177 protein-coding genes and 5 pseudogenes (1 of these 182 cut by a window edge) are annotated in these 230,686 nt (G+C 73.2%); 67 read left to right on the top strand and 115 right to left on the bottom strand.

Annotated features, from left to right (window positions below):
- The 5 genes from ACIQD7_RS00005 to ACIQD7_RS00025 form a co-directional block, all read right to left on the bottom strand.
- The coding region (locus ACIQD7_RS00005) for a 4Fe-4S dicluster domain-containing protein (RefSeq protein WP_402437783.1) at nucleotides 1–1,171 on the bottom strand (1,171 nt) is incomplete at its 3' end.
- Nucleotides 1,172–1,256: 85 nt separating this feature from the next.
- The gene (locus ACIQD7_RS00010) at nucleotides 1,257–2,219 is read right to left on the bottom strand and encodes an electron transfer flavoprotein subunit alpha/FixB family protein (RefSeq protein ID WP_121832093.1); all 963 of its coding nucleotides are present in this window, start codon (nucleotides 2,217–2,219) and stop codon (nucleotides 1,257–1,259) included.
- 53 nt (nucleotides 2,220–2,272) lie between these two features.
- Nucleotides 2,273–3,055: an electron transfer flavoprotein subunit beta/FixA family protein gene (locus tag ACIQD7_RS00015; protein ID WP_402437788.1), complete on the bottom strand. Its 783-nt coding sequence runs from the start codon at nucleotides 3,053–3,055 to the stop codon at nucleotides 2,273–2,275.
- 69 nt (nucleotides 3,056–3,124) lie between these two features.
- The gene (locus ACIQD7_RS00020; RefSeq protein WP_402437791.1) at nucleotides 3,125–4,291 is read right to left on the bottom strand and encodes an acyl-CoA dehydrogenase family protein; all 1,167 of its coding nucleotides are present in this window, start codon (nucleotides 4,289–4,291) and stop codon (nucleotides 3,125–3,127) included.
- Between the two features lie 65 nt (nucleotides 4,292–4,356).
- Nucleotides 4,357–5,541, bottom strand: a complete 1,185-nt coding sequence (locus ACIQD7_RS00025) for a CaiB/BaiF CoA transferase family protein (RefSeq protein ID WP_402437794.1) — start codon at nucleotides 5,539–5,541, stop codon at nucleotides 4,357–4,359.
- A gap of 274 nt (nucleotides 5,542–5,815) precedes the next feature.
- Between ACIQD7_RS00025 and ACIQD7_RS00030 the strand changes: the two genes are divergently transcribed.
- The 3 genes from ACIQD7_RS00030 (at nucleotide 5,816) to ACIQD7_RS00040 (ending at nucleotide 8,580) form a co-directional block, all read left to right on the top strand.
- Nucleotides 5,816–6,763 (top strand): LysR family transcriptional regulator, encoded by a 948-nt coding sequence (locus ACIQD7_RS00030; protein WP_402437797.1) that lies wholly within the window; start codon nucleotides 5,816–5,818, stop codon nucleotides 6,761–6,763.
- 138 nt (nucleotides 6,764–6,901) lie between these two features.
- On the top strand, nucleotides 6,902–7,771 hold the full coding sequence (locus tag ACIQD7_RS00035) for a hypothetical protein (RefSeq protein ID WP_402437800.1): 870 nt from the start codon (nucleotides 6,902–6,904) through the stop codon (nucleotides 7,769–7,771).
- The gene (locus ACIQD7_RS00040; protein WP_402437803.1) at nucleotides 7,768–8,580 is read left to right on the top strand and encodes an HpcH/HpaI aldolase/citrate lyase family protein; all 813 of its coding nucleotides are present in this window, start codon (nucleotides 7,768–7,770) and stop codon (nucleotides 8,578–8,580) included. The genes ACIQD7_RS00035 and ACIQD7_RS00040 overlap by 4 nt, the downstream gene beginning before the upstream one ends.
- 160 nt (nucleotides 8,581–8,740) lie before the next feature.
- Here ACIQD7_RS00040 and ACIQD7_RS00045 read toward each other — a convergent pair whose 3' ends face one another.
- From ACIQD7_RS00045 to ACIQD7_RS00070, 6 genes are all read right to left on the bottom strand, one after another.
- The gene (locus tag ACIQD7_RS00045) at nucleotides 8,741–9,724 is read right to left on the bottom strand and encodes a TIGR03557 family F420-dependent LLM class oxidoreductase (RefSeq protein ID WP_062759840.1); all 984 of its coding nucleotides are present in this window, start codon (nucleotides 9,722–9,724) and stop codon (nucleotides 8,741–8,743) included.
- Between the two features lie 178 nt (nucleotides 9,725–9,902).
- Complete coding sequence (locus ACIQD7_RS00050) at nucleotides 9,903–11,096, bottom strand: CoA transferase (protein WP_402437807.1); 1,194 nt, start codon at nucleotides 11,094–11,096, stop codon at nucleotides 9,903–9,905.
- Between the two features lie 62 nt (nucleotides 11,097–11,158).
- Nucleotides 11,159–12,283 carry a CaiB/BaiF CoA transferase family protein gene (locus ACIQD7_RS00055; RefSeq protein WP_402437810.1) on the bottom strand — a complete coding sequence of 375 codons (1,125 nt, stop codon included), beginning with the start codon at nucleotides 12,281–12,283 and terminating at the stop codon, nucleotides 11,159–11,161.
- 132 nt (nucleotides 12,284–12,415) lie between these two features.
- Nucleotides 12,416–13,579 carry an acyl-CoA dehydrogenase family protein gene (locus ACIQD7_RS00060; protein ID WP_402437812.1) on the bottom strand — a complete coding sequence of 388 codons (1,164 nt, stop codon included), beginning with the start codon at nucleotides 13,577–13,579 and terminating at the stop codon, nucleotides 12,416–12,418.
- A complete protein-coding gene (locus tag ACIQD7_RS00065) occupies nucleotides 13,579–15,525 on the bottom strand; it encodes an AMP-binding protein (protein WP_402437815.1) in 1,947 nt (648 codons plus the stop codon). Before ACIQD7_RS00065 ends, ACIQD7_RS00060 begins: the two co-directional genes overlap by 1 nt.
- Before the next feature lie 27 nt (nucleotides 15,526–15,552).
- Entirely contained in the window at nucleotides 15,553–16,029 is a 477-nt protein-coding gene (locus ACIQD7_RS00070; RefSeq protein ID WP_152371236.1) for a MaoC family dehydratase, read from the bottom strand.
- Nucleotides 16,030–16,151: 122 nt separating this feature from the next.
- Between ACIQD7_RS00070 and ACIQD7_RS00075 the strand changes: the two genes are divergently transcribed.
- The 9 genes from ACIQD7_RS00075 (at nucleotide 16,152) to ACIQD7_RS00115 (ending at nucleotide 26,103) form a co-directional block, all read left to right on the top strand.
- Nucleotides 16,152–16,859 carry a GntR family transcriptional regulator gene (locus ACIQD7_RS00075; RefSeq protein WP_402437819.1) on the top strand — a complete coding sequence of 236 codons (708 nt, stop codon included), beginning with the start codon at nucleotides 16,152–16,154 and terminating at the stop codon, nucleotides 16,857–16,859.
- 262 nt (nucleotides 16,860–17,121) lie between these two features.
- Entirely contained in the window at nucleotides 17,122–18,555 is a 1,434-nt protein-coding gene (locus tag ACIQD7_RS00080; RefSeq protein ID WP_402437822.1) for a helix-turn-helix domain-containing protein, read from the top strand.
- Between the two features lie 244 nt (nucleotides 18,556–18,799).
- Nucleotides 18,800–20,191, top strand: a complete 1,392-nt coding sequence (locus ACIQD7_RS00085; protein ID WP_402437825.1) for a condensation domain-containing protein — start codon at nucleotides 18,800–18,802, stop codon at nucleotides 20,189–20,191.
- A 94-nt stretch (nucleotides 20,192–20,285) separates the two neighbouring features.
- Nucleotides 20,286–21,704 (top strand): condensation domain-containing protein, encoded by a 1,419-nt coding sequence (locus ACIQD7_RS00090; RefSeq protein WP_402437828.1) that lies wholly within the window; start codon nucleotides 20,286–20,288, stop codon nucleotides 21,702–21,704.
- A gap of 172 nt (nucleotides 21,705–21,876) precedes the next feature.
- Nucleotides 21,877–23,424, top strand: coding sequence for an ATP-binding protein (locus tag ACIQD7_RS00095; RefSeq protein WP_402437831.1), 1,548 nt, complete (start codon nucleotides 21,877–21,879; stop codon nucleotides 23,422–23,424).
- Between the two features lie 112 nt (nucleotides 23,425–23,536).
- Entirely contained in the window at nucleotides 23,537–23,944 is a 408-nt protein-coding gene (locus ACIQD7_RS00100) for a roadblock/LC7 domain-containing protein (protein ID WP_062759829.1), read from the top strand.
- Nucleotides 23,941–24,288 (top strand): DUF742 domain-containing protein, encoded by a 348-nt coding sequence (locus ACIQD7_RS00105; protein WP_062759828.1) that lies wholly within the window; start codon nucleotides 23,941–23,943, stop codon nucleotides 24,286–24,288. The genes ACIQD7_RS00100 and ACIQD7_RS00105 overlap by 4 nt, the downstream gene beginning before the upstream one ends.
- Nucleotides 24,269–24,886: a GTP-binding protein gene (locus ACIQD7_RS00110; RefSeq protein ID WP_402437835.1), complete on the top strand. Its 618-nt coding sequence runs from the start codon at nucleotides 24,269–24,271 to the stop codon at nucleotides 24,884–24,886. The genes ACIQD7_RS00105 and ACIQD7_RS00110 overlap by 20 nt, the downstream gene beginning before the upstream one ends.
- A complete protein-coding gene (locus tag ACIQD7_RS00115) occupies nucleotides 24,883–26,103 on the top strand; it encodes a cytochrome P450 (protein ID WP_402437838.1) in 1,221 nt (406 codons plus the stop codon). The genes ACIQD7_RS00110 and ACIQD7_RS00115 overlap by 4 nt, the downstream gene beginning before the upstream one ends.
- A gap of 154 nt (nucleotides 26,104–26,257) precedes the next feature.
- Here ACIQD7_RS00115 and ACIQD7_RS00120 read toward each other — a convergent pair whose 3' ends face one another.
- Entirely contained in the window at nucleotides 26,258–27,058 is an 801-nt protein-coding gene (locus ACIQD7_RS00120) for an SDR family NAD(P)-dependent oxidoreductase (protein ID WP_381421535.1), read from the bottom strand.
- A 78-nt stretch (nucleotides 27,059–27,136) separates the two neighbouring features.
- Complete coding sequence (locus ACIQD7_RS00125; RefSeq protein ID WP_402437842.1) at nucleotides 27,137–28,618, bottom strand: aldehyde dehydrogenase family protein; 1,482 nt, start codon at nucleotides 28,616–28,618, stop codon at nucleotides 27,137–27,139.
- A gap of 169 nt (nucleotides 28,619–28,787) precedes the next feature.
- Between ACIQD7_RS00125 and ACIQD7_RS00130 the strand changes: the two genes are divergently transcribed.
- Together ACIQD7_RS00130 and ACIQD7_RS00135 are read left to right on the top strand one after the other, a co-directional pair.
- Nucleotides 28,788–29,966 (top strand): low temperature requirement protein A, encoded by a 1,179-nt coding sequence (locus ACIQD7_RS00130; protein ID WP_402437844.1) that lies wholly within the window; start codon nucleotides 28,788–28,790, stop codon nucleotides 29,964–29,966.
- Nucleotides 29,967–30,057: 91 nt separating this feature from the next.
- Nucleotides 30,058–30,747, top strand: a complete 690-nt coding sequence (locus ACIQD7_RS00135) for a GntR family transcriptional regulator (RefSeq protein ID WP_402437847.1) — start codon at nucleotides 30,058–30,060, stop codon at nucleotides 30,745–30,747.
- A gap of 21 nt (nucleotides 30,748–30,768) precedes the next feature.
- Here the strand turns inward: ACIQD7_RS00135 and ACIQD7_RS00140 are convergent, their stop codons facing one another.
- Nucleotides 30,769–32,376, bottom strand: coding sequence for a sigma-54-dependent Fis family transcriptional regulator (locus ACIQD7_RS00140; protein WP_402437850.1), 1,608 nt, complete (start codon nucleotides 32,374–32,376; stop codon nucleotides 30,769–30,771).
- Nucleotides 32,377–32,672: 296 nt separating this feature from the next.
- On the opposite strand from ACIQD7_RS00140, the gene ACIQD7_RS00145 reads away from it, so the two are divergent.
- Complete coding sequence (locus tag ACIQD7_RS00145; protein ID WP_402437853.1) at nucleotides 32,673–34,226, top strand: aldehyde dehydrogenase family protein; 1,554 nt, start codon at nucleotides 32,673–32,675, stop codon at nucleotides 34,224–34,226.
- A 387-nt stretch (nucleotides 34,227–34,613) separates the two neighbouring features.
- Complete coding sequence (locus ACIQD7_RS00150; RefSeq protein ID WP_402437856.1) at nucleotides 34,614–35,528, top strand: alpha/beta hydrolase; 915 nt, start codon at nucleotides 34,614–34,616, stop codon at nucleotides 35,526–35,528.
- Between the two features lie 143 nt (nucleotides 35,529–35,671).
- Here ACIQD7_RS00150 and ACIQD7_RS00155 read toward each other — a convergent pair whose 3' ends face one another.
- Complete coding sequence (locus ACIQD7_RS00155) at nucleotides 35,672–37,201, bottom strand: beta-propeller fold lactonase family protein (protein WP_402437859.1); 1,530 nt, start codon at nucleotides 37,199–37,201, stop codon at nucleotides 35,672–35,674.
- A 608-nt stretch (nucleotides 37,202–37,809) separates the two neighbouring features.
- Entirely contained in the window at nucleotides 37,810–38,775 is a 966-nt protein-coding gene (locus ACIQD7_RS00160; RefSeq protein WP_402437862.1) for a pirin family protein, read from the bottom strand.
- Between the two features lie 172 nt (nucleotides 38,776–38,947).
- Here ACIQD7_RS00160 and ACIQD7_RS00165 point away from each other — a divergent pair, with 172 nt between their 5' ends.
- From ACIQD7_RS00165 to ACIQD7_RS00175, 3 genes are all read left to right on the top strand, one after another.
- Nucleotides 38,948–39,292 carry a tetratricopeptide repeat protein gene (locus ACIQD7_RS00165; protein WP_121829225.1) on the top strand — a complete coding sequence of 115 codons (345 nt, stop codon included), beginning with the start codon at nucleotides 38,948–38,950 and terminating at the stop codon, nucleotides 39,290–39,292.
- A 52-nt stretch (nucleotides 39,293–39,344) separates the two neighbouring features.
- A complete protein-coding gene (locus ACIQD7_RS00170) occupies nucleotides 39,345–39,749 on the top strand; it encodes a DUF6153 family protein (protein ID WP_402437865.1) in 405 nt (134 codons plus the stop codon).
- A 99-nt stretch (nucleotides 39,750–39,848) separates the two neighbouring features.
- Nucleotides 39,849–40,493, top strand: coding sequence for a DUF305 domain-containing protein (locus ACIQD7_RS00175; protein ID WP_402439648.1), 645 nt, complete (start codon nucleotides 39,849–39,851; stop codon nucleotides 40,491–40,493).
- Nucleotides 40,494–40,520: 27 nt separating this feature from the next.
- Here the strand turns inward: ACIQD7_RS00175 and ACIQD7_RS00180 are convergent, their stop codons facing one another.
- From ACIQD7_RS00180 to ACIQD7_RS00190, 3 genes are all read right to left on the bottom strand, one after another.
- Nucleotides 40,521–42,176, bottom strand: a complete 1,656-nt coding sequence (locus ACIQD7_RS00180) for a TROVE domain-containing protein (protein ID WP_402439650.1) — start codon at nucleotides 42,174–42,176, stop codon at nucleotides 40,521–40,523.
- 308 nt (nucleotides 42,177–42,484) lie between these two features.
- Nucleotides 42,485–44,146, bottom strand: a complete 1,662-nt coding sequence (locus ACIQD7_RS00185) for an amidohydrolase (protein ID WP_402437868.1) — start codon at nucleotides 44,144–44,146, stop codon at nucleotides 42,485–42,487.
- A gap of 96 nt (nucleotides 44,147–44,242) precedes the next feature.
- Nucleotides 44,243–45,658 carry a purine-cytosine permease family protein gene (locus ACIQD7_RS00190; RefSeq protein ID WP_402437871.1) on the bottom strand — a complete coding sequence of 472 codons (1,416 nt, stop codon included), beginning with the start codon at nucleotides 45,656–45,658 and terminating at the stop codon, nucleotides 44,243–44,245.
- Between the two features lie 198 nt (nucleotides 45,659–45,856).
- Between ACIQD7_RS00190 and ACIQD7_RS00195 the strand changes: the two genes are divergently transcribed.
- On the top strand, nucleotides 45,857–46,474 hold the full coding sequence (locus ACIQD7_RS00195; RefSeq protein WP_402437873.1) for a TetR/AcrR family transcriptional regulator: 618 nt from the start codon (nucleotides 45,857–45,859) through the stop codon (nucleotides 46,472–46,474).
- Between the two features lie 19 nt (nucleotides 46,475–46,493).
- On the opposite strand, the gene ACIQD7_RS00200 is transcribed toward ACIQD7_RS00195, so the two are convergent.
- Nucleotides 46,494–47,339 carry an alpha/beta fold hydrolase gene (locus ACIQD7_RS00200; RefSeq protein ID WP_402437876.1) on the bottom strand — a complete coding sequence of 282 codons (846 nt, stop codon included), beginning with the start codon at nucleotides 47,337–47,339 and terminating at the stop codon, nucleotides 46,494–46,496.
- Nucleotides 47,340–47,516: 177 nt separating this feature from the next.
- On the bottom strand, nucleotides 47,517–48,956 hold the full coding sequence (locus tag ACIQD7_RS00205; protein ID WP_402437879.1) for a dihydrolipoyl dehydrogenase family protein: 1,440 nt from the start codon (nucleotides 48,954–48,956) through the stop codon (nucleotides 47,517–47,519).
- A gap of 115 nt (nucleotides 48,957–49,071) precedes the next feature.
- Here ACIQD7_RS00205 and trxA point away from each other — a divergent pair, with 115 nt between their 5' ends.
- Nucleotides 49,072–49,452: a thioredoxin gene (trxA, locus tag ACIQD7_RS00210; RefSeq protein ID WP_121829231.1), complete on the top strand. Its 381-nt coding sequence runs from the start codon at nucleotides 49,072–49,074 to the stop codon at nucleotides 49,450–49,452.
- Between the two features lie 64 nt (nucleotides 49,453–49,516).
- Here the strand turns inward: trxA and ACIQD7_RS00215 are convergent, their stop codons facing one another.
- Both ACIQD7_RS00215 and ACIQD7_RS00220 read right to left on the bottom strand, forming a co-directional pair.
- Nucleotides 49,517–50,701: a thiolase family protein gene (locus ACIQD7_RS00215; RefSeq protein WP_402437882.1), complete on the bottom strand. Its 1,185-nt coding sequence runs from the start codon at nucleotides 50,699–50,701 to the stop codon at nucleotides 49,517–49,519.
- Nucleotides 50,702–50,872: 171 nt separating this feature from the next.
- Nucleotides 50,873–51,136 carry a hypothetical protein gene (locus tag ACIQD7_RS00220; protein ID WP_381438971.1) on the bottom strand — a complete coding sequence of 88 codons (264 nt, stop codon included), beginning with the start codon at nucleotides 51,134–51,136 and terminating at the stop codon, nucleotides 50,873–50,875.
- 163 nt (nucleotides 51,137–51,299) lie between these two features.
- Here ACIQD7_RS00220 and ACIQD7_RS00225 point away from each other — a divergent pair, with 163 nt between their 5' ends.
- From ACIQD7_RS00225 to ACIQD7_RS00235, 3 genes are all read left to right on the top strand, one after another.
- Nucleotides 51,300–52,007 (top strand): alpha/beta fold hydrolase, encoded by a 708-nt coding sequence (locus ACIQD7_RS00225; RefSeq protein ID WP_121829233.1) that lies wholly within the window; start codon nucleotides 51,300–51,302, stop codon nucleotides 52,005–52,007.
- Nucleotides 52,008–52,021: 14 nt separating this feature from the next.
- Nucleotides 52,022–52,252: a hypothetical protein gene (locus ACIQD7_RS00230; RefSeq protein WP_121829234.1), complete on the top strand. Its 231-nt coding sequence runs from the start codon at nucleotides 52,022–52,024 to the stop codon at nucleotides 52,250–52,252.
- An 82-nt stretch (nucleotides 52,253–52,334) separates the two neighbouring features.
- The gene (locus ACIQD7_RS00235; protein WP_402437887.1) at nucleotides 52,335–53,762 is read left to right on the top strand and encodes an SPFH domain-containing protein; all 1,428 of its coding nucleotides are present in this window, start codon (nucleotides 52,335–52,337) and stop codon (nucleotides 53,760–53,762) included.
- A gap of 138 nt (nucleotides 53,763–53,900) precedes the next feature.
- On the opposite strand, the gene ACIQD7_RS00240 is transcribed toward ACIQD7_RS00235, so the two are convergent.
- Together ACIQD7_RS00240 and ACIQD7_RS00245 are read right to left on the bottom strand one after the other, a co-directional pair.
- Nucleotides 53,901–54,068 carry a hypothetical protein gene (locus ACIQD7_RS00240; RefSeq protein WP_163013778.1) on the bottom strand — a complete coding sequence of 56 codons (168 nt, stop codon included), beginning with the start codon at nucleotides 54,066–54,068 and terminating at the stop codon, nucleotides 53,901–53,903.
- 77 nt (nucleotides 54,069–54,145) lie between these two features.
- Nucleotides 54,146–54,976 carry a TIGR02452 family protein gene (locus ACIQD7_RS00245; protein WP_402437890.1) on the bottom strand — a complete coding sequence of 277 codons (831 nt, stop codon included), beginning with the start codon at nucleotides 54,974–54,976 and terminating at the stop codon, nucleotides 54,146–54,148.
- A 289-nt stretch (nucleotides 54,977–55,265) separates the two neighbouring features.
- On the opposite strand from ACIQD7_RS00245, the gene egtA reads away from it, so the two are divergent.
- The 4 genes from egtA to egtD are packed head-to-tail and all read left to right on the top strand — an operon-like array spanning nucleotide 55,266 to nucleotide 59,585.
- Nucleotides 55,266–56,543, top strand: a complete 1,278-nt coding sequence (egtA, locus tag ACIQD7_RS00250; RefSeq protein ID WP_402437893.1) for an ergothioneine biosynthesis glutamate--cysteine ligase EgtA — start codon at nucleotides 55,266–55,268, stop codon at nucleotides 56,541–56,543.
- Nucleotides 56,540–57,871, top strand: a complete 1,332-nt coding sequence (egtB, locus tag ACIQD7_RS00255) for an ergothioneine biosynthesis protein EgtB (protein ID WP_402437896.1) — start codon at nucleotides 56,540–56,542, stop codon at nucleotides 57,869–57,871. The genes egtA and egtB overlap by 4 nt, the downstream gene beginning before the upstream one ends.
- Complete coding sequence (gene egtC / locus ACIQD7_RS00260) at nucleotides 57,871–58,623, top strand: ergothioneine biosynthesis protein EgtC (protein ID WP_402437899.1); 753 nt, start codon at nucleotides 57,871–57,873, stop codon at nucleotides 58,621–58,623. Before egtB ends, egtC begins: the two co-directional genes overlap by 1 nt.
- On the top strand, nucleotides 58,620–59,585 hold the full coding sequence (gene egtD, locus ACIQD7_RS00265) for an L-histidine N(alpha)-methyltransferase (protein WP_402437902.1): 966 nt from the start codon (nucleotides 58,620–58,622) through the stop codon (nucleotides 59,583–59,585). The genes egtC and egtD overlap by 4 nt, the downstream gene beginning before the upstream one ends.
- On the opposite strand, the gene ACIQD7_RS00270 is transcribed toward egtD, so the two are convergent.
- The 3 genes from ACIQD7_RS00270 to ACIQD7_RS00280 all read right to left on the bottom strand — a co-directional run bounded on the left by ACIQD7_RS00270 (nucleotide 59,480) and on the right by ACIQD7_RS00280 (nucleotide 62,637).
- A complete protein-coding gene (locus ACIQD7_RS00270; protein WP_402437904.1) occupies nucleotides 59,480–60,460 on the bottom strand; it encodes a lysophospholipid acyltransferase family protein in 981 nt (326 codons plus the stop codon). The genes egtD and ACIQD7_RS00270 overlap by 106 nt on opposite strands.
- Entirely contained in the window at nucleotides 60,457–61,251 is a 795-nt protein-coding gene (locus ACIQD7_RS00275) for a GNAT family N-acetyltransferase (protein ID WP_402437907.1), read from the bottom strand. Before ACIQD7_RS00275 ends, ACIQD7_RS00270 begins: the two co-directional genes overlap by 4 nt.
- 138 nt (nucleotides 61,252–61,389) lie before the next feature.
- Nucleotides 61,390–62,637: an extracellular solute-binding protein gene (locus ACIQD7_RS00280; protein ID WP_402437910.1), complete on the bottom strand. Its 1,248-nt coding sequence runs from the start codon at nucleotides 62,635–62,637 to the stop codon at nucleotides 61,390–61,392.
- A 278-nt stretch (nucleotides 62,638–62,915) separates the two neighbouring features.
- Between ACIQD7_RS00280 and ACIQD7_RS00285 the strand changes: the two genes are divergently transcribed.
- Nucleotides 62,916–63,131, top strand: coding sequence for a dodecin (locus ACIQD7_RS00285; protein WP_121829243.1), 216 nt, complete (start codon nucleotides 62,916–62,918; stop codon nucleotides 63,129–63,131).
- 196 nt (nucleotides 63,132–63,327) lie between these two features.
- Here the strand turns inward: ACIQD7_RS00285 and ACIQD7_RS00290 are convergent, their stop codons facing one another.
- Entirely contained in the window at nucleotides 63,328–63,816 is a 489-nt protein-coding gene (locus tag ACIQD7_RS00290) for a hypothetical protein (protein WP_121829244.1), read from the bottom strand.
- A gap of 123 nt (nucleotides 63,817–63,939) precedes the next feature.
- Between ACIQD7_RS00290 and ACIQD7_RS00295 the strand changes: the two genes are divergently transcribed.
- The 4 genes from ACIQD7_RS00295 to ACIQD7_RS00310 all read left to right on the top strand — a co-directional run bounded on the left by ACIQD7_RS00295 (nucleotide 63,940) and on the right by ACIQD7_RS00310 (nucleotide 69,506).
- The gene (locus tag ACIQD7_RS00295; protein ID WP_402437915.1) at nucleotides 63,940–65,034 is read left to right on the top strand and encodes an MsnO8 family LLM class oxidoreductase; all 1,095 of its coding nucleotides are present in this window, start codon (nucleotides 63,940–63,942) and stop codon (nucleotides 65,032–65,034) included.
- Nucleotides 65,035–65,043: 9 nt separating this feature from the next.
- Complete coding sequence (locus ACIQD7_RS00300) at nucleotides 65,044–67,428, top strand: ATP-binding cassette domain-containing protein (protein WP_402437918.1); 2,385 nt, start codon at nucleotides 65,044–65,046, stop codon at nucleotides 67,426–67,428.
- Nucleotides 67,429–67,616: 188 nt separating this feature from the next.
- Nucleotides 67,617–68,729: a M23 family metallopeptidase gene (locus tag ACIQD7_RS00305; RefSeq protein WP_402437921.1), complete on the top strand. Its 1,113-nt coding sequence runs from the start codon at nucleotides 67,617–67,619 to the stop codon at nucleotides 68,727–68,729.
- A 75-nt stretch (nucleotides 68,730–68,804) separates the two neighbouring features.
- Nucleotides 68,805–69,506 (top strand): GNAT family N-acetyltransferase, encoded by a 702-nt coding sequence (locus tag ACIQD7_RS00310; RefSeq protein ID WP_402437923.1) that lies wholly within the window; start codon nucleotides 68,805–68,807, stop codon nucleotides 69,504–69,506.
- 30 nt (nucleotides 69,507–69,536) lie between these two features.
- Here ACIQD7_RS00310 and ACIQD7_RS00315 read toward each other — a convergent pair whose 3' ends face one another.
- The 7 genes from ACIQD7_RS00315 to ACIQD7_RS00345 all read right to left on the bottom strand — a co-directional run bounded on the left by ACIQD7_RS00315 (nucleotide 69,537) and on the right by ACIQD7_RS00345 (nucleotide 78,480).
- Complete coding sequence (locus tag ACIQD7_RS00315) at nucleotides 69,537–71,333, bottom strand: lysyl oxidase family protein (RefSeq protein WP_402437926.1); 1,797 nt, start codon at nucleotides 71,331–71,333, stop codon at nucleotides 69,537–69,539.
- Nucleotides 71,334–71,808: 475 nt separating this feature from the next.
- Entirely contained in the window at nucleotides 71,809–73,317 is a 1,509-nt protein-coding gene (locus tag ACIQD7_RS00320; protein WP_402437929.1) for an MFS transporter, read from the bottom strand.
- Between the two features lie 198 nt (nucleotides 73,318–73,515).
- Nucleotides 73,516–74,343 (bottom strand): tyrosinase family protein, encoded by an 828-nt coding sequence (locus tag ACIQD7_RS00325; RefSeq protein WP_402437931.1) that lies wholly within the window; start codon nucleotides 74,341–74,343, stop codon nucleotides 73,516–73,518.
- A gap of 26 nt (nucleotides 74,344–74,369) precedes the next feature.
- Nucleotides 74,370–74,750, bottom strand: a complete 381-nt coding sequence (locus ACIQD7_RS00330) for a tyrosinase family oxidase copper chaperone (RefSeq protein ID WP_391057580.1) — start codon at nucleotides 74,748–74,750, stop codon at nucleotides 74,370–74,372.
- A gap of 309 nt (nucleotides 74,751–75,059) precedes the next feature.
- Nucleotides 75,060–75,809 carry a succinate dehydrogenase/fumarate reductase iron-sulfur subunit gene (locus ACIQD7_RS00335; protein ID WP_402437934.1) on the bottom strand — a complete coding sequence of 250 codons (750 nt, stop codon included), beginning with the start codon at nucleotides 75,807–75,809 and terminating at the stop codon, nucleotides 75,060–75,062.
- Nucleotides 75,806–77,752, bottom strand: coding sequence for a fumarate reductase/succinate dehydrogenase flavoprotein subunit (locus ACIQD7_RS00340; protein WP_402437937.1), 1,947 nt, complete (start codon nucleotides 77,750–77,752; stop codon nucleotides 75,806–75,808). The genes ACIQD7_RS00335 and ACIQD7_RS00340 overlap by 4 nt, the downstream gene beginning before the upstream one ends.
- 2 nt (nucleotides 77,753–77,754) lie before the next feature.
- Nucleotides 77,755–78,480, bottom strand: coding sequence for a succinate dehydrogenase cytochrome b subunit (locus tag ACIQD7_RS00345; protein WP_402437939.1), 726 nt, complete (start codon nucleotides 78,478–78,480; stop codon nucleotides 77,755–77,757).
- 96 nt (nucleotides 78,481–78,576) lie between these two features.
- Here ACIQD7_RS00345 and ACIQD7_RS00350 point away from each other — a divergent pair, with 96 nt between their 5' ends.
- Nucleotides 78,577–79,506, top strand: a complete 930-nt coding sequence (locus ACIQD7_RS00350) for a LysR family transcriptional regulator (RefSeq protein WP_402437942.1) — start codon at nucleotides 78,577–78,579, stop codon at nucleotides 79,504–79,506.
- An 83-nt stretch (nucleotides 79,507–79,589) separates the two neighbouring features.
- Here the strand turns inward: ACIQD7_RS00350 and ACIQD7_RS00355 are convergent, their stop codons facing one another.
- Both ACIQD7_RS00355 and ACIQD7_RS00360 read right to left on the bottom strand, forming a co-directional pair.
- Entirely contained in the window at nucleotides 79,590–81,755 is a 2,166-nt protein-coding gene (locus ACIQD7_RS00355; protein WP_121832854.1) for a bifunctional diguanylate cyclase/phosphodiesterase, read from the bottom strand.
- Complete coding sequence (locus ACIQD7_RS00360; RefSeq protein WP_121832855.1) at nucleotides 81,752–82,564, bottom strand: SAM-dependent methyltransferase; 813 nt, start codon at nucleotides 82,562–82,564, stop codon at nucleotides 81,752–81,754. The genes ACIQD7_RS00355 and ACIQD7_RS00360 overlap by 4 nt, the downstream gene beginning before the upstream one ends.
- Nucleotides 82,565–83,687: 1,123 nt before the next feature.
- On the opposite strand from ACIQD7_RS00360, the gene ACIQD7_RS00365 reads away from it, so the two are divergent.
- From ACIQD7_RS00365 to ACIQD7_RS00375, 3 genes are all read left to right on the top strand, one after another.
- Nucleotides 83,688–83,849 (top strand): hypothetical protein, encoded by a 162-nt coding sequence (locus tag ACIQD7_RS00365; protein ID WP_163013948.1) that lies wholly within the window; start codon nucleotides 83,688–83,690, stop codon nucleotides 83,847–83,849.
- A 48-nt stretch (nucleotides 83,850–83,897) separates the two neighbouring features.
- Nucleotides 83,898–84,662: a hypothetical protein gene (locus ACIQD7_RS00370; RefSeq protein WP_402437947.1), complete on the top strand. Its 765-nt coding sequence runs from the start codon at nucleotides 83,898–83,900 to the stop codon at nucleotides 84,660–84,662.
- A gap of 166 nt (nucleotides 84,663–84,828) precedes the next feature.
- Nucleotides 84,829–85,413: a hypothetical protein gene (locus tag ACIQD7_RS00375; RefSeq protein ID WP_402437950.1), complete on the top strand. Its 585-nt coding sequence runs from the start codon at nucleotides 84,829–84,831 to the stop codon at nucleotides 85,411–85,413.
- Between the two features lie 125 nt (nucleotides 85,414–85,538).
- Here the strand turns inward: ACIQD7_RS00375 and ACIQD7_RS00380 are convergent, their stop codons facing one another.
- The gene (locus tag ACIQD7_RS00380) at nucleotides 85,539–86,081 is read right to left on the bottom strand and encodes a hypothetical protein (RefSeq protein WP_402437953.1); all 543 of its coding nucleotides are present in this window, start codon (nucleotides 86,079–86,081) and stop codon (nucleotides 85,539–85,541) included.
- 505 nt (nucleotides 86,082–86,586) lie between these two features.
- Here ACIQD7_RS00380 and ACIQD7_RS00385 point away from each other — a divergent pair.
- Nucleotides 86,587–87,249, top strand: a complete 663-nt coding sequence (locus tag ACIQD7_RS00385) for a class F sortase (RefSeq protein ID WP_402437956.1) — start codon at nucleotides 86,587–86,589, stop codon at nucleotides 87,247–87,249.
- Nucleotides 87,250–87,311: 62 nt separating this feature from the next.
- Here the strand turns inward: ACIQD7_RS00385 and ACIQD7_RS00390 are convergent, their stop codons facing one another.
- Nucleotides 87,312–88,184, bottom strand: a complete 873-nt coding sequence (locus tag ACIQD7_RS00390; protein WP_402437959.1) for a polysaccharide deacetylase family protein — start codon at nucleotides 88,182–88,184, stop codon at nucleotides 87,312–87,314.
- Between the two features lie 105 nt (nucleotides 88,185–88,289).
- Here ACIQD7_RS00390 and ACIQD7_RS00395 point away from each other — a divergent pair, with 105 nt between their 5' ends.
- Nucleotides 88,290–88,751, top strand: a complete 462-nt coding sequence (locus ACIQD7_RS00395; protein WP_121827809.1) for a universal stress protein — start codon at nucleotides 88,290–88,292, stop codon at nucleotides 88,749–88,751.
- A gap of 23 nt (nucleotides 88,752–88,774) precedes the next feature.
- On the opposite strand, the gene ACIQD7_RS00400 is transcribed toward ACIQD7_RS00395, so the two are convergent.
- Nucleotides 88,775–89,989, bottom strand: a complete 1,215-nt coding sequence (locus ACIQD7_RS00400; protein ID WP_402437963.1) for a CapA family protein — start codon at nucleotides 89,987–89,989, stop codon at nucleotides 88,775–88,777.
- Between the two features lie 259 nt (nucleotides 89,990–90,248).
- Here ACIQD7_RS00400 and ACIQD7_RS00405 point away from each other — a divergent pair, with 259 nt between their 5' ends.
- Both ACIQD7_RS00405 and ACIQD7_RS00410 read left to right on the top strand, forming a co-directional pair.
- Nucleotides 90,249–90,794, top strand: coding sequence for a sigma-70 family RNA polymerase sigma factor (locus ACIQD7_RS00405; RefSeq protein WP_121827811.1), 546 nt, complete (start codon nucleotides 90,249–90,251; stop codon nucleotides 90,792–90,794).
- Between the two features lie 214 nt (nucleotides 90,795–91,008).
- Complete coding sequence (locus tag ACIQD7_RS00410; protein ID WP_402437967.1) at nucleotides 91,009–91,509, top strand: hypothetical protein; 501 nt, start codon at nucleotides 91,009–91,011, stop codon at nucleotides 91,507–91,509.
- Between the two features lie 68 nt (nucleotides 91,510–91,577).
- On the opposite strand, the gene ACIQD7_RS00415 is transcribed toward ACIQD7_RS00410, so the two are convergent.
- The 8 genes from ACIQD7_RS00415 to ACIQD7_RS00450 all read right to left on the bottom strand — a co-directional run bounded on the left by ACIQD7_RS00415 (nucleotide 91,578) and on the right by ACIQD7_RS00450 (nucleotide 101,819).
- The gene (locus tag ACIQD7_RS00415) at nucleotides 91,578–92,786 is read right to left on the bottom strand and encodes a histidine kinase (protein ID WP_121827813.1); all 1,209 of its coding nucleotides are present in this window, start codon (nucleotides 92,784–92,786) and stop codon (nucleotides 91,578–91,580) included.
- On the bottom strand, nucleotides 92,783–94,552 hold the full coding sequence (locus tag ACIQD7_RS00420) for a cation acetate symporter (protein ID WP_402437970.1): 1,770 nt from the start codon (nucleotides 94,550–94,552) through the stop codon (nucleotides 92,783–92,785). The genes ACIQD7_RS00415 and ACIQD7_RS00420 overlap by 4 nt, the downstream gene beginning before the upstream one ends.
- Nucleotides 94,553–94,574: 22 nt before the next feature.
- Nucleotides 94,575–94,979: a hypothetical protein gene (locus ACIQD7_RS00425; RefSeq protein ID WP_402437973.1), complete on the bottom strand. Its 405-nt coding sequence runs from the start codon at nucleotides 94,977–94,979 to the stop codon at nucleotides 94,575–94,577.
- 170 nt (nucleotides 94,980–95,149) lie between these two features.
- Nucleotides 95,150–95,899, bottom strand: coding sequence for a LytTR family DNA-binding domain-containing protein (locus ACIQD7_RS00430; protein ID WP_351972118.1), 750 nt, complete (start codon nucleotides 95,897–95,899; stop codon nucleotides 95,150–95,152).
- A gap of 67 nt (nucleotides 95,900–95,966) precedes the next feature.
- Entirely contained in the window at nucleotides 95,967–96,839 is an 873-nt protein-coding gene (locus ACIQD7_RS00435; RefSeq protein ID WP_402437976.1) for an Fpg/Nei family DNA glycosylase, read from the bottom strand.
- 57 nt (nucleotides 96,840–96,896) lie between these two features.
- Nucleotides 96,897–98,267 carry a wax ester/triacylglycerol synthase family O-acyltransferase gene (locus ACIQD7_RS00440; protein WP_402437979.1) on the bottom strand — a complete coding sequence of 457 codons (1,371 nt, stop codon included), beginning with the start codon at nucleotides 98,265–98,267 and terminating at the stop codon, nucleotides 96,897–96,899.
- 127 nt (nucleotides 98,268–98,394) lie between these two features.
- The gene (locus ACIQD7_RS00445; RefSeq protein ID WP_402439654.1) at nucleotides 98,395–100,494 is read right to left on the bottom strand and encodes a SpoIIE family protein phosphatase; all 2,100 of its coding nucleotides are present in this window, start codon (nucleotides 100,492–100,494) and stop codon (nucleotides 98,395–98,397) included.
- Between the two features lie 170 nt (nucleotides 100,495–100,664).
- A complete protein-coding gene (locus ACIQD7_RS00450) occupies nucleotides 100,665–101,819 on the bottom strand; it encodes a DUF6777 domain-containing protein (protein ID WP_402437982.1) in 1,155 nt (384 codons plus the stop codon).
- Between the two features lie 205 nt (nucleotides 101,820–102,024).
- On the opposite strand from ACIQD7_RS00450, the gene ACIQD7_RS00455 reads away from it, so the two are divergent.
- From ACIQD7_RS00455 to ACIQD7_RS00465, 3 genes are read left to right on the top strand one after another with little or no spacing between them, the layout of a single operon-like run.
- The gene (locus ACIQD7_RS00455) at nucleotides 102,025–102,900 is read left to right on the top strand and encodes a YndJ family protein (protein WP_402439656.1); all 876 of its coding nucleotides are present in this window, start codon (nucleotides 102,025–102,027) and stop codon (nucleotides 102,898–102,900) included.
- Complete coding sequence (locus tag ACIQD7_RS00460) at nucleotides 102,897–103,451, top strand: DUF1990 family protein (RefSeq protein ID WP_402437985.1); 555 nt, start codon at nucleotides 102,897–102,899, stop codon at nucleotides 103,449–103,451. The genes ACIQD7_RS00455 and ACIQD7_RS00460 overlap by 4 nt, the downstream gene beginning before the upstream one ends.
- Nucleotides 103,452–103,473: 22 nt before the next feature.
- Nucleotides 103,474–104,898 (top strand): lipase maturation factor family protein, encoded by a 1,425-nt coding sequence (locus tag ACIQD7_RS00465; protein ID WP_402437987.1) that lies wholly within the window; start codon nucleotides 103,474–103,476, stop codon nucleotides 104,896–104,898.
- Between the two features lie 70 nt (nucleotides 104,899–104,968).
- On the opposite strand, the gene ACIQD7_RS00470 is transcribed toward ACIQD7_RS00465, so the two are convergent.
- From ACIQD7_RS00470 to ACIQD7_RS00480, 3 genes are all read right to left on the bottom strand, one after another.
- Nucleotides 104,969–105,139 (bottom strand): hypothetical protein, encoded by a 171-nt coding sequence (locus ACIQD7_RS00470; protein ID WP_163013712.1) that lies wholly within the window; start codon nucleotides 105,137–105,139, stop codon nucleotides 104,969–104,971.
- Between the two features lie 301 nt (nucleotides 105,140–105,440).
- Entirely contained in the window at nucleotides 105,441–106,916 is a 1,476-nt protein-coding gene (locus ACIQD7_RS00475; protein WP_121827821.1) for an SDR family NAD(P)-dependent oxidoreductase, read from the bottom strand.
- A 94-nt stretch (nucleotides 106,917–107,010) separates the two neighbouring features.
- On the bottom strand, nucleotides 107,011–107,724 hold the full coding sequence (locus ACIQD7_RS00480) for a (2Fe-2S)-binding protein (protein WP_402437992.1): 714 nt from the start codon (nucleotides 107,722–107,724) through the stop codon (nucleotides 107,011–107,013).
- A 232-nt stretch (nucleotides 107,725–107,956) separates the two neighbouring features.
- Between ACIQD7_RS00480 and ACIQD7_RS00485 the strand changes: the two genes are divergently transcribed.
- Nucleotides 107,957–108,949, top strand: a complete 993-nt coding sequence (locus tag ACIQD7_RS00485) for a DMT family transporter (protein WP_402437995.1) — start codon at nucleotides 107,957–107,959, stop codon at nucleotides 108,947–108,949.
- Here the strand turns inward: ACIQD7_RS00485 and ACIQD7_RS00490 are convergent.
- The 14 genes and pseudogenes from ACIQD7_RS00490 to ACIQD7_RS00555 form a co-directional block, all read right to left on the bottom strand.
- Complete coding sequence (locus ACIQD7_RS00490; RefSeq protein ID WP_402437998.1) at nucleotides 108,830–110,224, bottom strand: transglycosylase family protein; 1,395 nt, start codon at nucleotides 110,222–110,224, stop codon at nucleotides 108,830–108,832. The two genes, ACIQD7_RS00485 and ACIQD7_RS00490, sit on opposite strands and share 120 nt — an antisense overlap.
- 388 nt (nucleotides 110,225–110,612) lie before the next feature.
- Nucleotides 110,613–111,266, bottom strand: coding sequence for an aspartate/glutamate racemase family protein (locus ACIQD7_RS00495; RefSeq protein WP_240449778.1), 654 nt, complete (start codon nucleotides 111,264–111,266; stop codon nucleotides 110,613–110,615).
- A complete protein-coding gene (locus ACIQD7_RS00500) occupies nucleotides 111,260–111,604 on the bottom strand; it encodes a GNAT family N-acetyltransferase (protein ID WP_121827824.1) in 345 nt (114 codons plus the stop codon). Before ACIQD7_RS00500 ends, ACIQD7_RS00495 begins: the two co-directional genes overlap by 7 nt.
- 23 nt (nucleotides 111,605–111,627) lie before the next feature.
- Entirely contained in the window at nucleotides 111,628–112,053 is a 426-nt protein-coding gene (gene panD, locus ACIQD7_RS00505) for an aspartate 1-decarboxylase (RefSeq protein ID WP_402438002.1), read from the bottom strand.
- Between the two features lie 245 nt (nucleotides 112,054–112,298).
- Nucleotides 112,299–112,991: pseudogene (locus ACIQD7_RS00510) on the bottom strand (transposase family protein).
- Between the two features lie 188 nt (nucleotides 112,992–113,179).
- A pseudogene (locus ACIQD7_RS00515) lies at nucleotides 113,180–113,986 on the bottom strand (transposase family protein).
- A 79-nt stretch (nucleotides 113,987–114,065) separates the two neighbouring features.
- Nucleotides 114,066–114,767: a hypothetical protein gene (locus ACIQD7_RS00520; RefSeq protein ID WP_402438005.1), complete on the bottom strand. Its 702-nt coding sequence runs from the start codon at nucleotides 114,765–114,767 to the stop codon at nucleotides 114,066–114,068.
- A complete protein-coding gene (locus ACIQD7_RS00525; RefSeq protein WP_402438008.1) occupies nucleotides 114,764–118,768 on the bottom strand; it encodes a CHAT domain-containing protein in 4,005 nt (1,334 codons plus the stop codon). The genes ACIQD7_RS00520 and ACIQD7_RS00525 overlap by 4 nt, the downstream gene beginning before the upstream one ends.
- Nucleotides 118,769–119,118: 350 nt before the next feature.
- Entirely contained in the window at nucleotides 119,119–120,534 is a 1,416-nt protein-coding gene (locus tag ACIQD7_RS00530; protein ID WP_402438011.1) for a hypothetical protein, read from the bottom strand.
- A complete protein-coding gene (locus ACIQD7_RS00535) occupies nucleotides 120,528–121,058 on the bottom strand; it encodes a hypothetical protein (RefSeq protein ID WP_402438014.1) in 531 nt (176 codons plus the stop codon). The genes ACIQD7_RS00530 and ACIQD7_RS00535 overlap by 7 nt, the downstream gene beginning before the upstream one ends.
- A 439-nt stretch (nucleotides 121,059–121,497) precedes the next feature.
- Complete coding sequence (locus ACIQD7_RS00540; RefSeq protein WP_402438017.1) at nucleotides 121,498–121,794, bottom strand: hypothetical protein; 297 nt, start codon at nucleotides 121,792–121,794, stop codon at nucleotides 121,498–121,500.
- Nucleotides 121,795–122,069: 275 nt separating this feature from the next.
- Nucleotides 122,070–122,729, bottom strand: a complete 660-nt coding sequence (locus ACIQD7_RS00545; protein WP_402438020.1) for a nucleotidyl transferase AbiEii/AbiGii toxin family protein — start codon at nucleotides 122,727–122,729, stop codon at nucleotides 122,070–122,072.
- Nucleotides 122,726–123,088, bottom strand: a complete 363-nt coding sequence (locus ACIQD7_RS00550) for a hypothetical protein (RefSeq protein WP_402438023.1) — start codon at nucleotides 123,086–123,088, stop codon at nucleotides 122,726–122,728. The genes ACIQD7_RS00545 and ACIQD7_RS00550 overlap by 4 nt, the downstream gene beginning before the upstream one ends.
- Nucleotides 123,089–123,646: 558 nt before the next feature.
- The gene (locus tag ACIQD7_RS00555; RefSeq protein ID WP_402438026.1) at nucleotides 123,647–124,513 is read right to left on the bottom strand and encodes a metallophosphoesterase family protein; all 867 of its coding nucleotides are present in this window, start codon (nucleotides 124,511–124,513) and stop codon (nucleotides 123,647–123,649) included.
- 264 nt (nucleotides 124,514–124,777) lie between these two features.
- On the opposite strand from ACIQD7_RS00555, the gene ACIQD7_RS00560 reads away from it, so the two are divergent.
- A complete protein-coding gene (locus ACIQD7_RS00560; protein WP_402438029.1) occupies nucleotides 124,778–125,416 on the top strand; it encodes a 4'-phosphopantetheinyl transferase in 639 nt (212 codons plus the stop codon).
- Here ACIQD7_RS00560 and sbnB read toward each other — a convergent pair.
- The 12 genes from sbnB to ACIQD7_RS00620 form a co-directional block, all read right to left on the bottom strand.
- Nucleotides 125,406–126,389: a 2,3-diaminopropionate biosynthesis protein SbnB gene (gene sbnB / locus ACIQD7_RS00565; protein WP_402438032.1), complete on the bottom strand. Its 984-nt coding sequence runs from the start codon at nucleotides 126,387–126,389 to the stop codon at nucleotides 125,406–125,408. The two genes, ACIQD7_RS00560 and sbnB, sit on opposite strands and share 11 nt — an antisense overlap.
- Complete coding sequence (gene sbnA, locus ACIQD7_RS00570) at nucleotides 126,382–127,347, bottom strand: 2,3-diaminopropionate biosynthesis protein SbnA (RefSeq protein WP_121827849.1); 966 nt, start codon at nucleotides 127,345–127,347, stop codon at nucleotides 126,382–126,384. Before sbnA ends, sbnB begins: the two co-directional genes overlap by 8 nt.
- 292 nt (nucleotides 127,348–127,639) lie before the next feature.
- Nucleotides 127,640–129,004, bottom strand: a complete 1,365-nt coding sequence (locus tag ACIQD7_RS00575) for a cation:proton antiporter (RefSeq protein ID WP_391057678.1) — start codon at nucleotides 129,002–129,004, stop codon at nucleotides 127,640–127,642.
- 201 nt (nucleotides 129,005–129,205) lie between these two features.
- The gene (cmlS, locus tag ACIQD7_RS00580; protein WP_121827851.1) at nucleotides 129,206–130,918 is read right to left on the bottom strand and encodes a chloramphenicol-biosynthetic FADH2-dependent halogenase CmlS; all 1,713 of its coding nucleotides are present in this window, start codon (nucleotides 130,916–130,918) and stop codon (nucleotides 129,206–129,208) included.
- A gap of 18 nt (nucleotides 130,919–130,936) precedes the next feature.
- The gene (locus ACIQD7_RS00585) at nucleotides 130,937–131,557 is read right to left on the bottom strand and encodes a DapH/DapD/GlmU-related protein (protein ID WP_402438037.1); all 621 of its coding nucleotides are present in this window, start codon (nucleotides 131,555–131,557) and stop codon (nucleotides 130,937–130,939) included.
- On the bottom strand, nucleotides 131,550–132,920 hold the full coding sequence (locus ACIQD7_RS00590; protein ID WP_402438040.1) for a fatty acid--CoA ligase family protein: 1,371 nt from the start codon (nucleotides 132,918–132,920) through the stop codon (nucleotides 131,550–131,552). Before ACIQD7_RS00590 ends, ACIQD7_RS00585 begins: the two co-directional genes overlap by 8 nt.
- Nucleotides 132,920–133,612, bottom strand: a complete 693-nt coding sequence (locus ACIQD7_RS00595; protein WP_402438043.1) for an SDR family NAD(P)-dependent oxidoreductase — start codon at nucleotides 133,610–133,612, stop codon at nucleotides 132,920–132,922. The genes ACIQD7_RS00590 and ACIQD7_RS00595 overlap by 1 nt, the downstream gene beginning before the upstream one ends.
- 23 nt (nucleotides 133,613–133,635) lie before the next feature.
- A complete protein-coding gene (locus tag ACIQD7_RS00600; protein WP_121827855.1) occupies nucleotides 133,636–133,947 on the bottom strand; it encodes a hypothetical protein in 312 nt (103 codons plus the stop codon).
- 56 nt (nucleotides 133,948–134,003) lie between these two features.
- Entirely contained in the window at nucleotides 134,004–135,290 is a 1,287-nt protein-coding gene (locus tag ACIQD7_RS00605) for an MFS transporter (RefSeq protein WP_402438046.1), read from the bottom strand.
- Entirely contained in the window at nucleotides 135,290–137,767 is a 2,478-nt protein-coding gene (locus tag ACIQD7_RS00610; protein ID WP_402438049.1) for an ATP-grasp domain-containing protein, read from the bottom strand. Before ACIQD7_RS00610 ends, ACIQD7_RS00605 begins: the two co-directional genes overlap by 1 nt.
- 368 nt (nucleotides 137,768–138,135) lie before the next feature.
- Entirely contained in the window at nucleotides 138,136–139,362 is a 1,227-nt protein-coding gene (locus tag ACIQD7_RS00615; protein WP_402438052.1) for a condensation domain-containing protein, read from the bottom strand.
- A 673-nt stretch (nucleotides 139,363–140,035) separates the two neighbouring features.
- Complete coding sequence (locus ACIQD7_RS00620; RefSeq protein WP_402438055.1) at nucleotides 140,036–140,890, bottom strand: alpha/beta fold hydrolase; 855 nt, start codon at nucleotides 140,888–140,890, stop codon at nucleotides 140,036–140,038.
- Nucleotides 140,891–141,038: 148 nt separating this feature from the next.
- Between ACIQD7_RS00620 and ACIQD7_RS00625 the strand changes: the two genes are divergently transcribed.
- Nucleotides 141,039–141,896 carry a LysR family transcriptional regulator gene (locus ACIQD7_RS00625; RefSeq protein ID WP_121827860.1) on the top strand — a complete coding sequence of 286 codons (858 nt, stop codon included), beginning with the start codon at nucleotides 141,039–141,041 and terminating at the stop codon, nucleotides 141,894–141,896.
- A 7-nt stretch (nucleotides 141,897–141,903) separates the two neighbouring features.
- Here the strand turns inward: ACIQD7_RS00625 and ACIQD7_RS00630 are convergent, their stop codons facing one another.
- Both ACIQD7_RS00630 and ACIQD7_RS00635 read right to left on the bottom strand, forming a co-directional pair.
- A complete protein-coding gene (locus ACIQD7_RS00630) occupies nucleotides 141,904–143,028 on the bottom strand; it encodes a hypothetical protein (RefSeq protein ID WP_402438058.1) in 1,125 nt (374 codons plus the stop codon).
- 118 nt (nucleotides 143,029–143,146) lie between these two features.
- Nucleotides 143,147–143,743 (bottom strand): WD40 repeat domain-containing protein, encoded by a 597-nt coding sequence (locus ACIQD7_RS00635; protein WP_402438061.1) that lies wholly within the window; start codon nucleotides 143,741–143,743, stop codon nucleotides 143,147–143,149.
- Between the two features lie 313 nt (nucleotides 143,744–144,056).
- On the opposite strand from ACIQD7_RS00635, the gene ACIQD7_RS00640 reads away from it, so the two are divergent.
- The 4 genes from ACIQD7_RS00640 (at nucleotide 144,057) to ACIQD7_RS00655 (ending at nucleotide 151,635) form a co-directional block, all read left to right on the top strand.
- Entirely contained in the window at nucleotides 144,057–144,818 is a 762-nt protein-coding gene (locus ACIQD7_RS00640) for an isocitrate lyase/phosphoenolpyruvate mutase family protein (RefSeq protein WP_402438063.1), read from the top strand.
- Between the two features lie 76 nt (nucleotides 144,819–144,894).
- Nucleotides 144,895–146,676 (top strand): SMI1/KNR4 family protein, encoded by a 1,782-nt coding sequence (locus tag ACIQD7_RS00645; RefSeq protein ID WP_402438067.1) that lies wholly within the window; start codon nucleotides 144,895–144,897, stop codon nucleotides 146,674–146,676.
- A 568-nt stretch (nucleotides 146,677–147,244) separates the two neighbouring features.
- The gene (locus ACIQD7_RS00650; RefSeq protein WP_391165274.1) at nucleotides 147,245–147,571 is read left to right on the top strand and encodes a CU044_2847 family protein; all 327 of its coding nucleotides are present in this window, start codon (nucleotides 147,245–147,247) and stop codon (nucleotides 147,569–147,571) included.
- Nucleotides 147,568–151,635: an AAA family ATPase gene (locus tag ACIQD7_RS00655; protein ID WP_402438070.1), complete on the top strand. Its 4,068-nt coding sequence runs from the start codon at nucleotides 147,568–147,570 to the stop codon at nucleotides 151,633–151,635. Before ACIQD7_RS00650 ends, ACIQD7_RS00655 begins: the two co-directional genes overlap by 4 nt.
- Here the strand turns inward: ACIQD7_RS00655 and ACIQD7_RS00660 are convergent.
- Complete coding sequence (locus tag ACIQD7_RS00660) at nucleotides 151,632–151,841, bottom strand: DUF6059 family protein (RefSeq protein ID WP_121827867.1); 210 nt, start codon at nucleotides 151,839–151,841, stop codon at nucleotides 151,632–151,634. The two genes, ACIQD7_RS00655 and ACIQD7_RS00660, sit on opposite strands and share 4 nt — an antisense overlap.
- Nucleotides 151,842–152,110: 269 nt before the next feature.
- Between ACIQD7_RS00660 and ACIQD7_RS00665 the strand changes: the two genes are divergently transcribed.
- Complete coding sequence (locus tag ACIQD7_RS00665; RefSeq protein WP_343307878.1) at nucleotides 152,111–152,812, top strand: AfsR/SARP family transcriptional regulator; 702 nt, start codon at nucleotides 152,111–152,113, stop codon at nucleotides 152,810–152,812.
- A gap of 15 nt (nucleotides 152,813–152,827) precedes the next feature.
- Here the strand turns inward: ACIQD7_RS00665 and ACIQD7_RS00670 are convergent, their stop codons facing one another.
- On the bottom strand, nucleotides 152,828–155,587 hold the full coding sequence (locus tag ACIQD7_RS00670) for an AAA family ATPase (protein ID WP_402438075.1): 2,760 nt from the start codon (nucleotides 155,585–155,587) through the stop codon (nucleotides 152,828–152,830).
- Between the two features lie 215 nt (nucleotides 155,588–155,802).
- On the bottom strand, nucleotides 155,803–157,245 hold the full coding sequence (locus tag ACIQD7_RS00675) for an MFS transporter (protein ID WP_402438078.1): 1,443 nt from the start codon (nucleotides 157,243–157,245) through the stop codon (nucleotides 155,803–155,805).
- 470 nt (nucleotides 157,246–157,715) lie between these two features.
- On the opposite strand from ACIQD7_RS00675, the gene ACIQD7_RS00680 reads away from it, so the two are divergent.
- From ACIQD7_RS00680 to ACIQD7_RS00690, 3 genes are all read left to right on the top strand, one after another.
- Nucleotides 157,716–158,315 carry a TetR/AcrR family transcriptional regulator gene (locus ACIQD7_RS00680; RefSeq protein ID WP_402438081.1) on the top strand — a complete coding sequence of 200 codons (600 nt, stop codon included), beginning with the start codon at nucleotides 157,716–157,718 and terminating at the stop codon, nucleotides 158,313–158,315.
- Nucleotides 158,316–158,416: 101 nt separating this feature from the next.
- The gene (locus ACIQD7_RS00685; RefSeq protein ID WP_161373967.1) at nucleotides 158,417–158,932 is read left to right on the top strand and encodes an allene oxide cyclase barrel-like domain-containing protein; all 516 of its coding nucleotides are present in this window, start codon (nucleotides 158,417–158,419) and stop codon (nucleotides 158,930–158,932) included.
- Between the two features lie 8 nt (nucleotides 158,933–158,940).
- Entirely contained in the window at nucleotides 158,941–159,993 is a 1,053-nt protein-coding gene (locus ACIQD7_RS00690; protein ID WP_402438085.1) for an aldo/keto reductase, read from the top strand.
- Between the two features lie 118 nt (nucleotides 159,994–160,111).
- On the opposite strand, the gene ACIQD7_RS00695 is transcribed toward ACIQD7_RS00690, so the two are convergent.
- From ACIQD7_RS00695 to ACIQD7_RS00785, 19 genes are all read right to left on the bottom strand, one after another.
- A complete protein-coding gene (locus ACIQD7_RS00695) occupies nucleotides 160,112–160,321 on the bottom strand; it encodes a 4Fe-4S domain-containing protein (protein WP_391057723.1) in 210 nt (69 codons plus the stop codon).
- A 14-nt stretch (nucleotides 160,322–160,335) separates the two neighbouring features.
- On the bottom strand, nucleotides 160,336–161,550 hold the full coding sequence (locus tag ACIQD7_RS00700; RefSeq protein ID WP_402438089.1) for a cytochrome P450: 1,215 nt from the start codon (nucleotides 161,548–161,550) through the stop codon (nucleotides 160,336–160,338).
- Between the two features lie 24 nt (nucleotides 161,551–161,574).
- Nucleotides 161,575–162,762, bottom strand: coding sequence for an acyltransferase family protein (locus ACIQD7_RS00705; RefSeq protein ID WP_402438092.1), 1,188 nt, complete (start codon nucleotides 162,760–162,762; stop codon nucleotides 161,575–161,577).
- Nucleotides 162,763–162,874: 112 nt separating this feature from the next.
- Nucleotides 162,875–163,081, bottom strand: coding sequence for a ferredoxin (locus ACIQD7_RS00710; protein ID WP_161373977.1), 207 nt, complete (start codon nucleotides 163,079–163,081; stop codon nucleotides 162,875–162,877).
- 5 nt (nucleotides 163,082–163,086) lie between these two features.
- Nucleotides 163,087–164,274: a cytochrome P450 gene (locus ACIQD7_RS00715; protein ID WP_161373972.1), complete on the bottom strand. Its 1,188-nt coding sequence runs from the start codon at nucleotides 164,272–164,274 to the stop codon at nucleotides 163,087–163,089.
- Between the two features lie 448 nt (nucleotides 164,275–164,722).
- Nucleotides 164,723–166,375, bottom strand: a complete 1,653-nt coding sequence (locus ACIQD7_RS00720) for a dipeptide ABC transporter ATP-binding protein (RefSeq protein ID WP_402438097.1) — start codon at nucleotides 166,373–166,375, stop codon at nucleotides 164,723–164,725.
- Entirely contained in the window at nucleotides 166,372–167,181 is an 810-nt protein-coding gene (locus ACIQD7_RS00725) for an ABC transporter permease (protein WP_351973208.1), read from the bottom strand. Before ACIQD7_RS00725 ends, ACIQD7_RS00720 begins: the two co-directional genes overlap by 4 nt.
- Nucleotides 167,178–168,182 (bottom strand): ABC transporter permease, encoded by a 1,005-nt coding sequence (locus tag ACIQD7_RS00730; protein ID WP_402438101.1) that lies wholly within the window; start codon nucleotides 168,180–168,182, stop codon nucleotides 167,178–167,180. Before ACIQD7_RS00730 ends, ACIQD7_RS00725 begins: the two co-directional genes overlap by 4 nt.
- Nucleotides 168,167–169,822, bottom strand: coding sequence for an ABC transporter substrate-binding protein (locus ACIQD7_RS00735; RefSeq protein ID WP_402438104.1), 1,656 nt, complete (start codon nucleotides 169,820–169,822; stop codon nucleotides 168,167–168,169). Before ACIQD7_RS00735 ends, ACIQD7_RS00730 begins: the two co-directional genes overlap by 16 nt.
- A 118-nt stretch (nucleotides 169,823–169,940) precedes the next feature.
- Complete coding sequence (locus ACIQD7_RS00740) at nucleotides 169,941–170,957, bottom strand: LLM class flavin-dependent oxidoreductase (protein WP_402438107.1); 1,017 nt, start codon at nucleotides 170,955–170,957, stop codon at nucleotides 169,941–169,943.
- Between the two features lie 67 nt (nucleotides 170,958–171,024).
- Nucleotides 171,025–173,061, bottom strand: coding sequence for an HAD-IIIC family phosphatase (locus ACIQD7_RS00745; protein ID WP_402438110.1), 2,037 nt, complete (start codon nucleotides 173,059–173,061; stop codon nucleotides 171,025–171,027).
- Nucleotides 173,058–176,189 carry a type I polyketide synthase gene (locus tag ACIQD7_RS00750; RefSeq protein ID WP_402438113.1) on the bottom strand — a complete coding sequence of 1,044 codons (3,132 nt, stop codon included), beginning with the start codon at nucleotides 176,187–176,189 and terminating at the stop codon, nucleotides 173,058–173,060. The genes ACIQD7_RS00745 and ACIQD7_RS00750 overlap by 4 nt, the downstream gene beginning before the upstream one ends.
- A 27-nt stretch (nucleotides 176,190–176,216) precedes the next feature.
- Nucleotides 176,217–186,512, bottom strand: a complete 10,296-nt coding sequence (locus tag ACIQD7_RS00755) for an SDR family NAD(P)-dependent oxidoreductase (protein WP_402438116.1) — start codon at nucleotides 186,510–186,512, stop codon at nucleotides 176,217–176,219.
- 59 nt (nucleotides 186,513–186,571) lie between these two features.
- A complete protein-coding gene (locus ACIQD7_RS00760; protein ID WP_402438119.1) occupies nucleotides 186,572–205,447 on the bottom strand; it encodes an SDR family NAD(P)-dependent oxidoreductase in 18,876 nt (6,291 codons plus the stop codon).
- A gap of 18 nt (nucleotides 205,448–205,465) precedes the next feature.
- Nucleotides 205,466–206,311 (bottom strand): thioesterase II family protein, encoded by an 846-nt coding sequence (locus tag ACIQD7_RS00765; RefSeq protein WP_161372106.1) that lies wholly within the window; start codon nucleotides 206,309–206,311, stop codon nucleotides 205,466–205,468.
- Entirely contained in the window at nucleotides 206,308–207,426 is a 1,119-nt protein-coding gene (locus ACIQD7_RS00770) for an alpha/beta hydrolase (protein WP_402438123.1), read from the bottom strand. The genes ACIQD7_RS00765 and ACIQD7_RS00770 overlap by 4 nt, the downstream gene beginning before the upstream one ends.
- On the bottom strand, nucleotides 207,423–208,178 hold the full coding sequence (locus ACIQD7_RS00775) for a 2-oxo acid dehydrogenase subunit E2 (RefSeq protein WP_402438127.1): 756 nt from the start codon (nucleotides 208,176–208,178) through the stop codon (nucleotides 207,423–207,425). The genes ACIQD7_RS00770 and ACIQD7_RS00775 overlap by 4 nt, the downstream gene beginning before the upstream one ends.
- Nucleotides 208,175–208,420 carry a phosphopantetheine-binding protein gene (locus tag ACIQD7_RS00780; RefSeq protein ID WP_402438130.1) on the bottom strand — a complete coding sequence of 82 codons (246 nt, stop codon included), beginning with the start codon at nucleotides 208,418–208,420 and terminating at the stop codon, nucleotides 208,175–208,177. The genes ACIQD7_RS00775 and ACIQD7_RS00780 overlap by 4 nt, the downstream gene beginning before the upstream one ends.
- A gap of 1 nt (nucleotide 208,421) precedes the next feature.
- Nucleotides 208,422–209,471, bottom strand: a complete 1,050-nt coding sequence (locus tag ACIQD7_RS00785) for a 3-oxoacyl-ACP synthase III family protein (protein ID WP_161372102.1) — start codon at nucleotides 209,469–209,471, stop codon at nucleotides 208,422–208,424.
- Between the two features lie 219 nt (nucleotides 209,472–209,690).
- Here ACIQD7_RS00785 and ACIQD7_RS00790 point away from each other — a divergent pair, with 219 nt between their 5' ends.
- Nucleotides 209,691–210,329, top strand: a complete 639-nt coding sequence (locus ACIQD7_RS00790) for a 4'-phosphopantetheinyl transferase (protein ID WP_402438133.1) — start codon at nucleotides 209,691–209,693, stop codon at nucleotides 210,327–210,329.
- Nucleotides 210,330–210,344: 15 nt separating this feature from the next.
- Here the strand turns inward: ACIQD7_RS00790 and opcA are convergent, their stop codons facing one another.
- Together opcA and ACIQD7_RS00800 are read right to left on the bottom strand one after the other, a co-directional pair.
- The gene (gene opcA / locus ACIQD7_RS00795) at nucleotides 210,345–211,277 is read right to left on the bottom strand and encodes a glucose-6-phosphate dehydrogenase assembly protein OpcA (RefSeq protein ID WP_402438136.1); all 933 of its coding nucleotides are present in this window, start codon (nucleotides 211,275–211,277) and stop codon (nucleotides 210,345–210,347) included.
- A 79-nt stretch (nucleotides 211,278–211,356) separates the two neighbouring features.
- Nucleotides 211,357–211,890: a DoxX family protein gene (locus tag ACIQD7_RS00800; protein WP_402438139.1), complete on the bottom strand. Its 534-nt coding sequence runs from the start codon at nucleotides 211,888–211,890 to the stop codon at nucleotides 211,357–211,359.
- Between the two features lie 208 nt (nucleotides 211,891–212,098).
- On the opposite strand from ACIQD7_RS00800, the gene ACIQD7_RS00805 reads away from it, so the two are divergent.
- From ACIQD7_RS00805 to ACIQD7_RS00815, 3 genes are all read left to right on the top strand, one after another.
- Nucleotides 212,099–213,475 carry a dipeptidase gene (locus ACIQD7_RS00805; protein ID WP_402438142.1) on the top strand — a complete coding sequence of 459 codons (1,377 nt, stop codon included), beginning with the start codon at nucleotides 212,099–212,101 and terminating at the stop codon, nucleotides 213,473–213,475.
- A 79-nt stretch (nucleotides 213,476–213,554) separates the two neighbouring features.
- On the top strand, nucleotides 213,555–214,169 hold the full coding sequence (locus tag ACIQD7_RS00810) for an HdeD family acid-resistance protein (protein WP_402438145.1): 615 nt from the start codon (nucleotides 213,555–213,557) through the stop codon (nucleotides 214,167–214,169).
- Nucleotides 214,170–214,314: 145 nt separating this feature from the next.
- Complete coding sequence (locus tag ACIQD7_RS00815) at nucleotides 214,315–214,737, top strand: DUF350 domain-containing protein (protein ID WP_121827873.1); 423 nt, start codon at nucleotides 214,315–214,317, stop codon at nucleotides 214,735–214,737.
- 13 nt (nucleotides 214,738–214,750) lie between these two features.
- Here the strand turns inward: ACIQD7_RS00815 and ACIQD7_RS00820 are convergent, their stop codons facing one another.
- Genes ACIQD7_RS00820 through ACIQD7_RS00830 form a run of 3 tightly spaced genes read right to left on the bottom strand, consistent with a single transcriptional unit; the run spans nucleotide 214,751 to nucleotide 217,949 of the window.
- The gene (locus ACIQD7_RS00820; protein WP_402438149.1) at nucleotides 214,751–215,194 is read right to left on the bottom strand and encodes a hypothetical protein; all 444 of its coding nucleotides are present in this window, start codon (nucleotides 215,192–215,194) and stop codon (nucleotides 214,751–214,753) included.
- A gap of 44 nt (nucleotides 215,195–215,238) precedes the next feature.
- Nucleotides 215,239–216,672 carry a WGR domain-containing protein gene (locus ACIQD7_RS00825; RefSeq protein WP_402438152.1) on the bottom strand — a complete coding sequence of 478 codons (1,434 nt, stop codon included), beginning with the start codon at nucleotides 216,670–216,672 and terminating at the stop codon, nucleotides 215,239–215,241.
- Nucleotides 216,673–216,728: 56 nt separating this feature from the next.
- Nucleotides 216,729–217,949, bottom strand: a complete 1,221-nt coding sequence (locus tag ACIQD7_RS00830) for an ROK family protein (RefSeq protein WP_402438155.1) — start codon at nucleotides 217,947–217,949, stop codon at nucleotides 216,729–216,731.
- A gap of 157 nt (nucleotides 217,950–218,106) precedes the next feature.
- Between ACIQD7_RS00830 and ACIQD7_RS00835 the strand changes: the two genes are divergently transcribed.
- The 4 genes from ACIQD7_RS00835 (at nucleotide 218,107) to ACIQD7_RS00850 (ending at nucleotide 221,062) form a co-directional block, all read left to right on the top strand.
- On the top strand, nucleotides 218,107–218,676 hold the full coding sequence (locus tag ACIQD7_RS00835) for a winged helix-turn-helix transcriptional regulator (protein WP_390756926.1): 570 nt from the start codon (nucleotides 218,107–218,109) through the stop codon (nucleotides 218,674–218,676).
- Entirely contained in the window at nucleotides 218,673–219,608 is a 936-nt protein-coding gene (locus tag ACIQD7_RS00840; protein WP_402438159.1) for a ketopantoate reductase family protein, read from the top strand. Before ACIQD7_RS00835 ends, ACIQD7_RS00840 begins: the two co-directional genes overlap by 4 nt.
- 69 nt (nucleotides 219,609–219,677) lie before the next feature.
- Complete coding sequence (locus ACIQD7_RS00845) at nucleotides 219,678–220,070, top strand: hypothetical protein (protein WP_402438162.1); 393 nt, start codon at nucleotides 219,678–219,680, stop codon at nucleotides 220,068–220,070.
- A gap of 266 nt (nucleotides 220,071–220,336) precedes the next feature.
- The gene (locus ACIQD7_RS00850; RefSeq protein WP_402438165.1) at nucleotides 220,337–221,062 is read left to right on the top strand and encodes a hypothetical protein; all 726 of its coding nucleotides are present in this window, start codon (nucleotides 220,337–220,339) and stop codon (nucleotides 221,060–221,062) included.
- A 40-nt stretch (nucleotides 221,063–221,102) separates the two neighbouring features.
- Here the strand turns inward: ACIQD7_RS00850 and ACIQD7_RS00855 are convergent.
- Nucleotides 221,103–221,231, bottom strand: a pseudogene (locus ACIQD7_RS00855) (IS5/IS1182 family transposase); the annotation flags it as partial.
- Nucleotides 221,232–221,519: 288 nt separating this feature from the next.
- On the opposite strand from ACIQD7_RS00855, the gene ACIQD7_RS00860 reads away from it, so the two are divergent.
- Together ACIQD7_RS00860 and ACIQD7_RS00865 are read left to right on the top strand one after the other, a co-directional pair.
- Nucleotides 221,520–222,362, top strand: a complete 843-nt coding sequence (locus ACIQD7_RS00860; protein ID WP_402438168.1) for a hypothetical protein — start codon at nucleotides 221,520–221,522, stop codon at nucleotides 222,360–222,362.
- A 689-nt stretch (nucleotides 222,363–223,051) separates the two neighbouring features.
- Nucleotides 223,052–223,618, top strand: a pseudogene (locus tag ACIQD7_RS00865) (IS110 family transposase); the annotation flags it as partial.
- Between the two features lie 20 nt (nucleotides 223,619–223,638).
- Here the strand turns inward: ACIQD7_RS00865 and ACIQD7_RS00870 are convergent.
- Nucleotides 223,639–224,631, bottom strand: a complete 993-nt coding sequence (locus ACIQD7_RS00870) for an IS5 family transposase (RefSeq protein ID WP_402438170.1) — start codon at nucleotides 224,629–224,631, stop codon at nucleotides 223,639–223,641.
- A gap of 78 nt (nucleotides 224,632–224,709) precedes the next feature.
- On the opposite strand from ACIQD7_RS00870, the pseudogene ACIQD7_RS00875 reads away from it, so the two are divergent.
- A pseudogene (locus ACIQD7_RS00875) lies at nucleotides 224,710–225,189 on the top strand (transposase); the annotation flags it as partial.
- Here ACIQD7_RS00875 and ACIQD7_RS00880 read toward each other — a convergent pair.
- From ACIQD7_RS00880 to xylB, 6 genes are all read right to left on the bottom strand, one after another.
- Nucleotides 225,167–225,589, bottom strand: coding sequence for a hypothetical protein (locus ACIQD7_RS00880; protein WP_402439659.1), 423 nt, complete (start codon nucleotides 225,587–225,589; stop codon nucleotides 225,167–225,169). The pseudogene ACIQD7_RS00875 and the gene ACIQD7_RS00880 overlap by 23 nt on opposite strands.
- Nucleotides 225,590–225,894: 305 nt before the next feature.
- Nucleotides 225,895–227,352: an NF041680 family putative transposase gene (locus ACIQD7_RS00885; RefSeq protein ID WP_402438173.1), complete on the bottom strand. Its 1,458-nt coding sequence runs from the start codon at nucleotides 227,350–227,352 to the stop codon at nucleotides 225,895–225,897.
- A gap of 127 nt (nucleotides 227,353–227,479) precedes the next feature.
- Complete coding sequence (locus ACIQD7_RS00890) at nucleotides 227,480–227,713, bottom strand: hypothetical protein (RefSeq protein ID WP_402438175.1); 234 nt, start codon at nucleotides 227,711–227,713, stop codon at nucleotides 227,480–227,482.
- An 80-nt stretch (nucleotides 227,714–227,793) separates the two neighbouring features.
- Complete coding sequence (locus ACIQD7_RS00895) at nucleotides 227,794–228,300, bottom strand: DinB family protein (protein ID WP_402438178.1); 507 nt, start codon at nucleotides 228,298–228,300, stop codon at nucleotides 227,794–227,796.
- A gap of 207 nt (nucleotides 228,301–228,507) precedes the next feature.
- Complete coding sequence (locus tag ACIQD7_RS00900) at nucleotides 228,508–228,654, bottom strand: hypothetical protein (RefSeq protein ID WP_391053116.1); 147 nt, start codon at nucleotides 228,652–228,654, stop codon at nucleotides 228,508–228,510.
- Nucleotides 228,655–228,857: 203 nt separating this feature from the next.
- Nucleotides 228,858–230,336: a xylulokinase gene (gene xylB, locus ACIQD7_RS00905; RefSeq protein ID WP_402438182.1), complete on the bottom strand. Its 1,479-nt coding sequence runs from the start codon at nucleotides 230,334–230,336 to the stop codon at nucleotides 228,858–228,860.
- A 146-nt stretch (nucleotides 230,337–230,482) separates the two neighbouring features.
- Between xylB and xylA the strand changes: the two genes are divergently transcribed.
- On the top strand, nucleotides 230,483–230,686 hold the 5' end (the start) of the coding sequence (gene xylA, locus ACIQD7_RS00910; RefSeq protein WP_402438185.1) for a xylose isomerase. It continues 966 nt past the right edge of the window; 204 of the gene's 1,170 nt are visible here — the first part of the coding sequence; the start codon lies at nucleotides 230,483–230,485; the stop codon falls past the right edge of the window.

Below are 230,686 nucleotides of genomic sequence, written 5' to 3' on the forward strand. Positions count from 1 at the left end.
CGATGTGCTCGATGTCGACCGGGCACTGCTCGACGCAGGCGCCGCAGGTGGTGCAGGACCACAGGACGTCGGGGTCGATGACGCCGTTCTCCTCGACCGTGCCGATCAGCGGGCGCTGGACCTCCTTCGGTATCTCTTCCCCGGCCAGCAGGTACGGCGCCTTGGCGTGCGCGTGGTCACGCAGCGACATGATCAGGAGCTTGGGGGAGAGGGGCTTGCCGGTGTTCCAGGCGGGGCACTGCGACTGGCAGCGGCCGCACTCGGTGCAGGTGGAGAAGTCCAGCAGGCCCTTCCAGGAGAACTGCTCGACCTGGGAGACGCCGAAGACGGCGTCCTCGGCCGGGTCCTCCCAGTCGATCTCCTTGCCGGCGGTGGTCATCGGCTGGAGCGCGCCGAGGGCGGTGGAGCCGTCGGCCTTGCGCTTGAACCAGATGTTCGGGAAGGCCAGGAAGCGGTGCCAGGCCACACCCATGTTGGTGTTGAGCGACACCGTGATCATCCAGATCATGGTGGTGCTCAGCTTGATCATGGCGAAGAAGTAGACGAGCGTCTGGAGCGTGCCGACGCTCAGGCCCTTGAAGGCCAGGACGAGCGGGTACGAGGCGAAGTACGCGGCCTCGTAGTGCTCGACGTGGTGGATCGCGCCCTCCAGGCCGCGCAGCACGTAGATCGCCAGGCCGATGGTGAGGATGACGTACTCGACGAAGTACGCCTGGCCCGCCTTGGAGCCGGCGAAGCGCGATTTGCGGCCGAGTCGGGAAGGCAGGCTCAGCAGCCGGATGGCCATCAGCGTGGCGATGCCGAGGATCGTCATCGTGCCGATGAACTCGATGTACAGCTCGTACGGCAGGAAGCCGCCGATCACCGGCAGCGTCCAGTCGGCCTGGAACAGCTGGCCGTACGCGGTGACGATCGTCGGCGGCAGGGTCAGGAAGCCGACCGCGACGAACCAGTGGGCGAAGCCGACGATGCCCCAGCGGTTCATGCGCGTGTGGCCGAGGAACTCCCTGACCAGGGTGACGCTGCGCTGGTACGGGTTGTCGGTACGGGTTCCGGCCGGGACGGGCTGGCCGAGCTTGAAGTACCGGACGAACTGGCCGATGGCGCGGGCCAGCAGGGCAACGCCGACCACGGTCAGCGTCAGCGACACAATGATCGCGGCGAGTTGCATGAGCGGAACACCTTCTCACTCGTACGCGCCCGGCCTGCCGGGGTCCAGAGGGACCCGGCAGGCCGGAAGCGCGGGATCGTACGGATCAGCCCTTGCGGGTCTTGACCTCTTCGGTCAGCTGCGGGACGACCTCGAAGAGGTCGCCCACCACGCCGTAGTCGACGAGCTCGAAGATCGGCGCCTCGGCGTCCTTGTTGATCGCGACGATCGTCTTCGAGGTCTGCATTCCCGCGCGGTGCTGGATCGCGCCGGAGATGCCGGACGCGATGTACAGCTGCGGCGAGACCGACTTGCCGGTCTGGCCGACCTGGTTGGCGTGCGGGTACCAGCCGGCGTCCACCGCGGCGCGGGAGGCGCCGACGGCCGCGCCGAGCGAGTCGGCGAGGGCCTCGATGACGGCGAAGTTCTCGGCGCCGTTGACGCCGCGGCCGCCGGAGACCACGATCGCGGCCTCGGTCAGCTCCGGGCGGCCGGTCGACTCGCGCGGGGTGCGCGAGGTGACCTTGGTGCCGGTGGCCAGGGCGCCGAAGGAGACCGACAGGGCCTCGACGGTGCCGGCGGCCGGGGCGGCCTCGACGGGGGCCGAGTTCGGCTTGACCGTGATGACCGGGGTGCCCTTGGAGACGCGGGACTTGGTGGTGAAGGAGGCGGCGAACACGGCCTGCGTCGCCACCGGGCCCTCGTCACCGGCCTCCAGGTCCACGGCGTCGGTGATGACGCCGGAGCCGATGCGGACCGCGAGACGGGCCGCGATCTCCTTGGCCTCGGCCGAGGAGGGGACCAGGACGGCGGCCGGGGAGACCGCTTCGTAGGCGGCCTGGAGGGCGTCGACCTTGGGGACGACGAGGTACTCGGCGAACTCGGGCGCGTCGGCGGTCAGGACCTTGACCGCGCCGTGCTCGGCGAGGGCCGGGGCGGTGTCGGCGGCGCCGTTGCCGAGCGCGACGGCGACCGGGTCGCCGAGGCGGCGGGCGAGCGTCAGCAGCTCCAGGGTGGGCTTGCGGACGGCTCCGTCGACGTGGTCGACGTAGACGAGGATCTCAGCCATGGGGATTCAACTCCTGTAAATGTGGACGGGCTTCTTCTTCGCGAGGCGGCGTCCTAGATGAACTTCTGGCTCGCGAGGAACTCGGCGAGCTGCTTGCCGCCCTCGCCCTCGTCCTTGACGATCGTGCCGGCCGTGCGGGCCGGACGCTCGGCGGCGGAGTCGACCGCGGTCCACGCGCCCTCCAGGCCGACCTCCTCGGCCTCCAGGTCGAGGTCGGAGAGGTCCAGGGACTCCACCGGCTTCTTCTTGGCGGCCATGATGCCCTTGAAGGACGGGTAGCGCGCCTCGCCCGACTGGTCCGTCACGGAGACGACGGCCGGCAGGGAGGCCTCCAGCTGCTCGGAGGCGGCGTCGCCGTCACGACGGCCCTTCACGACGCCGTCCTCGATCGAGACCTCGGAGAGCAGCGTGACCTGCGGGACGCCCAGGCGCTCGGCCAGGATCGCGGGCAGGACGCCCATGACGCCGTCGGTGGAGGCCATGCCGGCGATGACCACGTCGTAACCGGTCTTCTCGATCGCCTTGGCGAGCACCAGCGAGGTGCCCATGACGTCGGAGCCGTGCAGGTCGTCGTCCTCGACGTGGACGGCCTTGTCGGCGCCCATGGACAGCGCCTTGCGCAGCGCGTCCTTGGCGTCCTCGGGGCCGACCGTGAGCACGGTGACCTCGGCGTCGTCCGCCTCTTCCGCGATCTGCAGGGCCTGCTCGACCGCGTACTCGTCGAGCTCCGACAGCAGGCCGTCGACGTCGTCGCGGTCCACCGTCAGGTCATCGGCGAAGTGCCGGTCGCCGGTGGCGTCGGGCACGTACTTCACACAGACAACGATGTTCACCATGGGAGTGCTCCTGTTTCTCCGTACCGGCCCTCGTCCGGGCCGTTTGTCCGTTCTGTGCGCTCGCCGTCGTCAGGCGTCGAGCCCGCCGCGCTTGACCAACTGGGCGGCGATCACGTTCTTCTGGATCTCGTTGGTGCCCTCGCCGACGATCATGAGCGGGGCATCCCGGAAGTAGCGCTCGACGTCGAACTCGGTCGAGTAGCCGTAACCGCCATGGATGCGGACGGCGTTGAGCGCGATCTGCATACCGGCCTCGGAGGCGAACAGCTTGGCCATCCCGGCCTCCATGTCCACGCGCCGGCCGGCCTCGGCCTCGCGGGCGGCGTACAGGGTGAGCTGGCGGGCCGCGGTGAGCTGTGTGGCCATGTCGGCGAGGTAGTGGCCGATGGCCTGGTGCTGCCAGATGGGCTTTCCGAAGGACTCGCGCTCCTGGGCGTAGGCGAGGGAGTCCTCCAGGGCCGCCCGGCCGACACCGAGGGCACGGGCCGCGACCTGGAGGCGGCCGGTCTCCAGGCCCTTCATCATCTGGGCGAAGCCCTTGCCTTCGACGCCGCCGAGGACCGCGTCGGCCGGGGCACGGTAGTCGTCGAAGGCGAGCTCGCAGGTCTCCACGCCCTTGTAGCCCAGCTTGGGCAGGTCACGGGAGACCGTGAGTCCAGGGCCGTGCTCGGCGAGCAGGATCGAGATGCCCTTGTGCCCCGGTGTCGCGTCGGGATCGGTCTTGCACATCAGGGCGATCAGGCCGGCCCGACGGGAGTTGGTGATCCAGGTCTTGGAGCCGTTGACGACGTAGCCGTCGTCGTCCTTGCGGGCGACGGTGCGCATGGCCTGGAGATCGGAGCCGCCGCCCGGTTCGGTGAGGGCCATGGTCGCCCGCATCTCGCCGGTCGCCATCCGGGGCAGGTAGCGGCGCTTCTGTTCCTCGGTGCCGAAGTGCACGAGGAGCTTCGCGACGACGGTGTGGCTTCCCATGGCGCCGGCCAGGCTCATCCATCCGCGGGAGAGCTCCTCGGTGACCAGGACGTAACAGGGCATGGAGACGGGGTTCCCGCCGTACTCCTCGGGGACGGCGAGCCCGTAGATGCCGAGCTTCTTCATCTGCTCGATCAGGGCCTCGGGATAGGTGTTGGCGTGTTCGAGCTCCTGGACGACGGGCTTCACCTCCTTGTCGACGAAGTCGCGCACGGTCTTGACGACGAACTGCTCGTCCTCGGAGAGGGCGTCCAGGGTGCTCACGGTGTACTCCTCGTGGTTCGGGTGGTTCGGTGTCGCGGGGCGGGACCGCACGGGGGTCGGGCGGGTCAGACGACGCCGTCGGCCCGCAGGGCCTCGATCCGGGCCGGCGAGCAGCCCAGTTCGATGAGGACCCGTTCGGTGTGCTCGCCCACGGAGGGCACGGGGTCCATGCGCGGGGCGATTCCCGCCAGGTCAGCCGGTGGACGGAGGGCCGGTACGACGCCGCCGGGGACGGCGACGTCCTGCCAGCGGTCGCGGGCCGCGAGCACGGGGTGCTCGACGAACTCCCGTACGTCGTTGATCCCGGCGTTGGCTATTCCGGCCGCGTCCAGAAGTGCCGTCAGCTCGTCGGCGGTGGAGCGCAGGGAGCGTTCGGCGATGATCGCGTCGAGGGCGTCGCGGTGGGCGACGCGAGCCGGCCCGGTGGCGAACCGGGGGTCGTCGACGAGTCCGGGCCGGTCGAGGACCCGGAAGCAGAACGCCGTCCACTCGCGTTCGTTCTGGACGGAGAGCAGGATCCGCTTCCCGTCGGCGGTGGCGAACGCGCCGTAGGGGGCGATGGTCGCGTGCCCGGTGCCGACCCGCGGGGGCTGGACTCCTCCGTGACGGGTGTAGTGGGCGGGCTGGCTCATCCACTCCGCGAGGGCTTCGAAGAGGGAGACCTCGACCGCGCGTGCGACGCCGGTGGTGGCCCGTGCGTAGAGGGCGGTGAGGATGCCGGAGTAGGCGTACGTCCCGGCGGCGATGTCGGCGATCGACACTCCGGTCCGCGCGGTCTCCTCGGGGGTTCCGGTCAGCGAGACGAGGCCGGTCTGGCACTGGACGAGCAGGTCGTAAGCCTTGCGGTCGGCCCAGGGACCGGTGGAGCCGTAGCCGGTGACGGTGCACGGGATCAGCGACGGGTGCCGGCGCGTGAGCGCGTCCGCGTCGAGGTCCAGGCGGGCCGCCGCGCCGGGAGCGAGGTTCTGCACGAAGACGTCGGCGCGGGCGAGGAGTTCTTCCAGGAGTTCCCGTCCGGCGGACGTCTTGAGGTCGAGAGTCACCGACTCCTTGGAGCGGTTGAGCCAGACGAAGTAGCTGGACTGGCCGTGCACGGTGGTGTCGTAGCGGCGGGCGAAGTCGCCCTCGCCGGGGCGCTCCACCTTGATCACCCTGGCTCCGAGGTCGGCGAGCTGGCGGGTGGCGAAGGGAGCCGCCACCGCCTGTTCGACGCTGACGACGGTGACGCCGGAGAGGGGGAGCGCGGTCATGGTTCGACCTCCTGGGACGTGCGTGGTGCGGGAGGGGGCGGGTCGTCGGTGGACCTCCCGAAGGGGCCACGCGAGGTCCACCGACGCCGAGGACGAGTGCGGGCGTCCTCGGGCCGCCCATGCGTCCCTGCGGAGCGGACACATGCCGGGAACCCTCATTCCGGCAGCAGATCCATCATGAATGGTCATGGGACATCGCGTGAAATACTGTTTTCTGATGGCTCCATACGCGCTGCGGATGGTGCGGGGCGATGGCCGAGGACGGCGGAGACACATGGACCTCAAACAGCTCAGAGCGCTCGTCACGGTGGCCGAGGCGGGGAGCGTGACACGCGCGGCAGAGCTGCTCCATCTGGTCCAGCCGGCGGTCACCCGGCAGATCCGGACGCTGGAGCAGGAGCTCGGCGTCACCCTGTTCGAGCGCACCAGGCAGGGCATGCAGCCCACCGCCGCCGGTACGACGATGGTGGAGCGGGCCCGCCGGGCGCTGAACGAGCTGGAACGCGCCCGCGCGGAGATCCGGCCGGCGGCGGGCGTGGTCACGGGCATCGTGACGGTGGGGCTGCTCGACAGCGCGACCGGTCTGCTCGCCGAACCGCTGGCCTCCGCCGTCCTGCGCGATCATCCCGGGATCGATCTGCGGTTGCTCACCGCGTACTCCGGCCATCTCCAGCAGTGGCTGGACGACGGCGACCTGGATCTGACGCTGTTGTACAACCTCGCCAGCACTCCGTCGCTCAACGCCGAACCGCTGGTGCGTGAGCGGCTGTGGGCGGTCGCGCCGGCCTCGGCCGGATTGCGGGCGGACCGGCCGGTGCCGTTGCGCGAGGCGGTCGCCCATCCGTTGGTCGTGCCCGCTCCGGGACACGGGCTGCGCTCCGTGATCGACACGGCCGCGACACAGGCCCGCGTGGAGATGAACCTGGTCGTGCAGACCAACTCGATGCACGTGCAGAAGCAGCTGGTGCGTGCCGGTCACGGCTGGACGATCCTCCCGGGCGTCGGGATCGCGGAGGACGTCGCCGACGGCTCCCTGAGCGCGGCCCCGCTGTGCGATCCCGAGGTGTGGCGCTCGATCGTGCTCGGCACTCCGAGAGCGGGTCGCGTCTCCCCCGCGACACGGGCGGTGGCCTCGGAACTGACCGACAGGATCCGTTCGGCCGTGCGCGAGGGCCGGTGGCCGTCCGCCGAGCTGCAGGACAGGGCCGTGAAGGACGTCTGACGTCCTACGACGGCGGGCATGGGGACCGCCGGGTCCCGCCATGTCCCTCCGACATGTTCCCATCACAGTTTTCTATTATCTGTCGACAGCTATCAGTGAGCATGATGTGCCTTTCGAGCAAGTCGTTGAGGAGAGGCCATGCAGATCACGCCCGGCAGGCTGGGCCCGTACGTGGAATCCTGGCGCCCCGAAGCCGTCACCGACGAGGACGTCCTGTCCCCCGCTCCGGTCGCCGCGCTCTCGGCGGTCCTCGACCGGCCGGAGCCGGTCGCCGTGACCGGCGACCCCCTTCCTCCGCTCTGGCACTGGCTGTACTTCCTCCGGTGGCCCGCGCAGCGGGACCTCGGTTCCGACGGGCATCCGCTGAACGGCCGTTTCCTCCCTCCGATCCCCGACCGTCAGCGGATGTTCGCCGGTGGTCGCTGCTCGGTGAACCGACCGCTGATCGTCGGCGAGCCGGCCCGGCGCGTCAGCAGCCTGGGCCCGGTGACGACCAAGCGGGGCTCCAGCGGGGAACTGCTCTTCGTGACCGTGCGCACCGAGTACCTCCAGCGGGACACGACGTGCCTGGTGGAGGAACAGGACCTCGTCTACCGGTCGGGGCGGAGCGCCGCACAGCACCCCGCGGAGCTCGACACGGCCACGGCTGCGCAGTCGGATGAGGCCTGGCGGATCCCGCTGGAGACGGATCCCAGGATGCTCTTCCGGTTCAGCGCGCTGACCGCGAACGCGCACCGCATCCACTACGACGCGCCGTATGCCACCGGTGAGGAGGGCTTCCCCGGTCTCGTCGTCCACGGTCCCCTCCTGGTGCTCGCGATGCTGGAACTGGTACGCCGGGGCTCCCCCGACCGGCTCGTCCGCTCGCTGTCCTACCGGCTGCGACGCCCCGCGTTCGTGGGTGAGCGCCTGCTCGCGTCGGGAACGCCCGAGGCACAGGGATCCGCCCTCCGCATCGCGAGCCATCGCGAGGAGCGCCACGCCACGGCGGAGGTGACGTTCGCGTGAGCCGTCCACTGACCGCAGGCCGCCTGCAGGCGGCCCGCAGCTTCCTGTTCGTGCCCGGGGACCGGCCGGACCGGTTCGACAAGGCCGTCGCCACCGGAGCGGACGTGGTGATCCTCGACCTGGAGGACGCGGTCGCCGCCCCGGACAAAGACCGGGCGCGCGAACACGTGGCCGCCTGGCTGGGCGCGGGGAACAGCGCCGTGGTCCGGATCAACGCGCCGGGCACGCCGTGGTGCGACGACGACCTGGCCGTGGCGACCGGCTTCGGAGCGCCGGTGATGGTCCCGAAGTCCGATGACCCGGCCGTGCTCGCGGACGTCGCCCGCCGTACCGCCGGAAAGTCCTTCCTGATCCCGCTGGTGGAGACCGCGGCGGGGATCGAGCGGGCCGTGGAGGTCTGTTCCACCGGCGGCGCGGTACGGGTCGCCCTCGGCAACGTCGACCTCGCCGGGCAGCTCGGGATCGCCCACGACGACCACGTGGCGCTGACGTACGCCCGCTCCCGGCTGGTCTCGGCGTCCGCGGCGGTCGGCCTGTGCGCCCCGATCGACGGGGTCACGACCGCGGTGAAGGACCTCGCCGCCCTGGCCGCCGACGTCGCGCACGCGCGCCGACTCGGCTTCACGGGGAAGCTGTGCATCCACCCCGGGCAGGTCGCCGTCGTGGCGGAGCGGTTCGCACCGACCGAGAGCGAGCGGGAGTGGGCCCGGTCCGTGGTGGCCGCAGGCGACTCGGTGACGGTGGTGGACGGACACATGGTCGACAAGCCGGTCCTAGAACGCGCCCGCCGGATCCTCTGCTCGGACTGACCGGCCCCACACTGACGGTCCGTTCCACCGGTCCCGGGGCCGGTGGAACGGATCGTCGCACTGAGCGTGTCCCGTCATGGGGGCCGGAGCCGTCGCAACGCGATCCGCCCCGGAGGCGCGGCACGCGGAGCGGCCGGTGTCTCCGGGGCGGACCGCCGGGTCATCGGCCCGTGGCCGCCTCACGAAGGGCGGGAAGCAGCTCGGTCTCCGCGAACCGGAAGAAGCCCTGCGGATCCTTGTCCACACCGATCTGGGAGATCGCCACGTCGGTGAAGCCGGCTTCCCAGAACGTCCTCGCTGCGGCGACGATCGGCTCCACTGCGGCACCGCAAGGGATGCCGCCGGCAACGTCGTCGGGCTGTACGCCCCGGGCGGCCGCGGCGAAAGCGGCCGGGCTGCGCAGTTCGGTATTGAGCTTCCAGCCGCCGGCGAACCAGCGCATCTTCTCCCACGCCCGCTGGACGGCGGCGTCGCGGTCGGTGTCCCATGCGACCGCGATCTGGCCGATCTTGCGCTGCCCGGTTTCGCGTGCGACCGAGTCCCACTCGGGACAGAACCACGCTTTGGGCTCGATGGCGATCATCGCATCGGAGGCAGGTGCAAAACGGTGGATGGACCGTTCTCCGGAGATCGCGGTGGCGATCGGCACTCGCCGCTGCGGCAGGTCCCACAGTTTCGCCGAGTCGACCTGGTAGTGCTTCCCCGTGAAGTTGACCAGGTCGCCGTCGAGAAGTGACCGGATGATCTCCAAAGCCTCCGACAGCATCTCGTGCCGTACCGTGACCGACGGCCAGCCGGCCCCGACCACGTGCTCGTTGAGGTTCTCGCCGGACCCCAGGCCGAGGGTGAACCGGTCGCCGGAGAGCAGTCCGACGGTAGCCGCCTTCTGCGCCACCACCGCCGGGTGGTAACGCATGATCGGCGCGGTGACGTAGGTCATCAACTCGACGCGTTCGGTGGCCTGCGTGATCGCTCCCAGCACGCTCCACGCATAGGCCGCATGCCCCTGCTCCTTGAGCCACGGGGAATAGTGGTCACTGATCAGTTCGAAGTCGAAACCTGCACGCTCCGCCGCCGCAGAATGCGCGACGAGTTCCCGCGGGCCGGATTGCTCGGTCATCAACATGTACCCGAATTTAACCATGCACATATACTGGCACATTCACACTCGGAATAAACACCGAACACGCTGCATATTGAATCACAATTCATTTGAGGTGAATACGCCTGGTCGGCCCCCATGAAAATTTCGGGACCAGCTGCGAAACGTCACTCGGCGAACTGAAAATTGGGCTCGCTTTCCTTGCGGAGCGCCGACCGGATCAGCGATCGGCGGAGCTCTCGGCCTTTCCTGCAGAGGGCAGGAACTCCGCGTCGTGCTGGCCGACCATGGGGGCGGGCAGCGGGTCCAGGCGTCCGCCGTCGACCACGATGGGCGACTTCGGTGCGAGGTGGGGCCCCACGCCGGGCTGGTCGACGACGGCGAACAGGTCGCTCTTGCGCAGCTCGGCACCGCCGTCGCGACCGAGTTCCGCGAAACTCCGGTACCGCTCCCAGAGGATGCGGTGCTCGTCGAGGAGCCGTGCCGCCTCGGTGTACGGCGTGGCGGCGAACCAGCGCGAGAGCAGGGTCGAGATGAGTTCACGGTGCTCGTAGCGCTGCGACTCGCCGGAGAAGTCGATTCCGAGGGATTCGGCGAGACCGTCGAAGGCGGCGGTGAGGCCGGTCGCGGCGAGGAGCTTGGTCCAGTGGCGCCCGGTGAGGATCACGACCATCACTCGCACGCCGTCCGCCGTCGTGAAGTCCCGGCCGTACGTGCCGAAGACGTCGTTCCCCGACTTCTCGCGGTCGTGAGTGGTGACCTGCGCCTCGGCGAGGTAGCCGAGGTTCCCGGCGGTGGCGAGCGCGACCTCGTCGAGCGCGACCCGGATCCGCCGCCCACGGCCGGTGCGCAGGCGCTCCCGTTCGGCGGCAAGGAGCCCGACAGCCAGGTAGAGACCCGCCGCGATGTCCCAGGCGGGAAGCACCTGGTTGACCGGGGCCGCGCTCTCGGCGGGGCCGGTGACGAGGGGGAACCCGGTGGCGGCCTGGACGGTGTAGTCGACCCCGGCACCACCGTCGGCACGCCCCTGGAGCAGAACGTGGATGACGTCCGGGCGCCGGACGCTGAGTTCCTCGTAGCCGAGTTCCGGGTAGCGGTCGGTGTTGCTGACCACCACGCACGGGTCGCCCCCGACGATCAGATCGGCCACCCGCCGACGGCCCTCCGCGGACGCCATGTCGACGGCGACGGCACGCTTCCCCTTGTTCAGCCCCGACCAGTAGAGGCTGGTGCCGGAGTCCGCCAGCGGCCACCTGGTGCGGTCGGCCGCGCCCCCGAGGGGCTCGACCCTGAGGACGTCGGCCCCGAGCTGGGCAAGGGTGAGACCGCACAGCGGGGTGGCGACGTAGCTCGAGATCTCCACGACCCTGAGCCCTGCCAGCAGGGCGTGGGGTTCTCCGGAGGACAGTGACATGCCGATTCCTTCTGTATGTGTCGGGGGAACGCCGAGGCGGATCGCGACGGCCGCCGCCTCTGTCAGCTCCGCCCGGGGTTCCAGTAACGGATCACCTGGCGGACGTCGAGCCGTTCGGCGCTCGGCGCCGAGGGGCGGCGCCCGGGCGTCCGGCTGAAACGAGGAGCGGGCGCGGGATGGAGGGCGTCCCCGACGTGCTGGAACATCCGGCGCCCCGCGTTGTGCGGGTCGCCCGCGGCCTCGTCGAACGTCAGGACCGGTGTGACGCACGCGTCGGTGCCGGCATAGACCTGCGCCCACTCCGCCCGCGTCCTGGACGCCAGCGCACGGCCGATCAGTTCGCGCAGTCGCGGCCAGCCGCTCCGGTCCTCCTGGTCCGGCCAGCCGGAAACGTCCACGCCCAGGCGTGAGACGAACTCCCGGTAGAAGTCCGGCTCCAGCGCTCCCACCGCGACGTAGCCGCCGTCCTTGCACCGGTAGGTGTCGTAGAACGGCGCTCCGGAGTCGAGGTAGTTCGTGCCCGGTACGTCGTCGTAGAGGCCGGCGGCACGCAGCCCCTGGATCTTGGCGGTCAGCAGGGCCACGCCGTCGATCATGGCGGCGTCCAGGACCTGCCCGTGTCCCGAGGTCCGCGCCTCCAGGACGGCGCACACGATGCCGAACGCGGCCATCGTGCCGCCACCCGCGTAGTCGCCAAGCAGGTTGAGGGGTGGCCGGGGAGCCTCTCCTTCGCGGGCCATGGCGTGCAACGCCCCTGATTGGGCCACGTAGTTGATGTCGTGACCGGCCGTCCGCGCCAGCGGCCCGTCCTGCCCGTAACCGGTGAGGCGGGCGTAGACGACGGTGGGGTTCCGCTTCGTCACGACCTCCGGTCCGAGGCCCAACCGCTCGGCCACGCCGGGGCGGTAACCCTCGACGAAGACGTCGGCGGCCTCCACCAGGCGGAGGACCGACTCCACTCCCTCAGGGTCCTTGAGGTCGACGGCGACGGTGTCGACACCCCGGTTCCCCAGGTCGTGCTCCTCGCGCAGGCCGTCGGTCTGGCTCAGGGCGCGGGAGGACCGGTTCGCCGGGCGTGCCACCCGGACGACATGTGCTCCCATGTCGGCCAGGAGCATGCCGGCGAAGGGGACCGGCCCCATGCCGGCGAGCGTGACCACCCGCACGCCTTCCAGCGGGCCGCTCATGCGGGACCACCGGTGACGAGACCGTCTCTCCCGCCTCCTCGCGGACCGTCGTTCCGTACGCGGATCAGCACATCGCGCATGTCTTCCTCGTGTTCTCTCGTCGCCTGGGGTCCGGTGTGCCGGCCTCCGGCCCTAGTAGGCCCTGGGGAGGCCGAGCGCCTTGGTGGAGATGTAGTTGAGGACCATCTCCTGGGAGAACGGGGCGTTGGGCAGCAGGCGCGCCTCCCGCCACAGCCGCTCGACGTGGTACTCCTTGGCGTACGCGAAGCCGCCGTGGGTCTGCATCGCGCGGTCGCACGCCTGGAATCCGGCCTCGGCGCCCAGGAACTTGGCGGCGGCGGCCTCCTTGCCGCAGTTCTGCTCGGCGTCGAAGAGCCGGGCGGCGTTCATGCAGACGAGTTCGGCCGCCTCCAGGCGGATCCAGGAGTCGGCCAGCGGGTGGGCGACGGCCTGGTTCTTGCCGATCGGCCGGTTGAAGACGACCCGCTCGTTGGCGTAGTTGCCGGCCAGGTCGAGGGCGGCGCGGCCGAGGCCGATGCCCTCCATGCCGACCACGATGCGCTCGGGGTTGAGGCCGTCGATCAGGTAGCGGAAGCCCTGGCCGACCTCGCCGACGACCTCGTCGTCGGCGACCTCGAGGTTGTCGATGAACAGCTCGTTGGAGTCGATCGCGGCACGGCCGAGCTTGTCGATCTCGCGGACGGTGATCCTGGACCGGTCGAGGTCGGTGAAGAACAGGGTCATGCCGTCCAGCGGCTTGTTCTCGTCGCGCGGCGAGGTGCGGGCGAGGAGCAGGATCTTGTGGGCGTTCTGCGCGTTGGTGATCCAGACCTTCTGTCCGTTGACCACCCAGCCGCCTTCGATCTTCTCGGCCTTCGTCCGGATGCGGGAGGTGTCCACTCCGGCCGTGGGTTCGGTGACGCCGAAGGCCATGAGGATCTCGCCCTTGGCGAGCTTGGGGAGGAACTCGCGCTTCATCGCCTCGGAGCCGTACCGCAGGATGGGGGCGGGCGGGAAGACGTAGAAGTGGATGGCCGAGCCGCCGCTCATGCCGGCACCGGACTCCGCGATCTCCGTCATCATGACGGCCGACTCCGCGAGGCCGAGGCCGAGGCCTCCGTACTCCTCCGGGATCATCGCGCCGAGCCAGCCGCCGTCGGCGAACGCCCTGACGAACTCCCAGGGGTACTCGTGCTTCTTGTCCTTCTCCCGCCAGTACTCCAGGTCGAAGCGGCGGGCCAGGTCACGCACGGACTTGCGGATCAGTTCCAGGTCGCTGGGTTCGGTCACGGCCATCACTTGTCTCCTTCGTACACGGGAATGTCGGTGAGGGGGGTCATGGGGTCGAGCGACGACATGTCGCCCGGCGGGCCCCCGAGGTGGCGGGCGCGGATGGCGCGGCGCATGATCTTGCCGTTCTTGGTCTTCGGCAGCGTCGCCACGACGTACAGGGTCGGAGCGAAGGAGCGGCCGACGTTGTGCGTCGCGGTGGCCGCGAGGGCCTCCTGATCGATGTCGCGGTCGCCGACTACCACGAACGCCACCACGCGCTGGCCGCGCTGCGGGTCCGGAACGCCGATGACGGCGGCCTCGACGATCCGGCGGTCCTTGAGGATGGCGGCTTCGAGTTCGGCCGGGCCGACGCGGCGTCCGGACACCTTGATGGTGTCGTCGGAGCGACCGTGGATCCGCCAGGTGCCGTCGGCGTCCACGGCGGCGAGGTCGCCGTGGACCCAGACGCCGTCCCAGCGGTTCCAGTACGTCTCCAGGTAGCGCTCGCGGTCCTGCCAGAAGGCATGGGTCATGCCCGGGAAGGTGTTGAGCACGGCCAGTTCGCCGATCTCGCCCACAGTGGGCTTGCCGTCCTCGTCGAGCACGGCGACGTCGATGCCGGGGAGCGGGCCGTTGAACGAGGCCGCCTCCATGGGAAGGAAGGGATAGCTGTTGAGGAGGCCGCCGCCGACTTCGGTGCCGCCGCTGTAGTTGACGATCGGCCGCCGGGACTCGCCGACGGTTCCGAACAGCCAGTGCCAGGTCGGCTCGTCCCAGGCCTCGCCGGTGGAGACGAAGGCGCGCAGGGTGGAGAGGTCGCCGAAGGTGTCGTCGCCAGCCGCCATGACCGCGCGGATCGCCGTGGGGGCGACTCCCTGCACGGTGACGCCGTTGCGGTCGATGATCTCCCACAGCCTTTTCGGGGTGGGGTGGTTAGGCACGCCCTCGGTGAAGACGACGGTGGCGCCCAGCTGCAGACCGCCCATGATCAGCAGGGGGCCGACCAGCCAGCCCATGTCGCTGATCCAGGCGATGACGTCCTCGCTGTGCACGTCGAATCCGTAGCCGAAGTCCGAAGCGGCCTTGACCGCCAGGCCCGCGTGGGAGTGGACGATGCCCTTGGGGGCGCCGGTGGTGCCCGACGTGTAGACGATGGTCAGCGGGTCGTTGGGGTCGGTGGCGACCGTGTCGACCGGGGCCGGGTTCGGATCGAGCTCGTCCCAGTAGAAGTCCCGCCCGTCCTCCATCTCGACGCCGTCGGCGAGGTGGCGGACCACCACGGTGTGCCGGACGGAGGGCGCGGACGCCAGTGCCTCGTCGGCGGTCCGCTTCAGCGGCACACGCTTGCCGCGGCGGGTGGTGCCGTCGGCGGTGACCAGGAGCACCGCCTCCGAGTCTCTCAGTCGGGTGGCAAGCGCTTCCGAGCCGTAGCCCGTGAAGGCGGGGACGGAGACGGCTCCGATCATCGCGCAGGCCAGGAAGGCCACCGTGGCCTCGGGGACGACCGGCAGGAAGAGGACGACCCGGTCCCCGCGCGTCACACCGAGGGCGGTGAGGTGGGCCGCGAACCGCCGCACGTCGGAGTCGAGCTGGGAGTAGGTCAGACTGCGCCGCTGCCCCCCGTCGCCCTCGTAGACCACGGCGGTCTTCCCGGCGAGGGGCCCTGTCGTGTGGCGGTGGGCGCACACCTCCGCCGCGTTGAGGACTCCGCCGGTGAACCAGCGCGGGAACGGCTTGCCCTCGCTGTCGTCACGGACCCGCTCGAACGGTTTCGTGAAGGTGATGCCGAGGTCCTCGACGGCGGCGCGCCAGAACCACTCGGGGTCGTCGACCGACGCCCGGTGCAGGTTCTCGATCGTGTCGTGGCCCCAGCGCCGCATGGCCCTCAGCAGGCGGCTGCGTTCGCGTTCGGCCTCTCCGGGCACCCATACCGGGGCGTTCGGCGAACCGAACGGACTCGTGTTTCCCATACCGACTCCTCTCCGCGCGCCGCGCTCTCAGGAGTCCGCCGTCGCCTTGTCGGCCACCGGTCGCTTCATCATCAGACCGACCCGGACCGCGTCGCAGACGATCTCGTCGCGCTGGTTGATGCCGAGGTGGCGGAAGGTGACGATGCCGGAGTCGTCGCGGCTCTTGGACTCGCGCGTGGCGACGATCTCGGTGCGGACGTGGATCGTGTCTCCGTGGAAGACGGGCTTCGGAAACTTGATCTCCTGGAAGCCGAGGTTGCCCAGGGTGGTGCCCTGGGTGGTTTCCGGGACCGTGATGCCGGAGACGAGCCCCAGGATGAAGAGGCTGTTGACGAGGCGCTGGCCGTGGATGCTGTTCTTGCTGTACTCGGCGTCCAGGTGCAGGGGAGCCAGGTTCAGCGTGAGGGTGCTGAAGAGGACGTTGTCGGTCTCGGTGACCGTCCGCCGGTTGACGTGCTCGATGACGGCACCGGGTTCGAACTCCTCGAAGTAGAGGCCGGCCATGGGAGGTCCTTTCGCTGTGCTTACCTGGCAATGCGAAGATACAAAATATATTATGCACAAGCAAGGGTGGTGGTGGGCTTCACAGGGACGCCGGACGATCACCCGGGAAGGACGGCAGGACCATGACGACCGACCGCACGACCCCGGGGCGGCTCCGGCCTCCCGGACGCCGCCCCCTCCCTGCGGAGGTGGCGGGCCACGTGCGCGAACTGATCGTCTCGGGAGCGGTGCAGCCGGGTGAGTTCCTACGCGTCGAACGCGTCGCCGAGTCCGTCGGCGTCAGCAGTACGCCGGCCCGTGAAGGGCTGCTCATCCTGAGCAGCGAAGGCCTCGTCAGACTCGTCCCCCACCGGGGGTTCGTGGTCTCGCCGTTCACCCGCCAAGACGTTCGGGACCTGTTCTGGGCCCAGGCTCGACTCTCCGCGCGGCTGGCCGCCCGCGCGGCGCAGCGGATCCCGCCGACGGGAATCGCCCGACTGGAAGCCATGCTCGACGCGTACCAGCAAGCCGTCGACGCCGGCGCGGCGGACCGCGTGGCCGACCTGGGACACGCCTTCCATCGCGAGATCAACCTGGCGGCGGACTCGCACCGGCTCGCCCTTCTGCTCGGCTCCGTCGTCAAGCACTTCCCCAACCGCTTCTACGCGGCGATCGAGGGCCAGGTCGCCGCCACCCGGACCGAGCACCCGCTGCTCCTGGACGCCCTTCGGCGACGACAGGCGCACCGGGCGGGCGCCCTGATGGAACGCCACATCCTGGCCGGCGCCGATCGCCTCGTCGAAGTCCTCGAGGGGCGGGGGGTCTGGCGCGACGAGGAAGACCCCACTTGATCGCGCGAGGGCCTCCGGCTGCCCACGCGGCCGACGAAGGCTCACAACCACTTTCCTGGTATATTTTATTTCTTACTTGTTCCCGGCAGATGGCCGGGCGGAAACGCGGGGTGGCGGTGGACAGATGCGGCCGAAGATCAAACCCTCATGGACTCATTCGCGGTTACGCGGACACGCCGCCGCGGAGCCTCCGCCGTCCGAGCACGCTCCGGCCGTCCTCGACGGCCCCCTGATCCGTGCCGCGCGTCCGGTTCTCGAACAGGTGGGGCGCGAACTGGACGGCGCTCCGGCGATCCTCGTCCTCGGTGACGCGTCGGCCTCCGTCGTCGACATCCAGTATGCGGACCGGGACGTCGGCCGGATGATGCGGGACATAGGAATCTCGGTGGGCACCCGGGTCGGCGAGGACCGCCTGGGGACCAATGCCCTGGCCACTCCTGCGGCGACCGGGCGCGACGTGCTCCTGCGCGGACACGAGCACTCCGTAGCCGCCTTCAGCTCGTTCGTCTGCTACGGGCACCCCGTGGTCCACCCGGTGACGCGCCGTCTCGAAGGCGTCTTCAGCATCAGCTACCGCACGGAGAACGAGCACCCCCTCCTACGCCCCTTGGGCCGGCGTGTGGCACGGGACATCCAGGACCGGCTACGCCTCGACACGGACCACGCGCGACAACGCCTCCTCTCCGCCTTCCAGGCGGCGACGCGCCGTCGCGCCCACGCGGTCATGGCGATCGGCCAGGGGCTGGTCCTCTCCACTCCCCCGGCTCTCGATCTCCTCCACCCCGCGGACCAGTCGGCCGTCCGCGCCTGGGCCGAGACGACGGGGCCGCCCACCGAGACGGTTCGGCGACTGACCCTGACCTCGGGCCGAGCGGTGCTGCTGCGGTGCACCCGACCGGACGGAACCGACGGGATGCTGATTCACATCGCACCCGACCAGGACGCGCCGCGCGGCGACACCGTCCGCACCATCGGCGCGGCCCGGCCACTGCTCATCGTCGGCGAACCGGGAAGCGGCCGCACCACGGAAGCACGACGGGCCGCCGGGGCCGGTGCCGACACGCTCGACGCGTCCGACGTCGTCGACCAGGACGAACAGGCCTGGGCCAGGGCCGCGGAGAGGCTGCTCGAATCCCCGGGGCCGGCGGTCGTCGTGGAGAACCTTCCGTACCTGACCGAACACCTGGTGGCGCTACTCGCGCGTTTCCTGCGCGGCACGCCGCGGGACGTCGTGCTCACCACCACACCGGGCGACCACCTGGAGACCACGCACGCGCCGCTCGTGGCGGTCTGCGCCGCACGCCGCGACCTGGTGCCCCTCCGGCACCGCCGGCACGAGATCGCCCCACTCACGGCAAGGATGCTCGCCGACATCGTCGGCGCAGGCCGGGTTCGACTCACCAACGAGACCGTGCGCATTCTGACCGAACAGCCCTGGCACGGAAATCTCACCGAATTGAACGAGGTCGTCCAGGTGCTCGCCGATATCCGTTCCGTCGGTGACATCACTCCCTCGGACCTGCCGTTCTCGCACCGTAACGCCCCCTCGGTCTCCTCTCCGTTCCACAAGGCGGAGCGCGAGATCATCCTGGCCGCGATCGAGGCCGCCGGCGGGAACAAGCTCCAGGCCGCGCGCGCCCTCGGCGTTAGCCGTTCCACGCTCTACAACAGGATGCGGGCGCTCCACATCTACTGACAGGAATTTCCGGCCCAACGCCGTAAATCACCCTGCTGCACAGTGCGCTGATTCCGCGTGCCCGCTTTCCATTTCCTGATGAGCCGAGAAAGGCGTGTCCAATTCTCTGGACACACTCACCCGGAAATCCTTTCTACCGTGGACCCGTGCATTGACGCGCTCACGCCACTGAGTCCTGGTGGCGAGGCCGGTTCAGGCTTGCGAAATCCCCCACCAGGTACCGCCCGAGCAGTGAGGCAGGTCCATGAAGTTCATCGACATGTGGGACCTCGACATCCGTCCCGGACAGTTGACGACATGGCGACCCAAGACCGACTCCCTCCGCACGGCCGACTGGATCCCCGACGGCCGGCCCGCCTCGTACCTCCAGGAAGCTCATCTCCACGGCGCCCTGCGCACCGCGGCCGAGGGCCGCCGCGGCCCTTCCTGGCTGGCCACCACCTTCGAACTGCCCGGCCCGCTCGACCCGGACGCCCTCCGGGCCGCTCTCCTCGACTGGGTCGACCGCCACGAGACGCTCCGCAGCCGGCTGCGCCCCGTCGTCGACGGGGCGGGCGTCACCCGGATCGATCGCGCCACCCTGCCGCCCGGTGAGATCGACCTCGTCCGGGACGACTTCGGCACCTTCGCCGACTCGGGTGCCCTGCGCGCCCGGATCGAGAACGTGCTCGACGAGGACACCGATCCGCTGGTCTGGCCCTCGTTCGTCTTCCTCACAGTGGAGCACGGCGACTCGACCACCGTGTGCGTCGGCCTCGACCACCTGAACGCCGACGGCTACTCGGTCCTGCTGATCGCCTACGAGGTGGTCCAGCTGTATCGGGCGGCCGTGGAGGAGTCCGACCCCGGCCTCACACCGGCGGGCAGCTACCTGGACTTCACGGGCCCCGAACGGGAGGCCGTCGATCTGCTGCACGACGGACACCATGTCGTACGCGGATGGCGGGAGTTCGTCGCGGAGGGTGGCGGACGGCTGCCCGAGTTCCCCACGCCGGTCACCGACGGGCCGGACCGGCCGGCGACGGCACAGAACGGCGGCCTGGACTGGCTGCTCGACGCCGCCCAGGCACGGGCCCTCGACGTGGTCTGCAAGCAGAAGGGCGGGGACCTCTTCTCCGGCATCCTCGCATGTCTGGCCATGACCGCCCGGAACCGTTACGGCCAGGAGCGGTTCCGCACCCTGGTCCCCGTCCACACGCGTGCCCAGCGGCGCTACCTCCGCTCGCTGGGCTGGTACGTGGGCATCGCGCCGGTCAGCCTCCCCGTGCACACCGAGGACGGCTTCGCGCAGGTGATGAAGGAGGCCGGGGAAGCCCTGCGGATCGCCCGACCGCTCGCCGACGCCCCCCTGGGCCTGCTCGGCGAGTTGCTGGGGCATCCGCTCGAACCGCGGTTCATGGTCTCGTACATGGACGCCCGCTGGGTCCCGGGGGCCCGGCGGTGGACCGACTGGAACGCGCGGGCGCTGCGCAGCCGCCGGTTCGACGCCCACGAGGTCTACCTCTGGGTCGTGCGCAGCCACGAGGGCGTCTACCTCAGCTTCCGCTTCCCCGACTCGGAGCTCGGCCGGACGGTCGTTCCCGCCTATCTGGAAGAGGCCCGCCGCCTGGTCCGCCTGGTCGCCGCGGGGTTGTGAGGGCCCCTCCCTCACCACCAGCCCACGTCCCGCCCCCCACGAGCCGTCCCGGCACGTCCCCGCCGGGACGGCGACGGAAAGGATCCCCGAACCCATGCTGATGACGTTCCTGAGCGACTACCACCCCCGGCCCGGCACGCTGGTCGAACTGCGGGTGCCGGACCATGTGATCGGGAGGGCGAAGCACGCTCCGGTGCACCCCGCGCCCCCCTCCCCCGTCCAGGAGAACCACCTCCGGCGCCGCCTCGCCAACCTGGCGGCGGGCCGTCCCCAGGCGCCGTGGGTGGGGCTCGCCTTCGACGTGCCCGGCCGGGCGGACGCCGACGCGCTGGCCGCCGCGCTGAGAAAATGGGTGCTGCGCCACGAGACGGTGCTCACCTGGTTCTCGGCCGAGCCGGACACGACCGGCGGCACCGGCGGGGTGGCCCTCGTACGGCACAAGGTCGCCGCGGAGGACGTGGACGTCCGGCCGGTGGCGGTCGGCGACTTCGGTTCCGGCGACGCGATCAGGGAGCACCTGGCCGAGCAGTTCCACGAGAACACCGATCCTCTGGCCTGGCCGCCGTTCACCGCGGGCGTGATCCTGCGCGAAACCTCCTCCACGGTCTATTTCGCCGTCGACCACGCCCACAGCGACGCCTACTCCGTCGTCCTCGTCTTCCACGAGCTGCGGTCGCTCTACCAGGCGGAGCTCGACGGCGGCGAGGCCGTCCTGTCCGAGGCGGGCAGCTACCTCGACGCCGGCGCCGAGGAGCGCGAGCGGGCCGCCGCCCTCCAGGCGGACTCCCCCGAGGTGCAGAGCTGGATCACCTTCCTCCTCTCCGGCCCGATGCCGTCGTTCCCGCTCGAACTCGGTGTGCCGACGGGCGAGTCGCGCCCCAGCCGCTCCTTCGACCTCGACCTGCTGACCGGTGCCGAGGCCGACGCGTTCGCCAAGGTGTGCCGGGGTCACGGGGCCGGTTTCTCGGCCGGCGTGATGGCCGTGCTGGGCCTTCTCCACCGCGAGCTGGCCGGCCGCACCGAGTATCGCGGACTCTCCGTGGTGCACACCCGCAACGAACCCCGCTGGCACGCCGCCCAGGGCTGGTTCATCAACCTGGTGCCGGTGTCCTTCCCGCTCGTCCGAGAGGGGCGGGACCTGACGCGGGCCGAGGTCCTGGACGTGGCCGGCACCGCCTTCCGCTCCGCCTGCAAGCTGGCACGGGTCTCCCCGCTGCGGGTCGCCGAGCTGGCCGGGATCCCCCTGCAGGGCGACGACTCCTCGGTGCTGCCGATCGTCTCGTACATCGACGGCAGGCTCGTCCCCGGCTCCCGCGACTGGGACTCCGCCGACTGCAACGGCCTGTACGACTCCAGTCCGACCAACGAGGTCCTGATGTGGGTGAACCGGCGCTGGGACCGTACGTACGTCAAGGTCACGCATCCGGACACCCCGGAGGCCGAAGCCAACGTGCCGTACTTCTACGAGCGCTTCAGGCAGCTGGTCCGGGAGATCTCCCGCGGGGACGAATGACCCGGCGGCCGCCGAGCGGGAACCGAACGAACGAGGAGCCACCATGGCACCTTTGAGTCATATTTTATATAGTGCATTCTCATCAGGTCCTCGGCGTCGCCGTCGCAGCGGACCCCAGGGCTCGCGCGCCACACGCTCCGGACCACCCCGAGAACGATCGAGGACATCCTCCATGACCGCCCCCCTGCCGACCGGCGAACGCTCTTCCCTGTCAGCCGTCGGTCTGCCCGCCCTCCTCACGACCGTGATGGCCGGTCTCTCCGTCACGGCCGCGGTCGTGGCGGCGCCGAGCGGATTTCAGGCACCGCTGGCCTGGAGCGGCGGGGCAGCCGCTCTGTTGCTGGGCATCGCCGTCGCGATGGCCGCGCACAGCTCCCGCTCGGCCCGGCTCGCCCGCCGCCGACTGGGCGCGGCGAAGCAGGAAGTGGCGCGACTCCGACACGAACAGAACCGCTCCGCCGAAGCGTTCGGCCGGGAACGCGCGGAACTCTTCGAGGAGTTCGGACGCGAACGAGCCCGAATCGTGGAGGAGTTCGCCCTGGACCGCAACCGGCTCACCGATGAGGTCGCCTCGGAGCGCGCCGGGCATTCCGGTGAACTCCTGCTCCAACGGGAGCGGTTCACCGCAGAGATCGACCGGCTCACCGAGGAGAACGCCCGTCTCGCCGAGGGCGCCCGGCGGGCGACCGCCGCCCGGGACGCCACCGTCACCGCCATCGCCGGTGTCGCGGGCCGCCTGCAGGCCCTGTTCACCGCCCTGCTCGCCGACCTGCGCGCGATGGAGGAGCGGTACACGGACGAGGAGGTGCTGGCCGACCTGCTCCACCTCGACCACAGCACCGCTCAGGGCGGCCGCCTCGCCGACTCGGTGGCCGTCCTGACGGGAGCCCGGTCCGGCCGTCGCTGGGCACGCCCGATCGGCATGGAGTCGATCCTGCGCGGCGCCATGGGCCGCATCAGCGGTTATCAGCGCGTCCGCGTCCACTCCACCAGTGAGGGAGCGGTGGCCGGGCACGCCGCCGAAGGCGTCATGCACGCCCTCGCCGAACTGATCGACAACGCGGCGAACTTCTCCCCGCCCAATGCCGAGGTCCACGTCTACGTCGAAGAGGTGTCCTCGGGAGTCGTGGTCTCCGTGGAGGACGCCGGCCTGATCATGAGCGATGCCCAGCTGCGCCGCGCCGAGCACGCGGTCTCCGGCGCGGTCGACGGGCTGGGGAGCCTCAGCGGCACCCGGCTCGGCCTGACGGTCGTGGGCCGCCTCGCCCGCAAGCACGGACTCACCGTCTCCTTCCGTCCGTCGGCCCGTGGCGGCACGAGCGCGCTGATGAGGGTTCCGCAGGAGATCCTGACCCGGCACCCGGCGAGCACACCGGGGGTCGCGACGCGGACTCCCGCCGTCGGAGCGCCTCTCGGCGAACCCCCGGTCACCGACGGGGCTCCTGCCGACTCCGAACGCCGTCCCCTCCACGTCGTCCGATCACTCCCGGAGGCCCTCGGCCCCGAGCCCTCCGCCGACGGGCCCGTGGACGGAGGGCTGCCGCGCCGCCGACGCGGTCACTCCCTCGCCGCCGCCGACGGAAACCGCACCCGCAGCGCCGCCGAACGGGACGAGCGAACGTCTGCCCCCAGAACCCGGACCGTCCGCTTCGGCAGCTTCCGCCAAGGGGTCCGCCGCACGCCGCCGTCGCCCGACGCCCCCGAGACAGCCGGCCTCTGAGACGCCCCGCGAACCGTCCGCCGTCCGACACCGGCCTCCTCGCCCCGGCAGCCCGGATCCCCAGTCGGGCGACGCCGCCGTACCTCTCCCATCCGGAAGGCAACCACACGTCATGACCCTCCCCACCACTGCCGACCAGAGGCTGACCTGGCTCGTCGAAGGCCTCCTGGAGCGCACTCCCGGCGCCCGGCACGCGCTCGTGTTGTCCCGGGACGGCCTGAAGCTCTGTCACACCCCCGGTCTCTCCGCGGATCAGGCCGATCAGCTCTCCGCCATCGCCGCCGGCATCCAGGCGCTGTCGCACGGTGCCTCCGTCGAGTTCGGCGACGGCAGCGGTGGAGTGCGCTCCGCCATGGCCGAGTTCTACGGCGGGGTCCTCTTCATCGTCGAGGCCGGCCAGGGCGCCCACCTCGCCCTGATCGCCGCGGAGGAGGCCGACGCCGGGCTCGTCGGGCACAACATGAGCGAACTCGTCGAGCAACTGGGCGAGCACCTGACGGCACCTCCGCGCGCGTCATGAGCCGCCCGGGCAGGGACGACTCCCCCGACCGGTTGTACATGCTCACGGGCGGGCGCAGCCGGGCCGACTCGGCGCACCGGTTCGACCTGGTGACCCTGGTGGTCGCCGAGTGCGCGCCGTCGCCCGGCATGCAGTCGGAGCACGCGGCCATCCTGCGGATGTGCGACCGCCCGGCGGCGGTCGTCGAGATCGCCGCCGAACTGCGACTGCCGGTGAACATCACGAAGATCCTGCTCTCCGACCTCCTCACGGCGGGCCGGGTGAGCGCCCGCCACCCCCGGGCGGCCTCGCTGCCCGATCCCCAGATCCTGGAACAGGTGCTCGTTGGACTCCGTAACCTCTGACATCCGCAAGCCGCTCGACAGCCGGGCCGACAACGGCCTGAAGATCGTGGTCGTCGGCGGGTTCGGCGTGGGCAAGACCACGCTGGTCCGATCGGTGAGCGAGATCCGTCCCCTCAGTACCGAGGAGACCATGACGCAGGCAAGCGAGGAGGTCGACGACCTGACCGGTGTCGGCGGCAAGTCCGCGACCACGGTCGCGTTCGACTTCGGCCGCATCACGCTGGACGCGCGCAACGTGCTGTACCTGTTCGGCGCGCCGGGACAGGAGCGGTTCTGGTTCCTGTGGGACCGGCTGTTCGCCGGCGCGCTGGGCGCGGTCGTCCTCGTCGACACCCGGCGCATCGACGACTCGTGGTACGCGATCGACCGGCTGGAACACCTCGGCCTGCCGTTCGTCGTCGCCTGCAACGACTTCGGCGGCCCGCGCCACTCGGCCGCCGAGGTGCGCGAGGCACTCGACCTCGAACCGTACGTCCCTCTGATCGACTGCGACGCGCGCACGCGTGAGTCCGGCAAGGAAGTGCTGATCACCCTGGTCGAGCACGTGCGGCACCTCCTCGGCGTCCCGGCCTCCGCCCCGACCGAGGAGCCGGTGTGACCCTTCCCCCCGTATCACTGAGCGGCCCCCGCTTCCAGGCGGATCCCATCGCCCTCTACCGGGAGCTGCGACGCGACCACGGTCCGGTGGTGCCGGTCGTGCTCGACGGCGACGTTCCGGCCTGGCTGGTGATCGGGTACCGCGAGTTGCACCAGCTCACCGGCGACCCCGTGCTGTTCACCCGCGACTCCCGGCTGTGGAACCAACTGGCCGCCCTTCCCACCGACTGGCCGCTGCTGCCGATCATCCTGCGCAGGATCCCGTTGGGCGAACCACCCACCGCGGACCGGCTGCGGGAGCGCTCCCGGGTGGGCAGTCGAGCCTTGGACGGCGTGGACCTCGTGGCGCTGCGCGTCCTCACCGAGAGGCTCGCCGACGAGCTGATCGACGCGGTGTGCGGCCGGGGCCGGGCCGACCTCGTCGCCGACTACGCGGTGCAGCTGCCACTGCGGGTCATCGTGGCCCTCTGCGGTTTCCCGGCGGGGCAGGGACCCGGCCTGGTGAAGGCGCTCGCCGACCTGATGGACGGGCAGGAGCGGGCGAACGACGGCCTGAGCCACCTGATCGGCTCCACCACCGAACTCCTGTCGGCCCGCCGGGCCCGTCCGGCGGACGACATGGTCTCGCGGATGATCGCGCAGGACAGCGGATTCAGCGATCTGGAGCTCGTCGAGGTCATTCTCGAGATCGTGGTCGCGGGTCACCAGTCGACCGCCGACTGGATCGGCAACTCGCTGCGGCTGATGCTCACGGAGGAGCGGTTCGCGGCCTCCCTCTTCGGTGGTCGCAGCAGTGTCTCGGAGGCGATGAACGAAGTCCTGTGGGAGGACACCCCGCTGCAGAACTGGCCCGGCCGCTGGGCGTCGCGCGACACCCGTCTCGGCGGCCGGCACATCCAGGCCGGCGATCTGCTGCTGCTCGGTGTCCAGGGCGCCAACCACGACCCTCACGTGCGGACGCCGGGCATCGCGCAGACCGGGGGCAACAACGCCCACTTCTCCTTCAGCCACGGCGAGCAGCGCTGCCCCTTCCGGGCGCAGGAAATGGCGGAGGTCATCGCGGGAACGGCCATCGAGGTGCTTCTGGACCGGCTGCCGGACATCGACCTGGCCGTACCGGCCGAAAGCCTCGCACGGCGCCCGTCGGTGTGGCTGCGGGGGCTCACGGCGCTGCCGGTGACCTTCACGCCCACTCCGCCCGTACGTTCCCCGTCCTGACGGAGAGGCGGGCTCCTTCCTCCACCGGAGCGTCCGCAGCCGGCCCGGCTGCGGACGCTCTTCTCGTGCGGTTCGTCCAGCCCTTCCGAAAACGAGGAACGCGGGCCGGACGCCCCTCAGGATGCGTCCGACCCGCGTCATCACGGGGACCCGGTCAGATCATCGCGCCACGGAGCGTCCGGCCGCCGTCGACGACGATCTGGGTGCCGGTCATGTACGAGGCGAGGTCGGAGGCCAGGAACAGGACCGCCTTCCCGATCTCGTCGGACGCGCCCATGCGACCCATCGGAACGCTCTTCGCGAACTGTGCGAGCACGTCGTCGTCGAGGGGCCCGAGACCGGGCGTGAGGATCCCGCCGGGGGCGACGTTGTTGACCTGGATGCCGTGGGGCGCGAGCTCCAGGGCCATGGTCTTGATCAGGCCGGCGACGCCGTGCTTGGAGGCGCCGTAGTGGGCCATGCCCTCCAGCGACGGGGTCAGGGACTCGATGGAGGAGACCGTGACGATCCGGCCGCCGCGGCCCTGCTCGATCATCTGGCGGGCGGCGGCCTGCGAACAGGCCATCACACCGAGGAGGTTGACCTCGATCGTGCGGCGCGCGAGGTCGAGGCTCGTCTCCAGGAAGGGCGAGATCTTGTAGACGCCCGCGTTGTTCACCAGGACGTCCAGGCCGCCGAAGGCCTCGACGGCGATGCGCACCATGGCGGCCGCGTCGTCCGCGCTGCTGACGTCGCCGACGGCGGTCCGGATCCGGTCCGATTCGAACCCGGCGGCGGCGGTCTCCGCCGCCTCCTTGTCGACGTCCGCGATCACGACATTCGCACCGGCCTCGTGAAGGCGCCGCACGATGCCGAGGCCGATGCCCATGGCACCGCCGGTGACGAGGGCGGTCTTGCCGCTCAGGTCCATCAGCTCGCCGATGGACACCGTCTCAGAAGAGGAAGAAGTGGTCATGGCCAAGAATTATCATGCATAAAATATTATGTCGATAGTTCGCGCACTGCATCCCGCGCACCTCGTCGAAATCCCTGCTCAGCGGTCGAGCAGGGTGACTACCGACTTGGTCTCCAGGTACTCCTCGACCGCCTCGGGGCCGTTCTCGCGGCCCCAGCCGGACTGCTTGTAGCCGCCGATGGGCATCTGAACGCCTCCGGCACGGTGCACGTTGATCCCGATCCGCCCGGCCCGGAGCCTGCGGGCGATCGTGTGGGCCCGCGCGACGTCCCTGGTCCACACGCTGCCCGCGAGACCGTAGACCGAGTCGTTGGCCCCGGCGACCGCCTCGGCGACGTCGGTGAACGGCATGGCCGCGAGCACGGGACCGAAGACCTCCTCGCGGACGACAGCCATCGACGGGTCGACGTCGGCCAGGACCGTGGGCTCGTAGAAGTACCCCTTCTCCCCCACCCGGGACCCTCCTCCCACCAGCCGGGCACCGTCCTTGACCGCACCGTCCACATGCCGGCTCACCCGGTCGAGGTGCCTCTGGGAGACCAGCGGTCCGAGGTCCACGTCCGGCTCGGTGCCATAGCCGATCCGGAGGGATCGGCCGTACTCGGCCACCCCCTCGACGACCTTGTCGAAGACGTCCTCGTGCGCGAAGAGGCGCGTCCCCGACGTACAGATCTGCCCGGTGTTCCAGAAGACGCCCATGGCGACCCCCGGGATCACCTCCGACAGGTCCGCGTCCGGCAGCACGATCACCGGGGACTTGCCGCCCAGTTCGAGTTGGAGCTTCTTGAGGTTGCCCGCCGCCGCCTCGACGATCATGCGGCCCACCTGGGTGGACCCGGTGAAGGAGACCTTGTCGACGTCCGGGTGCGCGGCCAGCGCCGCACCCGCGGCCGCCTTGCCGGTCACGACGTTCACCACGCCTTCGGGGACTCCGGCCTCCAGGAGCAGGCGCCCGATCGCCAGGGTCGTGAGCGGCGCCTCCTCCGACGGCTTGACCACGCACGCGCAGCCCGCCGCCAGCGCGGGTGCCAGTTTCTGGGAGGTCGCGATCATCGGCGCGTTCCAGGGGACGATCATGCCGACGACGCCGACGGGCTCCTTGAGAGTGACCCCCTGGAAGCGGCGTTCGGCGGGCCCGATCTCGACGCTCCTGCCGTGGATCTTGTCGGCCCAGCCGGCGAAGTAGCGGAACTGGTTCACCGCCTCGCCCAGCATCAACCGTGCCTGGGCCACCGGCATCCCCACGTCCAGGCTCTCCAGACGGGCGAGCTCGTCCGCGTGGGCCTCGAGGAGTTCGGAGACCCGCCATAGCACCACCGCCCTCTGGGCTCCGGAGAGCCGCAGCCAACGCTCGTCCCGGAACGCCTGGCGAGCGACCGCCACCGCCCTGTCGACGTCCTCGGTCCCGCCCTCCGGGACCCGGGCGACCACCTCACCCCTGCCGGGGTCCACCACCGCGAAGGTCTGCCCGGACCGCGCCGGGACCCATGCTCCGTTGACCAGCATGCGTCCCGGCACCACCAGCGGGTCGAGCCCCCGCGCCGCTCCGTCGACCGTCACTGCCCACGCTCCCTCGACATCCGCACCGCGCCGCACGCCGGTCTCGACGTAACAGCATTGGTTAATATTTTTTATATAATACGTATAGGTTTCTCGTCGCGGTAGCCTTCCCGAAACATGCCGCCTCGGCTCCCGTTCCCGCACGACCGGCCGACCTATCGTGAAGCGCATGCCCGACAGCGACACCCCCCACGAAAAGGCGATCCGGAGACAGGTCTCCCCCCTGGAGCTCTTCTTCGACCTGGTCTTCGTCTTCGCCGTCTCCCAACTCGCCCATCACCTGGTCGAGCACCTGACATGGAGGGGAGCCGCCGAGACCGCCGTCCTGCTGGTGGCGGTCTTCGGCACATGGGCGTTCACCAGCTTCGAGGCCACCCTGCTCGACATCACCCGACCGCGGACCCGGTTCACCGTGCTCGCCGTCATGGGCCTCGGCCTGTTCATGAACGCGGCGATCTCCCGCGCGTTCGCCGGCTCCGCCTGGCTGTTCGTGGTGCCGCTCCTGCTGATCATGATCAGCGTCCAGACCTTTGCCGCCCTCGGTGCTCCCACCCAGGACATGCGCCGCCACTATCAGCGCGGCCTGGTCTGGACTGCGACCTCCGCCCCGCTGTGGGTGGTCGGGGCCGCCCAGCCTCCGGAACCGCGGCTGTGGTGGTGGGCCGCGGCCGCGTTCATCGACCTGGCCGGCACCTGGCTCGCCCACCCGCTGCCCGGCCGGGTGCTGCGCTCCGCGCACCTCGACTTCGACGCCGAGCACATGCTCGAAAGGCTCCGGCTCTTCCTCATCCTCATGCTCGGCGAGACCGTCCTCACCATCGGCCGGACGATGACGGCGGTGACCGTCGACGTCCCGACCGTCCTGGCCTTCGCCGGCGTCTTCGTCGCACTGGTCTCCCTGTGGGCGGTGTACTTCGGAGGCGGCGAGGACGTCGTCGCCATGCACGTCGCGCGGACCAGCGACCCCATCCGTTCGGTGCGCTGGGGCATCAACGTCACCTACTGCGCACTGGCCGCCCTCGTCGCCGTCGCCGTCGCCAGCGAACTCGTCATCTCCCACCCCCACGACCGGGGCTCCGCCCCGCTGGTCCTGACCCTCTTCGGCGGCCCCGTCCTCTACCTCGCCTCCCAGGCCTGGTACTACCGCGCCACCACCCGGCAGGCCTGGGTCGAACGCCTGGCGGCCTGTGCCGCCTGTGTTCCCGCCGCCGTCGCCGGCCTCTGGCTGCCGTCCCTGGTCTCGCTCGCGCTGCTCGACCTGATCCTGGTGACGACGGCCGTGATCCTCTCCCGGGTGCACCGTCGGCTGGCCGACGCGCTCCGGAGCACCGACGGGGTTCCCACCTGAAAAAGCTCCTCACCGTCCGGGGAGGGCGGCGAAGAGGCTCCCTATATGATGTGTGCACGAAGATCGGCGGGCACAGGCGAACGGGGTACTCATGGCACGCGGCGACTCCAAGCGGCAGCAACTCTCGGAAGAAGTGGCGAGCTACGTCCGCGAGCTGATCATCTCCGGCAAGGTGCGGCCGGGTGACTTCCTGCGCATGGAGCCCATCGCCGAAGCCGTGGGCGTCAGCAACACGCCGGTCCGCGAGGGCCTGCTCGCCCTGAGCAGCGAGGGCTTCATCGAACTGGTCCCCCGTCGTGGCTTCGTCGTCACCCCGTTCACCCAGCAGGACGTGCGCGACCTGTTCTGGGTCCAGGCCCAGCTCGGCGGCGAACTGGCCGCCCGGGCCGCGAAGAACATCACCCCCGAGCAGCTCGACGAGCTCGAGGCGATCGTCAAGAAGCAGGACGCGGCCATCAAGGACGGCGACGAGGACGCCACGGTCGAGTACGGCCACGCCTTCCACCGTCTGATCAACCTCGCCGCCGACTCCCACCGCCTCGCCCTGCTGCTCCGATCCGTCGTCCGGCACCTGCCGAACCGCTTCTACATCTCCATCGAGGGCCGGACGTCCGCCACCCGTGAGGAACACCCGCTCATCCTCGAGGCGCTCCGCAGGCGCAGCGCGAAGATGGCGCGTTCGCTGATGGAACAGCACATCCTGGAGAGCGCCGACCACCTCATCGAGATGCTGGAGGCCCGCGGCCTCTGGCAGGAGGAGCGGGAGGAAGCCGCCTCCTGACCGTGCCGCCCCGGCGAACGGTCAGGTGATGCGCAGCGCCCGCATGCGGTTGTAGAGCGTCGACCTGCTCACTCCGAGGGCGCGGGCCGCCCGGAGCTTGTTCCCGCCGGCGGCCTCGATGGCGGCGACGATGACCTCCCTCTCCGCCTGGCGGAACGGCGAGGCGGGTGCGGGCGCCTCCCGGTGCGAAGCGGGCAGGTCCGCCGGAACGATGTCCCCCGTCGTACGGGTCCCGGCGACGGTCTGGATCACCCGGCGCAGCTCGGCGAGGTTGCCAGGCCACGGCTGCATCGCGAGGACGCGCAGGCTGTCCGCGGTCAGCCGGGGGCGACCGGGGGCTCCCAGGTCCGCCAGCATCCGCTCCGCCAGCCGGGGAACCTCGTACGGCCGCCGACGCAGCGGGATGAGGTCGCGGCGCGCGTTGCACAGCGCGACCAGAGAGGCGTGCGCCTTGTCCAAGTGCTCGCCGGGCGTCGAGGTCAGGACCGTCCTGCGCCGCGTGTGACGCAGGCGGGTGGCAAGCAGCGCCGTCACGGGCTCGGACAGGAGCTGGACGTTCTCGACGATCAGCGGCGGACCTTCGTACGCCAGGAGCTCCGTCATGCCGGCGATCCACTCCGGTTCCCCCTGACGGAGGACGTCCGTCGCGTCCAGGGTGCTCGCGTCCCGCCCCGCGAGCTGCCGTGCCTCGGTGGTCCGTCCGCTGCCCGGCTCTCCCACGACGAGCAGCGGCCAGCCGAGTGCCGCCCGCTTTCCGCCCGTGCGGGAGGATCCGGTCTCCTCGGGGACGATGTCGACGAGGACACCGTCGGCACCCTCGACCGGTGTGCAGCGGAGGGTGACCGTTCGGCCGGAGAGCAGGGGCAGCCGATGCGTTGCCCCTCCTTTCGCCCGCGTACCCTCCACACAGGCCTGTACGGCGGCGTGATCGGCCGGTTCGAGCAGAGCGAGGGTCGGCGGGGTGGCGAGGACCAGACCGTGCCCTACGACGAGCACGCTGCGCCGGGGGTTGCGCGAAGCCTCCTGGAAGGCCGCGAGCAGCAGCTGCTGGTGACGGGTCGCGTCGAGGAGGAGACGCTCCTCGACGTCTCGGACCATGCGCCGCACGAACGGTGGGACCAGCCCGTGTTCGTCTCCCCGGATTCCGCCGAGGTTGAGGACGCCTTCGAGGCGGCGGGTGATCGGGTGGACGACCGGATGTCCGTAACAGTCGAACCGCCGGAACGCCTCCATGAAGTGCTCGTCGCTGCGGAGCATCAGCGGCTCCCGGATCTCCAGTGGTGTACCGACCGCGTTGGTGCCGATCCGGTCCTCGCCCAAGTGTGCGCCCTGGGTGATCCCGATGTCGTCGAGGGCGCCTCGCATCGACCTGTCCTCCGAGTGGACGGACAGCAGGCGCGCCTCGCGGTCGGCGAGGACGAGGGTCATCGCCGTGTCGGCCAGTTCGGCCCGTGCCTGTGCGAGGACCGGCCCGGCCGCTCGGGCCAGACTGCCGTCCTTGGCCACCGGGCCGTGGACCAGAAACGGTTTGTCGTCCTCGCACAGGCCGCTCAACCGCGACCTCACCCACGAGGACTCGACGTCGGGCCTGGCCCGTCCGGCATCGATTTCCTGGGAAGTGGTGTGCATTCGGGGCCTCCTCCGGTCCGTTCCCCGTGCCTCGGCGCGTGGCAGGCTCCGACCTCCCACGCCCTGGTCGGGTCATTGGATCCGGGACGTCCTCCGTTGGGAAGGTCCGGGAGCGCGAGTGTCCAGGAATCTGTACACCTTCCCACGAGCGCTCAGGGAGAGGGGGCCACAGCGGATCCCGTCGCCCTGGTACGTCCGGCTGTGCAGATTCCTGGACACCGAGGCGAAGGATTCGTTCCTAGCGTGGTGGCGAAGCCGCCGGCACGACGCTCGACGGCACGACCAGACAGGAGCACATGGTGGCCACTGTGACGACTGGGGGCCCCTCCGTGGAGCGGGAGGGCACTCCTCACTACCGCATGTACATCGGCGGCGAATGGGTGGACTCGGACGATCGTTACGAGCTGATCAGTCCCGCCACCGAGGAAGTCTTCGCCACCGCGGCCAAGGGCGGTACGGACCACGCGGACGCGGCGGTCGCCGCCGCGAGCCGGGCTTTCGAGGAGGGGGCGTGGCGCAACACGCCTCCGCTCGAACGGGCCGCGGTCCTGGACCGGGTGATCGCGGCCGTCACCGCGCGCATGGACGAGTTCACGGAGATCGGCGTCCGCGAGTGCGGTTTCCCCCAGCGCCTGTCGCAGGCCATCTGCGTCGGCTTCCCGCTCGCGCACATGCAGCACTACGCGGACCTGACCCGTACGTACGCCTGGGAGCGCCCGGGCCCCGTCACCGGCATGGTGCTGAGCACCCAGCTCGTCCGCCGGGAGCCGATCGGAGTCTGTGTCGGCATCGTGCCGTGGAACTTCCCCCTGATCATCGCGGTCTGGAAGACGTTCCCCGCGCTCGCCGCCGGCAACAGCGTGGTGCTCAAGGTGGACGAGAAGACGCCCGTCGCCGCTCTCGAGATGGCCGCCATCCTGCGCGACGCCGGGCTTCCGGCCGGTGCGTTCAACGTGGTCACCGGTGACGGCGAGACGGTCGGCGCCCACCTCGTCCGCCACCCGGACGTGCGGAAGGTGTCCTTCACCGGTTCCACCGCCGTCGGCCGTCAGGTGATGCGCAACGCGTCGGACACCATCAAGAAGGTCACCCTCGAACTCGGCGGCAAGGGACCGAACATCGTCCTCGACGACGCCGACCTGGACGCGGCGGTCGACGGCTCGATCTACGCGTTCCTGCTCCACGCCGGCCAGGCCTGCGAGTCCGGCACCCGGCTGCTGCTCCCCTCGTCCCTGCACGACGAGTTCGTGGAGCGGCTGACCGCGCGTCTGAAGACGCTGAAGGTGGGCGACCCGTTCGACCCTGCGACCGACATCGGCCCCGTGATGTCCGCCGTGCAGCGCGACCGGATCCTGGGCTACATCGAGAGCGGCAAGCAGGAGGGCGCCACCGTGGCCCACGGCGGCGGAACTCCGCAGGGACCGGGTTACGAGAAGGGCTTCTGGGTCGAGCCGACCGTGTTCACCGGTGTCCGCAACGACATGTGCATCGCGCGCGAGGAGATCTTCGGCCCGGTGCTGTCCGTGATCTCGTACGACTCCGTCGACGAAGCCGTCAAGATCGCCAATGACACGGAGTACGGCCTGTCCGCCGGCGTGTGGAGCCAGGACGTGCCGCGCGCCCTGGAGGTGGCCGGCCGGCTCCAGGCCGGTTCGGTCTGGATCAACGACTGGCACAACATCTCTCAGCACATGCCGTTCGGTGGCTTCAAGCAGAGCGGCGTGGGTCGTGAGCTCGGTGCGGACGCCCTCGACGATTTCACGGAGCAGAAGGCCATCACGATCGACCTGACTGGTCGGGTGGACCGCCGTGCCTACGGCCTGGTTCTCAGCACGCCGCCCAACGCCTGAAAGAACAGGCTCGCTTGCCATCGAAACAAGGGCAAGTGGCCATTCTGACAGTCTATTTGACCACGGCGTCGCACTGGGGAAGGGCGACGTCGTGCGGTGAGGAGCCGTCACGCCGGCCGGCTCCCGCCCGACGAGCCGATCCGGTCGTCCCGGGGGAGGGGCGCCGGATCGGCTCGTACGCGTACGTTCGACAGGTGAACGGCCCTCCATGCCATGCATGGGGGGCCCGCCGTGTCCCAGGACACGTTCCGCCCCTTTTCCGTTCTCGTGGGGCATGTGAGTCTCGATGTGTGGCCGTCCGGTCCGGAAGCGACACCCCAGGCGCTCGGCCGGACGGTCCTCTTCCCTAATACATCGTCCACGGACGTTAAGGACACAGCACAGCTCATGAAGACGAACGTCACCTTCCCCAGTGCGGGTCTGAACCTGGCCGGCATCCTGTTCACTCCCGACTCCCACACCGGCCAGGCGATCCCTGCGGTCGTGGTCTCCCATCCCGGTGGCGGGGTGAAGGAGCAGACCGCCAGCGTCTACGCCGAGCGTCTGGCGCGTGAGGGTTTCGCCGCCCTGGTCTTCGACGCCGCCTATCAGGGCGACTCCGAGGGCCTGCCGCGCGGTCTGGAGAACCCCTTCCAGCGCGCCGAGGACGTCCGGGCCGCGGTCACCTACCTGACCACCCGCGACGACATCGACGCCTCCCGGATCGGCGCGCTCGGCATCTGCGCCTCCGGCGGCTACGTCCCCTTCGCCGCCCAGACCGACCACCGCATCAAGGCCGTCGCCACCGTCTCCGCCGTCGACATCCGCGACCTGCTCGTCAACGGCCTGGGCCGCACCCAGGGCCCCGAGGTCCTGCAGTCCCTCCTCGAGCAGGCCGGTGCCCTGCGCACCGCCGAGGCCGCCGGCGAGGCGCCCGCCACCCTCACCTGGGCCCCCGAGAGCCCCGAAGGCCTCGAAGAAGCCCCGGTCCTCTACCGCGAGGCCCAGGACTACTACCGCACCCCCCGCGGCGGCCACTGCAACTCCACCAACCAGTGGGTCCTGCGCAGCATCGACCAGATCGCCCAGTACGACTCCTACGCCATGATCCACCTCATCGCCCCCCGCCCGCTGCTGATGATCGTCGGCTCCGAAGCCGACACCGCCTACTTCAGCCGCGAAGCCGTCACCAAGGCCGGCGCCAACGCCGAACTCTTCGTCATCGACGGCGCCACCCACGTCGCCCTCTACGACCAGGACGAACACGTCACCCCCGCCACCACCAAGCTCACCGACTTCTACATCACCCACCTCACCCGCTGAAAAGTTGTGAGGCGGAGGGCTTGACCCCTCACAAAGCACTCTGTTCCCCCGTCGTCGCATGACGGGGGAACAGAGTGCTTTTTCGTTTTTCAGAATTCAGCGGAAACCTTTCGGTGCCGCTGGAATTCAGTTCGCGACGACAGTCAGTCGAGGTTGACGACCGTCGACGCGGCGGCCTTCGTACCGCCGTTGCAGGACACGACCTGGCCGTTGAAGATCCGGTCGTCCGAGCAGCCCTCGTCGTCGACGACGGTGACGGTGACGGTCCGCGAGCCGGTCTGCGCGAAGGTGTGGGTGACCTCCGGGCCGGTCGTGGTGGCGGTGGTGCCGTCGCCGAAGTTCCACTCGTAGCGGACGACCGAACCGTCGGGGTCGGTGGAGCCCGAGGCGGTGAAGACGCCGGTCCGACCGCCGCTGTAGAGGGTGTTGATCTTGGCGACCGGCCCCTGGTTCGGGGTGATGACGCTGGTCGGACCGTCGGCGAAGAAGATGCCGGTGTCCGTGGCCGGGTGGCTGGTCCGGGCCAGGCTGCCGTCCACCGGGTCGATCGCGAAGCTGTGGACCTTCGTGGTCAGGCTGAGGGCCAGGACGTCGACGTCGAAGAGGCGGCGAGCGTCCGGGCTGAGCACGACGCGGCCGGGCATGGTGTTGGCCGGGCCGGGGTAGGGCGAGCCGGCGAGCGGGGTGAGCGAGCCGTCGTCCGCGATCGAGTAACCGGAGATCTTGTTGCTGCCGGCTTCGGGGAGGTACATCCGCTTGGAGTCCGGGGTGACGGCTCCACCGTGCGGCAGGTTGCCCGACTTGTAGGGGGAACCGGGCGTCGGGGTCAGGGTGCCGTCGGCCGCGATGGCGAACCCGGAGATGTTGTTGCCCTGCTCGTTGGTCGTGTACAGGAAGCGGCCGTCGGGGGTGACGTTGGGCAGGGCGGGCCCGTTGCCCGTGGGGACCGGCTCGCTGAGCTGGGTGAGGGAGCCGTCCGCGGCCGTGCGGTAGGGGGTGACGTTGCTGGAGTTGAAGTTGGATGCGTACACGGTGCGGCCGTCGGTGGACACGACCGGGAGGCTCATGTAGCTGGTACCCGGGATGGTGGCGGGCCGGCCGATCTTGGCCAGGGTGCCGTCCTGGGCGACGGCGATGCTGTTCATGGTGCCGCTGGTCTGACCGCCGACAGTGGCGTAGAGCCGGGTGCCGTCGGGGGAGAAGGCCACGCCGAGGACCGCCGCGTCGTACTGGGCGACGGCCCCGGGGATGGCGGACAGGGCGCCGTTGGTGCCGATGGCGAAGCCCTTGACCCACTTCTTCGACAGGCTGGTGACGTAGGCCCTCTTGCCGTCGGGCGAAACGACGACCGAGAAGCCGGTGTCGGCGGCGAACGGGGAGCCCGCCACCTTGGTCAGCGCGCCGTCGCGGGAGACGCCGTACACCGCGATGTGGCCGCTGCCGGTGCTGCCGACGAGCATGAAACGACCGGGGGCGCCCGCGCTGAGCGAGGACGACTGGGTGCCGGAGGAGAACAGCCCGGCGGACGGCGCGCCCACCGCGGTGCTCGGCGTCAGCAGGGCGGTCGCGGCGAGCGCGGCGACGGCCGACGCGGTGAACGCGTTCCGGGTCGAGCGTCGGGGCGCCGTACCGCGCCCTCGGTTTCCTGCAGCGGCATTCTTGAAAAGACTCACGGGAATTCTCACCTCAGGGGGTTGCGCCTCGGAACCTTTCCGGCGGCTGAAGCAATTAAGAAAGGTTCCGGAACGCACTGGAAGCCCCTCGGGCGGGTCTGTACAGAAGGTTGGACACCAAACCCAGCAGCAGAGGACAAAGCACTTTTCCCGTCACACAACGGGAAGGAATGCGAGTCGGCCGAGACACCGGAGCTCGCATCCCGGGCAGCGTGGACGAGGCGCGCCGAACCGAAGAACCGGGCGACACGACACCACTCCCACGGGAAGGGCCCTCCTGGCCAACCGCGTCACTGAACGCCGACACGCCCTCGGCAGCATCCGCACCCGTACGCGTACGCCTTCGGCGTCGATAACTTCGCCATGCCGCGCACATGCAAGGCTGATCCGCCGGACGCGGGGCTGACGCCACGTCAGGAAAGTCAGCAAAAGGTCAGCATCGATCCGATCGAACCTTGACGCACAAGCCCGAACACGAGACTCGACATGCCTCCTCTCGAGCTCAGCAGACCCCCCGAGCTCGAGTACAGGACAGGGTGTGGATCGAGGTTCCCGGCATGGCGGCAGTCAGCAGGGGTATGGCCGGACCAACCCTAGATCTCCCCAGGTCAGCGCACCCGTCCACGCGGTTTCAGCGGGGTGATGGGCAGCGCCGGGGCGGACAGGCGGGCGCCGTCGTAGCCGTGCACCTCGCCGAACCGTGAGCCCTTCTCCCAGTCGTTTCGCGCCTGTACGATCTCCTCACCGGATCGGCCGACGAAGTTCCACCACATGACGATCTCCTCGGCGAAGGGCTCGCCGCCGAGGAGCATCAGGCCCGCGTCCGAGAGGGCGTGGAGGGGGAGTTCAGTGCGGCCGCAGCCGAGGTAGAGCATCGAGCCGGGGAGGACGGGTACGCCGTCGACGCGGGCCTCGCCGGACATGGCGAGGACGGCGTACTCGAAGTCGGGGTCCAGAGGGAGGTTCGTCTCGGCGCCGGCCGTGAGGGCGAGGTCGGCGCCGACGATCGGGGTGTACGCGGTGCCCGGCGAGGCGGTGCCGTCGAGGGAGCCCAGGACCACCGTGGCCGTGAGGCCGGGGGCGGTGACGCGGGGCAGGTCGGCGTGGTGTTCGAAGTGGGGTTCCACGTGCCGGTGGGCCTCGGGGAGGGCGACCCAGAGCTGGGCGCCGTGCAGGAAGCGGGCGTGCGGCCGGGGGCTCTCCTCGGAGTGGGAGATGGCCCGTCCCGAGGTCATCAGGCCCAGTTCGCGCGGGCGGATGGTCTGGAGACTGCCGGTGGAGTCCCGGTGCAGCACCTCGCCCTCGTGGAGCCAGCTGACGGTCTGGAGCCCGGTGTGGGGGTGGGGCGGGACCTGCATCCCGGGCTCGTCGGCGATGTCGTCGGGGCCGTAGTGGTCGACGAAGACCCACGCGCCGACCATCCGCCGCCCCAGGTTGGGGAGCAGCCGGCGGACCTCGGTCGATTCGCCGAGCCGGACGTGGCGGGGCGCGAGGAGTTCCCGTACCGGCTCGGCGACGACGAAGCCGCGTCCGCCGCAGACGGTCGGCACGGCCTGGCGGTCGAGATTGCTCATGGCGCCCAACCTATTCCGGTCCGGGGGCCGTGGGGCGTGACGCTCCGGTGGGGCCGCGAGAAGTCGGGGAGCCGTCGGGGATATTTAGTGGAATGTTCAATCACATGGGCTTGTTGGACCGGTCGACCGCCCCGCACGGCGGCGGGTCCGGAGCTTCGGAAGGGAAGAGCTGGTGAGCGACACGTACTACGAGTTCGGCACGGCCGGGGAGCGCTGGGACCGGGCACGGCTGTTCTTCGACGCGAAGGAGTACGGGACCGCCGTCCGCATCCTGCGCGGCCTCGTCGCCGAGCACCCGGACCAGACGGCCCAGCGGTTGCTCCTCGCCCGGGCGTACTACCACTCCGCCCGGCTCTCCCTGGCCGAGGCCGAGCTGCGCGCGATCCTGGAGCGCGACCCGGTCGAGCACTACGCGCGGCTGATGCTCGGGCGCACGCTGGAGCGGCAGGGGCGTCCGGAGGAGGCCGCGCCGCATCTGCGGATGGCCGCCGCCATGACGGGCGAGACCGTGTCCTGACGAGTTCTTGATACCCCTCCACGGTATATTCGCCGGTCGGGAGGTCCTGGCTGTGCGTACACATCGGGCGGAACGCGGTCGACGAGCAGGAGGTGCCACGGCGCACCTCCTGCTCGTCGTCGTGCTCGCGCTCGGCGTGTTCCTGATGCACACCACGGGCCATCCCGAGGGTTCCGGTGGCGGTACGCACACCGCCACCGCCTCCACCGCCGTCCCTCCCGCGCACGACGGCGGGAGCCCCGACACCCGGCACGAGCCCGGTGCGGGGATGGACATGACCACCCTGTGCGTGGCCGTCCTCGGCGTCTGGCTGCTGGCTCGGCTCGTCCTGGCCGCCCTCGGACACGGGCCCGAGCGGCTCGTTCCCCTTCTCGCGCGGCTCGCGCACGTACGGGTTCCGCACGCCCCGCCCCGTCGTCCTCCCGACCTCGCGCTGCTGTCCGTCCTGCGGATATAGACCGTCCCCCTCCCACGGGCACCCCGTACCGCCCGTGGGCCTCTCCGGCCTGCCCTTTTCCGTACGTACGAACAAGCACACGAGGTAACAACCATGCACATGCGTGCCTTCGCGCACCGCGCCACCCGGGCGTCCGTCCTCGTCGGCGCCGCCGCCGCGACCGGGCTCCTGCTCACCGCCTGCGGCGCGGACGACACCGCCCCGTCGGCGTCCGCCTCCCCGTCGGCCACGGCCGCCGCGCCCGGTTCCGCCGCTTCGCAGGCGCCCGCTCCGGGGCCCTTCAACGACGCGGACGTCATGTTCGCGCAGATGATGATCCCCCACCACGAGCAGGCCCTGGAGATGGCGCGGCTCGCCGACGGCCGGGCCGAGGACCCCGGCGTCAAGAGGCTGGTCGCCGCGATCGAGCGGGCCCAGGACCCGGAGATCCGGACGATGCGGGCCTGGCTCAAGGGCTGGGGCAGGCCCGAGTCCGCCGGTCACGGGAACGGTCACGGCTCCGGCTCCGGCATGGCCGGGATGATGTCCGAGCAGGACATGAAGGGCCTGGCGGCCGCCGAGGGCAAGGAGTTCGACCGCGCCTTCGCCGAGCTGATGATCGCCCACCACGAGGGTGCGGTGACCATGGCGGAGGAGGAGCGGAGCAAGGGCCTCAACCCCACGGCCAAGAAGCTCGCCGACGACGTCGTACGGACCCAGTCCACCGAGATCGCCGAGCTGCGGAAGGTCCTCGACCGGCTCTGATCGCCCCTTCCACCGTCCCCGGACCGGCTACGTCGGCCCGGGGACGGTCCACGGCCAGGTGCCGTCCCGGCCGGCCTCGATGAGGCCGACCATGCGGAACGCGGCGTCCGTGAGGCCGCCGAAGGTGTGCCGGTGCGGGCCCGTGGGGCCGTGGGCGGGGCGGTAGCCCGCCAGGTTCCAGGTGTAGACCGGGACCTCGGCGGGGACCGCCCCGGCCGGGTCGCCCGGTTCGTGGTAGGCGGTCTGCTCGTCGGTGACGATCAGGACGCGGTCGTGCCCCCGGTAGTGGGTGCGCACCGCCTTGCCGGTGTAGGTGCCGCCGAGGCGGTGGAAACGCTCCAGGATCCCGAGCACCGGCTCGCCCCGCGTGAACGGCACCTCCTTGCTGTTCCAGCCGAACTCCACCAGGTCCGCCCCTTCGGCGCGCAGGGCCAGGGCGGCGCCGAAGACGGCCGCCGCGTCCGCCCGGGTCAGCTTCGACCGCTCGGAGACGGTGTCCCAGAACATGGAGTCGGACCGGTCCACCAGGATCAGGGTCCGGCCGGGCAGGGCGGGCACGTTGGCCAGGGAGTGGCCCAGGGCCTCTTCGAGGGCGGCCGCCCAGCGCTCGGAGGGGGCGTGCCGGTGGGCGGCCAGGTAGCGGAAGGGGAACTGCCGGGAGCGGGCGACCTCGACGGGGTCCGCGAGGCGTGCGGCGACCTCGGCGGCGGTCCCGTCCGAGACCCCCGCCCCGTCGAAGTTCCGCAGGTTCCGCAGGAGGGCCATCGGTCCCATCGAGGGGATGACGGCCTCCCAGACGGGGGCGTCCAGGGGTCCGTGGAGCCAGCCGGCCAGGGCCTCCCAGGTCATGCCGGCGGCTGCCAGGCGTTCGGCGCCGCCCGGCCCGGTCACCACGGCCCGCCGCTCCCCCGCTGGCAGCTCCATCAGCTCCCGGTGCGCGGTGAGCAGCCGGTCGGAGGCCGGCGGGAGCGCCCGCTCGGGGTGGTGGCGGCGGTCCAGGGCGTACTGGAAGAGGGCGCCCTGCCAGGGCTTGTCCGGGTCGGGGGTGGCGTGGGTCAGGTTGAGGACGTCGCCGAAGCGGAACTCCCTGGACGGGGTGTCGTACTTGAGCAGGGACCGGGACGAGTACAGCCGGCGTACGGCGTCGGCGACGCCCCGCTTCACGGGCTGCGGCACGTTCCGTCCGTACGTGGACGTCCAGTGGGCGAGCAGTTCCCCGGGCTCGTCGGCGCGCTGGAGCACGGAGTCGATCACGGACCGGTTGGACGGGGCGGTCGGCCTCCCGGGCCCTCCGGACTCCCCTGACACCCCGGACCCTTCGGGCCCCTCGGTCGTCCCGGGCCCCTCCGTCGCCCCGACCCTCTCGGTCGCCCCGGCCCCGAGCCGGGCCCGTACGTACGCGGCGGCGCCCACCAGGGACGCCGAGCGCATGTTGCCCTCGGCGCGCAGCCAGCGCAGCAGGCCGGCCGTCCAGACGGGGTCCTCGACGGCGAGTTCGCCCACGAGGCGTACGTACCGCTCGTCGCGCTCCTCGCCGCTCTCGTAGAAGGTCCGTTGGGAGACGAAGTTGCCGACGGCCAGCAGGAAGAGTTCCTCGCGGGGCTCCCGGGCGAAGGCCGGGCCGCCCTCGTGGGTGCGGGGGCCCCACGGAAGGGGCGTGAAGCGGTTGTTCGGGCGGGGCATGGCGCGGGCGGCCGCCGAGACGTGCGGGGCCACGAGCATCTCGGGCCAGACCTTGGACACGCGTCGGATGTGACGACGAGGCAGGGAATCCCCCAGGATCCGAGGAAGACGGAAGGCCCCCGGCACGGAGGACGGCCGGGGCGAGGGCGACCGCGCTTCCCGAGATCAGAGGTGGCGGCGGCGTCACTTGGGTGTCAGAAGGAAGGAGCCGCAGCCGAGCGCACCGGGAGCGCGGACGCACCGCCACCGTAGACCGCCCGCCGGATCGCGCGCCAGCGATTAAACGGCGGGCCGTCCCGGCGGCCCGGTCACTCCCCCGCGCGGCGCTCCACGACCACTTCGCCGCCCACCACGACCGTCTCCGCGACGGTGCCGGGGATGTCCTCGGGGGCGATGCGGAGGATGTCGCGGGAAAGGACGACGAAGTCGGCCAGCTTGCCCACGGTCAGGGAACCGCGCTCGTGCTCAAGGAAGTTGGCGTACGCCGAGCCCCTCGTGTAGCCCTCGACGGCGGTGGCGACGTCGAGGGTCTCGCCGGCCGTCCAGGCCTCGCCGCCGCCGGGCGGGCGGCGGGTGACGGCGGCGTGGATGCCGACCATGGGGTCCATCTCGGCGACGTTCCAGTCGCTGGAGAGGGCGAGGACCGCGCCGGCCTCGTGCAGGCTGCGCAGCGGCCAGGCCTTGTGCCAGCGGTCGGGGCCGACGTTCTCCGCCCAGTCCTGGCCCGGTCCCGCGATGTCGGGGGCCGCGTGCCGGGGCTGCATACAGGCGACGACGCCGAGTGCGGCGAAGCGCGGGGTGTCCTCGGGGTCGAGGCACTCGACGTGGACGACCTGGTGGCGCGCGTCGCGCGGTCCGTTGACGGCGCGGGCGCGCTCGACGGCGTCGAGGACGGTGCGGATGCCCCGGTCGCCGGTGGCGTGGACGAAGCACTGGAAGCCGCGCGCGTCGAGCCGGGTGAGCAGCTCGGCGAACTCCTCCGGCGGGTAGAAGGTGTCGCCCCGGTGGTGGGAGCAGCCCGCGTACGGCTCCAGGAGGGCGGCGGTGCGGGGCTCGACGACGTCGTCGATGTACAGCTTGAGCGGGCCGACCCGCAGCCGGTCGTCGTCGTGCGCGGCGGCCGCCGCCGCGAAGGCGTCGAGGTCGGCCCCGGTGGTGCCGCGCGGGTGGAAGAGGGCGGCGACGATCCGGGAGCGCAGCCGGCCCTCGGCGCGGGCGCGCGCGAAGAGGGCGAGGTCGTCCAGGGAGTTCTGCGGTTCGACGACGGTGGTGATGCCGAAGCCGATGGCGTCGTCCAGGCTCTTGGCGAGCCGTCCGTACTGGCGGTCGGGCGAGGCCCAGGGCAGGCCGAGGTCGCGCAGGGCGCGGTGGCCGTCGCGGGAGAGGCCCTTGACGGCGAAGTCCTTGACGAATCCGGTGGGTTCGCCGGTCGCCGGGTCGGTGACGGCCCGGCCGAAGGGCAGGTCCGTGTGGTCGCGGTCGACGCCGAGGCGCTTGAGGGCGGCGGTGTTCAGCCAGGCGGTGTGGACGTCGTAGCTGAGGACGAGGGCGGGGGTGTCGCCGGTGGCCGGGTCGAGGTCGGCGGCGGTGGGCATCCGTCCGCCGGGCACGGCCGAGTAGTCGAAGGCCTCGGCCTCGATCCACTCGGCGTCCGGGTGCGCCGCGTGCCAGGTGCGGATCCGCTCGTGGATCGCGTCGAGGGTACGGGCGCCGGCGAGCTGGACGCAGGCGTCGTCGGAGCCGAGGCGGACGTGGTTGTGGGCGTCGACGAAGCCGGGCAGGACGAGCCGTCCTCCGGCGTCGAGGACGCGGGTGCCGGGTCCGGTCCAGGCGGCGGCCCCGTCGTCGGAGCCGATCCAGACGATCCGCCCGTCACGGGCGGCGAGGGCCTGGGCCTCGGGGAGGTCCGGGTCGACGGTGTGGATCCGGGCGCCGGTGAGGACGAGGTCGGCGGGGGCGGTGCTGTTCATGCGGGGTGGCTCCATGACGTACGGGAGGGGTGGGGGCGCGGTGGCGGTCAAGGGCGGCAGGGTGCGGTGGCGGCCAGGTGAGGGGTGCGGTGGCGGTCAGGGGCGGTGCGGGGCGACGCGCCCGCGGGCGAGGAGCACGTACACCAGGGCGGAGACGACCGCGCCGAGCAGGGTGAGGTCCGCGCCGCCGAGCGGGGCGACCAGGGGGCCGGTCCACAGTTCGGAGTCGCAGGTCAGGGCGGAGAAGGCGAGGCCCGCGAGGAGGGCGGTGAGACCGGCCGGGTGCCAGCCGGAGCGGTACCAGTAGGGGCCGCCGGTGTCCGCGTGCAGTCCGGCGGAGTCGTAGGCGCAGCGGCGCAGCACCATGTCGGCGAGGAAGACGCCGCCCCAGGGGGCGAAGACGATGATCAGGAGGGAGAGGAAGGAGAGGAGGGAGGTGGTGAAGTCGGTGAGGAAGAGGGCGCCGAGGGAGCCCGCGGCGGTGACGGCGGCGCTGATGACGATGGCGCGGGCCCGGCTCCAGGGGATGCCGAGGACCTGGAGGTTCAGGCTCGACGAGTAGAGCGTGATGATCGAGTTGGTGACGGAGCCGCCGAGGACCAGGGCGAGGAAGAGCGGCTGGAACCAGCCGGGCAGCAGGCCTTCGGCGCCCGCGACGGCGTCGGTCATGTCGGCCTGGGTCGCGGCGGCCGCGCCGGCGACCCCCAGGGCGACGGAGGAGAGGAAGCCGCCGAGGGCCGCGCTGCGGGTGACGGCCTTGAGGGAGGTCGTGCGGGGCAGGTAGCGGGTGTAGTCGGCGGGCATCGGGAGGTACGAGAAGGGGCCCGCGAGCACGACGACGAAGGCGAGGCTCCATGCCTGGGCGCCGGGCGCGGCGGCGGGGGCGGAGGTGTCGGCGCCGGGCAGGACGAGGACGACCAGGGCGGCGAAGCCGACGGCGAGGACGTACGCCATCCAGCGTTCGGCGAACTGGACGGTGGCGTGGCCCCAGAGGGCGACGGCGAAGGTCAGCGCGAGGGTGACGGCGAGGGAGAGGGCGCGGGGGGCGTGCCCGCCGCTCCAGCCGAGGTCGGCGAGGAAGGCTTCGAGGGCGAGGGTGCCGACCACCGTGTTCACGACGGTGTAGCCGATGCTGACGATCCAGTTGAGGAGGCCGGCGGGCCAGTTGCCCCGGCGGCCGAAGGCGGCGCGGGAGACGACGAGCGTGGCGGTGCCGGTGCGCACGCCGCTGAGGCCTGCCGCGCCGATGGCGAGGAAGGCGAGGCCGCCGATCACGACGACGGCGGTGGCCTGCCAGAAGGAGAGCCCGAAGGCGACGGCGAGGGCGCCGTTGATGACGTAGGTGAAGGTGAGGTTGGAGCCGAACCAGAGCCAGAAGACGTCCTTGGCGCTGCCGTGGCGTTCGGCGTCGGGTATGGGGTCGATCCCGTGTTCCTCCACCTGGAACACCTCGTCGCGGCCCGTGGTCCGCGCGGTTCCCGTGGTCACGGTCGCCGTCTCGTGTCCGAGCACACCGCACTCCTGTCTTGAATGCCGTTCTAAGTTTTAGAACGGCATTCAAGATGTGCGAAAGGTTCCGGCCACGTCAAGACCTTCGGAGGTTGCGGTTAGGGTCGACCCGTACAGCCCGGATCCGTACGGGGCGGATCCGGTCACGAGGGATCCGCGCGCGGCGGAGACGGACGGAAGAGCGGGACGGGGACGGCGGCGGTGGCAGGCACGGCACGACGGCGGGACGGACACGTCACCCAGGAGCGGATGCTGGAGGAGGCCATGGCCGCGATCGCCGAGGACGGCCTCGCCTCCCTCACCATGTCGGCGCTCGCGGAGCGGCTCGGCACGAGCGGCGGCCACATCCTGTACTACTTCGGCAGCAAGGACCTGCTGCTGCTCGCCGCCCTCCGGTGGAGCGAGGCGGCGCTCGCCGAGGAGCGCCGCGCGCTGCTCGGCCGGCGGGTCGCGGCCGAGCGCAAACTGGACCTCTTCCTGAAGCTCTACCTGCCGCGCGGGCCCCGCGACCCGCGCTGGACGCTGTGGATCGAGCTCTGGGCCCGCGCGGCCGGGAACGACGCGCTGCGCGAGGCCCAGGTCGAGCTGGACCGGGGCTGGCAGGAGGACCTGGAGGCCCTGCTCGCGACGGGTGTCGCGCGGAAGCGCTTCGCCCCGCTGGACACCGCGACCCGGGCCTCCGAACTCCTCGCTCTGCTCGACGGGTTGAGCACCCGGGTGGTCCTGGGCCAGGACGCCGGGGCCGCCCTGGAGGTCGCCCGCTCGGCGGCGGGCACGCTGATCCCTCCGTACGTCCCGGAGGACGACGGCGGCCGGTGAACCCCCGGCGGCCCCTTGGTCAGCGGGTGGCCTTCGCCGCCTGCCGGATCAGGCGGGCGACGGCGTCGGGGTGGGACATCATCGCCACGTGCGAGGAGTCGATCTCCACGGTGCGGGACTTCGCGCGCCGCGCCTCGAACCGCTCCAGGTCGGGGGCGATGGCCTTGTCCTGCCGGGCGACGAGGAACCAGGACGGGATCGTCTTCCAGGCCGCCGCGGTCGCCTTCTCCGCGAACCCGGCGGCCGCCGCGGGCCGCTGCGCGGCCGCCATGACCCGGGTCCGCTCCCGGGGCAGATCGGCGGCGAAGACGTCGTGGAACCTATCGTTCCTGATGTACAGGTCCGTTCCCGAGCCGGTGGCGTCGGTGTACGGGACGGGCCGGAGGGCCGGGTCCAGTTCGCTGCCGGAGAACTTGGCGGACAGCTCGGCGAGGGACTCGCCCTTGTCGGGCATGAACGCGGCGACGTAGACGAGCGCCTTGACCCGGGGGTTGCCCGCCGCCGCGCTACTGATGACCGCGCCGCCGTAGGAGTGCCCGACCAGGACGATCGGGCCCTCGATGCTCCTGAGGACACTGGCGAGGTACGTGGAGTCGTTGCCCAGGCCCCGCAGCGGGTTGGCCGGGGCCACGACCTCGTAGCCGTCGCGCTGGAGCCGCCCGGTCACGTCGTCCCAGCCGGAGGCGTCCGCGAACGCCCCGTGCACCAGCACCACTGTCGGCTTCTCGCCGCTCCCGCCGCCCGCGGCGGGTCCCCCGGCCGCGGCGGGTCCGGCGGTGAGTGCGGTGGCGGTCAGCAGGAGGACGGTGGTGCCGGCCCGGAGGGCGCGGCGGCGGGGGATACGGCGACGGGCGGACGCGGTCATGCTGCTCTCGTTCCTGGAGGAGGGGGTTTCCTGTGGGGTACTGCCGGACCCAGCTTCGGCGGGGCCGGGACCGTACGGCGCGCTGCCGGGAGCAGGGGGGTGAACGGGCGCGGCCACAAGGATGAAGCGGTGCGCCCGGGGTCGCCCGCGGCGGGCGGGGGCCCCGGGCACCGGGCCTCAGCCCCGGTAGGCCTCCAGGAGCCGCAGCCACGCCTCGCTCAGCGTCGGGTACGAGGGGACGGCGTGCCACAGGCGGGCGAGGGGGACCTCGCCGACGACCGCGACCGTCGCCGAGTGGAGGAGCTCGCCGATCCCCGGACCGACGAACGTGGCGCCGACGACGACCTCCCGGTCCAGGTCCACGACCATCCGCGCGTGGCCCCGGTAGCCCGGCGCGTAGAGGCCGGCGCCCGCGACCTGCGTCAGGTCGAGGTCCACGGCCCGGACCCGCAGCCCGGCCCGCTCCGCCTCCGCGAGGGACAGGCCGACGGCGGCCGCCTCGGGGTCGGTGAACACCACCTGCGGCACGGCGGCGTGGTCGGCCGTGGCGGCGTACGCGCCCCAGCTCCCGGGATCCGGCAGTTCCTCCCCCCGGGCCCGGGCGGCGATGGCGGCGCCCGCGATGCGGGCCTGGTACTTGCCCTGGTGGGTCAGGAGCGCGCGGTGGTTGACGTCCCCGACGGCGTAGAGCCAGTCGGTGCCGAGGACCCGGAGGCTGTCGTCGACGTCCAGCCAGGATCCCGGCTCCAGGCCGACCGTCTCCAGGCCGACGTCCTCGGTGCGCGGCGCCCGGCCGGTCGCGAAGAGCACCTCGTCGCCCTCGACGTGGTCGCCGCCCTCCAGGACCACGGTGACCGGGCCGGTGCCCCCGTCCCGTACCACCGCGGTGACCGTCGCGTCGCGGATGTCCGCGCCGCGCTCCCTCAGGGCCCCGGCCACGTGCTCGCCGACGAAGGGCTCCATGCGGGGCAGCAGGCCCCCGCCCCGTACGAGCATCGTCACCTTCGAGCCGAGGGCCTGCCAGGCGGTGGCCATCTCCGCGCCGACCACTCCCCCGCCCACCACGACGAGCCGCTCGGGCACCTGCTGGGAGGAGGTGGCCTCGCGGCTGGTCCAGGGGCGCGCTCCGGGCAGTCCGGGCAGCTCCGGCAGGACGGCGCGGCTGCCGGTGCAGACGGCGACCGCGTGCCGGGCGGCGAGCAGGTGGCGCTCGCCCTCGGGGCTCACGACCTCGACCCTGCGCGGTCCGGCGAGGCGGCCGTGGCCGCGCAGGACGCGGACGCCGATCGAGTCCAGCCAGTCGAGCTGGCCGTCGTCCTTCCAGTCGCCGACGACCTCGTTCCGGTGGGCGAGGACCGCCGCCTCGTCCAGGGGACCGCCGGCCGCCTCGCGCAGACCGGGGAGCGCGCGGGCCTCGGAGCGGGCGATCCCGGGGCGGAGCAGCGCCTTGCTGGGCATACAGGCCCAGTACGAGCACTCGCCGCCGATCAGCTCGCTCTCGACGATCGCGGCGCTCAGACCGGCCGCCCGCACCCGGTCGACGACGTTCTCGCCGACCGGTCCCGCACCCAGCACCACCACGTCGTAGACCTGCTCGTCTTCCACCACATGTGTCATGATCCCAGTCTGCGGGCAGGGGCCTGGAATAGTGCGGCTCGATACGCCGTTGTGCCCGGCGAGTCCCCCGGGGACCGTGAGGACACCACCAGGAGACCCCGAAAGGCAGGCAGGCATGAGCACCGTAGAGCTCACCAAGGACAACTTCGACGAGATCGTGAGCGACAACGAGTTCGTTCTGATCGACTTCTGGGCTTCGTGGTGCGGTCCCTGCCGTCAGTTCGGCCCGGTCTTCGAGGCGGCCTCCGAGCGCCACCAGGACCTCGTCTTCGCCAAGGTGGACACCGAGGCGCAGCAGGAGCTGGCGGCGGCGTTCGAGATCCAGTCGATCCCGACCCTGATGATCGTGCGCGACAAGGTGGCCGTGTTCGCGCAGCCGGGCGCGCTGCCGGAGGCCGCCCTGGAGGACCTCATCGGCCAGGCGCGGAAGCTGGACATGGACGAGGTGCGCAAGTCCGTCGCGGACGCGCAGGCCCAGGGGAACGCGCAGCAGTAGCGGACCTGGCGGAGAGGGGTACGGGAAGGCTTCCCGTACCCCTCTCCGGCGTGTCCGGGCGGTCTCAGCGCTCCAGGACCAGCGCCAGGCCCTGGCCGACGCCGATGCAGAGCGCGGCGAGGCCGGTGCCGGAGCCGGCCGCCGCGAGCTGGTGGGCCACGGACCCGGCCAGGCGGGCGCCGGACGCGCCCAGCGGGTGGCCGATCGCGACGGCTCCGCCTCGCGGGTTGACGATCTCGGGGTCGAGTTCCGGCCACTCGGCGAGGCAGCCGAGCGCCTGGGCCGCGAAGGCCTCGTTGAGCTCGAAGGTCCGCAGGTCGGCGAAGGAGCGTCCGGCCTTCCCCAGGGCCCGGTGGACCGCCTCGACCGGGCCGAGGCCGAAGAGCTGGGGTTCGACGCCGGTGACGGCGGAGGTGCGGATGCGGGCGAGCGGCTCGCGGCCGGTCTCGCGCAGCCCCTCCTCGTCGACGAGGAGCAGGGCGGCGGCGCCGTCGTTGAGTGGGGAGGCGTTGCCCGCCGTGACGGTGCCGCCCTGGGGGCGGAAGGAGGGCTTGAGCTTGGCGAGGGCCTCCGGGGTGCTGTCCCGGATCGACTCGTCGCGGGTCAGGTCCACGTCGGGGTAGGGCACGACCTCGTCGTCGTACAGTCCCTTCGCCCAGGCCTCGGCGGCCTTGCGGTGGCTGGCGAGGGCGAAGGCGTCCTGTCGCTCGCGGGTGATGCCGTGCTTGTCGGCGATCAGCTCGGCGCCCTCGCCGAGGGAGACCGTCCACTCGGCGGGCATCCGCGGGTTGGTCATGCGCCAGCCGAGCGTCGTGGAGTGGAGCTGCTGGTGGCCGGCGGGGAAGGCCCGCTCGGGCTTCTGGAGGACCCAGGGGGCACGGGACATCGACTCGACGCCGCCGGCGATCGCCACGGAGGCGTCCCCGAGCGCGATGGCGCGGGCCGCCTGGATCACGGCCTCCAGGCCGGAGCCGCAGAGGCGGTTGACGGTGACGCCGGGGACGGTGACGGGCAGCCCGGCGAGCAGGACGGCCATCCGGGCCACGTCGCGGTTGTCCTCGCCCGCGCCGTTGGCGTCGCCGAAGTAGACGTCGTCGACGCGGGCCGGGTCGAGCGCGGGCGAGCGGTCGACGAGCGCCCGCACGACATGGGCCGCGAGGTCGTCGGGGCGCACGGAGGCGAGGGCGCCCCCGAACTTCCCGATCGGGGTGCGGACGGCGTCGACGATGTAGACGTCGCGGATGCTCATCGGTTCTCTCCCACGTGACCTTCGGAACGACTCTGTTCGTCTGTTCGCCCGGCGGGACCGTTCTCGTCCGACCGGGCGCGCAGAGTCTCTGCCCGGCGGCCCGCCCTGTCAACGGGCCGTTTCGGGACGTAAGCGGGCAAACCGGGGCACTTCGGCGGAGGGGAGGGCGGGTCAGGGGGCGGGGCGGACCAGGGGCGTGAGGGCGTAGTCGAGTTCCCGGCCGTCGACGAGCAGCGCCTCGACGGTCCCGGTCTCGGGGTCGATGTCGGCCCTGATGCCGTGTCCCTCGTAGATCGGGTAGCCGGACTCGCCGTGGTGTCCGGTGGCCTCCACGACGGCCGAGCGGACGGCGCTGTCCGCGACGGAGGCGCCGTGGCGGTCCTCGACGTGCTCGGGCACCAGCAGGATCTCGAATCGCTTCGGAACTGTGCTCATGGGTCGACGCTAAGCGTTCGGCCGGGCGCGCGCCGGACGACCCGCGAGGACGGCGGCCCCTCTCCGGGGCGCGGTGCCGCCGTCGTTCCCCACGGCCGTACTGTGTCGGCACCGGAGGCGCCGGCGGGGCGCTCCGGACGCGGAGAGACGGAGGGGCGGCACCGTGCGTCTGCACACCACCACGTGGGGTTCCGGGGACCGGACGGCCCTGCTCGTCCACGGCATCATGGCCGACCACCGCACCTGGCGCCGGGTCGGGCCCGCGCTCGCGGAGCGCGGGTACCGGGTGGTCGCGGTGGACCTGCGGGGGCACGGGGCGAGCGGGCGGGGCGCGGGCCCGGAGGAGTACCGGCCGGAGGACTACGCCGAGGACCTCGTGGAGACCGTGCCGGACGGCCTCGAACTGGCCGTCGGCCACTCGCTGGGGGCGCTCGTGCTGGCCCGGGCGGTGGAGCGGCTGAAGCCGGCCCGCGCGGTGTACTCCGACCCGGCCTGGCAGCTGAGGCCGGGCCCCACCGGCTACCGTGCCGAACTCTTCGTGCGCGGCAAGGAGTTGACCCGGGAGATGATCCGGGGCCTCAACCCGTCCTGGTCGGAGGAGGACGTCGACGACGAACTGGCGGCGGTACGGGTGTGGGACGAGCGGACGGCGTACGGTCTGACGCCGTCCGTGGGCACCGACCTGTGGCCGGTCCGGCCCGTCGTCCCCTCGCTCGTCACCCTCGCCGACCCGAGCCTGCTCGTCCCGCCCGGGAGCGCCCGGATGCTGGCGGAGCGCGGCTTCGAGGTCCGTACGGTGGCGAAGACCGGGCACACCGTCCACCGGGACGACTTCGACGGGTTCATGTCGGCCCTGGACGGCTGGATCTGACGTACCGTTCGGTCATGGACGACGCGTCGATGGGGACCTCGATGGTGGGACTGCTCGGCCGGGTGACCGGCACCGTGGGGCCCGGCCTCGTCGGCGAGGTGATCGTCCGGATCCGGGGCGGTGCCGAGCACTTCCTCGCCCATCCGGCCGTGCCGAAGGAGCGGATCGAGGTCGGAACGGTCGTGACTGTCATGGAACATCTCCCTCCGCGCACCGTCTACGTCACAGCCGCGTACGACGGTTGACCGAAGCGTTGAGCGGAGCCCGTCACGGGCGCACACTCCCCTCACCGGGTCCGCTCGGCTCCGGTGAAGGGGGACCTTGCCCATGGGCATCGGCATCATGGCGGGCGTCGTCGTCGGCGCCGTCGTCGTTCTGATCGCTGTCTTCAAGATGATGTGGCGCGTCGCGGAGCCCAACGAGGCGCTGATCATCTCCGGTTCCAACCACAAGAACGAGGGCCTCGGCGAGGGCATGGGGTTCCGCATCGTCACCGGGCGCGGCACCCTCGTGCTGCCCGGGGTGCAGGCGGTGCGCAAGCTCTCGCTCGACCTCAACGAGACGCAGCTGTCCGTCGAGTGCGTCACCCACCAGGGCATTCCGCTCAAGGTCCGCGGTGTGGTGATCTTCAAGGTCGGTGACGACTTCGTGTCGATCGCCAACGCCGCGCGCCGCTTCCTCGACCAGCAGAAGCTAATGAGCGAGCGGGTGCACATCGTCTTCGCCGGTCATCTCCGCGCCATCGTAGGCGGGTTGACCGTGGAGGACATGATCCGTGACCGGGAGAAGCTGACCGGGCAGGCGCGGTCGGCCTGTGGCACGGAGATGGAGAAGCTCGGGCTGATCGTCGACTCGCTCCAGATCCACGAGATCGAGGACCCGACCGGGTACATCAAGAACCTGGCCGCCCCGCACGCCGCCGCCGTCCAGCGGGACGCGCGGATCGCGCAGGCGGAGGCGAACCGGCGGGCGACCGAGGCGGAGCAGCAGGCCGCGGCGCGCATGTCGGAGGCGACCCGGGACAGCGAGATCCTCCAGGCGGGCTACCAGGCCGAGCGGGACCAGGCCTCGGCCCGGGCCCGGCAGGCCGGTCCGCTGGCCGAGGCGGCCTCGCGGCAGGAGGTCGTCGTGCAGGAGACGCGCGTCGCCGAGCTGGAGGGGCACCGCAAGGAGCAGCAGCTCCAGGCGGAGGTCCGCAAGCCGGCTGACGCGATGGCGTACGAGACCCGGACGCTGGCGGAGGCCGAGCGCGACGCCCGGATCTCGGCCGCCCAGGCCGAGGCGAAGGAGACCGAGCTGGCGAGCGCGGCCAAGGCCACGGCGACCCGGCTCACGGGCGAGGCGGAGGCGGCGGCCCAGCACGCGAAGGGCCTCGCGGTCGCGGAGGCGACGCGGGCGAAGGGTCTGGCGGAGGCCGAGGCGATCAAGGCGCGGGCGGCGGCGCTCGCGGAGAACCAGGAGGCGGTGGTCGCCCAGCAGTTGGCCGAGAAGTGGCCGGAGATCGTCTCCGCGGGCGCGTCCGCCTTCGGGAACGTGGACCAGATGGTGCTCCTGAACGGCGCCGACGGCATGGCGGACGTCTTCGCCAAGGCGCTCACCATGGGCGGCACCGGGCTCGGCCTGGCCCGGCAGTTGCTCGCCACGATGAGCCCGGCGGCGCGGGAGGAGCTGGGCGGGGTGGTGCCACCGGCGCCCCGGACGGCGAAGAGCGTGTCGGAGAGGGTGGAGGTCACGGTCCGCGACGAGGAGGAGTAGGCCCCGGAGACCGTTCGGGCCCGGCACCGTGACGGCGCCGGGCCCGGGCGGGTCCGCTCGTCGCCGAACCCTTGCTCGTGACGTCGGTGGTGAGGTCGTCGACCGTGACCTCGGTTGTGAGAGCCCAGTTGTGGGAGCTCAGTTGTGACCGAACCTGCGTTCCTTGCGGTGGCCGTGCTCCACCGCCGAGATCGGCGTCTCCCGCGCGGTGACCCGGGAGGCCTTCTCCTTCGCGGTCGCGTCGGTGCGGTGTTCGTGGCCGCCGGTGCGGGCCCCCTTGTTCACACGGGTCTGTTTCTTGCCCACGATCGTGCCTCCCGTGACGGGTTTCGGACATCGGTCCGCATCCCTTCAGCGTGGCACGCGGGCGGGGAACCCGCACGTCAGGGCGTACGGCCGAGGACCCGGGCGAAGGCGGCGAGCGTCGGCGTGCCGGAGGCGCGGTCCAGGACGGCGAAGACGACCTCCTCGAAGTGGCCGGCGAACCGGCCGTCGCCGGTGAGCAGCGCCCTGAACGCGCCCGCGACCTGCTCCGGGTCGTTCCGGAAGACCCCGCAGCCCCAGGCGCCGAGGACGAGCCGCCGGTATCCGGCCGCGGCGGCGGTCTCCAGGACGCGTTCGGCGCGGGAGGCGAGGGCCGCGGGCAGCCGGCCGGCGCGCTCGGGGGTGCTGCGGCGGACGACGCCCGCGTTGGGGGCGGGCGAGGTGAGGAAGCCGACCGTGAAGGGCTCGGCGAGCAGCTCGCCCCGGTCGTCGCGGAAGACCGGCACTTGGGGCGAGTGGATGACGCGGTCGGAGTAGAAGACGTCCCGGTCGGCGCGGTGGTGCTCGTAGTACTCGGGGGCGCGCAGCAGGGTGGCGTACAGGGCGGAGGAGCGGCAGAGGGCCTCCTCCTGGGCCTGGGCGCCGTTGAGGTAGCCGCCGCCGGGGTTGCGGGCGGAGGCGAAGTTCAGGACGGCCACCGGGCGGGTGGGGTCGGCCGAGGTCATCCGGCGGGCGGCGGCCAGGCTGCTCTCGCCGGTGACCTCCAGGACGGGCGTGCGGTCGGTGCCGGGGATGACGGCGACGGGGCCGGGGCCGTGGAGCCGGGTTCCGGCCAGGGCGGCGGCCAGGTCGTCGGCGATCGAGACGGTCCGGCCGTCCCGGGTGAGGTAGCGGCCCTCGGCGACGATCTCCTCGGTCCGGGACGCGATGCGGCGCAGTCGTGCACTCATGGGCGTAAGGATGATCGTTTCCTTCCGGCCGGGACAACGGGTTTTCGCCGGTCCGTGACCACGGCGCATGTTTCCGTGACGGCGGGGGAATCCGGACGGGCGGGTGCACGGGGGGCGCGTACGGCCCGTCCGGGGCGCTCTTGCACGCCGGTCGGTGGTGGCTTTAGGTGGAACCAGTGGCATGCCGGGGGCTCCGTCCCCGGAAGCCTGTTTCCGGTGCGTCCGGGATCGCGCTCGCGGGACGGACCGTCCCGGGACCGGTCCCCTCAGAGGACCAGGAGGTGCACGGATGTCGCCGAGCGGCATACCGCGTGGCGGCCCCCCTCTCACCGAGGCGGAGGCGGAGGAACTGCTGCGATGTATCTGCTTCAAGACCGGCCCGCCCCGCACCGTGGGGGTGGAGCTGGAGTGGCTGGTGCACGAGTCGCGGGACCCCCGGGTGCCCGTACGGCCGCAACGGCTCGCGGCGGCCCTCGACACCGTACGGGCGCTGCCCCTGGTGTCGGCCCTGACGTTCGAACCCGGTGGTCAGCTGGAGCTCAGCTCGCGGCCCGCCGGGTCGCTCATGGAGTGCCTGGACTCGCTCGCCGCCGACCTGCGGGCGGTGCGGGGCACGCTCGGGCCGCTCGGGCTCGCCCTCAGCGGTTACGGGGTGGACCCCTGGCAGGCGTCGCGCGGCCGGGTGCTCCACGAGCCGCGCTACGACGCGATGGAGGCCGCGCTCGACCGGACGGGACCGGCCGGGCGGGCGATGATGTGCGAGTCGGCCTCGGTGCAGATCTGCCTCGACGCCGGGGTCGACGGGCCGGGCCCGCTGAACTACCGGCGGCGGTGGCACCTGGCCCACCTCCTGGGCGCGGTCCTGGTGGCCGCCTTCGCGAACTCCCCGGTGCACGGCGGGCGCCGCACCGGCTGGCGCTCGACGCGGCAGTCCCTGTGGGCCGACCTCGACCCGGTGCGGACGCTCGCGCCGCGACGGGCGTCCGCGCCCGCCCCGGACGGGGATCCCCGGACCGAGTGGGCGGCGCACGTGCTCGACACCCCGGTGCTGTGCGTGCGGACCGACGAGGGGCCGTGGGCGGTGCCGGAGGGGCTGACCTTCCGGGAGTGGCTGCGGACGGGGCTCCCCCGTCCGGCCGACGCCGACGACCTGCGCTACCACATGACGACGCTCTTCCCGCCGGTGCGGCCGCGCGGCCATCTGGAGTTCCGGATGGTCGACGCGCAGCCGGGGCGGGACGGCTGGATGGTGCCGGCGGCCGTGACGACGGCGGTGTTCGACGACCCGGAGGCGGCGGAGACCGTGTACCGGGCGGTGAAGCCGCTCGCGGAGCGGGCCGGTGACGATCCGGCGCCGCGCAATCCGCTGTGGGTGGCGGCCGCCCGTGACGGTCTGGCCGATCCGGATCTGCACGCAGCCGCGCGAACGGTCTTCTCCGCCGCCCTGGAGGCGCTGCCCTGGATCGGGGCGAGCGAGGAGGTGCGGCGGGCGGTCGCCGCCTTCCGGGAGCGGTACGTGGTTCCCGGGCGCTCCCCGGCCGACACCCCCGAGGCGGTGACGTCATGACCACGCACGCGACCGGGACGGGAACCGGTGCGGAGGCGCTGCGCGAGCGGGCCCTGGAGGCCCTGGCGGCGGCGCGGGACCGCACCCTCCGTCTGACCTCCTGCGTGGAGGACGACGACCTCACCGCCCAGCACTCCCCGCTGATGTCACCGCTCGTCTGGGACCTGGCGCACATCGGCAACCAGGAGGAGCAGTGGCTGTGGCGGGCCGTCGCGGGGCGCGACGCGCTGCGGCCCGAGATCGACTCCCTCTACGACGCCTTCGAGCACCCGCGCGCCGAGCGCCCGTCGCTGCCGCTGCTCGCGCCGGGCGAGGCCCGCGCCTACGCGGCGGACGTACGGCTCCGGATCCTCGACGTGCTGGAGGGGGCACCGTTCGAGGGGCGGCCGCTGCTCGACGCGGGTTTCGTCTTCGGCATGGTCGCCCAGCACGAACAGCAGCACGACGAGACGATGCTGATCACCCATCAGCTGCGGAAGGGGCCGCCCGTCCTGACCGCTCCCCCGCCACCGGTCCGCCGGAGCGGTCCGCTGCCGTCCGAGGTCCTCGTCCCCGGCGGCCCGTTCACCATGGGGACCTCGGACGAGCCGTGGGCCCTCGACAACGAGCGCCCGGCGCACCGGCGGGACGTCCCCGCCTTCCACATCGACACCGTGCCGGTCACCAACGGCGCCTATCTGGCCTTCCTCGCCGACGGCGGCTACACGGACCGGCGCTGGTGGCATCCCGCCGGGTGGGCGCAGATCCGCGAGCACGGCATCGGGGCGCCGCTGTTCTGGCGCCGGGACGGCGGGCAGTGGCTGCGCCGCCGGTTCGGGGTGACCGAGCCGGTGCCGGAGGAGGAGCCGGTGCTGCACGTGAGCTGGTACGAGGCGGACGCCTACGCCCGCTGGGCGGGGCGCCGGCTGCCGACGGAGGCCGAGTGGGAGAAGGCGGCCCGGTTCGACCCGGCCACCGGCCGCTCCCGCCGCTATCCGTGGGGCGACGGGGACCCGGGGCCCGGGCACGCGAACCTCGGGCAGCGGCACCTGGGCCCGGCGGCGGCCGGAAGCTATCCGGAGGGCGCCTCGCCGCTGGGCGTGCGGCAGCTGATCGGGGACGTGTGGGAGTGGACGGCGAGCGACTTCCTGCCGTACCCGGGCTTCACGGCCTTCCCGTACAAGGAGTACTCGGAGGTGTTCTTCGGGCCCGAGCACAAGGTGCTGCGGGGCGGTTCGTTCGCGGTGGACCCGGTCGCCTGCCGGGGCACCTTCCGGAACTGGGACCTGCCGGTGCGGCGCCAGATCTTCTCCGGCTTCCGCACGGCCCGCTCCGCGGAGCTCGGCTGATGTGCCGTCATGTCGCCTACGTGGGCGGGCCGGTGGCGCTCGGGGAGCTGATCGTGCGGCCGGAGCACGGACTCCTGCGCCAGTCCTGGGAGCCCCGTATGCAGACCAGCGGGGTGGTGAACGCCGACGGGTTCGGGGTCGGCTGGTACGCGGAGGGGGATCCGGTGCCCGCGCGGTACCGGCGCGCCGGGCCGATCTGGGGCGACCTCTCCTTCGCGGACCTCGCCCGGGTGGTGCGCTCCGGGGCGCTGCTCGCGGCGGTCCGGGGGGCCACGCTGCCCGGCGCGGACGGGGAGGCGGCGGCGACGCCGTTCGCCTCCGGGCGCTGGCTGTTCAGCCACAACGGCGCGGTGCCGGGCTGGCCGGACACGCTGAACCCGCTGGCCGCGACGCTGTCCGCCGGGGAGCTGCTGCGCCTGGAGGCCCGTACCGACTCGGCGCTCGTGTGGGCGCTGGTCCTGCACCGGCTGCGGGCCGGGGACGCGCCGGGCGAGGCGCTCGCCGCCACCGTGCGGGAGGTCGCGCAGGCGGCCCCCGGGTCCCGGCTGAACCTCCTCGTCACCGACGGCGACCGGATCGCCGCGACCGCCTGGGGCAACAGCCTCTGGTACCTGACGGGTCCCGGCCGGGCGGTCGTGGCCTCCGAACCGTACGACGACGATCCCCGCTGGCGGGAGGTACCCGAGCGGACGCTCGTGGTCGCCGACCGCACCGACGTCGCCCTCACCCCGCTCAAGGAGCCGCCCGCGTGAGCCCGTACCAGCTGACCCGCACCCTCGACCTGGACGCCGCCGGCGCCGATCTGCGCGCCGATGTCGTCCACGGTCTGACCCGCTCCCCCAAGGAGCTGCCGCCCAAGTGGTTCTACGACGCCCGGGGCAGCGAGCTGTTCGAGGAGATCACCCGGCTGCCCGAGTACTACCCGACGCGGGCGGAGCGGGAGATCCTGGCCGCGCGGGCGCCGGAGATCGCCGCGGAGACGGGGGCCAGGACCCTGGTGGAGCTGGGCTCGGGGTCCTCCGAGAAGACCCGGTTCCTGATCGACGCGCTGCTGCCCGGTCTGGACTCCTACGTGCCCGTGGACGTGAGCGAGTCGGCGCTGACCGGGGCGGCGGAGTCGCTGCTGGCGGAGCGGCCGGAGCTGCGGGTGCACGCGCTGGTCGCGGACTTCACCCGGGGGCTCGCGCTGCCCGGGACGCCGGGGCCGCGTCTGGTGGCCTTCCTCGGCGGCACGATCGGCAATCTGCTCCCGGCCGAGCGGCGGACCTTCCTGCGCTCGGTCCGCTCGATGCTCGCGCCGGGCGACTCCCTGCTGCTCGGCACGGACCTGGTGAAGGACGAGGCGACGCTGGTGGCCGCCTACGACGACGCGGCCGGGGTGACCGGGGAGTTCAACAAGAACGTGCTGTCCGTGATCGACCGGGAGCTGGGCGCGGACGCCGATCCGGCGGACTTCGAGCACGTGGCGGTGTGGGACGCCGGGCGGGAGTGGATCGAGATGCGGCTGCGCGCCCGCCGCGCGCTCACCGTGAAGATCCCGGAGCTGGACCTCGTGGTGCCGTTCGCGGCGGGCGAGGAGCTGCGGACGGAGGTGTCGGCGAAGTTCCGTCAGGAGGGGGTGCGGGAGGAGCTGGCGGCGGCGGGCCTCGACCTGGCCCGCTGGTGGACGGACGAGGAGGGCAGGTTCGCGCTGTCGCTGGCGCGGGCCCGCTGAGGGGCGGCGCCCTGCCGGGGGACGGTCCGCCGGGCGGCGGCCCGTGGAGGAACCGTCCGCCGGACGTCGTCCGGCAGGGCCACGGCCCGCCCGGCGGCCGCCGCCAGGGCGCGCCGGTCCGGGTACCGGCCGCTCGGCAGCGGGTCCGCGAGGCGGACCTCGGCGGTGAGGCGCCGGGTGGTGACGACCCGCCACAGGGAGGTGCCGAGCGGGTCGTCCCCGACGTACGCGGCGGCGTCGGCGGGCCGGTAGTCGATCCGTACGGGCTGCACGGCGCAGCCCGCGTCCAGGGCGGCCTGGAAGGCGGCGGGCCGGAACCGTCCCCGCTCCCGGCCGCACCAGGTGGAGCCCTCGGGGAAGACGGCCACGCGGCCGCCGGCCGCGAGGATCCCGGCCATCGCGCGGACGGTGCCGGGCAGGGTCCGCAGCCGGTCCCGCTCGATGAAGAGGGTGCCGCCGAGCGCGGCGAGGAGGCCGAGGACCGGCCAGCGGCGCACCTCCGCCTTGGCGACCGTGCGGGCGGGCAGCACGGCCGCGAGGAGCGGGACGTCCAGCCAGGAGACGTGGTTGGCGACGACGAGGAGCGGGCCGGTGGCGGGGGTCCCCTCGTACCGGACGCGGACGCCGAAGGCGCGGACCACGGTCCGGGTCCAGAGCCGGACGAGGGCGAGTCGGGCGGCGGGCGGGAGCGGGGCGGCGGCCGGGGCAAGCAGGACGCCGAGGAGGACGGCGGCGGTGCCGGCGGTCAGCCGGGCCAGGGCCCGCAGGGGGCCGGCTGCGGGGTCGGTGCCGGTGCCGTCGGGGTGGGCGGCGCAGCGGCCCGGGGTGCAGGGCGCCGTGGGGAGCCACGGCGGGAGGGCCGTGGGGCCGTTCACCGGGCCGGGACGAGCGACAGGAAGTGGTTGAGGTAGCGCGGGTTGGTGCGGCGCAGCGAGAGCAGGACGTAGAGGTCGGCGACGCCGAAGTCGGGGTCGTGCGCGGGGGCGCCGCAGACCCAGGCGCCGAGCCGGAGGTAGCCGCGCAGCAGCGGGGGCAGTTCGGTGCGGCCCTCGGGGCGGGCGACGCTCTCGGGGCTCCAGAGGCGGTGGGGGGTGACCCAGTACTCCTCGGGGGCGAGGTGCTTGGTCCGGACGGCGTCCCAGGTGGCGGCGGCGAGGGTGCCGCCGTCGGCGAGCGGGACCGAGCAGCAGCCGGCGAGCCAGTCGTGGCCGGTCTCGGCCATGTAGCGGGCGAGTCCGGCCCAGATGAGGGCGATGACGGCGCCGTTGCGGTGGGCGGGGTGGACGCAGGAGCGGCCGACCTCGACGAGGTCGTGCCGGACGGGGGCGAGCCGGGTGAGGTCGAACTCGCTCTCGGAGTAGAGGCGCCCGGCGACGGCGGCCCGCTCGGGCGGCAGGAGCCGGTAGGTGCCGACGACCTCGCCGGTGGTCTCCTCCCGGACGAGGAGGTGGTCGCAGTACGCGTCGAAGGCGTCGCTGTCGAGGCCGGGCTCGGGCCCGTCGAGCCGGGCCCCCATCTCGCCGGCGAAGACCTGGTGGCGCAGGCGCTGGGCGGCGCGCACGTCCTCCTGGTGGCGGGCGAGGCCGACGGCGTACCGGGGCGTGGGCCGCTCGGCCCGGGTCCGGGGCTGTGCGGGGACGGCGAGCGTGTGCGTCGGTGCGGACATGGCGGGCGCCTCCGGCGGACGGAAGGGAAGGGGCGGGGCCGGGGCCGCTCGCGCGGTGGCCCGGCTCCTTACTTCTTCCGTGACCGGCTGGATTCGACGTGACCGTCCGGGGGCTCGCGGGTGTGCGAACGCTGAATGCTATTCGGCGAGGGTCTCGGTGATCGCCTCGGAGGCCTTGCGGGCCGCCTTGAGCGGGTCCTCGCCCTGGAGGACGGCCGTCATGTAGGGCTTGATCGGGTTGTCCCCCTCGACGTCCGCCCACTGCGGGGAGTTGGGGGTGGCCCGGCCGCGCGCGGCGCCCTGGGCCATGACGGCGGTGGCCTCCTGGCCGGCGACGACGGAGGCGAGGCTCTTCTTGTTGGGCACGTAGCCCATGGCGCGGGCGAGTTCGGTCTGCCACTTCTCGCCGGCCATCGCCTTGACGACGTCGAGGGCGGCGCCGCGCTGGGGGGCGTTCTCCGGGATGATCAGGTCGGAGCCGCCGGTGAAGACGGCGCAGGGCTGGCCGGCCTTCTTGCCGGGTATCGGGAAGTAGCCGAGCTTGTCCTTGAGCTCCGGGTTGGTCTTGAGGATCGCGGCGACGGCGCTGGGGGTGGCGATGAGCTGGGCCACGTCGCCCTTGGCGAAGACGTCGGCCTGCGGCGGGTTCTGCTCGTCGGCGTTCTTGGGGCCGGAGCCGAGGGACTGGAGGTCCTTGTAGAAGGCCATGCCGCGCTGGGCCGCCGGGCTGTCGAGGGCGCCCGTCCACTCGCCGCCCTTGTCGACGGCCAGTTCGCCGCCCTCGTCCCAGATGAAGCCGGAGAGGGTGTACCAGTCCTGTCCGGCGAGGTAGATGCCCTGGGAGCCGTTCTTGTTGAGCTTCTCGGTGTCGGCGAGCCACTGGGCGCGGGTGGCCGGGGGCTTGTCGATGCCGGCGTCCCGGAACAGGTCCTTGTTGTAGATGACGATCCGGTTGGCGGCGTACCAGGGGATGCCGTACTGGGAGCCGGAGATGCTGCCGGGCTCGGCGAGGCCGGGCAGCCAGTCCTCGCTGCCGAGGTCGCGGACCGACTCCAGGGTGAGGTCGAACAGCTTCTCGGTGTCGGCGTACTGGGCGACCTGGGTGTTGCCGACCTCGATGACGTCGGGTCCGCCGGGGCCCTCGAGCGCCTCGGTGACCTTCTTGCCGATGCCGGTCCAGTCCTGGATGGTGAACCGGAGCTCGACGCCGTCGTGCTCCTCCTCGTACGCCTTCTTGAAGCGCTCGACGAAGTCCTCGCTGGCGCTGTCCCGCATCAGCCAGATGTTGACGGTCTTCGTGCCCTCGCCGCCCGGGAGCATCCCGCAGCCCGAGAGGGCGAGCGCGGTGGCGGCTGCCAGGGGACAGACGAGATGTCGGTTCTTCACGTGGGTCACCTTCTGCGGTTCAGCACAGGGTCGTGCGGTATGGGGGCTGACCCGGCATGGGGGGACCGAACGGGGTGTTCGCGCGGGTATGTGGCCTGGATTCTGGTCTGGACCAACGGGATGGTCAAGTCCTTGACCATCCCGTTCCGCCCCCCGGAAGGACGATCTGTGCCCTTACCGACGGTAATTCCCCGTGGGTCGTGGGGAGGTCGTCGTGTCGCGCCCCGGCGCGGCCTGGGGCACGGTGGAGGGAACGCACCGAGAGGAGCTCGTCCCCCATGTCGAACCACACCTACCGCGTCACCGAGATCGTCGGCACCTCCACCGAGGGAGTCGACCAGGCCATCCGCAACGGCATCGAACGCGCCTCGCAGACCCTGAGGGGCCTCGACTGGTTCGAGGTGACGCAGGTGCGCGGCCACCTCGTCGACGGCTCGATCGAGCACTACCAGGTCGGCCTGAAGGTCGGCTTCCGCCTGGAGGACGAGACCTGACCACCGGGCACCGGGACCTGACTCCGCACGGCGGGGTCAGGTCCTTCGCACGCCGGGGTCGGGCCCGCGCGGCCGGCGCCATGCCCGTACGTCGGGGTCGGGCCCGCGCGGCCGGCGCCATGCCCGTACGTCGGGGTCGGGCCCGCGCGGCCGGCGCCATGCCCGCGCGGCCGGAGTCGGGCCCCAGCCGCCCGTGTCAGGTCCGGCCCTCCTCCTCCTGCGCCTCCCTCAGCGCCTCGGAGGGGGTCGCCCAGCGGGCCCGTACGACGGTGAAGCCGGCGGCCTCGGCCGCGTCGCACACCGCCGCGTCGTCGTCGACCAGCATCCTGACCGGGCGGTCGGCGGCGAGCCGGCGCAGGACCTCCAGCTTGGTCGCCCGGGCCGGCCGGAAGTCGCGGTCGCGCCGCATGTGGACCGGCCCCGCCGGAAGGCCCTGCTCCGCCAGCCAGTCCACGGTCGCGCGGCGGCACCGCTCCGGCCGCCCGGTGAGGTAGACGACCTCGCACTCCCCGGCCGCCTCCCGGCACAGCGCGACGCCCTCCGCCAGCGGCGGGTCGTCGGGCGCCGCCGCGAAGAAGGCGCGCCAGTCCTTGGGCCTGCGCTCCAGGAAGTGCTGGCGGTGCGCGGTCGCGGCGAGGGTGTTGTCGAGGTCGAAGACGGCGAGGGGCCTGTTGTCCTGTGTCACCGGGCCAGGGTAGGAGGCGGGCCCCGTCGAGGGGGCGGGAGGCGGAGGTCCCCGCGACCGGAGGGCGGAGCCTCCGGGCGGAAGGGCCGGGAATCCCTGGCACCCCACGGCGTTGAACCCTGCGTGAGCAGCTTCCCCGCCGACGTCCGGTTCTCCGTCCTCGACCGCTCCCGCACCCGGGAGGGCGAGGACGCCCCGCGGGCGCTGCGCGAGACCGTGCGCCTCGCCCGGGAGGTCGAGGCCCTCGGCTACCACCGCTTCTGGGTGTCGGAGCACCACGGCGTGCCCGGGGTCGCCGGATCGGCGCCCACGATCCTCGCCGCGGCCGTCGCCGCCGCGACCTCCGCCGTCCGCGTCGGCACGGGCGGGGTGATGCTCCCCAACCACCGGCCGCTGGTCGTGGCCGAGCAGTTCGGCGTCCTGGAGTCCCTCTTCCCCGGCCGGATCGACATGGGCGTCGGCCGTTCGGTGGGCTTCACGGACGGCGTCCGGCGGGCCCTGGGCCGGGACGCGGACGACGCCGACCGGTTCGGGGAGCAGCTCTCCGAGCTGCTCGGCTGGTTCACCGGCGGGCAGACCGCCCACCCCGGGGTGCACGCGCGGCCCGCCGAGGGCCTCCGGGTGCCGCCCTTCGTCCTCGCGACGGGCGAGGGAGCGGCGGTCGCGGCGGCGGCCGGGCTGCCGCTGGTCATCGGCGACCTGCGCGGCCGGGACCGGCTGCTCGCCGCCGTCGACGCGTACCGGTCGGGCTTCCGCCCGTCCCCCTGGGCCGCCGAGCCGTACGTGGTCGTCGCCGGGACGGTGGCGGTGGCCGCCACCGATGAGGAGGCCCGGAGGCTGCTGGTCCCGGAGGCCTGGGCGATGGCGTACTCGCGCACCCGGGGGGACTTCCCGCCGCTCGACGCCCCGGAGCGGATCGAACGGCTGCCGATGACGGAGAGGCAGCGGGGGTTCTACGAGGCGGGGCTCCGGGGGCACGTGCACGGCACGGAGGAGCGGGTGGCCGAGGCCCTGGAACGGGCGGTGGAGGAGACCGGGGCGCAGGAGGTCCTGGTGACCACGAGCACGTACGACCGGGAGGCGCTGAGCGCGTCGTACCGGGGGCTGGCGCGGGCGGTGGGGCTGGTGCCCTGCACCCCGCCGGAGGCATCGGTCCACGCCCTCCCGGAGGGCCCGTCCGGCCGCACCCGTCCGGAGCAAACCGCGGATAGCGCATAAAATCGGATCATGCACGACAGCCCCCACGATCCGTACGTCCGCGTCCGCGGCGCCCGTGAGCACAACCTCGCCGGGGTCGACGTCGACATCCCCCGCGACGCGCTCGTCGCCTTCACCGGGGTCTCCGGCTCCGGCAAGTCGTCGCTCGCCTTCGGCACGGTCTACGCGGAGGCACAGCGGCGCTACTTCGAGTCGGTGGCGCCGTACGCGCGGCGGCTGATCCACCAGGTGGGGGCGCCCTCGGTCGGCGAGATCACCGGGCTGCCGCCCGCCGTCTCCCTGGAGCAGCGCCGGTCGTCGCCGAACGCCCGCTCGTCCGTCGGCACGGTCACCACCCTCTCCAACTCGCTGCGGATGCTTTTCTCGCGGGCCGGCCGCTATCCGGAGGGGGCCGAGCGGCTGGACTCCGACGCCTTCTCCCCCAACACGGCGGCGGGCGCGTGCCCTTCGTGCCACGGTCTCGGGCGGGTCCACGAGACGAGTGAGGAACTGCTCGTGCCCGATCCGGACCTGTCGATCCGTCAGGGGGCCGTCGCGGCCTGGCCGGGCGCGTGGCAGGGGAAGAACCTGCGGGACGTCCTCGACGCCCTGGGGTACGACGTCGACCGGCCGTGGCGGGAGCTGGACGCGAAGGACCGGGAGTGGATCCTGTTCACGGACGAGCAGCCGGTCGTCACGGTGCATCCGGTACGGGAGGCGGGGCGGATCCAGCGCCCGTACCAGGGCACGTACACGAGCGCCCGGCGGCTCGTCCTGCGTACCTTCTCCGACTCGAAGAGCCCGGCCCTGCGCGCGAAGGCGGAACGCTTCCTCACCAGCGCGCCCTGCCCGGTGTGCGGCGGCGGCCGGCTGCGGCCCGAGGCGCTCGCGGTCACCTTCGCGGGCCGGACCGTCGCGGAGCTGGCCGCGCTGCCGCTGACGGCCCTGGCCGGTCTGCTCTCCACGGCGGCGGCCGGGGCGGACGCGACGGAGACCGCGCGGGTGCTCACCGGGGACCTGGTCGCCCGGATCGGCACGGTGACCGAACTCGGCCTGGGCTATCTGAGCCTGGACCGCGCCACCCCCACCCTCTCCAACGGCGAGCTCCAGCGGCTGCGGCTCGCCACCCAGCTGCGCTCGGGGCTCTTCGGCGTGGTGTACGTCCTCGACGAGCCGTCGGCGGGACTGCACCCGGCCGACACGGAGGCCCTGCTCGTGGTCCTCGACCGGCTCAAGGCGGCGGGCAACTCGGTCTTCGTCGTCGAGCACCACCTCGACGTCGTCCGGCACGCCGACTGGCTGGTGGACGTCGGGCCGGGGGCCGGGGTGCACGGCGGGCGGGTGCTGCACAGCGGGCCGCCGCGCGAGCTGGCCGGCGTCGAGGAGTCCGTGACGCGCCGGTTCCTCTTCGACCGGGAGCCCGTCCCCGCGCGGACCGTGCGCGAACCGGCGGGCTGGCTGCGGACGGGGCCGGTCACCCGGCACAACCTGCGGGAGGTGGACGCGGCCTTCCCGCTCGGGGTGTTCACCGCCGTCACGGGCGTCTCCGGCTCCGGCAAGTCCACCCTCGTGGACGCGCTCGTGGACGCGCTCACCGGTCAGGGGGAGGGCGCCGGGCGTCTGGTGACGGTGGACCAGCGGCCCATCGGCCGCACCCCGCGCTCCAACCTCGCCACGTACACCGGCCTGTTCGACGTCGTCCGCAAGCTGTTCGCGGAGACCGACGAGGCGAGGGCGCACGGGTACAAGGCGGGGCGCTTCTCCTTCAACGTGCCCGGCGGGCGCTGCGAGACCTGCCAGGGCGAGGGCTTCGTCTCGGTCGAGCTGCTCTTCCTGCCCAGTACGTACGCGCCCTGCCCCGACTGCCACGGCGCCCGCTACAACCCCGAGACCCTCCGGGTGCGGCTGCGCGGCCTCACGGTGGCGGAGGTCCTGGACCTGACCGTGGAGTCCGCCGCCGGCTTCCTCGCGGACGTCCCGGCCGCCGCCCGGAGCCTGCGCACCCTCCTCGACGTGGGCCTCGGCTACCTGCGGCTCGGCCAGCCCGCCACGGAACTGTCGGGCGGCGAGGCCCAGCGCATCAAGCTCGCCTCGGAGCTCCAGCGGCCGCACCGCTCCCCCACCCTGTACGTCCTGGACGAGCCGACCACCGGGCTCCACCCGGCCGACGTGGAGGTCCTGATGCGCCAGCTCCACGGACTGGTGGAAGCGGGGCACTCGGTGGTCGTCGTCGAGCACGACATGGACGTGGTCGCCACTGCCGACTGGGTGATCGACCTGGGCCCGGAGGGCGGCGACCGGGGCGGCCGGATCGTGGCCGAGGGTCCCCCGGAGCGGGTGGCGGGGGCGGCGGACAGCCGCACCGCGCCGTATCTGGCCCGGGCCCTCTCCGGAGGGGCCTTCCACCGCTCCTGAGGCGCGGGCTCCGGTCGGCGTCCGGCCGCGCGGTCACCGCCATTGGGCGGATCAATGACGACGTCTTGACACGGTTGACGCGCGTTGACAGGGAACGACACACTCAGTCAGGTACACGTCAATCCCACGGGGGGTCGGATCGACGCACGTCCGGTGGGTCCTTCTCCCGAGCGAAAGGAACGCCGCCCGTGTTCTCCGGACTCCCTGCGAGAGTCGCCCTCACCGTCCTCGCCGCCACCGGCCTGCTCGCCGCCGCGCCCTCGGCCTCGACGGCCCGCCCGGCACCGGCACCGGCCCCGATTGCCACGACTGCCGCCGGTTCGCCGTCCGCCGGGGTCGCCGTGAAGATGCCGGCCGCCGTCGCCGACCGCCTCGGCACCGACCGGAAGGCGCTGGTGGACGCGGTCTCCGCCGACGTCCTCTCCCGGTCCCACGACGCCGAAGGCCTCGCCCCGGCCACCGCCGTCGGCAGGCTCGCCGCCGAGGGCCGCAAGGTGGTCGTCGACGTGCGCACCGTCTCGCGCGACTGGGCCCGCGGCGTCGCCTACGTCGAGGCCCCGCGCACACGGCACGGCGAGCCGGAGGGCTGGCTCTACATCGCCCACCGCGTGGACGGGCGCTGGGTCGCGGGCCTGGAGGGCGACCGCGAGTTCGCCGACCACGTGGCCCGCTCGCCGCTGGTCGGCGCGGCGGAACGGCGGACCATGACGGCGTACGCCGAGCGCGAGGCGACGCCGCCGGCACAGGCACCCCAGACGGAGGTGTCGCCCGCCGGGGCGCAGGCCAACGTCAACGGACTGCTGCTGCCCTGGATGCCGGACTACTACATGACCCTGACCGGCGGCCCGCACGCCCACGACAGCGGGTCCGGGTACTGGAGCGCCCTCGACTTCGCCGGCGGCAACGCCAGCGGGCTGGTCCGTTCGTCCCGCGAGGGCACGGCGACCTCGATGTGCGGCGCCGGCGGCGGCTGGACCCGGGTGATCCACCCCGGCGGCTTCTCCACGGACTACTACCACATGCGGAACACGACCTATTACAACGGGACGTCGATCGCCCGCAGCGCCCTGCTCGGCAGCATCGGCACCGACACCTGCGCCGGCGGGTCCGCGACCGGGGCCCACGTGCACTGGAGCCTGCGGACCTACGACGCCAACTACAACGGCCAGTACACCTGGCTGAACGGCCGCACCATCGGCGGCTGGACGTGGTGGAACGGCTCCGGCCAGTACTCCGGCTGCGGCACCCGCCTGGGCGTCACGGCCTGCCCCGGCACGGCGATCTACAACCGGACCGGCTGACCGGATCCCGGACCCCTCGGCGGCGCTCCCCGGGCCCTGTGGAACAGTGGCGGTCCCGAGGAAAGGCGACACACGATGACGAACGACGGGGGCGACGGCCTCGCGGTGCTCGACGACCCGGTGGGCGAGTCGCTGCGCGGTCGTCACGCGGGGCTCGGACGCCGGCAGGGCAGGACCGCCACGTACCTGCCGGAGGTCGCGACCTTCTCGGCGGTGCCCGCCGACGCGGACGCGGCGGACTGGGCCGACCTCGCGCGGCTCCTCGGCCGTGACGCCTTCGCCGACATGTTCAGCTGCCCGGCGGTCCCGCCGCCGGACTGGGAGCCGGTCTTCGTCCTCGAAGGACGGCAGATGCTCTGGTCCGGCGGCGGGACGTCCGGCGCCGCCGACGCCGGCGTGGTCGAACTCGGCGCGGCCGACGTGCCCGAGATGCTCGACCTGATCGCGCGCACCCAGCCGGGGCCGTTCTGGCCGCGCACGCGCGAACTCGGCACCTACCTCGGGATCCGTGACGGCGGCCGGCTGGTGGCCATGGCCGGGGAGCGGCTCCGGCCGCCGGGCTGGACCGAGATCAGCGCCGTCTGCACGGATCCCGAGGTACGCGGCCGGGGGCACGCCGCCCGCCTGGTGGGCGCGCTCGCCGACCGCGTCCTGGCGCGGGGCGAGCGGCCCTTCCTGCACGTGGCCGAGAAGAACGCCGCGGCGATCGCGCTCTACGAGCGGCTCGGCTTCACCACCCGGAAGCACGTGACCTTCCGGGGCTTCCGCACCCCGTGACCGCTGCTCCGGTGTCCCCGGCGTGCGCGGTCAGTTCGCGTTGACCAGGTCGTGCGCCGGGACCGTCACGGTCCGCTTCCCCGGCTTGCCGCCGAGGACGACCTTGCGCAGGGCGCTGTTGTTGTCGAGGTTGGTCTCCTTCAGGCGCTTGGCCGGGTTGGCCAGGACCTGGATGTAGTAGGTGCCGTTGGGCACGTCCGTGATGTCGAAGGACTGGCCCGGCAGGTCCTGGGTGTAGGTGTCGCCGGAGCCGACGTCGAGGACCTCGCGGACGGAGATCGAGTTCTCCTGGCCGCAGGCGGTGGCCAGGTCGGTGTTGAACGGGTGCCAGTTGGCGTTCTTCACCGTGTAGTCGACGGCGTCGGTGTTGGCCAGGCAGAAGGCCTCCTTGCCGCTGCGGACCGCCTCCTTCTTGTCGGCCTTCAGGAGCCGGTAGCTGGCGAAGTCGGTGAAGTGCCAGTGGACGTGGCCGGGGCGCGGGTCCCACTCCATGGTGCCGGTCGGGGTGTAGCCGACCTGCTTGCCCTTGGCGTCGTAGAAGTACTGGTAGGCGTCCATCTTGGCCTTGCCCGGCGAGCGGAAGCCGTCCACGACGAGCTGGGCCGGGCCGGCGTTCCACACGTTGGCGCTGAAGGCCAGGTAGTCCTTGCCGGGGACGTTCTCCGTGCCGTCGCTGATGGTGATGCCGTACGCGGGCAGCGAGCGCAGGTCGGGCTTGGGGACGTCCGGGACGGAGGCCTTGCCGGTGGGCCGCTTGGCCGCCGGCACGAGGGCGGGCGCCTTGCGCGAGCCGTCGGTCTGTCCGGTGGCGTCGCCGGTCCGCGGCCCGGCCGCGTCGGCGCCCTGCGCCCCGGCGAGCGCGGCCTGCTGCTTCTTCAGCGCCCACGGCAGGGCCGGCGGGGCGGCCTTCAGCGGTCCGTGGCCCACGTTGTACGAGGGGGTGGCGCCGCTGGTCTCGGGCGCGCCGGCCTGGGAGGGCTTCACCGGGCCGTGGTGCCCGGCGTGCGCGGCGGGGGCCTGGTGGGCGGCGCCGTGTCCGGCGTGCCCTCCGGCCGTGCCGTGTCCGGCGTGCTCCCCGGCGGCGGCCGACCGGGCGGCGGAGACGCCGTTGCCCTCCTCCCAGCTGCGCTCCTGGACGGTGACCTTCACCGTCGCGGGCTTGTCGGCGATGCCGAAGAGGTCGCGGTACTTCTTGGCGACGCCGACCTTGGCCGTGTACGTGCCGGCGGCGAGCTTCACCGGCTGGGTGTAGGAACCGCCGTAGGTGTTGGCGGCCCACCCCTTCTCGACGCCCCACACGGAGCCGAGGGTGAAGGGGTTGGTGGGGCAGCTCTCCGGATACTTCGAGGTGGCGGGCGCGTCGGGGCGGATCCGTCCGCTGGCGTTGTTCGGACAGAAGCTCTCCGTACGGCTGACGACCTTCTTGCCGGCCTTGTCGGTGAGGGTGATCTCGGCGAAGCCGGGCAGCCCGGAGAAGTCCTTCACCGTGCCCTGGGGCAGCGTCTTGGCCTTGGCCTTGCCGCCCTCGTACACGGTCTGGGTGACGACGACCGGGTCCTTGTAGGACTTGCGGGTCACCTTGAGCTCCAGCGGAGTTCCCTCCGCGGTGAGGTAGGTGCCCAGGTCCAGGTAGACGCCCGGCTCCTCCTTCCAGGAAGTGAGCGTGACCGAGCCGGTCGCCGCGACGAGGCTCAGCTTCGGCCCGGTCGCGGCCGTCGCCTGCTCCGGCGAGGCGGCCATGAAGCCGGCCGTCACGGCCATGGCGGCGACGGCCGTGGTGCCGGCGAGCAGCGGACGCCTCAGCCGGTTGGTGCGCGTAGTGGTCATCGTTCCCTCGTTCTCGACGCTGTGGAGAGGAAGCGGGCGGCGGTCCTCCGGCCCGGCGGGACAGGACCACTGCCCGGCCGGCGCGCCGAGAGGCACTCGCCGCGCCCGTGCGGTGAGAGGAGGGGATCCGGCACCGGGTTGTCCGGGGAGCCGAAATCGGCGGGATGTTGGCCGAATAGCGCCGCCGCGGGGGAAAACGGGCGGATCGGCTGCGCCGCGTTACGGGGAGGGCGCGCCGTGACGTGGGGCGCCCTGCCACGCGGGGCGGGTCCGGTACCGGAGGGGGCCCGGGTACGGGAGCGGCCTGGGCGGACAGGAGGCGATCCGGGCGCGGAAGCAGGCCTGGGTGGTCGGCGGAGCCTTGGGCCGTCAGGACGGGGGGCGGCCCGGGCGTGTGCGCCACCCCGCAGGGCGGAGCCGCCCCGTACCGACCGCGTGGAGCCGCCCCGTACCGGCCGCGTGGGGCGGCTCCGGCTCAGCCGCGTGGGGCGGCCCCGTCGCGCTCGGCGGCCTCGTCGCGGGGGGTCGAGGCCTCGCGCGCGGCGGCGCGGCGGCCCGCCACCACGTCGGCGACGGCGACGGCGAGCGAGGCGCCGACGAAGGCGATCGAGACGAGGAGGCCGTGGTCGTAGGCGGTGGCCCAGCCGTCCTGGGCGACCTGGCCGAAGAAGACCGCGCCGACCGCGGCGATGCCGATCGCCGAGCCGACCCGCTGGCCGGTCTGCAGGGTGCCGCCCGCGCTGCCCGCGCGCCGCACCGGCACCTCGGAGAGGGTGAGGGTCTGGTTCGGGGCGATCACCAGGCCGCTGCCGAGTCCCGCGAGGAGCAGCGGGGCGAGCATCGCCCAGCCCGCGCCCCTGCCGGGCACCTGGTGCACGGCGAACGCCGTCCCGGCGAGACCGATCGCCACCATCGCCAGGCCCACCACGACGAGCGGCCGGCCGAAGCGGTCCACGAGCCGGCCGCCGATCCCGGCCGCGATCCCCGAGCCCAGGGCGAAGGGGGTGATGGTGAGCCCGGCCTGGAGCGCGGTGTAGTGAAGCCCGCTCTGGAGGTAGAGGGTGCTGACGAAGAAGATCGAGGTGAAGCCCGCGAAGTACAGCAGGATGAGCAGCGAGCCGAGCCAGTAGGAGCGGACGCGGAAGAGTTCCAGGTCGATGAGGGGTTCGTTGCCCGAGCGGGCGCAGCGGCGTTCCCACCACACGAAGACCGCGAGCAGGACGGCGGCGAGGGGGACGAGGAGGTACTTGCCGTTCCCGGGCCACTGCTGGGACTGGACGAAGGGCAGCAGCAGGGCGAGCACGGCGGCGCCGAGGAGCAGTACGCCGACCGGGTCGAGGCGGCGGAGCCGTACCGGCTTGGCGTCCGGGGTGTCGGGCAGCAGGCGCCGGGCGAGCAGCAGGCAGACGATCCCGATCGGAAGGTTGACGTAGAAAACCCAGCGCCAGCCCTCCTCGGGGCCCGCCGTCTGGATGAGGAGGCCGCCGAGGAGGGGGCCGACGGCGGTGGAGATGCCGACGACCGTGCCGAACATGCCGAAGGCCCGGCCGCGCTCGCGGCCCCGGAACATCTGCTGGATGAGCGCGGAGATCTGGGGCGAGACGAGGCCGCCGGCCACTCCCTGGGCCAGTCGCGAGACCACTAGCCAGGTGCTCGTCTGGGCCGCTCCGCAGGAGGCCGAGGCGAGGGTGAAGAGCGCGAGGCCGACGATGAAGACGCTGCGCCTGCCGCGCGCGTCACCGAGCCGTCCGGCCGGGATGAGGAAGAGCCCGAAGGCGAGCGCGTAGCCGGAGAGCACCCACTGGAGGTCGGACTCGGGGGTGTCGAGGCCGGAGCGGATCGAGGGCAGCGCGACGTTCACGATCGACACGTCGAGCAGGGTCATGAACCCCGCCACGAGGCAGACGCCGAGCGCCTTCCACCGGTTCGGGTCCGGCACGTCCTGCTGCCGGTGCGGGGCCTGTGCCGACTCTTGCCCGGTCACGTGTCCTCCTGGTTCCCTCGGGTACGACCGGGTGGACGGCACGCGACACGGACCGCGCGCGCCTCCCGGCCTGCGAAGACCCGGGTACCCGGCGCGCGGCTTCCCGATTCCTCCTTTCCGCGTCGATCATCCGTTGATGTGGGCAAATGCCCGGGTGCCCGTGCGGGGCACCCGGGCGAGGGAGGCCGTACGGGCCCGTCAGGCCGCCGTGTCGAAGGTGTAGTGGGGCGTGTGGTCCAGCATGTCGGCCGGGGTCACGTCGTTCCACGGGCGCATGGTGTCGTGGAGGTCCACGACGTTCCGGGTGCCCGCGGCCGGCAGGTAGGCCGAGCCGGGGTGGCGGGCCTGCCAGTCGGCCCACAGCTTGTCGACGAAGGCGTGGTGCAGCCAGAAGACGGGATCGTTGGGAGAGACCCCGGTGGCCATCTGGCCGCCGACCCAGACGTGGACGCGGTTGTGGAGGTTCACCCCCCGCCAGCCCTCCAGGTGGTTGCGGAAGCCGTCGGAGGCGCTGTTCCAGGGGGCGGTGTCGTAGGTCTCCATGGCGAGGACGGAGTCCACCTCGGCGCGGGTGGGGAGCTGCCGCCCGTCGGCGCCGAGGTCGCGCCGGAGGAAGTCGCGTCCGTCGACCCGGACGGTGATCGGCCAGCGGTTGCCGGCCCGGGCGAAGGGGCCGTCGGTGACCTGGCCGTCGCGGGCGCGTCCGGTGCCGCCGAGGAAGTCGGGCGCCCACAGCGAGGAGCGGGCGGTCCGGTCGGCGGTCCAGTCCCAGTAGGGCAGGGTGACGGTCGGGTCGACGGACTTCAGGGCCGCCTCGAAGTCCAGGAGGAAGCGCCGGTGCCAGGGCAGGAAGGACGGCGAGCGGTGGCCGACGCGGTCGCCGTCGTCGGTGTCGCCCATGATGAAGGCGTTGTGCGTGGTGACGAAGGCGTCGTAGCGCCCGGAGCGCTTGAGCTCCAGGAGGGCGTCGACGAAGCGCCGCTTCTCGTCGGCGGTGAGGGTGGCCTGGTTCTTGCGTACGGTCATGGTGGTGGTGCCTGTTCCTGGATCGGTCAGCCGAGGGCGAGGGGGACGAGCGGGGCGCCGCGCAGTTCGCGGACGGCCGCGCGGGCCAGTTCCCTGGGCGTGGCGACGGGCTCGTAGTGGTGGACGACGCTGATCCAGGTGCCGTCGGCGTTCCGCATGACGTGCAGTTCGCGGCCGTCGACGGTGACGGTGTAGCCGCCGCCGTGGTGCCCCCCGTGGTGGCCGCCGCCGTGCGCGGGGCCGCCCCGGATGCGGCGGCCCTGGTAGACCTCGTCGAAGGAGGCCGGGTCGTCGGCCGCGGCGCGGGGCGCCGCGGTGGCGGCCTGCCCCGTCCGGGCGAGGACCGCGACGGCGCCCGCGGCGCCTGCCGCGACGCCGAGAGCCCGGCGGCGGGTGATGCTGGACATGGAAACCCCCAAGTGGTCTGTGCGACCGGGGGTTTGGTCATATGCCCCCGGCAGGGGTCATCAGTACCCGCGAGTAGGGGTACGGCGGAAATCACCGGGGGACGGTTGGCCGTGAAGTGGTCAACTTGCCATGTGAAGTACAGGTTTGAACGGAGTTGATCTTGCTGTTCGCGCACACGGAAGCACCCCTGGGCGAAAATCTTACGGAGAAAGTGATCTTTCCGTGAATGATCTTTCGCCCCGGGGTGCGATGTGTGGCGGAGCCCACGCCCTCGGATTGTCCGGATCCGGCCTCGGCCGCGACCGGCCTCAGCCGCGGCCCGCCTTCCTCTGGGCCCGCAGCCACTCCCGGTTCATCGCGGAGATCGACGGCAGCGGGATCCCCTTCGGGCAGGCCGTCGCGCACTCGCCCGTCAGGGTGCAGCCGCCGAAGCCCTCGGCGTCCATCTGGGCGACCATGTCGAGGACCCGGGTCTCGCGTTCCGGGGAGCCCTGCGGCAGGACGTTGAGGTGGTTGACCTTGGCCGAGGTGTAGAGCATGGCCGAGCCGTTGGGGCAGGCGGCCACGCACGCGCCGCAGCCGATGCACTCGGCGTGCTCGAAGGCGAAGTCCGCGTCGGCCTTGGGGACCGGCGTGGCGTGGGCCTCGGGGGCCGCGCCCGTGGGGGCGGTGACGTAGCCGCCGGCCTGGATGACCCGGTCGAAGGCCGAGCGGTCGACGACCAGGTCCTTGACGACCGGGAAGGCGGAGGCGCGCCAGGGCTCGACGTCGATGGTGTCGCCGTCGCGGAAGGAGCGCATGTGGAGCTGGCAGGTCGTGGTGCGCTCCGGGCCGTGCGCGTCGCCGTTGATGACGAGGCTGCACGCGCCGCAGATGCCCTCGCGGCAGTCGTGGTCGAAGGCCACGGGGTCCTCGCCGCGCAGGGTGAGTTCCTCGTTGAGGGTGTCGAGCATCTCCAGGAACGACATGTCGGGGGAGACGCCGTCCACCTCGTAGGTGGCCATGGCGCCGTCGGCGTCGGCGTTCCGCTGGCGCCAGACGCGCAGGTTGAGCTTCATGCGTAGCTCCGCTGGGTGGGGTGGACGTACTCGAAGGTCAGTTCCTCCTTGTGGAGGACGGGTGCGCGATCGGGGGCGGTGAACTCCCAGGCCGCCGCGTAGGCGAACTCCTCGTCGCGGCGGGCGGCCTCGCCGTCGGGGGTCTGGGACTCCTCGCGGAAGTGGCCGCCGCAGGACTCGGCGCGGTGGAGCGCGTCGAGGCACATCAGCTCGGCGAGCTCCAGGTAGTCGACGATCCGGTTGGCCTTCTCCAGGGACTGGTTGAACTCCTCGCCGGTGCCGGGGACCTTGATCCGGCGCCAGAACTCCTCGCGGATCGCGGGGATGCGGGCGAGGGCCTTGCGCAGCCCCTCGTCGGTGCGGGCCATGCCGCAGAACTCCCACATGAGCTCGCCGAGTTCGCGGTGGAAGGAGTCGGGGGTGCGGTCGCCGTCGACGGCGAGCAGCAGGTTCAGCCGGTCCCCGGTCTCGGCGAGCACCTCGCGGACGGCCGGGTGGTCGTCGGTGACCGGTTCGGCGTGCGGGTGGCGGGCCAGGTAGTCGTTGATGGTGGCGGGCAGGACGAAGTAGCCGTCGGCCAGGCCCTGCATGAGGGCGGAGGCGCCGAGCCGGTTGGCCCCGTGGTCGGAGAAGTTGGCCTCGCCGATGGCGAAGAGACCGGGGACGGTGGTCTGGAGGTCGTAGTCGACCCAGAGTCCGCCCATCGTGTAGTGCACGGCGGGGTAGATCCGCATGGGGACCTCGTACGGGTCCTCGGCGGTGATCCGCTCGTACATGTCGAAGAGGTTGCCGTACTTCTCCTCGACGGCCTTGCGGCCCATGCGGCGGATGGCGTCGGCGAAGTCGAGGTAGACGCCCTGGCCGCCGGGGCCGACGCCGCGACCCTCGTCGCAGACGTTCTTGGCGGCGCGGGAGGCGATGTCGCGGGGGACGAGGTTGCCGAAGGAGGGGTAGATGCGCTCCAGGTAGTAGTCGCGCTCGTCCTCGGGGATCTCGGCGGCGGGGCGCGTGTCGCCCTTGGCCTTCGGGACCCAGATGCGTCCGTCGTTGCGCAGCGACTCGCTCATCAGGGTCAGCTTGGACTGGTGGTCGCCGGTGCGCGGGATGCAGGTGGGGTGGATCTGGGTGAAGCAGGGGTTGGCGAAGTACGCGCCGCGCCGGTGGGCCCGCCAGACGGCGGTGGCGTTGGAGTTCATCGCGTTCGTCGACAGGTAGAAGACGTTCCCGTAGCCGCCGGTGGCCAGGACGACGGCGTCGGCGTAGTGGGTGGAGACCTCCCCGGTGATCAGGTCGCGGGCGACGATCCCCCGGGCCCGTCCGTCGACCACGATCAGGTCGAGCATCTCGGTGCGGGCGTGCATCTCGACGTGTCCGGCGGCGATCTGCCGGGACAGGGCCTGGTAGGCGCCGAGGAGGAGCTGCTGGCCGGTCTGGCCCCGGGCGTAGAAGGTGCGGGAGACCTGGACGCCGCCGAAGGAGCGGGTGTCGAGGAGGCCGCCGTACTCGCGGGCGAAGGGGACGCCCTGGGCGACGCACTGGTCGATGATCTCGACGGAGATCTGGGCGAGGCGGTGGACGTTGGACTCGCGGGCCCGGAAGTCGCCGCCCTTGACGGTGTCGTAGAAGAGGCGGTGCACCGAGTCGCCGTCGTTGCGGTAGTTCTTGGCGGCGTTGATGCCGCCCTGGGCGGCGATGGAGTGGGCGCGGCGCGGGGAGTCCTGGAAGCAGAACTGGACGACCTGGTAGCCCTGTTCGGCCAGGGTGGCGCCGGCGGAGCCGCCGGCCAGGCCGGTTCCGACGACGATGATCCGGTGCTTGCGGCGGTTGGCGGGGTTGACCAGCCTGGCCTCGAAACGGCGGGTGTCCCAGCGTTCGGCGACGGGTCCGGCGGGGGCCTTGGTGTCGGTGATCGGCTCACCGAGGGCGTAGTCGGCGAAGTTCACGGTCAGCTCACCACTCCGGTCATGACGGCGACGGGTACGGAGACGAAGCCCGCGGTCAGGACGATCGCGAGGCCGTTGGCCAGGGCCCTCAGGAGGCGCTCCCGGCGGGCGTTGCCGACGCCCAGGGTCTGGGCGGCGCTCCAGAAGCCGTGGCGGACGTGGAGGCCGACGGCGAGCATGGCGACGAGGTAGATGACGTTGCCGTACCAGGTGGAGAAGGTGTCGACGACGTTCTGGTAGGGCTTGCCCTCCTCGAAGCCGCCGGTGTGGACGGTGCCGGTGGTCAGGTCGAGGACGTGCCAGACGATGAACAGGGCGAGGATGATCCCGCCCCAGCGCATGGTGCGGGTGGCGTACGAGGCCCGCTTGCGGCGGTGCACGTACGCGGTGGGGCGCGCCTTGATGTCGCGGCGGCTGAGCTGGTACGCGGAGACGGCGTGGGCGCCGACGGCGGCGAGGAGCACGATCCGCACGATCCAGAGGGCCCACTCGTGGTGCAGGAGCGGGGCGCCCATGACGCGCAGCCAGTGGGCGTACTCGTTGAACTCCTCGGGGCCGAAGAAGACCTTGAGGTTTCCGGCGACGTGGGCGACGAGGTAGCCGAGCATGATCAGCCCGCTGACGGCCATGACCGTCTTCTTGCCGAGCGTCGAGGAGAGGAATCCGCGTGACGGTGTGGGGGACGGCGGGCGTCCCGTCGTCCGGTTCCCCGTGGGTGCCAGAGCCATGCCGTCGAGGCTAGGGTCGAAGGACCCGAGAGGTCCAAGACATGGTCCGGCTGATCTCGATAGGCTTTCCCTATCCGCATCGCCTAGGCTGGGGCCATGCAGTTCCAGCAGCTCCTCTACTTCGTGGCCGTGGCCGAGACCCGGCACTTCACCCGGGCAGCCGAACGCGTCCACGTCTCGCAGCCCTCGCTCTCCCAGCAGATCAAGGCCCTGGAGCAGGAGCTGGGCGCGGAGCTGTTCAGCCGGGCCCGGGGGAACATCACGCTCACCGACGCCGGGGAGGCCCTGCTGCCGCTGGCCCGCCGGATCCTCGCGGACACGGAGACGGCCCGTCTGGAGGTGCAGGAGCTGGCCCAGCTCAAGCGGGGCCGGGTGCGGCTCGGCGCGACCCCGAGCCTGTGCACGGGGCTCCTGCCGGACGTGCTGCGGGCCTTCCACGACCTGCACCCGGGGATCGAGCTCCTGATCGAGGAGAGCGGCTCGCACGACCTGGTGCGGGAGCTGGCGCGCGGGGCGCTCGACCTGGCCCTCGTGGTGCTGCCGCTGCCGACCCCGTCCCCCGCCCTGACCACGATCGAGCTGCTCCGGGAGGACCTGGTGGTGGTCTCGGCCGCCTCGGAGCCGGCACCCCGGCGCCCGGTGCGGATCAGGGACCTGCGCGACCAGCCGCTCGTGATGTTCCGGCACGGCTACGACCTGCGGGAGCTGACGGTGGCGGCCTGCCGGGCGGAGGGCTTCGAGCCCTCGTTCACCGTCGAGGGCGGGGAGCTGGACGCGGTGCTCGGTTTCGTACGGGCCGGGCTCGGGCTCGCGGTGGTCCCGGCGATGGTCGCCGCGCGGGCCGGCCGCGACCTGCGGGTGACGGCCCTCGCCCGGCCGGGCCTGCGCCGCACCATCGCGCTGGCCCACCGCAGCGACGTGGCGCCGCCGAGGGCCGCGCGGGAGCTCCAGCGGGTCCTGCTGGCCTCCCGGAAGGTGCGGCCGGGAGGCCCGAAGGGGGCGCGGGCCGGAAGCGTGCCCGTCTGAGCGCGCGGTGCCGGGCGCCCGCCCGCGTCACGCCGTCCGCGTCAGCCCGCTCCCGTCATGCCGTCCGTGTCAGCCCTCCCCCGTCACACCGCGTCCGCCAGGAGCAGCGAGTGGATGCGGTCCGGGGCGCCGGGGCGGGCGTAGTACCAGCCCTGCGCCGTGTCGCAGCCGAGCTCCCGGAGCTGGCGCGCCTGCGCCCCCGTCTCCACGCCCTCGACGGTGACCGCGAGCTCCAGGCTGTGGGCGAGCGAGACGATCCCCTCGACGATCTTCAGATCGACCGGGTCGATCGGGTGCTGCTGCATCCCCCGGGTGAAGGAACGGTCCAGCTTGAGGACGCTCACCGGGAGCCGCCGCAGGTTGGCCAGGTTCGAGTAGCCGGTGCCGAAGTCGTCGAGCGCGATGTCGACGCCCATCTCGGCGAGCTGCCGCAGCGGCTTCAGGAGGCCCTCGTCGGCGCCGATCAGGGCCGACTCGGTCACCTCCAGGCAGAGCGCGCCCGGGTCGAGCCCGGAGCGCTCCAGGACGTCGACGGTGTCGGCGACCAGGCGCGGGTGGTGGAGCTGCGTCGGGGAGAGGTTGACGTTGATGCGGAGCGGGCCGCCGTCGGCGTGCCGGGTCTGCCAGAAGCGGGCCTGGCGCACGGCCTCCTGGAGCACCCAGCGGCCGAGCGGCACGATCAGGCCGGTGTCCTCGGCGAGCGGGATGAAGCGGTCGGGCCCGAGCACCCCGTGCTGCGGGTGGCACCAGCGGACGAGCGCCTCCGCGCCGTGCACGCTGCCGTCGCCGAGGTGGACCAGCGGCTGGTACTCGATGAAGAACTCGCCGCGCTCCAGGGCGGCCGGCAGGGCCGTGGTGAGGCCGTGCCGGGTGATGGCGCGGGCGTCGGCCTCGGGGTCGGCGAGCTCGAAGCGGTTGCCGCCCGCCGACTTGGCCCGGTACATGGTGATGTCGGCGCTGCGCAGCACCTCGGCCGGGGTCCGCTCCCCCGCCGGACCCTCGACGACGCCGAGGCTGCCGCGCACGGTCAGCTCGCGGCCGTCGATGCGCAGCGGGGTGGCGAGGGCGGCGAGGATGCGGTCCGCGAGGTCGGTGACGTCCCGCTCGCCGCCGGAGCCGGTGGTGAGGGCCACGAACTCGTCGCCGCCGAGCCGGGCCACCATCTCGTTGGCCCCGGTGACGCAGCTCTGGAGCCGGTCCGCGACCTCGACGAGCAGCCGGTCGCCGGTGGAGTGGCCGAGGCTGTCGTTGATGACCTTGAAGCCGTCGAGGTCGAGGTAGCAGAGGCCGAAGCGGGCGTTGTCGCCGGGGGCGAGCGCCTTCTCCAGGCGCTCGAAGAACAGGGTCCGGTTGGGCAGTCCGGTGAGGGCGTCGTGGGTGGCCTCGTACCGCAGGCGAAGATGGAGCAGGCGCCGCTCGGTGGTGTCCTCCAGGAGGGCCAGCTGGTACTGGGGACGGCCGTCGGCGTCCCGGAGGAGCGAGACCGTGAGGTTGGTCCACAGAACCGTTCCGTCACCCCGGTAGTACGGCTTCTCGACCCGGTAGTGCTCCCGCTCGCCGCGGACCAGCTCCTCGTACAGCCTCCAGACGTGCGGCCCGTCCTCCGGGTGGACCCACTCGCTGACCTTGCGGCTGCGCAGCCGGCCCTCCATCCCGCCGAACATGCGGGTGAGGGTCTCGTTGACCTCCAGGAGGTTGCCGTCGAGGTCGGCGATGCCGATGCCGATGGCCGCCCCGTCGAAGACCGCGCGGAAGCGGCTCTCGGTGGCGTGCAGGGCGATCTCGGCGGCGGTGCGGGCGGCGAGCGCGGAGCGGGCGATGGCCTCCTGCTCGGCGAGGGTCCGCTCGCGCAGGGCTTGGGCGTAGCCGGCGGCCATGGCGTGCTGGAGCCGGGCGCAGCGGGCCCGCAGCTCCTCGGCCGGCAGGTCCGACTCCGTACCGCAGTAGAGCACCAGGTACGAGTCGACGACGCCGAGGCTGCGGCCGAGCGCGTCCGGGTCGGTGCAGTGGGCGGCGACCAGGGCCGCTCCGGCGCGCTGGGCCGGGGCCGTGTCGAAGGGCCGGGCGTGCAGGGCGTCGCACAGGGTGCGGGCCAGCGGCAGCAGGTGCACCTCGAACTCGGCCCGGGTGAGCGACGTGGCGGTCACCGGGAAGATCGCGCGGCTCCAGATGGTGACGAACCGCCTGAGTCTGTCCTCCGGGCCGTCGGCCTCGGCGCCGGAACCGGCCGGCTGGGACGGGACCTTCACGCCTTGCGCCCCACCCCTGCGATGCCGGAGAAGGTGTGCGGATCCTCCTCCTCGACCGGGCTCTCCGGCCGCCAGACGGGCATCGGGACGAGACCGGGCTCGACCAGCTCCGTGCCCTCGAAGAAGCGCGCGATCTCCGCGCTCGACCGCATCACCAGGGGGTTGCGGATGTTCCGGTAGACCCCGACGGTGCCGCCGGCCTGCTCCTCCAGGGCCGGGATGCCCTCGTACGAGGCGTGGGTGAGGATCAGGAAGCTGCCGGGCGCGAGGGCGTCGATCAGCTCGGCGACCGCCTCGTACGGGCGGTCGTGGTCCTCCAGGAAGTGGAGCACGGCGACGAGGAGGAGGGCCACCGGCCGTTCCTGGTCGAGGAGTCGGGCCACCTCGGGGCTGTGCAGGATGTCGGCCGGCTTGCGCAGGTCGGCGGAGACGACGGCGGCGTTCTCCTCGCCCTCCAGGACGGCGCGGCTGTGGGCGACGGCGACCGGGTCGTGGTCGACGTAGACGACCCGCGCGGCCGGGTCGGCGGCGCGGGCGACCTCGTGCACGTTGCCGAAGGTGGGTATGCCGGAGCCTATGTCCAGGAACTGGGTGACGTCGTTGTCAATCGCGTGGCGGACGGCGCGCCGCATGAACGCCCGGTTCGCCTGCATGATCTTGGGCAGGCCGGGCATGAACTCCATGGCCTTGCGGGCCGCTTCCCGGTCGACTTCGAAATTGTGCGAGCCGCCCAGGTAGAAGTCGTACATTCGGGACACGCTCGGCACCGAAATGTCGATACCCGGCGGAGCCCAGGCGGGACGCTCCATCATTGTCTCCAACAAGTCGCCGTGGGATACGGCCATGTGTTCGCGGCCGGTGTTCGAGGCGAGGCTACTGATCGCCCGCCGGGAGGGCGAGTAGAAACGGAAATTCGCGGTCCGTTCTTGGTCACACGCCATTGGCACGTGCTTCCGGAACGCCGACTTCACGCCTTCGGACCGTGCATATTCACGTGCATGTGAGCGTGCGTCGGTTCCCGTCCCGCTTCCGGACGCGCCCCCGCGAGGGCTCCGGCCCCTTTCCCGACTGGGGTGTTGCCGTGATCGGGGCCCTGTCGCCGGTGCAGGATGCCTCGTCGACCGCGCCGTCCGACAGGGCGACAACCGGACAGTTCTTCTTCCGGCGGCCGGATCGGTTCCCGTCGGGAATCGCGGTGTGCGCGATACCGGGACGTGGCGCCGAATCCGCCTACTGTCCGATAGAACGTCAAGTCGGCGCATCCGGAGATCCCCTCCATCCGGCGAATCCACCGGGATTCCGCCCCGGCGCGCGCCGCCCGCGATCAAGCTCGACGGCGTGTCTCTGTACGGATCACTCCTCGCGCGGCCGCTGGCGGCCCTGGCCCTGGTGTGGCTGCTCGCCGCCCCCGCGCCCGCCTCCGCCGACGCCTGCGCCCACGCCGTGACCGGGCCCGGCGGTGCGCACCTCGCGGTGGCGTCGGCCGGGTCGGGCCCGTGCCCGCACCCGCACCCGCACCCGCACCCGCACCCGCACCCGCACCCGCACCCGCACCCGCACCCGCACGAACCGAAGCCCACCCCGACGCCGACTCCCCCGCCGACGCCCACGCCCACACCCACCCCCACACCGCCCGCGTGCCCGTCCCCCACGCCGACGCCGACACCCACACCCACACCCACACCCACTCCGACGCCGCCCCGGCCCACTCCCACTCCGCCGCCCCCGCCCGCCCCGAAGCCGCCGCCCGCGCCCGTGACGACGCCGCCTCCCCCCGTACGGACGACCCCGCCCCCGCCTCCCGTACGGACACCGGCCCCTCCCGTGCGGAAGCCGTCGCCCCGGGCCACCCCGCCGGCGCCGCGTCCCGCGCCGGAGCGCACACCGGAGCCCGGGCCGACGTCCGCCGCCGCTCCCCCGCCCCCGGTCACCGTGCGGCCCGAACCCCCGTCCCCCGCGCCCGTCGCGCTCCCCCACTACCGGCCCGCCACGCGGCCCCAGCCGAAGGGCGGCACGTCCGTCCTCACCACGACGCTGGTGATCATCGCCCCGGCGGTCCTCGCGACCGCGATCCTGCGCTCCCGCTCCCGCTGATCCGCCGATCTCCGTTCCCCGTTCCCCCTGATCCCACCGGAGGAATCCGTGTCCGAATGGCTTGTTCTGTCGCTCGCGATGGCCGCGGCCTGTGCCGTCGTGCTCACCATCGTCGTCATCAACCACCGCCGGATCCCCGACGACGACGACCCCAGCGAGACCCCGGACGTCATCGAGTACATGACGATGATGATCGGCGTGATCTACGCCATCGTCCTCGGCCTGGCCATCGCCGGCGTTTGGGAGGCCCGGGGCGCCGCCCAGGAGACCGTGCGGCAGGAGGCCCAGGCGCTGCACGAGATCTCGGCCCGCGCCGAGGTGTATCCGCAGGAGGTCCGCGCCCGCATCCGCGCCGACGTCGACGCGTACGTCTCCCACGTGGTCGACGACGAGTGGAAGCACATGTCCGAGACCGGGGAGCTGAGCGAGGAGGGCACCGCGCTCCTGGAGAAGGTGCGGCGGAGCGTCACCGACTACCGGCCGGCGAACGACTTCGAGGGGCAGGCGTACCAGCCGCTCGTGGACCAGGTGGCCGCCGTCGACGACGCCCGGAACGCCCGCGGGCAGAACGCGGGCGAGACCATGCCCGGGGTGGTGTGGTTCGGGCTGATCGTGGGCGCCCTGGTGACGGTCGGCCTGATCTTCACGCTCCAGATCCGCAGGACCGGGCGGGAGCTGCTGCTCGCCGGGCTCTTCAGCGTGCTCATCGCCTTCCTGCTCTTCCTCATCTGGGACTTCGACGCGCCGTACGGCCGGGGCATGTCGGCCACCGCCACGCCGTTCACCGATCTGTTCCCGCAGGTCACCGAGTGAGAAGCGCCACCGGAGTGGGCCGCACGGGGGACACGCGTGACCCGTTCGCACCTCTGGGATCGCGGGCGTGGTAGCCCGCTCCTAGCGTTTCGGGCATCGAGGTGCACGCAGGCCCTTCGCGGGAACCCCCTTCCGCGGCTGCCCCTCGGGACCCGGAGGATTCACCATGCGCGCGATACGTGCCGCATCCACCGCCCTCTTGGGGGTGGCCGCCTTCGCCCTGGCCGCCCCCTCCGCCGTCGCGACGGAAGGTGCCCCGGCACCCAACCCGCGGGCGAGGGGCGCCAAGGCCCCGGGCGACTTCGTCGTTTCGCCCTCGGTCGTCTCCCCCGGCGGCCGAGTGGCCCTGAGCGCCCCCGGCTGCGCCAGCACGGCGACGGCCGCGGCCGGTGTCTTCGACACCGCCGTCATCGCCCCGGGGGCGACGGCGACCGCCACCGTGGACCTGGACGTGCGGCCCGGCAGCGTCTACACGGTCGCGTTCAACTGCACGGGCGGTGTCCAGGGCACCGTCGACCTCACGATCAGCGGCGGCGCCACGGCCACTCCCACCGCCACCGCCACCACCGGTCCGACGATCAGCTCCACGATCCTCACCACCCCGCGGGGCGTCCAGGGCGGTCTCGGCGGCTCGGTGGACAACGGGGCCGGACCGGTCGAACTGGCCGCGGGCGGGGCCCTCGTCCTGGCCGCCGCCGGTGGCGTCTTCTACGTGGTGCGCCGCCGCACCGCCGCCTCCCGGCGCCACTGAGGGGGCGGCGTGGCGCGGACCCCGTCGGTACGCGGGCGTTCCCTTCCCGGACGCCCGTCGCCCCCGGATCCAGACGAGGATCCGGGGGCGACGGGCACGGCGGGCCGACCGGGAGGTTCGGCCGGTCAGATCCCCGCGCCGGTCACACGGCGACGGCGGGCGACGAAGAGGCCGCCGCCGAGGGCCGCCGCGGCGACGAGGCTGCCGCCGATGGCCATCTCGGTGGAGCTGGGAGCCAGCGAGCCGCCGAGGCCGCCCTGCGCGCCACGGCCCGGGAGGACCCGGAACGACTGCGTGGCCACGGAGGAGTTGCCGTTGCAGCGGACCGCCAGGTTGTAGTTGCCCGGGGTCGCGTGGTTGTAGACGCGGGCGACGGCGGTGGAGACGCCGTTGTTGTTGCCAGAGAGGGTGGCCTCCGGGAAGGCGTTGGACGTGACGGTGCCGCCGCGGTTGCAGCCCCGCGCGGTGATCGTGAGCGTCGAACCGGGGTGGACGTCGAAGGGGTTGACGGTGACGTCGGTCGGGCCGCCGTTCCCGCCGCCGTTCCCTCCGCTGTTGCCGCCGCCGAGGACGGTGCTCGGGCCGTGGTTGGCGGCGGCGAGGGGGGCCGCGAGCCCGACCGCCGCGATCGCGGTGGCGGTCACCGCCAGAGTGCGTGCAGCACGCATGGTTGAACCTCCAGTGGAAGACGCCCCAAAGCGGTGCTCCGGGAGTTTCGACGAGTACGCCTTCCATGACGAACCATCACCACTCGTGACGGACCACGCATGTCGGCACTGGGCCACTCCGGTGAGGCGACACGCCGGGGAGAGGGGCGCCGGACGTGCCGTCCGCGCAGGTCAGAGCCTTCCGGAGTGCTTATCTGACGATTACTCGGATGGGTCAGCCCGGCGTCACCCGCCTGTCGGCCCCTCCGTCACCCGTCCGCCGCCGGGCCACCCGGGCCCGCCGGACCCGCCCGCCGTTCGCCCACCGTCCGTCCGGCGGCCTCCGCGAGGCCGCCCCGACGCACTCGGCGGACCCGTTCCCGCGTGCTCGGCGGACCCGTCCCGGCGTACTGCGAAATCCCTTCCCGGCGCCCGTCCGGGGGCGGCCCCCACCCGTTCGGACCGTCCGGCGCGACGGACCGGCGGACCGCCCTTACCGTTCTGACGACGCCACGAAGGGAGAACCATGCCCCCGAAGGACTTCCGCGTCTCCGAGCGCAGGAGACTCCAACCCTGGGGTGTCCTGGCCCTCGCCATGCTGTCCGGGCTCGCGATGATGCGCAACGGGGTGGACGTCACCTCCGGGCCGCCGCAACCCGCCGCGGCGGCCCGGCCGGCGGCGTTCCCGACCGCCCCGGCGGCCCCCTCCTCGGCCACGGGCCTGGAGCCGCTGCCCTTCGCCCCGGCCTCCCGGATCAAGATCCCGGCGATCCGGGTCGCGGCCCCGATCATGGACGTGGGCCTGGACGCGGACGGCTGGGTGGCGGCGCCCCCGCCCCAGGACGCCAATCTCGCCGGCTGGTACCAGAACGGCATCTCCCCCGGCCAGCGCGGGACTTCGGTCGTCGTCGGCCACGTCGACAACACCCAGGGACCGGCGGTCTTCTACGGCCTCGGCTCCCTGGAGAAGGGCCAGCACATCGAGGTCGAGCGGTACGACGGCCGGGTCGCGGTCTTCGAGATCTACGGCGTCGAGGTGTACGCGAAGGACGACTTCCCCGGCGTGCAGGTCTACGCCGACACGGGCGCGCCGGAGCTGCGGGTCATCACCTGCGGCGGCGGGTACACGCGCGCGCGGGGGTACGACGGGAACGTCGTCGTCTACGCCCGGATGGTCGGCTCCCGCTGACCCGGCGTCATCGGCGGAGGGCCCGGCACCCCAGGTGCCGGGCCCTCCGCCGTGACGGGCGGTCAGCGCCGGGGAACGGTGATGTGGTACCCGGCGTCGAGGAGCGCGGGCAGGTAGCGGCGGAGCGCGGCCACGCTCTGGGAGCGGTCGCCGCCCGCGTCGTGGTTGAGAACGACGACGCCGGGGGCCGCGCCGTCGAGGACGCGGCGGACGATGGAGTCGGTGCCGGGCTCCTTCCAGTCCAGGGTGTCGACGGTCCAGGCGAGCGGCTCCATGCCGAGTTCGGCGCCGATCTCGAAGGAGTGCCGGTTCCAGGCCCCGTAGGGGGCGCGGTACCAGAGCGGGGCCGTGCCGAGGGCCCGCTCGACGACCTCGCTGGTGGAGCCCAGCTCGTCGCGGATGCGGGAGGGCCGCAGCTTGGGGATCAGGGGGTGGGACCAGGAGTGGTTGCCGACGACGTGGCCCTCGGCGGCCATCCGCCGCAGCAGGTCCTGGTTCTCGACGGCCATCTCGCCGCAGACGAAGAACATCGCCCGGCAGTCGTGACGGCGCAGGGTGTCGAGGATGCCGGGGGTGTAGCGGGGGTCGGGGCCGTCGTCGAAGGTCAGCACCATCGAGCGGCCGGCCCCGGCGACGCTGAGGAAGGGCCGCTGCCGCACGGGCGGCAGCGCGCGCCGGTGCGCCGGGGGCGCGTCGGCGGTCATCGGCCGGAGGCGGTACGCGTTCGGGTTCAGCCGGGCGGCCTTCGCCCCCGGACCGGCGGCCGGTCCCGCCGCCCCCGGACCCGCCCCGGTCCCCGGGGTGTGCCGGGGCGCGGGGGCGGCGCCGGTGGCCCGGTCGGGCGCGGCGAGCCGGTCGGCGGCGAGGACTCCGACGGTGGCGGTGGCGCCGAGCGCGGCGGCGAGGCGCAGCACCGCTCGACGCCCGCTGGGCATCTGATCCTTTTTCATGACCAATGGTTCGTACGGATGAGGGTCCGCGCAGCTCAGCGACACCGGCCACCCGTCCGAAAGCACCCGTTGGGCGGATAACCTCGAAGGGTGACCGAACAGCAGGCCCACCGGTTCGAGCGGGGCACCGACGGCCCGAAAGTGATCATGGCCGGGGTGGACGGCTCCGCCTCCTCCCTGCGCGCCGCGGCGTACGCGGCGGGGCTCGCCCGGCGACAGAACGCCCTGCTGGCGCTCGTGTACGTGCAGCCGCTGCTTCCGGCGGGCGCCGCGCTCGGCGCTCCGGTAGCGGGCGTGACGGAGGAGATCGCCGAGGCGCTCGCCGAGGAGATCCGCGCGTCGGCGGAGAGGGTGAAGGACCTGTGGCGGGTGCGGTGGGAGTTCCGCACCTTCCGGGGCGACGCCTACGCGGGTCTGGTCCGGGCGGCGGAGGAGCTGACGGCGGACGCCGTGGTGGTGGGCGTCTCGGAGTCGGCGGGCCACCGGTTCGTCGGCTCGGTGGCCGTCCGCCTGGTGAGGGCGGGCCGCTGGCCGGTCACCGTGGTGCCCTGACCTGCGCCCCTCCCCCGTACCGCCTACTCGCCCATCACGAGGCCGTCCGCTGCCGCGCCCCGGCTGAGCACCACCTGCCGGATCGTGTCGCGGATCGCGGTCAGGCGCGGGTCCGCGCCGGCGTCGGCGCCGAGGTTGACCACCCGGCCGCGCCCGGTGTCGAACCACTGGGGGACGAACTCGGCCCGGGTGACCTCCCAGCGGCCGCCGGGGGTGCGGGGCGGGGCGAAGGTGAAGCGGCCGATGCTGCCCTGGTTGCCGCGCGGGTCGTGGACGCCCTGGTGGTTGATCATGTCGCCGGCGATCTGGTCGCCCATCCCGTAGACCACCCAGGTGCCGTTGACCTTCTCGTAGGCCTGCGGGACGTGGGCGTGGGTGCCGAGGACCAGGTCGACGTCCGGGCGTCCGCCGGTGTGCGAGGCGGTCAGCGTCCGGCCGAGGGAGAGCTGCCGCTCGTCCGGCTCGGTCTGCCACTCGGTGCCCCAGTGGACGCTGACCACGACCACGTCGGCACCGGCCGCGCGGGCCGCGCGGGCGTCGGCGATCACCCGCCGCTCGTCGAGCAGCCGGACCGCCCAGGGCCGCCCCTGGGGCATCGGGTAGCCGTTGGTGTCGTAGGTGTAGGCGAGCTGGGCGACGGTGGCGCCGCCCGCCTTCATCAGGGTGGGGCGCGCCGCCTCCTCGGCCGTGCGGGCCGATCCGGCGTGGCGGATGCCCGCCTCGTCCAGGGCGTCGAGGGTCCGGCCGAGGCCCGCCGCCCCGTCGTCGAGGGTGTGGTTGGAGGCGGTGGAGCAGGAGTCGTACCCGGTCTCCTTGAGTCCGGCGGCGACCTCGGGCGGGGACTTGAAGGCGGGGTAGCCGGTGTAGGGCCCGCCCTTCTTCCCGTACACGGTCTCCATGTGGCAGAGGGCGAGGTCGGCGCCGGAGACGACGGGCTTCACGCCGGAGAGCATGGGGCGGAAGTCGTAGCCGTCGCCCGCGGCGTCCTCGGCCGCCTTGCGGATGACGGAGTCGTGCGGGAGGACGTCCCCGGAGGCCACCAGGGTGAATCCGGCGGGCGCGGAGGCCGCGCCGGGGGCGGCGGAGGGCCGTCCGGCGGCCCCGGGGGCGCTGGTCTTCGGAGTGGCGGCGCCGACCTCCGGACCGCTCCCGTAGCTCCCGCCGGTGCAGCCGGTCGCCGCCGCGAGCAGGACGGCGGCGAGGGCCGCCGTTCCCGCGGGCCTGGTGCGTGAGGTCATGTGCGGCACTCCGCCCGAATCATGTGATGAACATCTGTTCTGACGAATTGATCCCGTGGCGAAGCCGCAGTCAAGGGTCGGGGCCGCACCGCGCCACGAACCCCGCTGAAACGGACGCAGCGACTCCGACCGACCGTTCGCCGTACCATTCGCCGCTCGGTGCGACCGTTCGTCGCAGACCGATGTCCGTTCCCTGTCCCTCGCCGTCCGGATGCGTTCGTATACGGGCCGACGACGAGCCGCGGGAGAGGTGGGCAGCATGACGACGGCGACGACCGACGAACGGACCCTGGAGGAGTTGCAGCGGGACCACGGCCCCGCGCTGCTCTCCTTCCTGCTCGGCCTCACCTACGGAGACCGGCAGCGGGCCGAGGACCTCGCCCAGGAGACCCTCGTACGGGCCTGGCAGCACCCCGAGGCCTTCGACGGCCCCTACGACTCCATGCGCCCCTGGCTCTTCACCGTGGCCCGCCGCCTGGCCATCGACGCCCGCCGCTCGCGCCTCGCCCGGCCCGCCGAGGTCGGTGACGGCGTCCTCGCCGTGACGCCCGACCCCGCCGACGCCACCGCGTCCGCCGAGGCCGCGCTCGACGTGCGGGCGGCCGTCCGGGGACTGAGCCCCGAGCACCGGGCGGTGCTCGTCCGGCTCTACTTCCACGGGCTCACCGTCAACGAGGCCGCCGTGGAGCTCGGCATCCCCGCCGGGACCGTCAAGTCCCGCTCCCACTACGCCCTGCGGCAGCTCGGCCGGTCCCTGCCCGGCTACCGGCCGCGCCGGGGCCTCGCGCTGTCGTCGGGGCGCTGATCCCGGCCGCGGACCGCCTCCGGCGTCCCCCGCGTCACCCCCGGCACCAGGAATCCCACCCGTACCGATCCGGCCGGAAAACGTATCCGAAACCGCGCGGGCGAGTTGAGCAAAGCGGGACCCGCGGGCGCCCCGTACGGAGGAGGCTCTTCCCCGGGCCCCGTCGTCCGGGCCCCTCACACGGCCCCTCACGCGCGGTCATGTCCGGGAGAAGGTGGGAGCGTTGCGGCCCGAGAGCACGAACGGCGCCGGCGGCACGAGCGGCGGCGGCCTCGCCGTCCCGATGGCCTGGCTGTGCGCCGAGTACCTGGCCGATGAGGTGCTGCGGGCCGCCGCGCTCGTGGCGCCCGGCTCGCTGGAGTACCGGGCGGGCCTCCAGGCCCTGACCCTCACCGTCCACCTCGCGGAGGACCCGGACCGGCCGCCCGCGGGCCGGATCGACGAGTGGCTGCGGCACACGGCGTACGACCGCCCCTGGCCGCCCTGGGTCGAGGAGCGGCTGGCCGGGCGGCGGGCGGCCGGCGGCGAGGGGCCCGACCTGGCCCTCGCGGAGACCGCGTGGCGGCGGCTGCGGGACACCTGGATCCGCGCCGCCGACCTCGACGGCCGGGCGGACGGCGACGCGGGGTGCCCGGTCGACGAGGCCGAGCAGATCTGGCTGCCCGCCTGGAAGCTGGGCCTGCCGCTCGCGCACCTCTCACTGCACCTGCGCTGACCGGGACGGCGGGCCGGGGCTCACGGGGATGTACGGCCGAGGCCCCCCGGGGACGCCCGGCCGGGTGCTCACGGGGCCGAAGGGTGCACCCCCGGGCGGTACTTGGGGATCCGCACCGTCACCTTCATCCCGGCGCCGACGCCCGTCTCGATGACGAGGCCGTACTCCGTCCCGTACACCTGGCGCAGCCGCTCGTCCACGTTGGAGAGGCCGATGCCGGCGCCCGCCGGGTGCTCCCCGCGCAGGACGGCGCGCAGCAGCTCCGGGTCCATGCCGATGCCGTCGTCCTCGACGGTCACCACGGCCTCGGCGCCCGCGTCCCGGGCCGCGATGACGACCCGGCAGCCCTTCTCGCGGTCCTGGAGGCCGTGCTTGACCGCGTTCTCCACCAGCGGCTGGAGGCAGAGGAACGGCAGGGCCACCGGCAGCACCTCGGGCGCGATCTGGAGGGTCACCTTGAGCCGGTCTCCGAAGCGTGCCCCGGCGAGCGCCAAGTACTGCTCGATGGAGCGCAGTTCGTCGGCGAGCTGGGCGAACTCGCCGTGCCTGCGGAAGGAGTAGCGGGTGAAGTCGGCGAACTCCAGGAGGAGTTCCCTGGCGCGCTCGGGGTCGGTGCGGACGAACGAGGCGATGGCGGCCAGGGAGTTGAAGATGAAGTGCGGGGAGATCTGGGCGCGCAGGGCCCTGATCTCCGCCTCCACGATCCGGGTGCGCGAGCGGTCGAGCTCGGCCAGCTCCAGCTGGACGGAGACCCAGCGGGCCACCTCGGTCGCGGCCCGCACCAGGACGGCGGACTCCCGCGAGCCGTAGGCGACGAGCGCGCCGAGGACGCCGTCCTCGCCGGTGAGCGGGGCGATCACCGCCCAGCGCAGCGGGCAGGCCGGGTCGGCGCAGCCGGAGTCGGCGGAGCGGCTGCGGCCGGTCTCCAGGGTCTCGGCGGCCTGCGCGGGGACGTGCGCGCGGTGGTGGTCCTCGCCGGGGCCGTCCCAGGCGAGGACCGCGCCCCGGTCGGTGAGGCAGAGCGCCTCGGTGCCGAGCAGCGAGCGGAGCGTGCGGGCGGCCCTGCGGGCGGTCTCCTCGGTGAGTCCGGCGCGCAGCGGGGGCGCGGCGAGTGAGGCGGTGTGCAGGGTGTGGAAGGTGGCCCGCTCGACGGGCGTGCCGAGGTCGGGGTCGGCGTCCCGGCCCCCGCGCCGGGCGGCGAACCGGCCGAGGACGAAGCCCGCGGCGAGCAGCACGGCCCCGGCGGCGGCCGCGGCGGCGAGGGCGATGCCGCTCATCGGCGCGCTCCCGGGCGGGAATCGGGGCGGAGGTCCGGGCGGCCCTCCTGGGCGGGTACGGCTCCGGTGATCTCCTCCGGGAGGTGGAGGCGGGCGAGCAGCGCCGGGGTGCCGGGCGGGATCCGGCGGGGGGTGGCGAGGGAGACGAGGACCATGGTGAGGAAGCCGAGCGGGACCGACCAGACGGCGGGCCAGGCCATCAGGGTGTGCGGCCAGCCGCCGGGGGCGAGTCCGGCCCGGGTGGCCATGACGGCGGCGAGGGCGGAGCCGCCGCCGAGCAGGAGTCCGGCCATCGCGCCGGGCGGGGTGAGCCGCCGCCACCAGATGCCGAGGACGAGCAGCGGGCAGAAGGAGGAGGCGGAGACCGCGAAGGCGAGGCCGACGGCGTCGGCGACCGGCACCTTGGAGGCGACCACCCCGACGCCGAGCGGGACGGCGGTGGCGAGCAGGGTCGCGAGCCGGAAGTGCCGGACGCCCCGGGAGGGCAGCACGTCCTGGGTGAGGACCCCGGCGACGGACATGGTGAGCCCGGAGGCGGTGGAGAGGAAGGCCGCGAAGGCGCCGCCCGCGAGGAGCGCCCCGAGCAGGTCGCCGGGGAGCCCGCCGAGGATCCGGTCGGGCAGGACGAGGACGGCGGCGTCGGCGGAGCCGGTGAGGGCGAGCTCGGGGGCGTAGATCCGGCCGAGGAAGCCGTAGAGCGGCGGGAGGAGGTAGAAGGCGCCGACGAGCCCGAGGACGACGAGGGTGGTGCGGCGGGCGGCGCGGCCGTGCGGGCTGGTGTAGAAGCGGACGGCGACGTGCGGCAGGCCCATGGTGCCGAGGAAGGTCGCGAGGATCAGTCCGTACGTGGCGTACAGCTGGTGTCCGTCGCGCCCGCCGGCCAGCGGCTGCGACCAGCCGAGGGGGTCGGTGCCGCCGGCCAGCCGCTCGGGCAGGGGCGTGCCCGGGGCGAAGGCGAGCGTGGTGCCGCCGAGGACGTGGTGGGTGCCGGGGCCGAGGGTGAGGGTCCGTCCGGTGTACGGGACGGAGTCGACGCGGCCGGTGACGGTGACGGTCAGCGGGGCGTCGAGCCCGATCCGTACCGTGTCGGCGACCCGGACGACGGTGTGGCCGCGCAGCACGGCGGGGGCGTCGAAGCGGGCACGGGGCGCCCCGTCCCCGTGCCAGGCGGCGAGCAGGAAGAGGGCGGGCACGAGCAGGGCGGTCAGCTTCAGCCAGTACTGGAAGGCCTGGACGAAGGTGATGCTGCGCATCCCGCCGGCGGCGACCGTCCCCGTGACGACGAGGGCGACGAGCAGGCCGCCGACCCAGTCGGGGGCGCCGGTGAGGATCTCCAGGGTGAGGCCGGCGCCCTGGAGCTGCGGCAGCAGGTAGAGCCAGCCGATGCCGACGACGAAGAGGCTGGCGAGCCGCCGGGCCCGCCGGGATTCGAGGCGGGCCTCGGCGAAGTCGGAGAGGGTGTACGCGCCGGAGCGGCGCAGCGGGGCGGCGACGAGGACGAGCAGGACGAGGTAGCCGGCGGTGTAGCCGACCGGGTACCAGAGCATGGCGGGGCCCTGGACGAGGACGAGTCCGGCGATGCCGAGGAAGGAGGCGGCGGAGAGGTACTCGCCGCTGATGGCGGCGGCGTTGAGGCCGGGCCGGACGGTCCGCGAGGCGACGTAGAAGTCGGAGGTGGTGCGGGAGATCCGCAGGCCGAGGGCGCCGATGAGGACGGTGGCGAGGACGACGGCGGTGACGGCGACGACCGCGTGGGTCTGGTTCATGCGGGCGTCCGCGCGGCGGGGCTCATCGTTCGACGAGGCCGGTGAAGTCGCGTTCGTTGCGCTCAGCGCGGCGGACGTACCAGTGGGCGATGCCCCAGACGACCGGGTACACGCCGACGCCGAGGGCGATCCAGACCAGGGCCTCGGGGGCGGGCAGCGCGAGGACGAGCGGGAGGGAGCCGACGAGCAGGGCGAGCGCGCCGAGGGCGGTGAGGGCGGCCCGGAGCTGGCTGCGCATCAGGGAGCGGACGTAGGTGTGGCCGAGGGTGGTCTGCTCGTCGATCTCGGAGCGGGCCGGGGGGTGGACGGGGCGCCGCCCGGCGGGGCCCGGGGCGTCGTCGGCACCGTGGGCGGAGGCGTAGGTGACGGTCTCGCGCCGGGCTCTGCGCGGCGGGTGGTGCTCGGACGTCGGTGTCCGTTCCGGCATCTCTCTCGACCTCGGACGGTTCTTTCGGGGCGGTGCGCGGGCAGGGTGCCGCCCGGGACGCGTGGAGTCTACGCAGCGGGGTCGGAGGGCGGTAGACCTGCGGCGACGGAGGTACGGGGGTATGGGAAGTACGGGGGTATGGGAGGTACGGGGGTATGGGAGGTACGGGGTCAGCCGCCGGCCCGGCGCATCAGGAGGTCGCGGAGCTGGCGGGCGTGGCGGCGGCTGACGGCGAGGTCGGTGTCGCCGACCCGGACCGAGGTGGCGCCGCCGTCGAGCCGCAGTTCGTCGATCCGGGCGAGGGCCACCAGGTGGCTGCGGTGGATGCGGACGAAGCCCCGGTCCGCCCAGCGCTCCTCCAGGGCGGAGAGCGGGATGCGGACGAGGTGGCTGCCCTGGTCGGTGTGGAGGCGGGCGTAGTCGCCGTGGGCCTCGACGTAGGCGATGTCGTCGACGGGGACGAAGCGGGTGACGCCGCCGAGTTCGACGGGGATCTGCTCGGGCGCGGCGGGGGCGGGCGCGGCGGTGGCGTGGACCAGCTCGTGGACGCGGCGGACGGCTTCGGCGAGGCGCTCGCGGCGCACCGGCTTGAGGACGTAGTCGACGGCCTTCAGGTCGAAGGCCTGGAGGGCGAAGCCCTCGTGCGCGGTGACGAAGACGACGAGCGGGGGGCGGGCGAAGCCGGCGAGGAGACGGGCGACGTCGAGGCCGGTGAGGCCGGGCATGTGGATGTCGAGGAAGACGACGTCGACGGCGTCCTCGCCGTCGGGTCCCGATTCCAGGGCGCGGCCGATCCTGCGCAGCGCGGCGGTCGCGTCGCCCGCGCCCTCGGCGGTGCGGACGCGCGGGTCGGCGCGCAGCAGGTAGAGCAGTTCCCCGAGGGCGGGCTCCTCGTCGTCGACGGCCAGTACGCGCACCATGCGGCGGAGTGTAGTGCGCGGCCGTCCGGACGGCGGGGGGCTGGGGGCGGCGAGGGCGGTCGGGCCTCTACTTGAGCAGGCGCGAGAGGCGGCGGTCGGCGAGCGTCCGGCCGCCGGTCTGGCAGGTGGGGCAGTACTGGAGGGAGGAGTCGCTGAAGGAGACCTCGCGGACGGTGTCCCCGCAGACGGGGCAGGGCGCGCCGGTGCGGCCGTGGACGCGCAGGCCGCTCTTCTTCTCGGACTTGAGCTTTCCGGCGGCGAGACCCCGGGAGCGCTCGACGGCCTCGCGGAGGGTGGCGCGCATCGCCGCGTACAGGGCGGCGGTCTCCTCGGGGGTGAGGTTCCCGGTGGGTTTGAAGGGGGACATGCGGGCGGCGTGGAGGATCTCGTCGCTGTAGGCGTTGCCGATGCCGGCGATGAGCCGCTGGTCGCGCAGGGCGCCCTTGATCTGCCGCCGTTCGCCGGCGAGGAGGGCGGCGAACTCCTCGGGGCCGAAGTCCTCGGCGAGCGGGTCGGGGCCGAGCCGGGCGACGCCGGGCACCTCGCGGGGGTCGTGGACGAGGTGGACGGAGAGGCGTTTGGTGGTGCCGAACTCGGTGAGGTCGAAGCCGTCGCCGCCGGTGAGGGCGGTGCGCAGGGCCAGTGGGCCCCTGCCGGGTTTCGGCGGCCCTGAGGGCAGCGGGTCCTGCCAGCGGAGCCAGCCCGTGCGGGCCAGGTGGATCAGGAGGTGGAGTTCGCCCGCCGTGCCGGTGGTGGTGAGGTCGAGGTACTTCCCGTGCCGGCCGACCGCGGTGACCTCGGCGCCCTCGACGGTGCCGAGGGGCGGGTCGTACGTCTTGAGGACGCTGATCGCGACGGGCAGGACGCGGGCGATCTCCTTGCCGACCAGGTGCGCGTCGAGGAAGGCGCGCAGGGCTTCCACTTCCGGGAGTTCGGGCATGGTCCCAGCCTGCCGCACGGGTGGGCGGGGCGCACCGGGTTCGCGGCTCCCGGCGCGTCACGCGCCGGGTTCCTCCCCCCGCTCCGGCGGGTCGAGGAGGTCGAGTTCGGCGGTGAGGGCGTCGGCGAGGGCGTCGAGGTCGGGGACGGCCGCGCCGTCGGCGACGAGCCCGATGTGGACCCGGCCGTCGTACGGGGACATGGCGACGGCGAGGGACTGGCCCCGGGCGAGCGGGGCCATGGGGAAGAGCGCGCGGAGCGGGGCGCCGCCGAGGGAGAGCGCGGAGCGGGGCAGCGGGACCTGGGTGACCAGGAGGTCGAAGAGGAGACGGGCGGCGCCGGAGGCGAAGGGGGCGCCGAAGCGGTGGGCGAGCGGGGGGAGCCGGTCGGCGAGGAGGGCGACGGCTCCGGCGCCCCGGAAGGGGCCCGCCGCCTTGTTGCGGTCCATAGCGCGCCGGACGGCGGCGAGCCGGGCGGCCGGGTCGGGTTCGGTGACGGGCAGGTCGAGGAGGTAGCCGGAGAGGCTGTTGCCGGGGCCGGACGGGGCTCCGGGGCGGCGGCGCGAGACGGGGACGAGGGCCCTGGGGTCGGCGCCGGGCAGCGGCAGTCCGCGTCCGTCGAACCAGCGGCGCAGGGCTCCGGCGACGACGGCCAGGAGGACGTCGTTGGCGGTGCCGCCGGTGGCGCGGCGGACCCGGTGGACGCGGTCGAGGGACAGGGTGGCGGTGGCGATCCGGCGGGTGCCGCTGGAGTGGGCGGCGAGGGCCGCGGTGGGGCGTCCGTCGAGGCGGCTGGCGCGGACGACGGAGGCGCCGACCTCGACGGCCCGGCCGAGGTCGCCGAGGCGGTCCCGGGCGATGCCGAGGAGGCGTCCGGGGCCGGGGAGTCCGGAGGACGGGGAGTGCGGGGGCAGGGGGCGGGAGCGGCGCGGGGGGCGGCGGCCGGCGGCGATCTCGTCGAAGATCCCGGCGCCGATGGCGACGGCCCTCATGCCGTCGGCGAGGGCGTGGTGGAGCTTGACGAGGACGGCGAAGGAGCCGTCGGGGGCGCCGCTGAGCAGGTACATCTCCCAGGGCGGCAGGCCCCGCTCGACGGGGCGCTCCATGAGTTCGGCGGCGAGCCGGGCGGTCTCGGCGGGGAAGTCGACGCCGGGGAGGGTGATCTCGCGGACGTGGCGGCGCACGTCGAAGTCGGGGTCGGCGCTCCAGGCGGCGCCGCCGACGGGGATCAGGACGTCGCGGACGCGCATCCGGAGCCGGGGGACGGCGGCGGCGCGGCGGGCGAGCAGCTCCAGGACGTCGGCCGGCTCGGCGCCGGGGGGCGCGGGCACGGGGCCGAAGTGGGCGAGGGCACCGAGGTGCAGGGGGTGGGCGGTGGATTCCAGGCGCCAGAAGGCCAGGTCCAGCGGGGCCAGGAGCTCGGTGGTCACGGGTGTCCTCACGTCCTGCGCGGAGGGGCGGAAGACCGCAGTCAATCGTGCACCGACAGTTACGGTCAAGTGCGGTCAGTTAACGCTCCGTAAATACCCTCGGTCGAATGGTTTCCGGGAAACATCCTCAGCTCTCCGGGCCGACGTTCCCGGGACCGACGCTCTCGGGACCGGCGCTTCCCGGCCCGGGGACCCCCGGGCCGGCGTTCCCCTCTACGGCGTTCTCCCGTACGGCGCTCTCCGGGCCGACGTTCTCCACGACGAACTCGCACCACACGCACTTGCCGCCGCCCCGCGACTCCACGCCCCACGCGTCGGAGAGCTGGTCGACCAGGAGCAGGCCCCGGCCGGACACGCCCGCCTCCCCCGCCTCGCGGCGCCGGGGCAGGGCGCTGGACCGGTCCTCGACCTCCACCCGGAGGCGCCGTACGGGCCCGGGGAGGACCCGCAGGGTCACGATCGCCCCGCCGTCGGTGTGCATCAGGGCGTTGGTCATCAGTTCGTCGGCGACCAGCTCGATCTCGTCGGCGCGCTCCCCCGCGCCCCAGGCCCGGACGGCGGCCCTGATCATGTGGCGGGCCGAGCTGAGGGCCTCCGGGTCGCTCTGGGCCACGTGCTGCTGGAAGCGGCCGGCCCCCGGGACGGCGTACGTGCCGTGGCGGCGCAGCAGCAGGATCGCGACGTCGTCCTCGCCGCCCCGCTCGGCGACCACGTCGCACAGGTGGTCGGCGAGCTCCTGGAGGTCGGCGGGGCCGCGCCGGACCAGGGAGGAGAGCCACTGGAGGCCCTCGTCGAGGTCGGCGCCCGGCTTCTCCACGAGGCCGTCGGTGTAGAGCAGCAGGGTCTGCCCGGAGTCCAGTTCGAGGGTGGTGACGGGGTAGTCGAGGCGGCCGAACTCCGCGGAGAGCCCGAGCGGGAGACCGCCCTCCACGGGCAGTCTGCGGCAGCGGCCGTCGGGCTCCCTGAGCAGCGGGTCGACGTGGCCGGCGCGGACCAGCTGGACGACTCCGGTGCGGAGGTCGACCTCCGCGTACGTGCAGGTGGCGAAGCGCTCGGTGTCGAGTTCGTGCAGGAAGACGGAGGCCCGTGCCATCACCGTGGCCGGGGTGTGGCCCTCGGCGGCGTAGGCGCGCAGCACGATCCGGAGCTGGCCCATGACGGCGGCGGCGTGGGTGTCGTGGCCCTGCACGTCGCCGATGACGGCGCCGACCCGTCCGCCGGGCAGCGCGATGACGTCGTACCAGTCGCCGCCGATGTCCCGGCCGAGCCGGGCCGAGCGGTAGCGGACGGCCGTCTGGGCGCCGGGCACCTCCGGGATCCGGCGCGGCAGCATGGCCTGCTGGAGCCCCTCGGCGAGGTCGTGCTCCTGCTCGTACAGCATGGCCCGCTGGAGGCTCTGGGCGATGCTGCTGCCGAGGGCGACGAGCAGGGTCCGCTCGTCCTCGCTGAAGCCGCTCCGGTCGCTGTAGAGCAGTCCGAGCGCGCCGATCGGGCGGGCCTGGGCGATGAGCGGGAGGTAGGCGGCGGCGGTGATGCCGAGTCCGCTGATGTGCGGCCAGAGCAGCGGATAGGAGTCGGAGAAGTCGCGGGCCGAGTCGATGAACCGGGGGCGCAGGGTGCGGATCACCTCGCTCATCGGGTACGGCTCGTCCACGCGGGTGAAGCGGGTGCCGGGCACGAAGGCGCCCTCGGGGCCCTCGGCGACCAGATGGATGCGGCCCGCCTCCAGGAGGCCCATGACGAGGCTGGCGGCGCCGAAGTGTTCGAGGGCCTGGGAGTCGTCGAGGAGGTCGATGACGTCCTTCACGGTCCGGGCGTGGGCGAGGGCGGCGGTGGTGCCCTCGACGACTCCGGCGCGTTTGCGGCGTCCCTCGTCGAGGCCGAGCCGGGCGGCGGACTCGGTGAGTTCGTGGGTGGCGTCGCGCAGGACGCCGACGATGCGCACGGGGCGGCCGGTGTCGTCGCGGTGGACGATGCCCTGGGTGTGGGTCCACTGGTGGCGGCCGTCGCGGCGGCGGATGCGGAAGTACGCGCCGTACTGGTCGCTGCCGTCCTTGAGCGCCTGCGCCACCAGGGCGTCGAGACGGCTGGCCTCGTCCGGCAGGACCCGGGCGCCCAGCCCCTCGGGGCGCCCGTCGTACTCCGCGCGGTCCAGGTCGAAGACGGCGAGGGCGGCGTCGTCCATCTCCATCGTCCCGGCGAGCAGGTCCCAGTCGAAGCCGCCCATGCGGAAGGCGAAACCGTACGCGGACAGGATCGGGGTCCCGTCCGGCGGCCCCTGCGGCGCACGGTGGACCGGGCCGTTCGCCTCCCCGCCCCCGTTGCCCGCGCTCATGGGGCCACGCTAGGCGCAGCCCCGGCCGTGCGCACCACGAAGATCCGCTCCACCCGTCGCATTCAGCCCTCGAAAGCCTCGAAGGTCTCGGGCTGGTCCGGCACCGCCTCGGGAGGGAAGAGCTCCTCGGGCGGCAGCTCTCCGTCCGGCGGGGCGGACGGCTCCTCGAACGGGTCGGGGAGGGGCTCGGTGCTGGGGTCGGGGTACGGGTCGGGGTCCGGTTCCGTGTACGGGTCGGGGGCGGGCCCGGTCGGGTCCTCCGGAGCCGGCGGGTCCTGGGACGGCGGTACGGGCTCCGGCGAGGCGGGGCGGTCGGGGGTGCTGGGGGCGGGCGTGGCCGACCCGGAGTCCTCCAGGGTGCACGCGTCGGGGTCGCAGGACGGCTCCACGGCGGGCTTGCGGTCCTCCTCGCCGTCGCTGCCCGTGCGGCGCTCGATCCAGGTGCGGTCGGTGGCGTTGACGATGACCAGGCTGGTGACGACGGTGCCGGTCGGGCGGACGACGACCACGTGGTCGGGGTCGAAGGCGTCCCAGGGAACGCCCACGTGGACGCCGCCCCGGCCCGCGGCGGGGGCGCGGAGCGGGTTGCCGCCGGCGCAGCGGACGCGGGGGGAACCGTACTGGTCGACGAGGACGGCCGTACCGGTCTGGAGGACGGCCTGGTGGGCGGCGGCCCGGCCGCCCCGGTAGCCGTGGCCGGTGACGCGGACGTCCACGCGCAGGGCGACCGGAGTGAGGCCGCGCAGCCAGTCGGCGACGCCGGCCTCGGGGATGCCGGCGGCCTCGGCGAAGGCCCGCGCCTTCTTCGCGTCCCCGGTGAGGAGGGAGACCTGCCGTTCGACGTCGCAGCTGCCGACGGCGCGGGTGCCGCCGTAGAGGCCGGGGGTGGAACCGGTGAGCTCGTGGACCTGCCGTCCCTCGGGGATCTCGGGCGGGTCGGAGGGGCGGGTGGTGTTGCGGACGGTGGAGGCGGTGAAGGGATCGGGTCCCGGGGCGGCGGCCGACTGGAGGAGGACGTCCTGGGCGGGCGCCGCGACGGGCAGTCCCGCGCTTCCGCCGCCGGTCCCGCCGGAGGAGCACCCGGCGAGCGCCAGGACGGAGACGACCGCGGCACCGGCGATCCGGGCGCCCTCGCGGAGGCGGTTCTCCTCCCGGAGGCGGTTCTCCTCCCGGAGAGCGGTGGGGATCCGCCGCGTCCGGCGAAGGGGTGAGCGCACCTGGTACTCCCGACTTTCTCTCCCCCGGGCCCGGGGCCCGGTTCCGGCCAGTCCCTCATGTCTGTCGCAGCGGGCGGGCACCCGCAAGCGGAGGAGGGCCGACCGTGTCACCCCGCCGGGAGCGCGACTTGAACACGTTCAAGAAAAGCCCTACGCTCGATCCAGTGATTGAACGCGTTCAAATGGGGGTGGTGACATGACCGCGCTGTCGATCCTGGTGGCCCCGGTCGTGATGATCGGGATGTTCTGGGTGGTCCCGACGGGACTCGCGCTCCTCGACGGCCCCAGACCCCCCGGCCTGGACCGGCTCCGGCGCGCCTGGCCGCTGCTCGCCGCCCCCGGGGCGCTCTCCCTCTGGCTGCCCCGCTCCGGCCTCTCGGCCGGGCTCGCCGCCGTCTACGCCCTCGCCACCCTGGCGCTCGCCTGCCAGGCGCCGGCCCGACTGGCGCTGACCCGCTCGCTCCGGCCTCGGGAGGTCGCCGTCCTGACCGCCCTGGCCTCCCCCTCGGTCGCCGGCCTGGCACTCGTCGCGGAGCGGGCCTCGTACCCGCTCTTCGGCTTCGACCTGGACCTCCTCGCCCTCACCGTCCCGCACTTCCACTTCGCGGGCTTCGCCGCCGCCCTGGTCGCCGGGCTGGTCTGCCGCGCCGCCGAGGACGGCCCCACCGCCCGCTTCGCCGCGCTCAGCGTCCCCGCCGGGACCCTGCTCGTCCTGATCGGCTACTTCGTCCACGACTGGGCCGAGCTGGCCGGCGCCGTCGTCCTCACCGCCGGCATGGCGGCGGTCGCCGTCCTGACCCTGCGCGAGCGCCGCGCGCTCGCGGCCGGCGGACCCACCCGCGCCCTGCTCGCCGTCTCGGCCCTGGTCCTCGTCGCCACCATGCTGCTCGCCCTGAACTGGGCGCTCGGCGAGGCTACCGGCCTTCCGCACCTCGACCTGACCTGGATGGCCGCGACCCACGGCCTGGGCAACGCCCTCGGCTTCGCCGTCTGCGCCCTGCTCGCCCGCCGCCTGCACGCCGACGGCGCGCCCACCGCTCCCGCCGTCCCCGCCCACCCGCGAACGGAGACCCCGGCATGACCCGCCTCCTGAAGGACCTCTCCCGGCCCGACCGCCGCCGCGAAGGCGGCCCGACCTACCGCGAGGTCGGCGCCACCCGCACCCCCGACGCGCTCCCCGAGGGCTACCACCACCTGCGGTACGACACGGTCGTCGGCCACGGCCGGGCCGCCTTCGCGGCGGCGGGCACCGCCGTCACCTCCTGGCGGATGCACCGCGCCTCCGGGGCGCGCCTCCGGGCGGACGCCGACCGCGCGGGCCCCGGCGTCCGCGTGGAGGTGTCGGCGGGCGTCGGCCCGCTCCGGCTCGCCGTCCCCTGCGCGGTGATCTGGACGGCGTACGAGAAGGACCGCACCGGCTTCGCGTACGGCACCCTGGCCGGCCATCCGGAGTGCGGCGAGGAGTCCTTCCTCGTGACCCTCGAACCCGACGGCAACGTCCGGTTCGCGGTCACCGCCTTCAGCCGTCCGACCGTCTGGTACACCCGGCTCGCCGGTCCCCTGGTCCCGGTCTTCCAGCACGCGTACGCCCGGCTGCTCGGCCGGACCCTGCGGCGCCTCGTCAGGACGTGACCCCGGGCCGATACTGGAGGCGATGGAATGGTTCACGGCGCCCGACCTCTGGCCGGCCCGGATCGTCTTCCAGCGCGGCCTGGCCGGGCTGTACTGCCTGGCGTTCCTGTCGGCCGCCCTGCAGTTCCGGGCGCTGATCGGGGAGCGCGGAATGCTCCCGGTGCCGGAGTACGTGCGCCTGACCCGGCCGCGCCACACGCCCTCGCTCTTCCACTGGCGCTACTCCGACCGCCTCTTCGCGGCCGTCTCCTGGGCCGGCGCCGCCCTGGCGCTCGCGCTCGTGGCGGGCGCCGGGGACGCCGTGCCGCTGCCGGTCTCGATGCTCCTGTGGCTGGTGCTCTGGGCGCTCTACCTGTCGATCGTGAACGTCGGCCAGACCTGGTACGCCTTCGGCTGGGAGTCGCTGCTCCTGGAGGCCGGGTTCCTGGCGGTCTTCCTCGGCAACGACGACACGGGGCCGCCGGTCCTGGTGCTCCTGCTGCTGCGCTGGCTGCTCTTCCGGGTCGAGTTCGGGGCCGGGCTCATCAAGATCCGCGGCGACCGCTGCTGGCGGGACCTGACCTGTCTGTACCACCACCACGAGACCCAGCCGATGCCCGGGCCGCTGAGCTGGTTCTTCCACCACCTCCCCCGACCGCTGCACAAGGTGGAGGCGGCGGCCAACCACGTCGTCCAGCTCGTCGTGCCGTTCTTCCTCTTCGCCCCGCAGCCGGTGGCCACGGTCGCGGCGGGGCTGATGGTGGTCACCCAGCTGTGGCTGGTGCTCTCGGGGAACTTCGCCTGGCTGAACTGGATCACCGTCGTGCTCGCCCTCTCCGCCGTGGACGCCTCCCCGCTCACCGGCGACCGCCCGCTGCCGGATCCGCCGCTCTGGTACGTCGTCCTGGTCGTCGCGGTGACCGCCCTCGTCCTGGTCCGCAGCTACCGCCCGGTGCGCAACCTGCTCTCCCGGCACCAGGCGATGAACCGCTCGTACGACCCGTTCCACCTGGTCAACAGCTACGGCGCGTTCGGCACGGTCGGCCGGGTCCGGGACGAGATCGTGGTCGAGGGCACCGACGACCCGGCGCCGCACGAGGGCACCGTCTGGCGCGAGTACGGCTTCCGGGGCAAGCCGGGCGATCCGCGCCGGCTGCCGCGCCAGTTCGCCCCGTACCACCTGCGGCTCGACTGGCTGATGTGGTTCGCGGCGCTCTCCCCCGGGTACGCGCGCGCGTGGTTCGGGCCCTTCGTGGAGCGGCTGCTCGACGGCGACCGGGACACCCTGCGGCTCATCGCCCACAACCCGTTCCCGGACGCGCCGCCGGTCCACGTCCGCGCCCGGCTCTACCGCTACCGCTACACGACCTGGCGCGAGCTGCGCGCGACTGGGGCGTGGTGGCACCGGACGCCGCTGCGGGAGTACCTGCCGCCCACCCGGCTGCGGAAGCCCCCGGGCGGGCCCTGAGGACGTGCCGGTGCCCCGGACGGAGAGCTCCGTCCGGGGCACCGGGGGGAATTCACCCAGGGGCGTCGGCTCAGTCGATGCCCGGCAGGATGTGGGGCTCGGCGAGGTCTTCCTCGTAGCCCGCGAGCCGGATCGGGGCCGAGCGCGCCCAGACCTCCAGGCTTCCCAGCTCGCCCTTCCGGCGCGGCCGCTCGGTGGATTCGGTCGGTCGCGGTTCCTGCTTGGTCAGTTCGGGTGTCACCGCGCACTCCTTCGTGTCGCGTACCTGTGGGACAAGTGCCGTGCGGTCGCGGTGGCGCCGTTCGTCGGGCGGGAGCGCGGCCTTGGTGGCGGGCCAGTCCCGGGCCGGCCGTGGGGAAGGTGTGTCCCTTTGGTGGCCGACCGTGGACATCAGACTAACCAAATGAGCGCCTGCGCGCTCTACCGGGCTCGGAAGTGTGACGCGTTCGGGTGAAACGAGCCGAAAGAGCGCCCCACCCGGCCGGTGAGGCGCTCTTGCCGAAAAGGGATGACCGTGGTCACCGGACGGTGGGACCGCCGGGCTACCAGTTGGCGGGGGCGTAGTCCTTGAGGAACACGCCGTACAGGTCCTCGCCCGCCTCGCCGCGCACGACCGGGTCGTAGACCCGGGCCGCACCGTCGACCAGGTCGAGCGGGGCGTGGAAGCCGGCCTCGGCGAGGCGCAGCTTGTCGAAGTGCGGGCGCTCGTCGGTGATCCAGCCGGTGTCGACCGAGGTCATGAGGATGCCGTCGGTCTCGAACATCTCCTGGCCGCTGGTCCGCGTCACCATGTTCATCGCGGCCTTCGCCGCGTTGGTGTTCGGGTGCCCGGCGCCCTTGTAGCCGCGGCTGAAGACGCCCTCCATCGCGGAGACGTTCACGACGTAGGCGCGCCCGCTGGCGGCCTTGCGCGCGGCCTCGGCCATCACCGGCCGCAACTTGCTGATCAGGATGAACGGCGCCGTGTAGTTGCAGAGCTGCGTCTCCAGGAGCTCCACCGGGGAGATCTGCTCGATGCTCTGCACCCAGGTGTTGCTGTCGACGACGTCCGGCAGGAGGCCGCCCGCGTCGATGGCGGTGCCGTCGAGGTGACGGGCGATGCTGGCGTTGCCCGCGACCAGGGCGAGGTCCGCGACCTTCTGGGCCTCCAGACCGCTCGTGCCCAGGGGCAGCGCGGCGAGGCCGTCCACCGCGCCCGAGTTGAAGGCGCCGATGACGTCGTGGGCGGGCAGCTCGCCGGCGGGCAGCGGGGCGCCCTCGCCCTCGACCAGGGCGGCGTACGCGGAGGGCAGCCGGCGCACGGTCTGGGTCGCGTTGTTGATGAGGACGTCCAGCGGACCGGCCTCGGTCATGCGGTCCGCGAGGGCCACGGCCTGGGCCGGGTCGCGCAGGTCGATGCCGACGACCTCCAGGCGGTGCAGCCAGTCCGCGGAGTCCTCCATCGCCTTGAAGCGGCGGATGGCGTCCTTGGGAAAGCGGGTGGTGATCGTGGTGTGGGCGCCGTCGCGCAGCAGCCGCAGCGCGATGTACATGCCGATCTTGGCGCGGCCGCCGGTGAGCAGCGCGCGCTTGCCGGTGAGGTCGGCGCGGGCCTCCCGCTTGGCCCGGTTCTCGGCGGCGCACTTCTGGCAGAGCTGGTGGTAGAAGTAGTCGACCTCGACGAACCGCGTCTTGCAGACGTAGCACGAGCGGGGGCGCTGGAGTATCCCCGCGATCCGGCCCTCCTCCGTGACGGAGGTGGGCAGGATGCCCTCGGTCTCGTCGTCGATGCGCTGCGCGGAGCCGGTGGCCGTGGCCTCGGTGACCGCCTTGTCGTTGGCGGTCTTGGCGGCCCGGCGCTCCTGGCGGCGGCGCTGCTTCACGGTCCGGTAGATCCCGGCGGTGGCGCGCCGGACGAGGATCGCGTCCGGGTGGTCGACCTCCAGCTTGTCGAGCTCGTCGAGGACGCCGAGGCAGACGGCCAGGCGCTCGGGGTCGATGCCCGGCCCGTGGTCCTGGGTTTCTTCGGTCACCGTCATGGCCTTCGGGTTCCTCGTTCGCTCGTGCGTCGCCGCTCTCGGAGTGTCGCCGCTCTCGGGCTCTCGCCGTCGTCGGGCTTTCGAAAGGGCGAGTTTACGGAGCGGGGGGCCGCGCCTCCAAACCCGTTCGGGGGGCGTGGTCGAAGACACAGTCGCCGCACAGTCCGCCGCCGGGGCAGCGGTAGTAGAGGCAGCAGCTGGCGCGGCGCAGCCGAGGTCCCCGGACCGTACCGGCGAGGTCGGGGTGGTCGAGGAGCTCCGCGACCAGGGCGGCGGCCCGGTCGGCCGCGTCGGGCCTGCCGTGGGCGCGGGCCCAGCGGGTCAGTTCGCGCAGGGCGCCGGCGAGGGCGGAGCCGGCGTTGCCCCAGAGCAGCCGGGGCGATATCCGGCCGTCGCGGCGCAGGGCCGCGTGGAGCGGGACGAGGTGGGCCTCCTGGACGGCCGCGCGGAGGTCGGCGGCGGTGCCGGGGCGGGTCGCGGAGCCGGCCCACCACAGGTCGTCGGGGGAGGTCAGCGCTCCGTCCCAGTACAGCTCGGCGGGGTCCGTGTCGGGGAAGCGGCCGTACAGCGCGGCGGGGCCGAGCGCGGTGGACCAGAGCCGGGCCGCGAGCCCCAGGTGGGCGACGGAGGCGCCGACCCGCCGCTCGGGGGCGCCGAGCCGGGCGGCGACCCGGTCCACGCGCGCGGTGAGGGGCCCGCCCTCGCCCGCGTAGACGCGGGCGAGCGGCAGGTGGGCGCCGCCGGTCTCCGGCGGGGTGGTCCGCAGGGCGAAGAACCCGCCCACCGATCCGCTCTCGACGAGATCCATCCGGCCCCTCACGCTCCTGCCTCGCACCGTCGTCCGCCCGGGTCCCGGTTCCGGGCCGGCGCCCACCGTAGCGCCCCGCGCGGGGGCCGGAAGACCGCTTCGCACCGGTTCCGGCCTGCGTGGGCGTACAACCCCGGACGTACGCGGGCCGCCCGTACCGCGGAAGGGGTACGCGGGAAGGGGTCCTCCGGTACGACGACGCGAACGGCCCGGGAGGAGGATCGTGGAAGGCATGAGTCCACTCATGCTGTCCGTCGTCCTGGCCCTGGTCTCCGCGGTGGCCTACGCGGCCGCGGCGATCGTTCAGGAGCGGGTCGCGGCCTCCGCCGCCGGTCCGCGCTACGCACCGCTGCGCCGCCCGGCCTGGTGGGGCGCCGTGCTGCTCAACGGGGTCGGGGCGGCCCTGCACGTCGCGGCCCTCGCGTACGGGCCGCTCAGCCTGGTCCAGCCGCTGGGCGCGCTCACGATCGTGTTCGCGCTGCCCATGGCGGCCCTCTTCGTCGGCCGGGGGGCCGGGCGGCGGGCCTGGCACGGCGCGCTGATGGCCACGGCGGGCCTCGCGGGCCTGCTGTGCCTGACGACCGGCGCCGACGCGCGGTCCCTGGGCGACGGGCAGCGGTGGCTGCTCACCGGGGCCGCCTTCGGCGCGGTGGGCCTGCTCTTCGGGTGCGCGCGGCTGGTGGGGCGGTCGCCGCTGCGCAGCGTGGTCCTGGCGACGGCGGCGGGCGTCTCCTTCGGCGCCGCGTCGGTGTTCACCAAGGCGGTGGCCGGGGAGTGGACGCCGGAGGCGCCGCTGGCCGAGTGGACGGCGCTCCTGGTGCTCTCGGTGTTCGCCGTGGCCGGGCTGCTGCTCTCGCAGGCCTCGTACCGGGGCGCGGGGCTCGCCGCCCCGCTCGCCACCCTCACGGTGGTCAATCCGGTGGTCGCCGCGGCGGTGGGCGTGACGCTGTTCGGCGAGGGCTTCCGCTACGGCACGGCGGGCGCCGTGGCCGCGCTGATCTGCGGCGCGGTCGCCGCGGGCGGTCTGGTGGAGCTCACGCTCGACCGGATGGCGCCCGTGCCGGAGGCGCCGGCCCCTCCCCCGGCGGGGAAGGGGCCGAGGGGGTCAGACGGAGACCCCGCGCGCCCTGAGATAGGCCAGGGGGTCGATGTCGGAGCCGTATCCGGGACCCGTCCGGACCTCGAAGTGGAGATGCGGTCCCGAGCTGTTGCCGGTCGAGCCTGAGCGGGCTATGCGCTGCCCGGCGCCCACCCGCTGGCCCTCGCGGACGGTGAGGGCGGAGAGGTGCGCGTACTGGCTGTAGCGGCCGTCGTCGTGGCGGAGGACGATCTGGTAGCCGTACGCGCCCGCCCACCCGGCCGAGACGATCCGGCCGGCGGCCACGGCCTTGACCGAGGTGCCGGTGGGGACGGGGAAGTCGACGCCCGTGTGGTAGCCGCTGGACCAGGAGGAGCCGGGCTTGCCGTAGCGGGTGCCGGTGCTCGCGGCGACGGGGGCGAAGTAGCTGACCTCCGGCGCGGCGGCCGGGCGCGGCTTGGTCGCGGCGGGCCGGGAGGCGGGCTTGGCGGCCGGCTTGGCGACGGTTTTGGAGACGGGCTTGGTGACGGGTTTCGCGGCCGGCTTGGCGGCGGGCCGGGGGGCGGCGGTCTTGGCGGGCGTCCGCACGGGCGGGGCGGTCTTCGCGGGCGGGTCGGCCTTCGGGGGCCCGACGGTCCGCACCGGCGCGGGGACCTTGCCGACCGCTCCCACCTTGCCGACCGTCTCTGGCTTCCCGACCCTCGCAGGCTGCTCGGCCTTCGCCGGCCGCTCGGGCTTCTTGGGTGCGGCGATGCGCAGGGTGAGGCGCTGGCCGGGGAGGATGAGGTCGGGGTCGTCGCCGACGACGGGCCGGTTCGTGTCGTACAGCCGCTGCCAGCCGCCCCGGACGTTCTCCTCGCGGGCGATCTTCGACAGGGAGTCGCCGGGCGTCACCGTGTACATCTCGCGCACGGTGGGCACGGTGGTCGGGCTCGCGCTCCGCGCCGGCCGCTCCGGTAAGGCGCGCTGTCCGGGCAGGGAGGCCGTGCGCGGCTGGTTCCCGCCGGACGGCTTCGCCGCCGTGGAGGCCTCGGGCGCCTCGCCGCCCCGGGCGAGGCCGGCGCGGGGGCCGCAGGAGGGCCAGGCGCCGGGGCCCTGCCCCTTCAGGACGCGCTCGGCGATGAGGATCTGCTGGTCCTTGGAGGCGAGGTCGGCGCGGGGCGCGTAGTACGTGCCGCCGTACTCCTCCCAGGTGGACTGGGTGAACTGGAGGCCGCCGAAGTAGCCGTTCCCGGTGTTGATGCGCCAGTTGGAGGAGGATTCGCAGGCCGCGACCTTCTCCCAGACGTTCAGCGAGGCGGCCTGCACCGTGCCCGCTCCGATGAGCGGCAGCGCCATTCCGGCGCCTCCCGCCGTGATGGTGAGCGAGGCGCGGTTGACGCGGCTCGGCTGGTGACGGCGGTGACGTCCGCGTACGGCCATGGGCCCCCCTAGAACACAGCGACAGCCGCCAAGTTAGGGGTGGCACACGCTCCGTGACAAGCGGTTCACGGAATCCGGGCCGTCTTCCGTCACCTCCGCGCGGGCGCCGGGCCTCTTCCGGCGGGTCCCGGCTGGGGCTGGGGCTCGGGTTCCGGCACGGGTCCGCCGGGCTGCGGGGCCGGGCTCGGCCCGGGGTCCGGAGGGACCGGGACCGGGCTGGGGCTCGGCGGGGGCACGGGGTTGGGCGCGGGCACGGGGGGCGGGATGGGCGACGGGGGCAGCGGGTCGGGGGCGGGGTGAGTCATCACGGGCCTCTCGCTCGTCGGGTTCCTCGCTTCCCAGGGTGGCGCGGCAGACCGTCCGGCGCCCGCCAGACGGTCCCCGGGGGTCAGCCTCCGCTCAGCGCCTCCGCGGCCGCCGCGAGCCCGGGGCGGGGACTGGAGAGGACGGTCATCGGGGTGGAGGTCCGCCCGGCGGCGTCGGCCATGGACGCCTGGGCGAGGACGACGACGCCGCCCTCCGTGACGGGCGCCCGGTCCACGGCCGCCGCGACGGCGTCGAGGTACCCCTCCCGGTCCCCCGCCTCGAACCGCTCCCAGGCCCCTTCCACCACCACGGTGCTCACGGAGCGGGGACGCGGCCCCGATTCCTCCGCGAGGAGGGCGACGGTGGGTTCCAGGGTGGAGCGCAGGGCGGCCACGACGACGACGTGGCGGGCCCGGGCTGCCTCGGCGGCCATCGGCCGGTCCACCCGGAGCACGGGCACGCCGAGGGAGGCCGCCGCGTCCTCGGCCACCCCGCCGAGGGTGGAGCAGGTGCAGAGGACGGCGCCGGCGCCGTCCGCGACGGCCCCGGCGAGCACGGCGGCCACCGCCCCGGCGACGGCACCGGGACCCGCCTCCCGGGCCCGTACGAGCAGCTCCTCGTCGACGAGGTGGCGCAGGGCGAGCCCGGGGTGGTGGCGGTCGCGCAGGGCGTCGAAGACGGGGACGTGGACCGGCGAGGTGTGCAGCAGGGCCAGGGTGCCGGCGGGGGTCACCACAGGCTCGGGGTGGCCCTGAGCCGCTCCTCCGCCGCGCGGACCACCTCGTCCGGCGGGACGGGCGCCTCGTCGGGATGGCGCTCGGCCCACTTCGCGGCGTACGAGCAGAGGGGCACGACGGGCACGCCCTCGCGGGCGGCGGTCGCGTAGAGCTCGCGCACGAGCGCCCCGGCGATCCCCTTCCCCTCGTGCTCCGGCTCGACGACGGTGTGGACCGCCACCAGGGCGTGGGGCTCGGCGTCGAGGACGAAGTAGACGACGACGCCGACGGAGGCGTCCTCCTCGAACGCCTCCAGACGTCCCTTCGCCCGGTCGTCGCGGATCCTCGGCTCGGCCATGCGGTGTGCTCCTCGGGTCGTACTCAGCCGTGGACGGGCACGGCGTGCGGCGCGCGCACCGTGTCACTGCCGGGGACGGGCGCGGACGCGTCGTCCCCCAGTTCCACGATGCGGTTGTCACCGTCGACGTGCACGACGCGCGGCACGAACGTCCGCGCCTCCGCGTCCTCGACCTGCGCGTAACTGATGAGGATGACGAGGTCACCGGGGTGCACGAGGTGCGCGGCGGCACCGTTGATGCCGATGACCCCGGATCCCCGCTCGCCCTCGATGACGTACGTCTCCAGCCGGGCGCCGTTGTCGATGTCGACGATGTGCACCAGCTCACCGGGCAGCAGGTCGGCCGCCTCCATCAACTCCACGTCGACGGTGACCGAACCGACGTAGTGCAGATCGGCCTGGGTGACGGTGGCGCGGTGGATCTTGGACTTGAACAGAGTGCGCAGCACTGTGGACTCCTCTGGGACGGCTCCCTGCCTGCTTCGTGCAGGTCAAGGGCGGTCTCGACTGTACACCGGCAAGTGCCGAACGATGTTTGTGAGGAACATCGCTCCGGTCGGGCTGGACGGCCACCCACCTGGGGTTTCGCGCCATATCGACGCCTGTGGAGACGACCGCCTTGGAATGGGTGGGGACCGATGCTGACCGAATGCTGACTTCTCTGACGGTACGTCACGCAGATCAATAAGGATCTTCAGCGTCGCCTCTCGAGGGTGAGGACGGCTTTGGTGATTGACGTGAGTCGGTTGGGGATGATCCAGGCTTTGCGGAAGATCCGCCAGGCTTCGAGCCGGGCGAAGGCGCGCTCGACGGGGAAGCGGAGTCGGGCGTGTGCTCGGTTGATGGCTGCTTGTCTGGTGGTGCGGGGGCGCCCGAGGTGGCGTTTGAACGGAACCCGGAACGTGCCGTCGGCGCCGGCGTAGGCCTTGTCGGCGAGGACGGGGACCCGCAGACGTTCATAGGTCGTGACGATACGGTGGGTGCGGGCGGCGGTGATGTCGACCGGGCTGCTGGGCAGCGCCGGCGAGTACCTGATCAGCCCGCCAGCGGGATCGGTGACGGCCTGGAGGTTCGCTCCGTGCCGTCTGGCCTTGCCAGAGTAGTCGCGTTCGTGGTCGCCGACCCGGTCGCACTCGGCGATGGTGCCGTCCACCAGGACGTACTCGAGACATGCCCGGCGCAGGGCCTGTGTCAGGAACGGTGCCCTCGAGGCGAGAAGCTTGATCACGCTCTGTACGTAGGTGTGAGCGATGCCCTCGCTGATCCGGAAGCCTGCAGCGAGCTTCGCGTAGGTCGTGTGCTCGCGCAGGTAGGCCATGGCGATGATCGCGTGTTGCGAGGGTCACAGCTTGCACCAGCGGCCACCCCCACGGGTGACGATCAGCATCGTGAACCACTCCACGAGCGCACGCGGCAGGTCGAGTGCGGCAGGTTAGATGACTAACGAGGCCTCCGGCAGCGGCGGTTGAAACGTCAGACGTCTCGAACCACTGCCCGAAGGCCTCGCCTGCTATCCGCAGTCGGCCGTCACCCGATCGGTGACCACTCTGAAGATCCTTACTGAGTGAGCCTCTTTCATCCTGAATAGCTGCAGGTCAGCAACGTGTGGACGGCTTGGACGATGGTGCTGATGCGTCGGGTGGAGCATCTGGCACGGCGGATCAGTCGCCAGGACTTCAGCTGCGCGAAGGCCCGTTCCCGGGAGTTCTCAGCCGTGCGTGGTCGCGGTTGAACTGCTGATAGTGAGCGGGCTGTTCGCGGTGGTGGTAGTACGGGGTGCGGAAGGTGGCGCCGGCGCCCTGGTAGGCGCGGTCGGTGAGGACGAGGGATCTGCCGGGTGAGGCAGGCCTGGACGATGCCGTGAGAGCGGGCCGCGGTCAGGTCATGGGCCCTGCCTGGAGTGGCGCGGGAGAACCAGAGCGGTGTGCCGTCCGGGTGGGCAATGACCTGCACGTTCATGCCGTGTTTGCGGTGTTTCATCGAGTAGTACGGCTCGTCCGCGCCGATCCGGTCGATCGGGATGAGAGTGCCGTCAACGATGACGTGATCGCCCTCACCGAGACCGGTGAGCGCTTCCTGGAGACCGGGTGCCCAGCCCGCCAGCACGTCCAAGGTCTCGTCGACGTAGCGCCAGGCGGTGGCCTGGGATATCCCGAAACCGGCCCCGGGCTGCGAGAACGTCTCGTTCTTCCGCAGGTGCACCAGCGTGAGAAGCGCCTGCTGGAAGCAGCCGAGCTTGCGCCAGCGGGTGTTGCGGGCCTGGCGGTGCTCGTGCAGCAGCCAAGCGACATGCTCGACCAGCTCATGAGGGACGTCGAGCGTGGCAGGATACGGAACCAACAGGGCCCCTTCGGTCGCCGGTGTGATGAGTGGAATCACCACGCCAACGACAAGGGGCCCTGTCTCGTCACCACCCTCGCTGACCAGCCTCTTTCACCCTCCAGCACAGGATGAAAGAGGTTCACTGAAGGTCGATGGTCCGCAGAGCAGAAGGTAGCTCAGCCCGATACGGGATCAAACCAAGACGGCGTTGCTTGACGGTCGCGGCCACTGCGATATGGGCCTGCGTCGGCACGCCGGCCGGGGTCCGAATGATCAGTGAAAGCGACTCATCACCGATCAGGGGTGTGTCAGGGGTGGCAGTGAACCTCCACTCGGGGTCGCTGTCGCGTTCACCCATACCGACCACGAACAGTTCCTCGCGCCCACCCTGATGCGGTGTGAACTCCATTCCTGCGTCGACGAGCATGAGATTGGCGGTCAGTGTCAGCGAGCCGGAGGGCGCAACGGGGACGGCCCGCCTTTTCGGGGAGATGGACCATGCGATGGGTTGCCGGTCGTCCGACTGACCCGGTGCCTCCAGTCGGACGCCGATACCCGCGTTCGCGAACGGAGTTCCCTCGGACGAAGGACGGAAGGAACAAACGATGCTGAGGAGCAGAAAGTCGTAATGAGCGGACTGCGCGTCCAGGAACTCTCCCCAATCTCCGTCACCCTCGGCGGCCTGCATGCCGGTCAGCGGACGTACGACCGGTGCCCCCAGAGAGATCCGTCCTGTCAGCGAAGGCTGAGGAGTGGGCGTCTGGAGGAGGAGGGTCGAAACAAGCCTGAGGTCGTAGGAGGTTCCTGCCTCCACCCCGGCCATGGGTTCGAGAGAGGTCATGTGGTGGCTTCCCGTGAGTGATCGGTGGCGGTGCGCCAGTCCCCGATGAAGCAGAACGCGCCCCAGTCCCGGTAGGCCGGGTAGCAGGAACGCGTCGTGGACTGGGCTGTTCGGAACGCGGTACGCCGGTCCCTGGAGAGAGCGAGCTGTTCGTACAGGGTTCCGAAGAAAGTGTTGGCCACATCAGGGGCCACAGGCCACAGGCAGCCGACGATGGCGGCGGCGCCGGCTTGAAGGAAGGCCGCAGGCAGACCGTGCAAATTGTCGTTGATGTCGAATCTGCCGAGGGCCGACTCGCATGCACTCATCGTGACGAGCTCGACGCCACGCAGATCGATTCTGAGGATGTCATGGGCGAAGACCCGGCCGTCGTCACCCCGTCCCGGGTCCGGTGACAGGAACAGGCATTGGTGCCAGGGTGCCCACTCGTTGTGTGAACCATGGGCCGCCACATGGATGTAGCGGGCTTCGGGCAATGCCTCCAGGAAGCGGCGAGGAGTGGCATCGGCCCCCAGCACCGGGGTCGCACCGCCCATCGAGGCAGCGATCCGCGCGGTGTGGGCCTCCAGTGTGTTCGTTCCCCAGCTGTCGAACGCGAAGGCGGCGAACCCGCGCTGTAGGGAGGGAGACGATGCGGGGCGAGCGAGGAAGGCAAGACTGGACACCTGGGTGACGGTCCAGTCGTCGGCGAGGAGGCGGGCGTCTGCGGACAGCAGGTGAAAGGGAAGGTAATGCAGGGGCCCGTTGGGCCAGACGCAGAGGTGCGACTTTCCCTGGGTGAGCCATGAAGGCAGAGAATCAATGAAGCCGGCGAGATAGGAGCGGGAGTCGTTGCTCAGCAGCTGGGCAGCGGTGCGCGACACCTCACGGTGCAGGGGGTCGGCGGTGATTTCCTGGCGCAGCTGCGCGATCTCGATCGCGGCAGGTGAAACGGTGAGTGTGTGACCGGCTTTGAACACGCGGACCAGAGAACCTTCGTACATCGGGAAGACCATGGTTCGGTGGAACAGCTCCTCGTTCGTCACCGCCATCCCATGCAGGGCCATGACGGGGTTCACGGAGTCCACGTGGTCGACCTGCCCAAGGAAGAACGAGAGCAGCACGGTCTCCGGAGGAAGAAGCTCCTGGATCTCGTCGACCTGAAGAAGCGGGAACCACGTCGAGCCCCGCGCCAAGCGTAGTTCCCCGCTGATCCAGCGATCGGCGGCGCGCTGCAGGTTACGCACTTCGGTCTCGGCGTCGTGGTCCGGTTCGGCCTCACCTGAACCCAGGTGATAGAGCATGGCGGCCTCGGCTCCGCCGGGCAGGTCGAAGTCGGGCAGCGGCCCGGGAAGACCTGCCTCGGCGACGCGTGCACGGGCCAGAATTCCGTCCAGGCGGGCGGAGAACTCAAGGGCACCCGGACGCCCCGCCGAGAGCGTGTAGTCCATGCCCTTGGCAGCTTGATGAATGCCGGCCATCACCGAAAGGTTGACGGTAGGGCCGCTCGCCCTGAAGGCCAGCGACTGGTAGAGGTTGTACAGCTTCCAGTCCACGGTCTCGTCCGGAACCTGACGCAGAAACACGGACGCGGGGATCAGCGCGACCGCGGCCCGTTCTGCTTCAGATCCCTCGGAGGCGGAGGCGCATCCCAGGCCCGCGTCGAGGGCTGCGAGAGCGAGGTCGGTCTGTCGGCACAGCGCGAAGTCGAATGCTGCGGAGGCGAAGAGGGCCGCGGCGGTGCCCAACTGTTCTTGTCTCTGAGCGTGCGCTCCCCTGTCATGAGCGAGTGTCGCATCGAGGTAGGTGATCGCATCGACATGACGTCGGAAGAGGGATGGTGACGTCTGTCGCACCTCGTTGATGAGGTCACGTCCGATGTCACCCTCCTGTTCCGGATCCGCGTGTGCCGCAAGGTGGAGAAGCGTCGCCGCTCGCTGCTCGGCGGGCCATGCCTCCGCCTCCGCGGAGGAACGCACGTGGTCGGCGAGCAGGCCCACCTGCATCTGCTCCGGTGCACAGATCAGACGGTCATCGGCAAGGCAGTGAACCTCGCTCGACCAGCGCAGCCGGCGATGGGAATCCATGGAGAGATACGGCAAGTCACGGTCGGCCTCCCTCAGCAGACGGGCCTGGAGATCGAGGCGATGGGCTTCCCTCGCAAGAGTGAGCGCCTCCGCGAAGATGCATGAAGCCTCATGGAGCTCTTGCCGTTGCCTGATCACGGCGAGGGGCACGGGCAGGAGCGCGGCAAGGCTGTCAGGCAGGGTCAGCTCGCCGAACCGGTACAGAATCCGCAAGAGATAGAGGTGGGCCAACGGGTCACGACGCGGATCGATGACGTCGAACGCCTCCCGGGCAGCGATGAGGATCTCGTGGTCGTACGACTCTCTCCGCATCCCGGCAAGGAAGGAGAGCGCCTCGGCCAGAGCCTTCAGCACCCGCCCCCGCTCGTGTCCCGTCGACAGGTCGGCGGATTCGCGTAGGTATGTAACAGCGGCTGCAGCCGCGTCCGACGGCGGAGGCATGTCCGGGACTGCGGTGTGGGCGGGATCGTCCGGGTGGAGGGATTGATGTCGTCTTTGGCGTTCCTCCCGGATGCTCAGTGCGCTGGTGAAGTCCCATCCTGCCGCTTCGCCGAGGTACGGGCTGAGATGCAGCAGTCCGGCGGCGAAGAGGGTTTGGGCGAGTTCGTCGGTGCCCGCTGCCCCTGTGACTCCGCGCAATGCGTCGATCTGGACCCGCACGGCATCATGCGCACGTCGGAACAGCTGTCCGTCGGGGCGCTCGACCAGACTCAGCCTCGCGGCTTCGACATAGGCGTCGGCCGCCCACCACCAGGGGCCTCCGACCTCCCTCCCCCAACGAACGGATGCGGCCTCCAGCACGAGAGTGAGCACGGGCACCGCGTCCCGAGGTGTTCCGGATTCGACGAGGTGCAAGGCTCCTGCCACGACAGAGGCGATCGCGTCCTTCGAGAGCGCGAAGGCGGGATCAATGACCTGGCGGATGGCTTCGGCCTCCGACACGATCCGGGAGATGGTCTTCGAGCCGAGTTCGGCGAGGTGACGCGCCTGGCTCGTACTGTCCGACGAGGCGGATGGCACCCCGACTTCCGGGAACGCTTCCTCTTGTTCCTCCTCATCTTCCCGCCCGGGCTCTTCAGTGAAATCCCGAGCCGTGCGCTCGAGAAGCAGCCCCATCGCCTTGCGCAGATTCGCACGGTCGGGCTTCTGCCCCGCGGCCGTCCGGAGATCCACTCCCAGCCGCAGCCATGAGACGGCCTCCTGAAGTCCGGCGATGCCGTCCGGGAGTGGGTCCGCCTCGGCCCTGCGGGCGAGGCAGAGACCGATGGTCCCCGCTGCATCCGTCTGCTCGGACGAGCCCTCCGGGGCTTCGGCGAACACTGAGCGTGCTGCGGATTCCGCCGCGGCCAGGTCGGCGAGATCGGCCGAGACGACGAAGCGGCGGGTGTACGCCTCGGCAAGAGTGAGTCGTCGACGCGCCCGACGGGTCTGTGAGTCCTCCGACAGGGCAGCCACGTGAGCAAGCAGCCGGATCCCCGAGTCCGCATCGTCCAGACGACCGGATACCGGGGCTCTCCGACAGAGCGCGAGACCGAGCATGGTGTCTCGGTACGGGGTGGGGGCGACGCCCCGCAACAGGGCCACCGCCTCGTCGAGCAGAGCTGGGTCACCACCCTCCTCGACATCCAGCACGAGGTCACTCGCGTGGTCCACGGGGTCTCGCCACGGGTCGTGGCCGGTCTCTTCCGTGAGCCGGGACCATAACTCCCTGGGCACACGCCGGTGATCGGCCAGATACAGCATGCCGAAGACATGCATCGCTGTCCTGAGATCCGCGGCCGACAGCTCGGCTTCGCCCTGGGCAAGGGATCGCGCCCAGTAGTACGCGGCGACCGTGTGCAGGATCTCGGTGTCCACCTCTTGGAGTTCGTCCAGCTTTTCGCCGACTATCGCCATGAGTTCCGAGGCGCACGTCACCCCCGCCTCGTCGAGCACAGCCTCCGGAGGCTCCTCCTTGCGAAAGGCCAGGATTCTGTCGTTCAGCTCGTTGAGAAGTGTCGCCCGCAATCCCCTGACCTCCCAAGGGTTCAGGGTAGGCCAACGGCGCTGATCGCGACGTGCGATCTGCCATTCCTCACTCCTGCTCCCCGGAAAGGGCACACGCCTGCGGAAGCGTGCCTCGCCCAGGTGACGTGCTCCGTCGTGGTTCACTCCCATTGTTGCGGCTCAGTCGAGGACTTCGGTGCAGTTCGTCATGCAGACGGACGGCTCGTCTGCGATGCATGGGCGTGCCCCGGAAGGCGGACCACCAACTGTCGGAAGTCGGTCTCGCAGCCGCCCTCTGCTCACGCCTCCGGCAGGGTTGGCTGCGACCACTGCACCGGTGGCACCGGACCCCCACCCAGCAGGCTACGCAGCACGCCCCCGTCCCCCTCACCGAAAGGTCGCAGGAGGCGGAGCGCCGTCCCCAAGAGATCGGCGTAGATGAGCAACGCCCGAGCGCCTGGCGGGCCGGCCGTCTGCGTGGAGAAGTTACACCTCAGGGCATACCCTCCGGGTGTCACGGCCAGGGCCTCTACGACTCCCTCCTCCTGCCCCAGTGCCGCGCTGATGCCGTCCAACTGCGGGTCGTTGGTGACATCTTCGCCGGGCGAGTCATATCCGATACTCCGGTTCGGCGTCATCATGCGAATCGACGTGAGCGTGATGCCGTGCCTGTTCGCCCGCTCACGTACCTCCGCCAGCAACGGAACCTCACGCTCCTCAGGAAACTCCAGGTCCTTGCGGCTGCCGGCGATGTACGCGACGAAATCCGGACCTCGCAGGGCCAGTCGTCCTCGGTCCACCGTCCAGCGCCAGCCGCCGCCCGCACCAAGCCCTTCGACGACCATGCAGACATGGGCCTTCCAGACACCGACAGCGCTACGCATGAGGTGTTGCAGGTTCTCGGTGTCCGTGATGCCGCTGTCGAGCAGCGGCTTGATGTCCACAAGCGGCTGGATACGCCGCCAGAAGTCTTCGTCCTCGATCTCCTCCGAGGACAGCAACAAGTTCAAGGAGGTGGCATCAAGGGACGAGCGCAGCGGAACATCGCCCGGGAAGTCCGTCATCGATCGGCCACTGCCTTGCCACATCGCGGCCATGAAAGTGGCAAGCCGATGCGCCACGCCCGGGGTCGTGCGACGGCTGAGCGTGGTGAGGGCGGCACGCGTCGGGGCCTCCCGGCCCTCACGGGCCGCACCGACTCCCAGGTCCACCGAGGCGAGGAACTGTTCCACTTGGTCCTGTCTCATGATCCCGCGGCCGCCTTCGACGATCGCGTCGGAAGCCAGTGCAACCGGCGATCGGGTCGTCGAGTGGGGAGGCAGAGACCCGAGTCCGAAGGGGTCCAGAACGAGCGTCTGTCGCTCCCCCGCGATGCCGTCCAGCCGGGTCCATGAAGGGCCCTGCCCGACCTGCCCCAGCGGCACGACGAGCGGTTGCTGCTCTCGTTCGAGCAGCAACACATCGTTGGCGAGGAGGATCGGATCGGATGAAGTCCGGAGATAGACGCGCCGTTCAGCCACACCGCGGCCGTTCTTCCACCTCATCAACAGGTCTGGAACGTAAGTATGGTTGAAGAAGGGGGTTCGGACGATCTTGGCGGAGGGATGCACTGCAAGCAATCGGCGCTGCACAACATCCTTGACCCGTTCAACGGCCTCGCGAGGGTCAGGGTGGTCGAGTGCGCGATCGATCTCGGGTGCGACTGGTGTCACCATGACGTCTTCCCCTGGCTGTTATAGAAGCGGGCTACGACTCCACGCCAGTCGTCAAGCGGAACGAGCTTCTCCTGTTTCTCCGACATGACCACGATCCAGAGCCGGGCCGACAGCTCATCGACGATCTCGTCCTTGATCAGCTCCCGGGCTTCGTCTGGATCTTCCGTGCCCAAAGCACGAGCCGCCTCGGCGAGAACGGCTTCCCTGATCGTGTCCGGAGCCGTGAGCACATCCCAATCCCGTGCGCGGAACGGCGCCCAGCTGATCCACATGTAGTGATCACCGAGCATGTAGTCCTTGCTGAGTGCGACGTAGCACTTGGCCAGAAAGCTCTTGTACTCCGTACCTTGATCACTTGAGTTCCGTCGCCATTTGACCTCGGCACAGAACATCTGGCCATCCCAGTCTCCGCCACGCATGACCCCGCCGAGGTCGTAGGAGAACTGCTTCTCATTGCCGTGCGGCCAGTGGAGGGTGAGCTTCTTCGCCCAAGCGCCGTCCGTATTGGTGTACGACTGAGCCACGCGCATGGTGCCCTCAAGCCATCTCTTCGCCCGCTGGACAGCCTCTGCACCTACAAGGTGCGCTTCTTCACCTGGCACCGGAAAAGGGTGCCCCAGCAAAGTTTCCGCTTCAAGTGGTTGAAACCAGCCAGCCGCTCACCAGCTTGCGGCGGGCGCCCCGCCGCGTACTGCGCGCAGCAGAGCGGTGCACTCGGACCATGCCCTACCCCCTGCGTATGCACGCCGCATGACCCTCTGCTGGGGAGAATCAGCCCGCCCTGACGCGTGCCTGGGGGGATCGACCGTGTAAGACAGCGACATCGTGAGATCCCCGGAAATCCGCAAAGCCGCAGTTCAGCCCAGCTTATGCAAAACTCTACGCAGGTCAGCGGGGTGAAGGCGACGACTTCAAGAAGATCTCCTTGCCCACCTCGAAAGCCAGACGTCTCCGTTTCCGCCATCAGGCGGCTTCCCAAAGGCCGGCGCCCAGGATCCGGGCAGTCTCGATGATCATGCCCGGCATCAGGTGCCGGTAGGTGCGGTACGTCTCCTCCATGGACTTGTGCCCCATCCGCTCCACCACGTCGGTGATGGGGATGTTGTTGCCGAGGGCGTTGGAGGCGAAATGGTGCCGAAAGCCGTACATCCCCACGCCCTCCTCCGGCGGCATGTCCACGAAGAGCTTCCTCGCCCTGCGCCGCTCCATGCCTTCGATGAAGCAGCCGCCCGGGCCGCGCAGCAGGTAGCCGTACTGCATCGTGCCGCGCCTCGCCGTCGCACAGGCCGCGCCCGGCCATCATGACGATCTCCAACGCCAGAGCCTCGTCATCGGCCGTCAGCGCCTTCGTCATGTAGGCAAGCAAAAGACGGGATACGGAACACGCCCTCTTCGGCCATCAGCCGGTCGGCGGTCGACCGCTCCGCTGTGCAGGGCAGCCTCCCACCGTGGACGGCTCCGGGTCGGAACTTGCCGGCTACACCTCATCCTCTCGTTGCACCGACGGTGGAGCAGATGGACGCGATGTTCGCCTCTCAGGCGTTCTCATCGTGGATCCGTGCGCCCAGATCCTCCGCCCACTCCAGCGCCCACGCCTTGAGCTCCTCGATCTGCCGGGAGGTGAGCCCGTATGCGGTGTAGTCCTCGTCCTCGTACCAGTCCGCGCCGATCAACCGGTCCCGGAGGTCTTCGAGGCTGAACTCGTCATGGGCGCGACGGCGGCCCAGGGATTCGAGGTCGGCGCCGGAGCGGTGGCGGGAGGCGGCCTGGACGTCGATGAGGTCGCGGACGGTGCCGCGGTCGGCGAGGGCACGGACCTTGGTGCCGATCACGTCGTCGAGGGAAAGAACGGGGCCGTAGGGGGTCTGGGCGGGCGGAGCCCAGAACGCCTCCTTGAGGACGTCGACCTCGCACTCCTCGCCGGTGTCCGGATCGGTGACGAGGAACCGGCCGCTGAGCGGATCGGTCTGGACGTGCGTGGTCCGCCATCCACGCGCGCCGAGGCCTGCGGTGAGTGAGGCGACGATCTCCTGCATCGGAGCGGAATTCTCGGTGGCGACGTCGAGGTCGCGGCTGAAGCGTTCGACCAGACCGTGGGCCTGCACGGCGTACCCGCCGGTGAGGACCAGAGGGTAGGGGGAGCCGAGGTCGAGGATGTCGGCGAGGAGACGCTCGTGGAGCGGAGTGAGCTTCACCCGGCGGTCGTGTCGGCCGGAGCGGTGCGGAGCAGCTCGGGGAAGGCGTCCTCCCAGACCTCGCGGATGTAGGGACTGATCAGGCGCCGCAGCACGGGCCACTGCTCGGTGAGCAGCCGGTGGTCCAGGAGGGTCATCAGGTCCTCGCGCAGTCCTTCGGCGAGGACGGTCCGGTAGAGCGTCATGCGGGACTTCGGACGGTCCAGGCTGTAGCTCGTCCGCCCGGACCAGACGATGTGGAGCGGCAGGTCCACGTCGCCCTCGACGGGGCCGGCCAGCTCCTGCAAGCGCTCGGGCAGGCGGCTGCGGTAGCGGTCCCGCAGCACCTCGGCGCGGGGGGCGGTGATCGTCGCGTCCATGCATCCAGTATCGCTGCTGAGAGGCGGCGGCATGGCGGATACGGGGGTCCCCTGTCGTACGTACGGGTCGGGCGACCGCCCGCCCCTCATTCGGACGTCTGACCCAGTGGGCGCCTAGCGCAACACCGCCTACCCGCGCCGACCCCCAGGCGGCGCGGCGACCGGCGGCCCTGCAGACCCGGCACCAGCCTCGATCATGGGCGCGGGCGATCATGACGCAGCAGGTCACACGAGGGCCGCCGCGGTGGGTCCGGCCGCGGCCTGGTGGGAGCCAGATACCTGTCGAGGTCACCCCTCATGGCGGCCACCCGTCAGCAAGCCGGGACGCCCCCGCGCCCGATGCTGACCGTTTGCTGACCTGAGCAAGGCAACCAAGCCTCTGAGCTGCAAAAACACCCAGATGCTAGATCTTGGACTTGAACAGAGTGCGCAGCACTTGGGGCTCCTCCGAGACGGCTCCCTGCCTGCTTTGTGCAGGTCAAGGGCGGCCTCCGCTGTACTGACAGGGGCGCCGGACACCAAGGCGCCGAGGAAGACCGGCGGAAGCCGGATCGGATCCTACGGACGTGGCCGTTCCTCCTCCCTCGGCAGGATGCGGCGCGGCACTCCCGGTGGTTCCGGGCGGGTGCGCCACTCGCGTGGGTATCCCACGGACACCTCCTCGAAGCGGACGCCCTCGTGGTGGGTGGTCCGTGGGATGTGGAGGTGGCCGTAGACCATGGCGACCGCGCGGAATCTGCGGTGCCAGTCGGCGGTCAGTCGGGTGCCGCACCACATGGCGAACTCCGGATAGCGCAGGACGTCCGTGGGGTGACGGTCCAGCGGGTAGTGGTTGACGAGGACGGTGGGCAGGTCGTCGGGGATTTCGGCGAGCCTGCGTTCGGTCTCGGCGACCCGGGCGCGGCACCAGGCTTCGCGGCTCGGGTGGGGGTCGGGGTGGAGGAGGTACTCGTCGTTGCAGACGACGCCGGTGCCTTTCGCGTAGGCCAGTCCCTCGTTCTTGTCGGCACAACCGGCCGGCAGGAAGCTGTAGTCGTACAGCAGGAACAGCGGCGCCACGACGACGGGGCCGCCGGGGCCGTCCCAGACCGGATAGGGGTCTTCGGGGGTGGTCACGTCCAGTGCGCGGCACAGGTCCACCAGATACTCGTAGCGGGCGGTGCCGCTCAGGGTGACGGGGTCCCGCGGGTGGGTCCACAGTTCGTGGTTTCCCGGAGTCCAGACGACCTTGCGGAAACGGCTCGCCAGCGTCTCCAGGGCCCAGTGGACGTCGGCCGCGGTCTCGGCGACGTCCCCGGCCACGAGCAGCCAGTCGTCGTCGGAGCCGGGGCGCAGCTTCTCGACGAGGGCGCGGTTCTCCTCATAACCGATGTGGAGGTCGCTGATGGCCAGGAGCTGCCCGGTACCGTCGGCCTTCGATGTCACCTCTCGCCTCCCTTTCGCACGGAATGCCATTTCGAATAAATGCGGCGAAACATTCCCGAACGGAATCCCGTATTCGTGTCGATCAACTCAGTTCTCGCATTGTACGATCGGCGTGGGGCACCGGGGATTCCGTCTCGCGGCGCCGAGCGAGAGACTCATTCCGTCCGTCAGCACCAGACGCTAGGACCCGACTCCATGAACCCGTCCTCCGGGGCCCCGAAAGCGGGCCTCCTTTCCCGCGTCCTTCCGGCCGGCGTCGCGGGAGTGGAATCGTGGGCGGACGGTCATGAGATCACGCTTTTTCCGGCCGAAGAGGAATACATCGCCGGAGCCGCCCCGTCCCGTCGCCGCGAGTTCCGGGACGTCCGGTGGTGCGCCCGCCGGGCCCTGGCCTCGTTGGGCGCGCCGCCCGGTCCGCTGGTCCCCACCGCGACCGGTGCCGAGTTCCTGGTCCGGTATCCGGCCTGGCCGGCGGGGTACACCGGGTCCCTGACCCACTGCGACGGATACCGGGCCGCCGCCGTCGCCGTCGCCGCCGACGTCCTCGCCCTGGGCATCGACGCCGAGCCCCACGACCGCCTCCCCGCGCCGGCCCTCGGCAGGGTCGCCGGCCCCGAGGAGCTGGAGCACCTGGCCGCGCTGCGTGCGGAGCACCCGGAGGTGGCGTGGGACCGGATCCTGTTCAGCGCCAAGGAGAGCGTCTACAAGGCGTGGTTCCCGCTGACCCGGCGGTGGTTCGACATCCGTGACTGCCCGATATCCATCGATCCGTACGGCGCGACGTTCACCGCCGGTCTGGCGCTGGACCCGCCGGAGGGCGTGACGCCCGTGGTGTTCGGCCGCTGGGCGGTCAGCGGCGCCCTCGCCCAGGGGCACGTGGTGACCTCGGCGGTCATTCGATGAACCCGTTGACGACGGTGGCCCTCCCCGCTTCGAGGGCCCGGTCCATCACGTAGTTGCCGACGGCGATGTCGAGCACGCCCAGTCCGAACGGGGAGAAGATCACGGGCTTCCCGCGCGGGACGTCGACCGTCCCGTTCAGCAGGCCGCCCAGCGTGCCGTGGATGAACTCCCGGTCACCGGTGGCCTGTTCAGCCAGGTGCGGGGAGGTGTTCGCCTTCAGGCAGTGGTCGACGTCGTCGACGAGGTTGGTCGAGGCCAGGATGACCTCGGGCGGCAGGTCGCGCAGCGAGATGTTGAGGACCACCTGGTCGGGGGTGAACCGGTGACCGGCGTCCACGTACGGCTCGCCCGCCGTGGTCGCGAAGACGACCAGGTCGGCCTTCAGCACCGCGTCGAGTCCGGCCGGGGCGGCGTCCAGGCCGATCTCCGCGCGGACACGCTCGGCGAACCCCTCGGCCCGCTCGTGGTCGAGGTCGTGGGCGAGGACGTTCGCGATGTCGACCGTGGAGCCGTGCAGGTGGTCGAGGACGGTGGACGCGATCACCCCGGTGCCGACGACGCCCACCGTGAGGCCGGTGCCCGTGCAGAGGTTCTCCGCGGCGACGGCCGCCGACGCCGCGGTGCGGGCGGCGCTGATGTGCGCGGACTCCAGGCACGCCAGGGGCCGGCCCGTTTCGAAGTCGTTGAGGATCAGGACCGCCGACGCCCGGGGGATGCCGCGCGACAGGTTGTCCGGGAAGCTGGAGATCCACTTGATCCCCATCCGGTTGACGTCGGCTCCGATGTAGGCGGGGAGGGCGATGACCCGTGAGTTGGGCTTGTGCGGGAAGCGGAGGAAGTAGCTGTCCGGGTTGATGGTGTCGCCGGCGTCGTGGAGGCGGTAGGTCGACGCGACGATGTCCCGCACCTTCGCCTTGTCGCCGCCGAGGATGCCGGCGATGTCGGGGCCGGCGACGACGATGAAGTCAGACATTGCTGCGCTCCTTGATCAGGGTCGGGTGGTCGTTCAACCACCGTTCCGAGTAGAGGGTGGAGAGGTACTTGTCCCCCAGGTCGGGGGAGATGACGACGACTCGGGAGCCGAGGGGGATCTCGTCCCGCATCCTCCGCACCCCCGCGAGCACCGTGCCGGTCGATCCCCCGACCAGGAGGCCGTACGTACGGGCGACGTGGTGGCACTGGGCGACGCTCTCGTCCTCCGGTACGAGCACCTTGTGGAAGCTGCCGTCGTCGGAGTAGATCTCCGGCAGCCGGCTGGAGCCGAGCCCGGGGATGTAGCGGCGCTTGGAGCTGCCGCCGAAGGTGATCGAGCCCTCGGCGTCGACACCGACAACGCGGTGCGACAGCCGGTTCTCGCGGCGGTACTCCAGGCAGCCCATCAGCGTTCCCGAAGTGCCGACACCGACGAAGAGGTAGTCGATGGGGCCGAGTTCCCGGTCGATCGACCGGGCCGTGGTGTCCTTGTGCGCCTCCACGTTGGCCCGGCTCTTGTACTGGTTCAGCCACACCAGGCGGGGATCGGCTTTCAGCATGTCGTCGACGAGGGCCAGGCGCTTGTGGAGGAAGCCCCCGTTGGCGTCGGGCTCCTCGATGATGACGACCTCCGCCCCCAGGGCCTCCATGGCCAGCACCGCCGACTCGACCGTGTTGAGGTCGGCGACGACGGTCAGCGGGTATCCCTTGATCGCGCAGACGATGCTGAGCGCGATTCCGAGGTTCCCCGACGAGGACTCGACGACCCGGCTCACGCCGGGGAGCAGGGTCCCCTTCTTCTCGGCCTGTTCGACGAGGTTGATCGCGGCCTTGAACTTTATGGAGCTCGCGGGGTTGAGCCCCTCGATCTTCAGGAAGACGTCCGAGCCGGGCAGGAAGTCGGGGAGCGCCAGGAACACGTCGTCGTGGACGATCTCGGTGGCATTGCGGTAAATCAATCGGAGATCCTTCCAACAGCGTTTGCAGAGTGACCGAACGGCCGGGCCCCTGGCAGGTGACGGGGCGTCATGTCGCGTGTCCCGTCGTTCCCGACGACCTGCGCCGGCCGGGACGGGAGCGGTGCGGGCACCGCGGAAAAAAGGAACGACCAGCGGATCGAAGCTCGGAGCCCGCGAGGCCCGCCGCTCACGCGTTCCCGGACACCGCCGCCCCCGTTCACGCCGCGCTGCCGCGTGCCGGGCTAGGGGCCGCCCGGAGCCCGATCGGCCTCGACGGCCCGGGGAGAGCGGTTCACCTGGCGGACGCGACCAGTTCGCGCCGTTCGTCGCGGGTGTCCGGGTCCCGGTCCGCGAGCAGCCCCTCCTCGGCCAGCATCTCCTGCTCCACGCGGTCGGGCATCGCCCAGCGGTAGAGCGGCATGGCGAGGGCGGTGGTGACGACGGCGACGAGCACCAGCATGGAGAAGACCTCCTGGTTGATGATCCCCTGCGCCAGGCCGATGTTGATGAAGATCAGGATCATCAGGCCGCGGGCGTTCATCAGGCCGCCGATGGCGAGGGACTTGCGCCACGAGAGGCCGGCTCCGCGCAGCGCGAGGCCGCAGCCGAAGTACTTCCCGATGAATCCCGCCACGAGGATGAGCAGGAAGGGGCCGATCATGGCCCATCCGCCGAGGCCGTCCAGCTGGGTGTTCAGTCCCGAGAAGGTGAAGAAGATCGGGAGCAGGAGGACGTTGACGACTTCCATCATGCGCTTGAGCACGGCCTCGCGGAACGCGGGGTTCTTCGGCATGGCCAGACCGGCGATGAACCCGCCGAACACCGAGTAGATGCCGATGTAGTCCGTGAAGTAGCCGGCCGCGATGACGACGCCGAGCACCAGGTACATCTGGTCGAGGCCGAACGTGCCGGTCCGCTCGACGCGGTCGCCGAACGGCTTCAGGAGGGGGCGGACGACGAGGAGCATGAAGGCCACGAAGGCGATGGAGAGGCCGATCGTCACGAGGGCCTTCACGCCTCCGGCGTTGGCGTGCATGGCCGAGATCACGGCGAGGAAGCACCAGGCGGCCGCGTCGTCGATGGAGGCGCCGAGCAGGGTCATCCGGCCCAGGGAGGTGTTCTGCAGGTTCCGCTCGTACAGGATGCGGGCCAGCATCGGGAAGGCGGTGATGGAGAGCGCGCCGCCGATGAAGAGCACGAACTCGACGGTGTCCACGTCGGGCTTGGACAGGTTGTCGTACATCAGCCAGCCGACGGCTCCGCCCAGCAGCAGCGACGGGAACATGCCGGAGACCGCCAGCAGGCCGGCCCGCTTGGCCTCCTGCTTCCCGTTGGTGCCGCCGCTGTGGTCGAAGCCGACGCCGACCAGGAACATGAACAGGGTGAGGCCGAGGGTGCTGAGCACGTAGAGGATCGGCTTGACCTCGGGCGCGAAGACGAACTTCTGTCCCTCGGGCCACACGGCGCCGAAGAGCGTCGGGCCGAGGAGCACACCGGCGACCATCTCGCCGAGCACCCGGGGCTGCTTCACCATCAGGGCGAGGCGGCCGCACACCCAGGAGGCGGCCATGATGACGATCATGGCCGGAAGGACCTTGAGGACCAGTTCGAGATTCTTGTCCGTGACCGCCGCGGCGATCTGGATCGAGCTGGACATACCCACTCCCTACATGAGGTTCGCTGTGCCGAGCGGTCGGCGACCGCTCGCGGGAGTCCGGCCGGGCGCCGGTCGACCGGCGCCCGGCCGGAGACGTGGGCCGTGCCGTCCGGCCCCGTCCGACCGTCGGCGTCACATCGGACCGGGACGAGGGGCGCGCGGGAGCGCGGGCCGGGCACGGCGGGAGAGGCGGGGCGGGCCCTAGACCTCGTACTCGGTGCCGACGCCGTCGAACCGCAGGCGGTCCTGGATGACGACGCGGTCGCCGTTCTTGTCGAAGCCGCGCAGCAGACCGGCCTCGAAGAGGCGGATGACGATCTGGGAGCTGACGTCGGCGCCGTCGGCGTCGGCCAGTTCGCTCTCCAGCTCCTTGAAGCCGAAGTTCTCCCGCTGCATCCGCAGCAGGATCTTCTGGTGCCGCTCGTCCAGGCGCCACTTGACCATCTCGCGGCCGGACTCGTTCGCCACCACCTGCTTGGGCATGAGGCGGAAGTCGACCGGGTCGATCTTGTAGTAGGGCTTGAGGAGGACCTCCTCCCCCACCCACTCCAGCCGTGTGATCTTCCGCAGCGACTTGTTCAGGTTCGCGACCCACTGCACGCGGGCCGGGACGAGTTCGTCGTCGGAGAACTCGGAGCTCAGCACGTCCCGCTGGTGGCGCCCGATGCTCATCATCGTGGTGGCGCGCTCCCGGAACACCTCGGCCGACCACCCCGAGCCGTCTTCCGCGTCGACCAGGTTGCCGAACCAGCGGCGGCGCTCGACCCGGTCGTCGTCGGACGCGCGGATCCGGCGCTTGGACCAGAACTCGGAGTCCGGCTCGCTGAACGAGGCCATCGTGTAGAAGGCGGCCAGGAACTCGTGGTACTTCTCGTAGGTCTCCTGGTAGGCGCGGGTGTACCAGGCGTGCACGGTCTCGGCCTCGTCCGGGTGCGCGCCGAGGCGGTCGATGGCGGCCGCGGCGGACACCGCCGACTGGGCGGCCATCTGGACGCCCTGCGAGAACAGCGGGTCGGTGAAGGCGGCGGCGTCGCCGCTGAGGAACCAGCGCCCGTCGGAGTACTGCTCCGAGTCGTAGGACCAGTCGTGCACGATGCGCACCTGGTCGCAGCGCTCGGCGCCGTCGAGGATGGCCATGGCGCGGTCGGCCTTCGCCAGCGTCGAGGTGTAGAACTCCTCGTAGCCGCGTTCCTTGACCTCGTCGGCCTTCGAGCGGTCGACGACGAGGCCGACGCTGTACACGTCGCCCTTGAGCGGGATCATCCAGACCCAGCCGTCCTCGAAGGTGATCGAGAACGTGGTGCCCTTGAGGTCGCCCTCGAACGGGTCGGCCTTCTTGAAGTACGACCAGATCGCGAAGCTCCGGAAGTACTCGTCGTAACGGCGCTTCTTCAGCCGGCGGGCGAGCGGTCCACCGGAGCCGCCGGCGTCGATGACGTAGTCGAAGGAGTCGTCCTCGGTCTCGCCGGAGAGCTTGTACGAGACGGTGACGCGGTCCGGGTCGGAGAGGTCCACGTCGGTCACGGGGGTGTCCATGTGGAGGGTGATGCCGCGCTCGCGGACCTCGTCGACGAGCATGTGGTCGAACTCGCCGCGGTCGACCTGGATGGCGTGGTCGAGGACCCACGGCGCGGTCTTCGGGGTGGAGAAGGAGAAGGTCCAGGGAGCCTCGCCCTTGCCCCACAGGAAGGTCGCCGACGGCTTCTTGAGGAAGCCGGCCTCCTTGATCTTCTCCTCCAGGCCGAGGCGGTTGTAGATCGAGAGCGAGCCCGGCAGGAAGGACTCTCCCACCCGGTAGCGCGGGAAGGTGCCCCGCTCGAAGACCACGGCCTCGTGGCCGAGCCGGTTCAGGGTGAGGGCCGCCGCACAGCCGGTCGGGCCGGCCCCGATGATGGCCACACGCTGCTGGTTCATGGCGATGTCCTTACGGTTCTACTGGATGGGAAGGGACTTGACGCGGCTGGGCACGAGGTAGGAACGGGCGTCCACGGCGTCCTCGAAGAGGGTGAGGCCCGCCTGGATGCGGCAGTCGTCGCCGACCGTCACGCCCGGCGCCAGCTGGCAGCCGATGCCGATGAAGTTCCCGGAGCCGATCGTGACCGTGTTGCCGGTGTGGAAGTTCGGCGAGATGAAGTTCAGCGAACCCACGTGGGAGTGGTTGCCGATGCTCGACTTGTAGTGGAGGACGTTGAAGCTGCCGAGGGTGGCGTTGACCCCGATGTAGTTCTCGGGTCCGATGACGTTCCCGATCCCCCGCAGGGCGCCCTCCTCGACGGTCGAGGTGGGGTCGACCACGTTGATCGCGTCGAGGTTCCACGCCTCGACGTAGTCCCGGACGGCCGCCGCCCGGAGCTCCATGTCCGCCACGGCCAGGACGACCCGGGTGCCGTCGGGCAGCGCCTCCCGGGAGATCTCCTCCCACCGTCCTTCCGGGACGGTGACCTCCTCGCCCGGGAGGGCGAGGAAACGGTCGACGGCGTGCCCGGCGCCGTGTACGTAACGGGCCACTTCCGCAGCGAACTTGGACGCCCCGAGGAGTACGACATCAGCCACGGTTCAGCTTCCTGTCCTTCTTGAAACGGGCCGAGAAGTCCGTCTGGGCGACGATGGCGACCTTGGTCGGCATCTTGAAGGGCTCGACCTTGCCGTCGAGGAAGTCCCTGATGTGGCGCCGGAGTTCGGCCTTGGAAAGGTTTCCGGACGGCACCACCTCGACGTGGACGGCCTGGCCGGTGATGGAGTTGGGCATCCCGAAGACCACGCAGTCGGAGATCTCGGGACTGCCGAGGAGAATGGACTCCAGTTCGAGCGGAAGGACCTTCTCGCCGCCGACGTTGATGACCTCGGCCGCCCGGCCCTTGACCCTGATGTAGCCGTCCCCGGTCTCCTCGACCAGGTCGCCGGTGCGGAACCAGCCGTCCTCGGTGACGGCCTCGTTCGAGTAGTTCAGATAGCCGAGGAACTGGGTCCTCGTCCGCAGCTGGAGCTCGCCGTCGACGATCCGGTACTCGGAGCCGGCGTCCTCGATCCGGAAGGAGGTGCTGGAGGAGGACTTGCTGCTGGTGGTCGAGATGCCGGTCTCGCTCGTCCCGAAGGTCTGGAGCAGCCGGGCCCCGGGGATCGCCGCGTGCACCCGCTTGAGGAGTTCCTCCGGCATCGGCTCGGTCCCGTAGGTGATGAGCTTCAGGCTCGACAGGTCGTGCTTCTCGTGGAACCCGCCGATGAGGACGAGGTTCAGGAAGGTCGGGCTGGTCGGCAGCAGCCGGATACCGTACTTCTCGACGAGCGAGCAGATCTCGCCGGGGGTCCGCTCGGCGGGGATGACGGCGCTCGCCCGCGAACGCAGGACCCCGAGGAGCGAGTTGATCCCGCCGATGTGGTCGGCCAGCAGGAACAGCAGGACGTTGCGCGGGATCCGGCCGACGCGCTCGGGCGCGTCCGCCTTCTCCGCGAAGATCGCGTCGAGGTTGTGGAGGATCGCCTTCGGCTTCCCCGTCGAGCCGCTGGAGAGCAGGACGAGACCGGCCTGCCCGCTCTCCCGGAGGGCGTCGACGCGCTCGGACGCCTCGCCGCCGACCGGATCCCAGCGCTCGACGGCCACCTCGTCGCCCACCCGGACGACGTACTCGGCACGGCAGGTGTTCCGGACGGCGTCGTGGCCGGCCTCGGTGAAGGTCACGACGGGGACGACGATGCTCCGGCGCAGGTAAAGCGCGCAGAACGCGGCGATCTGCGAGAAGGAGAAGTCTCCGTGCAGGACGACCGTGGCCCCCGCTTCCATGCCCGAGGCGTCGAACAGCGCCCCCAGCCGGTCGATCTCGTCCGCCAGCTCCGCGTAGGAACGGGTGGTGTCGCGGTCGATGACGGCGACGCGGCCGTTCAGGCTCCTCAGCCGGACCGTCAGTGTGTCGCGCACTAGTGCACTCCTCCCAGATAGAGCGTCTCGCCGGTGACGAACCCGGACCGCTCCGACGTCAGGAACTCCACCGGGCCGACCAGGTCCTCGAACTCGCACATGCGGTCGATGGCCTGCCGCGCGAGGACGTTCGCCCTCGCCTCGTCCGGAAGCGTTCGCGTCAGGACCGTCCTGACGATCGGCAGGCCCAGGGCGTTCACCCGAATGCCGAAGGACGCCAGTTCCTTGCTCATGACCCGGGTCGCCTGCTCGACGGCGCTCTTGCTCGCCGAATAGACCAGCTGGCCGTCGAGCGCCCACGGGACGGCGACCGTCGAGATGTTGAGGATGGACGTGCTCGCCCGTTCGCTCCTCTGCAGCAGCTTGGTCGCCTCGCGGCTGCAGCCGAGCACCGCGAAGAAGTTGATGTCGAAGATCTTCCGGGTCGTCTCCTCCGGAGTCAGCATGAAGTGGTTCATGGTCGCGGTCCCGGCGTTGTTGACCACGCTGTCGAGGTGGCCGAACTCCTGCCGGACGGACCGGAACATGCGCTTCAGCTGCTGCGAGTCGGTGAGGTCCGACTCGAAGTGGCGGTACCCGGGGTGGTCGATCGTGGAAGGGCGCCTGCTGCAACCGATCACCGTGTCCCCGCGCCCCAGGAAGTGCTCCGCCAAGGACTTTCCGATCCCGGTGCGGGTCCCGGTGATCAACATCGTCGCCATGGTGCCGCGGCCGCTCAGGCGTCGGCCGTGACGCCGGCCTCCTCGAGCTCACCGATGGTGAACTCGATGAGCCGGCGGGCACTGCTGAAGGGGCTGATCCGCTGCGAGACGGCCTTCTCCGAGGTCAGCGAGATCTCGACGTCGTACTCGTCCTCGATCGCCTCCTCGACGCGCGCGAGGAAGTTCACCAGCTGCATCGAGTCGAAGACGGCCGCGTTCCCGTAGAAGCTCACCTCCAGCGGGTTGTCCGTCGGGATCTTCTCGTCGCGTCGCTCGTTCAGTTCTTCGATGACGCCGAGGATGAGGGCGAGCAGGCGTTCCTGCATGGTCTTCTCCTTTGCTGGATGGAGGGGTGGCGGAGCCGGAGGGCGGGGGCCGGCGGTCAGGAGGCCGCTTCGGCGGAGGGCGATCCCGCGACGGGCGCTCCGGGCGCCGCCGCCGGCTCGGAGCGTGCGAGCCTGCCGCCGATCGCCGTGATCAGGCCGGCCGCGACGGCGAAGAGCGACGCGAGGACGACCATTCCCGACGTTCCCCAGGTGATGAGCACGGCGACCAGGGCGGGTCCCACGATGTTCGCGATGGAGCCGCCGAGGCTGAACACGGCCAGGTACTCGGCCCTCTTGGAGTCCGGGGCGTGGCGGATCGACAGCTCCCACGCGCCCGCGCCCTGGAAGAGCTCGCCGCAGGTGAGCAGGACGGTCGCCACCACCAGGATCGCGATGCTCAGCCAGACGTCGGTGTACAGCGTCGGGATCAGCACCAGGCTGAAGAGGCCGAGCGCCACGCCGGACCGCAGGAGGGAGCGGGTGCCGTCCGCGGTGCTCTTGATGTTCTTCGCGAAGTGCACCTGGAAGACGATCGCGAGGACGGTGTTGAGGAAGAGGAGGACGCTGAGTAGGGCCTCGGGGGCGTTCGTCGCCTCGACGAGCCACAGCGGGACGGCGACGCCGAGGAGGACGGGGTGCAGGAAGAGGAGGCCGTTGACGGCGGAGAGGGCCAGGTAGGTGCGGTCCTTCGCGACGTCGACGAGCCCGGCGTACCACTTCTGCGCGGTCGGCTCCGAGGACGAGGTGTCGACGTCCAGGAAGCGGAAGACCAGCGACGACAGCACGCTGCACGCGGCTCCGGCCAGGATGACCGACCGCAGCCAGGGCAGCCCGCCCATCGAGATCAGCGGTGCGGCCGCCAGGGTACCGATCGACATCCCGACGTTGATGACGGAGCTGATCACGCCCAGCAGCCGGGTGCGGTCGGAGTTCCCCGCGGTCGTGTTGACCAGTATCTGCACCATGGGGAAGATCGGCCCCTGCGACACCATGACCATGGAGGCGCACAGGGTGAACGTGGCCATCCCCTCGGAGAAGGCCAGCGCCACCAGCCAGGCCGCGCGCCACAGCTGGAGCGACCGCAGCAGGGTGAGCGGGCCGAGGCGCTTCGCGAGGAGCGTGACGGGGACCGTGGTCAGGAAGCCGACGAGACCGGCGATGGTCAGGCCGAGTCCGACCTGGGCCGCCGTCAGGCCGATGCCCTTCAGGAAGTACAGCGTGCTGCCGGTCAGGTAGAACCCGCTGCCGGAGGCGTTGACGACGACTCCGAGGGCGATGACGCGGTGATTCCTGCCGGGGAGCGCGTAGTCGCCGACCAGCTTCTTGACGGAGTTCTTGATCATCACTCGGCCGCCGCCTGCGAGAACGGGGTGAGCCGGATGTCGATGAGCGACTCCGCCTTGTCGAGGATGCCGCCGCACTCCTCGGGGCTGTCGCCGGCGACGATGACGGCGAGCACCCGCGGCTCCAGGCCGCGCGGGGGCAGCCGGAGCGGGACGGGCGGCTGGACCAGGCGCACCACCTCCACGACCCCGTCGAGCTGTTCGGCGGCGGCGGTGTCGATGGACTCGACGGTCCCGTCCTCGGCCGGGAAGAGGAACCTGATCTCGACGCACCGGTCGCGCGACCGCTCGGTGTCGGGCCGGTGCCCGAGCGCGATCGACACCGCGGCGGACGTCAGGTCGACACCGGTGGCCAGGTGGCCGAGGAGGGGGATGAAGTCGCCGCCGAGCCGTCCGTTGAGCTCGATCAGCTTCGGTCCCGACGCCGACAGCCGGACCTCGGCGTGCGTGACGCCGTCGGTGATGCCCAGGTCGCGGTGGGTCCGGACGAGCATGTCCCGGACCTCGTCGGCCCACTCCTCGTCGCGCCAGGGGGCGACGAGGTGTCCCACCTCCTGGCAGTAGGGCTCGAAGCCGAGGCGCTTGCGGGCCACGTTCACCGGCCGCACCTCGCCCTGGAAGACCACGGAGTCGACGCTGATCTCGGGGCCGTCGACGTACTCCTCCACGATCGAGCCGCCGAGCGGGGTCAGTCCGGGGAAGCTGCTCGCCGAGGTCATGGCGAAGTGCTCGACGAGTTCCTCCCGGTTGTTCGCCCGGGCCACGCCCACGCTGCCCGCGAGCGAGCGCGGCTTGACGACGACCGGGTAGCCGAAGGACCCGGCGGCCGCCAGGGCCTGCTCCTCGGTGTCGACGCGGGCGAACCGGACGAGGCCGGTGGTCTGCCGGCTCCGGGTGGAGAGCTTGTCGCGGCAGTTCGCGGCGGCCGCCGGCGACATGTGGCGCATACCGAGTCGCGCGGCCGCGGTCGCGGTGTCCTCCAGGAGGACCTCGGCCCACGTCATGACGCCGACGTTGCCGTCGTGCTCCGCGAAGAGGTCGCCGATCGCCTCCACCAGGGTGTCGGGCCGGGTGTCGGGAACGCGCCGGTGCCCCGTGATGTACGCGTGCTCCCAGGTCGCCTCCGAGGTGCTGACGAGGGCGATCCGGGCGCCTCCGGCGACCGCCTTGTAGGCGTACTCGCGGTAGACGCGCTCGCCGGAGCCGACGAAGACGACCAGTTCGGGGGCGGCCGGGTCGACGGGGCGGCAGCGGAAGTCGTAGGCCTCGACGGTCCGTTCGACCTTCGCCAGCACCTCGGCGCTGGAGCGGCCGCGGAACCGGAAGCGCGCCCCGGAGTTCTCGTAGCCGTGCTCGTATCCGGGGGTGGCGACGATCGTCTCTCCCCGGACCGGGCGGACGGTCTCGTACGGTCCCTCCTCGGCGGACAAGGGGAGGTCGGAGGCGACGACGCGGCACGGCCGGACCGCCGGCGTCTTCATCAGCAGCCAGCCGACGCGCTCGGTCTCCCCGACCGGCGGCAGCGACCGCGCCTCGTCGGGGACCGGGTCCCCGACCTGGAGCGCGAAGGTGGCCTTCATGAGGTCGATGCCGTGGATCTCGCGCCACAGGAAGGGGATCTCGGCCCCTCCGGGTCGGGCTCCGATCTCCAGGAACCGCACCTCCGGCGCGTCCTGCGGGCCGGAGACGAAGAGCTCCAGGTGGAAGACGACGGGATCGGTGCCGAGGGCGGCGGTGGTGCGGGTGGTGAAGTCCTCGACGCGGGCGAGGAGCACCGGGTCGTCGATCTCGACCGATCCCAGCGGCTCGCCCCGGGTGTAGCCGAAGCAGGTGTTGACGTACCGGGACGCCCGCCAGGCCCCGAGCCCGAGGCCGTCTCCCAGGGCGATCCCGTCGACGTGCAGGATCTCGTGCGGGAGGTAGGGCTGCACCAGGAGGGACTCGTCGGGCGGGAAGACGAACGCGGCGAGGTCGTCGGCCGAGTCGAGGCGCGTGACGCCGATGCTGGAGGTGCCGCACGCCGGCTTGAGCAGGACGGGCCAGCCGTGCTCGTCGGCGAACGAGCGCACCGCCCGGTGGTCGGCCGCGGGCGCGGTCGCGGGCACGGCGACACCGGCCGCGGTCAGGCGTTCCGCCATGACCAGCTTGTCGCGGAACGGCGCGAGTTCCGCCGGGGTCTGGCCGGGGACGCCGAGTTCCTCGCGGAGGACGGCGGCGAGGTCGAGGTCCGATTCGTTGAGCGCGACGATGTGGTGGGGCACGCCGTACTCGGCGACGAGCTCGGCGACGGCGCCCCTGAGCAGGGACTCGTCCTCCGTGCTGGCGATCTCCCGCACCGCGGTGGCCGTACCGGGTATCGAGCCGAGCGACCACGGCGCGGCAATGTACGTGACCGTGTGGGCGGTGTGGTCGATGTACGACTCGTACTCCGCGAAACGGTCGGTCCATTGGTGCAGGATCATGACGTGCTTCGACACTATTCCTCCGGGGCAGTGCGGTCGGTGGATGCGCAACTGGTGGTTCGACCAATCGGCGGTTCGTCGGTAGGAGCTGGGAATTCGGTCGTCCCGGGAGGTGTCGGCGGCCCTTGTGTCCGTCTTTCCGTCCTGGCATACGAAGGTGCGGCTGTTCTGAGGGGCAGGGCTTTGCGTCCCGAGCTCCACCCGATCACCGCGGGAAGGGGGACGGCGCGATGTCGGGGACCGCTTCACGGCTTTTCACGGGTGTACGTGGAGCCGATTGCCGCCGTCCGGGGCGGTCGCGTCGCTTTCACCGAGGGGTTCCGTCACGGCCCGCCCTTTTCTCGGCGATGCCGCGACGGGGGCCGCGGGACCGGCGGCGGGATCTACTCGGGCCGGGAATCCGATTCCCGGGCGGCGGTGAGGAGGATCTCATCGATCAGGCGGAGGATTTCGGTGATCCTCTTGTAGTCGGTGGTCGAGGAATTCTCCTGGAGCGTCGAGACGACGGATTCCCCCTCCTGCACCTGGAGGTAGAGGGGTGCGCCGATGTTGCGTCCCGTGGTGCCAGTCTCCAGGCCGTCCGGGATGGAGAGCTGGTCCTTCTGGTATTCACCCATGTAATTGAAGAAGTAGGTGAAGAGACCGCTCACCGATCCGTCGAAGCAGCCGTTCACCGTGCCCGTGAAGCCGTGTTCCGCCGCGATCTCCAGCATGTCGTCGACGTTGTACTCGCCGTGCCGGTAGGACTTGAACAGCCCCCAGTGCACCTTGGTGGCGAAGGCGCCGAACGGCTCGTCCGGGTCGGTGGGGACGACGAGCGGGATGAGCTGGTCCTGGGTCGTGAGCAGCTTCTCCCAGCGCGGGTCGCTGCGGTTGTTGGTGAAGACCGCGACCATGATCTGGTCCAGGCCGTCGTACCGCGCGGCGGCGCGGCAGTAGGCGCTGAGGACGACCGAGGGGAGCGAGAGCTGGTGGGCCCGGGCGATCCGGTGGAGGGCGTCGGTCTGCTCCGCGGTGCCGTAGCGGCCCCAGCGGCCGTTGACCGACTCGGGCGCCTCGTCGCGGACCATGGCCGGCGCCTCGCGGAAGATCTTCTGCCAGTGCTTGCGGGCCGACCTCCGACGCGTCTCGTTGGCCTCGGACCACTGCTCCTCGGCCAGGACCCGGCAGGTCGGGACCTCGCCGCCGGGGAGGGCACCCACGGAGAGGAGCGTCAGGAACTCCCGCTGCAGCTGGTTGACCGACCAGCCGTCCGTCGCGATGTGGTGGAGGCAGATGGACAGCCAGCGGAGTTCGCCGTTCTCGGTGACCAGGGTCATCCGCCAGGGCGCGTCGGTCCCGAGGTCGAAGGGCTCGCCACCGAGGGCGTCCGCCGCCTTCGCCGGCTCGGTCTCCTGCGGCGGGCCGGGGAGGGTGACCGGTCGCGGCGGGAGGACGATCTGCGTGGGGTTCTCGCCGTCGAGGTCCTCGTAGCGCGTGCGCAGGGCCTCGTGCCGCTCCTGCAGCGCGGTCAGCGCCTCTTCGACCTGCCGGGAGGTGGTTCCCTCCGGCAGCTCCCACACCTGGGGGAGATTGGCCGCCAGCGGGTCGATGTTCTGGATGGAACGCAAAAGCGACAGCTGCCCAAAAGTGATGGGGGCTCTGGCTACTTCATTCTCTTGCATATGGAATAACCCATTCGTGCCGTGGCCTCGGTCGAACCTGTCGCGACGCCAGTACCTTCAAATCCGTCGCCTTGCCCGGGTTTTCACGACGGTCCCGATCGGCATCCGCCGATCACCGGTCTCCGTGTAATGTCCCGAGCCCCTGGAGGGTACTTCTCGATGTCTGAAATGGATACCCGAGAACCGACGTGGCGGCATTGGCACGTGGGTCGACGCGAAAGGACGTCCGGTCTCGGGTCGCCGTCAAAGGGAAGGAGTCATATTCCGCAGAGCCGGCGTCACCATGCGATCGCCAATGATCGCTGTCCTTCGGCCAAGGGTGCGCAAACACCGGGAGCCGTCTCCGACCAGCCTCATCGCATGGCTCGAACGGCACCGAAGAATTAGTATGGAATATGCCACCGGCAATGGTCTGAACCTAGATCACCGGGTGGAAGACGGTCAAGAGGAGTCCGCTTTCCGAGACGGTTTCCCGGTAAGTGCGGAAAATGGAACCATTACTCCGGATCCGGAGCGGACATGTCCGATTCGCATTCGGTCTGCGGCATTGACGCCACGAGGGAGTCCCTTCGGCGTCCCGCCCGATTCCTCCGGGCACGACCGACGTCGCGCGTCCCGGTCACGCCCCGTCCGGGGCGAAGAAGGCGGAGAGCGCCGTCGCGACCGCCTTGGCGTCGTTCTCCATCGGGATGTGGCCCGCGTTCGGGACGCGGACCAGTTCGGTGTGGGGCATCTCCTCGGCGAAGCGCTCGGCGTACGCGATGCCCTGGAAGCTGTCGTCCTCCCCCCACACCAGCAGCTTCGGCGTCTCCGAGTCGCGGAGCGCCGGGACCAGGTCGAGGGTGTAGCGGCTGTCGGCCGCGCCGGCCAGTGCCATCCAGGAGCGGCCGACGCGGCGGCTGCGCCAGGGGGCGAGGTACTCGGAGATCTCCTCCTCGGTGGCCGGCCGGCCCAGCGCGGCGGTGACCGCCGTGCGCCGGGCGGCGAGCAGTTCCTCGACGCTCGTGGCGGCCACCACCTCGGGGTCGCGGAACCGCTCCACGCCCGGCACCGGCCACGAGTCGTAGGTCACCGAGTTGACCAGGGCCAGCCGGGCCACCTCGGCGCCCCCGCCGGCCGCGAGGTGCTGGGCGACGGCTCCGCCGATGTCGTGGCCCGCCACCCGCAGCGGCTCGTCGGCGCCCACGGCGGCGGCGAAGCGCCGTACCCAGGCGGCGAGCGCCGGTACGGTGGCGGATTCGGCGTCCAGTTCGCCGGCCGACTGGCCGAGGCCGGGCAGGTCGACGGCGAGGGGCCGCAGCCCCGCCGCCGCCAGGTCCGCCAGGACCGGCAGCCACACCCGGCTCCAGTAGGTCCCGTGCAGCAGCAGGACCGGCGGGCGGTCCGCGAGGCCGTCCACCCCGGCGACGGTGAGGTAACTGGCGGGCAGACCGTCCACATCGACGGACGTGCGGGTGATGGTTGCGGACGACATGTCGCCTCCGGACTCGTGTCCTGAACGTTGGAGGTCACGACCTTCCTGGCCTGAATGTGCCCTCGTCAAATATCATTGTCGGCATGGAGGCATGGGCCCTTCGGCATAGTTGCTGGTGAGCGGCCGGAGCGCAGGGGAGGTGGGGAGGATGCAGCTGTCGCACTTGCGGGTCCTGCTGGCCGTCGCCGAGCACGGGGGGTTCACCGCCGCGGCGGAGCGGACCGGTATGTCTCAGCCACACGTCAGCCGGTCGATCGCGGCGCTGGAGGCCGATCTGGGCGCGGCGCTGCTGGTGCGGCGCCGCGAGGGCGTCGCCCTCACCGAGGCCGGGCAGCGGGCCGTCTCCCGGGCCCGGGAGACGATCCGGCACTTCGATCTGATCCGCCCGGACGTGGCGGCCGCCGCCGGGCAGGTGGCGGGGCCCCTGAGGCTCGCGAGCCTGCCGAGTGCCACCGGGACGCTGATCGCTCCCCGGCTGCGCACGTTCGGTGACCGTTACCCCCAGGTCGGCGTGCGTCTGCTGGAGGGCTACAGCCCGGAGATACGCGCGTGGCTGGAGAACGGGGCCGCGGAGATAGGCGTGGTCATCCTGCCGGAGCCCGGGATGCACACCGTGCCGCTGACGGCGGACAGGATGGTCGCGCTGCTGCCGCGCGGGCACGCGCTCGCCGCGACGGAGACGGTCGCCGTACGAGCGCTGGCACGCGAGCCGTTCGTCCTGACGACCGGCGGGTGCCGGCCGGTCATCCTGGACGGCGTGCGCCGGGCCGGCGCCGCCCTCGACGTCGCCTACGAGGCCGGTGAACTGTCGACCATCATCGCGATGGTGGACACGGGCCTGGGAGTCAGCATCGTGCCCACCCTGGGCCTGCCCGCGGACCTCGGCGACGTCGTCACCCGCCCCCTGGACGCGCCGATCTCCAGGCACCTCGCCCTGGCCGTCCCCTCCCTCGACACCTGCGCTCCGGCCGCCCGGGCGTTCCTGGACCACGTCCTCGTGTCGTGAGGTGCGGTCACGGTGCCGGGACTCCGGTCGCCGTGATTGCCTGGGGCGCGTAGCAGTCGCATCCCAGGACGGTGGCGGGCGCGGACTTCGGTGCCGGAACCTCGATGAGCGCCGTCATGCTGCCGGTCTCCTTGACGCTGCGCCACTCCCGGCCGCCGCCGAGCAGGACGTCGGTGTCCGAGCCCTTGCCGAACCGCACCGTGCCGGTCGCCCCCGTGCCCGCGACGTCGTACTCCCGGACGTAGGTGCAGGCGACCAGGGAGCCGCCGTGCGCCAGGCGGAACACGGGGAGGTCCTCTCCCGTCGTCCGGTAGGACCACCTGCGCTCCAGGGCTTTGTCCGCCCGGCCGTTGAGGCGCCGGACGAGGTCGCTGGTGAACGCACCCCGCGTGAAGCGGGCGTCCTCGGTGCTGCCGTGCGGAGGGGAGAAGCTCAGGAGGTCGGCGAAGCCGTCGCACACGGCACGGTCCGCCGTCGCCGTCGGTGACGACGGCGTGGTGCCGGACGGTCCTCGCTCCAGCTCGGGAAGCTGCTTCGGCCGCAACTGGACGGTCTTGTCGTCCTGGCTCGCGGAGGCCGTCGGCGCCGCGTCCGAGGACGACGGCGACGGCGACGGCGACGCGAAGGGCTCCGTCAGGGCCCACGTCTCCGCCGTGGCCTTCCAGGGTTCCCCGGCCTTCGCCCGCGTGAAATAGAAGAGCAGGGAGGACCGGTCGTCCTCGTTCCCCTTCCGCTTGCTCAGGACCGCGAAGGAGCGGGGGTACGGGCGGGCCGGGTCCACGGCCGGGATCAGGAACCGGGGCCGCGCGAAACGGGTCGCCGTGTCCGTGGTCTTCGCCTTGCGGTGGATGTCGTACGCGGCCAGCGACTCCTTCAGGAGGACGCCGGTCTGCACCCTGGCGATGGCGGAGCCGTCGAGGGAGGCGTCGGCGGCCGCGTTCACGCGGTCGTACTCCTCGAAGACCTTCGCGGCCTCGGCGGTCGAGACGACGGGGGCCGGCGCGGGGGTGGTCCGTACCGTCACCGTCCCGTCGCTGCGCGGAGGTTCCGCTTCCGAGGTGCACCCCGCCGTCAGCCCCGCGAGGAGGGCCAGCCCTCCGGCCGTCGACCGCCGCACCACGTGACGTCCCACCGCGTCCACACTCCCCCGTCTTCGACCCAAGAACCGCTCCAGCGTACGGAAGTTGGAACGCCTGTTGCGTCAGGCATCCACATGTTCGGCTCGTGTCAGGGGTGTTGAGCCTTCCGCGTCAGCTCGTCGGTGTGGGCGTGGGTGTGGGTGTGGATGTGGGTGTGCGGACGTACTCGGGCGGATGGTGGGGCGAAAAAGGCCACAGCCGTACCGAGTTGTCGTCACCTCTTGTGGCCAGTCTTCTCCAGTCGCGGCTGAGGGCGACCGGCACGGAGAGCAGCTCTTCGGAGATCTCCGCCTCGCCGGTGACGGCCCGGGTCCTGGTGGACCACAGGAGCGGCTTCGGGTTTCCGTCGACGCAACCGGTGGTGGCGATCGAGTCGCCGTCCGGACCGGGCATCACCCGGTCGGTCCTCACCGTGCCGAACGACGTGGTGGTCGCGTCGGTCCGGTCGCTCGGGCTCAGCCTGTCGCCCCCGCTGACGACGGTGTTCCCGTCGGGCGTGAACGCCACTGACCGCACGTCGCCCTCCGCGACCTTCCGTTCCGCGGGCTTCGAGCCCGACCCCCGCTCCCACAGCCGGAGCGGCCCCTCCTCGTCGCCGATGGCGAGGGCCTTCCCGTCGGGGCTGAACGCGAGGGCCGTCACCGCCTCCCAGTCGCCGCCCCCCGTGCCGGCGAGCGCGCCGGTGGAGACGCGCCAGACCCGGCCCAAGGCGCCCGGCCGAGGCGAGGTGAGGGGCCGTCACATCGTGGGCCTTCGCCCCCGGGCGGGCGGCCCGGGAACCGTTCCCGACGATCACTTCGTGGTGCTCGGCGACAACCCGGCCCTGAGCACCGACTCCCGCGTGCGGGGACCCGTACCGGCGGAGAGCGCGTCGGTGTCATGATCGGCCGCGTCGCCCGGGGCGGCCACCGGAGCCCGTGAGCCCGACGGACGCGGTGGCGCGCGCGCCCATCGGCGGACCGGGAGGACGGCGGCCCCGTCGGCACGTTGACCGCGGCGATTCGGGGGTAGCGTCACCGGCATGGACTTTCGTACCACTGTCGAGCGCGCTCAGCGCCTCAAGCAGCTGCACGCCGATCACCGGCCGCTCGTCCTGCCGACCGTCTGGGACGTCTGGTCCGCGCGGACGGCGGTCGACGCCGGGTTCCCCGCGCTGACGGTCGGCAGCCATCCGCTCGCCGACTCGCGGGGCGCCGACGACCACGAGGGGCAGACCTTCGAGGAGGTGCTCGCCGCCGTCAGGCCGATCATCGCCGCGGTCGACGTCCCCGTGTCCGTGGACCTGGAGGCCGGGTACGGGCAGAAGCCCGCGGACCTCATCGCCGGACTCACCGAGGCCGGCGGCGTCGGCCTCAACATCGAGGACACCGTCCACTCGGACGGCGGACGCGTGCGCGGCGCGGAGGAGCACGCGAGCTACATCGCCGGTCTGCGCACGGCGGCCGACGACGCGGGGATCCCGGTCTGGGTCAACGGGCGCACCGACCTCTTCCTGCACGCGGAGGACGCCTCCGGCGTCCTCGACGAGGCGATCGAGCGACTGCGGGCCCTGGAGCGGGCGGGCGCCGACAGCGTCTACCCGGTGGGCATCCAGGACGACGACGACCTGCTCAGGGCCGTGATCGGCGCCGTGACCGTCCCCGTGAACTCCACGGCCCACCCCGTCAAGCACGATCTCGAACGCTTCCGCCGCCTCGGCGTCGGCCGGATCACCTACGGCCCGCTGCTGCAGTTCGCGATGACGGACGCGATGAAGGACGCGCTCCGCCCCTGGGCGCCCTAGGGCGGCCCCACCCCCTGCCGGAACGGCCGTTCCGGCAGGGGGTACCACTGTCAGTGCCCGCGCCTAGGGTGCCGTCATGATCACGCTCACCGTCGTCCAGTCGTGGACCCGCATCGAGACCTGGCTCGCGCGGCACGCTCCCGTCAGCCACGGACTGCTCCGGCCGCCGGCCCGCCCGGAGGGCATCGCGGCGGCCGAACTCCGGCTCGGCCTGGCGTTCCCGCCCGACCTGAGGGAGTCGCTGCTGCGTCACGACGGGGTGCTGCTCCAGGACGGAACGCCGACGCTGGGCTACTACGGACCGCTGTCCGGGGTCGAGGACATCGTCGCCGGCACCGAGTTCCTGCGGAACGTCGGCGAGGACGCCTCCGCGTACGAGACCGATCTCGACGACGAGGAACGCGACCAGTACGCCTACTGGCCGCACGAGCGGCTGCTGATCACCCTGGGCATCGGCTGGCAGTTCTCCGACGGGCTCTTCGCGGTCACCCGCCCCGGTCCGCACCACGGGCGCATCGGCCGGTACTTCGACGAGGACTCCCCGTCCTTCACCGAGTGGCCGGGACTGCGGCACGTCCTCGCCGACTTCGCCACGGCCCTGGAGAACGGCACGCCCTTCAACGGGCGCGTTCCGCTCGCCTTCGAGGGCCGGCTGATCTGGGAGGACGACGGGGCGGTCGTCCCCGATCCGCCCTCTCCCCTCGGCCTCGCCGCCGGGACCGCCGAGCCGCTGCTCCCGCCCCCGGCCGCACCGGTCCCCCCGGTGCCGGGAGCCGACGGATCCTCCCTCACCCTCTTCTTCGGGGCCTCCGACGACCCGCTCCCCGTGCAGCCGGACGTCGTGTTCGTGGCGGGCGTTTCGCCCGAGGAACTGCTGGACAGGCTGGGCGCGGTGCCCGCGACCACCGGGCCGCGCGGCCGGGAGCAGGCGCGTCTTTCCGCCGCCTCGCCCTGGGCGGCGTACCGCCCGATGGTCCGGGTCGGCCGATGCGGTGACGGATGGTCGTACGCCACCCAGGAGGACGGCGACCCCCAGTTCGGCCGTCCGGAGGTGCTGCGCCGGTTGTCCCGGGGGACCCGGGTCGTACGGCTGACGAAGCAGGCGTGCGAGGTGTTCCTCACCGTTGTGGAGGACGGCGAGGAACGGCCCGGGGCGGCCCGCCGGGTCGAATCGCCCCGCGAGGACTACGTGACCGGGCCCGACGGGCAACCATTGTTCGGATCCGACGGGCAGCAGTGGCAGAGGATCGGCGTCGACCCCTGGCCCGGCTCCACGGCCGCGTACGCCCGGCTGCTGGCGGGCCTGGCGGCGGAGTACGGCATCGTCTGGGATCCGGAGGCGGACGGCGACGAGCCGCTGGCGAGCGCGCTGCTGCTGCCGGTCCTCGACGACCTCCCGCCGGAGCGGCACCGGGTCTCCTCGGTGCGTGACGTCGACCTCGCCGGGCTCGTCGACCGGACGCCGCCGGAGCGGTTGCGCTCCGCGATGGCGGCGCAGCTCGCCCGGCTGGCGTCCGAGACCGGCGCCGACGCCCACCCGGAGATCGCGCGGGCGCTGGAGCGGATCCGCCGGAACGAACCGGTGGACCTTCCGGCGGACGGGGCCCTCGACCTGCGGATGAGGACCCTCGCGGCGGAGACCCGGGCCGCACGGGGGCTGCTGGAGACGGCCCGGCGCGGATCGGACCCGGCACCCGTCATCGAGGCCGACCTCGCCGCGTGGGCCGTACGGAGCTCGGCGGCCGGGGCACTGCGCGAGTTCCTGCTGCTGCCCCTGCCGGACGCGGCGGTCACGATCCTGAGCCGGCGGCTGTCCGTGCGCTGGCGCGACGACCTCGCCGAGGACTTGGCCGACTGACCGCCGTACCGCTGTCGGTGGGTGCGGCGTGAAACGCACCGGGGGCGGGGGGCGGGTTTCGCACGTCCGTACATGGGATGCGGCCGTTCCGCTCGTGAGCGGACGACAACTTCATGCCCACGCGATGGGGGAAGCCGGGGCGAATCCGACGCGATCGTCCGCGACCGCGTGCGGCCCCTTCCTGCGACAAGGCCCGGGAGGCCGTTGCCGAGGCCTGCGTGAACACTCCCCGGCCTCCGCCTACTGGTCGTACTGGCACGCGCCCAACGGTGGCACCTGGGGCTACAGCCAGTCCGGCGCCTCGGGCCGCAAGCCCGCGCAGGGCAGATGTCCTCGGGGCCGACGCCCTCGGGGCGGAGGGCCCGTGGCACGACCGCTCCCAGGACGGCTCCGCCCTCGCGGCCCGGCACCGCATCGGCCTGAACCGGGTCGGCCGGCCGGTCCGCATCACTCCCGGACGGTGGCTCACCGAGACCGCCGGCAACGAGGATGGCGAGCGCCGGGACCCGTCCGCCGGGCGGGCCGACACCGCATAGGCTGGGCTCGATTCGACGACAGGGGGCGGTTCATGGCAGCGCAGGTGGTCTCGTACGAGCTCGACGACGAAACCGTCGTACGGTTCGAGATAGACCCCGCCGACGGGTTCCGCCAGGTGGGCGCGGGAGAGGTCGTCGGCCGGGTCCGGGAGGCGGTGCGTCCCGCCGTGGAGGCCGCCCGGGCCGTCCTGGACCAGGCCGCGTCCCTGCGACCTGACGAAGTGCAGGTGAAGTTCGGGGTGAAGGTCAACGGCACGGCGAACTGGCTCGTCGCCAAGGCCGCCACCGAGGCCAACTTCGAGGTGACGCTGCTCTGGCGCCCCGGCCAGGCACCCGGGGCGGACACCGCTCCGCAGTGAACGCCGCCCCTGGGACGGGTCCGCGCCCCGGGGCCGACGGATGGGTCGCCGCGGTCCACCTGACGGAGTTCGACGACGAGCCGCTCGGATCCGGCTTCCTGATCGACGAGCACCGGGTCCTCACCTGCGCCCACGTCGCCTGTCCGCCCTGGAGCAGGGAGCAGCCGCTGTGGGTGGCGTTCCCCAAGTCCGAACAGCTCATGGACCGCAGGATCGCGGTGCGCGAGGTCGTGGCGCCCGAACCCGCGCAGGTGCGACGCCGGCAGGACGTCGCCGTTCTGGTGCTCGCGGAGGACGCGGGAGGCCAGACCCCGGCCCGGCTGCGGCGTCCCCTGCCGGACCAGCTGGTCGGCGAGCCCTGGTGGTCGTTCGGCTTTCCGGACGGCGACCCGTTCGGCAACTCGGCGGACGGCACGGTCGGGGAGTCACTGGCCTACGGCTGGATCAGGCTGGACACCGGTTCGCGCTACCCGGTGCAAGGCGGGTACAGCGGGGCCGCCCTCTGGTCCCCCACCTACCAGGCGGTGGTGGGCATCGTGGGGCAGGCCAGCCCGGCCAACGGCGACGCCCGGGCCCTGACCGTCCATCAGGTCGAGCGCTTCCTGCCGGAACAGAAGGTGGGGCTGCTCACCGAGTGGACGGCGGAGGCCGCCGGGGAGACGGCGCTGGCGGCCTGGGGGTGGGCGCTCGACGACGACCCCGAGGCCGGGCGGCACTGGAAACCGCGGGCCCGGGGCGTGAGCACCGACGCCGAGCGGGGCTTCCGCTTCCGGGGACGGACCGCCGCCCTCACCGCCGTCGTGGACTGGCTGACCGGGGAGAGCGCGTCCCGTCAGGTGCTCGTCCTCACCGGCTCGCCCGGGGTGGGGAAGTCCGCCGTGCTGGGCCGGATCGTCACCTCGGCCGACGCCGGCGTGGTCGCCTCGCTGCCTCCCGAGGACGACGCCGTCCGCGCCCCGGTCGGCTCGGTGGCCTGCGCCGTCCACGCCAAGGGCAAAACCGCGCTGGAGGTCGCCCAGGAGATAGCGCGCGCCGCCTCCGCCGCGCCGCCCGCGACCCCCGAGGACCTGGCCGTCGTCCTGCGCGCCGCGCTCGGCGAACGCGGCGCGGACGGGCGGCCGTTCACCGTCGTCATCGACGCGCTGGACGAGGCCACCACGCCGGAGCAGGCCAGGCTCATCGCCCGGCGCATCGCCCTGCCGCTCGCCGAGACCTGCGCCGACCTGCGGGTCCGGGTCCTGATCGGCAGCCGCCGCCGGGACGACGCGGGCGACCTGCTGGGCGTCTTCGGCGCCGCCACCCGCGTCGTCGACCTCGACTCGCCCGCCTACTTCGACCGGGCCGACCTGGTCGCGTACGCCATGGCCACGCTCCAGCTGCTCGGTGACGAACGCCCCGGCAACCCGTACGCCGACGACGCCGCGGCGCTCCCGGTCGCGACCCGCATCGCCGAACTGGCCGACGCGAACTTCCTGGTGGCCGGGCTCACCGCCCGGGCCCACGGTTTCCACGACGACGTCGCGGTCGTACCGGCGGACATCGCCTTCGACCCCACCGTCGCCGCCGCCCTCGACGACTACATGGCCAGGCTGCCGCCGGTCGGCGAGGTGCCGGCGGCCGACGTGCTGAGCGCCCTCGCCTACGCCGAGACGCCGGGCCTGACCCTGCCGCTGTGGCGGGAGGCGGCGCGGGCCCTCACCGGCACGGCCCCGCCGGAGGACCTCCTCGGCGCCTTCGCCCGGTCCGCCGCCGCCAACTTCCTGGTCGAGGCCAGTACGAGTGAGCAGCACACGGGCTGCTTCCGGCTGTTCCACCAGGCGCTGGACGACGCGCTGCGGCAGGGGCGCGCGCGGACGAGGCCGAGGGCCGCCGACGAGCGGGCCGTCGCGCGCGCGTTCCTCGCCCACGGGCAGCGGGTCGGCTGGGACCGGGCACCGGGCTATCTGCTGCGCTCGCTGCCCCGGCACGCCGAGCGCGGGGGCGTCGTGGACGAACTCCTGGACGACGAGCGGTATCCGCTCCACGCCGACCTGCGGCGCCTCATCGCCGCGGCGGGCAACGTACGGGGTCCGGCCCGGGCGCGGGGGCAGCTGCTGCGGCAGACCCCGCAGGCGCTCGGCAGTCCGCCCGCCAGGAGGGCCGCCCTGTTCAGCGTGACCGAGGCGCAGGAGGACCTCGGCGACACCTATCGGCGGCTGGCGGCCGACAGTCCCTACCGGGCCGTGTGGGCCGCCGTCACGCCGCGCGCCGAGGAGGCGGTCCTGGAGGGCCACAGCGGCGAGATCAGCACCCTCTGCACGATCGGGACGCCCCCGTACACCCAGCTCGTCAGCGGGTCCAGGGACGGCACGGTGCGCTTCTGGGACCCCTTCACCTGGCGCACCACGCGCGTCCTGACGAAACGGGACGGGGTGGGCGACGTCATGTGCGCGATCGCCGACGGCGACCGCCGCCGGCTCGCCGTCGCGTCGGGCGACGAGATCGGCCTGTGGGACGACTCCGAGCGCCGGGACTCGGGCCGGCTGCGGGGGCACGGCAGCCGGGTCAACGACATGTGCGCCCTGGAGACCCCGCGCGGACCCAGACTGGCGACCGCCTCCGCGGACATGACCGTACGCGTGTGGGACCCGTTCCTCCGGCGCGAGGAGCACGTCCTGCGGGACCACACCGACTGGGTCACCAGCGTCTGCGCGGCGCGGACCGGGGCGGGGACCGTGCTGGTGTCCGGCAGCGACGACCACACGGTCAGGGTCTGGGACGCGGACGGGCGGTGCCTGCGCGTGCTGAACGGCCACACGGACTCCGTCAACGCGGTGTGCGCGGCGCCCGTGGCCGGTGTCACCCGCGTGATGAGCGCCGGGTCGGACCGCACCATCCGGGTCTGGGACCTCGAGGAGGGCCGGTGCCTCCGGGTGATCCGGCTGCCGTACGCGGTCGTCAACCTCCATGCCGTACGGGCGGGCGGGCGGACCCTGCTCGCCACCACCAACGACAACGTCGTGGCGCTGTGGGACCCCGTCACCGGGGCCGAGGACCAGAGCCTGAGCGGTCACGTGGACGCCGTGTCCGCCCTGTGCGTCCTCGACTTCGACGGCCGGACCCTGATCGCCAGCGGCGGCGAGGACCACACCGTCCGCCTGTGGGACCCGGTCAAGCCCCCGGCCGAACGCGCGACCGCGATACGCGCCGTGTGCGCCGTTCCCGGCGGGGACCGCCCCCTGGCGGCCTGCGCCGGCGACGAGGGGACCGTGTGGCTGCGGGACGCCGTCGACGGGACGGACCTGGGCGGCATCGGCCGGGAGTCCGACTGGATCCGCGCCCTGACCGCGGTCGGCCCGGACCGGGAGGTGCGGGTCGCCGGGGGCGGGGACGGCGGCCTGGCCCTGTGGGACCCGGCCGGCCGCGCGCGACCGCTGACGCGGCGGCTGTCGCGCGCCGTCTACGCCGCGTGCGAGGTGCCGTTCCGGGGAGGGCCGGTGGTGGCGACGACGGGCGCGGACGGGGTCGTACGGCTGTGGGACCCCTCGCTCCTGCGTCCCGTCCGCACCCTGCCCGGTCACAGCAACGGGTACGCCCTGTGCGGCCTGGACCTCGACGGCCGCTCCCTGGTCGCCACGGCCGTTGCGGGCGTCGACGGGGGCATCCGGCTGTGGGATCCCGAGACGGACGAGTCCTGGCAGGTCGCGTCCGGCTGCTTCCGCACCGACGCGTACGCCCTGTGCGCCGTTCCGGCGAAGGGACGCGCCGCCCTGGCGTCGGCGGACGCGGAGGGCGCCGTGACGGTCCGGGACCCCCGGACGGGGGCCGTCGTGGCCCGGACGGCCGGGCACGAGACGGCGGCCAACGCGCTGGCGGCGGTGGACCTGGGCGGGCGCGTGCTGCTGGCGTCCGCGGGCACCGACCGCACGGTGCGGCTGTGGGACCCGTCGACCGGCGCGCTCGCCGAGGAGATCCCCGTACGCCATCCCGCGTACGCCCTGGCGTGGACGGCCGGCCGCCTGGTGGTGGGTCTGGAGCGGGGAGTGCTGGCGCTGTCCCTGGACGGGCTGCGGCCGCGGGCCTAGAACGGGTCGTGTCGGGACCCTCCCGCGAGGTCGTCCCACAGGGCTTGCTCCCGGGGGGTCGGCAAGAGGTGCGGGCACAGGCGTTCCGGGTGGCCGGGGGGTGGGCCGGTGGGGGGTGGGGGGTCCGGGACGTGGACCCAGAGGTGGCCGAAGGAGACGAGGGCCTCCCAGAGGCCCCTCAGGCAGCGCAGGGCGAACGGTGGCATCCCCGCACTGTCGGGAAGGGGGCCAAAGCGGGGCCAAAGGCGGAGGCCGCGGGGCCGGGCGTCGGCCGTGCGGGCGGCGGATCGGGGGCTCGCGCGGTACGTACGTACTTTCCCCGATGCGTGGACCCCGGTCGGGAGGTGACAGTGAATCACCGTTCTTCACTCACACTCCTGTTCCCCTACTGGACGAGGACTCGATGCGCTACGAACTCCTTGGGCCCCTCCGCGTTCGCCACGCCGGGCGGAGCCATTCGCTGTCCGCCCCGAAGGTGGAGACGACGCTGGCCACCCTGCTGATCGGGAGCGGCCGGGTCATCACCAAGGAACAGCTCGTCACGGAGCTGTGGGGGGACAGACCGCCGCGCAGGGCCTCGGCCGCGGTCCACGTGTACATATCCCAGCTGCGGAAGTTCCTGGCGGTGTCGGGGGCTCCGGAGGGCCGGGCCATCGTCACCCGGCCGCTCGGGTACGAGCTGCGGCTGGACGGGGCCGGCTGGGACGTCGAGGAGTTCAAGGAGGCCATGCGGCTCGGCCGCGAGCTGCGGGCGGCCGGGCGGCACGAGGAGGCGCTGGAGTGCTTCGAGCGGGTCCTGGGGCTGTTCCGGGGTCCGGTGCTCGACGGGATCGCGGAGGGGCCGGTCCTCACCTCGTTCGCGACCTGGGCGGAGGAGGAGCGGCTGCAGAGCCTGGAGCTGTCGGTCGAGGCGCGCACGGCGCTCGGCCGGCACCGCGAGGTGATCGGGCTGCTGAGCACGCTGACCGCGCAGCATCCGCTGCGGGAGTCGTTCTACCGGCAGTTGATGCTGGTGCTGTACCGCTCGGAGCGGCAGGCCGAGGCGCTGCAGGTCTACCGCTCGGCGCAGCGGGTGCTGCGGGCCGAGCTGGGGCTCGAACCGCACCGCTCGCTGCGCCGGCTGCACCAGGCGATCCTCACCTCCGACCGGGTGCTCGACCTGCCGACGGCGAGCTGAGGGCGTGCTCCGTACTCAGGCCGCGCGGGCCATCAACCGGACCAGGGCGGCGCGGGTGTGGACGCCGAGCTTGCTGTAGATCCGGGTGAGGTGGACGTCGACCGTGCGGGGGCTCACGAGGAGCCGGGCGGCGATGTCCCGGGTCTTCAGGCCCTCGCCCGCGAGCTCCGCGACCTGCCGCTCCCGCAGCGTGAGGTCGGCCAGCGCGTCGCCGTCCGGGCCCGCGTGGGCGCAGGCCGCCACGGCGGCGGCGCGGGCGAGGTCGCGGGCGCGCATCCCCGCCGCCGTCTCGCCGAGCAGCCCGTACGCCTCGTCGTAGCAGCGGGCGGCCTGCTCCGAGAGCGAGCGCGCCCGCAGGTCGTGGCCCCGGGCCAGCAGGGCGTGGCCGCGCTGCTCGGCCACGTTGACCACGGCCGCGACGGACTCGGCGCGGTGGGCCCACTCGCCGGCCTCGGCGCCGGTGGCCGCGCAGGCCGCCGCGAGGAGTTCGTAGACGCGCGGCGCGAGGATGGCGGGCGGCTCGGGCATCCGCCGGGTGTCGGCCGGGAACAGCAGCGCCAGCGCGCCCGCGCCGTCGCCGGCCGCGAGCGCCGCCTCGGCGTGCAGCAGGGCGACGACGGAGGTCCGGGGCAGGTCGCCGCCCGGCGCGTCCGGCGGGGTGCGGCGCGACCCGAGGGGTCCGGTGTCCCCGAGCCAGGCCCAGGCGGCGGTCGTGACGGCGTCGGCGAGCGTCACGAGGTGGGGCCGGCCCGCGGCGAGGGCGACGGCGCGGGCCTCCTGCGCGGTCTCCAGCGCCTCGGCCATCCGTCCCGTCTGGTAGGTGACGTACGCGAGGACGTTGAGCAGCGCGGGCAGCAGGGGGACGTCGCCGCGCAGCCGGGCGGCGGCGAGTCCCCGCTCCACGTGGGCCTGCGCGGGGCCGTACCAGCCCATCGCCGACTCGCCGCAGGCCAGGACGAGGAGGTAGCCGGCGAAGGCGTCGGGGCCGTCGTGCGTCCCCGGTTCGAGGCCGTCGAGGAGCTGGGCGCTGGCGTCCAGGGCGCTCTCGGCGGCGCTCAGGTCCCCAGCGAAGACGGTGCTCAGTCCCTGGAGCGCCAGCGCGCCGCCGGCGGTGAGCGGGGTGGCCTCCCCCATGTGCCGGGTCAGCGCCTCCACGTCCGCGCGGGGCGGGAGCTGGCCGGCGAGCACCCACAGGAGCTGGGACTGGACGTGCAGCGCGGCCTCCTGCTCCGGGTTCGCGTGGCGGGCCGAGAGCAGCGGGGTGAGCAGGGCCTGCGCCTCCTCGACCAGTCCCGCGGCGGCCTGGGCGAGGGCGAGCGGGACGGCGGCGGGCACCCGGTCGGCGGCGGGCCGGTCGGCGAACGCCGCGAGGATCTCGCGGGCCACGCAGCGCAGCCGGGTGACGTCGCCCTCGGCGGCCAGGGCGCGGACGACGGGCAGCCACACGTCGCGTCCGACGAGGTCGGGCCCGGATCCGTGCGGCGCGGCCCGCTGGAGGCGCAGGGCGGAGATCGTCCACCGGGCCGCGCGGGCGGCGCGTCCGGCGGGCAGGGCGTCCTTGGCGGCGGCGACGAGGACGGCCCGGTCCTCGGGGGTGGCGAGGGCGCCGGAGCGCACGACGTGCGGGGCGAGGTCCACCGGCGGGGCGCCGCGGAGGGTGAGGTGGGCGAGGGCGCGGCGGTGCGCGGCGACGCGCCAGCAGGCGTCGGCCTCGGCGTAGAGGAAGTCCCGCAGCAGGGTGTCGCGGAAGGCCAGGGTGCCGGGGCGGCGGGCGGTGCGGACGAGGTCGCGGGCTTCGAGGGCGCCGAGGGCGTGGCAGACCTCGGCGTGGGGCGTCCGGGTGACGGCGGCGATCGATTCGACGTCGAAGGCCTCGCCGAGGACGGCCGCGGCGTGCGCGACGAGGCGTTCCTCCCCGGTCAGGGGGGCGCATTCGGCGAGCAGCCGGGTCTCCAGGTCCCGGCGGACGTCGAGGTGGACGGGGTCGTCGGGTCCGCCGTCGGCGGCGGCGAGGGCGATGAGGCGGAGCGGGTTGCCGCCGCTGCGGGTGTGGAGCCGGCGCAGTCGCGGCGTGTCGGGCGCGGTGCCCAGGAGTTCGGCGCTCTGGGCGGGGGTGAGGGGTCCGAGGCCGACCTCGTCGACGGTGCCGAGTTCCACGCCGTGCCGGACCGCGAGGCGCAGTCCGACGGAGGCCTGGCGCGGGCGGTGGGCGACGACGGTGACGAGCCCGCCGCCCACGGGCCTGCGGATGAGGGTCTCCAGGAGGCGTACGGAGCAGGGGTCGGCCCAGTGGAAGTCGTCGAGGACCAGCAGGAGTCCGCGCGGCGCGGCGGCCACGCAGTCGGCGAGCAGGCCGCGCAGTTCGGCGTAGTACCGGCAGTCGCCGGTGGGTCCGTCGCCCGCCGGGACGGGGGCGTCGGGGTCCCGGGGCGGCCGGGCGAGCCGGTGCAGCAGGCGGGTGATGGCCGGCGGGGGGCCGTCGGCGCCGAGCGCGCCCGGGGAGTCCAGGCCGCCGAGGGCCTCCGTGAACGGTCCGAAGGACGTCGGTTCCCCGGCGTTGGCGACGCAGAGGCCGCGCAGTGTGACGAGGCCTTCGCGCCGGGCGTCCGCGGCGAGGGCGGCGAGCAGGGCCGTCTTGCCCGAGCCGGGGTCTCCGGTGAGCTCCACGACGGTGTCGCGGCCGATCGCGGCCGACCGGACGAACTGTCTGAGGGCGTCCCGTTCGGTGTGGCGGACGGTGGTGCGGGCGTGTCTCGATTCGGGGGCGGTGACCATGGCGGCCGGTCTCCTTCCGCGGTCTGAACTGCGGTCCGGACGCCCCGCGGGTCGGCTGGAAACCGTGGGGCGGACAGCAGCATAGGAGAGCACGGGGAGGGAGGTTTGTCCCGCAACAAAACCTTCATGCAACTGCGTTGGGGCGGGCCGGCGGGCCGGGAGGGTAAAGTCCCGGCCCGTCGACGAGCGGTTCGCGCCCCGGTTCAGATCCCGGTTCAGGCCTCGGTCCGCTCCTCGGTCGCGGTGGCCGTTTTCCGTGCCCCCGGGCCGTACCAGAAGAGGACGGCGACGAGCAGCGCGAGGACGGTCAGCGCCGAGGCCCAGACGAACAAGGAGGAGATCGTGTCGGCGACCGCGCCGTTCCCGGCGGTGAAGGGGACGAGCAGCACCGCGAGGCCGACCGAGCCGCCGATGGTCAGGGCGGTCTGGAGGACTCCGGCGGTGACGCCGGCGTACTCGGGCGGGGCCGTCGTCAGGATGATCAGGTTGAACGGGATGATGGCCACCCCGACCCCGACGCCGATGAGCACGATCTGCGGCAGGACTCCGGTGACGTACGTGCTGTCGCCGTCGAGCAGGCTCAGCCAGGCCACTCCGGCGAGGACGACGACCAGGCCGCCGATCGCGCGGAGCTTGAGGTCGATCGCGGCGAGGCGCTTGGTGAGGACCTGGGTGGTGAGCAGCAGGGCGGCACCGAAGGGCAGGATGGCGAGGCCGCTCTGCAGGGCGTTCAGGCCCAGCACGTTCTGCAGGTACTGGACCAGGTAGATGAGGTAGCTCGTGAGGACGGCGGCGAGCAGCAGCAGGTTGAGGAAGGATCCGGCGCGCACCCGGTCGGTGAAGATCCGGGCGGGCAGGAGGGGTTCGGCGCTGCGGGTGTCGACGGCGAGCAGCGCGATCCAGAGCACGGCGGAGACGGCGAGCGGGACGACGGTCCCGGTGTCGCCCCAGCCCTTCTCGGCGGCGTGCACGAATCCGTACACGAGGGTGGTCACGGCTCCGCCGACGAGGACGGCGCTGGGCAGGCCGAGGGAGCGGCGCTGGGTGGGGCCGTCGTCGGTGCCGAGCGCCTTGACGGCGACGAGCACGAGGGCGAGGCCGACGGGGACGTTGACGAGGAGGCTCCAGCGCCAGTCCCCGACCCAGGTCAGGAGGCCGCCGAGGACCATGCCGGCGGAGGCGCCGAGGCCGGTGACGGTGGAGTAGAGGCCGAAGGCGCGCTGTCGGCGTTCGCCCTCGAAGACGAGGGCGAGGAGGGCGAGTCCGGTCGGTCCGGCGACGGCGGCGCCGGCGCCCTGGAGGGCACGTCCGACCAGCAGGACCTCCAGGTTGGGGGCGAGGCCGGCGATCAGGGAGGCCACGACGACGAGCAGGATGCCGCCGAGGAACACCTTGCGGTGGCCGAGGACGTCGCCGAGCCGGCCGGCCAGGAGCAGCAGGCCGCCGAAGGCGAGGAGGAAGGCGTTGGGCACCCAGGAGGCCGAGGCGACGGTGACGCCGAGGTCCTCCTGAAGGGCGGGCAGGGCGACGTTCACGATGGTGCCGTCGAGCTGGAGCATGAACTCGGCGCCGACGATGGCGGTGAGGGCGAGGCCCCAGGGGGCGCGTGCGGGGGCGGCGTCCTTCGGGATGCCGTCGGGGACGGTTTCTGCGGTCACGGGTGCTCCTCCACGGTCGGCGGCGGCCGACGACGGTCCGCCGGGGTGCGGGTCGGGTGGGACGGGTGGGGTGGGGTCGGGTCGAGCGGTTCTGATCAGGCGGAGCCGATCGAGCGGCACAGGTCGCGCAGTACGGGTCGGGTGAAGCCGATCGAGCGGTACAGGTCGGGCGGCCTCGGTCAGGCGGTGCGGGTCGGGCAGAGCCGATCGGGTGGGACTGATCGGGCCGTACAAGTCGGGCGGAGTCGGTCGGGCCGTATGGGTCGGACGTAGTCGGTCGAGCGGTGTGGGTCGGCGCGGCGCCGCCGCCGGAAGCGGGGACTCCGGCGCGGGCCGCCGGGGCGGCGGAGGCGTCGGCGTGCCGGTGGTCGGTGCGCGGTCGACCGGTGCGGGCTACTATCGTGAGACAGCCTCAGGTTAACTGGCCGCAGTTAACCTGAGGTGACCTCAGGTAGTCAAGTGGAGGCCCCGTGGCAGACAACCCGCCCTACATCGCGCAGCGCCCGAAGCGGGCCGACGGCGCCCGCAACTACGACGCGATCCTGGCCTCGGCGCGCAAGGCCTTCGAGGCGGAGGGCTCCGACGCCTCCCTGGAGGACATCGCCGCCCGGGCCGGCGTCGCGATCGGCACCCTCTACCGGCACTTCCCGACCCGCGCCGCGCTGGTCGAGGCGGCCACCCGGGACGGCCTCGCCGACCTGGTCGCGCGCGCCGAGAGCCTGGCCGGGGACGGCGATCCGCTGGAGGCCCTCGCCGCGTGGATGAGCCGTGCCGTACGGCACTTCAGCACGTTCCGCGGCCTGGTCGGCATCCTCACCCGGAGCATGTACGACGAGGGCACGCCCTCGCACGCCGCGTGCGCCGCGATGCACAGCAGCGGCGCGGACCTGCTGCGCGCCGCCCAGCGGACCGGGCAGGTGCGCGCCGACGTCACGCCCGACGAGCTGTTCGACCTGCTCAGCGGGGCCGCCTGGGTGCGGGAGAACGCGCTGCCCGACGGAGCGGACCGCGGCGAGCGGTACCTCCGGCTGGTCCTGGAGGGCATCGTGGCACACCCCGGGGCGAGGTGAGCCCGGGGCGGGCGGCCCCGCCCCGCCCCCTTTAGCGCCGCTTGAGCGCGCCCTCCTAGCGTCGGCGGGAATCGGCACATCCCGCATCTGGAGGGCTCATCGTGGTGTTGCAGGTCCTGTCCGACTGGCTCACGCCGCTGGTCGCCACACCCCCGAAGACCGTCTCCCCGGAGGTCGGCGCCCTCCGCGACACCGGAAGGTCCCTGATCCTGCGCGACCTCACCGAGAAGGTCGTCGCGTACGAGTCGAACAACCCGGACCCCACCGGCACCACGCCCACCGAGAAGGACTTCGCCACCGTACGGCTGGAGATCTTCGGCCCCGACGGCACCCGGATCGGGCGGACCGAGGGCGCCGGCCGGATGCTCTACCGTCAGGAGGAGGACGGCCACTTCATCGCGTACTTCGGCGAGGAGATCACGCTCGACGACGGCAACGTCGTCCGGGCGGGCGGGCTCGTCGACGACGCCCGGCTGACCGCCGGCGAGTACGCGACGTTCCCCGCCGTCGTGGTCGGCGGGCCGCTGCGCGGCGCGATCGGCTTCCGGCAGTTCCGTCCCCTGGCCAAGGAGTCGCACACGACGTACGAGTCCTCGATCGTCCTGTACCGGAGGTGACGCGCGCCATGCCACCGGCCTCCGCCGCACACCCCGCCGTCCCCCCGGCCACTCCCCCGGCCGCTCCCCCCGCGCCGCTGCCCACCCGCCGCGTCGGCTCGCTGACGGTGGGCGCCCAGGGGCTCGGCTGCCTGGGCCTGTCCGAGTTCTACGGCCCGGTCGCCCCGGACACCGCGGTCGCCACGATCCGGCGCGCCCTCGACCTGGGCGTCACCCTGCTCGACACCGCCGACGTGTACGGGCACGGCGCGAACGAGGAGCTGGTCGGCCGGGCGGTCGCCGGGCGCCGCGACGAGGCGGTGATCTCGACGAAGTTCGGCGTCGTCCGGCCCGGTCCGGGGGTCGGCACGGGCATCCGGGGCGACGCGGCCCACGTCCGTGAGAGCTGCGAGGCCTCGCTGCGCCGGCTCGGCGTCGACCACATCGACCTGTTCACGCTCACCCGCCCCGACCGGAACGTCCCCGTCGAGGAGACCGTCGGGGCCCTGGCCGAGCTCCAGAAGGCCGGGAAGATCAGGGAGTTCGGGCTGAGCGAGGCGGGACCCCGGACCCTGGAGCGGGCGCACGCCGTCGCCCCGGTGGCCGCGCTGCAGACCGAGTGGTCACTGTGGTCGCGGGGCATCGAGCGCGAGGTGGTGGAGGTGTGCCGGCGGCTCGGCATCGCGATCGTCCCGTACGCGCCGCTCGGACGCGGGTTCCTGACCGGCACGGTCCGTTCCGCCGACGCGTTCGGCGAGGGCGACTTCCGCGGCTTCGGGCTGCCCCGGTTCACCCGGGAGAACCTCGCCGCGAACCTGCCGCTGGCCGACCGGCTGACCGCGCTCGCGGCCGAACTCGGCACGACGGCGGCCCGGTTGGCACTGGCCTGGCTGCACCACCGGGGCCCGGACGTCGTTCCCGTACCCGGGACCGGCGACCCGGAGCACCTGGCGGAGAACGCCTCGGCGGTCGGCCTCCGGCTCACCCCGTCCCAGCTCGCGGCGATCGAGGCGGCGGTCCCGGCGGACGAGGTCCACGGCGCCCGCTGGAACGAGCAGAGCCTGGCGTACGTCGAGGAATGACGGACGGGGCGGGGCCCGGGCGTTCCGGGGCGCGCACGACGGAGCGGGGCGGCCTCCCTCGTCAGGGGGGCCGCCCCGCCGCCTTTCGCGCGGCGCCCGTGGACGGCGGCGCCCGCCCTTACCGGAGGGCCTCCCCGTCCCGCGACAGCGACAGCGCGCGGGACGGGCAGAGGTCCACGGCCAGTTCGAGCTCCTCCAGGAAGTCCTCGCCCGGCTTCTCGTCCACGACCACCACCAGGCCGTCGTCGCCGTGGTCGAAGACCCCGGGGACGGTGACCGCGCAGTGTCCGGCCGCCATGCAGCGGTTCCGGTCGGCGTGCACCCGCATCGTCGTCCCCTCCCTCACCACTCGACCGGCAGGCGGTGCACGCCCTGCATGGTTCCGCCGCTGCGGGACGGGAGTTCGGCGACCGGGGTCGCCGTCCGCAGTCCCGGTATCCGGGCGAAAAGGGTGGTGAAGGCCACCTCCAGCTCCATCCGCGCGAGGTTCTGGCCCAGGCACTGGTGGATGCCGAAGCCGAACGTGAGGTGCTGCCGGGCCGACGCGGCGCCACCGCGGCCGTCGGACCGGTGGATGTCGAAGGCGTACGGGTCCTCGTACACCGCGGGGTCGCGGTTGGCCATCGAGGAGGAGACCAGTACGCCCTCCCCCGCCCTGATGACCTCGCCGTCGATCTCGACGTCCTCCTTCGCGACCCGGACCCCGGAGACGTCCGTCACCGAGACCATCCGCAGCAGCTCGTCCACGGCCGCCGGCACCGCCTCCGGCGGCGCCGCGCGGAACGCGGCCAGCTGGTCCGGGTGTTCGAGGAGGGTGACCACGCCGAGGGCGATCATCTGCGAGGTCGTGTCGTGGCCGCCGATCAGCAGGGCCAGCGCGATCCGCAGCAGGTCCTCCCGGGTGAGGTCCTCGCCGTCGACCCGGCCGGCGAGCCGGCCGAGCACCCCGTCCCCGCCGCCCGGCGTGCGCTCCTTCGCGGTGACGAGCTCGTCGAGGTAGTCCCACAGCGCCCGGCCCGCTGCCTCGGCGCCCTCGGCGTCCTTCGCCTGGAGCAGGCCCACGGTCTTCTCCTCGAAGAAGGCGTGGTCCTCGTACGGGACGCCGAGGAGCTGGGAGATCACCATCGACGGGATCGGCAGGGCGAAGTCCTCGACCAGGTCCGCCGGCGGCCCCTTGCGGAGGATGTCGTCCACCAGCTTCCCGGCCAGCTCCTCGACCCCGGGGCGCATCTCGCGGACGTGCTTGAGGCCGAAGTCGGGGGCGAGCAGGCGCCGGTGCACGTCGTGGACCGGCGGGTCGAAGCCGATGATGGCGATCGGTTTGAAGATCGGCGCCTCGAAGCGCGGCAGCACCACGGGGAAGTCGTCCCGGGACCGGTCTGCGGAGAACCTCGGGTCGGCGAGGACCTTCCGCCCGGTGGCGTGTCCGGTGACCATCCAGAGGGACGAGCCGTCCCACAGGGTCACCCGGTGCAGCGGGCCGCCGCGCCCGAGCTCCTGGTAGCCCGGGGAGGGTTGGTAGGGACAGGTCCTGTCCTGGGGATAGGAGAGCGCCATGCGGGTTCCTTCCGTCGTGTCGGGTCAGTCCGACGCCGCCGGCGCGGTGGGCGCCGCCGGGGTCCTTCCGTCCGCCGCCGCGGTCGGCGGCGGGACGGCGTGCGGGGCGGGGAGCGGCTTCGGGCGCCCCCAGCGGCGCATTCCCGGTTCCTCCACCAGCCGGTACAGCGCCCAGGCGAGCAGGGTGGTGACGGCGAACAGCGCGGCCAGCAGGGCGGTGGCCGGGACCGCGTCCCAGGTCCGGCCCGCGCCGAGGACCGTGTGGCCGTGCACCAGGACCAGGAAGTGCACGAGGTACGAGGCGTACGACACGGCTCCCAGCCACTGCAGCACGCGTCCCCGGAACGGCGAGAAGCCGCCGCGCACGTCCGCCGTGGCCACTGCGGGGATCAGCAGGGCGAGCGGCGCCACGATCGGCGCGGTGAGGCTGTAGACGCCGGGGAACTGGGAGACCTGGACGGCGAAGCCGAGGACGAGCAGGGCGAGCGCCGGTACCGGGCCGAAGCGGATCCAGCCGCCGGTGCGGACGATCCGGGCCATGACGATGCCGAGCGTGAAGTCCAGCGCGCGCACCGGCGGGAAGGAGACCAGGAGCCAGTTCTGGGTGAGCGTCATGTCCTGCCCCGGCAGCTTCGGCTCGCCCGCGAGCCAGGCCTGCGCGACGGCGGGCAGCAGCATGACGACCGCGACGATGCCGGCCGCGACCCACCACAGCCGGCGGGCCGGGACGCGCCGGACGAGGGCGTACAGCAGCGGGAACGCGAGGTAGAACAGCAGGTCGCAGGCGAGGGACCAGGTGACCACGTTGAGCGACAGGATGACGTCGAGCCGCGGGTACCAGGTGTGCACCAGGAACAGGCTCGGCAGCAGCTTGAACAGGTCGAGCGTCTGGCCGGCCCAGAGCGCGAGGGCGAGGGCGGCGAACCAGGTGACGACGTGGTTCGGGTAGACCTTGGCGAGCCGGCGGCGCCAGAAGCGGCGGGCCGGCTGTCCCTCCCGTACCGACCAGGTGAGGACGAAGCCGCTGAGGACGAAGAAGAACTCCACCCCGAGCCACCCGATCGCGAAGGCGTAGGGCCGCAGGGCCGCCTCGGTCTCCGGATGGTAGAAGCCGAGGACGAAGGAGTGGCAGAGGAAGACCAGGAAGGCCGCGGCGAAGCGCATTCCGGTGAGCGAGGGGAGTCTGGAGGGCTCCGTCGGCTGGGAGGACATGTGTCTCTTCTCGTCGGGGGGGGCTCGTGCGGGGGTTCTCGTAGGGGGGTCTCGTAAGGGGGTCTCGTACGGGGAGGCCCGTGCGGGGAGGCCCGTGCGGGGGGGCGGCGGGTCAGTGCGGGGACGGGCGCTCGGTGACATCGATGGCCCGCGCCGGGCACAGGTAGGCGGCCTTGCGGGCCCGGGCGTGGTGCTCGGGAGCGGGCTCCGGGGTCAGGAGGACGACGATGCCCTCGTCGTCCTGGTCGAAGACCTCGGGAAGGGTGGCCATGCAGCGGCCGCCGCTGATGCAGGACTCCCGGTCGGCGTGCAGCAGCATCGCGGTCACCACTCGACGGGCAGGGACAGCACGCGCTGCACCGTGCCCGCGCCGAGGATCGGCAGCTCGTCCACGCCGACAGCCAGCCGCAGGTCGGGGATGCGGGTCAGCAGCTCCCGGAAGGCGACCTCCAGTTCGAGGCGGGCGAGGTTCTGGCCGAGGCACTGGTGGATGCCGAAGCCGAAGGTCACGTGGTGGGTGTCGGAGCGCAGGACGTCGAACTCGTCGGGCCGCTCGTGGAAGTTCTCGTCGCGGTTGGCGAGGGTCCCGGAGACGAGGACGCCCTCGCCCGCGCGGATGAGGTGGCCGGCGATCTCGATGTCGCCCTTGGCGATCCGGGTGGCGACGAGGTCGGTGGTGGCGATGAAGCGCAGCAGCTCCTCGACGGCGCCGGGCAGCCGGCTGCGGTCCTCGTGGATCTTCGCGAGCTGGTCGGGGTGTTCGAGGAGGGTGATGAGGCCGAGGGCCAGGGACGAGGAGGTGGTCTCGTGGGCGGCGATGAGGAGGACGAGCGCGATGGAGACGAGCTCCTCGTGGCCGATGTCGCCGGTGAGCACCCGCTCGGTGACGAGCTGTCCGAGCAGGCCGTCCGTGGGGGACTTGATCTGCTCGGTGACCAGGCCGTCGATGTAGTCGACCAGGTTCTGCGCGGCGGTCGCCGACTCCTCCTCGGTGCCCAGCATGACCTTGCCGCTGGCGTCCTGGAAGAACTCGTGGTCCTCGTAGGGGACGCCGAGGTGGCGGCAGATGACGAGGGACGGCAGCGGGACGGCGAGCAGCGGCACCAGGTCCGCCGGCGGGCCGTGGGCGATGATCCGGTCGACGAAGCCGGAGACGATCTTCTCGATCTCCGGCCGCATCCGCCTGACCTGCTTGAGGCTGAAGTGCGGGTTGAGGTAGCGCCGGTAGATGTCGTGCTCCGGCGGGTCCATCGCGATCAGGGCGAGGCTGCGGGCGATGGCGGACCGGAAGCGGGGCGCGACGATCGGGAAGTCGGGGTGGGTGCGCAGCGAGGAGAGGTTCGGGTGGGTGAGGATCTCCCGGGACTCCTTGTAGCCGGTGACCATCCAGGCCTCGCGGCCGTCGAACAGGGTCACCTTGAGGACCGGTCCCGCCTCGCCGATCTCGCGGTATCCGGCGGGCGGCTGGTAGGGGCACGTGCGCGGCTGCGGGTACGGCGGTGCTTCTGCCATTGCCTTCTCGTCCTTCGAACGGGGGCGGAACGCCGGGGTACGGGTGACGGGACGGCCCCGTGGACCGGGACCGGGAATCGGGAGCCGCCGGGTGCGGGGGCCTTGGAGAGGCCGGAGCGCGGCCGGGGTGCTCGGGACCGGGGCCGCGGCCGAAGCCGGGGGCTGTCGGCCCTCGGGACCGGAGCCGTAGGAGCCAGGACCTTGGGGCCTTAGGGCCTTAGGCCGTGGGCCGTGGGCCGTGGGCCGTGGGCCGTGGGCCGTGGGCCGTGGGATGGTCGGGCCGTCGGGACCGGAGTCGTAGGAGCCGGACCCGTACGGAGCGGACGTGTACGGACCGGAGTCGTAGCGATCCGGTCGTCGGGAGGGGTGCCGCCGTGGGGGCTTCGGCACCGTGCACGGTGACGCTATTGAGCCGCGGGACGCCGGGCAAGCGCGGTTAAGCGCCGCTTCAGAACCCCTTTCGTCCGGTGCCGGGCGGACGCGGTACGGCCGCCAGGAGGGCGCGGGTGTAGGGGTGTTCGGGAGCGCGCAGGACCTTCTCGGCCGTACCGGACTCGACGACCCGTCCGTCCTTCATGACGGCGACCCGGTGGCTCAGCCGACGCACCACGCCGAGGTCGTGCGAGACGAACACGTAGGCCACGCCCAGGCGTTCCTGGACGCGGATCAGGACGTCGAGGACCTGGGCCTGGACGGAGGCGTCGAGGGCGGAGACCGGTTCGTCGCAGACCACGACGTCGGGGCCCGGCGCGAAGGCGCGGGCGATGGCCAGGCGCTGCGCCTGGCCGCCGGACAGGTCGCGGGCCCGGCGGTCCAGGACGTCGGGCCCGAGGTCGACGTGCTCCAGGAGCTCGGCGACGCGCGCGGCGCGGGCCTCCCGGGGGGTGCCGATCGCCCGCAGCGGCTCCTCCAGGAGCTGCCGGGCGGTGTAGCGGGGGTCGAAGGAGCCGAGCGGGTACTGGTGGATCATCTGGACGCGCCGGCGGGCCGTACGGCGTTCGGCGCGGGTGCGTTCGTCCCAGGTGCGCCCGTCGAGCTCCACGCGGCCCGCGTCGGGCGCGACGACGCCCAGCAGCATCCGGCCCACGGTGGTCTTGCCGGAGCCGGACTCGCCGACGACGCCGAGGGTCTCCCCGGCCCGTACGGTGAGCGACACCCCGTCGACGGCGGTGAGTTCGGGCCGGCCGGGCAGCCGGTACCGCTTCACCAGCCCCTCGGCGCGCAGCAGGACGGGCCCGGGTTCGGGCGCGGCCCTGGTCTCCTCGCCGGGGACGGCCGCGACCAGGGCCCGGGTGTACGGGTGGCGGGGCGCGGACAGGATCCGCCCGGCGGGGCCCTCCTCGACGAACCGTCCGTCCTTCATGACGTGGACGCGGTCGGCCAGTTCGCCCACGACGCCGAGGTCGTGGCTGATGAGCAGGACGGCGGTGCCGTCGCGGGCGCGGGCGCGCAGCAGCCGGAGGATCTGCTGCTGCACGGTGGCGTCGAGGGCGGTGGTGGGCTCGTCGGCGATGAGCAGGTCGGGGCGGGCGGCGAGCGCGGAGGCGATCAGGGAGCGCTGGCGCAGGCCGCCGGAGAGCTGGTGGGGGTACTGGGCGGCCCGGGCCCGGGGGTCGGGGACGCCCGCCGCTTCGAGCAGCCGTTCCGTCTCGTCCCGGATCCGCGAGGGCGGGACGGTCCGGTGGGTGCGCAGGGGTTCGGCGACCTCCGCGCCGACGCGGCGGAGCGGGTCGAGCGAGCCGAGCGCGTCCTGGAGCACGAAGCCGATGCGCCGGCCGCGCAGCGCGCGCAGCCGGCGGCCGTCGAGTCCGCGCAGGTCGACGCCGTCGAAGGCCAGCGCGGCGGCCCGGACGTCGGCTCCCTCGCCGGCCAGGCCGACGAGGCTGCGGGCCGTGACGCTCTTGCCGGAGCCGGACTCCCCGACGACGGCGACGATCTCCCCCGGCCGTACGGTGAACGACACCCCGCGCACCGCCTCCACCCGGCGGCGGCCGCGGCCGAAGGAGATGGTCAGGTCCTCCACCCGGACCAGTGCGCGGGCGGCCGGTCCTTCGGAGGTCTTCGGGGTTCCGGCCGGTGCCGTGCGGGACTCGGTGCTCATGCGGTGCTCCCGTCGACGGTGCGCTGGAGGTGGCGGCCGACCGTCGTGATCGCGAGGACGGCGAGGGTGATGGCCGCGCCGGGGAAGGCGGCGGGCCACCAGGCGAGGGCGAGGAAGTCGCGGCTGCCGGCCAGCATCGCGCCCCATTCGGCGGTGGGCGGCTGGGGGCCGAGGCCGACGAAGCTCAGGCTGGAGCTGGCGACGATCATCGCGCCGAGGGAGACGGTGGCGAGCGCGAGGACGGGTCCGAGCGCGTTGGGCAGGACGTGCCGCAGGACCACCTGGGGGCGGGTCCAGCCGAAGCCGTACGCGGCCTCGACGTACGTGCGGCCGCGCAGCGAGATCACCTCGGCGCGGGTGACCCGGGCGAAGCCGGGCAGGGCTCCGACGGCGAGGCCGACGGTGGCGGCGCCCGCGCCCGGGCCGAGGACGGCGACGACGAGGAAGACGAGGAGGAGGCCGGGCACGGAGAGCAGGACGTCGAGGAACCGGCCGATGGCCTGGTCGGCGAACCGGCCGAGCTGGGCGGCGGCGACGCCGACGAGGGCGCCGCCGACGAGGGCGAGGACGACCGCGCCGACGCCGATGAGCAGCGACGGCCGGGCTCCGTACACGATCCGCGCGTACAGGTCGCGGCCGTTCTGGTCGGTGCCGAGCCAGTGCCCGCCGCCGGGCGGGCGCAGCAGGGCGTCGACGTCGGCCGCGTCGGGGTCGACGGAGGTGAAGAGGCCGGGGAAGGCGGCCATGGCGGTGAGCACGGCGAGGACCGCCACGCCGGTCCAGAGGCCGATGCGGGGGCGGGTCACGCGGGCCTCCCGGTGTCGCGGATCCGGGGGTCGACGAGCCATTGGAGGGCGTCGACGACGAGGTTGACGAGGACGAACACGGCGGCGGCGAGCAGGACGACGGCCATGACGACGGGCATGTCCTTGTTCTGGACCGCCGACAGGACCAGGCGGCCGACGCCCTGCCGGGAGAAGACGATCTCGACGATCACGGCCCCGCCGATCAGGGAGCCCGCGATCCAGCCCAGGAGCGTCGTGGCGGGCAGCAGGGCGTGCCGGAGCACGTGCCGGAGGCGCAGGGCGAGTTCGCCGATGCCGCGGGCGCGGGCGGTGACCACGAAGGGTTCGCCGAGGGCGCGGAGCAGTCCTTCGCGGAGCACCTGGGCGACCACGGCGGTGGGCGCGGCGGCGAGCGCGAGCGTCGGCAGGACCAGTCCGCTCGCGCCGGGTGCGCCGACGGTGGGGAACCAGCCCAGGCCGAAGGAGAAGAAGGTCAGCAGGAGCAGGCCGAGCCAGAACGGCGGCAGGGCGACGACGACGGACTCGGCGGCGGCGAAGAGGCTCCGCACCCAGCGGTGGCGGTGTGCCCCGAGGACGGCGAGGACGACCGAGCCGACGGCGGTGACGAGCAGGGTGGAGGCGATCAGGGTGAGGGTGGCGGGCAGCTGGGAGCCGACGGCCTCCCACACGGGCTGACGCAGCACGTACGAGTCCCCGAAGTCGCCGCGGAGGATCCGGGCGAGGTGGTCGAGGTACTGGGTGAGCAGCGGGTCGTCCAGGTGGTGTTCGGCGATGATCTCGGCGCGGACGCGGGGCGAGACGCTGGACCGGGCGAGCAGCACGTCCGCGGTGCTGCCCGGCATGATCCGCAGGACCACGAAGGCGAGGGTGACCGCGCCCCACAGGACGACGACGGCGCCGGCCGCGCGGCCGAGGACGAGCCGGAGGAGGCGGACGGGACGGGCCCGCTCCCGGGCGGTGTCGCCGGGAGCGGGCCCGTCGCCGGTCAGGAGGCCAGCCATGTCGCGTAGAGGCCCGCGGAGCCGTCGGCGGTGAAGCCGGTGCCGCGCACCGCGTCGCGGGTGGCGAGGGTGGAGACGGGCGAGTAGATCGGCAGGACGGCGGCGTCCTCGGTGATCCGCCGCTGTACCTCGCGGTAGATCCGGAACTGTTCCTTCTGGTCGGTGGCGCGCTGTGCGTCGGCGAACAGCTTCTCCACGTCCGGATTGTCGTAGCGGGCCATGTTGTTGCTGATGCCGCGGGTGGGGGTGGGGATGTTCTCCTTGCCGAACAGGACGCGCAGGACGTCGGGTCCGGGCGAGGAGAAGCTGGTGTCGATGATCTCGTAGTCGCCGGCGAGCAGCCGCTCGACGAAGGTGCCGCCGTCGACGTTCTCCTCGACGAACTCGACGCCGAGCTTCTTGCCGGCGGCCTGGATCTGCACGGCGAGGTTGGTGATGGACGGGTCGGACCACAGGTGCCGGACGCGCAGCCGCTTGCCGTCCTTGGTGCGGTAGCCCTGGGCGTCGCGGGCGGTCCAGCCCGCCCCGTCGAGCAGCCGGCCCGCCTCCTCGGGGTCGTGGGCGTAGGCGGCGGCGAGCGAGGCGTCGTGGCCGGGGGTCGTCGCGGAGAGCGGGCCCTTGGCGGAGGGGTACTGGCCGAAGTGGACGCGCTGGGCGATGGTCGACCAGTCGATGCCGGCGCGCAGCGCCTTGCGTACGGCGGCGTCGGCGAGCGGTCCCTTGGCGGTGTTCGGCCAGTAGCTGTAGTTGGCGCCGGGGAAGCTGGTGCTGTGGAGCGTGAAGCCGGGGGTCTCGCGGATTTGGCGGGTGCTGGTGGGGTCGAGTCCGGTGGCGGCGTCGACCTGGCCGCTGGTGAGCGCGCCGAAGCGGGAGGCGTTGTCCGGGACGACCTGGACCCGGATGCCGTCGAGGTGGGCCGGGCCGGAGTGGCCGGCGGACTCGGGGGCCCAGTCGTGGTCGGGGTTCCGGGTATAGTCGATGCCCTTCTGCGCGACGAGTCCGGTGGTGGTGCGGAACGGGCCGGTGCCGACGATCTTCTTGCAGAGCGCGGCGGTGGATCCCTTGAGGCCGGCCGGGGACTCGATGCCGAGGTTGGGCAGCGCGAGGGCCCCGAGGAAGCCCGAGTCGGGCTGCTTGAGGGTGATCTCGACCGTGTGGGGGTCGACGGCCCGGGAGGACTTGTAGGCGGAGATGAGGCTGGAGGCGAGCAGGGACTTGGTCGCGGGGTCGGCGACGTGGTCGAGGTTGGCGACCACGGCCGCCGCGTCGAAGCGGGCGCCGTCGGTGAAGGTGACGTCGTCGCGGAGGGCGAAGGTGTAGGTCCGTCCGTCGGGCGACAGCGTCCAGCTCTTGGCCAGCCAGGGCTCGAAGGCGCCCTTCGGGGTCTGGTGGACCAGGGAGTCCAGGATCGGCCGGGAGAGCAGCCGGGCGGCCTCGGTGGGGCTCTGGTGGGGGTCGAGGCACTCGGGTTCCTTGGCGATGGCGATCCGCAGGGTGCCCCCGTCGCGGGGCGGGCCCCCGGCGGGGCCGCCGCCGGTGCCGGATCCCGCGGAGCACGCGGTCACCAGCGCCGTCAGGAAGGCGGTCCCCGCCGCCAGGGTGGCGGATCTCTTCGTCCGTGTCCGTGTACCCGAGTGCATACTCGTCGTCCTCATCGCTTGTGCCGTGACGTTCGGTGAGTCACGGTGCACGGCCTGCCTAAAGCCGGTCTGAAAGCGGGCGGCGGACGGGTGCGCGGGGCGGCCGGAGCCGGTCCGGTCAGAGGGAGGCGGCGATCTTCGCGACGAGTTCGTACGAGCGGATCCGGGCCTCGTGGTCGGGCACCTGGGTGAGGACGAAGAGTTCGTCGGCGCGGGTGCGGGCGACGAACTCCGCGAGCCGGGGCGCGACGCGGTCCGGGGAGCCGACGAACTGGGGGTCGACGCGGGAGCGGAGGAAGTCCCGCTCGGCGGACGTGTAGGTGTGCGCGGCGGCCTCCTCCTCGGTGGGCAGGACGCCCTCCGGGTCGACGGTGCGCATGAGGATCTGGCCGTACACGAAGGCCTCGGCGAGCCGGTGGGCGCGCGCGTCGCTGTCGGCGGCGACCGCTATCACCGCGACGCAGGCGTGCGGTGCGGGGCGGCCCGGGGCGGGCCGGAACGCCTCGCGGTAGGCGTCCAGGGCCTCGGGGGCGCCGCCGCCGACGATGGCGTGGGCGTAGACGTACGGCAGTCCGGCCCGGCCGGCGTGGACGGCGCTGCCGATGCTGGAGCCGACGAGCCAGAACCGGGGCGGGACCTCGGGCTCGGGGACCGCCCGCACTCCCTGGTGGCCTCCGGCGAAGTAGCCGCGCAGCTCGTCGAACTGGGCGTCGAAGCCGAGCCGGCGGGGGTCGCCGAGGCGGGCGGCGGAGGCGGGCGAGCCGCCGGTGGCCCGGCCGAGTCCGAGGTCGACGCGGCCGGGGTAGAGGCTGGCGAGCACGCCGAACTGCTCGGCGACGGCGAGGGCGGAGTGGTTGGGCAGCAGGACCGCGCCGGACCCGACGGTGAGGGTGCGGGTGGCCTGGAGCAGGGGTCCGGCGAGGACGGCGGGGCTGGACGTGGCGAGGGCGGGGGTGCCGTGGTGCTCCGCCACCCAGTAGCGGCGGTAGCCGAAGCCCTCCACCGCCGCGGCCAGGTCGACGGAGCGGCGCAGCGCGTCGCCGGGGGTGTCGCCCCGCCAGACCGGGACCGTGTCGTGCACCGAAATCGCGATTCCCTCGGCCACCGGGTTCTCCTCCTGCTGCTGGGTGGTCACCGGTCTCGCGGACGCGATCCTGAGGCGACCTCATGTTGTCGTCCCGGGCAGTTAAGTCGAGTACGCCTCAGGTTGTCAATGCCGGGGCGCCCGGGGCCGGGAGCAGGTCTTCGGCCACGTCCAGGGCCAGGTGGCCGGGCACCTCGGGCCGCCGCTCCAGGCGGTGCGCGAAGGCGGTCCCGGCCGCTGCCTCGGCGCTGTCCGCTCCGGTGCTGTCCGTCCCGGTGCTGTCCGTCCCGGTGCTGTCCGTCCCGGTGCTGTCCGTCCCGGGCCCGGCCGCCTCGGGCCCGAGCTCCTCGAACCCGTAATGGGCGTAGAGGCCGGCGACCTTGGCGTTCTTCGCGGTCGGCCGGTACGTCCCGCGCACCTCGGCGAAGCCGGCTCCGGCGGCCCGGTCCAGGAGCGCCGCCAGGCAGGCCTGTTCGATGCCCCGGGCGAACACCCGGCAGCTGAGCAGCATGTTCTCGATGTGCAGGACCTTCTCCTCGGCGCGCAGGAACACCGCGCCGACGAGCCCGTTGCTCCCGAACCGGTCCCCCGTCGTCAGCCCGAGGACGGCGGTGTCCGGCCCCGCGGCCCTGGCCCGCACCTCCTCGGCCGACAGCCGCCGCGTCGTGAGGTTGAACTGGTTGGTGCGCAGGGTGAGCTGGGACAGCCGGGGGATCTCCGCCGGGGCCGCCGGAGCCAGCCGGACGGTCACGCCGAGCCCGGCGAGGAACTCCTCGGCACCGCCCGCGGCGGACAGGAAGTCCGCCCGCGCCGCCTCCTCGCGGTAGCGGCGGGTGCGGACCCGGTCCTCGGACGTCACCTCCGTCGTCGTGAACCAGCCGTCCGCGAGCAGCCGCGTCACGTGCAGCGCCGGATCGCCGTCCAGCGGAACCACCGTCGTCTCCGGGAGCTCCGCGCCCACCGCCGCGCACTCGCTCGGGTTGTCGTCGGCGAACACCACGCTGTCCCCGCCCAGGTTGAGGCCCTCGGCCAGGGCGCGCAGCGACTCCGGCTTAGGCTGCCAGCCGGCGAGGATCCGTACGAAGTCCTCCTCCCGCACCCGCAGGTCGGGATGGTCGCGGAGGGCCGCCACCACGGCGTCCCGGTCGTTCTTGCTGACCGCGGCGAGGAGCACCCCCTGCGACTGGAGCTGTTTCACGACCCCCTGGACCCGGTGGAAGGCCTCGCCCCGGCGGCCGTGCGCCACCTCGATCCCCTCCACGCCGTCGTCGCCCAGGACGCCGCCCCACAGGGTCTCGTCGAGGTCCACGGCCAGCACCTTCTTCGTCCGGCCGGTCACCGCCCGGACGAGGTGGCCCAGTTCGCGGGCGTACGCGGCGAGGAACGCGTCGGAGAACCGGGCGCCCGCGTACGCGTCGAAGCGGGCGTCGGCGAGCGCGACGGGTTCGCCGAGCAGCGGGTCGACGTCGAGCACCACGATCCGGCCGGGCCCCTCGCCGGCCCCGAACCCGAGGAGTTCCGCGTTGGCGGTCCGCCAGACCGCGCCGAGCCGCGCGCGGGACGGCAGGTCGAGCAGCTGCGCCTGCTGGTTCCTGGGCAGCGGCGGCGTGTTGAGGACGAGGGTGCCGGAGGAGCGGGCGGCGAACCCGGTCGCCAGCCCCCGCCACAGCGCCAGTTTGCGCCGCAGGACGTCGTCGACGTCCTCCGCGGTGAACGGCACCGGCACCTCGTCGAAGACGGTCGCGTGGTCCAGGACGCACACGGTCACGTCGGCGGGCTCCGTGTGCAGGGAACTCGCCGGGTCGCCGAGTTCGTGCACGTACGAGCCGAAGCCGGTGAGCCGCACCTCGGGCAGGAAGCCGTGGCGGGCGAGCTCGGCGAGCAGCGCCGTCCGCAGCGCGTCCAGGGTGCCGCCGCCGGTCAGCGCGACCGTGACGGAGGGCAGCCCGGGGTGGTGGGCGCGGGCCCGCGCCGGGTCGACGCGGGCGAGGAGGCGGGCCGCGCGGGCGAGGTCCGGCCGGTCGAGCGCGGCGAGCAGGGCGGGCACGCGGTCGAAGTGGCGGTCCAGGCCGCCGCCGCGGTGCAGGGACCGCAGGGCGTCGAGGGCGGCGGACGAGGAGGCGGGGGCGGGAACGGGTGCGGGGTCGGTCGTCATCGGACGGTCTCCGGGGTGCGGGGGGCGAGCGACGCGAGGAGGTGCGCGGCCAGTTCGTGTGCGGTGCGGTGCTCCAGGACGACGGAGGGGCGGACCTCGGCCCCGGTCTCGCGGTTCAGCCGGGCGGCGATCTCCAGCGAGCCGAAGGAGGTGATGCCGATCCCGGTGAGGTCGGCGGCCGGGTCGACCTCGCCGGGCGCGTAGCCCAGGGCCGCGGCGACGGCGTCGAGGACGCGGGCGAGCACGACGCCCTCCCGCTCCTCCTCGGGCACCTCGTCCAGCGCCAGGACGGGCGGCTCCGCCCGCTCGGCGGCGAACGCGGTCGTGTCGGGTACGGGGCCGGGTGCGGCGGCGGCCCGGCGCAGCCAGTACGAGCGGTGCTGGAACGGGTAGACGGGCACGAGGGCCGGGTCGGCGGCCGGTCCCGCGCCGAGCAGCCGGTCCCAGTCGACGCGGACGCCCCGGCAGTGCGCCTGGGCGACGGCCCGGACGACCGAGGCGGCCTCCGCGGCCGGGCGGCGGACCAGCGGGATCACGGCGGCCTCGTCCCGCCGGTCGGCGAGGCAGTCGGCGACGAGCCCGGTCATGGTGGTGTCGGGGCCGATCTCGACGAAGGTGTCGACGCCGAGGCCGCGCAGGGCCGTCACGCCGTCGTGGAAGCGGACCGCTTCGCGCACCTGGGCCGACCAGCGGCCCGACGCGGCGAGTTCGGCGGCGTCGACGACCGCGCCGGTGCGGTTGGCCACCAGGGGGACCTTCGGCCGCGCGACGGCGAGTCCGGCCGCCGCCGCGTCGACCGCGGCGAGCGCGGGCTCCATGTGCGGGGAGTGGAAGGCGTGGCTGACCTTGAGCGCCTTGGTCCGTACGCCCTCCGCCCGCCAGAGCGCCGCGAGCCGGCGCACGGCGTCGGCGTCGCCGGACACCACGGTGGACCGGGGGCCGTTGACGGCGGCGACGGCCACCGCTCCCCCGGCGCGCGCCAGCGACTCCCGGACCTCGGCCTCGGAGGCCCGGATCGCGACCATCCCCCCGCCGCCGGGGGCGGCCTGCATGGCGCGGGCCCGGGCGACGACGAGCCGGGCGGCGCCGTCCAGGGTCAGGGCGCCGCCGACGTGGGCGGCCGTGAGCTCGCCGATCGAGTGGCCGAGGAGCGCGGCCGGGACGAGCCCGAAGGACTCCGCGAGCCGGGCGAGCGCCGTCTGCACGGCGAACAGCGCCGGCTGGGTGTACTCGGTCCGCTCCAGGAGCGCCGCCCGGGGGCTGCCGGGCGCGGCCAGGACCACGTCCCGCAGAGCGGGTCCCCCGTCCGGGCCCCGGGCCGCGTCGAGGGCGGCGCACACGGCGTCGAAGGCCTCGGCGTACACCGGGAACCGGTCGAGGAGTCCGGCGCCCATGCCGGGCCGCTGAGTGCCCTGGCCGCTGAACACGAAGGCGATCCGGGGCTCGGGGCCGGCGCTCGTGACGGGCGCGGAGGGGGCCGCGAGCGCGTCGAGCTCCCGGCCGAGTCCGGTCGCGTCGGCGCCCTGGACGGCGGCCCGGTACCGGAAGGGCGTACGGCGGGTGGCCAGGGTCCGCGCGACGGCGCCGAGATCGGTGTCCGGCCGGTCCCGCAGCAGCGCCCGCAGCCGCCCCGCCTGGGCCCGCACCGCCTCGGGCGACCGCCCGGACAGGGCCCAGACGACGTCCGTGCCGGGGGCGCCGGGGCCCGGGGCTCCCTCGCCCGGGTCCCCGGAGGCTTCGGCGGTGATGGGTTCCGGGTCCGGCGCGTACTCCTCCACGATGACGTGGGCGTTGGTGCCGCTGATGCCGAACGAGGAGACGCCCGCCCGGCGCGGGCGGTCCCCGGCGGCGGGCCAGGGGCGGGCCTCGCTGAGGACGGCCACGCGTCCGGAGGGCCAGTCGACGAACTCGGACCACTCGTCGGCGTGCAGGGTCGCCGGCAGGACGCCGTGCCGCAGGGCCTGGACCGTCTTGATCACGCCGGCCACGCCGGCCGCCGCCTGGGTGTGGCCGAGGTTCGACTTCACCGAGCCGATGTAGAGCGGGGCCGTACGGCCGGGGTCCTCGCCGTACGCGGCGATGAGGGCGGCCGCCTCGATCGGGTCGCCGAGGGCCGTCCCGGTGCCGTGCGCCTCGACCGCGTCGACGGCGGAGGCCGGGATCCCCGCCGCGCGCAGGGCCGCCTCGACGACCTTGCGCTGGGCGGGCCCGCTCGGCGCGGTGAGCCCGTTGCTCGCCCCGTCGGAGTTGACCGCCGAGCCGGGCAGCAGGGCCAGTACGGGATGCCCGTTGCGGCGCGCGTCGGAGAGCCGCTCCAGGACCAGGAGCCCCGCCCCCTCGCCGAAGCCCGTGCCGTCCGCCCCCTTGCCGAAGGCCTTGCAGCGGCCGTCGGCGGCGAGCCCGCCCTGCGCCGCGAAGTCGGTGAAGACCCGGGGCGTCGACATCACGGTCACCCCGCCCGCCAGCGCCAGGTCGCACTCGGCCCGGCGCAGCGACTCGGCGGCCAGGTGCAGGGCGACCAGGGACGACGAGCAGGCGGTGTCGACGGTCAGGGCGGGGCCCTCGAAGCCGAAGGTGTGCGCGAGCCGCCCCGAGACGATGCTGGCCGCGTTGCCCGTCATCAGATGGCCCTCGACGTCCGGGGGGACGGTGCCGGGCGGCGGCGCGTACTCCTGGTAGATCGCCCCGGCGAAGACGCCCGTACGGCTGCCGCGCAGGTCGCCCGGCAGGATCCCGGCCCGTTCGAGGGCCTCCCAGGACAGTTCGAGGAGCTGCCGGTGCTGCGGGTCCATCGCCAGGGCCTCCGTGGGGCCGATGCCGAAGAACCCGGGGTCGAAGCCGGCCGCGTCGTCGAGGAAGCCGCCGGCCCGCGCGTGCTCCAGGGCGGCCGGGTCCCAGCCGCGGTCCTCCGGCGGGCCCCCGACGGTGTCCGCGCCCCGCGCGACGACCTCCCAGAGGTCCTCGGGCGAGCGGACCCCGCCGGGATAGCGGCAGGCCATGGAGACCACGGCCACCGGCTCGCGGAACGCGGCGAGCCGCGCCGCGTGCTCGGCCAGTTCCCTCTTGGTCCGGGCGAGTTCCTTCGTCATCCACTGGAGGTACTCGACCAGTGTCTTCTCGTCGGCCATGACTGCGGCCTCCTCTCGTCGGCGGGGTCAGGAACGGAACTCGGAGTCGATGAAGCGGAGCAGTTCCTCCGCCGTCGCCGGGGCGCCGGCCGCGTCCGGGTCCGCCGCCGGTGCGGGGGCCAGCCGGTCCAGGAGGTGGTCGGCGAGCGCCTCGGGCGTCGGGTGGTCGAAGACCAGGGTCGCCGGGAGCCGCAGGCCGGTGGCCCGGCCGAGCCGGTTGCGCAGCTCGACCGCGGTGAGCGAGTCGAAGCCGAGCTCCTTGAAGGTCCGGCCGTCGGCGCCGCCGTCCGCGCCGGGCGCGGAACCGAGGACGGTGGCGATGTGCCGGAACACGGTGTCGGCCACCAGCTCCCGGCGCCGTGCCGGCTCGGCCGCCGCGAGCCGCTCGGGCAGCCCGTCGCCGGCCGGCGCCTCCTCGGCGACGGCCGTGCCGGTCCTCGGGCGGACCAGCGAGCGCAGCGGCGGCGCGAGTTCCGTCTCCGCCGCGAGCCGGGCCGCGTCGAGCCGTACGGCGGCGAGCGCGGGTTCGCCCGCCTCCAGGGCCGCGTCCAGGAGGGCGAGGCCGTGCGCCGGGGACAGCGGCAGGAGGCCGCCGCGGTCCATCCTGGCCCGGTCGGCGCGGGACAGCGCGCCGGTCATGGCGCTGTCGGACCGCCACAGGCCCCATGCCACGGAGGTGGCCGGGAGGCCCGCCCGGGCCCTGGCCGTCGCCAGGGCGTCCAGGTGGACGTTGGCGGCGGCGTACGCGCCCTGGCCCGCGCTGCCGACGAGACCGGCCGCCGAGGAGAACAGGACGAACGCGGCGAGGTCGGCGTCCCGCGTGAGCCGGTCCAGGTGCCGGGCGCCGTCGGCCTTGGGCCGCAGCACCGCGTCGAGGCGGGCCGGGTCGAGGGTGCGCAGCGTCGCGTCGTCGAGGACGCCCGCGGCGTGCACGACCGCCGTCAGCGGGTGCGCGGCCGGGATGCCGGCGAGCAGGGCGGCGACCCGCGTCTCGTCGCCGACGTCCGCGGCGACGGAGGTCACCCGGGCGCCGAGGGCGGCGAGTTCGTCGTGGAGGGCGCGGTCCTCCTCCGTGTGCGCGCCGCGCCGGCCCACGAGGAGCAGGTGCCGCGCGCCGTGCCGGGCGGCGAGGTGGCGGGCGACGAGCCGGCCGACGCCGCCGTACGCGCCGGTGACCAGGGTGGTGCCGTCCGGGTCGAGGGGCCTCGGGACGCGCAGCGCCACCTTGCCGGTGTGCCGGGCGAGACTGAGGTGGCGCAGGGCCCGGGGGGCCTGGGCCACGTCCCACGCGGTGACCGGCAGCGGCGTGAGGACGCCGGTCCGCAGCAGCTCCACGAGGTCGGCGAGCATCTCCCCGATGCGGTCGGGGCCCGCCTCCATGAGGTCGAAGGAGCGGTAGCCGACGCCGTGTTCGGCCCGGACGCGGAAGGCGTCGCGCAGGTCGGTCTTGCCCATCTCGACGAACAGGCCGCCGGGAGCGAGCAGTTCGAGGGAGGCGTCCACGAACTCTCCCGCGAGGGAGTTGAGGACGATGTCGACGCCGCGCCCGCCGGTGGCGGCGCGGACGGCGGGGACGAAGGACAGGTCGCGGGAGTTGCCGATGCGGTCGGCGGGCAGTCCGGCGGCCTCGGCGGCGGGGTGCTTGGCGGGGCTCGCGGTGCCGAAGACGTGCAGGCCCCAGTGGCGGGCGAGCTGGATCGCGGCGCCGCCGACGCCTCCGGCCGCGGAGTGGACGAGCAGCCACTGCCCGGGTTTCGCGTCGGCCAGGTCGCTCAGGGCGTAGTACGCGGTGAGGAAGACGGCGGGCACGGTGGCGGCCCGCGCGAAGTCGATCCCCTCGGGGATCGGGGCGAGCAGCCGGTGGTCGGTGACGGCGACCGGGCCGATCCCGCCGGACACCAGGCCCATGACCCGGTCGCCGGGGGCGAGTCCGGCGACGGCGGCGCCCGTTTCGAGGACCACGCCGGCCGCCTCGGTGCCGAGTTCGGCCTCGCCCGGGTACATGCCGAGGGCGAGCATGGCGTCGCGGAAGTTCAGTCCGGCGGCGCGGACGGCGATCCGCACCTCGTGGTGGCCGAGGGGCCGTGCGGGCACCGGGCGGCGCACCAGGTCGTCGGCGGAGCCGCTGCCGCCGGTGGCGAGGCGCCAGTTCCCGTCCGGGTCGGCGGCCGGGGCGAGCGCCGGCCGGTGCGGGCGGAGCCGGGGCACCAGGAGTTCCGTGCCGCGCAGCGCGAACTGGTTCTCGTCGCCGGCCAGGACCCTCGGCGGCACGTCCGGGCCGGGGCGGTCCGCGTCGATCAGGACGACCCGGCCGGGTTCCTCGGTCTGCACGCTGCGGACCAGGCCCCAGACGGCGCCGCCGACCGGGCCCGCGACGCCCTCGCCGGGCACGGCCTCGACGGCGTGCCGGGTCCGTACGACGAGGCGGACGGGGTCCAGGCGGGGTGTGGCGAGTCCGGTCCGCAGGGTGCCGACGAGTCCCTCCAGGGTGTCGCGCAGGGTCTCCGGGCGGTCGTCGCCGGGGTCGGGGACGGGCAGGACGAGGGCCCCGGGCGGCGGGGCGCCCGCGTCGAGCGCCGCCAGGACGGCGGTGAGGTCGGGGTGCTCCGGCGAGCCGAGCTCCCACACCGCCGGTCCGGCGGCGGGCTCGTCCGTGCCGGGTGCCGTCTCCCAGCCGAGGGCGTACAGGGAGTCCGCCCCGACGGGCTCGGCGACCCGGAAGGCCACGGCGTCGAGGTCCGCCACGGGGGTGCCGTCGGTGCCGGTCAGCGTCACGGACACGGTGTCGCCCGCGCCGCGGCGCAAGTGCGCGCGCACCGGGTCCGGCACGTCGCCGTACCGCCGCAGGCCGCGCCAGCTGAAGGGGAGCCGGACGGTCCCGTCGTCGGGGAAGAGCCCGGCGACGCCCGCGACGTGCAGGGCGGAGTCGAGCAGCGTGGGCGCGATCCGGAACCCCGTCGCCGGGCCGGTCGTGGACAGCTCGGCGTACGCCTCGCCGTCCGACCGCCACGCGGCACGGACGCCGCGGAAGGCGGGGCCGTACTGGTAGCCCTTGAGCGCCAGGTCGTCGTACAGGGCCTCGACGTCGACCGGTTCGGCGCCGGCCGGCGGCCAGGGGGCGGGGTGTTCCCCGAAGGGGGTCCCGGGGTGCTTCCCGGCGGGGGCGAGGCTCCCGGTCGCGTGGGCGGTCCACGGCGCGCCGAGCGGATCGGCGTCGGCACCGGCCCCGTCGGTCCGGGGGTCGGCGGGCCGGGCGTGCACGGTCAGGGGCCGTACGCCGTCCCGCTCCGGGGGTCCGACGGCCACCTGGATCTCGACCGCGCCGCCGTCGGGCGCGTCCGGCGCGAGCACCAGCGGCTCCCGCAGGACCAGTTCCTCCAGCTGTCCGGCGTCCGTCAGGCCGCCCGCGTACAGGGCGAGTTCGGCGAGGACGGCGCCGGGCACGAGGACCGTGCCGTTCACCGCGTGGTCGTCGAGCCACGGCTGCTCGTGCGGGGAGAGCCGGCCGAGGAGCAGCAGTCCGTCGCTCCCGGCGGTGCGGACCGCTCCGGTGAGCAGCGGGTGGCCGGCCGGGCGGAGGCCGGCGGGCGCCGGTCCGGTCGCGGGCGCGGGGACGGCCGGGTCGAGCCAGTGCCTCCGCCGGTCGAAGGCGTACGTGGGCAGGGGCGGAAGGCCCGGCGTCCGGGCCCCGGTGTGGGCGGTCCAATCGACGGGCACGCCCTGGACCCAGGCCTCCGCGACGGAGCGCAGCACCCGGTCGAGGCCGCCCTCGTCCCGGCGGAGCGTGCCGAGGACGGCGGTGGCGTCGCCGCCGGGCGCGGCGTCGAGGACGTCCTGGACGCCGACGCCGAGCACCGGGTGCGGGCTGATCTCGACGAACACCTCGTGGCCCGCCGCCAGGGCGGCTTCCACGGCCGTCCGCAGCCGCACGGTCTCGCGCAGGTTCCGGTACCAGTAGGCGGGCCGGCCGAACTCGGGGTCGCCGGGCGCGACGGGCTCGCCGGTCACGGTCGAGAAGATCCCGGCCGTGAAGGCGTCGCGGGGCTCTACCTCCGGGAGCACGGCGAGGAGGTCCGCCTCCAGGGACTCCACCTGGGCGGAGTGGGAGGCGTAGTCGACGTCGATGAGCCGCACGCGGACACCCTGCTCGTCGAAGGCGCGGCGGACCCGTTCGACCTGCTCCGGTTCGCCCGCGACGACGGTGGAGCGGGGTCCGTTGACGGCGGCGACGCCCGCCGTCGCGCCCGTCGCGTCGAGCACCTTCCGGACCTCGGTCTCGTCGGCGGCCACCGACAGCATCGCGCCGCCGCCCGCGAGGGCGCGCAGGGTCCTGCTGCGCAGGGCGGCGACGGCGGCCGCGTCGGCGAGGGACAGCGCCCCGGCCGTGGGGGCCGCGGCGATCTCGCCCTGCGAGTGTCCGATGACGGCCGCCGGGCGCACCCCGAACGACTCCCACAGCGCGGTGAGTCCGGTCATGGTCGCCCAGAGGACCGGCTGGACGACGTCCACCCGGGACAGGTCGGCGTCGCCGCGCAGCGCGTCGAGGAGGGACCAGCCGGTGAGCGGGTCGAGGACGGCCGCGGCCTCGGCGATCCGCTCGGCGAACGCGGGCGAGCGGTCGAGGAGTTCGCGGGCCATGCCGGGCCACTGGGCGCCCTGGCCCGGGTAGAGGAAGACCGGGGCGCGGTCGGCGGGGGCGTGGCCGGTGACGGAGTGCGGGGACGGGGTGTCGTCCGCGACGGCGGCCAGTCCCGCGAGGGCCTCGGCGCGGTCTCCGGCGACGACGACCGCGCGGTGCGCGAACACGCCCCGGGCTCCGGCGAGTTCGGCGGCGACGGCGCGCAGCGCGGTGTCCGGGCGGGCCTCCAGGTGGGCCAGCAGGCGCCGGGCCTCGCCCCTCAGGGCGCCCGCCGACTTCGCGGACAGGACCAGGGTGTACGGGGCGCCGCCGCCCGGCTCGTGGCCGGGTCCGCTCTCCGGGCGGTCCGGTGCGGGAGCCTCCTCGATGACGACGTGCGCGTTGGTGCCGCTCATCCCGAACGCCGAGACGCCGAAGCGGCGCGGCCGTTCGCCCGCGGGCCAGGGGGTGTTCTCGGTGAGCAGGGCCAGTCCGCCGCGCTCCCAGTCGACGTGCCGGGTCGGCGCGTCGACGTGGAGGGTGCGCGGCAGCGTCTCGTGGCGCAGCGCCTGGACCATCTTGATGATCCCGCCGACGCCCGCCGCGGCCTGGGTGTGCCCGATGTTCGACTTGAGCGAGCCGAGCCGGAGCGGGGGCCGGCCGTCCCGGCCCGCGCCGTACGCGTCGAGGAGCGCCTGCGCCTCGACCGGGTCGCCGAGGGTGGTGCCGGTGCCGTGGGCCTCGACGGCGTCGACGTCCGAGGGGGCGAGCCCGGCGTTGCGCAGCGCCTCCTCGATGACCCGCTGCTGGGAGGGGCCGTGGGGGGCGGTGAGGCCGTTGCTGGCGCCGTCCTGGTTGGTGGCGGAGCCCCGGAGCACGGCCAGGACGGGGTGGCCGTTGCGCCGCGCGTCCGACAGCCGCTCCACGAGGAGCAGTCCGACGCCCTCGCTGAAGCCGGTGCCGTCGGCGGCGTCCGCGAAGGCGCGGCAGCGGCCGTCCGGGGAGAGGCCGCGCTGCCGGCTGAACTCGACGAACGTGGCGGGCGTCGCCATCAGCGTCGCGCCGCCGACGAGCGCGAGGTCGCACTCCCCCGAGCGCAGTCCCTGCGCCGCCAGGTGGAGGGCGACGAGCGAGGAGGAGCAGGCGGTGTCGACGGTGACGGCCGGGCCCTCCAGGCCGTACGTGTACGAGATCCGGCCGGAGGCGACGCTGCCGGCGCTGCCGGTGCCGAGGTAGCCGCCGTGCTCGCGCGGGTCGGCCTGGGCCCGGCCGCCGTACTCGGTGTAGATCAGGCCCACGTACACGCCGGTGCGCGAGCCGCGCAGGCCGGCCGGGTCGATGCCGGCGCGCTGGAACGCCTCCCAGGAGGTCTCCAGGAGGAGGCGCTGCTGGGGGTCGGCGGCCCGGGCCTCGCGCGGGGACATCTCGAAGAAGTCGGCGTCGAAGTCGGCGGCGTCGTGGAGGAAGCCGCCGCGCCGGACGTAGGAGGTGCCGGGGTGGTCGGGGTCGTCGTGGAAGAGGCGGTCCAGGTCCCAGCCCCGGTCCCCGGGGAAGTCCCCGATGGCGTCGCCGCCGCGCTCCAGGAGCTCCCAGAGCTTTTCGGGGCTGTCGGCGCCGCCCGGATAGCGGCAGCTCATGGAGACGATGGCGATCGGGTCGTCGTCGGTCCGCGCGGCGGCACCGGTCGGGTTCCGCTCCCGGTCGGCCGGGGCCGTTCCGGCGGCCAGGTAGGCGGCGACGGCGCGGGGTGTGGGGTGGTCGAACACGAGGGTGGCGGGAAGCCGGCGTCCGACGACCCTGCCGAGGTGGTCGCGGAGCTGCACGGCCGTCATCGAGTCGATGCCGAGGTCGCGGAACGGCCGGTCGGGGCGGACGTCCCGGGGCGAGTCGTAGCCGAGGACGCCCGCGACCGCCCTGGAGACCGCGGCGAGCAGGTCCGCCGGGTCGGCCGGCCGGTCGGCGGCCGGTCCTGCGGGGTCGACGACGCCCAGGCGGCGGCCCGGCGCGGGGGCGGCGGGCGGGGCCTCGGGCAGGGGGCCGTCCAGGGTACGCAGCCGTATGCCCCCGACGGTGAGGACGAGGCGTCCGTCGGCGTCGACGGCGGTGGCCGCGAGTTCCTCGGGGCCGCGCCGGGTGACGGCGATCCGGGCCACGGGGGTGCCGGGGGCGTGCACGTGGACGTCGGTCCAGGCGAAGGGGACGGTGACGGCGGCGGCGGTGTCCGTGTCGGCGCCGCCGGTCGTGTCGCCGTTCGTGCCGCCGGCCGCATCGCCGGTCGTATCGCCGGTGGTGAGTCCGGCCAGGAAGGACGCCTGGAGCGCGGCGTCGAGGACGGTCGGGTGGATCGCGTACCCCGGCCCCGGGGTGCCGGGGACGACGTCGGCGACGGCGGTGGCGCCGTTCGTGCGGACCGCGCGCACCGCGCGGAGGGCGGGCTCGTAGTGCACGCCCCGTTCGGCGAGGGCCGCGTAGCCGGCGGCCGCGTCGACGGGCTCGCCGCCCTCCGGGAACGCGGCGGCGCCCTCCCCTTCCGTCCCGTCCGTACGCGCGGTGAGCACTCCGGTGGCGTGCAGCAGCCACGGCGCGTCCGGGGCCTCGTCGTCGCGCCGCGCGTGCACGGTGACCGCCGCGTCGCCGTCGTCCTGGGCGTGGACGGAGACCTGGAGCCGTACGGGCGCGTCCTCGGGGACGTCGACGGGGGCGAGCAGGGTCAGCTCGCGCACCCGGGGCAGGCCGACGCGCTCCCCCGCCGCGAGGGCGAGTTCGGTCAGCGCGCCGGAGACGAGCAGCGTGCGGTCCCCGAGGCGGTGTCCGCGCGTCCAGTTCCGTTCCGCGCCGGTCGCGGGGACGGCGCCGGTGAACAGCACGCCCGTGCCGTCGGCGCGTTCGACGGCGGGGCCGAGCAGCGGGTGGCCGCCGGGGTCGGCCGGGGCGGGCGCGTCCCCGCCGGTGCGGGTGTCGAGCCAGTAGCGGCGCTCCTGGAAGGCGTACGTGGGCAGCGGGACCGTCCGGCCGCCGGTGGCCGGACGGCGGATCTCCGCGCCGGCGACGTACAGCTCGGCGGCGGCGGTGAGCAGCTGGTCGAGGCTTCCGTTGTCGCGGCGGAGCGTCCCGGAGACGTGGACGGGCGCCTCCTCGTCCGGGCGGGTGTCCTCGGCCGTGTCGGTGAGGGCGGCGACGAGTACGGGGTGGGCGCTGACCTCCAGGAAGTGGCGGTGGCCCGCGTCGATCAGCGCGCGCACGGTGGCGTCGAGGAGGACCGGCTCGCGGAGGTTGGCGTACCAGTAGGCGGCGTCGAGCCGGGTGGTGTCGCCCGCCCCCGGCTCGGCCGTCACCGTGGAGTGGAAGGGGACGGTGGAGGCGCGCGGGCGCAGTCCGGCGAACTCGGCCAGGAGGGCGTCCCGCAGCGGTTCGACGGCGTGGGAGTGGGAGGCGTAGTCGACCGGGATCGGGCGGGCCCGCAGGCCGTCGTCGCGGGCGGCGGCGACGAACGCCGCGACGGCGTCGGCGTCCCCGGACACGACGGTGGAGCGGGGTCCGTTGACGGCCGCGACGCCGAGGTCCGTACGGTCGCCGACGCGGCGCCGCACGTCGTCGGCCGGCAGTTCGACGGAGGCCATGGCGCCGGTGCCCGCGAGGGCGAGGAGGGCCTTGCTGCGCCGGGCCACGAGCGCGGCGGCCTCGTCGAGGGAGAGGGCTCCGGCGACGTACGCGGCGGCGATCTCGCCCTGCGAGTGGCCGACGACGGCGGCGGGTTCGACGCCGAGCGCGCGCCAGGCGGCGGCCAGCGACACCATGACCGCGAAGAGGGCCGGCTGGACGACGTCGACGCGGGCGAGTTCGGGGGCGTCGTCCCGGGACACGACGTCGAGCAGGTCCCAGTCGGTGTGCGGTGCGAGGGCCTCGGCGCAGCGGGTCAGCTCGGCGCGGAACGGCTCGGAGGAGGCGAGGAGGTCGCGGGCCATGCCGGCCCACTGGGAGCCCTGGCCGGGGAACACGAAGACGGGGCGGGCGCCGGGGCGGGCCTCGCCGCGCGCGGTGCGGCGGGAGGGCACGCCGTCCGCGAGGGCCGCGAGTTCGCGGGCGAAGTCGTCCGGGGTGCGGCCGACGGCCACGGCGCGGTGCGGCAGGGCGGCGCGTCCGGAGCGCAGGGTGTGGGCGACGTCGGCCGGGGCGAGCCCGGGGTGGGCGTCGAGGTGGGCGCGCAGCCGGGCGATCTGGTCGTCCAGCGCCCGCTCGGTGTGGCCGGACAGCTCCCAGGCGACGGGCGGGGGCGCGTCCGCCGGACCGGGGGCCCCGGGCTCGGGCTCGGACGCGGGTTCCGGGGGTGCCTCGATGACGACGTGCGCGTTGGTGCCGCTGATCCCGAAGGAGGACACGGCGGCGCGGCGCGGCCGTCCCTTCTCGGGCCAGGGGCGCTCCTCGGTGAGCAGGGCGACGCCGCTGTCGGCCCAGGCGACGTGCGGGGACGGCGCGTCGATGTGGAGGCTGGCCGGCAGCACGCCGTGCCGCATCGCCTCGGTCATCTTGATGACGCCCCCGATGCCGGCGGCGGCCTGGGTGTGTCCGATGTTGGACTTCAGCGAGCCCAGCCACAGCGGATCGTCCGCCGCGCGCTCGCCGCCGTACACGGCGATCAGCGCGGCGGCCTCGATCGGGTCGCCGAGGCCCGTGCCGGTGCCGTGGCCCTCGACGGCGTCCACGTCGGCCGCGTCGAGTCCCGCGTCGTCGAGCGCGGCCCGGACGACCCGCTGCTGCGCGGAGCCGTTCGGGGCGGAGAGCTGGGTGCTGGCGCCGTCGGAGTTGACGGCGCTGCCGCGCAGCACGGCGACGACGGGGTGGCCCGCGGCGAGCGCGTCGGAGAGCCGTTCGACCAGGACGAGTCCGGCGCCCTCGGCCCAGCCGGTGCCGTCGGCGCCGGCCGCGTACGCCTTGCAGCGGCCGTCCGGGGACAGTCCGCGCTGCCGGCTGAACTCCACGAAGGTCGCCGGGGTGGCCATCACCGTCGCCCCGCCGGCCAGGGCCATCCGGCAGTCGCCCCGGCGCACCGCCTGGGCGGCGTAGTGCAGGGCGACGAGCGAGGAGGAGCAGGCGGTGTCGACGGTGACGGCGGGGCCTTCGAGCCCGAAGGTGTACGCGACCCGGCCGGACGCGACGCTGCCGGCGCTGCCGGTGCCGATGAACCCCTCGAAGCCCTCGGGGGCGCGGGCGTGGCGGGAGCCGTAGTCGCCGTACATGACGCCGGCGAAGACCCCGACGGACTGCCCGGACAGGGAGCGCGGGTCGATGCCCGCGCGTTCGAAGGCCTCCCAGGCGGTCTGGAGCAGCAGTCGCTGCTGCGGGTCGACGGTGAGGGCGTGGCGGGGGCTGATGCCGAACAGTTCGGCGTCGAAGTCCGCGGCGTCGTGGAGGAAGCCGCCCTGGTCGGCGTAGGTGGTGCCCTCCTTGGCCGGGTCGGGGTCGACGAGCCGGTCGAGCGGCCAGCCCCGGTCGCGCGGGAAGGGGCCGATCGCGTCGGTCCGCGACGCGACCAGCCGCCAGAGGTCCTCGGGCGACCGGACGCCTCCGGGATAGCGGCAGGCCATGCCGACGATCGCCAGGGGTTCGCCGGCGGCCTGCTCGACCTCGTCGAGCCGCGCGCGGGTGCGCAGCAGGTCGGCGGTGGTCCGCCTGAGGTAGTCGCGGAGCTTGTCTTCGTTCGCCATCGATAAACCGCTCTCCGAAGCTCGGTCGGTGCTCAGTCGTTCAGTTCTCGGTGCAGCAGTCAGTCGTTCAGTTCTCGGTCCAGCAGCCCGAAGAGCTCATCATCGGAAGCTGAATCCATTCCAAAGGCGGTCGCGGGGTCGGCGTCGTCCGGGCCGGTGAGGCGCCCCAGGGCGGACTTGAGGGCCCGGACGAGGCCGGCGCGCCGGTCGTCCTCGGTGCCGAGGCCGGACGCAGCGGCCACCCAGCCGCCCAGCGCGTCCGCGTCGAACACCGTCCGTTCCCCGGCGGCGAGTTCCAGCAGGTGGGCGGTGAGGTCCCGGACGGTGGGGTGGTCGAAGAGGACGGTGGCCGGGAGCCGTGTGCCGGCCTCCGCGCCGAGCCGGTTGCGCAGCTCGATCGCGGTCAGGGAGTCGAGCCCCAGGTCGAACAGGCCCCGGTCGTCGGGGACGTGGACGCTCCCGGGCAGGCCGAGCACCTCGGTGACGCACGCCCTGACGACGCCGAGGACGAGGACGCGGGCGGCCTCGGGCGCGAGGTCCGCGACCCGCTCGGCGAGCGGGACGACCGCCGGACCGCGCTCGGCCGCCGTGGCGCGCCGGGCGGGGACGAGGCCGGCGAGCAGCGGGGGCGGGCCTCCGGGCCGGCGCGCCAGGGCCGCCGTGTCGAACCGCGCCGGGACGAGCAGGGCGGGCGCCTTGTCCCCGAGGGCGAGCGCGGCGTCGAGCAGGTCGAGGCCTTCGGCGGTCGACAGGGGGCGGATGCCGAGGCGGTCGATCCTGGCCCGGGCTGCGGTGTCGAGCGAGCCCGCCATCCCGGACGTGTCGTCGGTCTCCCACAGGCCCCAGGCCAGCGAGGTGCCGGGGAGCCCGGCCGAGGTCCGGCGCTGGGCGAGGGCGTCCAGGTGGGCGTTGGCGGCGGCGTAGCCGGCCTGGCCCGCGTTGCCGAGGACGCCGGCGACGGAGGAGAAGAGCACGAACGCGGCGAGGGGCAGTCCTTCGGTGGCGCGGTGGAGGTGCGCGGCCGCGTCGGCCTTGGGCCGCAGGACGCGGTCGAGGCGCTCGTCGGTCAGGTTGGCGAGGACGGCGTCGTCGAGCGTGCCCGCCGCGTGGAACACCCCGGTGAGCGGACGGGCGGGGTCGACGCCCGCGACCAGCCGGTCGACCGCCGCCGCGTCCGCGAGGTCGCACGCCTCGGCGCGGACCTCGACGGGCCCGTCCCCGGCGGTGCGCAGTTCCTCGGCGAGGGCGCGCAGGACGGGGTCGGCCTCGCCGCGCCGGCTCGCCAGGAGCAGGCCGCGGACGCCGTGCCGGGCGACGAGGTGGCGGGCGACGGCCGAGCCGAGGGCGCCGCCCGCCCCGGTGACGAGCACGGTGCCGTCGCCGAACGCGGGCGCGGTGCCCGCGGGCTGGGCGACGGGGGCGAGCCGGGGCCGGTGGGCGGTGCCGCGCCGGAGGGCCGTCTGGTCGGCCCCGGCGGCGATCGCGCGGGGCAGCGCGGCGGTCGAGTCGGCGTGGCCGTCGGTGTCGACGAGGGCGATCCGGCCGGGGTGTTCGTGCTGGGCCGAGCGGACGAGTCCCCAGAGCGACGCCTCGGTGAGCCCGGTGACGGCGTCGGCCGGGTCGGCCGCGACGGCGTCCCGGGTGAGGACGACCAGACGGGTGTGCTCGGGCAGGGCGAGGATCAGCTCGCGCACCGCGCTCAGGTTGGCGCGCACGTCGTCGTGCGCGGCGACGGCGACGACGGTGTCCTCGGTGCCGTCGGGCGCGGCCACCACCGGGAACGGCAGTCCTCCGGCGGCGGCCGGGTCGCCCAGGGCGAGGGCGACCGCGCGGTCCGCCGGTCCTGCGGGGTCGAGCGGGACCGGCCGCCAGACGACCTCGTGCAGCGGGGTGCCGCCTTCCCGCCGACGGGCGCCCAGGGCGGCGACCGGGACCGGGCGGAGCCGGACCTCGTCGACGCCGAGGACGGGCCGGCCCAGGTCGTCGGTGACGTCCAGGGCGAAGGCCGCCCCGCCGAGGCGGCGGATCCGGGCGCGCAGCGGCCCGGACGGCTCGGCGTACGCGCGGATCCCGTGCCAGCTGTACGGCACGTTCACGGCGTCGCCGTCGTCGCCGCCGGTCCCGTCGGCGCGGCGCAGTTCGTCCGCGATCCACGGGTGCAGGGCGGCGTCGAGCAGGCCCGCGGCGAGGGGGTCGCCGGTGTCCACGTCCGCGTAGAGGGCGTCGCCGTCGGACCACAGGGCGCGCAGCCCCCGGAAGGCGGGCCCGTAGTCGTAGCCGCGCGCGGCGAACTCCTCGTACACGTCCCCGAGTTCGACGGGTCGCGCACCGCGCGGCCGGTAGCCGGTCCAGGCGTCCGGGGCGGTCCCCCCGGCGTCTCCCGTGCCGAGGAGGGCCTCCGCGTGGAGGGTCCAGGGCGCGTCGCCGGTCCTGGCGTGGACGCGGACGGCGTCCTCGGCCACGGTGACGCGCAGCCGGGTCTCGGCGTCGGGGCCGATGACGAGCGGGGCGTGCAGGGTGAGTTCGGCGAGGCCGTCCGCGTCGTGCCGCCGCGCGAGCCCGGTCAGCAGGTCGACGAGGGCGGCGGCGGGCAGCAGCGGCGCGCCGCGCAGGGCGTGGTCCGCGAGCCACGGCTGCCTGCGGTGCGACAGGACGCCGGTGTACGCGGTCCGGCCGCCGTCGGGGTCGGTGAGCGCGGCGGACAGCAGCGGGTGGCCGGGGTCGTCCGCGCCGATGCCCGTCGCGGTGCCGTCGCCGCCGGCCGGGGGCAGCAGCCACAGGCGTTCCCGGGCGAAGGGGTACGTCGGGAGCGGGACGGTCACGGCGCCGGGGCCGAGCAGGGCGTGCCAGTCCCAGGCGACGCCGGCCACGTGGGCGGCGGCCACGAAGGTCCAGAGCGCCGCGAGGTCGTCCTTCCGGCGGTCCAGGGACGGCACGGCCACGGCGGGGCCGAGGTCGGACTGTCCGGCCATCGCGGTGAGGGCGGCGTCCGGCCCGAGCTCCAGGAAGCGGGTGGCGCCGAGGGCGCGCAGCCGGTCGAGGGCCTCGGCGAAGCGGACGGTGCCGCGTACCTGGTCGGCCCAGTGCGCCGGGGAGCCGAGGACGTCGGCCCCGGCCTCGCGGGCGGTGAGCGTGGAGACCACGGTGGCGTCGGGTTCCGTGGCGGCCAGGGCGGCCAGCCGGTCCCGGAGGGCGTCGAGCACCGGTTCCATCCGGGCGGAGTGGAAGGCGTGGCTGACCGTCAGCCGCTTGGTGCGGTGGCCGCGTCCGGCGAGCAGTCCGGTGAGCGCGGTGACGGGTTCGGCGTCGCCGGAGAGGACGACGGAGCCGGGCGCGTTGACGGCGGCGAGGTCCACCCGCAGGCCGGTCTCCGCCATGGCGGCCTCGACCGTGGCGGGGTCGGCCTGGACCGCGGTCATCAGGCCGCCCTCGGGCAGTTCGCCCATGAGCCGGCCCCGGTGGACGACCAGGTGGGCGGCGGCGTCGAGGCTCAGCGCCCCGGCGGCGTGGGCCGCCGCGATCTCGCCGACGGAGTGGCCGGCGACGAGCGGCGCGGCCAGGCCCCAGGAGGCGAGCAGCCGGTACAGGGCGACTTCGACCACGAACAGGGCGGGCTGGGTGTTCTCCGTACGGTCCAGATCCAGGTCCGGGTCCAGGTCCGGGGCCGGGGCCGGGGCCGAGTCCGGGGCGGGTGCGGAGTCGGATCCCGTGGTGTCGAAGTCGGCGGAGTCGGAGCCGGTTGGATCGAAGTCGGCGGAGTCGGAACCGGCAGTGTCGGAGTCGGCGGCGTCGGGCCCCGTGACGAGGGCGGCGACGTCGGGGCCGCCCGCGCGGCGCACCGCCTCGGCGGCCTCGTCGAAGGCCCGCGCGTAGGCGGGGAACGCCGCGTGGAGCGCGGTGCCCATGCCGACCCGCTGGCTGCCCTGGCCGGTGAAGAGCAGGGCGGTCTCGCCCCGCACCGGGGTCCCGGTGACGACGAGCGGGAAGCCCGCGGGCTCCGGCTTCGTGCCCGCCGTGAGGTGGTCGAGTCCGGCGAGGAGTTCGGGCAGGTCGCGGCCGAGGACGACGGCCCGGTGCTCGAAGGCGGTCCGGGTGGTCGCCAGGGAGAGCGCCACGTCGGCGGGGCGCGGGGCCGGCCCGTCCAGGACGCGCCGGCGCAGCCGTACGGCCTGTTCCCGCAGCCCCTCCTCGGTGCGGGCGCTGAGCACCCAGGGCACGACGCGCGGGGCGGCGCCGTCCGCCGGGGTGTCGGCGGCGGGCGGCGGGGTTTCGGCGGGCGGCGGGGCGGGGTCCTCTCCCTGCTCCAGGATCACGTGGGCGTTGGTGCCGCCGATGCCGAACGAGGAGACGGCGGCGCGGCGCGGTCCGTCGCCCCCGGGCCACGGGGTGGAGCGGGTGGGGACCCGTACCTCGCCCTCGGTCCAGTCGACGTGCTCGTTCAGCCGTTCCAGGTGGAGCGTGCCGGGGACCTGGCCGTGCCGCATGGCGAGGACCGACTTGATGATCCCGGCGACGCCGGCCGCGGCCTGCGTGTGGCCGAGGTTGGACTTCACCGAGCCCATCAGGAGCGGCCCGTTCCCGGCGCGGTCGCGGCCGTAGGTGCGCAGGACGGCGCCCGCTTCCACGGGGTCGCCGAGCCGGGTGCCGGTGCCGTGCGCCTCCAGGACGTGGACGTCGCCGGGGCCGAGTCCGGCGGAGGCCAGGGCGCTGCGGATGACGCGCTCCTGGGCGGGGCCGTTGGGGGCGGTGAGGCCGTTGCTGGCGCCGTCCTGGTTGACGGCGGAGCCGCGCAGGACGGCGTGGACGCGGTGGCCGGCGCGGCGGGCGTCCGAGAGGCGTTCCAGGACGAGGAGGCCGGCGCCCTCGGCCCAGGCGGTGCCGTCGGCCTCGGCCGAGAAGGGCTTGCAGCGGCCGTCGGGGGCGAGTCCGCGCTGACGGCTGAACTCGACGAAGGTGGCGGGGCTGGCCATCACGGTCGCGCCGCCCGCGAGGGCGAGCGAGCACTCGCCGAGCCGCAGGGCCTGGGCGGCCTGGTGGACGGCGACGAGCGAGGAGGAGCAGGCCGTGTCGACGGTCACCGCGGGCCCCTGGAGGCCCAGGGTGTACGAGACGCGGCCGGAGGCGACGCTGCCCGCGCTACCGCTGACGAGGTAGCCCTCCAGGTCGGCGGCGGCGCCCCGGTGCTGGTGGACCCGGGCGCCGTAGTCCGCGTACATGACGCCGACGAACACGCCGCTGTCGGTGCCGCGCAGGCTCGCGGGGTCGATGCCCGCGTCCTCGGCCGCCTCCCAGGCGGTCTGGAGCAGCAGGCGCTGCTGCGGGTCGACGGCCAGGGCCTCGCGGTGGCTGATGCCGAAGAACGCGGGGTCGAACTCGGCGGCGTCGTGCAGGAAGCCGCCGTGCCGGGTGGAGGATGTGCCGGGGTGGTCGGGGTCGGGGTCGAAGAGGTCCGGGTCCCAGCCCCGGTCGTCCGGGAACTCGGTGATGGCGTCGGTGCCGGAGGCGAGCAGCTCCCACAGTTCGGCGGGGGTGCGGACGCCGCCGGGGAAGCGGCAGGCCATGCCGACGATCGCGATGGGGTCGTCGTCCGGGACGGCGGCGGGCACCGGTTCCGGGTCGGCGCCCGGGGCGTCCGGGGCGTCGGCCGGTTCCGTCAGGAGGGCGGTGGCGTGGCCGATCAGGGCGGTCGGCGTGGGGTGGTCGAAGACGACGGTGCCGGGCAGCCGGACGCCGAGGCCGGTGGTGAGCCGGTTGCGCAGTTCGACGGCGGTGAGGGAGTCGAAGCCGAGGTCGGTGAAGGGGCGGTCGGGGTCGAGGACGGTGTCCGGCGCGTGTCCGAGCACCTCGGCGACGGCGTCGAGCACGATCCGGGCCACGTCGGCTCCGGCGGCCCGCGTGCCGGTGTCGGCGTCGGCGTCCCGGGCCTGCGGCCGGGAGGCGGCGGGGAGCGGGCGCGGTCCGGTCGCGCGGGCGTCGAGCGCGGCGGCCGTCACCACGGGCAGGTCCGCGCGCAGGGCGCGGTCGAGCAGCGCGAGCGCGTCGGGGACGGGCAGGGGCCTGATCCCGGCGCGTGCCAGGCGGGTGACGTCCCGTGCGCCGAGGTCCCCGGCGAGGCCGCCGTCGGCGTCCCACAGGCCCCAGTGGACGGTGAGCGCCGTCCGGCCGGCGCGCCGCCGTCCGTGCGCGACGGCGTCGAGCGCGGCGTTGGCGGCGCCGTAGCCGCTCTGCCCCGCGGTGCCGAGGACTCCGGCGACCGATCCGAAGAGCACGAAGGCGTCGAGTCCCGCGTCGCCGGTCAGTGCGTCGAGGTGGCGCGCGGCGAGCGCCTTCGGTGCGAACACGCGCCGCAGCGCCTCGGGGGTGAGCCGTTCCGCGACGGCGTCCTCGGCGATCCCGGCGGTGTGCACGACGGCGGCCAGGGGGACATCGAGTCCGGCGAGCAGGGCCGCGAGCGCGTCGCGGTCGGCGGTGTCGCAGGCCCGGACCTCGGCCCGCGCGCCGAGCGCGGCCAGTTCGGCGACGGCCGCGTCCGCGTCCGGGTGCTCCGGGCCGCGCCGGGAGACGAGGAGCAGGGTGCGGGCTCCGTAGCGGGTGACCAGGTGGCGGGCGGTGGCCCGGCCGAGCGCCCCGGTGCCTCCCGTGACGAGGACGGTGCCGCCGGCGGCGGTGCGCGGCCAGGGGGCCGGTGCGGCGTCCGGGGCGTCGGGCACGGCCGTCAGACGGGGGGCGTACGGGACGCCGTCGCGGACGGCGGCCTGCGGCAGCCGGGCCGCGAGCGCGGCGAGCAGGGCGTCGTCGTGGCTGCCGTCGGTGTCGACCAGGGCGAACCGGCCGGGGTGTTCGGCCTGGGCGGCGCGGACGAGCCCCCACACGGCGGCCGTCCCGGCACCGGCAGGTTCGCCTTCGGTGACGGCGAGGCCCCGGGTGAGGACGACCAGCGGGCCCCCGGCGTCCGTGGCGAGCCGCTCGGCGACGGCGGTCCGTACCGCGTCGGCGGCCGTGAGCGGATCGTCGTCGTCCGCCGGAGCGGCGATGGTGAGCACGTCGGGGGTGCCGGACGGGACGGGAAGCGGTGCGGCCGGTTCCCACGCCGTCCGGTACAGGTCGGAGCCGGTGGGCAGCGGGCGCAGCGTCAGGCGTTCCACGGTGAGGACGGGCCGGCCGTCCGGGGTGGTCAGGTCGAGCCGGTGGGCGCCGGGTCCCACGGGCGCCAGGCGGGCCGACACGCGGGAGGCGCCGCGCTCGTGCAGCCGGACGCCGTCGAGGGCGTACGGGACGAGCCGGGGCCCGTCGGGCGCGTGCAGCGGCAGGACGTGCAGGGCCGCGTCGAGCAGTGCCGGGTGGATCCCGAAGGAGCCGGCGGTGCCGTGGAGGGCGGCCGGGAGTTCGGCTTCGGCCCGCAGCGCTCCGGTGGCGTCGCGGTGGGCGGCGGCCAGGCCCTGGAAGGCGGGTCCGTAGCCGTAGCCGGCGTCGTCGAGCAGCCGGTAGGTCGCGGCGCGGTCGCCCGTGTCGATCCGGTCGCCGGCGGGCGCGTCCGGTGCGGGCCCGGCGGGGACGGGGTCGTCGGTGAGCCGGGCGGTGGCGTGCGCGGTCCACGTCCCGTCGGCGGCCCTGGCCCGTACGGTGAGCTCTCCGGCGGCGTCGACGGCGACCTGGAGCGGCGCGTCGGCGGCGGGGTCGAGCTCCAGCGGGGACCGGACGAGGAAGTCGCGGAGCGCGGGCAGGCCGAGGGCGCGGCCGGCGGCCAGGGCGAGTTCGGCGAGCACCGCCGCGGGGACCAGGGTCCGGCCGTCGATCCGGTGCTCGGCCAGCCAGGGCCGCCGTCGCGGTGACAGCGATCCGGTGAACAGCGTTCCCCCGTCCGGCAGTTCGGCGGCTCCGGCGAGGAGCGGATGCCGGGCGTCGTCGAGGCCGTACGCGTCGGCGCCGCCGTTCTCCTCGGGCGCGTCGAGCCAGTAGCGGCGGGTCTCGAAGGGGTACGAGGGGAGGTCGACGATCCCGGCGCCGGGAAGGTCCGGTACGAGGTCGACGTCGACGCCCGCGACGTGGAGGCGGCCCAGCGCGGCCCGTACGGTGTCGTGCTCGGGGGCGCCGGGGCGCAGCAGGGGCACGGCCACGACGCGGTCCGTCCCGGCCTCCTGGGCGAGGGCGGTCAGGGTGCCGTCCGGGCCGAGTTCCACGAACCGGGTCACGCCGAGTCCGGTGGCGGTGCGGACGGCGTCGGCGAACCGCACGGGGCGCCGGATCTGGCGCACCCAGTAGTCGGGGGCGGTCAGTTCGAGCGGGGCGGCGGCCTCGCCGGTGACGGTGGAGACGACCGGGATGCGCGGGGCGGAGAAGGAGAGCGCACCGACGACGGCGCGGAACTCGTCGAGGACGTCGTCCATGTGCGCCGAGTGGAAGGCGTGGCCGACCTTGAGCCGGGTCGCCTTGCGCCCGGTCTTCTTCCAGTGCCGGACGAGCTGGTCGACGGCGTCGGCGTCGCCGGACAGGACGACGGACTCCGGTCCGTTGACGGCGGCGAGCCCGGCCGCGCCGTCCGAGGCGGCGACGAGCCCGGCCGCCTGCTCCTCCGTCGCGGCGAAGGCGGCCATGGCCCCGCCCTCCCGGGCGGACTGCATGAGCCGGCCCCGCGCGGCCACGAGGGCGGCCGCGTCGGCCAGGTCGAGCACCCCGGCGACGTGCGCGGCGGCGAGTTCGCCGACCGAGTGGCCGATGAGGAAGTCCGGCCGCAGTCCGTGGGACTCGGCGAGCCGGAAGAGCGCGACCTCGACGGCGAACAGCGCGGGCTGGGCGTACCGCGTCTCCCGCAGCGCCCCGCCGGTCTCGCCGGTCCCGTTCGCGCCTTCGGCCCCGCCGATCAGGTCGCGCAGGGCGACGCCGAGCAGCGGGTCGAGGTGGGCGGCGACGGCGTCGAACGCGGCGGCGTACACCGGGGAGGCGGCGAGCAGTTCGGCGCCCATGCCGACGCGCTGGGAGCCCTGCCCGGAGAAGAGGAACGCGAGCCGGCCGTCGGGCTCGGCGCGGCCGGTGACCGCCCCGGGGTGCCGCCGGCCGTCCCGTACGGCCGCGAGCGCGGCCAGGACGTCTCCGCCCCCGTCCACGACGGCCCGGTGGTCGAACCGGGTCCGGCGGGCGAGCGTGTGGGCGACGTCGGCCGCCCGCGGGGCGGCGTCCCGCGCGAGGACGTCGTACAGCGCGGCGGCCTGGGCGCGCAACGCGGACTCGGTCCGCGCGCTCAGGACGAGCGGGGCGGCGGGAACGGACTCGCGATCGGCCAATCCGGCGTTCTCGGGGGCCTGTTCGAGGATGACGTGGCTGTTGGTGCCGCTGATCCCGAACGAGGAGACCCCGGCCCGGCGAGGACGGCCACGCTCGGGCCATGTCTCCTGCTCCCCCAGCAGCCGAACCCCAGAACCCTCCCACTCCACATACGGAGACGGCTCCTGCGCGTGCAACGTCCGGGGCAGTACCCCTTCCCGCAACGCCATCACCGTCTTGATCACACCACCCACACCGGCAGCAGCCTGCGCGTGCCCGATGTTCGACTTCAACGACCCAAGCAGCAAAGGCACTTCACGATCCCGGCCATACGCGGAGATCAACGCCTGCGCCTCGATCGGATCGCCCAACCGCGTCCCGGTGCCATGCGCTTCCACCGCGTCCACGTCGGACGGAGCCAAGCCCGCGTCCGCCAGCGCCCGGCCGATCACCTCCTCCTGCGCACGCCCGTTCGGCGCCGTCAGACCATTCGACGCACCGTCCTGGTTCACCGCCGAACCCGCCACCACCGCGAGCACCCGATGACCCTCGCGCCGCGCCTTCGACAACCGCTCGACCACGAGGATTCCCGCGCCCTCCGCCCAGCCGGTGCCGTCGGCGTCCGCGCCGAAGGCGCGGCACCGGCCGTCGGCGGACAGACCGCGCTGCCGGGAGAACTCCACGAAGGTGCCCGGGGTGGCCATGACGGCGACGCCCCCGGCGAGCGCGGTCGAGCACTCACCGGAGCGCACCGCACGTACCGCCAGGTCCAGCGCCACCAGCGACGACGAGCACGCCGTGTCCACCGTCAGCGCAGGCCCCCGCAGACCGAGGACGTACGCGATCCGGCCCGAGGCCACGCTGGACTGGTTGCCCGCCAGGAGCAGGCCCTCGACGTCCTCGGGTGCCGTGCGCAGACGGGCCGCGTAGTCGTCGTACATGGCGCCGATGAAGACGCCGGTGTCGGAGTCCTTGAGGCCGTGCGGATCGATGCCCGCCCGCTCCAGGGCCTCCCAGGTGATCTGGAGCAGCAGACGCTGCTGCGGGTCGGTGGCCAGCGCCTCGCGCGGGCTCATCCCGAAGAAGTCGGCGTCGAACTCGGCGGCGTCGTACAGGAATCCGCCGCGCCGGGTGTAGGTGGTGCCCTTGTGGTCGGGATCGGGGTCGTACAGCTTCTCCAGGTCCCAGCCCCGGTCCTCGGGGAAGCCGCCGGTCGCGTCGACGCCGTCGGTGACCAGGCGCCACAGGTCCTCCGGCGAGGCCACGCCCCCCGGGAACCGGCAGCCCATCCCCACGATGACCACCGGATCGTCCCCGTCCCTCTCCCGGACCACGGCCACCGCCTCCGCCGGGGCGTCGGCGGTGAGCGAGTCGTGCAGGTGGCCGGCGAGTCCGGCGATCGTGGGGTACTCGAAGACGACGGTGGCGGGCAGGGCGAGGCCGGTGAGCCGGCCGAGCCGGTTGCGGAGTTCGACGGCGGTCAGCGAGTCGAAGCCGAGGTCCTTGAAGGGCCGGTCCGCTCCGATGCCGTCGCCCTCGTCGTGGCCGAGGACGAGCGCCGCCTGTTCGCGCAGCAGGGCGGTGACCGTGCGCAGCCGCTCGTGGTCCGGGACGGCGGCGAGCCGGTCGGCCCACGCACCGCCGCCGGTCCCGGCCGTGCGCCGGGCGGCGGTCGTGGGCCTGCGCACCAGGGCGCCGAACACCGGGCGGAGCCGGCCGGCCGCTGCCTCCTCGCGCAGCAGGCCCTCGTCGAGCGGGGACACGATCGTGTGCGGCCGTTCCGCCGCGAACAGGGCGTCGAGACCGGCCTCGGTCGCGACGGGCCCCACGCCGTACCGGGCGAGCCGGGTCCGGTCGGCGGCGCCGAGGTGCCCGGTCATGGCCCCGGTCTCCTCCCACAGGCCCCAGGCGAGGGAGACGGCGGGCAGGCCGAGGGCGCGGCGGTGGGCGGCGAGGGCGTCGAGGAAGGTGTTGCCGGCGGCGTAGTTCGCCTGGCCGGGTACTCCGGCGACGGCCACGGCCGAGGAGAAGAGGACGAACGCGTCGAGCGGCAGCCCTGCGGTGAGTTCGTGCAGCAGCCAGGCCGCGTCGACCTTGGGCCGCAGCGCGGCGGCCAGCCGCTCGGGGGTGAGCGCGGCGACGGTGGCGTCGGCGAGGACGCCGGCCGTGTGGACGACCGCGCGCAGCGGGCGGTCGGCGGGGACGTCGGCGAGCAGCCGCGCCAGGGCGTCGCGGTCCGTCGCGTCGCAGGCGGCGACGGTCGTCCCGGCACCGGCCGCGCGGAGCTCGGCGGCCAGCTCTGCCGCGCCGGGGGCGTCCGGTCCGGTACGGCTGACCAGCAGCAGGTGCGGGGGGTTCGGCCGCGCCGCGAGCCGCCGGGCGACGAGGGCGCCGAGGGCTCCCGTACCGCCGGTGACGAGCACCGTGCCGGCGCCGTCCCCTGCGGGCGGGGAGGCGGGGGCGAGGTCGTGGACGGCGAGGCGGGGCACGTGCACCCGGCCGTCGCGGAGCGCGGACTCGGGTTCGCCGTGGTCGCCCGCGAGCCGTGCGGCCGGGGCGGGCCCGTCGGTCTCGACGAGCGCGAAGCGGCCGGGGTGTTCGGCGGCGGCGGTGCGCAGGAGGCCGCGTACGGGAGCGGCGGCCAGGTCCCCGGTCCTGATCACGATGTGCAGGGGGACCTCGTGCAGGTCCGGCGTGGCGATCCAGTGCTGGAGGAGGGCGAGGACGGCGGCGGTGAGCTCGTGGGCGCGGGCGGGGACGGCGCGGGGGTCCGGGTCGGTGCCGTCGGAGCCTTCAGTACGGGGGCCTTCAGCCCCGGTGACGGGGACGAGGACGGCCGTGGGCGGTGTGGCGCGGTGCGACAGCGCCCCGGTGTCCGGGACGGTCTCCGCGTCGGTGACGAGCGCGGTGTCCCCGAGCCCGGCGAGGACGAGGGGGGTGCCGGTGGCCGGGCCCGCGAGGGGCAGCTCGGGCCAGTCGAGGTGGTGGGCGGTGGCCCCGACCGCCGGGCGGCCGGCGAGTTCGGCGCGGTCGACCGGGCGGAAGGCCAGCGAGGCGATCTCCGCGACCGGGTTTCCGTGTCCGTCGGTCAGGGTGAGGCGGAAGCGGGTCCCGGCGAGCGGTTCGATCCGTACGCGCAGCCGGTCGGCGGCGGCGGCCGCGGCCGCGTCGGTGATCCGCAGTCCTTCGAACGCGAAGGGCAGCAGGGGTCGTTCCGGATCCGTGGCGTGCGTTCCGACGAGCCCGGCGACCACCGGGTGCAGGGCGGCGTCGAGCAGGGCCGGGTGGAGCGCGAAGCCCGCGCCGGGCGCGTCGCCGTCCCCGCCGGACAGGCCGGGGTCTAGTTCGGCGTGGAGCACCCCTTCGGGGGTACGGCGGGCGGCCGCGAGGCCCTGGAAGGCGGGGCCGTAGTCGTAGCCGAGGCGGAACAGGCCGGCGTAGACGTCGTCGAGGGCGACGGGCTCGGCGTCGGCGGGCGGGGACGCGGGGACGGCCGGTGACGCGGCCGGGTCGGCCGCGCGCAGGGTCGCCGAGGCGTGCAGGGTCCACGGGGCGGTGTCGTCGGGCCGCGCGTGCACGGTCAGTTCGCGCGCGCCGGTGGCGTCGGCGGGGGCGACGCGGACCTGGAGTGCCGTGGGGCGGTCCGGGTCGGGGACGAGGGGGGCGCGGACGGTCAGGTCCGCCACGACCGGGAGGTCCACGGCGGCCCCCGCGTGGAGGGCCAGTTCGGCGACGGCGGTGCCGGGGACGAGGACGGTGCCGAAGACGCTGTGGTCCGTGAGCCACGGCAGTGCGCGCAGGTCGACCCGGCCGGTGAACAGCGCTGTTCCGTCCGCGAGTTCGACCCGGGCGCCGAGCAGCGGGTGGGTGTCGGCGGTGAGCCCCGGCAGGGCCGTGGCGGCGGGTCCGCCGGTCGGGACGAGCCAGTGGCGGTCGGCGGCGAAGCGGTACGTCAGCGGGAGGTCCGGCGCGATCGCGGGGACGTCCCAGGCGACGGGCGCGCCGCCGAGGTGCGCGGCGGCCAGGGAGCGCCGGAACGCGTCCGGGCCGCCGTGGTCGCGGCGCAGGGTGCCGCCGGTGAACGCGGCGACGCCCCGCCCGGCGAGGATCTCCTCGACGGCGAAGGTGAGCACGGGGTGCGGGCTGATCTCGACGAAGCGCCGGTGCCCGGAGGCGACCAGGCTGTCGACGGCGTCCTCGAACCGCACGGTCTCGCGCAGGTTGCGGTACCAGTATCCGGCGTCGAGGGTGTCCGTGGCGACGGGGCCGCCGGTCACGGCGGAGTAGAACGCGGTCCCGGCCGTGCCCGGTGTCAGACCGGCCCCGAGCTCCAGCAGGTGGTCGCGCAGCGGCTCGACGTACCGGGTGTGCGAGGCGTAGTCGACGGGGATGCGGCGGGCGCGCACCCCGCGCTCCTCGCACCAGGCCAGGAGGGCGCCGAGGGCGGCGTCGCCGCCGGCGACCACGGTGGCGCGGGGCCCGTTGCGCACGGCGATCTCCAGCTCGTCCGGGTGCCCGGCGAGCACGGGGGCGAGGGAGTCGGCGTCGAGGGCGACGGAGACCATGCCGCTGTCGCCCGCGATGCCGGTCAGGGCGCGGCTGCGCAGGGCGACGAGCCTGGCCGCGTCCGCGAGGGAGAGCGCGCCCGCGACGTGTGCGGCGGCGATCTCGCCCTGGGAGTGTCCGACGACGGCGTCGGGCACGACGCCGGCCGACCGCCACAGCCCGGCGAGGGAGACCATGACGGCGAAGAGCACCGGCTGGACGACGTCGACCCGGTCGAGACCGGGTGCGTCGGGCGCGCCGCGCAGCACGTCGAGCAGGGACCAGTCGGTGTGCGGGGCGAGCGCGTCGGCGCAGGCCTCGATCCCGTCCCGGAACACGGGGCTGGAGTCGAGGAGTTCGCGGGCCATGCCGCTCCATTGGGAGCCCTGCCCGGGGAAGACGAACACGGTCCGGCCGGCGGCCCGTTCGCCGGTGATCAGGTCGTCGTGGACCTCGCCGTCGGCGAGCGCGCGGAGCGCGGCGGCGAGCTGGCCCGGGTCGCCGCCGCCGATCGGGATCGCCGCGCCGTGGGCGTGGCGGGCGCGCCGGGCGAGGGCGGCGGCGAGCGCGTGCGCGTCGGTATCGGGGCGGGCGCGCAGGTGGTCGGCGAGCGCGGCGGCCTGGCGGCGCAACGCGGCCGGGGTGTTGCCGGAGAGCAGGACGGGCGGGGCCGGGCGGTCGACGGCGGGGCCGGAATCCGCGGTGCCGGGGCGTTCATCGTCTTCCGGGGCCTGTTCGAGGATGACGTGGCTGTTGGTGCCGCTGATCCCGAACGAGGAGACTCCGGCCCGGCGAGGGCGGCCACGCTCGGGCCACGTCTCCTGCTCCCCCAGCAGCCGGACCCCAGAACCCTCCCACTCCACATACGGAGACGGCTCCTGCACGTGCAACGTCCGGGGCAGTACCCCTGCCCGCAACGCCATCACCGTCTTGATCACACCACCCACACCGGCAGCAGCCTGGGCATGTCCGATGTTCGACTTCAACGACCCCAGCAGCAAAGGAACTTCACGATCCCGGCCGTACGCGGAGATCAACGCCTGCGCCTCGATCGGATCACCCAACCGCGTCCCGGTACCGTGCGCCTCCACCGCGTCCACGTCGGACGGAGCCAAGCCCGCGTCCGCCAGCGCCCGGCCGATCACCTCCTCCTGCGCACGCCCGTTCGGCGCCGTCAGACCATTCGACGCACCGTCCTGGTTCACCGCCGAACCCGCCACCACCGCGAGCACCCGATGACCCTCGCGCCGCGCCTTCGACAACCGCTCCACGACGAGTACGCCGACGCCTTCCGCCCAGCCGGTGCCGCCGGCCCCGGACGCGAAGGCGCGGCACCGGCCGTCCGGTGAAAGGCCGCGTTGCCGGGAGAACTCCACGAACATCCCGGGCGACGCCATGACGGCGACGCCTCCGGCGAGGGCCGTCGAGCACTCCCCCGACCGCACCGCCCGGACCGCCAGGTCCAGCGCCACCAGCGACGACGAGCACGCCGTGTCCACCGTCAGCGCCGGCCCCCGCAGACCGAGGACATAAGCGATACGACCCGAGGCCACGCTGATGGTGGAGCCGGTGAGGAGGTAGCCGTCGGAGCCCGCGCCGCCCTCGTGGAGGCGGGGCGCGTAGTCGGAGGCGGTCGCCCCGATGAAGACGCCGGTGTCGGAGTCCTTGAGGCCGTGCGGATCGATGCCCGCCCGCTCAAGCGCCTCCCAGGAGGTCTGGAGCAGCAGCCGCTGCTGCGGGTCGAGGGCGAGCGCCTCGCGCGGGCTGATGCCGAAGAACTCGGCGTCGAACTCGGCGACCGTGTCGAGGAATCCGCCGTGCCGGGTGGTGGACGTGCCGGGGCGGTCGGGGTCGTCCGCGAAGAGGGAGTCGAGGTTCCAGCCCCGGTCGGTGGGGAACGGGCCGATGGCGTCGACGCCGTCGGCGACCAGGCGCCACAGGTCCTCAGGCGAGGCCACGCCCCCCGGGAACCGGCAGCCCATCCCCACGATGACCACCGGATCGTCCACGTCCCTCTCCCGAACCACGGCCACGGCCTTCTCCGGGGCGTCGGCACGGAGCAGGTCGAGGAGGGCCTCGGTCGTCGGGTGGGCGAACAGGGTCGCGGCGGGCAGGTCCGTGCCCAGGACGGCGCTGAGCCGGTCGCGCAGCTCGACCAGGCCGAGCGAGTCGATGCCGAGGTCCTTGAAGGTGGCGGTGCGGTCGAGGCGCGCGGAGTCGGCGAAGCCGAGCACGGCGGCGACCTCGTCGACGACCCGCTGTTCGAACAGGGGGTCGTCGGCGGCTCCGGACGGCGGCGTGGGCACCGGCTCCGGTACGGGGAGCACCTGTGCAGGGACCGCGACCTCCGGACCGACCTCCGGACCGGCGTCGAGCCAGTAACGCTCCCGCTGGAAGGGGTACGTGGGCAGCTCGGGGCGGGGGCCGCCGGGCGGGGCCACGGCGTTCCAGTCCGGGGTGGCCCCGGCGGTGAAGAGCCGTCCGAGGGCGGCGGCCGGCTCGCCGTCCTTGCCGAGGACGGGGACGTACGTGGCCGCGCGGCCGGTGATCTCCCGGCCCAGTGCGCTGAGCGTGGTCCCGGGGCCCGCCTCCAGGAGGACGGTCGCGCCGAGGGCGGTCAGCCGGCGGACGGCCGCGTCGTACCGGACCGGTCTGCGCGCGTGCTCCACCCAGTAGTCGGCGTCCGTGGTGGTGACGAGGTCGCCGGTCACCGTGGAGACGAAGGGGATGCGGGCGGGCCGGAAGTCGATCCCGGCCAGGGTGCGGCGGAACTCGTCCGCCATCGGGTCCATGAGCGGTGAGTGGAAGGCGTGGCTGACGTCGAGCCTGCGGTGGCGCAGGCCGCGTTCGGCCGCGCGTGCGGCGATCTCGTCGAGGGCGGCGGTCTCGCCCGAGAGGACCACGGAAGCGGGGCCGTTGACGGCGGCGATCGTGACGGTCCCGGCGGTGTGCGCGAGCAGCGCGGTGGCGTCCTCCTCGGTGGCACCGACCGCGAGCATCCCGCCGCCCTCGGGGAGCGCGTCCATCAACCGCCCTCGTACGGAGATGAGTTCGGCGGCCCGGTCCAGGTCGAGGACGTCCGCGACGTGCGCGGCGGCGACCTCGCCGATCGAGTGGCCGGCGACGAAGGCGGGTTCGAGGCCCACCGAGGCCAGCCAGCGGAGGGTCGCGACCTCGACGGCGAACAGGGCGGGCTGGGTGAAGGCGGTACGGCCGAGCAGGGCCGCCTCCTCCGTGCCCGGTTCCGCCCAGACCACGTCCTCGATGCGGCGCGGGAGGTGCGGGGCGAGCGCCTCGGCGGCCTCGTCGAACGCGGCCCGCCAGACCGGGGACTCGGCGTGGGCGCGGCGGCCCATGCCGAGCCGCTGGCTGCCCTGGCCGGGGAAGAGGACGGCCGGGCCCGTGCCGGCGGGCCCGGCGTCCGGTCCGGGGCCCGGCGCCGCGACGGTGCCGGTGACGACGCCCGTGGAGGCGCGTCCCGCGGCGAGCGCGGCGAGCCCGGCGCGGACGTCTCCGGTGACGGCGGCCCGGTGCTCGAAGGCGGTACGGGTGGTGGCGAGGGCGCGGGCCAGGCCGGGCGGCACGCCTCCTTCGCGCTCGATCAGGGCGGCGGTCCGGGCGGCCTGTTCGCGCAGCGCGGCCGGGGTGCGGGCACTGAGCACCAGCGGCAGGACCGGCTCCACGTCGGGCGCCTCCGAGAGGAGGGCGGGCTCCGGGGCGACGGCCCCCCGGATCTCCGTACCGACGACGGCGGGTGCCCCCGTCGGTGCGGTCGTCCCGTCGGCCGGTGCCGGCGGTTCGGCGACCACGACGTGGCAGTTGGTGCCGCCCATGCCGAAGGAGCTGACGCCCGCGAGGAGCCGCTCGTCGGCGCGCGGCCAGGCGCCGGGCTCGGTGCGGACGGCGAGGCGCAGCCCGTCCAGGTCGATGTCGGGGTGGGGTCCGGCGTGGTTGAGGGTCGCGGGCAGTTCGCGGTGCGCGACCCCGAGGACCGTCTTGAGCAGGCCCGCGATGCCGGCCGCGCCCTCCAGGTGGCCGATGTTGGTCTTGACCGAGCCGACCTCCAGGACCGGCCGGTCCCGGGCGCCGTCCCGCGCGAGGCCGAGGCCCCGGGCCTCCAGCGGGTCGCCCACGGGGGTTCCGGTGCCGTGGAGTTCGACGTACTGGAGTTCCCCGGGCGCCACTCCGGCGGCGGCGCAGGCGCGCCGGACCACGTCGGCCTGTGCCTCGGGGCTGGGCACGGTGAGGCCGTCGGTCGTGCCGTCGTTGTTGACGGCGCTCCCGAGGAGGACGGCGTGGACGCGGTCGCCGTCCGCGAGGGCGGCGTCGAGCGGCTTGAGCAGGACGAGTCCGGCGCCCTCGCCGCGCACGTAGCCGTTGGCGCGGCGGTCGAAGGTGTAGCAGTGGCCGTCCGGCGAGAGCCCGCCGAAGCGGGCGACGGCGGCGGTGGAGGCGGGGTCCACGATCAGGTTGACGCCGCCGGCGAGGGCGAGCCGGGACTCGCCGCGCCGCAGGCTCTCGCAGGCGAGGTGGACGGCGACGAGGGAGGAGGACTGCGCGGTGTCGACGGCGATGCTGGGTCCGCGCAGCCCGAGCGCGTAGGAGACGCGGTTGGCGAGGATGCCGCGGGTGGTGCCGGTCAGGGTGTGGCGGCCGGGCCCGGTGCGGCGGGCGAGGGCGGCGTATTCGTCGGCGAGCGAGCCGACGAAGACGCCGGTGGCGGTGGAGCGCAGCGCGGCGGGCAGGACGCCGGCGTGTTCCAGGGCCTCCCAGGCCAGTTCGAGGACGAGGCGCTGCTGCGGGTCCATGGCGGTCGCCTCGCGCGGCGAGATGCCGAAGAAGGCCGGGTCGAAGCCGTCGATATCCTCCAGGTACCCGCCGTACCGGATGCCGGGGTGGCCGCCGGCCAGTTCGGTGACGGAGCCCGGTCCGGACGCCGGTCCCGCGCGGTCCTCGGGCACGTCCCGGACGGCGCTGCGTCCTTCGCGCAGGAGCCGCCAGAAGGCCTCGGGGTCGGGGGCCCCGGGCATCCGGCAGGCGAGGCCGATCACCGCGATCGGGGCGACCGGCCCGGCCGGGGCGGTCGTGGTCCGCGGGGCTTCCTGCGTGTCGTTGCCCTTGCCGCTCAACTACAGCCTCACTCTCGGTCAGGACAGTTCCGCGAGCACCGTGCGTACGGTGTCCGCCACGTCCGTCAGCCGCGGATTCAGATAGAAGTGGTCGCCCGGGAGCACCCGGAGCCGGAAGGGGCCCGTGGTGTGGTCCCGCCAGCGCCGCGCGTCGGCGACCGGCACCAGCGGGTCGCCGTCGCCGACGAGTGCCCGGACGGGGCAGCGCAGGCGGGCGGCGGGCTCGGGGACGTAGGACTGGAGCGCCCGGTAGTCGGCGCGCAGCGCGGGCAGGAACAGCTCGCGCAGGTCGGGGTCGTCCAGGACGGTCCGGTCGGTGCCGCCGAGCAGCAGGACCTCCTCGACGAGGGAGTCGTCGCTGCGCAGGATCGCCGGGTCCACCCGGGTCAGGTCCGGGGCGCGGCCGCCGGACGCGAGGAGCGCGGCGGGGGCGGGCCCGGAGCCGCGTTCTCCGAGCAGGGCGGCCTCGAAGGCGACGAGCGAGCCCATGCTGTGTCCGAAGAGGACGAGCGGGGCGGTCCCGTCGCCCGCCGGGGTGCCCGCGACGGCCTCGGCGACGGCCGCGAGCGCGTGTCCGGCGAGTTCCCGGATGTTCTCGGCGGGCGGTTCGGCACGGCGTTCGACCCGCCCGGGGTACTGGACGGCCAGGACCCGGACGGCGGGGGCGAGGGCGCGGGCCAGCGGGGCGAAGAACCCGGCCGACCCGCCGGCGTGCGGGAAGGCCACCAGGCAGGGGGCTCCGGCGTCGGCGGGGGCGTACTGCCGGAGCCAGTCGGCGGCGGTGGCGGTGGACGCGGCGGTCGCCGGAGCCGAGGCCGTAGCCGCCGTGGTCGTCGCGGTCGCCGTGCTCCCGGTCGGGCTCATCGCCCCGCCCCCGCGTCCCGCGCCGCCGCGAGGGCCGCCGCGAGGCGTTCCGTGACCGCCGGGTCGGCGTCCGGTCGCATCTCCTGGACGGCGAGGAGGCTCCACGCCTTCGTCTCGGCGAGGTGGGCGGGGGCGCCGTGCACGTCGTCGTGTTCCAGGAGCCGCAGGTCGGCGATGTTCCGGCGGAGCCGTTCGGCGTCGGCGGGCGGCACGATCTCGTCCCTGCGGGCCGCCACCGCCGCGAACGGGACGGCGAGGGAGCGGAGTTCGTCGTCGGTGAGGGCCCAGTCCCGCAGGTGCGCGTAGACCGTGTCGGAGGGGACTCCGGCGAGGTGGGCGAGCGTGTCGCGGGTGATCCGGGGGACGGTCCGCTGCCAGTCGGGGTCGGTGAAGAAGTCGTGGACGGGGGTGCCGTTGCCGACGATGCCGCGGATCCGGGGGTCGGCCAGGGCGGCGCGGACGGCGAGGTGGCCGCTGAAGCTGAGGGCGAGCAGATAGGTGCGGGAGACGTCGGCGCGGTCCGCGAGCGCGTCGAGGATCGCGCCGAACAGGCGGGCGCTGTCGCGCTCGTAGCGCAGGGGGTTCTCGCCGACGCCGGGCAGTTCGGCGACGGCGGCGGCCAGGCCGAGGGAGACGAGCTGCGGCAGCAGCGGCCCCCACTGCTCCTTGGTGCTGACGATCCCGCCGGTCACGACGAGCAGCGGGCGGGGGCGGGCCGTGTCGAGGCCGGCGGTCCAGATCCGGACGGGGACGCCGTCGACGTCGACCGTCCCGGCCTCGATGCCGGCCGCCTCGGCCTTGCGCCAGCGGTCGAAGGCGTCGACGGAGCGCGCCAGGGCGCGGGCCCGGCCGGGGCCGTCCACGAACGGGAAGCGGCCCAGGACGTAGTACTGCCCTGCGGCCAGGGTCTGTCCGGCCGCGTCCAGTTCGTCGCCGGCCCGGATCCATTCGTACGCCCAGGAGCCGGGGGCGTCGCCGGCGTCGGCGGTGATCCGGTCCAGGAGCGGGGCGTAGTGGTCGGCGGGGAGGTTCTGGGAGACGGCGTGGGCGACGACGAAGCGTTTGAGCTCGTCCAGGTCGTTGCCGGGGCCGGGTCCTGCGGTGGTGTCGGTCATGCGGGGTACGCCTCCAGCGCGTCCTTGATCTCGGTGAGGACGTCGGCGGCCTCGGCGCCGTCGATGACCCGGTGGTCGAAGGTGAGGGAGAGCCGCAGGACCGGTGCGACGACGACCGCTCCGTCGCGGACGACCGGCCGGTCGGCGATGCGGCCGACGCCGAGGGTGACGGTGGTGCCGCCGACGGAGTGGAATCCGTCGACGGCCCGGTGGCCGAGCGAGGTGACGCTGAACGTGCCGGTGATCTCCGGGCGGCGTTCCAGCAGTCCGGCGGCGGCCCGGAACCGGTCGAGGGCCTCCTTCCAGGGCAGGGCGCCCAGGGCCCGGACGGGGGCGAACCGTTCGGCGGTGTCGGGGTCGTCGGCGAGCGCGCGGTCGAGGTGCTCCTGGATCGTGTCGAGGCCGGCGTCCTCCAGGCGGGGGATCACCGTGGCGAGGACGACGCGGCGGCCGTCCAGGGTCCGGTCGAGGGTGACCTTGGCGCTGACGGTGTCGTAGGTGGCGACGGTCGGGTCGAGCCGTCCCTGGATCGCGGCGTTGGCCTCGGGGTGCGCGCGGAGCACTCCGGCGGCGGCGTGCACGACGTGGGTGACGACCGAGCGGCGCGCACCGGCCTCGCGGGCGCGGCGGCGGGCGGCGACGATCGCGGTGGCGTCCACCTCGGTGTCGAGGTGGACAGGGGAGAAGTCCCTGATCTGGTCGAGGAAGAAGAGGGTGTGCCGCCGCTGGACGGGGAAGGGGCGGCCGGTCACCGGGTCGCCGTCTCGTGGACGGCGGCCAGGGTGCCCGCGTCGAGGAAGTCCGGCAGGGACAGCTGCCTGCCGGTCTCCTTCTCCAGGAGGACGAGCAGGGACAGCAGGTGTACGGAGTCCCAGCCGGTCAAGGCGTCGAGGGGGAGGTCGAGTTCGGCCTCGGTGACGTCGATGCCGATCTCGTCGCGGACCAGTTCGGCGAACTCCTGGCGGTCCAGGGGGCGGCCGGGTGCGGCGCTCATGTCAGATGTTCCCGTTCAGTTCCAGGGCGAGGCCCGAGCGGATCCACTTGCTGGACTCGATGGCCACGGCGACGGCCCGCGACGGGGCGTCCATCGCGTCGAGCAGTCGCTCCAGCTGGAAGAAGAGCAGGGCGTTGCCGTTGTTGCCGGTGTCGCCGACGCAGCTGATCTCCTCGGCCAGCGGGAAGTCGAGGCGTTTGACGATCCGGTCGGTCATGGTGACGGACAGCTGCGGGGGCAGCAGGTAGTCGACGTCCTCGCGCTCCCAGCCGAGGTCGTCGAGGATCTCGTCGGCCGCTTCGGCGGCGAGTTCGGGGACCAGTTCCTCGATGGCCTTGTAGTCCTCGCCGGCGGGGGGCTGGGGGCTGTCGCGGTCGGCGAGTCCGTACCAGCGGAGCACCTGGCCCGGTTCCCGGTCGAGGCCGGACAGCCGGGTCAGGACGGTGCGGACGGCCGGGGAGTCGTCGTGGCCGGGTTCGGTGGTGAGGACGGCCGCGCCGGCGCCGTCGCCGAAGAGGACGTAGTTGACGAGTTCCTCCGGCGGCAGGGCGCCGAGGTCGGCGGTCACGTCGTAGTGCTTGGCGATGACGTCGCCGCCGATGACGAGGGCCGTGCGGTGGCGGCCCGCGGCGAGCAGCGAGGTCGCCACGTCGAAGGTCTGCACGGCGCCCGAGCAGCCGGACTGGAGCTGGAAGGTGGGGATGCCGTCGATGCGGAGCCGGTCGGCGACGACGTTGACGGTCGCGGGCATCAGGGTGTCGGGGGTGGCGGAGCCGAGGATGACGAGGTCGACGTCGTCCGGGGACAGTCCGGCGCGGTCGAGCGCGGTCGCGGCGGCGGTCGTGGCGAGGTCGGCGAGCGATTCCCGGGGTTCGCCCGTCGCGAGGTCGAGGGCGAGGTGGCGGGTGCGGGTGCCGATGAAGGCGTCGACCCACTGCTGCCAGAGCCGGTCCATGCCGAAGCGTGCGGCCAGTGCCTCGGTGTCGACGGGGGAGCCCGGCAGGGCGGTCCCCGCGGACAGCACGCGCACCGTACGGTCCAGGTCCACCACGTGAAGTCCTCCTCTCGCGTTGCGTCCGGCCTTCTGTCCGGCTTGCGTGGGGACGCTAGGCGCGCGTTCTAAAGCAGCCCTGAACCACCGGCGGGCAGGGAGGCGCCTTCAGCGGCGCTTCAGCGGGGCCGTCGAGCCTGGCCGCATGACGGACACCGGATCGACGGCCGCGCCCGGGCGGCCGGACGCGCACGCGTCCCGTTCCCCCGGTACGGCGGGGTGATCGAGCGGCTGCTGCCGCCGGGGGTGGCGTCGGCGGAGGCGTACGGCGATCCGCCGGAGGCGCTGCTGTTCCCCGCCGAGGAGGCGCTGGTCCGCCGGGCCTCGGAGGGCCGCAGGCGCGAGTTCACGACGGTACGGCTGTGCGCCCGGCGGGCCCTCGCCGAGCTGGGCGTCGCTCCCGTGCCGCTGCTGCCGGGCGAGCGGGGCGCGCCGCGCTGGCCGGAGCGGGTGGTGGGGAGCATGACCCACTGCGACGGCTACCGTGCGGCGGCCGTCGCGCGGCGGTCCCCGGAGGTGCTGTCCGTCGGCATCGACGCGGAGCCGCACCGGGCGCTTCCGCCGGGCGTGCTGGAGGCGGTCGCGCTGCCCTCGGAGCTGCGCCGCGTCGAGGGCCTGGCGCGCAGGGCCCCCCACGTGCACTGGGACCGGCTGCTGTTCAGCGCGAAGGAGAGCGTCTACAAGGCGTGGTTCCCGCTGACGCGGACCCGTCTCGGCTTCGACGAGGCGGACATCGCCCTCGACCTCTCGGGGTCGTTCCGGGCGGTACTGCTCCGGGGCCCCGGGCCTTCGGAGTTCGCCGGCCGGTGGCTGGTGGCCGACGGGCTGCTGGCCACGGCGGTCACGTACCGGGCCTGACGCCCCGGAAGGTCCTCACGCCGTCCGGGGGCCGGTCCGGGCACGGCCGCGCAGGGCGGCCTCGTAGGCCTCGTCGGGGTCGAGCCGGCGCAGTTCCTCGGCGATGAGTTCCGCGGTGGAGCGGACCTTGAGGGCGAGGACGCGGTGGGGCTGGCCGGGGATGGAGAGGCGGGCCACCGGGCCCTCGGGCCGGTCGATGAGGATCTCGCCGTCCGGGGTGCCCATGCGGACGGCGGTGACGACGGGGCCGTCGGTGACGACCCGGTCGACGGGGACGCCGAGCCGGACCTCGAACCAGCGGGCGAGGAGTTCGGCGCTGGGGTTCTCCGCCTCGCTCTCGACGGCGGCGGAGGTGACGTCGAGCGGCGCCTGGTCGAGCGCGGCGGCCAGCATCGAGCGCCAGGGGGTGAGCCGCGTCCAGGCGAGGTCCGTGTCGCCGGGGGCGTACGAGGCGGCGCGGGTCTCCAGGACGGAGAGCGGGTCCTCCACCGCGTACGCGTCGGTGATGCGGCGCTGGGCGAGCGCGCCGAGCGGGTCCTTGGAGGGGACCTCGGGGGCGTCGACGGGCCACCAGACCACGACGGGCGCGTCCGGCAGGAGCAGGGGCAGGACCACCGACTCGGCGCGGGCGCAGAGTTCGCCGTGGAGCCGGAGGACGACCGTCTCGCCCGAGCCAGCGTCGCTGCCGAGCCGGACCTCGGCGTCGAGCCGGGTCTCGTGCCGCTCGCGGGGGGAGCGGGCGTGGCGCTTGATGACCACGAGGATGCGGGAGGGGTGCTCCCGGGAGGCCTCGCCGGCCGCCTTGACGGCGTCGTAGGCGTTCTCCTCGTCGGTGACGACGACGAGGGTGAGCACGGCGCCGACGGCGGGGGTGCCGACGTCCCTGCGGCCCTTCAGGATCGCCTTGTTGATCCTGCTGGAATTGGTGTCCGTCAGATCGATCTTCATGCGCGGCGCCCGTCCCTTCCTCTCCCGCGAGCCTAACCCTCCCGCGCGGCGAACGCGTGCGGGTCCCCGCCGGCCCGTTCTAGGACGGCTCGGGGTCCGGCTCGGGAGCCGCCTGGTCCTGGGCGCGGCGGCCGACGACGGCGGCCGCGGCGAGCGCGGTGCCGAGGAAGGCGACGGCCACCACCCAGCGCCGGTCGAGGACGTGCCCGGTGAGGTGGTCCAGGGAGTACCGTCCGGCGCCCGTGACGCCGATCGCGGCGGCGGTGAAGCCGAGGAAGGCGGGGTATTCGTAGCCGCCGCCCTGGGCGAAGAAGCCGGCCGGCGCGTGTACCGAGACGGCCCCCGCCATGGCGCCGGCCGCGGCGGCGCCGGCGGCCGGGGTGGCGAGGCCGAGGGCGAGGAGGGCGCCGCCGCCGGCCTCGCCGAGACCGGCGGCGATCGCGCTCTGCCGGCCCGGCGAGAAGCCCATGGCCTCCATCGCCCTGGTGGTGCCCTCGACGCCTCCGCCTCCGAACCAGCCGAAGAGCTTCTGCGTGCCGTGTGCGGCGAGCACGGCTCCGGTGCCGACCCTCAGTACGAGCAGCCCGAGGTCGCGTCGGTTGGGGTGGCCCATGGGTTCTCCAGGTGCGGGAGGGGGACGCGTACGCCGTCCACTGTCGTCCTCCCCCGGGGCCCGCGCCGCCCGGGCCCCGGGATCCGTACGCCATACGAGTCACCTTTTGCGGCTTTTGTCCGCTGTTGTTTTAGTGGGAGGGCCGTCGCCGCCCCGGGACCGTCGCGAACCGTGCCCCCCGGGGGCGACCCGAGGGAAGTGGGTGCGCATGACCGCCGAGTCCACCGAGACCGCAGCCCTGCGGGAGAGGGTCCGGGCCCTGATGCCCCGGGCGAAGGAGGACCTGACCGAGCTGGTGGCGATGCGTTCCGTCGCCGACCCCCGCCAGTTCCCGCCCGAGGAGTGCGCGAAGACCGCCGACTTCCTCGTCCGGGCCTTCACGGAGGCCGGGCTGAGGGACATGCGGCGGGTGACCACCCCGGACGGCACGGACGCGGTGGTGGGGCACGCGCCGGGCCCCGAGGGCGCGCCCACCGTCCTGCTGTACTGCCACTACGACGTGCAGCCGCCGCTCGACGACGCCGCCTGGCGCACCCCGCCCTTCGAGCTCACCGAGCGCGACGGGCGCTGGTACGGCCGCGGCGCCGCCGACTGCAAGGGCAACATCGCCATGCACCTGACGGCGCTGCGCGCGCTCGGCGGGCCGGAGGGCCGGGGCTTCCCCGTCCACCTCAAGTTCGTGGCGGAGGGGTCGGAGGAGCAGGGGACGGGCGGTCTGGAGAAGCTCGTCCCGCTCCAGCCGGACCTGTTCGCCGCCGACGCGCTGCTGATCTGCGACACCGGCAACTTCGCGCTCGGCCTGCCCACCGCGACCACCTCGCTGCGCGGCCTCACCAACGTCGTGGTGACCGTCTCCACCCTGAAGGGGGAGATGCACTCCGGCATGTTCGGCGGCCCGGCGCCCGACGCGCTGGCCGCGCTCGTCCGGATGCTCGACGGCCTGCGCGACGAGCACGGCAACACGGCGGTCAAGGGCCTCGCGGGCGACGGCACCTGGCGGGGCGTCGACTACCCGGCCGAGCAGTTCCGCGCCGACGCCGGCGTCCTGGACGGGGTGTCCCTCGTCGGTACGGGCTCGGTCGCCGACGAGCTGTGGGCCCGGCCCGCCGTCACCGTCCTCGGCATCGACTGCCCGCCGGTCGTGGGCTCCTCTGCGGCGGTGCAGGCGAAGGTACGGGCCAGGGTCAGCCTGCGGGTCCCGCCGGGGATCGACGCGGACGACGCGCTGCGCGCCCTGACCGACCACCTGACCTCGACCGCCCCGTGGGGCGCCCGGGTGGAGGTGGAGCCGGAGAGCGCGGGCCAGCCCTTCCGGGCGCGCACCGACGGCCCCGCCTACCGGGCCCTGGCGACGGCGTTCCGCGAGGCGTACGGGAAGGACATGGTGCAGGCGGGGCAGGGCGGGTCGATCCCGTTGTGCAACGTGCTCGCCGCGCACTTCCCGGACGCCGAGATCGCGCTCGTCGGCGTCGAGGAGCCGGGCTGTCTCATCCACGCGCCCAACGAGAGCGTGGACCCCTCGGAGATCGAGCACATGGCGCTGACCGAGGCCCTCTTCCTCAGCGGCTACGCCACCCCCCTCTGATCCCGCCCCGCGAACGGGGCCCTCCTGGACGGCCCCTCCCGCGAACGATCCCTCCCCGCGAACAGAACGGTTCCGTCCCATGACACAGACTCATGACCGCTCCCACGAACGCCCCCCGGACCGGGACGTACCGGCCGGGCCCCTCGGCGCGCTGGCGGGCGCCGCCTGGCAGGCCCTGCTCCTCGCCGGCGTCGCGGCCCTGATCCTCGGCGTCCTCGTCCTGGTCTGGCCGGGCGCCTCGCTGGTCGTGGCCGGCGTGCTCTTCGGCCTGTACCTGCTGTTCAGCGGTGTGCTGCAACTGGTCGCCGCCTTCGGCACCCATGTGAGCACCGCGCTGCGGGTGATGGCCTTCATCAGCGGCGCCCTGTCGATCCTGCTCGGTCTGCTCTGCTTCCGGGGCGCGACGCAGTCGATCCTGCTGCTCGCGCTCTGGATCGGCATCGGCTGGCTCTTCCGGGGCATCACCCAGACCGTGGCGGCGGCCTCCGACCCGGCGATGCCGGCCCGCGGCTGGCAGGTCTTCCTCGGCATCGTCAGCGCGCTGGCCGGGGTGGTCCTCATCGTGTCTCCGCTGGAGTCGGCGGCGGTGCTCACGCTCCTCGGCGGCATCTGGCTGGTCGCCGTCGGCGCCGTCGAGATCGTCACGGCCCTCCAGGTGCGCTCGCGCGCCAAGCACCTGCCGCCGGGGGTCTGACGGGCGGCACGCGCCCCGGCCACCATCTTCCGCCGTCCATCCGGTCTCCGGGCGGGCGGCGGGCGCCGTTGACGCGTGCGCTACATTTTGCCGGTCCTTGACCACCGATCCCCCGCGATCGTGAACCTTCCGGAGCCGGCATCCCATGAGCGACATCGTCAACGGCCTCGGCCGGACCAGTGCCTACGGCGCCCTCGGCGTGGTCCTGCTGATCCTCGGCATCGTGCTCGTGGACCTGCTGACCCCCGGCAAGCTCGGGCGGCAGATCTGGGAGGACCGCAACCGCAACGCCGCGATCCTGCTGAGCTCGGCGCTCCTCGGCATCGGCGGCATCGTCTTCACCTCGATCTGGACGACGTACGACGACTTCGGCAAGGGCCTCCTCTCGACCGCCGCGTTCGGCCTCCTCGGCCTGGTGATGATGGCGGTGGCGTTCCTCGTCGTCGACCTGGTCACGCCGGGCAAGCTGGGCGCCACCCTCGTCGATCCCGAGCCGCACCCGGCGGTCTGGGTGACCGCCTCCTGCAACATCGCGGTCTCGGCGATCGTCTCCGCCTCGATCGCCTGAGCCCCGGCCCGGCTCAGGCCTGCCCGGGCTCCACCTCCAGGAAGCGGCGTCCGCGCGGCCCCTTGTAGAGCAGGGCGTCCCAGCCGAGCCGGGCCAGGACGGGGACGCACGCGCCGAGGGCCTCCGGCTCCTCCCGGGCGGCGCCCGCGCCCGGCGGCCCCAGCCACTCGACCACGGCCGTGCCGGGCCGCTCCCCCGCCCGGACCCGGTAGCCGGTGGAGCGGCGCTCCCCGGCGCCGTCCACGGACGAGGGCGTGATCCCGCCGGCCTCCAGGGCCAGGGCCACCGCCCGGACCGGGCGCCGCAGCTCCCAGTCGGCGGGCGCCCCCTCGGGGTCCCCGCTCCGGCTCCGGGTCAGCCGTCTGATCTGGAGCAGCCCGTCGAGAGCCCTGCGGACCTCCCGGGAGCGCTGCTCGGCGTCGGCCGGGGGCAGCGGCGGCCCGTCGCCCGTGGCCACCTCGAAGACGCCCCCGGCATCCCCCTCCCCGGTCCCCCGTACCGTCACAGCAGGCGCCGGATGTCGCCGCGGACCCGGTAGAAGCCGCCCGCAGCGGGGTGCAGGGCGTCGACCACGTACCGCGCGCCGGGCTCGCGGATCGCGCGCGGGAACTGCACGTTCCACGAGGAGTCGTAGCCCCCCGAGACGACCCGCACCCGGGTCCGGCCCGACTCGTTCACGCACTCCACGATCACCGCGCCGGCCGGGGCGTCGCTGACGACGGTCACGGCGGTGGCGGTCGTGGCCGGCTCGTACACCGGCATCGCGGCGGCGAGCTTGACGTCCCGGGCGACCGGGACCGTGCCCTGCTGGGCGGCCGCGATCGCCGCCTCGCTCGCGTCCACGCAGACCAGCGAGCCGTCGGTGGTCACCAGGTAGAGCCGCTCGTCCCGGTACTGCATGGAGAGCGCCGAGCCGCCTCCCGTGCCGAGCTTCCACAGCCGGGTGCCGTCCTCCGCGAAGCAGTAGACGGAGGAGGACGAGTCGCCCGCGAAGACGAACCGGCCGCCGGGCGAGGTGGCGCAGGAGTACACCGCGCTGTCGCAGGAGTACACCGCCTCCACTCGTCCGTCCTTCTTCGCGAGCCGCTGCACCTTCTTGCGGCCCGTGCCCGCGTAGACCGCGGTGTCCTCCTGCCAGCCGAAGAGGACCGTGCCGTCGGTGGCCGTGTGCCACAGCTCGCCGCCGCCGTCCGGCGCGTGGGCCGCGACGCCGCGCGTGTCCCCGTAGTAGACGGCGTCGCCGTCGGCGCGGACCATCCAGGCGTGCTCGCCCCGGCCGCCGCGCGCCCACTGGTGCTCGTCCTCGTGGTCGATGACGGTGAGCCGGCCGGAGCGGTCGGCGACGTGCAGGACGCCCTCGTGGATGTCGAGCCAGAAGATGTCGACGTCGGTGGCGATGTCGTACGCGGCGAAGGGGAGCTTGGACGACAGGTCGTACACCTTGCCGTCGTCGCAGCCCGCGTAGATCCAGAAGTCGTCGGCGACCAGGCACTTGACGCCGTCCGGCAGGCTGAAGCGGGCCTGCACCTCGCCGGTGCGGTCGAGCGTGAAGACGTCCCCCGCCTGGTTGCCCACCCAGCAGCGCTCCTCGTCGACGTGGATGCCGAAGGCGGCCGAGCCGGTCCGGAAGCGCCAGAGCACCGGGGCGACGGCCCGCGCGGTGGAGGGCGCCGAGACCACGGCGCGGCGCGTCACCGCGCGGGCGGCGCGCGCTCCGCGCACCGCGGGGGCGTAGCCCTTGCGGACCTTCTCCCCTATCTTCTTCGCGGCGGCGGCCTGGGCCTTCTGCGCGGTCGGGAACGTGGAGCGCTGCGTCTGGCCTTCGGTGCCGATCCGGCCGTAGCGGACCGACACCGCGAGGTCCTCGACGGTCACTTCGTAGAACTTGTGGGCACCGCCGCCGTCCTGCGACAGCTCCAGATAGGTCGTCGTCATGGGAAGAACGTTAGGGGTGACCACTGACAACGCCCCCGGACGGGTCGGCGGCGCCGTCAGTTCGCCCGGTCGCCCGCCGCCACCGCGTGGGCCAGCGGGTCGGCCAGGACGTCGCGGAGGACGAGGGCCGCCGCGCCCCGGGCCGCGTCGGTGGCGGTGGAGGCCGGGCGCAGACGGCCCGCGTCCGGGGTCCAGAGGCCCGAGACGACGCGGTCGGCGAGCTCCTCCGCCAGGGCGGGCGTCAGCCAGGGCATCAGGCGCGGGTAGATGCCGCCCAGGACGACGGCCTCGGGGTCCAGGAGGTTCACGGCCCCCGACAGGGCGCGCCCGAGCATCCGGCCCGCCCGCGCGAGGGCGGCGAGGGCGCGCGGTTCGCCCGCTCCGGCGCGGCGCGCCAGGTCGGGGACGCCGGCCGCCCCGGCGGAGGCGAGGAGGGCGGCCTGCCCCGCGTACTGCTCCAGGCAGCCGCGCGAGCCGCAGCGGCAGCGGGGCCCTTCGGCGTCGACGACCGTGTGGCCGATCTCGCCCGCGAACCCTTGCGCCCCGCGCAGGAGTTCGCCGTGGACGACGATCGCGCCGCCGACGCCGATCTCCCCCGTCAGGTGCAGGAAGGTGCGGACCTCGCCGAGCGAGCCGAACCACAGCTCCGCGAGGGCCGCCGAGTTGGCCTCGTTGTCGGAGGCGACGGGAAGTCCGGCGGTGGCAGGACGCAGGGCGGCGAGGGCCTCGGCGAAGATGCGTTCGGCGGGGACGTCGTTCCAGCCGAGGTTGGGGGCCTGCCGGACGGTTCCGCCGGAGACGAGTCCGGGCAGGGCGAGGCCGGCCCCCGCCGGGACGAGGCCGAGGCCGGCCGCTTCGCCGAGGGCCCCGGCGGCGATGCGGGCGGCCCGGGCCAGGACCTCGCCCGCACCGGCCGCGCGGTTGTCGAGGTGCTCGGTGCGCCGAACGCGGTCGGTGCCGGTCAGGTCGACGACGCAGGCGGTGACGTAGGCGACGTTGATCTCGACGCCGAGCCCGGCGGGGCCGGTGTCGGCCGGTTTGAGGACGGTGCCGGGCCGTCCCGCCTGCCCGCTGAAGGTCTTGCCCGACTCCATGAGGAGCCCGAGGTCGAGGAGCTGCTCGACGAGGGAGGAGACGGCGGGCCGGGTGAGTCCGACGCGTGCCGCGACGGCGGCCCGGGTGGTCTCGCCGGCCTCGTGGACGGTCCGCAGCACGAGGCTCAGGTTGTGCCGGCGCACTCCCGACTTGTCGGCCTTGGGTTCCGTGGGCTGGTTCATGGTGAGCGAGAGCCTAGTCGTCCCTTTCGTTCACACGACAACGGCATCCGACCCCGACACCCGAGCCTCCGACTTCCACACGCCCGCAAACCCCACCTCCCTCCCCGACTCCCCCAAACAGTTCGGTGACCGAACTCTTCTCCGCTAGGCTCCGCTCATGACGCTTCCGCGCGACTACCGCGGCCAGACCTGCGCCCTCGCCCGCTCGATGGAGATCGTCGGTGAGCGCTGGACGCTGCTGATCCTGCGCGACGCCTTCTACGGGGTCCGCAGGTTCGGCGAGTTCGCCGCGCACCTGGGCGTGCCCCGGGCCGTCCTCACCGACCGGCTCGCCACCCTCACCGGGGCGGGGGTCCTGGAGCGCCGCCCCGAGCCGGGGACGGGCCGCCGCGAGGCGTACGGGCTGACGCCCAAGGGCGTCGCCCTCTGGCCGGCCGTCCGGGCGCTCACCGCCTGGGGCGAGGAGTTCCATCCGGCGGAGGGCGGCCCCCGGCGCGTCTTCCGGCACGCCGGGGACGGGGCCCCGCTCGACCCGGACGGGCGCTGCGCGGAGTGCGGCGCGTCCGTACCGGCCGGGGACGTCCTGGTGGCTCCCGGCCCGGGGCTCGCCCCCGCGGACCCCGGCGACGATCCGGTGACGGCCGCGCTCGCGCGGCCCCACCGGCTGCTCACCCCCCTGATCACCCACGCGCCCGCGGGGCGCCCCACGAGAGGTTCGCGACGATGAGGATCCTGGTCGTCGGCGCCGGTGCCACCGGTGGCTACTTCGGCGCCCTGCTGGCCCGTGCCGGCAAGGACGTCACCTTCCTGGTCCGGCCCGCCCGGGCCGCCGCGCTGCGCGAGCGCGGACTGCGGGTCGTCGGACGGGACGAGGAGTGGATCCTGGAACCCGGCCTCGTCACGGCGGACGAGCTGGACCGCACGTACGACCTCGTCCTGCTCTCGGTGAAGTCCACCGGCCTGGAGCGGGCGATGGCGGACCTGGCGCCGGCCGTCGGCCCGGGCACCGCGATCGTGCCGCTCCTCAACGGCTTCGCGCACCTGGACGCCCTCAACGCCCGCTTCGGCCCGTCGGCCGTCCTCGGCGGCGTGGCGAAGGTGGTCACCACCCTCGACGACCGGGGAGACATCCGCCGGCTCGCTCCCCTGGCCCACCTCGCCTTCGGCGAGCAGGACGGCACGGTCTCCGCGCGCGTGGAGCGGATCAGAGCGGTCCTGGAAGGGGCGGGGATCGACGCGCCGGTACCGGGGAACGTCCTGACGGCGATGTGGCACAAGTGGGTGTTCATCACCACCTTCGGCGCCGTGACGAGCCTGATGCGCGGCACGGTCGGGGAGGTGTACGACGCGCCGGGCGGCCCCGCCCTGGGCCCGGCCCTGCTCGACGAGGCGGCGGCGGTCGCCGGGGCGGCCGGGCACCCCGTACCGGAGGAGGAACGGGCGGCGACCCTGGCCGTGGTCTCCGCGTCCGGTTCGCCGATGGCCCCTTCCCTCTACCGCGACCTGACGTCGGGCCACCCCACCGAGGTCGAACACCTCTTCGGCGACCTGACGACCCGGGCCCGCACCCTCGGCGTACAGACCCCCCTCCTCGACCTGGCGACCCTGCACCTGCGGGTCCACCAGCGCCGGGTCGCGGCTGTGGCGACGGAGGTCTGAGGGCGGGGGTGTCCGAGGAGCCTCCGGGGACCGGCCGGTTGTCAGCGGTCCCTTCTACCGTGGGGACATGTGAAGGCCAACGGCGTCGACTTCGTCCACTGGGGCGGCTGTCACCCCGAGCTCGGCCAGATCCTGCGCCAGGGCCGGGAGAACGGGGTGAAGGCCCGGTTCATGGCAGGGGAGGCGTGCGCCAACGACCCTCTCTCGCGGATCGCCCAGGACGCCTCCGAAGGGCTGCTGGTCACCGTCCCGAGGGCGTTCGACGCGGACCCCGAGAACAAGGCCGTCGAGGCGGCCGGCTCCGAAGACCCCGAAAGGGTCGCGAAGGCCCTCCACGAGGGCACCTTCAAGACCCCGACCGGCACCCTGGGCTTCGACGGGAAGGGTGACCTCAAGGACTTCCGCTTCATGGTCCACGAGTGGCACTTCGGCAGGCCGAAGACGGAGGTCTCCCCCCAGTAGAAGTCGCCTTCCGCCGACCCGGGTGCCCCGCGAACGATTCGAGCGCGAGGCACCCGCCGCCCATGCCGCCAGAGGCGCCCGCTGGTGCCGGGAAAAGAACAACGCCCCGGCAGCACCGCCCCGACGAGGACCCGGCGGGCCGACCGTCACCGGCGTCTCGATCAGGCTCCGGCTCCGCCCGCGATCTCCACCGGATCCAGGGCCTGTCCGATGGGTCAAGAACGGGGACGCCCGTTCAGGCCGCCATGAGGCGTTTTAATGCCCGGGTGGTGAACTGGACGCGGATGTACGACTGCTACGGGGATGTCGATCGAGTCCCCGCCCTTCTGGAACAGGTGGAGATCGAGGACGACGCCGAAGCATGGGAGGAGCTGGAATACCGGCTGGTCCTCGAACACGACCTCGTCTTCCCCGCCGGTTTCGCCGCTCTGCCGCGTCTGATGCGTCTCGCCTCCAGGAGTGCGCGGGCGCGTGGACTGGCGGGGACGATCCTGCGACGCGTGGCAGGACACCATGGCTGCGATGATCTGCTGGCGAACTGCGCCGACGAGATCTCCGGGTTCCACGAGTTGCTGGACCGGCATCTGCGATCGCGGCCGGTCGACTACCTCGCGGCCTTCCTCGATTCGCTCGCGGCCATGGAGGAGTACCACTGGAGTGCCGTCCTGGGGGACTTCACGGACGACTTCTACCACTTGGCGTGCCCCCACTGCGCCGTGGAAGTGACGGTCGCCATCGGGGACCACGGGCGCTATTCAGCGATCCGGGACTGGAACCTGGGCGACGTGGACCGCCGTGACCTCCGGCCGGCGTCCTCCGAGGCACTCTCCGGTACCGGCCGGTGGATGTACGAGACTGCCGTCCGCGACGGGCGCGAGGCACTCGCTGACGGAATCGCCCACCTCTTCGGCAAGGCTGAATGCCCGCGCTGTGCCAGTGTGTTCGACATCGCGGCCGAGTACACATCCGCCAACCGACCCGTCCTGCGGTAGGCCGGGGTGCATCGGAAGCAGGCGAGAAGGGGCCTCGGGAGCGGAGCCGGAGCCGGATCGCGGTGACGGTCACCGTGTCGTGGAAGACGTAAGCCCGCTCGTCGAAGCGGGTGGCCACGGCACGGAAGCCCTTGAGGGCGTTGCTCGTGCGCTCGACCTCGTTCCTGCGGGCGGGCGGGTGGTCCGGCGGGGACGGAAGGGTCGGGAGGCTTGCCCGAAGGACCGCCCCGCCGGAGCTGGCGGGGGGGGGCAGTGGCGGGCATGTTCCATGGGCGGTGCCGCTTCGTGGAAGGAATCACCCCGTTGCCCCCGTATGAACGCCCCCGCCGGCCGCGCCGCCGACAGGCACGCCCCGGCCCCCCGGACGCCCCTTCCCCCCAGCCAGGTCGGCGTCCTCGGCCTCCAGCGCTCGGTAGGGAACGCCGCCGTGCTGCACATGCTCCAGCGGAGCGGACACGTGTACGCCCGGCCCTCCGTTCAGCGCCAGGTGCAGGGAGAGGAGCAGCACCGGCAGGACGTACAGCGATCCGCCGCGGCTCCTGGGGGGCCGCAGATCCAGCGCCTCGTCTATGACTCCGTGGACAACGGCGCGGACGAGGAACTGTTCCTGGACAACGAGGCGGAGGCTCGCGCGCATTACGCGGGCCGGGGCGTTCCCCAGGAGGTGGTGGACCGGCTGGCGACACTGGCGGCGGACGAAGACCAGTTCCTGACGCAGGACGAGGCGATGACGATGTCGCGGAACGCCGTCACCGGAGCGATCAATGTCATCACCCCGCAGGAGGCCGGCTTCCTGGTCGGTCTCGCGGGGGACCGCGTGGGTGGTGTGTCGGCCTACGACCCGGACATGACGCTTGGAGCGCAGGGGATCCTCGACACCATCTCGCGGAGGGAGGGGCTCGCCGCCGGGTCGGTGGTGGCGAACAGGAATTCCATCATCGGGTTCGGCTATCACCGGTCGCACACCGACATCTTCGTGCCGCACCCGGGCCCCTGGATCCACCTGGCGCCGCCCGACGACCTCGCCACCTGTCTGGAACATGTGATGGGGCCGTCGAGCCATGCCTCCGTGCTGACCGACAACGAGCCCACCCAGGGGTTCGGACAGGCGCTCATCGCCAACATCGACGCGATCAACGCGGCCCATGCCGGCGATCCGGGCTACGTCCCCCTGACCTACACCGTGACCGAGGAGAACGCGCAGGAGGGCCGGCCGGTCGACCTGGGGATCCGGTCCCCCGTCCCGTACAACACCGTCCACCGGCCTCAGTACCGGGTGATCCGGGTCTCCCGCGCCTGAGCGGCGGCACGGGAGACGGGTCCGCCGCCGTGTCTTCCGTGCCGTCGGCGCGTCGACGCGTCGGCATGAGCATGGGCGGAAGAAGCGGACCGGAGTCCGGCTGAGGTGCGAGCGGTACAGGAGGCCCGCGCCACCGGACCTGAAGTCCAAGGCGGCCGGGAACCGGAACAGCAAGAGGGAAGGCAAGCACCTCACGTCCGTCCTCTGCCCGGCCCGCCGGACCCCGGCCGAGTCGGTGGAGGCCGAGATCAAGGCCGTCGGCCTGGCCGTCGACGTGCGGGACGGCGGCCAGTTCCTGCCCGATCCCGCGTGTCTTGCCTCACTGGCACCCTCGATGAGCCCGGGAGGGTCCTGTACGGCCTCGACCGTCTCCAGCGGAGTTGCCTCCACCAGCGAGGCCGTCGAGCTCATCCTCGTCGAGCGTACGGCCCCCGCCACACGATGCGTCCCGATGGCCGGCGACGTCATGATCCACCCGTCTCGGCCCCCGTTATGTTTTTCGGGGTCCTGCAAGAGGGCGGCTGGCCTCCGGGCCCGGTATGACTGTGTCCCCTCTGCCGAACGGATGACCTGGGGGTGGTGTCGCCTGGCTTGTGGGGTGCCGTCGGAGACGCTGATGAGAGGTCCGACCACCGCCTGACCAGGCGCAATGCCCGGTCGTGTCCGGGCAGCAGGTCTACATGACGTGGATGCGCGAGTACGACACCGTTACCAAGGCCAGCCGCACCGAAGGAGTGGAGAGCACCGTGTTAGGCACCGGCGACGTGGGCGTGTCCCTCGGCCTGGATGTCGGCAAGACCGCTCATCACGGGCACGGGTTGACTCCGGCCGGGAAGAAGGTCTTCGACAAGCTGGCCGCGAAGTTCGGCACCGTTCTGGTGATCGTGGACCAGCCCGCCTCGCTCGGGCCCCTCCCGCTCACGGTCGCCCGGGACGCGGGCTGCAGGGTCGCCTACCTGCCCGGACTCGCGATGTGCCGGATCGCCGACCTCTACCCCGGCGAGGCGAAGACCGACGCGAAGGACGTGGCTGTGATCGCGGACGCCACCCGCACCATGCCCCACACACTGCGCTCGCTGGAACTCACCGACGAGATCACCGCCGAACTCACCGTCCTGACCGGCTTCGACCAGCACCTCGCCGCCGAGGCGACCCGCACCAGCAACCGGATATGCGGCCTACTCACCCAGTTCCACCCGTCGCTCGAACGGATCCTGGGCCCGCGCCTGGACCGCCCTGCGGTGACCTGGCTGCTAGGGAGCGTATTTGGTCGTGATCAAGGGGTGGTTTTGGTGAGGTCCTTGATCCAGATCATCGAGGCACGGAGGTGGAGGCTGGCGAGGTAGCTTTCGGGCGTCTTGTCGAACCGTGTGGCGATGCCCCGCCAGGCCTTCAGCCTGTTGATCAGGCGCTCGACGGTGTTCCGCTCCTTGTAGAGCCCGGCCTCGTGGGCGACGGGCCGGCCGCCCCTGCTGCCCTTCTTCCTTCGGTTGGCGGCCTGGTCCCGCTTCTCCGGAATGACGGCCTTGATATGCCGTTTACGCAGGTGGGAACGGTCGCCGCGCGAGGAGTAGGCCTTGTCGCCCGCGACTGCGTCGGGCCGGGTGCGGGGACGGCCGACAGGCCCGCGAACCCGGACCTTCGCCAGCACGGGGATGAACTGCGGGCTGTCGGCGGCCTGCCCCTCGGTCAGGACGAATGCCAGCGGGCGGCACTTACGCTCGCCGGCGATGTGGACTTTGCTGGTCTGCCCGCCTCTGGACCGTCCGAGCAGGGCCGCCTTCAGGCGGATCCCGCGTCTGCGTCGGACGCGTCGCCGCTCGTCCCGTTCCGGGTCGTCTGCGGTGTCCTGCCCGTCTTGTTCCTTCGGACCGCCCCTTTTTGCCGGGCCTTCTCCGCCTCCTCGGCGGCCTTCTGCAGGTCGGCGAGCGTGTCGGTCGAGGTGCATCCCGGCGGCGTCGTGATGGGCCTGGACGGTGGTGGAATCCACGCTGACCAGCGACAAGTCCACCTCACCCCGCTTCGCTGCCTCCGCGATCGCACCCTCCAGCAGGGCCTCGAAGACCCCGGCGTCCCTCCACTGCCGGAACCGGTTGTGGACCGTGGACCAGGCGCCGAACTCGCTCGGCATCTCCCTCCACTGGCCGCCCGTCCGAAACCGCCAGATCACGCCCTCGAACTGCCGACGGAGCCGCTCGGGGTACGGGCCGTACTCACCGATCGGCAGGTACGGCCCGATGAACTCCCACTCAGCGTCAGTCAGTTGCACTCGCGTCACACACCACGATCTACCGGACCAGACGCGACCGCGAGGACGAAACCCACAGATTGATCACGACCAAATACGCTCCCTAGACGCCACGGATATCCGGCCGCCCTGCGCAAGGCCGGCCGTCGCAGACTCGTCGAGGTGATCCGGCCCAAGGTCCCTCGCATGGCCCAGCGGCTGATCGACGACGTCTTCGACACGCTGGACGAGCAGACCGTCGTGGTTCCGGGGGCCGGCACGCTGGACGTCGTCATCGCCTCCCTGGCCCGCTCACTCGCGGCCGTCCACGAACAACGCCGGGCCCTGGAGGCCCAAATCAAGGCCCTGTTGGACGACCGCCCTCTTTCCCAGGCCCTGACCTCGATGCCGGGGATCGCGGTCAGGACCGCCGCCGTGCTACCGGTCACCGTCGGCGACGGCACCGGCTTCTCCACCGCCGCCCACCTCGCCTCCTACGCCGACCTCACCCCCACCACGAGGCAGTCGGGGACCTCGATCCACGGCGAACACGTGCCCAGAGGCGGAAACCGCCAGCTCAAACGCGCGATGTTCCTCGCTTTATGTCGTCTGCCCATGCCGAGATATCCGCGGCACCCCGCCGGACAGCTTCTTCCGGGTCCAGGGCCAGCCTCCCGCAGGCCGCTGCGATGTCCGGCGCGTCGCCCGGTCCCACGAGCGCGTCATGCACCCCGGTCTGCAGCCAGTCGGCCTGGTTGTCGTCCGCCGCGGCAACCGCGAGAGCGATGAGCCTGATGGCGGCCACCGTCCCCACCCGGGCGAGAGCCTCTGCCGTCTGCCGGGTCACCGCCGTGTCCTCGACGTCCAGCAACAGCCCCACCAGCGTTTCCCCGGCCTCAGGAACATCAGCGAAGGAAGCAAGGTCACGCCCGGCACGAACACGTTGTGTCCACGAAGGAGACGACGCCTCAGCCAAGCCCGCCTCCAACCCACTCATCATCTCTGACACGACAGTCTCATGCCCCACAAAGAAGATCGAACCCCGGACAGAAGCTGCCCACCCTTGACGAAAGGCTATAGAGGCCTCCGCAGCACCGTAGGACCAGGCGCCCGTCGCCACGCTCCCCCTCTTCGAGCACCAGGTCCGGTGAAACGCGGCGGACGGCGCCGGGCCCGGGCGCAGTCGACGGTGTGCAGCACGGCGCCACCGGGCCCGCGGCCGGTCTTCCCCGGCCCCAACCCGGGGCGCCGTGCCGGGCCCCGCGCCCCCGGCCGTGATCCGCCGGACACCCCCTAACTTGATCTTTAACCCGTGCGGCGAGGTCGTGGGGTGGTCGACTTCTTGTTCCGGGACGCGGCGGTGTCGGTTTTGCGGACTGTGTGGACGTCGTGGCGTGGGGTGGGCCGGGTGTTCTTGCGGCCTGGTGGCCTGCCGGGGCCGGGGCAGGAGGGTTTCGGTGCACCGGCCGGGCAGCTGGCTGTCGGGCGGATGTGCCGGAAGTCGCGGCGGACGCGGGCGGGCGTGAGGCGTTCGAAAGGTGCGGGCTTCTCCCAGGGCCGGCGCCGGTCGGCCGCCAGTGGCCGGGCCAGTCGCAGTTGGGTGTAGGCCGCCAGGATCAGCCAGGTCCAGCGGTCCGCCGCCTCGGGGGTGCGGATCTTCGGACAGGTCCAGCCCAGGGTCTGCTTGAACAGGCGGAAGGTGTGCTCGATGTCGAAGCGCCGCAGGTATGCCCGCCAGAGGCGGTCGGTGTCGGCAGCGTCTGCGTCGGTGCCCGACCACCACAGCCAGACCGGCTTCGGGGTCGCTCCGCTGGGCAGGTGATCGATGTCCAGGCGTATCACGGTCCCCTCGACGATCGGGAGGGTGCCGTCGGCCGCGGACCAGGAAGAACGGTGGGTGAGTTTGGGGTGGCGCCGGTCCCACGAGCGTGCTCGGGCGGTTCCGTAGAGGCGGGTGTCGGTGACGGTTTCGGTGTCCGGGGTGCCCCAGGTGTCGGGCTGTCCGAAGACGAACTCACCGCCGTGCCGCGGCGGACGGCCCTTGGTGTGAGGCTGCCGAGGTGGGACGGCCCGACGTAATACTCGGTCCGAACGCATCCGGGCCAGGACCTGCACCGGCAGGTCCCGCAGGAGGTGGGCCAGGCGGGGCGCGTCGTATCCGGCGTCCGCGATGACCAGGACGTCCAGGTCACCGGTCCGCCACTGGCCTGCGGCGATCAGCCGCTCGACCAAGTCGCGCAGTTGCCGGGCGGTGACGGTGGCGGTGTCGTCCCCGGGCGCCAGGCGCAGAGCGTCCAGCGGGGCGGTCCACGAGCTGCGGCCGGGCTCCAACGCGCAGACGATCGAGTAGGGCCAGCCGGGCACGGGGATGTGCTGGTCCTTGCCCCGGCCGTAGGTGTGACACAGGATCCGATCCGGTGAGGTGTGGGCGTTCGGCCGCAGCCAGCAGGTGACGTCGACGGCCAGGACCAGCCGGCCGTCGGCGGCTCGTGGCAGCGGCACCGAGGCCAGGGCCTGCCGCATCCGGTCGGCGTCGACCCGGCCTTGGGCGAGGGCGGCGTAGAGCCCTCCGTGCCCGCGGCGGTGTTCGCCCACCAGCGACAGCTCGGCCAGCGATCTCACCGGTCCGTCACCGCACAAAACCGCGTCCGCCAGCTCGAACAGGGCATCCGAACGAGCGGTCAGGCAGGAGTAGAGCTCGCCCCGGAAGCGTGACAGTTCCGCCAGCGGCTCTCGCCGGGCATCGTGATGCTGCAGACTCATCCTCACGGCCTTCGCGCTGGACGTGTGTGTTCCTTGGTCGGAGCACATGTTCAGACGAAGGCCGCTTCTGCGTCCGGCGGATACCGAACCGAGTGATCAAGTACGACGCACCGTTCGAGGAGGGCTTCTACCGGCGCTGCAGGGATCCGGGCCCGCAACGAGTAGACCAGTCGCCGGCCGGTGACAGCCGCTCTCCACTGGCCCGCACGACGACAAGCCTGTCGTCTTCGAAAGCGATTCGATCACCGGCAGCCAGGAAGAGCGGCCTCTCCAGCTCGAAGGCATACCCATCGTCGGTTTCGAGGTCCTTGACCAGCGTCAACCGCGAGGTCGGCGTGGCTCCGTCAGCTACCAGGCGCATGTCGAGATGGTCCCACGCGGCTTGAGATCACCTCGACCCTATTCAACGGCTGACCAACGGCCCAGATGTTAAAGATCAAGCTAGGAACCGGTCGTGCCGTCGAGCATCTCGCGCAGGATGTCCAGGTGGCCGTTGTGGCGGGCGGTCTCCTCGGTGAGGTGGAGGAGGATCCAGCGCAGGTCGACGTGGAGGCCGTTGCGGATGGTTCTTCGGGACCGCTCGTCCAGGTCGTTCCCGGCGATCAGTTCGCGGTAGCGGGCGCTCTGTTCGGCGTATTCGTCGAGCAGCTGCGTGAGCGGGAAGTCGACGGCGATCCGCATCTCGCGGTCGGGGTCCTCCTCCGTCATGGGGGCCCGGTCCTCCTCGCCGAGGAAGACCACGTGGAACCAGTAGTACTCGACCCAGCGGAGGTGGTTGATCACTCCGCTCACGGTCATCAGCGGTGAACCCGGCAGGAGCGCCTTGCGGGCGTTCTCCGCGGAGACGCCTTCGCACTTGGCACGGGCGGTGTCCCGTGCGTAGTCGAGAAACGTGGTGAGCTGGGTGCGCTCGTCCCACGCGGGCGGTGTGTCGTCGATTCTCGTCATCGCGCGCAGCGTCCCCGATCACCGCGACCGGTGTCGAGGGATTTGACGACGGGCCCGGCCTGCCCCACTCAGATTCTCGTCCGGCAGGACGCCGCGGCGTGTGCGGCACCCGTTCACCGACCGCGCCGGCACGAGCGCGGCCCTGCGGAAGCCGGTGAACGCCGCCTTCGCCGTCCGGCCGCACACGGGACCGGGCGGGGTTTCCGTCTAGCGCCGGTGGTCGCCCCGGCGGTGGTAGGCGTCGCTGCTGGTCGGCAGGTAGTTGTGGACGGACCAGGAGTTGAAGGAGACCCGGTCGGTCTTGGCGTGGCGCAGGGCCTCTTCTTCCTGGCGCAGGCCCTCGACCGGGTCCACCCCGCCTCTACCCCTGCGGTGCACGACGGTGAACGCCATCACTACGGCACCGATGATGACCCCGAACAGGATGAGCAGAGCGGTCATGTGTTCCTCCCCCGTGGTTACCGGCAGGGTAACCCGGAGATCGCGACCGGGTCGGGGTGCGGCGGGGAAGTGGATCAGGTCGGTTCCGCTTCCGCGCCCGGGTTCCCGTGGCTCCGTCAGCTCAGCAGGGTCGGTGTCGCGGCCGTCAGGACCCCGGCGATCCTGTCCCAGGTCTCCTCGTCGCGGGGCAGCGGGGGCAGGTCCCGCCCGGCGCCCGTGTCCCACGCGGCGGCCAGGGCGACGGGGTCGGAGCCGGTGGCGGCGCCCGCCGCGAGGGCGGCCGCGCCGAGGGCGACGAGTTCGGCGGCGGCGGGGACGACCAGGGGGCGGCCGGAGAGCCTGCGGACGGTGTCGGTCCAGGCCCGGCCGCGCGCGCCGCCCCCGATCAGGCGCAGCGGCCGGTCCCGTACGTCCGGCGCGGCCGGGTCGAGGCCGCAGGCGGCGAGGAGTTCGTCGAGGGCGCGCAGGACGGTGAAGGCGGCGCCCTCGTAGGCGGCGCCGAGGACCGCCCGGGGGTCCGTGCCGTGCCGCAGGCCGGTGACGAGTCCGGCGGCGTGCGGGAGGTCGGGGGTGCGCTCGCCATCGAGGTACGGCAGCACGACGACCCCGCCGCCGGGCGCGGCGTCCTCCCGGTCCAGGCCCAGGAGCGCGGCGAACCGGTCGACGGCCAGGGTGCAGTTGAGCGTGCAGCCGAGCGGGAGGTACGTGCCGTCGGTGGCGGCGAAGCCGGCGAGCCCGGGGGCGGCCGGGCGGGCGCGGGTCGCGGCGAAGACCGTGCCGGAGGTGCCGAGGCTGACCACGGGGTGGTCGAGCAGGCCCGCGCCGCCGAGGCCGAGCCCGACGGCGGCGGCCATGTTGTCGCCGGTCCCGGCGGCGACGGCGACCGTACGGGGCAGGCCCAGGGCCTCGGCGGCGGCCGGGGCGAGGGGGCCCACGCGGGTGGCGCCGGTGGGCGCGAGGGCGGGCAGCAGGGCCGGGTCGAGGCCGATGAGGTCGAGGACCTCCGGGTCGTACGCGCCGGTGGCCGTCCCGTACCAGCAGGTTCCGGAGGCGTCCCCGCGGTCGGTCACGGCGATGCCCGAGAGGCGCTCGGTGAGGTGGTCGTGCGGGAGGCGGACGCCCGTGACGGCGTCGGCCCGCTCGGGCTCGTGCTCGCGCAGCCACTGCCACTTGGCGGCGGTCATGGAGGCGACGGGGACGGACCCGGTCCGGACCGTCCAGGCCTCCGGCCCGCCGAGGCGCGCGGCGAGGGCGGCGGCCTGGGGCGCGGAGCGGGTGTCGTTCCAGAGCAGCGCGGGGCGCAGGGGCCGCCCGCCGACGCCGAGGGTGACGAGGCCGTGCTGCTGGCCCGCGACCGCGATGCCGGCGACGGACGCGGCGGGGACGCCCGCGTCCCGTACGGCCGAGCGGACGGCGGTGACGAGCGCGGTCCACCACTCCCCCGGGTCGCTCTCGCGCGCCCCGGCGGTCCCGGTGACGGTGTGCGGCGCGCGGCCGACGGCGAGGAGCGCGCCGGTGTCGGCGTCGACGGCGACGGCCTTGGTGGACTGCGTGGAACTGTCCACGCCGATCACGACGGAGCGGCTCGCGGGCACGCCCTCACCTCGTCTCGGGTTCGGTCCTCTTCCTTGTACTCGTTCCGGGACGGGTCTGGCGCGCGGGCCCTCCGTCCCGTATTAGTTATCTCAGAAAACAAATCCGGTGGCCAGTCCCCGGACCGCGCACGAGAGAAGGACACACCATGCCGGAGCGCTTCTCCCCGACCCCCGCGGACCGCTTCACCTTCGGTCTCTGGACCGTCGGCTGGCAGGGCCGCGACCCCTTCGGCGAGGCCACGCGGCCCGCCCTCGACCCCGTGGAGGCCGTCGAGCGGCTCGCCGCCCTCGGCGCGTACGGCGTCACCTTCCACGACGACGACCTGATCCCCTTCGGCGCGCCGGAGGCC

Source organism: Streptomyces sp. NPDC093071 (genome assembly GCF_044754545.1).
GTDB lineage: Bacteria > Actinomycetota > Actinomycetes > Streptomycetales > Streptomycetaceae > Streptomyces.

Bases quoted from the DNA above. Each gene is read 5' to 3' on its own strand.
- ACIQD7_RS00010 (WP_121832093.1), bottom strand. From the start codon at position 2,219: ATGGCTGAGATCCTCGTCTACGTCGACCACGTCGACGGAGCCGTCCGC.
- ACIQD7_RS00015 (WP_402437788.1), bottom strand. From the start codon at position 3,055: ATGGTGAACATCGTTGTCTGTGTGAAGTACGTGCCCGACGCCACCGGC.
- ACIQD7_RS00025 (WP_402437794.1), bottom strand. From the start codon at position 5,541: ATGACCGCGCTCCCCCTCTCCGGCGTCACCGTCGTCAGCGTCGAACAG.
- ACIQD7_RS00030 (WP_402437797.1), top strand. From the start codon at position 5,816: ATGGACCTCAAACAGCTCAGAGCGCTCGTCACGGTGGCCGAGGCGGGG.
- ACIQD7_RS00035 (WP_402437800.1), top strand. From the start codon at position 6,902: ATGCAGATCACGCCCGGCAGGCTGGGCCCGTACGTGGAATCCTGGCGC.
- ACIQD7_RS00045 (WP_062759840.1), bottom strand. From the start codon at position 9,724: ATGGTTAAATTCGGGTACATGTTGATGACCGAGCAATCCGGCCCGCGG.
- ACIQD7_RS00050 (WP_402437807.1), bottom strand. From the start codon at position 11,096: ATGTCACTGTCCTCCGGAGAACCCCACGCCCTGCTGGCAGGGCTCAGG.
- ACIQD7_RS00055 (WP_402437810.1), bottom strand. From the start codon at position 12,283: ATGAGCGGCCCGCTGGAAGGCGTGCGGGTGGTCACGCTCGCCGGCATG.
- ACIQD7_RS00060 (WP_402437812.1), bottom strand. From the start codon at position 13,579: ATGGCCGTGACCGAACCCAGCGACCTGGAACTGATCCGCAAGTCCGTG.
- ACIQD7_RS00065 (WP_402437815.1), bottom strand. From the start codon at position 15,525: ATGGGAAACACGAGTCCGTTCGGTTCGCCGAACGCCCCGGTATGGGTG.
- ACIQD7_RS00070 (WP_152371236.1), bottom strand. From the start codon at position 16,029: ATGGCCGGCCTCTACTTCGAGGAGTTCGAACCCGGTGCCGTCATCGAG.
- ACIQD7_RS00075 (WP_402437819.1), top strand. From the start codon at position 16,152: ATGACGACCGACCGCACGACCCCGGGGCGGCTCCGGCCTCCCGGACGC.
- ACIQD7_RS00085 (WP_402437825.1), top strand. From the start codon at position 18,800: ATGAAGTTCATCGACATGTGGGACCTCGACATCCGTCCCGGACAGTTG.
- ACIQD7_RS00090 (WP_402437828.1), top strand. From the start codon at position 20,286: ATGCTGATGACGTTCCTGAGCGACTACCACCCCCGGCCCGGCACGCTG.
- ACIQD7_RS00095 (WP_402437831.1), top strand. From the start codon at position 21,877: ATGACCGCCCCCCTGCCGACCGGCGAACGCTCTTCCCTGTCAGCCGTC.
- ACIQD7_RS00100 (WP_062759829.1), top strand. From the start codon at position 23,537: ATGACCCTCCCCACCACTGCCGACCAGAGGCTGACCTGGCTCGTCGAA.
- ACIQD7_RS00105 (WP_062759828.1), top strand. From the start codon at position 23,941: ATGAGCCGCCCGGGCAGGGACGACTCCCCCGACCGGTTGTACATGCTC.
- ACIQD7_RS00120 (WP_381421535.1), bottom strand. From the start codon at position 27,058: ATGACCACTTCTTCCTCTTCTGAGACGGTGTCCATCGGCGAGCTGATG.
- ACIQD7_RS00130 (WP_402437844.1), top strand. From the start codon at position 28,788: ATGCCCGACAGCGACACCCCCCACGAAAAGGCGATCCGGAGACAGGTC.
- ACIQD7_RS00135 (WP_402437847.1), top strand. From the start codon at position 30,058: ATGGCACGCGGCGACTCCAAGCGGCAGCAACTCTCGGAAGAAGTGGCG.
- ACIQD7_RS00140 (WP_402437850.1), bottom strand. From the start codon at position 32,376: ATGCACACCACTTCCCAGGAAATCGATGCCGGACGGGCCAGGCCCGAC.
- ACIQD7_RS00145 (WP_402437853.1), top strand. From the start codon at position 32,673: ATGGTGGCCACTGTGACGACTGGGGGCCCCTCCGTGGAGCGGGAGGGC.
- ACIQD7_RS00150 (WP_402437856.1), top strand. From the start codon at position 34,614: ATGAAGACGAACGTCACCTTCCCCAGTGCGGGTCTGAACCTGGCCGGC.
- ACIQD7_RS00160 (WP_402437862.1), bottom strand. From the start codon at position 38,775: ATGAGCAATCTCGACCGCCAGGCCGTGCCGACCGTCTGCGGCGGACGC.
- ACIQD7_RS00175 (WP_402439648.1), top strand. From the start codon at position 39,849: ATGCGTGCCTTCGCGCACCGCGCCACCCGGGCGTCCGTCCTCGTCGGC.
- ACIQD7_RS00180 (WP_402439650.1), bottom strand. From the start codon at position 42,176: ATGCCCCGCCCGAACAACCGCTTCACGCCCCTTCCGTGGGGCCCCCGC.
- ACIQD7_RS00185 (WP_402437868.1), bottom strand. From the start codon at position 44,146: ATGAACAGCACCGCCCCCGCCGACCTCGTCCTCACCGGCGCCCGGATC.
- ACIQD7_RS00200 (WP_402437876.1), bottom strand. From the start codon at position 47,339: ATGACCGCGTCCGCCCGTCGCCGTATCCCCCGCCGCCGCGCCCTCCGG.
- ACIQD7_RS00205 (WP_402437879.1), bottom strand. From the start codon at position 48,956: ATGACACATGTGGTGGAAGACGAGCAGGTCTACGACGTGGTGGTGCTG.
- trxA (WP_121829231.1), top strand. From the start codon at position 49,072: ATGAGCACCGTAGAGCTCACCAAGGACAACTTCGACGAGATCGTGAGC.
- ACIQD7_RS00215 (WP_402437882.1), bottom strand. From the start codon at position 50,701: ATGAGCATCCGCGACGTCTACATCGTCGACGCCGTCCGCACCCCGATC.
- ACIQD7_RS00220 (WP_381438971.1), bottom strand. From the start codon at position 51,136: ATGAGCACAGTTCCGAAGCGATTCGAGATCCTGCTGGTGCCCGAGCAC.
- ACIQD7_RS00230 (WP_121829234.1), top strand. From the start codon at position 52,022: ATGGACGACGCGTCGATGGGGACCTCGATGGTGGGACTGCTCGGCCGG.
- ACIQD7_RS00235 (WP_402437887.1), top strand. From the start codon at position 52,335: ATGGGCATCGGCATCATGGCGGGCGTCGTCGTCGGCGCCGTCGTCGTT.
- ACIQD7_RS00245 (WP_402437890.1), bottom strand. From the start codon at position 54,976: ATGAGTGCACGACTGCGCCGCATCGCGTCCCGGACCGAGGAGATCGTC.
- egtA (WP_402437893.1), top strand. From the start codon at position 55,266: ATGTCGCCGAGCGGCATACCGCGTGGCGGCCCCCCTCTCACCGAGGCG.
- egtB (WP_402437896.1), top strand. From the start codon at position 56,540: ATGACCACGCACGCGACCGGGACGGGAACCGGTGCGGAGGCGCTGCGC.
- egtC (WP_402437899.1), top strand. From the start codon at position 57,871: ATGTGCCGTCATGTCGCCTACGTGGGCGGGCCGGTGGCGCTCGGGGAG.
- ACIQD7_RS00275 (WP_402437907.1), bottom strand. From the start codon at position 61,251: ATGTCCGCACCGACGCACACGCTCGCCGTCCCCGCACAGCCCCGGACC.
- ACIQD7_RS00285 (WP_121829243.1), top strand. From the start codon at position 62,916: ATGTCGAACCACACCTACCGCGTCACCGAGATCGTCGGCACCTCCACC.
- ACIQD7_RS00300 (WP_402437918.1), top strand. From the start codon at position 65,044: ATGCACGACAGCCCCCACGATCCGTACGTCCGCGTCCGCGGCGCCCGT.
- ACIQD7_RS00310 (WP_402437923.1), top strand. From the start codon at position 68,805: ATGACGAACGACGGGGGCGACGGCCTCGCGGTGCTCGACGACCCGGTG.
- ACIQD7_RS00315 (WP_402437926.1), bottom strand. From the start codon at position 71,333: ATGACCACTACGCGCACCAACCGGCTGAGGCGTCCGCTGCTCGCCGGC.
- ACIQD7_RS00325 (WP_402437931.1), bottom strand. From the start codon at position 74,343: ATGACCGTACGCAAGAACCAGGCCACCCTCACCGCCGACGAGAAGCGG.
- ACIQD7_RS00330 (WP_391057580.1), bottom strand. From the start codon at position 74,750: ATGTCCAGCATCACCCGCCGCCGGGCTCTCGGCGTCGCGGCAGGCGCC.
- ACIQD7_RS00335 (WP_402437934.1), bottom strand. From the start codon at position 75,809: ATGAAGCTCAACCTGCGCGTCTGGCGCCAGCGGAACGCCGACGCCGAC.
- ACIQD7_RS00345 (WP_402437939.1), bottom strand. From the start codon at position 78,480: ATGGCTCTGGCACCCACGGGGAACCGGACGACGGGACGCCCGCCGTCC.
- ACIQD7_RS00350 (WP_402437942.1), top strand. From the start codon at position 78,577: ATGCAGTTCCAGCAGCTCCTCTACTTCGTGGCCGTGGCCGAGACCCGG.
- ACIQD7_RS00360 (WP_121832855.1), bottom strand. From the start codon at position 82,564: ATGGAGCGTCCCGCCTGGGCTCCGCCGGGTATCGACATTTCGGTGCCG.
- ACIQD7_RS00375 (WP_402437950.1), top strand. From the start codon at position 84,829: ATGCGCGCGATACGTGCCGCATCCACCGCCCTCTTGGGGGTGGCCGCC.
- ACIQD7_RS00380 (WP_402437953.1), bottom strand. From the start codon at position 86,081: ATGCGTGCTGCACGCACTCTGGCGGTGACCGCCACCGCGATCGCGGCG.
- ACIQD7_RS00385 (WP_402437956.1), top strand. From the start codon at position 86,587: ATGCCCCCGAAGGACTTCCGCGTCTCCGAGCGCAGGAGACTCCAACCC.
- ACIQD7_RS00390 (WP_402437959.1), bottom strand. From the start codon at position 88,184: ATGCCCAGCGGGCGTCGAGCGGTGCTGCGCCTCGCCGCCGCGCTCGGC.
- ACIQD7_RS00400 (WP_402437963.1), bottom strand. From the start codon at position 89,989: ATGACCTCACGCACCAGGCCCGCGGGAACGGCGGCCCTCGCCGCCGTC.
- ACIQD7_RS00405 (WP_121827811.1), top strand. From the start codon at position 90,249: ATGACGACGGCGACGACCGACGAACGGACCCTGGAGGAGTTGCAGCGG.
- ACIQD7_RS00415 (WP_121827813.1), bottom strand. From the start codon at position 92,786: ATGAGCGGCATCGCCCTCGCCGCCGCGGCCGCCGCCGGGGCCGTGCTG.
- ACIQD7_RS00420 (WP_402437970.1), bottom strand. From the start codon at position 94,552: ATGAACCAGACCCACGCGGTCGTCGCCGTCACCGCCGTCGTCCTCGCC.
- ACIQD7_RS00425 (WP_402437973.1), bottom strand. From the start codon at position 94,979: ATGCCGGAACGGACACCGACGTCCGAGCACCACCCGCCGCGCAGAGCC.
- ACIQD7_RS00430 (WP_351972118.1), bottom strand. From the start codon at position 95,899: ATGGTGCGCGTACTGGCCGTCGACGACGAGGAGCCCGCCCTCGGGGAA.
- ACIQD7_RS00435 (WP_402437976.1), bottom strand. From the start codon at position 96,839: ATGCCCGAACTCCCGGAAGTGGAAGCCCTGCGCGCCTTCCTCGACGCG.
- ACIQD7_RS00445 (WP_402439654.1), bottom strand. From the start codon at position 100,494: ATGGGCGGCTTCGACTGGGACCTGCTCGCCGGGACGATGGAGATGGAC.
- ACIQD7_RS00460 (WP_402437985.1), top strand. From the start codon at position 102,897: ATGACCCGCCTCCTGAAGGACCTCTCCCGGCCCGACCGCCGCCGCGAA.
- ACIQD7_RS00465 (WP_402437987.1), top strand. From the start codon at position 103,474: ATGGAATGGTTCACGGCGCCCGACCTCTGGCCGGCCCGGATCGTCTTC.
- ACIQD7_RS00475 (WP_121827821.1), bottom strand. From the start codon at position 106,916: ATGACGGTGACCGAAGAAACCCAGGACCACGGGCCGGGCATCGACCCC.
- ACIQD7_RS00480 (WP_402437992.1), bottom strand. From the start codon at position 107,724: ATGGATCTCGTCGAGAGCGGATCGGTGGGCGGGTTCTTCGCCCTGCGG.
- ACIQD7_RS00485 (WP_402437995.1), top strand. From the start codon at position 107,957: ATGAGTCCACTCATGCTGTCCGTCGTCCTGGCCCTGGTCTCCGCGGTG.
- ACIQD7_RS00490 (WP_402437998.1), bottom strand. From the start codon at position 110,224: ATGGCCGTACGCGGACGTCACCGCCGTCACCAGCCGAGCCGCGTCAAC.
- ACIQD7_RS00500 (WP_121827824.1), bottom strand. From the start codon at position 111,604: ATGGCCGAGCCGAGGATCCGCGACGACCGGGCGAAGGGACGTCTGGAG.
- ACIQD7_RS00520 (WP_402438005.1), bottom strand. From the start codon at position 114,767: ATGACCTCTCTCGAACCCATGGCCGGGGTGGAGGCAGGAACCTCCTAC.
- ACIQD7_RS00530 (WP_402438011.1), bottom strand. From the start codon at position 120,534: ATGGTGACACCAGTCGCACCCGAGATCGATCGCGCACTCGACCACCCT.
- ACIQD7_RS00540 (WP_402438017.1), bottom strand. From the start codon at position 121,794: ATGCAGTACGGCTACCTGCTGCGCGGCCCGGGCGGCTGCTTCATCGAA.
- ACIQD7_RS00550 (WP_402438023.1), bottom strand. From the start codon at position 123,088: ATGGACGCGACGATCACCGCCCCCCGCGCCGAGGTGCTGCGGGACCGC.
- sbnB (WP_402438032.1), bottom strand. From the start codon at position 126,389: ATGTCTGACTTCATCGTCGTCGCCGGCCCCGACATCGCCGGCATCCTC.
- ACIQD7_RS00575 (WP_391057678.1), bottom strand. From the start codon at position 129,004: ATGTCCAGCTCGATCCAGATCGCCGCGGCGGTCACGGACAAGAATCTC.
- cmlS (WP_121827851.1), bottom strand. From the start codon at position 130,918: ATGAACCAGCAGCGTGTGGCCATCATCGGGGCCGGCCCGACCGGCTGT.
- ACIQD7_RS00595 (WP_402438043.1), bottom strand. From the start codon at position 133,612: ATGTTGATCACCGGGACCCGCACCGGGATCGGAAAGTCCTTGGCGGAG.
- ACIQD7_RS00600 (WP_121827855.1), bottom strand. From the start codon at position 133,947: ATGCAGGAACGCCTGCTCGCCCTCATCCTCGGCGTCATCGAAGAACTG.
- ACIQD7_RS00605 (WP_402438046.1), bottom strand. From the start codon at position 135,290: ATGATCAAGAACTCCGTCAAGAAGCTGGTCGGCGACTACGCGCTCCCC.
- ACIQD7_RS00620 (WP_402438055.1), bottom strand. From the start codon at position 140,890: ATGTCGTCCGCAACCATCACCCGCACGTCCGTCGATGTGGACGGTCTG.
- ACIQD7_RS00625 (WP_121827860.1), top strand. From the start codon at position 141,039: ATGCAGCTGTCGCACTTGCGGGTCCTGCTGGCCGTCGCCGAGCACGGG.
- ACIQD7_RS00640 (WP_402438063.1), top strand. From the start codon at position 144,057: ATGGACTTTCGTACCACTGTCGAGCGCGCTCAGCGCCTCAAGCAGCTG.
- ACIQD7_RS00645 (WP_402438067.1), top strand. From the start codon at position 144,895: ATGATCACGCTCACCGTCGTCCAGTCGTGGACCCGCATCGAGACCTGG.
- ACIQD7_RS00650 (WP_391165274.1), top strand. From the start codon at position 147,245: ATGGCAGCGCAGGTGGTCTCGTACGAGCTCGACGACGAAACCGTCGTA.
- ACIQD7_RS00660 (WP_121827867.1), bottom strand. From the start codon at position 151,841: ATGCCACCGTTCGCCCTGCGCTGCCTGAGGGGCCTCTGGGAGGCCCTC.
- ACIQD7_RS00670 (WP_402438075.1), bottom strand. From the start codon at position 155,587: ATGGTCACCGCCCCCGAATCGAGACACGCCCGCACCACCGTCCGCCAC.
- ACIQD7_RS00690 (WP_402438085.1), top strand. From the start codon at position 158,941: ATGCCACCGGCCTCCGCCGCACACCCCGCCGTCCCCCCGGCCACTCCC.
- ACIQD7_RS00695 (WP_391057723.1), bottom strand. From the start codon at position 160,321: ATGCGGGTGCACGCCGACCGGAACCGCTGCATGGCGGCCGGACACTGC.
- ACIQD7_RS00700 (WP_402438089.1), bottom strand. From the start codon at position 161,550: ATGGCGCTCTCCTATCCCCAGGACAGGACCTGTCCCTACCAACCCTCC.
- ACIQD7_RS00705 (WP_402438092.1), bottom strand. From the start codon at position 162,762: ATGTCCTCCCAGCCGACGGAGCCCTCCAGACTCCCCTCGCTCACCGGA.
- ACIQD7_RS00710 (WP_161373977.1), bottom strand. From the start codon at position 163,081: ATGCTGCTGCACGCCGACCGGGAGTCCTGCATCAGCGGCGGCCGCTGC.
- ACIQD7_RS00715 (WP_161373972.1), bottom strand. From the start codon at position 164,274: ATGGCAGAAGCACCGCCGTACCCGCAGCCGCGCACGTGCCCCTACCAG.
- ACIQD7_RS00720 (WP_402438097.1), bottom strand. From the start codon at position 166,375: ATGAGCACCGAGTCCCGCACGGCACCGGCCGGAACCCCGAAGACCTCC.
- ACIQD7_RS00730 (WP_402438101.1), bottom strand. From the start codon at position 168,182: ATGGCTGGCCTCCTGACCGGCGACGGGCCCGCTCCCGGCGACACCGCC.
- ACIQD7_RS00735 (WP_402438104.1), bottom strand. From the start codon at position 169,822: ATGCACTCGGGTACACGGACACGGACGAAGAGATCCGCCACCCTGGCG.
- ACIQD7_RS00745 (WP_402438110.1), bottom strand. From the start codon at position 173,061: ATGACGACCGACCCCGCACCCGTTCCCGCCCCCGCCTCCTCGTCCGCC.
- ACIQD7_RS00750 (WP_402438113.1), bottom strand. From the start codon at position 176,189: ATGGCCGACGAGAAGACACTGGTCGAGTACCTCCAGTGGATGACGAAG.
- ACIQD7_RS00755 (WP_402438116.1), bottom strand. From the start codon at position 186,512: ATGGCGAACGAAGACAAGCTCCGCGACTACCTCAGGCGGACCACCGCC.
- ACIQD7_RS00765 (WP_161372106.1), bottom strand. From the start codon at position 206,311: ATGAGCCCGACCGGGAGCACGGCGACCGCGACGACCACGGCGGCTACG.
- ACIQD7_RS00770 (WP_402438123.1), bottom strand. From the start codon at position 207,426: ATGACCGACACCACCGCAGGACCCGGCCCCGGCAACGACCTGGACGAG.
- ACIQD7_RS00780 (WP_402438130.1), bottom strand. From the start codon at position 208,420: ATGAGCGCCGCACCCGGCCGCCCCCTGGACCGCCAGGAGTTCGCCGAA.
- opcA (WP_402438136.1), bottom strand. From the start codon at position 211,277: ATGAAGATCGATCTGACGGACACCAATTCCAGCAGGATCAACAAGGCG.
- ACIQD7_RS00800 (WP_402438139.1), bottom strand. From the start codon at position 211,890: ATGGGCCACCCCAACCGACGCGACCTCGGGCTGCTCGTACTGAGGGTC.
- ACIQD7_RS00805 (WP_402438142.1), top strand. From the start codon at position 212,099: ATGACCGCCGAGTCCACCGAGACCGCAGCCCTGCGGGAGAGGGTCCGG.
- ACIQD7_RS00810 (WP_402438145.1), top strand. From the start codon at position 213,555: ATGACACAGACTCATGACCGCTCCCACGAACGCCCCCCGGACCGGGAC.
- ACIQD7_RS00815 (WP_121827873.1), top strand. From the start codon at position 214,315: ATGAGCGACATCGTCAACGGCCTCGGCCGGACCAGTGCCTACGGCGCC.
- ACIQD7_RS00825 (WP_402438152.1), bottom strand. From the start codon at position 216,672: ATGACGACGACCTATCTGGAGCTGTCGCAGGACGGCGGCGGTGCCCAC.
- ACIQD7_RS00830 (WP_402438155.1), bottom strand. From the start codon at position 217,949: ATGAACCAGCCCACGGAACCCAAGGCCGACAAGTCGGGAGTGCGCCGG.
- ACIQD7_RS00835 (WP_390756926.1), top strand. From the start codon at position 218,107: ATGACGCTTCCGCGCGACTACCGCGGCCAGACCTGCGCCCTCGCCCGC.
- ACIQD7_RS00840 (WP_402438159.1), top strand. From the start codon at position 218,673: ATGAGGATCCTGGTCGTCGGCGCCGGTGCCACCGGTGGCTACTTCGGC.
- ACIQD7_RS00880 (WP_402439659.1), bottom strand. From the start codon at position 225,589: ATGATGAGTGGGTTGGAGGCGGGCTTGGCTGAGGCGTCGTCTCCTTCG.
- ACIQD7_RS00885 (WP_402438173.1), bottom strand. From the start codon at position 227,352: ATGAGTCTGCAGCATCACGATGCCCGGCGAGAGCCGCTGGCGGAACTG.
- ACIQD7_RS00890 (WP_402438175.1), bottom strand. From the start codon at position 227,713: ATGCGCCTGGTAGCTGACGGAGCCACGCCGACCTCGCGGTTGACGCTG.
- ACIQD7_RS00895 (WP_402438178.1), bottom strand. From the start codon at position 228,300: ATGACGAGAATCGACGACACACCGCCCGCGTGGGACGAGCGCACCCAG.